We start from the raw sequence: 230,686 nt of genomic DNA, 5'->3' as shown, positions 1-230,686 counted from the left end.
GGCATTTATATAGAATGGTTAAGCCCAGATAAGTTAAATGCATGGATGAATGTATTTAATACAGGTGTTCCAATATTGTTTGTTTTATACGGTATTTGGAAAAATACATTCATTATAACTAATCAATCTAGAGCGCAAGAAAAGTTTTTGAAAGAATCAGGAAAAAAATAAAAATGTAAAGGATGATTATATGTTAACAGCAATATCATATTTAACTAAGAAAGGATGGGAAATATCATCAGATCCAAGAACATTTGATGATTATCCAAAGAATTATGGTTATAGAAATTATGTAGAAGATGGTATAAACTATGATGCATTTTGCAGTGGGTATCACAGAGCATTTGATGTTTTTAATAATAAAACTGACGAAATACCTGCAGTTGCAAGTGGAACAGTTATTTTAAGCGAACCATTCGGTAATTTTGGTGGGACGATGGAAATACGAGATAGCAATGGAAACGACTGGATTTACGGTCATATGCAAAGAGATTCTTTGAAATTTTCCAAAGGAGATAAAGTGATACAAGGAAATATCATAGGCTTACAAGGCGATACAAACTATGACGATAACCCTATGAGTGCACATTTGCATATTCAATTAAGAGAAAAAGGAACAGACATTACAAGTGAAGTATCAAGAGTGTGTAGTGGTATACCGATAGAAAATTATGACATTACAAAATTAAATCAAAAATTAGATCAATCTAAAAATAAAGGAGAAGTTAAAATGAGTAAAAAAATTATGATAGTTGCAGGTCACGGTTATAACGATCCAGGAGCAGTAGGAAATGGAACAAATGAAAGAGATTTTATTAGAGCTAATATTGTAGATAGAGTTGCAAACTACTTAAAACAAGCAGGTAATAATGTAGCAGTGTATGGTAAAGACCAAGATATGTATCAAGATACAGCATACGGACAACAAGTAGGTAACAAGACAGATTATGGGCTGTATTGGGTTAAATCGCAAGGATATGAAATCGTAGTAGAGTTTCATTTAGATTCAGCGTCAGCATCCGCAACAGGAGGACATGTTATTATACCGAGTGGATTAGCGCCAGATAATATCGACAAAGCATTACAAGCAGCCGTTAAAAAGCATGTTGGTACAATTCGAGGTATTACAGAGAGAAGTGACCTATTAAATTGTAACGTTGCAAAAGCAGAATATATCAACTATAGACTTGTAGAATTAGGGTTCATTACTTCGACTAAAGATATGAATGCTATTAAGAACAACCTAAACGCATATACAAAATCATTAGCAGAAGCCATTCATGGAGCAGCGATTGGAAGTAAACCATCAACGTATACAGTTGTTGCCGGAGATACACTGTGGGGAATCAGTCAAAAAACAGGTGTTACAGTAGCAACATTAAAGAAATTAAACGGATTAACATCAGATGTGATACAAATCGGACAAGTATTGAAATTGAAATAGGAGGTATAAATATGGAGAATAAAAAAGAAAAAAATACCTTAAACATAAACATTACCCAATGACGGCCATCATTTAATAAGTTTATGCAAGGTATCTTGACTAAGTAAAATATAACACAAACCCCCACCATCAACAAGAAGATGGCGGGGGTTTTCTATGGAAATAAATGTATAAAAACTTATTGACAGAATATTATGAATTTATTATATTATTTTTTAAGATAGATTAAAAAGTGAGGTAATTCTTAAAGAATTTGAGACGAGGTGAAGTCAGTGGTAAAAAGAAAGTTTGTTGTTGTTCTTCTAGTTTTATTATTTTCATGTATTGCTGTGTATTTCTCTATGTATACGAATGATAAATTGGATAGATTAAATCCATTCGTCAAAGAACAGTTGAGCTATGCAAAAGTACCCAATTATGAAAATATTGATGAATTAAGAGGTCAGGCATTAGTAGACGCGCAAAGATATGAAGGTATTCAGTCATATGATGAAAAGGGACGTGGAAATAGTTATTTATTAACTTTTACCGGATATGATCCTTCTCAAAAATATGTAAAAATTAGACATAAAGGGAAATGGGTTTATCATATAGAATACATTTCTGAAAATGAATATGATAAGAAGATAAATCAATATTAATAATATTGATGATTACATAAAAAAATTATAATTTGTAATTGAAACTAATATTTTTATAAGACTAAGACATAAGAAAAATGTCTTAGTCTTTTTTTATATCGTTTTAATCATACAGACTGAACTATAAATACGCTATATGGTATGATGAATATGGTGATAAAATATGATAAAAATTGGGCTAACGGGTTGGGGAGATCATGATAGTTTATACACAGATCTTTCTAATAAAAAAGATAAATTAAAAGCTTATGCTTCTCATTTTCCTATTGTGGAGTTGGATGCGACTTATTATGCAATTCAACCGCAAAGAAATATTGAGAAGTGGATTCGTGAAACGCCAAAGAATTTTAGATTTGTTGTTAAAATTCACCAAGCTTTGACAGGTCATGCTGATGTGAAAGAATTTGCTGAAGACAAGAAAGAATTATTTAATTTATTTAAAGATTCTATGAGGCCTTTGAAAGCTTCGGGTAAATTAGCGATGATTCTTGTTCAGTTTCCGCCTTGGTTTGATTTACAAACACAAAATATTAATTATTTAAGGTATGTTCGTGAACAATTAAAAGAATTTGATGTATGTATAGAATTTAGAAACAGAACTTGGTTTCAAAATGATGTAAAAGAATACACTTTGGAATTTTTAACAGATATGAATTTTATCCATAGTGTATGTGATGAGCCTCAAAGTGGAGAAGGTTCAATACCTATGGTGAACCGAGTTACTCATGATATTGCTTTTGTGCGTTATCATGGACGTAATGTTAACGGTTGGACTAAAAAAGATATGACTGATCAAGAATGGCGAGATGTTCGTTATTTATATAATTATAATGAAGCGGAATTGAAAGAATTAAGTGATAAAGTCAAAATTTTGAATCATAAAGCGAAAGACGTATACGTAGTATTTAATAATAATTCAGGTGGTCATGCTGCACAAAATGCTAAAACTTACCAAGATTTATTAGATATTAAATATGAAGGTTTAGCTCCTAAACAACTAAAACTATTTTAGAGGTGACGATGTGGCATATATTGTATTAATATTAATCGGTGCTTTATCAGCAATTATCGGTGCGCTAGTAGGCATCGGTGGGGGTATTATTATAGTACCTTCACTTGTTTATTTTGGTATAGACCATCAACTTTTATCTGGAATGACACCTCAAAGAGCAATTGGTACTTCTTCAGTAATTCTGATTACTACAGGATTAACAGCTACATTAGGTTATTTAAAAACAAAGCAAGTAGATGTTAAAAATGGTTTAATATTTTTAATAGGTATTATTCCTGGTGCGCTAATTGGTGCATATATAAGTAGATATTTAACGTTAGATTCATTTAATTTATATTTCGGTATATTTCTTATTATTATTTCTATCATTTTAATGATTAGAAATAGCGTTAAACCTATTAAATATTTTCAACAAGAGAAATATATGAAATCATTTACAGATCGCTATGGAGAAGAACATCGATATGGTATTCCACCAGTTGTAGCAATTATTTCTTCATTTATTGTAGGTATAACAACTGGTTTATTTGGAATAGGTGGTGGTGCTTTAATGACGCCACTTATGATTATTATATTTAAGTTCCCACCACATGTAGCTGTAGGAACAAGTATGATGATGATATTCTTCTCAAGTTTTTCTAGTTCAGTCAGTCACGTTGTTCAAGGAAACGTATTATGGGTCCACGCGATTGTATTGATTATTTCTAGTTATTTTGGGGCCAAAATAGGCGTGAGAATTAATAGTAAAATTAAATCAGATACAGTTGTTTTAATTTTGAGATTTACGATGTTAATTTTAGGTATATATTTGATTATAAAAAGTATTCTTTAAGGAGTTGAACTTGTGAAACTCACGATATTCCATACGAACGATATTCATAGCCATTTAGATACATACGCTAAAATATCTAAGTACATTAAAACACAAAGAAAAAACATTAATCATGACACGATATACATTGATATTGGTGATCATATAGATTTATTTCATCCATTAACTGAAGCTTCACAAGGTACAGAAAACGTAAAAATATTAAACGATAGCGGAGTTGATGTTGCGACTATCGGTAATAATGAGGGTATGACTATTTCTCATGATGCATTAAATCGATTATACGATGATGCAAAATTTGATATAACATGCTGTAATTTATTTGATTTTGAAGGTGAATTACCCCGTAACATCACTTCACATATTATTAAAGAAGTGAACGGATTAAAAATCTGCATGATAGGTTTGACTGCTCCTTTTAATCATTTTTATGAAACTCTAGGCTGGAAAGTCACGACGCCATTACTTGCTTTAAAAAATGAAATAGCTCAAGTTGAAGGGGATTATGACGTATTATTGGTTCTTAGTCATGTTGGCATATTCTTTGATGAGCAATTATGTGAAGAATGTCCTGAAATTGATATTATTTTCGGAGCGCATACACATCACTATTTTGAAAATGGTGAAATGAAGAATGGCGTGTTGATGGCTGCCGCTGGAAAGTACGGACATTATGTAGGTCAAGTAGATTTAGAAATAAAAAATAAAAAAATTATAAAAAAAGAAGCGCATATATTAAATAGTGATGAATTAGAACACGTTAATAATGATTATGAAGAAAAGGGTAGAACCTTGCTCAACAGACCAGTTTTAAATAGAAGTTTTTCTTTGCCGAGAAGGTTAAATAGTGCAAGTTATACAACAGATTTGCTTTGTGAAAGTGTGTTAGAATTTACTGAAGCAGACTGTGCGATTATAAATGCTGGCCTTATAGTGAAAGAGAAGTCTGGTAATGAATTAACAGAATTTGATATTCATCAAATGTTACCTCATCCTATTAATACAGCTACGATTGACCTCAAAGGGACTGAACTCAAACAAATCATATATAAAGCGATGGAACAATCTTATATTGATGAAGTAGCAATTGGGTTTGGATTTAGAGGAGATATATTTGGAGGATATGTATTTAAAAATATCGGCTACATTGAGTCGACAGGACAATGTTTTGTAAAAGGCGAAGAAGTTCAAGATAATCAATATTATAAATTGGGCACAATCGATATGTATACATTTGGAAGATATTTCCCTATACTGAAAGATATGGAAATAAATTATATTATGCCAGAGTTCTTAAGAAATATTTTTGAACAAAAATTATTACAAATTGAAAAGTAAATGTAAATGGGATTTTCATTTGTAACTATTTTCGGTATAATGTACGAAGATGAAAATACTAATAGAAGGGTGTTCACGTATATGGCTACTAAAAATGAAGAAATATTACGTAAACCGGATTGGCTAAAGATTAAGTTAAACACTAACAAAAACTACACTGGCTTGAAAAAAATGATGCGAGAAAAGAATCTTCATACTGTTTGTGAAGAAGCAAAATGTCCAAACATTCATGAATGTTGGGGTGAAAGACGTACCGCTACATTTATGATTTTAGGAGCAGTGTGTACAAGAGCTTGTCGTTTTTGTGCTGTTAAAACTGGTCTACCGAATGAACTTGATTTAGAAGAACCACAACGTGTAGCAGAATCTGTTCAATTGATGAATTTAAAGCATGTTGTTATTACAGCAGTTGCTAGAGATGACTTAAAAGATGCAGGTTCAAATGTTTATGCAGAAACAGTTCGTAAAGTAAGAGAATTAAATCCTTATACTACTATTGAAATTTTACCATCAGATATGGGAGGTAGCTATGAAGCACTTGAAACACTAATGGCTGCTCAACCAGATATTTTAAACCATAATATTGAAACAGTAAGACGTTTAACTCCAAGAGTTAGAGCGCGTGCTAAATATGATCGTACGTTAGAATTTTTAAGACGTTCTAAAGAAATGTATCCAGATATTCCTACTAAATCAAGCTTAATGGTTGGTTTAGGTGAAACTGTCGAAGAAATATATGAAACTATGGATGATTTACGTGCAAATGATGTAGATATTATGACGATTGGACAATATTTACAACCATCTCGTAAACATTTAAAAGTTCAAAAATATTATACACCTTTAGAATTTGGTAAACTTAGAAAAGTAGCAATGGAAAAAGGATTTAAACATTGTCAAGCAGGCCCAATGGTGCGTAGTTCTTATCATGCTGATGAGCAAGTTAATGAAGCAGCTAAAAGAAAGCATATACTAGGTGAACAAGCACTTAATAACTAATAAGGTGATTTAATGTTAACTAAAATAGGACAAGACTATTTTGAAGTAATAAAAGATGACCAAAAATCATTCGATGAAGAAAGATTTGCAGCGCGTTATTCTGAAATCTTAGATAAATATGATTTTATAGTCGGTGATTATGGATACGAGCAATTACGCTTAAAAGGCTTTTATTATGATTCTAATAAGAAAAGTGATGCCAATAAACGATTTTCATCTATACAAGATTATTTACTTGAATACTGTAACTTTGGCTGTAAATATTTTGTCTTAAGACGATTGTCTAAAGGAGAAATTACAAAGTTAACAGCAGAAGATGCTGAATTTGTTGATGAAGAAAGTAAATTGGATAATGTGAAAATTGAACCAACAATACAACAAAATAGTAAATCCGAAAACAAAGCACACCAAATAGAAACAGAAGAAACTGAAATAGAAGAAATCAAAGTAGAAGTAGAGAACGAAGAGCAAATAGAAATTGTTGAAGAAACAATTATTAGCAAAAATACTTTGAAAGATTATTTGTAAAAAATAACAAGCTGAGACATTTATTTATGTCCCAGCTTGTTTTGTTATATATAAGGACAGTAATATTTTTTATTGTAGTTGGATTAATGTGATAGAAAATCCAATAAAAGTGTTGTTAGTTGGATTTATGTGATAGAAAATCCAATAAGAGGCGTGTAGTTGGATTAATGTGATAGAAAATCCAATAAAAGTGTTGTTAGTTGGATTAACGTGATAGAAAATCCAATAAGAAGGTGTGTAATTGGATTAATGTGATAGAAAATCCAATAAAAGTGTTGTTAGTTGGATTAACGTGATAGAAAATCCAATAAAAGTATGTTTAGTTGGATTAACGTGATGGAAAATCCAATAAAAGTGTTGTTAGTTGGATTAACGTCATAGAAAATCCAATAAGAGGCGTGTAATTGGATTAATGTCATAGAAAATCTAATAAGAGTTGAAAGGGTGAGACATCTTTATGTCCCACCCTCTTATTTTTATGGTTTTTTAATAGATAAAGCTAATTTTGTTTATTATTTTAATCTTTATCAAAAACTTTTTTAATTATATATCAATTACTTCATGTAAATATTCTGTTACTTCTTCGCCTTCTTCTTCTGATAAACCTAGAACATGACTGATATAACCTTCTTCTTCTAAATCGTCTTTACCAATTATGCCAAAAGTATTATTTTGTGTGTTTAATACGATTGTCTTACCAAAATGACGATCTGTATAAATTAAAGTTAAATCATATCGACTATGTTCGCCTACAAAACCTACGAACTGAATTTTTGCTTCGCTTTGGTCGTCATATAAAAACATTTCTATCATTGTTATGGCTCCTTTATTTTAAAGCTTCGTTTATCTTATTAGTATACAGAGCAATGCCTTACAATTCAAAATTATGATATCATAATAGATGAATAGGAGGGATCTACATGTATTTTGTAGATATTAAAACACTTAATCTTAAATTAGAATATTTAGAACAACTTACACAAGATTTTGAAACAGAAAAAAATTCAAAATATGCTTTAGAAAGAATCGCTCACATGATGATTGAATCTGTGGTAGATATAGGTAATTTAATTATCGATGCATTTATTTTAAGAGATCCGGGTAATTACAAAGATGTCATTGATATTATGGAATTAGAAAAAGTATTCCAACCTACTACTGCAGAAGAAATCAGTAACTCAATTGATTTTAGAAAAGAATTAACACGTAATTATGAATCAATTAACCACGATGAATTAAGAAAAGGTTTTGAAAAAGCAGTACCTTTTTATAAGCAGTCTATTGTTGATACGAAACACTTTTTAGAGAACGAAAATGTAGCCGTAACTGCATTTGGAGAAGGAGATAAGAATGAAAGATTATAAAGGTTATTTAATAGATTTAGATGGCACGATGTATAAAGGTTCACAAGTTATTGAAGGTGCCATTGAATTTATAGATTATTTGAATAAAGAAGATAAAGACTACTTATTTGTTACGAATAATTCTTCAAAGACACCTGAAGAAGTAGCGGAAAAATTAAATGAAATAGGTTTTCATACTTCTAGTGAACATGTGATTACTACAGCTATGGCGACAGCTGGATATATTAGTGAAGAATCTCCTGGTGCAACTGTATATATGGTAGGTGGCACTGGACTTAGAAAGTCACTAAATGATGCCGGATTAATTGTTAAAGATGATGAGCATGTTGATTATGTTGTAATGGGATTAGATGAAGAAATTACATACGAGAAGTTAACTGTAGCTTGTCTTGCAGTTCGTAATGGTGCTAAATTTATTTCAACAAATAAAGATGTTTCTATTCCGAAAGAAAGAGGTTTTCTTCCAGGTAACGGTTCTTTAACGAGCGTAGTGAGTGTATCAACTGGCCAAACACCTATATTTATAGGAAAACCAGAAACTATTATTATGGAACAAGCATTAGAAAAAATTGGTCATGCTAAAGAAGAATGTATCATGATAGGTGATCTTTATGATACTGATATTTTAGCTGGTATTAATAGTGGTATAGATACATTACATGTTCATACGGGTGTTACAACATTTGAAGAAATTCAGAGAAAAGAAGTGTTGCCTACTTATAGTATTAAAAACTTACTAGAAATTATTGAATAAATTGTTTAGGAGATGAGAAGAATGAGAGATAAAATATTAGTTGCAAGATTATTACCTCAAGAGTTCATAGATCAAATGAAGCAATTTGCTGAAGTAGATGTTTGGGATAGTGAGTTAGAACCAATGCCCCGAGAAGAATTTTTAAAACGTTCTAAAGAGGCTACAGTTGTCATTACCACTCTTAGTGAAAAAATCGATCAATCATTTTTCGATTCTGCTACGAATGTTAAAGGTGTTGTAAATTTAGCAGTTGGCTATGATAACATCGACCTTGAACTAGCTAAAAGTAAAGGTGTAATTGTTACGAACACACCTGATGTGTTAACTGAAACTACGGCTGAATTAGGATTCACACTAATGTTAACAACTGCCAGAAGAATTGTTGAAGCGGTAGAATACGTAAAAGATGGAAAATGGCAAAGTTGGGGACCTTACTTGTTAGCTGGTCAGGATATTCATGGTTCTACAGTTGGGGTATATGGAATGGGATCAATAGGTGAAGCATTTGCTAGAAGGTTAAAAGGTTTTAACTGTAATGTTCTTTATCATAATCGTTCCAGAAAAGAAAAAGCCGAACAAGAATTAGGTGTAACATATAAATCAATGGATGATTTATTGACAGAAAGCGACTTCGTTATATGTACAGCACCTTTAACAGAGGAAACAAAAGGTAAATTCAATAAAGAAACTTTCAGTAAGATGAAATCATCAGCTATCTTTGTAAATATTGGTAGAGGTGGACATGTCATCGAATCGGATTTAATTGAAGCTATTAAACAAAATGAAATTCGTGGAGCAGCATTAGACGTCGTTGAAAACGAGCCAATAGCAAATGACCACCCATTTTTAAATATGGATGAAATTATTGTTGTCCCACACATAGGTAGTAGTTCAATTGAAACGAGAAATAATATGGTTCAACTTTGCGTTGATAACGCAGAAAAAATTATAAATGGAGATTCACCAATTACACCGGTTAATAAATAGTTTAAATAAAAGCAGAGGATATTCTTAAATCAATAAGAATATCCTCTGCTTTTATGTTATAACAATTGGAAATTTTTAATAATATAAGTTCCTTTATATTTAGCGCTTTAAAGCTATTTAAACCTTTAAAAACGATGTAATCATATTCAATAAACTTCCTTTTAATTCAAGTTTTTTACATATTTTGATTGATAAAAATCTTAATTATACATATAATATAAAAATAGAATAAAAACAAAAGGAGATTATCAATGGAAAAAATTAGAGAATTTATTAACTCTGAGAATTTTAAACTATTTAGTTTAACCATTTTCTATTTCCTAATCATGCTTATTTTATTTTGGATTTATGCTGGTGGAAGTGCGAGCAATAATTTCATTTACAATGAGTTTTAGTAAAGGAGTATGTTTATGAGAGACGTCATAGAACAGTTATCATACATGAGCGATAATCATGGTGATAATGAAGCGATTTGCTATAGAAATAATATGATGACATATAAAGATTTAGATATTTATTCAAGTAAATTAGCAACTTTGTTAAAAGATACATCTCAGCCTCTTGTAATTTATGGTCATATGTCACCATTTATGATTGTAGGTATGATAGCAAGTATTAAAGCGGGTATAGGTTACGTTCCAATTGATACTTCCATACCTAAAGAACGAATAGAACACATTATAGATAAAGTTGAACCAAAGTATGTATTCAATACTACTGAAATTTTATTAGATAAAAAGAATATTAAACAAATAACTGTAAATGAATGTAAAGAGGCATCTATTAACCTCGAAGGTACTAAACAATTGAAGATGACAGATATTGTTTATACGATTTTTACTTCGGGGTCCACGGGGCTACCTAAAGGCGTTCAGATTACATATGATAGTTTATTAGATTTTACTGAATGGATGCTAAAACTCAATCAATTAGGCGAAGGTAAGAAATGGCTGAACCAAGCACCATTTTCATTCGATTTATCTGTAATGGCAATTTATCCATGCTTAATGTCAGGTGGTACTTTAGAGCTTGTTGATAAACAAATGATTGAGAAACCAAGAGAACTTTATGAAATGTTAAATGATAGACATATTGAGAGTTGGGTCTCTACGCCATCTTTTGTTGAAATGTGCTTATTGTTACCAGGGTTTGACGATAATACGTATCCTAACTTAAAACAATTTTTCTTCTGTGGTGAGATATTCAGTCACAAAACTGCTCAAAAACTTATAGAGAAATATAAAGAAGCAACTGTTTACAATACATATGGTCCAACAGAAGCTACAGTCGCAGTGACGAGTATACAAATAACTCAAGATATACTTGATTCATTTAACCCTTTACCAGTTGGGAAAGTAAGGGAACATTCAGAGCTTAAATTAGCTGATAATGGAGAGCTCATTATTAGTGGTAGAAGTGTTAGTAAAGGTTATTTAAAAGATAAGGAAAAAAATGAAAAAGCTTTTAGAATTGAAAGCGATACAAGACATTATTACACAGGAGATAAAGCAGAGTATAAAGAAGGTTATTGGTTCATACAAGGTAGAATAGATTTTCAAATAAAGATTAATGGATATCGCATGGAATTAGAAGAAATAGAATTAATTTTAGAACGTTTGCCACAAGTTAAGCAAGCTGTTGTATCACCAATTAAAAAAGGTGAGAAAGTTCAGTATTTATATGCGACGGTTGTTTTATTAGAAAAAAGTCTTGAAAGTGATATGGAATTAATACACAAGATGAAACAAGAACTTAAACAACATTTACCAGAGTATATGATTCCTAGAAAGTTTAAATTTACCGATCATTTACCGTTAACACCAAATGGTAAATTAAATCGAAATAAAGTATTAGAGGAGTTAGAATCATGATTCCATATGGCGATTTTACTTATTTCTTTATTACTTTATTGTTGATGTTACCAGTCATAATACTAGGGTTAATTGGTAAAAGAAGTCTTATATATAATAGGTTCATCACAATTGTTATGCTCGTTCTTATTTTCTCAGACGATAATAAGAATATATTTGATAATAAGTATTTGAGCTATCAACTTATTTTCTTTACTTTATATGTTATTTATCAAGTGCTGTTAATAAAAAGTTACATTAATATCACTAAAAAAGTAAACGAATTTAAGGTGTTTGCTTTTATGGTATTTCTATCAATATTACCTTTAATACTCGTTAAAGTACTTCAAAGTAGTTGGCTAGGTGAATATCAAATAACGATACATGGAAATAAAGTGATAGAATTTATAGGTTTCTTAGGGATTTCTTATATCACATTTAAGACAGTCCAATTAATAATGGAAATACGCGATAAAAGAATTAAATCAATAGAAGTATTAAAATTAATAGATTTTATCACTTTCTTTCCAACTATTTCATCAGGACCAATTGATAGATACAAAAGATTTATTAAAGATGAAAATAAAATTCCATCAGGTGAGGAATATTATAATCAGTTAATCAAAGCTATCCATTTGGTATTTATGGGATTTTTATATAAATATATTATCGCATTTTATATAAATGAATTAGTCTTAAAAACGATACCAATTGAGACAGATCATACGTTTTTAAATTACTTATTTTATATGTATGGTTATAGTTTTTATTTATTCTTTGATTTTGCTGGTTATAGCTTATTCGCTATCGCATTTAGCTATATGTTCGGTATTCAAACACCTGTCAACTTTAATAAACCTTTTCAATCTAAGAATATTAAAGATTTTTGGAATAGATGGCACATGAGTTTGTCATTCTGGTTTAGAGATTGCGTTTATATGAGATTTGTATTCTTTGTTTCAAAAAAGAAACTAATTAAAGATAAATTGCTTATTTCTAATTTAGGATTTTTATTAAACTTTGCAATTATGGGTGTGTGGCATGGAATTGAAATAAATTACATACTATATGGTTTATATCACGCAATGCTGTTCATAGGTTATGGCTATTACGAACAATGGCGAAAAAAACATCCACCTAAATTTAATAATAAAGTAACCAATTTTATAGCGATACTAATTACATTCCATAGTGTTGCATTTGGATTTTTATTATTCTCAGGAAAGTTAATACATTAAAAAAAGGGAGTTAAATTATGAGTTTTGAAGAAAAAGTTTTAGATATATTAGCAGAAGTTGCAGAAAATGATATTGTTAAAGAAAATCCAGATATTGCAATATTCGACGAAGGTATAATAGATTCATTCGCTACAGTTGGATTATTAATAGAAATTCAAAATAATTTAGGGATTGACGTTACAATTACTGATTTTGATAGAGATGAGTGGGCAACACCAAATAAAATCATAGAAGTGCTTAAGGAATTACAATGAAAATAAAGCTAATATTACCATTAATTTTTAGTGGTATACTGTTTGGTCTATTTCTATTAATGCCAGTAGAATGGTTTTCTGCGTTTTCAAAAAGTGAAAATATCAATAAAGAAGCTACCTCATTAAATGATTCAATATTAAAAGGTGTACACTCGCAAACTGAAATGTTACAAAGTAGAAAATACTATCCCATTTTTGGTTCTAGTGAATTAGAGAAACAAGATATATTTCATCCTGCGTACATACTGAATGATAAAAATGCTAAACTCAAACCTTATTTAATTGGTACAGGCGGGTCTACTGACTTGATTCATGCTGTAAATATTGGGAGCCAATCTCATAACCTAAAAGGGAAAAAATTAGCGATTATTATTTCACCTCAATGGTTTACGAATTATGGTTTAACTAACGATAATTTTAGTGCGAGATTCTCTCCATTACAAGCAGATCATTTATTTGTTAGTGAAACATTAAGTCCTGAAATAAAGAATAGATTTGCTAAACGATTGATAGAATTTAAACAATTAAAATCTGATCCTTATTTAAAATCTATTATTAAATCGAAAAATCATCAATATAAAGAAGGCACTTTCATGAATAATTTTGAATACAGTATTCATGAAAAGCATGATGCATTGAAATCTCTTTTTGGTAAAGAAAAATCACCTTTACAGCACTCGCACAATAAACATTTTCAAAAAATGGATTGGGAAACAATGAAATTATATGCTTCTCAATATGGTGAGCAAAATTCAACCTCTAATAAATTTGGTATGAACGATCAATATTGGAGTTTATTAAAACAACAAAGGAAACGTTTTAATCGAAGTTATGAATTTAATAAAAACTCAGTAGAATTTGATGATTTAAAGTTGTTAATAGATACATTGAAAGAAGCAAAAGCAGACCCGTTATTTATTGTTATACCTGCTAACGGTAAATGGTATGATCATATACACGTTGATAAAATGAAGAGAGAAGCGGTATATCAAAAAATAAATCATACAATCACTTCGAATAATATGAAAGTTTATGATTTAACTGACAAAGAATATGAACCTTATGTAATCACTGATGCAGTCCATATTGGATGGAAAGGTTGGGTTTATATTAATGAGCAAATGTTGAATCATATAAACGGAGAATACAACGAAAATGTGAGTAGAAAATACAATTAATAATTCAGACAGAAATAATTATCACTACAAAAACAGTAGAAATTCATTATAAATATTGAATTTCTACTGTTTTTTTATTTAAAAAATATTTTGAAAGCTTGAAATTAAAAAAGGATTTATCCATTAGAATATCTAATGGATAAATCCTTGACTCTCTATAGATGTCTTATATATTTAGGTTCATTATTTTATGATTAAGTTAGAATACTTGTTCGACTTCAACGACACCAGGTACTTCTTCTAATAAAGCACGCTCTATGCCAGCCTTTAATGTAATAGTAGAACTTGGGCAAGTACCACAAGCTCCTAATAGGCGTAATTTAACAATACCATCATCCACGTCTACTAATTCACAGTCGCCACCATCTCGTAATAAGAATGGTCTTAATTTCTCAAGTACATCACTAACTTGATCAAACATTGTTTGTTGTTCGGTAGTCATATATTAATACTCCTCTCATCAAGTGTTATTAGATACATTAATCTTATTAATCTATTATAATAGAAATAACGTAAAAAATCTATTTATGGAACTAGGAGGATTTTATAAATGTCCAAAGCAAATATTGTCGTATATGGTGCAGATGTTATTTGTGCCAGTTGTGTGAACGCACCCTCATCAAAAGACACTTATGAATGGTTGCAAGCTATACTAGGGAGAAAATATAATCATATAGACTTCGAATTTACGTATATTGATTTTATGAAACAAACTGAAAATTTAACCGATCATGATCAACAATTCATTGAAAGAATAAAAGAAGATGAATTATTTTATCCGCTTGTTACAATCAATGATGAATTAGTTGCAGATGGTTATATTCAACTCAAACCGATTACAAAATTCATAGATGAACACGTGGATGAGAAATAAAAAAGTAGCAGAATTCTGCTACTTTTCTTATCCGTTATGATATTTATATAACCATAGAACACCAGACTTAATAACTCTTGCTAATCGACCGGTAACAGTCTGTTCCATTAAGTACGCAAAGCCTTGTTTTTCTCCTAATGAGCCCACAAATCCTTGTGGTTTAAGTTCTGGCATTTTTTCTGGTAATGGTTTATTTGCCCATTTTAGTTTCATTACTTCAGCAATTTGATCAGCTTGTATTTCTGCTAAATATGCACTCGGTGCATGTGGTAAAGCTGCACAATCACCAACAATATATACATTTGGATATGTCGGAATTTGATGATATTGATTGACGATAACTCTACGGCCGTCATTAGTATCGACCGGTAAATTTCGAACGATTTCTACTGGTTGAATACCAGCAGTCCAAACTACTAAATCTATGTCTTGAGCATCATCGTTATTGTATAATTTACCCGGTTCAACTTTCGTTATATTTGATTCAGGAATGACTTCAACATTATGTTTAGCAAACCATTTTTCTACGAATTTACTTAATTTTTCTGGAAATGCTGGGAGAATTCTTGCACCTCTATCAAATAATTTAATTTTGATATCTTCTCTGCTCTCACGTAGTTCACTTGCTAATTCAATGCCGCTTAAACCGGCTCCCACAACCCCAACAGTAGAACCACTTGGTAAGTCAAATATTGCTTGGTACGTTTTTCGTGCATTTTGGATAGTTTGAATACTGTGTGTGTATTCTTTTGCGCCAGGAACATTGTGATATTTATCTTCACAACCCAGACCAATTACAAGTTCATCATAGTCGACTCTTGTGTCTCCTACAGAAATAATTTGATTGTCTAAATCAATATCTGTAATTTCCCCATATACGGTATTGATTTTCTTGTCATTTGGAAAATTTACTCGAATTTCTTTGTCTGGTTTTGTACCTGCTGCTAAAGTATAAAATTCAGTTTTTAAACCGTGAAATGGCATACGATCAATCAGCGTAATTGAATAATCGGAAGGTAAAGCGTTAGGGATAATTTCCTTCATCAAACGCATATTACCGTATCCGCCCCCTAATAATACTAAGCTTTTCATCGTTATTCTCCTTTGTCCATAAATCAAATTTCTATAAATTTGTATGTATATATTTTATAATATATAAGTATACATTTAGTATAATCGTTTTTGGCATAAACTACAATGAATGTTAAAATAGATAATGAAACGAAAGTGAGTAGGTGAATACATTGAACCCGATTGTCGAATTTTGTAAATCAAACTTGGCTAAAGGCGCTGATGTAGTGTTTAACAAGCTCGACAATGATCCAGATGTAGACGTACTAGAATATGGTTGTCTACAAAATTGTGGACCATGTGCAAGAGGGTTATATGCATTAGTAAATGGCGATATGGTCAAGGGCGAGACACCGGAAGAATTACTAGAAAATATATATAGTCATATAGAAGAAAATTGGATTTTTTAAGGAGGAATAAATTATGTCAACAGTAATTTTAACTGAAGCAGCAGCATATGAAGTTAAGGATATGATGGAAAGTAATGGTATGCCAGACGGTTACTTAAAAGTTTCTGTTAAAGGTGGAGGTTGCACAGGTTTATCATACGGAATGTCAGCAGAAGAAGAACCATCTGAAAATGACATGGAATTAGAATTTTATGGTGTGAAAGTCTTAGTAGACAAAGAAGATACACCAATTTTAAATGGCACTACAATTGATTTCAAAACATCATTAATGGGTGGCGGATTCTCTATTGAAAACCCGAATGCAATTGCTTCATGCGGTTGCGGAAGCTCATTCAAAACTAAAACTGTAACAGGTACACCAGAGAATTGTTAATCCCTTAATATTAATAGTGTGTGACACTTGAAATTATATTGATAAAAATATACAATATACTTTGTATGTAAAGAGTATTAGAATTGCTTGTGACAAAAAACACAAAGTGACACGACATCCCTTCAGGTGTCAAACAATATTTAGAAAGTATAGGTGAAAATAATGGGATTTGAACGCAAAAAAGTTCTTGTATTAGGGGCAGGATATGCAGGCTTACAAACTATAACTAAATTACAAAAATTAGTTTCTAACCAAGATGTTGAGCTTACACTTATTAACAAAAATGACTACCACTATGAAGCTACATGGTTACATGAAACTTCAGCAGGTACGTTAAATTATGAAGATGCTTTATACCCAATAACTTCAGTAGTTGATAGAAACAAAGTAAACTTCGTAAAAGCAGAAGTAACTAAAATTAACAAAGATTCTAAAAATGTTGAAACATCAAATGGTGTATTTGATTACGACATTTTAGTTGTTGCGTTAGGATTTGAAAGTGAAACATTTGGAATTGAAGGTATGAAAGAACATGCTCTTCAAATCGAAAACATTAATACTTCTCGTCGTATCGCGAAACATTTAGAAGATAGATTTGCAAATTATGCTTCATCTAAAGAAAAAGATGAAAATGATTTAGCTATTCTTGTAGGTGGCGCAGGATTTACTGGTGTTGAATTATTAGGTGAATTAACTGAGCGTGTTCCTGAGTTATGTAAAAAATACGGTGTAGATCAATCTAAAGTGAAAATCACTTGTGTTGAAGCAGCACCAAAAATGTTACCAATGTTCTCAGAAGAATTAGTTGATTACGTTGTTCAATACTTAGAAGCTCGTGGTGTAGAATTCAAAATCTCAACTCCAATCGTTGCTTGTAACGAAAAAGGTTTCGTAGTAAAAGTAAATGATAAAGAAGAAACATTAGAAGCTAACACTGCTATATGGGCTGCAGGTGTTAGAGGTAGCAAACTAATGGAAGAATCATTTGATGGCGTTAAACGCGGTCGTATCGTTGTTAAAGACGACTTATCAATCGATAACTATGACGATATCTTCGTTATTGGTGACTGTTCAGCAGTTATGGTTGGTGAAGGCGACAACAAACGTCCATTACCAACTACAGCACAAATTGCTATGCAACAAGGTGAACACTTAGCAGAAAACATCAAAAACATCTTCAATGGTGAAAAAACTGAACCATTTAGTTACGATGACAAAGGTACTGTTTGTTCTCTAGGTAGCCGTGATGGTGTTGGTGTTGTTATGGGCCGTGAAATCACTGGTAAAAAAGCAGCATTCATGAAAAAAGTTATTGATACTCGTGCCATCTTCAAAATCGGTGGACTTGGTTTAGCCTATAAAAAAGGTAAATTTTAATTGCAAGATAATTAAGTAAGAGACCTGCATTAGGCGGGTCTCTTTTTTTAAAGGAGGTTAGCCATGATATCTTTACCACAAGTCATTATATCAATGGCATTGTTTTTCGTATTATTCTTTGGTATTGCTTTTATATTGAACATGCTACTAAAAACAACATGGTTGATGGTTATATTATATCCATTGGTTATATTTGCTATCGTTGATAAAATATCAACAACAATGTATTTCACTAATCCTTCTACAGCATTTTCAAAGTTATTAACTGGAATAACACATATACATACTGCAGATATTTTAATGCTAGGTTCTGGATGGGTTGGCGCAATAGTAGCTGGTTTTGTTATTCGTAATTTAAGAAGAAGCGGTTATTCAATGTTTTAAAAAAGGGGAAATATATATGAAATTACAAATTGAAAAACAGTATTCTACAAATAATCATCCGATTGTTATAGGTTGTCCGAGTCATTTTAATCAAATGCAAAATTTTGATGAAGTAAATAACATATTAAATAACCAATTAGATGATATGAAAAAACAACAAGTTATAAGCAGTGAATTAGGAGAAATTACGTCTTCTGCTGTCATCATCGATAATCAAATTGTTAAATTAATATCTGTTGGTTTAGGAAATTTAAAAGAAATCAAAGAGAAAGATTATCAAAAAATTTATGGTCAATTAAGTCGTTATTTAAGCTTGAATAAAATTGAACAAGTTAATTTATTAGATAACACATTCGTTTCTCAAAATGTCACGAATGAATCACGCTTATATCATCTTGGATGGATGTCTCAACAATCAGTATTTAATTTTGATAATTATAAATCTAATAAATCTGCTCCAATTGAAACTAAAGTCACGTTTATAACAGAAACGAATGATGATATTTTATCGAGTTTCAAACAAGGAGAAGTGCTAGGAGATAGCATTAATTTAGCACGTACTTTCTCTCAAACACCTCCAAATATATTGACGCCTGAATATTTTGCTAATCAAATTAAAGTAAACTTTGAAGATACGAACGTAGAAGTTTCTATTAAAGATGAACAAGCTATTAATGAAGAAGGTTTCGGTCTAATAGACGCAGTTGGTAAAGGATCTATTAATCCTCCGAGGTTAGTAACGTTAGAATATAAAGGTTCAGCTGATGCTCCAATAGCATTAGTTGGTAAAGGGGTAACGTATGATTCTGGCGGTTACCAAATTAAATCAAAAACAGGTATGCCTTCAATGAAATATGATATGAGTGGTGCTAGTAATGTAGTTGCAATGGTGAATGCTGTAGCTCGTTTAGAATTGCCAATTCATATTGTAGCAGTGTTGCCATTAGCAGAAAATATGATATCTAATAAAGCTATGAAACCAGACGATGTATTTACATCCTTAAGTGGTGAAACGGTTGAAATTACGAATACCGATGCTGAAGGAAGACTTGTACTAGCTGATGGTGTCACTTATGCTAAACAATTCAAACCAGAATTAATTATGAACTTTGCGACGCTAACGGGTGCTGTTGTAGCTGCGTTAGGACTTGGTAAAACAGGTATATTCTCTAGTGATGCCGACCAATATTTAGATGCAGTTAAAGAAGCTTCTAAATATTCAAATGAAGTGAGCTTTGAGTTACCAATTACTGATGAAGAAAAGCAAGATATTCAATCTTCGGATGTAGCTGATTTAACAAACTGTGTTTTAAATAAACATGGTAAAGCGTTATTTGCAGCAGCTTTTGTGACGCATTTCAGTGAAGACGTACCTCATTTACATTTTGATATTGCTGGTTCTGCTGATACAGAAAAAGATACTTATCGTGGACCAAAAGGTGCAACTGGTGCTATGATTCCTACTGTACTTCACTTTTTGAAAAATAAAATAAATTATAAAAAGTAATCCTGTTCTATTAATTTGTCGAGCAGGGTTATTTTTTTATAGTATTTATCTGAAAATTTAGAATTAAGCAGCTGTTATTGACATGTTTTCAATCAACTGATATGATAAGTTCATCATTTTACTTTATCGTGGTAGAGAGTTAAAGAACAGGAGGGGGTTTTTTGGAAATAAATGCAGTGTTAGTAGCAGTTATAATTATGATTATACTTTGTTTATTAAGATTAAATGTAGTATTAAGTATATTTATTGGCGCTTTAGTAGGAGGATTATTAAGTGGTATGTCTCTAGACAAAGTGATTGCTACTTTTGGAACGTCTATTGTTGATGGGGCTGAAGTTGCTTTATCATACGCGCTATTAGGTGGATTTGCAGCTTTAATATCATATAGCGGTATAACAGATTATATCGTCGGAAAAATCATACAATCAGTGAAAAAGGAAAATTCTAAAGATAGCAGAGTAAAAATAAAAATCATTTTAGTTGCGAGTTTACTTGTTATTTCAATATTGAGTCAGAATATTATTCCTGTTCATATTGCATTTATTCCAATTCTTATACCTCCATTAATCAGTTTATTTAATGAATTAGAAATGGACAGAAGACTTATTGCTACAGTAATTGGCTTTGGACTATGTTTCCCGTATATATTATTACCATACGGATATGGTCACATATTCCAGTCCATCATTTTTGATTCATTTGAAAAAACAAATATTGATATTGCTTTTAATGATATTTGGAAAGCAATGCTCATTCCAAGTATGGGATATGTATTTGGTTTAATTTTAGCCATAATCATATATTGGAAACCTAGAAAATATAAAAAAATTAAAGTCGAAGAAGACGAAGAAATTGGAAAATTAGAAACATACCCTCTAGTGGTTACGGTTATTGCTATTTTAGCTACTTTTATAGTGCAGACTTTTACAGAATCTATGATATTCGGTGCGTTAGCAGGTATTTTAATCTTCTTCTTCTCTGGATTATATAAATGGAGAGACTTAGATGCTAAATTAGTAGAAGGTATTCAAATTATGGCTTATATCGGTGTCGTAATTTTATCAGCAAATGGATTTGCAGGTGTTATGAATGAGACACATGAAGTTGGTGCGCTTGTTAAGAGTTTAGCGACTATTACAGGAGACAACAAAGCGTTTAGTATCATTATGATGTACTTAATAGGTTTAGTTGTAACGTTAGGAATAGGATCATCATTTGCGACAATTCCTATCATTGCAAGTTTATTTATACCATTTGGTGAAGAAATAGGATTAAGTGCAATGGCGCTTATAGCTGTCATAGGTACAGCAGGGGCATTAGGTGACTCAGGTAGTCCAGCGAGTGACTCAACATTAGGACCAACTGCAGGATTAAATGTAGACGGGGAACATGACCACATTAGAGATACGTGTATACCTAACTTCTTAATTTATAATATTCCTTTAATCATATTTGGTTTCATTGCTGCTATGGTATTATAGTGGTGAATGGGGGATAAAAATATGAATTTATTAGATCATCTTCAAATGAAGACATTAGATGTTAAACATGGATATATTGCTATTTCAATGCCAGTTACCGATAACGTTAAACAACCATTTGGATATTTACATGGAGGAGCTACAATCGCTTTAGCAGAAACTGCAGCCTCTATGGGAGCAAATGCTTCTTCTAAAGAAGATGAAATACCACTTGGTTTAGAGATTAATGCAAATCATATTAAATCTGTACAAAGCGGTACTGTAACTGCAATAGGAACAGCATTACACATTGGTAAGACAACACAAGTGTGGGATGTTAAAGTTACAGATGAAGATAATCAGTTAATTTCAGTCATTAGAGCGACTATCGCTATTAAAAAAATTAGAAAATAAAGAGAGCAAGACAGAAATCTTATTTAAAAAAGATTTCGTAGTTCTGCCTCGGCAAGGTTGACTAGAATTGAAAAAGTCTAGTATAAGCTCAATTTTAATTCAGTTAACTACTGCCAATATAACAAAAACGAGTCTGAGACATTAATTATGTCTCAGGCTTTTTATTATTTTAAAAAACGGGTATATGAATATTGTGGATGATATGTAGAATTCAAAGTAATTGTATTTCATTCATCTTTTAAAGGAGTGTTATTAAAATTATGAAAAGATTAGAAAATAAAATTGCAGTTATTACAGGAGCTAGTACTGGTATAGGTTTTGCTACAGCTAAACAACTAGCTTCTGAAGGCGCTGAAGTGATTTGTATGGATATATCCGATGAATTAGAAAAATCAGTAAAACAAATTAATGATGAAGGATATAAAGCTACTTCAATGAAAGTTGATATATCTAAAGAAGATGAAGTAAGAAAAGCAATAGATGAAATCAAAGAACAATATGGTAAAGTTCATATTTTATTTAATAATGCAGGGATTGACCATAAAGCAGGAAGAATTCATGAATATCCTGTAGAAGTATTTGATGATTTAATGAATGTGGACTTAAGAGGTACTTTCCTTGTTACGAAGTTCATGTTGCCATTAATGTTTGAAGAAGGCGGTTCTATTATTAATACAGCTTCGTTCTCTGGACTAGCTGCAGATTTAAATAGATCTGGTTACAACGCTGCTAAAGGTGGCATTGTAAACTTCACAAAATCAATTGCGATTGAATATGGTAGAGAAAACATTAGAGCAAACTCTATAGCACCTGGAACGATAGAAACACCATTAGTTGATAATTTAGTAGGTGATAAAGAAGATAAAGCAGGCGAAGAATTTAGAGAAAATCAAAAATGGGTTACACCTTTAGGTAGATTAGGTAAACCAGAAGAAGTAGCTAAACTCGTACAATTCCTAGCCTCTGATGACAGTTCATTTATCACAGGTGAAAATATAACAATTGATGGTGGCGTAATGTCATATACATGGCCAGGCGATATGCTTAGCGATAAAAGTTGGAAAGAAACAACGAAATAAAAATTATTAATAAAGAGAGTCCGGCACATTAACAGTTGTATCGGACTCTCTTCTTATATTGGATTAAAACGTTATTGAATGTTGTTGGATTAATTAAGTCAAAAATCCAATAAGAGCCTGTTTAGTTGGATTAATTAAGTCGAAAATCCAATAAGAGCCTGTTTAGTTGGATTAATTAAGTCGAAAATCCAATAAGGGCCTATTTAGTTGGATTAATTAAGTCAAAAATCCAATAAGAACGTATTTAGTTGGATTAATTAAGCCGAAAATCCAATAAGATCCTACCAAACTCAAATCTATTTAATTATCATACACTTTGACAAAATCAGAAATAAATAACCTCACAACCTGAGATTTAACTCAAAGGTTGTGAGGTTTTATTTTAAGAAAAGTATTTATTTTGCGTCTTTTAAATCGTCTCTAACTGTTCGTTCTGTTGGTTTGACGCCCATATAATATGCGCTTCTTGTTACTAAGTGACCGGCTAGTGGTCCAGTAATAAAGATAAATATAATCCCTAACAACAGTTGAACATTAAAGTGACCTTCTTTACCGATAAAGTAAATGAGTACACCGGTTAATATTAACATGACACCTAAAGTAGAAGCTTTTCCTGATGCATGTGCTCGAGAGAATACATCTGGCAATCTTAGAATACCTAACGCAGCAAAGAAACTGAAACAAGCGCCTACGACCATCATAATAATTGAAATACTAATAATTATCGTCTCTATCATTTTCAATGATCTCTCCTTTGTCCATAAATTTCGCAAATGCTGCAGTACCTAAGAATGCTAAAATACCTATTAATAACAGAATAACGAATAAATATCTTGTATTCATCACTACGGAAAATAAAGCAATCATAGCCATTAAAGTAATACCTAATGCATCAAGAGCAATAACTCTGTCAGCTAAAGTAGGACCGATTATGACTCTGGTAAGTATGCCTATCATAGAAAGTGCGACGATGATGATTGCAATAATTACGAATATATTTATCATCGTACGCTCACCTCCTTGATTGCTTTTTCAAATGAATCTTTAATAGTACTAATTTCTGAATCAATATCAGAAAAATCTATTGAATGAATATATAGTGTTTTTTGATCATCTGAAATTGCAACTACGATTGTACCCGGCGTTAATGTTATTAGTTGAGAAAGTAATGTGATTTCCCAATCTTTTTTTAATTCTGTCGGATACGCAAAGAATGCGGGTTCATTTTTTATTTCTTTTTGGATGACAATTTTAATGACATCTATATTTGCTAATACTAATTCTTTCATGAATATACCGGCTAAAACTATCGTTTTCCAAACTGGTCTTAAATATAAATGTTTACCCGGTAGTAATGGTAAAGCAGCTAAAACGAATAAAATACCAAACAAATATCCAAATATAAATGCGCCAAATGTGTATGTTTCTGAAAGCATCATCCAAAGTGCAGCTAATAGAACATTAATGAGTACTTGTATAGCCATTAATAATCGCCTCCTAACGCATTTACATATGTTTCAGGATTGTAGAATGGTAAAGCAGCTTTTTCAATTAAAGGATATAACATGTCGGCACCAAGACCAAATAATATCGCGATTATTGTGATAGCAATACTTGATATCATTAATTTCTTCATTGGTAATTTTGGATTATACGTATAACCTTTTTCTTCTCCCCAAAATGCCATTAAGAAAATACGAACTACTGAATATAAAACAAATAAACTAGAAAGTAGTACGACGATACCACTTATATAATAACCATTATCAAAGGTCGACATGACAATCATGTATTTACCATAAAATCCGCTTAATGGTGGAATACCTGCTAATGAAAGTGCAGCAACGAAATAGAACCAACCTAATACCGGATAATTCTGTATAAGTCCGCCGAATTTTCTTAAATCAGGTGTTCCAGTAATTTTTATAATAATACCAATTAATAAGAATAAAGCAGCTTTAATGATCATATCGTGAAGTAAGTAATAAATACTTCCTATCATACCTGTTTTGTCCATCATAGCTGCGCCAATTAAAATTACACCTATTGCAATCATAATATTATAAATAATAATTTTCTTAACATCATAATAAGCAATTGCACCAATACAACCCATAATAATTGTAAGTATGGACAATACAATTAAAGTGTTAGTAATAAATTCACTATTTGCTGAATAGAATAGGCTAAATGTACGCATAATTGCGTATACACCTACTTTTGTTAATAAAGCTCCGAATAAAGCAATGATAGGTATCGGTGGAGCATAATAAGCTCCAGGTAACCAGAAGTATAATGGGAACATACCTGCTTTTGTAGCAAATACAAATAAAAACATTATAAAAGTGATAACAACGATGTTTAAATCTGTGTTCGATAGTTCTGCTAATTTAACATGCAAGTCTCCCATATTTAAAGTTCCAGTTATGGAATACAACATACCGACTCCAGTTACAAAGAATGCAGAAGTTAACACATTAACAAGTATGTATTTAATACTTTCTTGTAACTGAATCTTTGTTCCTCCAATAACTAAGAGTAGGTAGGAAGACATTAAGAATACTTCAAAGAATACGAACAGGTTAAATAAGTCGCCTGTCATAAAGGCACCATTAACACCTGTTACCATCATTGATATACCGAAATAATAGAAATATTTTTCACGATGCAATCCGATAGACTGATGAGAATATAATATTACAATTAGTGTTATTAATAAGCTGACACTTACTAATAATGCGCTGAGCATATCAACGTAAATGACAATGCTGTAAGGGACAGGCCAACTACCTAAGTTTAATGTTTGTGTCCCGTACAAATAAATCATGTTGATATTATATAAACTAACTAGAAACGCTAATACAAATCCAACTAAAACGATTTTTCGTTTTAAATATGGTCTGTGACCAGCAAAAATCAATGTTACAGCAGTTAAAAAAGTAATGACAAGAGGTACAATAATCATGTTACTTATCATCTTTCGGTACCTCCTTCATTTCTTCAAGATTATCAGTTCCTAGTTCTTTATAACTTCTGAAGGCAAGAACTAAGAAGAATGCAGTAACAGCAAATGAAATAACAATTGCTGTTAAAATTAGCGCTTGAGGAAGCGGGTCTACATAGCTTTTTATACCTGATTCTTCAATAGGTAATGCGCCTTTTTTTAATCCACCCATAGTTAATAGCATTAAATGCACACCGTGGGAAAGTAGGGTAGTACCAATAATAATCCTAATTAAACTCTTAGAGAGAACTAGGTATACTGATACAGAAATGATAATACCTGCAACGAAAATCATTAATATTTCCATTATTCATTCTCTCCAATCGATAATATGATTGTTATCGCCGTACCGACAACAGCTAATAAGACACCTAAATCAAAAATCATAGCAGTATGCCAATGTACTTCACCAAAGATTGGTAAATGTAATTCACCGAACGCATGTGTGAAGAATGTCTTACCATATGTCCAACTTAGGATAGGTGTTAGAACACATAAAAACAATCCAGTAGCTGTTATAATTTTAAAATCAAACGGAAACATCTTTTTTAATGTTTTAGTATCAAATGCGATACCAATGATGATGACTGCTGAAGATAGTAATAAACCACCAACGAATCCACCACCTGGTGTGTAATGACCACCAAAGAAGATAGAAACAGCATACATCATAAGAATTAGAAAGATGATAATGGCGTTAAACTGAAAGAATACATCATTCGATTGTTTCTTCATGTTCTTCACCTCCATCTTTACCTTTATCTCTTAATTTAATTAATGTGTATATACCTAAACCGGCAATACCTAATACTGCAGATTCAAATAATGTATCAAAGCCACGGAAGTCAACTAGAATAACGTTTACCATATTTTTACCTGCAGCAAGGTCGTATACATTATCTTTATAATATTGTGAAATAGAATCAAAGTGTCTATTACCGTAAGCAATTAAGCCAAGAATAATTACCCCAATACCTACACAAATTGAAATAATGAAATTACCTAATTTAAATTTACGATCCTCATCATGCCTACTCATCTTAGGTAAGTGGTAGAAACATAATAAGAATAAAGCAGTTGATATCGTCTCAATCGATAATTGAGTTAACGCTAAATCTGGCGCTCCGAAAAATACAAAGAATAATGCAACAGAATAACCTACTGATGCAAGCATAATAATGCTGAATAATCTTGATTTTGCTAGTACGATACAAAAAGTACTAATAAGTATTAAAGCAATTAAAATAAGTTCATAAGGTCTAATACTGCTTATATTATCAAATACAAAACTAACAGGATGTGTAAATAGTGTTAGAGCCGTGATAATAATAAAGAATGCAAAAATGTACATAAGATAAGATCTAACAAAACCTGTCATATAACTTTGTGTGATTTTGTTTGAGATATACGAACTAAGCTGAATACCTCTGTCGTAATAATAATTAAACGTTAAGTATTCAGGCTGTATATCATAAACACCAACCCATTTTTGAACATTTTTAAATAGTAAGAATCCTACAACAAACACAATAATCGTTCCGATTAGCGCTGGTGTAATACCATGCCAATATGAAATATGTACTTCAGGTTCACTTGCAAATGGAGCAATTGCTCTTACTGCTGGTGCAATAATAGAATTGCTTAAAATGTTTGGGAATAAACCAAATACAACAACTAGTAATGTCAATATACCTGTTGGTAAAAGCATTAAAATTGGTGCCTCATGAGCTTTTTTAGGTAAAGCTTCGGGTTTATATTCACCAAAGAAAATTTCATGAACATATTTGAACGAGTAAACGAATGTGAAAATACTTCCTACTATAGCAACAATCGGTAATAAATAACCAAGAGTTGAAAGTGAAAATACGTCTGCGCTATGTGCATCGAACATCGCTGTTAAAAATAGTTCTTTAGATAAAAAGCCATTAAATGGTGGCACGCCAGCCATGCTTAAAGCTGTAATAATCGTAAATGTGCATGAAATTGGCATAATGGTCATTAAACCACCTAATTTTTTAATATCACGTGTTCCAACTTCATGATCAATCGTACCTGTAACCATAAATAATGCGCCTTTAAATGTCGCATGATTAATAAGATGAAAGACCGCAGCAATTATACTCGCTAAAAATAATTGGCTTGATTCACCAGAATAGTGATAACTAACTGCACCAATACCTAGCATAGACATAATCATACCTAACTGTGAAACAGTAGAGAATGCAAGTATGCCTTTTAAGTCTTGCTGCTTTACAGCATTAAATGATGCCCAAAATAGTGTGATTAAACCTATTGCTGTAACAGTCCAAACAAATCCGCCACTAATGGCAAATATTGGTGTTGTTCTTGCAACTAAATAAATGCCGGCCTTAACCATTGTAGCTGAGTGTAAGTATGCACTTACAGGAGTAGGTGCTTCCATTGCATCTGGTAACCAGATGTGGAAAGGAAATTGGGCTGATTTTGTCATCGCTCCAATTAAAATAAGCACCATAGCTAAGATGAAGTAAGGTGACGATTGTATCGTGTCAGCATTCTGTATAAGTGAAGTAATACTCCACGAATTTCCTGCTAAATAAAGTGAGATAAACCCACCTAAAAGCATTAATCCTCCAAATACTGTTATTAATAATGATTTTTGCGCGCCATAAATGGATGATTGTTTATCTCTCCAATAACCAATTAATAAGAAACTTGAAATTGAAGTAAGTTCCCAGAATAAATAAAGCATGAGTAAATTGTCAGATAAAACAACGCCTAACATTGCACCCATAAACATTAATAAGTAACAATAGAAATTCCCTAAAGACTCACTTTTACTTAAATATGTAATAGAGTAGAGTACGACAAGGGCTCCAATACCAGTAATAAGTGATGCAAATAATAAACTAAGTCCATCTAGATGAACGGCAAAGTTCATTCCAATCCTGGGCATGAAATCCCAAATTACAATAAACGGTTTGTCCGAATCGGGTACATTTATGTATGACATGAAATAAATAAATATAATGACGGGAATCGGTAAAACAAACCAACCTAGATGAACGCCTTTGTAAAATCGATATATTATGGGTATAACGATTGCAAAGATTAAAGGTAATAAAATCATAATATGCATCAAACTCATTAAATAACCTCCCTTCGAAAATACCTAGTTATCATTATACACAATAATCTTAAAGCTTGAAAACACTACCGTTTCAATATTTCAGAATTTTTGTGTTATTTTTAAATATGAAGAAACACGTAAAAATATTTAAAAATTTCTTTTATAAAAAGTTTAAAAATCACTTTTATATTGTCGAGAATAATCTTTTTTTAATTGTTCGATACATTTTAAAGCTTGTTCACTATAAGCATTATTACGTTCTTTCATTTTTTCTTCTAATTCATATAAAGAATTTTTAAGAGATTCAATGTAAGAAGGAACTTCTGCTTGATATTCTTTTAAAAATTGAGCTGTCGTATATCTTTTTTCGTATTGACTAAGCGCTTTTCTTTCATGGAAAAATACATTATCTACTTCATTTGGATTGTGTAAATCTCCTTGTCTAGGATGTTTGAGAACAGCAACGACTTTTACGAGCAGTTGATCTCCTTTTTCTTCAATAATTTCTACAACATATTTTCCGGTTTTGTGTGGGAATTGATATAACATGTATGTGTCCCCTTTCTATTAAATTATGTTATGATATCACTATTGTAATTATTTTAACATGAATGGAGAATTATAAATGACAAACTATCCTCAATTAACAAATGAAATACTTGAAGGTGAACGCGTAGTCGAAATGAAAACAACTAAAGGGAATATGACTTTTAAATTATTCCCAGAACTTGCACCTAAAACTGTTGAGAACTTTATTGGTTTAGCTGAGAAAAAATATTATGATGGCATTACTTTCCATAGAGTAATTAATGACTTCATGGTACAAGGTGGAGACCCAACAGGTACAGGAATGGGCGGAGAAAGCATCTTTGGAAGTGCTTTTGAAGATGAGTTTTCTTTACAAGCATTCAATCTATATGGTGCTTTATCAATGGCAAATGCAGGACCGAATACTAATGGATCACAATTCTTCATAGTACAAATGAATGAAGTCCCAGCAAATATGTTGTCACAACTTAAAGATGGTGGTTGGCCAGAAGAAATTATTGATAGATATGCAGAAAAAGGTGGCACACCATGGTTAGACCAAAAACATACTGTATTTGGGCAAATTGTTAAAGGTGAAGATGTATTAGAAGATATTGCAAATGTTAAAGTAGGCGCTAATGATAAGCCAGTTGAAGACGTTGTAATTGAATCAATAGATATTATTCAATAAATCGACATTCAATTGTCATAAAACATACGTTTTATTCGACTTAAACTTTGTTATAATCTAATTGCTAGGGGAGTGGTCGGATTATGATGGAATTTCTTTATTTTCCAGATAACAAATTAGAATATATTCCTGCTGTTGCTACGTTGTTATTGTTTATGGTTTTAGCTTTCATCGTTTTTATGATGTTTCGCAAAAAATCAAAAAAAGACGAAGAAAAAATGAAGTCATTTGAAAAAGAAGTAATGAATCATTTAGAGCAAGAGGAGAAAAAAAGTAAAAAATAACAAAGTGAATATTGCATTGTATCAACTTCTCTCAGATTGGAATCCAATGGAATTTGAAAACCAATCACTTGAAGATAGTGAAGTTTATGATTGTATGCATGCAATCAATATACGAAATAGAAAATGTTACTGAACTCGCTCCAAAAACCAAGACATATATGCATTTTCTTTCAACACAACATTAGATAAAGATTCGTGCAAACAAATAGCCATCAAAACAACTGCATTACAAAGTAGCTGTGAAATGTAATATGATTAAGTATTAATTAGAAGATCTGTGAATTATTTTAATTGAAATAGTTCATAGGTCTTTTTGTGTGAAAAAATTAATGAATATTTTATGTATAATAATAAAATTTGATTAGATTACAAGCGTCAATTTACTTATCTATTATTTTCAGAATTATATATCAAATTAATGGTTTATTAAATTTAACTATGCTATGATATAAGAGTTAATAATAATAAGTACAAGGGGTTTTCTAAAAGTGAGAAAACATTATAAAGTCGGTCAATTTGTGAAAGTTAAAGTGACTGGCATTCAACCTTACGGTGCCTTTGTTGAAACCCCTGATCATGTGGAAGGTCTCATTCATATTTCTGAAGTGATGAATGATTATGTTCACAACCTTAACCAGTTTTTATCGGTCGGACAGATTGTAAAAGCTAAAGTAATCAAGGTTGAAAATGATGGTAAATTAAGTTTATCTCTTAAAGAAAATGAGTATTTCAAGCGACAAGAACGTAAGAAAGAAAAGCGTTCAGTATTAGATGAAATACGAGAGACAGAAAAATATGGGTTTCTACCTTTAAAAGAAAGGTTACCTAAGTGGATCAACCAATCAAATAAGCATTTAGAAGACGATTAAATGAACTTTTAATCGTCTTTTTGTATATTTATGTTTAATCTAAAAACCTGTCCTAATATTTGTAAAAAAATAACTTGAAGTAATCTATTAAAATGTGTCATTATAGGAATGTAAGGGGTTTCTTTTTCTGCCCCGTATAAATATAGGGAGGTTTACTTTAATGATTCCATACAAACATGAACCATTTACTGATTTTACGAAAGAGGAGAATAAGGCTGCTTATTTAGAAGGTCTTAAAACTGTTGAAACTTACTTAGGTAAAGAATATCCAATTATTGTTGGAGGAGAAAGAATTTTTACTGATGATAAAACACGTTCTTATAATCCTTCAAATATTGAAGAAACTGTAGGTTTAGTTTCTAAAGCGAGTAAAGAGCACGCTGAAAAAGCAATGGAAGCTGCTAAAGAAGCTTTCAAAACATGGAGAGAAACTGATCCAAGCGTTCGTGCAGATGTACTTTTTAGAGCAGCTGCGATTACAAGACGTCGTAAACATGAATTCTCTGCATTACTTTCTAAAGAAGGTGGTAAACCTTGGAAAGAAGCCGATGCTGATACAGCTGAAGCAATCGATTTTATGGAATACTATGCTCGTCAAATGCTAGAACTAAAAGATGGCAAAAAAGTCGAAAGCCGTCCCGGCGAATATAACAAATATAATTATTTACCAATTGGTGTTAGTGTTGTTATTTCACCATGGAACTTCGCATTTGCTATCATGGCTGGTACAACTGTAGCGCCAGTAGTTACTGGTAACACAGTATTATTAAAGCCATCTTCAAAAACACCTGTTATTGCATATAAATTTATGGAAGTTCTTGAAGAAGCTGGATTACCAAAAGGTGTAGTGAACTACATCCCTGGTTCATCAAGTGAAATTGGTGATTATTTGATCGATCATAAAGATACAAGTTTAATTTCATTTACAGGCTCAAGAGATGTAGGTGTTTCTATATATGAAAGAGCTGCAAAAGTTCAAAAAGGACAAACACACTTAAAACGTGTTATAGCTGAAATGGGTGGAAAAGACACTATTATCGTTGATTCTGAAGGAGATTTAGATTTAGCAGCAGATTCTATCGTTCAATCTGCATTTGGATTCTCAGGACAAAAATGTTCAGCTTGTTCTCGTGTAATAGCAGTAGAAGATATTTATGATGAGTTATTAGATAAAGTAGTGGAACGTACAAATAAATTAACTGTTGGCGATTCGACAGATCATGAAAATTATATGGGACCAGTTATTGATGAGAATTCATTAAATAAAATTAAAAAGTACATAGAAATCGGTAAAAAAGAAGGTCGCATTGTTGCTGGTGGAACTACTGATGAAGAAAAAGGGCATTTTGTACATCCTACCGTAATAGCTGACTTGAAACATGATGACAGAGTGATGCAAGAAGAAATTTTTGGACCGGTTGTCGGATTTAGTAAAGCAAAAGATTACGATGAAGCAATTGAGTTTGCTAATGATACTGAATACGGATTAACAGGTGGCGTTATTACAAATAACAGAGATAAATTAGAACAAGCACGTCGTCAATTTTTAGTAGGTAACTTATACTTTAACAGAGGTTGTACAGGCGCAATTGTAGGCTACCAGCCATTTGGAGGATTTAAAATGTCTGGAACAGACTCTAAAGCAGGTGGTCCTGATTACTTAGTACTTCACTTACAAGGACGTACTACTTCAGAAATGTTATAATAATGATGGAAAAAAATATAAAGGCAGTAGAGCGATTTTGCTCTACTGTTTTAATAGGAGGCGTTTTAATATGACAAAATCACAAGAAATTATTGAACAAACGAATACATTTGGTGCTCCAAACTATTTACCGTTACCAATTGTTATATCAGAAGCAGAAGGTATATGGGTGAAAGATCCAGAAGGAAATCGTTATTTAGATATGTTATCAGCATATTCTGCTGTAAACCAAGGTCATCGTCATCCTAAAATCATACAAGCATTAAAAGACCAAGCAGATAGAGTAACACTTACATCACGCGCATTCCATAGTGATCAATTAGGTCCATGGTATGAAAAGATATGTAAACTAGCAGGTAAAGAAATGGTGTTACCAATGAACACAGGTGCTGAGGCTGTTGAAACAGCCATAAAAGCAGCAAGACGTTGGGCTTATGATGTGAAAGGGGTAGAAGATAATAAAGCAGAAATAATTGCGATGAATGGAAACTTCCATGGTCGTACTATGGCTGCAGTATCATTATCTTCAGAAAAAGAATATCAAAGAGGTTACGGTCCATTACTAGGTGGATTTAAACTTGTTGATTTTGGTGATATCGAACAAATCAAATCAGCAATTACACCTAATACTGCTGCCATCTTAGTTGAGCCTATACAAGGCGAAGCGGGTATTAACGTACCAGAAGATGGATACTTAAAACAAATTAGAGAAGTTTGTGATGAAAATAATGTATTATTCATAGCTGATGAAATCCAAGCAGGATTAGGTAGAACAGGTAAATTATTCGCTACAGATTGGGATAACGTTAAACCTGATGTATATATATTAGGAAAAGCCCTTGGTGGCGGTGTATTCCCAATTTCATGTATCCTTGGTGATAAAGAAGTATTAGAAGTATTTAACCCTGGTTCTCACGGTTCTACATTCGGAGGAAATCCATTGGCATGTGCTGTTTCAAATGCAGCCTTAGATGTTATCGTGGATGAAAATTTATCTGAACGCTCACTAGAATTAGGAAATTACTTTAAGTCAGAGTTAGAAAGTATAAATCATCCTGCCATTAAAGAAGTGAGAGGTAAAGGTCTATTTATCGGTATCGAATTAACTGAAGATGCAAGACCATATTGTGAAAAATTAAAAGATTTAGGTATACTATGTAAAGAAACACATGACACTGTTATTCGTTTTGCACCACCTTTAATCATTGATAAAGAAGATTTAGATTGGGCTATTGATCAAGTGAAATCTGTTTTTAAATAAAAAAACTGATAACGTTTACAAAAAACGGTTTAAGACCTTTTAAAAATAACCAATTATGTTACAATTATTTAGAGATTAAAAGTATTTAAAAAAGAGGCGAAGAGGATCATGAGCGAAAATTTAAATTTAGTTACATCGACACAAGAAATTGTTAGTGATGCCCTTAACAAATTAGGTTTTGACGAAGGCATGTATGATTTAATTAAGGAACCACTAAGATTATTAACAGTTCGTATACCAGTTAAAATGGATGACGGGTCTGTTAAGACATTTACTGGTTATCGTGCACAACATAATGATGCAGTTGGACCAACAAAAGGTGGGGTTCGTTTCCACCCAGATGTTGATGTTGAAGAAGTGACTGCCTTATCTATGTGGATGACTTTGAAATGTGGAATTGTAGATTTACCTTACGGCGGGGGTAAAGGTGGAATTGTTTGTGACCCAAGACAAATGAGTATTCACGAAGTTGAAAGATTATCACGTGGATATGTTCGTGCCATCTCACAAATAGTTGGACCAACAAAAGATATCCCAGCACCAGACGTATTTACAAACTCACAAATTATGGCTTGGATGATGGATGAATATAGTCAAATGGACGAATTCAACTCACCAGGTTTCATTACAGGTAAACCAATCGTATTAGGAGGCTCACAAGGTCGCGATCGCTCTACTGCTCTTGGAGTGGTTATCGCAATTGAACAAGCTGCTAAAAAACGTGGTAAGACTATTGAAGACTCAAGATTTGTTATCCAAGGTTTCGGTAATGCTGGAAGTTTCTTAGCTAAATTCTTATACGATAAAGGTGCTAAAATTGTCGGTATTTCTGACGCATACGGTGCATTACATGATCCTGAAGGGTTAGATATTGATTACTTATTAGACCGTCGTGACAGTTTCGGTACAGTAACAAACTTATTTGAAGATACAATTACAAATAAAGAATTGTTTGAAATAGATTGTGATATTTTAGTACCAGCAGCGATTGCTAATCAAATCACTGAAGAAAATGCACATGATATCAAAGCTGACATTATTGTAGAAGCGGCTAACGGTCCAACTACAATGGGAGCTACTAAAATTTTAAGTGAACGTGGAATCTTACTTGTTCCTGATGTTTTAGCAAGTGCTGGTGGCGTAACAGTTTCTTACTTCGAATGGGTACAAAATAACCAAGGTTATTATTGGACAGAAGAAGAAGTAAACGAAAAATTACGTGAAAAACTAATTAAAGCATTTGATACAATTTATAATCTCTCTGAAAATAGAAAAATTGATATGCGTTTAGCTGCATATATTGTAGGAATTAAACGTACGGCAGAAGCTGCTAGATATAGAGGTTGGGCATAATATTTTATCCCACAATTTATTAGTAAATAAAAAGGCTGAGACATTTATTGGTGTCTCAGCCTTTTTTATATGCAGTGGATTAGGGAAGCTTGAAAGAGGCTAGTGTGCAAGAGTCCAGAAACAAGCCCGTTAGAGCGCTAATTTCAGCAATTTTAATATGAATTCAGACTGAATATAGACGATCAACTGCTCTAACGTGCAAGACAAAATAGACAAGCTCATTACAAATTCTAACGTGCAAGAGTCCAGAAACAAGCCCGTTAGAGCGCTAATTTCAGCAATTTTAATATGAATTCAGACTGAATATAGACGATCAACTGCTCTAACGTGCAAGACAAAATAGACAAGCTCGTTACAAATTTTAACGTGCAAGAGTCCAGAAACAAGCCCGTTAGAGCAAAGAATATATGATTCCGCATTAATTGAGTACTCATTTATTTTACCATGCTGTATTAATAATAAATGATTTTATAAAAAATAAGCATATCACTGTGATTACTGAGAGATTCAGTAGAGTGATATGCTTATTTAATTTAAGCTTACGTCTTAGTCTTACTTTAAATCTATAAAAGCTGTTTAGCTACTTTAATTTGGTGATAGACTGCTTCTTGGCCTGTAGAACCATAACTTTTTCTACGATTCAAACAGTTTTCAGGTTTTAAGTAATCGTAGACGTTATTATCTATTTTGTCATTGTAAGATTTGTAGTGTTCTAGTGGTACATCTAATAAATATTTATTATTTTGAATACACCATAATACAATTTTACCTACTATTTCATGTGCTTCTCTAAATGGTATGTTTTGTTCTACTAGATAATCTGCTAACTCAGTTGCATTAGAAAAATCTTGATGTACTGTTTCATGTAATCTTTCTTCGTTAACAGTCATTGTTGAAATCATACCTTCGAAAATTCTAAGAGAACCTTTTATAGTGTGAACGGCATCAAATAAGCCTTCTTTATCTTCTTGCATATCTTTATTATAAGCAAGTGGTAAACCTTTTAAAGTCATTAACATACTCATTAAATGACCAGTTGTTCGCCCAACTTTACCTCTAATTAGTTCTGCCATATCTGGATTTTTCTTCTGTGGCATAATAGATGATCCTGTAGAGAAACTATCTGAAAGTGTAACGAAATTTGCTTCACTGCTAGACCAAAATATAATTTCTTCTGAGAATCTTGATAAATGTACCATCGTTAAAGAAATATTATGTAGTGTTTCTACGATGTAATCTCTATCGCTTACAGCATCTAAGCTGTTTTCGTATAGATTATCGAAGCCTAATAACTCTTGAGTACGATGTCTATCAATAGGATGTGTCGTGCCACTTAAAGCTGCTGCACCTAGTGGACTCATATCTATACGTTTAATACTATCGTTAAAACGAGATTTATCTCTTTCTAACATCCAAAAATACGTCATAACATGATGTGCAAATGAAATAGGTTGCGCTCTTTGTAAATGAGTATATCCAGGCATTATAGTATCTACATGTTCGTCAGCGATTTTTATAATAGCTTGTTGTAGAGATTCGACTAATTCAATAATTTCATGAACATGCTGTTTTGCATAAAGGTGCATATCTGTAGCGACTTGATCATTTCTGCTCCTGCCTGTATGCAATTTACCACCAACTTGACCGATTTTCTGAATAAGCGCATGTTCAATATTGAGGTGAATATCTTCTAGAGATTCTGAAAGTTCAAGGTTATCGTTGTAATAATCTTGTTGAATTTCTTTTAATCCTTGAATAATTTGCTCAGCCTCGTGTTGGTTAATAATATTTTGTTCAGCAAGCATCGTAGCATGTGCAATGCTTCCTTGAATATCTTGATCAATTAAATTTTTATCAAAATGGATAGATGCATTGAATGCATCTACCCATGATTCGGGATTAGATTCGAATCTTCCTCCCCAAGCTTTTTTTATCATTTTAAAACACCCTCTGTTTCTAATAATGCATTTACTTTAGTTGGTAAACCAAAGATTTCTATGAAGCCAACTGCAGCTTCTTGGTTAAATGCATCTTCTTTAGTATAAGTAGCAAGTTCTTCATTATATAAACTATAAGGTGATTTACGTCCATTGACGATAACATTTCCTTTAAATAATTTAACACGAACAGTACCTGTAACTTGAGTTTGAGTTGAATCAATAAATTGTTTCAAACTTTCTGTTAAAGGTGAGAACCATAAACCGTTATATATTTGTTCAGCTAATTGCTTTTCAATAACTGGTTTAAAGTGTGCAACATCTTTAGTTAAAGTAATTGTTTCTAAAGCTTTATGAGCTTCCATGATTACTTTTGCACCAGGTGTTTCATATACTTCACGAGATTTAATACCTACAAGACGATTTTCAACATGATCTATACGACCAATACCATGTAAACCAGCTATGTGATTTAATTTTAATATTAATTCATCTAATGGATATACTTGATTATTAATAGAAATTGGAAGACCATTTTCAAATACAATTTCCATTTCTTCAGCTGTATCTGGTGTATTTTCAATTGGGTTCGTTAAATCGTATGCATCTTCTGGTGGTGTAGCGAAAGGATCTTCTAAAATACCACATTCATTACTACGTCCCCATAAGTTTTGGTCTATAGAGTATGGTGAATCTAAATTAATTGGAATAGGTATGTTATGTTTTTTTGCATAATCAATTTCTTCTTCACGACTCCATGACCATTCACGAACAGGCGCTAAAACTTTAATGTGTGGCGCTAAAGCTTTAATAGCTACTTCAAAACGTACTTGGTCGTTACCTTTACCAGTACAACCATGTGCGATTGCCATTGCATCTTCTTTTAACGCAATTTCAACAAGTTTTTTTGAGATTAACGGTCTACTTAAAGCAGATACGAGCGGATAACTGCCTTCATACATAGTATTACCTTTAATTGCATAACCAACGAAATCTTCACTGAATTCTTTAGTAGCATCAATCACATAAGATTGTTCAGCACCCATATCTAAAGCTTTTTGTTGAACAAGTGCTAGATCTTTACCTTCACCAACATCTAAGCAACATGCAACGATTGTATAACCTTTCTCGATTAACCACTTAACTGCAACACTTGTATCTAAACCACCTGAATAAGCTAAAACAACTTTTTTCGACATAATTGAAAACCTCTCTTTGTATTAATATTTAATATCTTGTATATTTAATCGTTGTGTATACATTACCACATAAAAAATGTATTTTCAATAGTAATATTAAATAATTATGCATAAATAAGTGTAGTGTTGCATTTCCATTGAAAGCGTATGAAAACTAGAGTAAAATAGAATTGTTGTTATTCATAAGACAAATAGGAGGATATTATGACACATATTCAATTTGATTATAAAAAAGCGTTAGCATTTTTCGGTGAACATGAACTTGAGCAAACGCACGAAGCAGTAAAAAATATACATCATGTTATACATGATAAAACTGGTGCAGGTAGTGACTTTTTAGGTTGGGTTGACTTACCAGTCGATTATGACAAAGAAGAATTTGATAGAATTCTTAAAGCTTCTAAACGTATTAAAGAGCAATCAGATGTATTGTTAGTTATTGGTATTGGCGGTTCGTATTTAGGTGCAAGAGCTGCTGTAGAAATGTTGAATTCTACATTTGCTAATTATGAAAAAGGTGAAAACCCACAAATAATTTTCGTTGGTCATCATTTATCATCTTCTTATGTACATGATTTAATTCAATACTTAGATGGAAAAGATTTCTCAGTAAATGTTATTTCTAAATCAGGTACAACGACTGAACCAGCTGTAGCATTTAGAATTTTCAAGAAGCTTCTTGAAGAGAAATACGGTAAAGATGAAGCTAAAGAACGCATCTTTGCAACAACTGATAAATCTAAAGGTGCATTGAAAGATTTAGCTACTGGTGAAGGTTACGAAACATTTGTTGTTCCTGACGATGTTGGCGGTAGATATTCTGTATTAACAGCTGTTGGTTTATTACCGATTGCTGCGAGTGGTATAGACATTCAAGAAATGATGAATGGCGCGAGTGCAGCTAGAGAAGACTTATCATCTTCTGATTTAAATGAAAACATTGCATATCAATACGCTGCTATACGAAATATTTTATATGCAAAAGGTTATACAACAGAAATGTTAATCAACTATGAACCTGCATTACAATACTTCAGCGAATGGTGGAAACAATTATTCGGCGAATCTGAAGGTAAAGATTTCAAAGGTATTTATCCTTCAAGTGCAAACTTCACTTCTGATTTACACTCTTTAGGACAATATGTTCAAGAAGGGCGTCGCTTCCTATTTGAAACTGTAGTAAAAGTAGATAAACCTAAACATGATATTACAATTGAAGAAGATAAAGACGACTTAGATGGCCTTAACTTCTTAGCTGGTGAAACAGTCGATTATGTTAATACTAAAGCTTTCCAAGGTACACTATTAGCACATACTGACGGTGGGGTACCTAACTTAGTCGTAAATGTTCCGCAATTAGATGCATATACATTCGGTTATGTTGTATACTTCTTCGAATTAGCATGTGCGATGAGCGGATACTTATTAGGTGTTAATCCATTCAACCAACCAGGTGTTGAAGCATATAAACAAAATATGTTCGCTCTATTAGGAAAACCTGGATATGAAGATCTTAAAAAAGATTTAGAAGACAGATTATAATATGATGAAGAATCGTGAAAAAAGCCCCCGAATTTTATTCGGAGGGCTTTTTTTATTTTCTTAATGCAAAAATTGAAAAAATGAGGTGTATTTTTTATGAATTTGCAAAAGCCCTTAATTATTAATTATGTAGATGCTTTGAGAGGAAGAATAGATAAAATACCTGATCAACTAGAAGAGTTATATGCAATTTGGAAACAAGGTTATATAGGAGAAAAGGAATTTAGCGAGATATTAAATGAGCAAAAATCTGAGACATGGTTGCATGATTTACAATTTAAAAATTATAATCAAGTTCAGCTAGATTTTATAGCTGTTACAGATGAAGCAATTATTCAATTTGAAATTAAAAATTATACTGGGGATTACTATTATGAAAATGGTAAATTATTCAGAAGCACTGGTTACGTAGCAAAAGATTTAATTCATCAATTTGAAGTATCTGATGAAACATTAAAAAGAATAGTAAAGAAATATAAAATCGACAGAAAAGTTATAAGTTATATTGTCTTTATTAATCCAACATTCACTTTATATGGAGACCTAAGATCACGAATAAATATATTGCTGTATAGTGAATTACATAAACTGAAGAATATGTTTGGCGCAAACTTTAAATATGATGAAAATGTATGGATATGCAAAAAGTTAAAATCATTACATCAACCATTCATTACAAGTTATTTATATTTTGAAAAGGTTGAATTCTCGAAAATTGATGGCGGGATAAAATGTATTAGCTGTAATAAGATAATAGAACCATCAGAAATTTTTAACGTTCGAAAGTATGTAAAATGTAAAGAATGCGGAACTATCTCTTCAAGATATTCAATTGTTCTTCAATCTTTAAAAGAATTATATTTATTAAAAGGAGAACCATTTTCAATAAACGAAGCAGAGAAATGGACTGGTGTATCAAATAGCGCAATCAAACGCATATTATATAAAAAGTTTAAAAGAATTGGTAACTATAAGAATAGTAAATACGTTGATGAAGATGCGGTTCGATAAAATAAATTATCGAACCGCAAACGTGAAATACAGGTCGATAAAATAAATTATCGAACCGCAAACGTGAAATACAGGTCGATAAATAAAAATTATCGAACTGCAAACACAAAATACAGGTCGATAAATAAAAATTATCGAACTGCAAACACAAAATACAGGTCGATAAAATAAAATTAACGAACCGCAAATACAAAATACAGGTCGATAAAATAAATTATCGAACCGCAAACACAAAATACAGGTCGATAAAATAAATTATTGAACCGTAAACACAAAATACAGGTCGATAAAATAAAATTAACGAACCGCAAATACAAAATACAGGTCGATAAAATAAAATTATCGAACCGCAAATACAAAATACAGGTCGATAAAATAAAATTATCGAACTGCAAACGCAAAATACAGGTCGATAAAATAAAATTATCGAACCGCAAACGCAAAATACAGATCGATAAAATAAAATTATCGAACCGCAAACGCAAAACCTCTCCAAGTCATAAACAAAGTATCATTTCCACTGAATCGCATACCTACGACTTTTGTATGATGCCAATTTACTTTAATAAATACGAAATTATGAGTATAATTAATATAAATTTTCAGAAAGAAGTTGCGTTAAATGATATTTCAAGATATTATAAATTGGTTTAATGAGGAAAATATTACGGGATTAATTGAAACATTTAAGTCATTCGGTATATTTATAGCTTTTTTACTACCTTTTATAGAGGCGTTTATCCCATTTTTACCTATTATTTTATTTGTTATTGCAAATGTTAATGCATATGGGTTGTTAGTCGGGTTTCTCATTTCATGGGCGGGCACTGTTGCTGGTAGTTATTTTGTATTCTTAATATTAAGGTTAATTTCTAAAAAGAAATTTATGAAAAAGGTAATCGAGCATAAAAAAGTCGTAAAATTTATAAAATGGATCGATAATCACGGGTTTGGTCCTTTGTTTATATTACTATGCTTTCCGTTTACACCAGGTGCATTAGTAAACATGGTTAGTGCCTTTTCTAATATTAGTAAACAAGTATATTTATTAGCGCTTATTTTGTCGAAAGCAATTATGATTTTTACGTTAAGTTTTATCGGTGCAGATATAAATTCCTTTTTTGCAAGTCCTAAAAAGAGTATAATAGTATTCGTGATTATCTTTGTGCTATGGTTAGTAGGAAAATGGCTCGAAAAATACTTTGATAGTCGTCTAGACAATAGGAGTTAATTATGAGAAAGATATATGAATGGTTGATTGCGATTATAATTGCGTTTGCACTATTATTTTTAGTTAGAGCGTTTTTATTTGTTGGTTATGTCGTGAACGGTGAATCGATGGAACCAACATTTTACGATAAAGAACGTGTTATCGTAAATAAGCTTGTTAAGAACATTGGACAAATTGATAACGGTGATGTGATTGTTTTTCATGCTAATAAAAATGAAGATTACATAAAACGAGTTATTGGTTTACCAGGTGATACTGTTGAAATGAAAAATAATAAACTGTATATTAATGGTACTCAAGTAAATGAAAGTTACCTAAAAGATGGTGAAAAGACACCAAATTTCAATACTAGAACAATACAAGGTTCTAAGAGTGATGTTATTCCTAATGATGAATATTTAGTCTTAGGAGATAATCGTAATAATAGTAGAGATTCAAGAGAAATAGGCTTTGTATATGAGAAAGATATTGTTGGAAAGGTCAATTTAAGATATTATCCATTTGACCGTATAGATACAAATTTCGATAAATAACGATAATGAGGTGGCATTTTTGAAAAAAGAATTATTTGAGTGGGCTGTGGCGATAGTCGTCGCTGTTGTAGTAGTATTACTTATACAAAAGTTTTTATTCACAACATACACAGTTTCTGGTGACTCGATGTATCCAACATTAAAGAACGGTGAAAAAGTAATTGTTAATAGAATAGGGTATAAAGTAAGCGATATTGATAACGGTGACGTGATAGTATTCCATGCGAATGCGAACGATGATTACGTTAAAAGAGTTATCGGTAAACCAGGCGATACTGTAAAATACAATAATGATCAATTATATGTAAATGACAAGAAAGTTCCAGAAGAATACTTAAAAGAAAACAAAGAAAATAAATCACGAGATTTATTAACTGAAAACTTTGAAGTAAAAGACCTTGTTAATTCTAACGGTGCTAAAGAAATACCTAAGGGCAAATATCTCGTTTTAGGGGATAACCGTGAAGTAAGTAAAGATGGTCGTTCATTTGGACTTATTGATGATGACGTAATTATTGGTGAAGTATCATTGAGATTCTGGCCACTAAATCAATTCCATTACAATTTTGATCCTGCAACAGACTAAATTTTAATATACACACCTTACTTAGAAAATACGATACAAAAGTTAGAATTAGATTTTAACTTTTGAAGTATATCTCAAACTAAGTAAGGTGTTATTTTTATGTTAAAATATAACTATTAGATTAAACGAGGGAGGTCGAATAAATGCAACTTAATGTATGGACTGGCCGAAGTGGTACCGGGAAAACACATCAGATGATAAAACAGATGACTGATGCAATGATACAAGATCCATTAGGCGATGACATTATCTTTTTAACACCTACGCAAAACACTTTTCAGTATGAACAAGCATTCGTTCGAAATCCGCAATTAAAAGGGAGTATACGAACTTCTGTATTTGGTTTTGAAAGATTAAGTTGGAGAGTATTAAGTGAAGAAGGCGGGTTAATTGAACAGCAAATTTCCGACGAAGCGTTAGCAATGCTGACTTATCACTTATTACATAAGAATAAAAAGCAACTGAACTTATATCAATCAACTATTCAACATTATGGCTTTAGTCATAAAATGATGAATGAAATTAAAGACTTTAAAAAATATAATGTTCAGCCAGAAGATATAGAATCTTATATTGAAAATGAAAAAAGTATTCCTAAGAGAATGCAAGATAAATTAAGCGATATTAAAACAATATATAAAGCATTAGAAGAACAATTAGATGGTCGTTACGTTCAAGCTGAAGATGTATTATACAAACTTATAAATAAAATCCCAGATTCAAATTATATTAAGCATGCTGATATTTATATAGATGGATTTCATAACTTTTCAACATTAGAATATAGAGTTATTGAAGCACTTGTGAAACATAGTCGTTCAGTAACAATTGGCCTCACAACAGATGGGGATAAAGATCCATTTAGCTTATTCAGAAAGACATCAGAAACACTTAGTCATATTGAAGACATCGCGAAAGATTTAAATATAAAGATTCAGAACAAACATTTCACAACACAAGAACGTTTTAGTGAAGAAAGAGATTTAAGACATTTAGAAAACCAATTTGATGCAACATTACCAAATCAAATTGATAACGGTAATTTAAAAATTATTGAAGCTTCAAATATGCGTGATGAAGTACAATATGTAGCAAGAGAAATTTTGAGAAAGACGAGAGAAGAAGATGTGTCTTTTAAAGATATAGCTATCCTTTATCGTGATCCTAGTTATGAACAACTCATTGAAACAGTATTGCCTCATTTTGATATCGCATATAATCATGATGCTAAAAAGAAAATGGCTTATCACCCATTTATAGAATGTTTAAGATCAATGTTAGAAGTGATTCAAAGTGGTTGGCAATTTGAACCTGTGATGAGAATGTTGAAGACTGGCATTTTAACAAGTCATATATCTGACGACTCATATTTAATTGATATACTGGAAAACTATGCTTTTGAACGAGGAATTTCAGGAAAAAGATGGACTAGTCCTGAATTTTTCACAGTTGAATCTTTTGAAAAATTAGGTAAAAAAACTTTAAAAAAAGATGGCGCGACATATTCAGAAGAAGATAAAGAAACGATTAAACGTGTTATTCATTTAAAAGAATATGTTGTAAAACAAATTGAAACATTAAATCAAACGCTTAAAGAAAGTGAAACGGTAGAAGCTTTTACAATGAGATTGTATGAAGTGCTTGAACAATTTGAGTTACCAACACATCTTATGACAATGAGAGATGAATTAGAACTTAAACAGCATTTTGAAGAAGCTGAACAAATAGACCAAGTTTGGCAAGGTACTATAAGAATATTTGATGATATTGTAGAAGTGTTAGGCGATGTGTCATTATCTCTAAATGAATTCATTGAAATATTAGATAGAGGTCTAGATGAATTAAACTTCTCAATGGTTCCTCAAACACTAGATGAAGTGACAGTAGGTAATATGGACTTAGCCAAAGTAGATAATAGCGATACTGTGTTTTTACTAGGCATGAATGATGGTGTATTACCAGCAGTTTCAAATCAAGTTATGTTGTTGACTGACGATGAGAAGAAAGCTTTAGCAGAAACAAGTGGATTAGAATTAAGCCCAACAAGTGACATTTTACAAATGGATGAAGCATTTGTTTGTTATATTGCAATGACGAGAGCAAAGCGTAATGTCGTCTTTACATATAGTTTAATGTCAGATGGTGGCGAAGTAAGAGACAAGAGTCCGTTTCTTAATACGATTCAATCACTGTTTACAGACTTAGAAGTAGAATCACTTAAAGCGAGTGTCGAGATAGAACCTATACAGTTAATGGAACATGAACACCAAAGTCAAATTCATATATTCCAACACTTAAACGATTATTTGAATGATGAAATAGTAAACGATATTTGGCTAGATGCTTTTAAAGCTGTACAAGAAATGCATCATCTAGATTCAACGATAGAATATCTAACTTCAGCATTAACTTATAAGAACGATTCTGTTCAGCTCAATACTGAAGTTTCAGAGTCATTATATGGCGAAAAAATTAACGCAAGTGTTTCTAGGTTCGAATCTTACAATAATTGTCCATTCCAGCATTTTGTTCTGCATGGTTTAAGATTGAACGAGCGATCTAAATATCAAATACAAAGTGTAGATATGGGGAATATTTTCCACCAAACATTGAAATACATTTCTGACGAAGTTAATGGCGATTTTAGTAAATTATCTGCACAAGCGATGACGAAATTAATCAATGAAGCAATTGATGAGAGCTTACCAAAAATTCAGTTTGATGTTTTACATCGAACAGCTCACTATCGTTATTTGAAATTGAGAATTCAAAATATCCTTAAATCAACACTTGAGGCGATGAAGTATCAAACAAGTAACTCTAAATTTAGAGCATATCAGTTTGAACTTAATTTTGGTGCGACTTCTAAACATGAACTGAAGACTACGCCTTTAAAAACTAATAGAAATATTCCAATTCAAATAAGAGGGCAAATTGACAGACTAGATGTATTCAAGAGTAGAGAACGTGATTATGTTTCAATTATTGATTACAAATCCTCTGAAACAAGCCTTGATTTAACTAAAGTATTGTATGGTAAACAAATGCAAATGTTTACTTATTTGGACGTAGTATTGCAAAATAAAGAACTTCTAAACTTAAGCGAAAATGTTTCACCTGGAGCGCTACTTTATTTCCATGTACACGAACCTAGACTTAAAGCTACAAACTGGGGTGAAATACCTGAATTAACAGATGTTAACAAACAAACATTAGAAAAATTCAAAATGGATGGTTATGTTAATAGAAATCCAGAAGTTGTAGATGCGCTAGACAGTAAGCTATTAGACGAACTTAAATCAGATATGATACCAGTTACTAAGAAAAAAGATGGCGACTTAAATAAAAATAGTAAAGCGCTAGACGAAGAACTTTTCTATAAATTAATTAATAAAAATAGATCTAACTTCGTAGAAACTGCCTCACAGATTATGGATGGGCACACAGAAGTAGCTCCGATTGAATATAGAGGAGAACTACCTTGTAGATTCTGTGAATTTAAGTCAGTTTGTCATATCGATCCTATTACGGACGCACATCAATATAGAAGAATTGATCATACTTTAAGTAAAGATGAACTTATAAATATGTTAAGAGAGGAGGAAGAAGACGAATGATATCTATTCCAAAAAAGCCACATGATGCACAATGGACTGATGATCAATGGAATGCAATATACTCTGAAGGTCAAGATATACTTGTAGCCGCTGCAGCCGGAAGCGGTAAGACAGCTGTACTTGTGGAACGCATCATTCAAAAAATCATGCGTAATAAACAAGATGTTAATAGATTGTTAGTCGTTACTTTTACAAACGCAAGTGCTAGAGAAATGAAAGCGAGAGTAAATGCCGCTATTCAAAAAGAAAGTACTAAACATCCAGAAGATGAGCATTTAAAATCACAAAGAATTAAAATTCACCAAGCACAAATATCGACACTTCACAGCTTTTGTTTATCTCTTATTAAAGCTCATTATGATGAGATTGATATTGATCCAAACTTTAGAACAGCTAACGAAGTTGAAGGAATAGTGCTTTTAGAACAAGCGATTGATGATGTATTAGAAAGTTATTATGAAAAAAATGAACAATCATTTATAGATTTAGTTGAACATCTATCGAATGACCGTTCAGACGACCAACTGCGAACAATTGTGAAAAGTTTATATCGATTTAGCATTGCGCATGCTAAACCTTTTGAATGGTTAGATTCATTAGATGAACCATATTACAACTTAAATCAAGATCATTTATACTTTCAAATGATGGATGAAATGATAAAAAGGAAATTAAACAGTGCTAAAAATGTTCTATATCAATCTATAGATTGTTATCAAAATTTAAATGCTGTTGATGCGCACATGACATATCTTGAAGGAGAGCGTGTGTGGATTGATGAAGTAATCGAAGGTACGAAATCATTAGAGAGTATTAGCAACGATTTGAAAAAGAAAAAAATACCTATGAACTCTAGCAAAGTTAAAAAGGAAAATGAAGGCGACGAACAACTACTTGAATTAGGGAAAGATTATCATAAAAAATATATTAATGAGTTAAACGACTTGAACAATAACTATTTAAGTCGAGAAAGAGATTATTTAATCCAAGATATGCAAAGTATCGCACCTCGTGTTGAAGTACTTGCTGAAGTGACTAAAGATATTATTCGATACTTTAGAAAACTGAAACAAAATAAACGTATTATAGATTTTTCAGATTATGAACATTTAGCGTTAGATATTTTAACAAATGAAGATGGAGAACCTTCTGAAATAGCTCTACAATACAGAGAACATTTCGAGGAAATACTTGTCGATGAATATCAAGACATGAATAGAGTACAAGAAGCTATCATTAATTGTATAAAAACAGGTGACGAATCCAATGGTAATTTATTTATGGTTGGTGACGTTAAACAATCAATTTATAAATTCAGACAAGCAGAACCTGAGTTGTTTATAGAAAAATATAAACGCTTCAATTCTGATGGAAATGAAACTGGAAAAGTTATAGATTTATCTAAAAACTTTAGGTCTAGAAGAGAAGTGTTAGATAATACCAATTTTATCTTCTCTCATATGATGGACGAAGAAGTTGGGGAAATAGAATATAACGATGAAGCTAAACTTTATTATGGTGCAGATTATGACGAGCAAGAAACACCATTAGAAATGGATATTTTAGTTGAAGAATCCTTTGAAGAAACAGATAATAATTTAATTGAAGCTAAACATGTAGTAGAAAAAGTCCAATATATACTGGAAAATAAAAGCGTATATGATAGGAAAACGAAAGAATATAGACCTGCAACTTATAAAGACATCGTCATTTTAGAACGTGGTTACGGAAATGCTATGCATTTACAACAAGTGTTTAAAGACGCTAATGTTCCATTTTATGTTCAAACTAAAGAAGGTTATTTTGAACAAAATGAAGTTAGATTAATGCTTTCGTTCTTAAGAGTTATCGATAACCCGTTACAAGATAAATATTTAGTCGGACTTATGCGTTCTGTTGCTTTTCAATTTAAAGAAGATGAATTAGCAGAAATAAGAAATAAAGCACCACAAGAAGTCTATTATCTAGATTCTATACATCAGTATGTTAAGCACCCAGAAGCAGACGAGCAACTTGTAGAAAAACTCAATCAATTTTTATCTCAGCTTAAAGGTTACCAAACGTTAAGTAAGTCTATACCTGTGTGGCAATTATTAGATCAGTTATATAACGATTATTATTTGATAGCATATTATAGTGGTCTAACAGGTGGAGTTCAGCGTAGACAGAACTTATACGGTTTACTAAATAAAGCGGTACAATTTGAAGCTTCAAGTCTTAGAGGGATATTCCAATTTATTCGTTTTATTGATGAACTAATTGAACGTGGACAAGATTTTGGCCAAGAGAGTGTTATCGGTCCTAACGATGATGTTGTGAGGATGATGACAATTCATAGTAGTAAAGGGTTAGAATTTCCATTTGTTATTTATTCAGGTACGAAAAGAGAGTTTAATCGTAAAGACTTAAGTAAGCCCGTTGTATTAAACAATCGATATGGTATGGCGTTAAATTACTATGATGTTGAGAACGAAATAATCTATCCATCACTTGCTTCGATTATTTTCAAAAACATTAATGAAACTGAAATGATTTCAGAAGAAATGAGATTAATTTATGTTGCATTAACTAGAGCGAAAGAAGGTCTATATTTAATTGGTCGCGTTAAAAATGAAGAAGCAATAGATAAGTTAGGTCTTATTCAAGCGAACCAACATGGTATGTTGGACCCTGGCTTCAGAATGAGCGCTAAATCTCCATTTGATCTAATTGGTACAATACTAGCAAAGTCAAAACAAAAAGGCCTATCTAATGCTATTCCATTTACAACTGATCAAAGTGAAAAATTTAATATAAACATCATTAAAGAAGAAGAAAATGTAGACGAAGATATTGCAGATGAAGATAAACCAACATTAGAAAACTTATTAAACTATAGACCTTCAGATAAGAAGGACCAAATATTAGAACAAATTAGTTATGAATATCCAAATAAAGATTTATTAAATATTGCCGCTAAACAGTCAGTTTCTGAAATAAAGCGTCAAAAAGAAACAGAGGAAGCGGGGACCGACTATCAAATTGTAAGACAATATCAAGTTGGTGTTAGGTCTTATGATCGACCTAAATTCTTATCAAAAGAAAAACGGGATAGTGCTGAAATTGGTACATTAATGCATGCAGTAATGCAACATCTTCCACTTCAAAAAGGTGGTTTAAAAGAGGATGAAATAAAACCATTTGTACAATCATTAATTGATCAAGGAGTGCTACCAGAAGATGCAATCGGTGATTTAAGGTTAGATCTTGTTCATGCATTTACACATTCCAATTTATATGAATGTTTAGTAGATGCAGATAAAGTTATAAGAGAAGTACCATTTGTAGTTGGCCAAAATGATATTGATCAAGATGTTAAGTTAAATATTAAACAAGATGATAATAAACCAATTATCCAAGGGATGATAGACTGTATTTTTATCAAAGATGGGAAAGTTTCATTTATAGACTATAAGACAGATGCATTTATTGTACGTCGAGGAAAAACTAAAGAAGAAGTAGCAGAAACAATGATGAAGAAATATGAAGTACAAATGCAATACTATAAAAAAACATTAGAAACAATTTTACAACAACCTGTTGAAGGATATTTATATTTCTTCCAATATGGTACGAAACACATCAAGGAGAGCAATTAATGGCGAAAGAAAGAATATTTAGTATAGATGCGTTGAGAGGTTTTAGCTTACTAGGGATTATATTAATGAACATTTTAACATTTGCATATCCTTATCAAGTGATTAATCCATTTGAGTTTTTCCAACATCAAGACGGTGCTTTGTTTAAAGTAAGTTCATTATTTATTATTGCTTCATTTTATCCAATATTTGCGTTTTTATTTGGATATGGTTTATCAATTATGTACGATAATAGTATAAAAAGAAATATTGATTATTATCCAATGATTATAAGAAGATTACTATTCTTACTGTTGCTAGGTGTTATTCATGGTATTTTTCTATTCTATGGAGACATACTCGCAACATATGCTTTACTTGGTTTTATAGCGATTATATTTGTTAGACTAAAACCAAGTTATTCATTAGTAGGATTATCAATAGGTTTCGGTATACTTGCGCTATTGTATATCTTACCTATGGTGTTATTGCAAGATGTTACAGAACTAGAAAATTTTGTTGGTTTACAAGAATTAGAACGTGTAAATAACATATTAATAAGTAGTGATTATTTATCAATTATGGGATTTAATTTAAAATATTTTGGTATGAATATTTTAAATGTTATTTTAGTAGGACCTTTTAGTATTTTACCTATAATGCTATTTGGTATTTATGCACATAAGAGTAATTGGTTTAACAAAATTACACAACATAAAAATCTCTATATTATCGTAGGAATAGTGGTATTTATTTTAGGACTATGTGTTAAAATGATTCAAATTATGCATGCTGGTTCAACGATTTCACAATTAATCAGTCAAATGTTAGGTGGACCGATTGTAGCATTGAGTTATATTATCTTCTTCGTATTATTGTGTGAAGATAAAACAGTTCGAAAAATATTATCACCACTTCAAAATATAGGTAAATTAAGTTTAACAACTTATATTACACAAAGTATTATTTGTATGTTTATATTTTATGGCATTGGTTTTAGTTTATACGGTAAATTATCAGTATCTACAATTTATCTGATTGCACTAGCTATATTCGCTGTACAATTGGTTGCAAGTCATTTTTATTTAAAAAAATTCAAGCAAGGACCAATTGAAAAAGTATGGAGAAAAGTAACATATTTAAAATAATAGTTTGAAAATAATGCGATTTATCAAAAAATTCGGTATAATGGGTCACAAGAACAAGAAGGAGCTGACAGAGTGGATGAAATTTTTAACTTTTAAATATAACGATATTACTTCATATGGTGTTAAAGTAAAAAGAGAAGATGCAGTATGGGATTTACGCAAGGTGTTCCAAGACTTTGGAGAAGAAAAATTTAATCCAAAAACATTATTAGAAGGCTTACAAGAAAATGTTAATGTTGATTTTCAAGAAGCGGTAAGAAAAGCTGTAGTTAATGTAGAAGAAACTGCTCAAAAAGCCGATTATAAATATAGCTTTGAAGACATTGAGTTTTTACCACCCGTTACGCCAACAAATAATGTGATTGCTTTCGGACGTAATTACAAAAAACACGCTGAAGAATTAAATAATGAAGTAAATAGATTATATGTATTTACTAAAGCAGCATCATCATTAACTGGTGATAATGCAACAATTCCAAATCACCAAGATGTAACAGAAAAATTAGATTACGAAGGTGAACTAGGAGTTGTAATAGGTAAATCAGGAGAAAAAATACCACGCGGTTTAGCATTAGACTACGTATATGGTTATACGATTATTAATGATATTACTGATAGAAAAGCTCAAAAAGAACACGATCAAGCATTCTTATCTAAATCATTAACAGGCGGTTGCCCAATGGGTCCATATATCGTAACTAAAGATGAGTTACCAATGCCAGAAGACGTAAACATTGTTACGAAAGTAAATAATGAAATTAGACAAGATGGCAATACAAACGAAATGATTTTAAAAATTGACGAATTAATCGCAGAAATTTCTAAATATGTTGCGTTACATCCTGGAGACATTATTGCTACAGGAACGCCAGCAGGTGTTGGCGCTGGTATGAATCCGCCACAATTCTTACAACCAGGTGATGAAGTAAAAGTAACGATTGATGGTATCGGTACTTTAACAACATTTATAAGCGAAAAATAATTTATAAATACTGGCATAGAGTCTGGGACATAATTAATGTCTCAGGCTCTTATTATTTATAATGGTAATCGAAATTTTAAAGATTTTTGTTAAATTCGAATTTCATGAAATTTAATTTTGTATAAAATGTGAATTATAAGTGAAATTTAAATAAGGACGCTAAATTTTAGATGTTTCTTTTAGTTACTATGTTATAATGCTTATTGGAATAGAAATATTAATATTTAGGGGGAACTTAAATTGACACATTTCCATATTTTTAGTTGGTTAGTAACAATTATTTTATTCTTCGTAGTCTATGTTAAAGTTACAAATAAACCAGTTCATATGGTCTTAAGATTGTTTATGGTATTTACACTTGTTTCTGGTGTTGTATTATTTATTCAAGCTATGGGTATCGACGGCATGCTATACGGTATTAAATTATTATTAGGACTTATCGTAATTGGCTTAATCGAAATGACTATTGCTAAAAAGAAAAAGAACAAAAACAGTCAAGGTTTCTTAATAGCCACAATTATCGCTATGGTACTTACAATTCTACTTGGTAGTTACTTACCAATGGGCGTATTACATTTCGGATAATTTTATTTAAAAGATTGCTAGTTACTAGCAATCTTTTTTTATGACAATTTCATGATGGGCTATCAGTAAAGTAAACGTTTTAGTATAATAGAGATAATTGGGTAATAAAGAGGGTTGAGTATATGAAAAAATGGACAAAGTTAGTTTTAAGTGTCATGTTAATGGCGCCAATTTTTAGTGGATATGTTTTTGCTGAAGAAGAAGAATATGAAGATGTAAAATATCCTAGAATATATAGTTTAGTCGTAGATAGATTTATGAACGGAAACAATGAGAATAATAAAATGATAAAGAATAATGATAAATCTAACGATCTTCCTTTAGGTGGGGACTTTCAAGGAATATCATCTAAACTAGAATATATACATGATATGGGATTTAATACGATACATATATCGCCAGTATTTGAACACGATAAAAATGACTTTTTAGGTTATAAAGTAAAGAACTATGATGGTATTGATAAAGTGTTAGGTGGGGAGAAAGCCTTTAAATCACTAATCGATAAAATACATCAAAAAGATATGGAAATTGTAGTAGATATGCCTGTTACTTATACGTCAGAATTCAATAAATCTATTGATGGCGATTTAAATAATATACAAAAATCATATTTCAAAGATGATAAATTTATAGATTTAAAAGATCCTGAAAACCAAGGATTGTATAAAGCAAAAGTAGAATCTTTTGTTGAAGAATATCAAGTTGATGGGGTATCTATGAATATTGTTCAAGATGGTATAGATGCAGAAGAGTTTATACCTGAAGGTGTTGAATCTTACGGTATTATCAATAAAGACGGTATAAAAGCTAACAACTTTACACATTTATCATCAAATAACATGAGAACCTCTTTGCAAGACGCTTTTAAAAATGTAAATACTGATATACCTACATATAATAAAAGTAATGAAGTACTAATGGCAGATACTTGGTTCACAGAACGATTTACTAAACATGCAGCTGATGAAAATATGTTCCCTGGCACACGTATAAAACAATTAATGACTTATATGTGGGGATATAAAGGCCCAATTATGATGAATTACGGGACTGAAATAGCTGCAAACGGTAGTAAAATAGAAACAATCAACCAACTGCAGAACTTTAGAACGGATAAAGAAGTAGTAGAATACTTAGAAAAGGTTTCAAATACTTTTAAACAGTATCAAGAATTATTTGAAGGAACAGTTAAAGTATTACCTCATGATAAAGGAACGATGTTGTATTATTATGATACAAATACAATAGATTATATTCTTAATGTTAATGACTCAAGCAAATCTAAAAAAGTAACAATATCAGGGGAAGATATTGAAAAAAATAAAATGCTTTCTGGATTAATTGTAGGAGATAACATTAAGAAGAAAAACAATGAATATAATTTGATAACTGATCGTGAAGAAACAGAATTATACGCGATAATAAAAGAGCGAGGTTTAAATAACACTTACTTCGTAGCTGCAATAATGGTTGTCGTATTATTTGGTTTATTTATATATTTAGTATCCCGAAAAAGTAAAAAACAAAAAATGAATAAATAAATTTAATAAGAAAAAGGACCTTTACGTTTGCGAATCCAAACGAAAAGGTCCTTTTTAATGTATATATTTGTATGTATTGAATAACGAGGTAAAAAGTCGGTTGATGTAGTGAACGAAGTATAAGGTAGGGTGTAGTTATGGTGTTGTTGTGATATTATTGTTGACACGTTTTGCAAGAAGTGACAATAAGAGTATCGTTATTGACACGTTTAGCGAGAAGTGACAATATGAGTATCGTTGTTGACACGTTTGGTGAGAAGTGACAATAAGAGTATCGTTGTTGACACGTTTGGTGAGAAGTGACAATAAGAGTAACCGAATGTTGCAAGACGAGTCCCACGTGCAACATAGCGCCTCCGAATGTTGCAAGACGATGTCCACGTGCAACATAGCACCCCCGAATATTGCAAGACGATGTCCACGTGCAACATAGCACCCCCGAATATTGCAAGACGATGTCCACGTGCAACATAGCGCCTCCGAATGTTGCAAGACGCGCTCCACGTGCAACATAGCGCCTCCGAATATTGCAAGACGATGTCCACGTGCAACATAGCACCCCCGAATATTGCAAGATGCGCTCCACGTGCAACATAGCGCCTCCGAATATTGCAAGACGCGGCCCACGTGCAACATATCGCCCATATTATAAGCGATTTATATCCCGACTCAAATATATAACCACATCGCTATAATATAAAACCCCCCACTAAAGTGCAGTTATACTAACTTTAGTGGGGGATAACGTGTTTATTTAAATTTTATTAATCATCATACGCTCGATTAATTCGCTCTAGTTACTTATTTATTTTGTGCTTTGTATCCTATCATATTCACGATATCTTTTGGACTAGAGAAAGGTGGGGCATATGCAATTTCAATTTCTTTTAATTCATCTACTGTTAAACCACCGATAATAGCTGTTGAGAGAATATCGATTCGTTTATCGGCTCCGTCTTTACCAACCGCACAAGCTCTTAATATTTTACGAGTTTCTTTATCGAAATAAACGCGCAATGTTAGTGGTTCAGCATTTGGGTAATATCCTGCATGCTGTTTTTGAGTTTGTTCTACTACTGAATAATCGTATTGTTTTAATTCCGCTTCAGTAACACCGACACTTGCTAATGCATAATTAAAGAAGCGAACGATATTCGTACCTAAAAGGCCTTTAAATGAAGCTCTATCATTCTGTTTATTAATTTGTAAGTTTTCAGCAATCAATCCTGCCGCTCTATGCGCACCCCATGCTAGTGTGATACTTGTACGTTTTTTAGTATGGCGATAAAATGTTTCGATGACATCACCAAGCGCATATACATCTTGAACATTTGTTTCGAAAAATTCATTTACTGGAATATATCCTTTATCGTTTAATTGAACTGAGGAGGACTGTAACCAGTCGCTATTAGGTTTAATACCAACTCCAGCAATGATTAAATCGTATTCTTCTACTTTTCCAGATTTAAATGATACCGTGCGATCTTCTACATTTGTTACTTCTTCATTTAAACGGTAATTGATAGCGCGATCTTCAATTTCATCAAATATAGATTGGTTCAAGTCTTTATCCATACTTTTATTAATATGATCGCTTCTGTGAATCCAAGTAACATCAATACCTCTGTAATAAAGATTTTCTAATATTTCTAAACTGACATAACCTGCACCAATTATAAGAGCAGATTGAACATTTTTTTCTTCTATAAATTGTTCGATTTTATCAGTATCTACTAAATTTCTTAACGTAAATAATCTATCAGATTGAACAGGTAGTTGATTAGCTCTACATCCTGGACTTAATATAAGCTGGTCATATTTATCTTCGAATGTTTCGCCTGTTTCATGATTTTTAATCGTAATTGTTTTTTCTTTATCATTTAAAGCAATGGCTTCATGAAAAGTTTTTACGGTTATATTTTTCTTTTCTTTGAATTGTTCTGGTGTTGCAGATAACATGTAATCTCTATCTTCAACGACTTGACCTAAATAATAAGGTAAACCGCAATTAGCGAAGCTCATGTCTCTATCTTTTTCGTATACGACGATTTCACTTTCATTATCAAGTCTTCTAATTTGTGATGCGACAGTTGCGCCACCAGCAACAGCACCTATAACTATAATTTTATTCATGTCGGTCACTCCTTATAATAGAAAATGGCAACAGTACCACTTCCAGTATGTGAACTAATAACAGGACCAATGTCAGATATATTAACATCTTTTGGTTTTAATGATTCGACCATTAATTCTTTGATTTTCTCCGCTTCTTCTAAATCATCAGAATGTGTTATATAAATAGTTTGATCACTATAATCGCTATTTTCGTTTTTCATTTTTTCAATTATCGCATGCCATAACTTTTTTGAACCGCGATACTTTTCAATTGGTACAAGTTTACCTTCTTCAACATGGAGTAATGGTTTAATGTTTAGTAATGTACCTAAAAATGCTTGTCCTTTAGATAATCTACCACCACTTGCTAAATATTTTAAATCCTTAACAGTAAATAAATGTCTAATTTTTTCTAGTTTGTTTTTAATATATTCATCAATTTCTTCAAATGAATAATCTTGATTAATTTTATCTTGCACATCTAAAATCATTTTACCAAGACCCATAGAAGCACTTAATGTATCATAAATTGTAAGGTCTAAATCAGGATATTCATCTTTGATTTGTTCTTTGACTAAACATGCTGTTTGATATGTACCACTTAAAGCACTGCTGAATGCTAAGTAAATAGCTTTTTCTTTCTTTTCTGCTACTTCAGTGAAAACTTTAGTCATCTGTTCCATAGTTGCTTGGTTTGTCTTAGGGTGTTTATTTTCTTTTATAGCTGCTAATACTTCATCATTAGATATTTCATATTGATCGACCTTACTTTCATCATCAATCACGATACCGTATGGTAAAAAGTAAAAATCATGCTCTTTAATTTGTTCTAATGTTAAATCAGAACCACTATCAACTATCATTTTCATTTATATAACCCCCTACATATTTAAATCAAAATAATTATTTAAGTATTTTCCAATACCATCAGCATTATTCGTGTCTGTAACGTCATTTGCTATTTCTTTTAATTCAGGTATCGCATTTCCCATAGCCACACCATAGTTAGCAAATTGTATCATTTCATAATCATTATCTTCGTCTCCAAAAGCGATAATATTATCAAAATCAATGTCTAAATATTCAGCGACATATTTTACACCTTTCCCTTTATTAATTCCTTTTTTAACGATTTCAATTACAGGGAAGGGTGCACCCCAACGACGATGTTCTATATGTTCAGCATAATATTTGCTTAAATGTCTTTTAATTCGAGGAATCTCGTCATCTTCCGCTTGTATTAATAAACTTGTCGGAGATTCAGGTAATAATTTATCTAGTTCTCCATATTTGATTTCTGGGTCGCCCATGCTAAAACCTTCGAATAAAGTTTGATCATAGTTATTAATATAAACTTGATCACGCACTTCAGCGATTATATTTTTTATATTTAATTTACTCACATCGTTGAAAATTTTTGTCGCAATTCGAGCGTCTAATTGTTCATGTACGGGTTCGAAACGATTGTCATGAGGATGATGAATAAGTGCGCCATTAAAATTGATGATAGGTGTATTCATCTGCATAGCATTATAATAATCTATACTCGCTCGATATGGTCGACCAGTGGAAATGATAATTTCATGACCAGATTTTTTTAAATATTGTAATACCCTCTTCGTATAAGTTGGGATTTTCTTTTCATCTGTTAATAAAGTACCGTCTAAATCTAAGCAGATTAAATGTTTGTCCATACCGATAACTCCTATCTTTTTTTCTATCTTCTTACACTATAATATCATATCATTTTCTTTATCGTACGCTTTAAATTTGATATATTATATATAGTAACTTTTAGAATGAGGTGAAAAACATGGAAGAAGCAATGAAAGAAAGCATCTTAGGAGCATTGGAGAATGTTATTGACCCAGAGCTTGGAATTGATATCGTTAACTTAGGTCTTGTTTATAATATTGATTTAGACGACGAAGGATTATGTACAGTAGAGATGACATTAACTTCAATGGGTTGTCCAATGGGGCCGCAAATCGTTGATATGGTTAAAACAGCATTAGCTGAATTACCTGAAATCAAAGAAACTGAAGTAAATATTGTTTGGACACCACCTTGGGATAAAGACAAAATGTCACGCTATGCTAAAATAGCACTGGGCGTTAGTTAATATTATAAAAGAAAAACAGGCTGAGATATATAAATGTCTCAACCTGTTTTTTTATTCTATTCTACAAATAGATAGGGGACAATTATCGCAGTTAATAGCGTTTTTTAAATAATTTAAATCTTTAATGATAATCGTTTTATGTTTAACAGATACAATATTTTCTTTTTTTAAATGACTTAACATACGATTAACGCTTTCTCTTGTGACATTACAAAAATTCGCTAATTCATGATTAGTTAATTCGACATTTATTAATATGCCTTCTTCATCTGCGACACCATAAGTATTTGCTAGTTTAATAAGAACAGAATAGAATCCTCCTGTTTTGCCAAGTGTATAAATATCTCTAATTTGATATTCATGTTTTTCATTTTCGTTTTGCACCCATAGCAACCATTCATATTTAAGCACTTCGTCATTTAAAATAGCTTCTTCAAAATCTTTTTTCGGTAATTTAATAATGGTTGCATTTTCTTTTGTTTTTGCGGATAGAGTGTGAGTCTTTCTGCCACAAAATAGTGTAGTAGAACCGAATATGCTCCTCGGACCAATTAATTTCGTGTTGAACTCTTTTCCATCTTCCATAATACGGTGAAGAATAACTTTTCCTTCAATTACAACATAAATGTGATTACTTAGGTCTCCAGAATGGTATATATAATTGTGAGCATTAAAATGCATACGCTGACCATGAGATATAATATACTCAATTACTGAAGTTGCTTCTGTGTATGTCGTTTGCAAATGATCACTTCCCGTAAGTATTATTCAATTATATTTTACCATATAATGTAATTGTAAAGGTTGGAAAATTTAAAAGCTTTATATTTGTCAAAGAAGGTCAAACAGTATATAATAAAAATAGGTCAAAGATAGTCAAACTATATTGACCGTTAAAAATTAAAGAGGTGATACATTTGGATATTAATCAAATGACATATTCAGTGCAAAGTGTTATTGAAAAAGCACAACAATTATCTCAATCTCAACAACTACAAAATATTGAAATCGAAGCTGTATTATTATCAGCATTAAATGAAGACGAAAGTATTTTTAAAAGAACTTTAGATAGAGCAAATATTGATACAGAAGATTTGGAAGAAGCATATAATAAGAAATTAAATCAATATTCTGTAGTGAAAGGTGACAATATTAAATACGGACAATATATTTCACCTAAACTAAATGAGTTATTTAATAAAGCAGATAAAATTAAAGAAGAAATGCAAGATGATTTCATGTCTATGGAACATCTATTAAAAGCAGCAATTGAAGTTGATCAAACGACTCAAGAATTTGTCGGAAACAAAAAGGAAGTTGTAAACGAAATTATAAATAAAATCAGGGGAGGAAATCGAGTGACATCACAAAATCCAGAAGTACAATATGAAGCATTATCAAAATATGGAAGAGATTTAGTAGAAGAAGTCAGAAAAGGCAAAATGGATCCAGTTATCGGAAGAGACGAAGAAATTAGAAATACTATACGAATTTTAAGCCGTAAAACTAAAAACAACCCAGTATTAATCGGTGAACCAGGTGTAGGTAAAACAGCAATCGTTGAAGGGTTAGCTCAACGTATTGTAAAAAGAGACGTTCCTGAATCACTTTTAGATAAAACAATTTTTGAATTGGACTTATCAGCATTAGTTGCTGGTGCAAAATATAGAGGTGAATTTGAAGAAAGATTGAAAGCTGTCTTGAAAGAAGTTAAAGATTCTGAAGGGCGGATTCTATTATTCATCGACGAAATCCACATGTTAGTCGGCGCTGGTAAGACAGAAGGTGCTATGGACGCAGGTAACATGTTAAAACCTATGCTTGCTAGAGGTGAATTACATTGTATTGGTGCAACAACTTTAAACGAATATCGTCAATACATTGAAAAAGATTCTGCATTAGAACGTAGATTCCAAAAAGTAAATGTTAGTGAACCAGATTTAGAAGATACAATTTCTATTTTAAGAGGTTTAAAAGAAAGATATGAAGTTCACCATGGTGTTAGAATCCAAGATAGAGCAATAGTGGCAGCAGCAGAATTATCTGATCGTTATATTACGGACAGATTTTTACCTGACAAAGCGATTGATTTAGTAGACCAAGCATGTGCAACAATTAGAACTGAAATGGGATCTAATCCAACTGAATTAGATGCTGTAAATCGTCGTGTAATGCAACTTGAAATTGAAGAAAATGCATTAAAATCTGAATCAGATCAAGCAAGTCAAATAAGATTAGAAGAACTTCAAAAAGAACTTGCTGATGAAAAAGAAAAACAACAGCAATTACAAAGTAAAGTTGAAGAAGAAAAAGAACAAATTAAATCATTACAAGATAAAAGAGCAGAATTAGATGAAAGTAAAAAAGCATTAGAAAATGCAGAAAATCAATATGATTTAGGTAAAGCTGCTGAACTTAAACACGGTAAAATACCACAAATTGAAGCGGAATTAAGAGAATTAGAAGATAGTTTCGCTGAAGAAAATGGCGATGACCATGATCGTTTAATAAGAGAAATCGTAACTGACGAAGAAATCGGTTATATCGTAAGCCAATGGACAGGTATACCTGTATCGAGATTAGTAGAAACTGAAAGAGAAAAACTTCTAAAATTGTCTGATATTCTACATGAACGTGTAGTAGGTCAAGATGAAGCAGTTGATTTAGTAGCGGATGCAGTAGTAAGAGCTAGAGCAGGTATTAAAGATCCAAACAGACCTATCGGTAGTTTCTTATTCTTAGGACCAACAGGGGTTGGTAAGACAGAACTTGCTAAAACATTAGCAGCAACATTGTTTGATTCTGAAAAACATATGATTCGAATTGATATGAGTGAGTACATGGAGAAACATTCTGTCGCTAGATTAATTGGTGCGCCTCCAGGTTATGTAGGATATGAAGAAGGCGGTCAATTAACTGAAGCTGTTAGAAGACAGCCATATTCAGTAATACTACTAGACGAAATTGAAAAAGCGCATAATGACGTATTTAACGTGTTACTACAATTATTAGATGAAGGTAGATTAACTGACGCAAAAGGAAGAAGTGTTGACTTTAAAAACACAATTATTATTATGACAAGTAATATTGGTTCTCAATTCTTATTAGATGGCGTAACTGAATCTGGAGAAATTGAAGAATCAGCTAAAAAACAAGTAACAGATAGTTTACATGCTCATTTCAAACCGGAAATCCTAAATAGAATGGATGACATCGTATTATTCAAACCATTGTCTGTTAAAGATATGAGCTTTATCGTTGATCACATTATCACTAATTTAAATATTAGATTAACAGACCAACATATTAAGATAAATGTAGATCAAGATGTTAAAGAATGGATTGCAAAAGAAGCATACGAACCACAATTTGGTGCAAGACCATTGAAACGATTTGTTCAAAGACAAATTGAAACACCTTTAGCTCGACTAATGATTGGTAAAGAATTAAAAGAAGGAACTCAAGTTAACGTACATCTTGAAAATGAAGAAGTAAAATTTGAAGTAAATGAATAATTAATAAAAAGTCCCACCAATAAATTGCATTGGTGGGATTTTTTGATGTAAAATTATTGGTGATCAACCTGTTCTTTAGGTTCAGATTTGCCTATTGTTAGGCTGAATAATATAACTACAACTGTAAAAACGATAGCATAAATAGTAGGGTTAAGAACATTAATAGATGCTTCAGAACCGCCTAAACTATGTAATACAAAGTTAATCATTTGTGATAACAAGAATGCCCATATAAACGTCATAATATAATGCATATCTTTTCCTCCGTTACATTTAGTATCATACATTTCATTATAATTAACTTTTTATAAAATGTATACCTTTAATCATGAAAACGATTTAAATATTTGGGTAAAGTTAATTGACTTGTATGTAATAGTAAAAGTATGATAAATTAGTACCTGATAATAATAACAGATTATAAGTAGGTGTCTCTAATGGATATTGGTATAAAAGGTTTTGGTGCATATTCACCAGAACGTGTAGTAACAAACGCACATTTTGAAAGTTATTTAGATACTTCAGATGAGTGGATTAGAAAAATGACAGGTATTAAAGAAAGACGTTTTGCTGCGGAGGACGAAGATACAAGTGATTTAGCATATGAAGCTGCAGTGAGAGCTATTGAAGATTCTGGTCTTGATAAAGATGAAATTGAAATGATTATAGTTGCTACTTCTACTGGAGATAAACCATTTCCAACTGTAGCTACAACATTACAAAAAAGATTAGGTTTAAATAAAATCCCTTCAATGGATCAATTAGCAGCATGTACAGGCTTCATTTATGGAATTGTTACAGCTCAACAATTTGTTAGTTCGGGACTTTATAAAAATGTCTTAGTAGTAGGTGCTGATAAATTAACAAAAATAACAGACATGAATGATCGTAGCACAGCGATTCTTTTTGGAGATGGAGCTGGAGCAGCTGTCATTGGAGAAGTATCTGAAGGAAGAGGTATACTCGGTGTTGAATTAGGTTCTGATGGGAATGGAGGACCATATTTATACCAAGATATGGACGCTAATACGATACAAATGAACGGCCGTGAAGTGTTTAAATTTGCAGTGAGAATTATGGGGGAAGCATCTACTAAAGTTGTAGAAAAAGCAGGTCTTGAACCAGAAGATGTTGATATGTTCGTGCCTCACCAAGCGAATATTAGAATTATGGAGTCAGCAAGAGATCGATTAGGTATTGAGAAAGAAAAAATGAGTGTAACTGTTGATAGATATGGCAATACTTCAGCAGCTTCAATACCCTTAAGTATTGCATATGAAATAGAACAAGGTAAAATAAAAGATAATGATACTTTAGTCCTAGTAGGATTTGGTGGCGGCCTAACTTGGGGTGCCATAACGTTACGCTGGGGTAAATAGGAGGAAATTTAATAATGACAGAAAAAAAACGTGTTGTAATGACTGGTTTAGGAACGTTAAATCCTTTGGGTAATGACGTCCCTACAACATGGAAAAATGCAATCAACGGCGAAAACGGAATAGATGAAGTCACAAGAATTGATGTATCTGAATTTCCAGCTAAATTAGCAGGTGAATTAAAAGACTTCGATATTGAAAATCACATTCCTAAAAAAGAATACCGTAAGATGGATAGATTTACTCAATATGCGATTGTAGCTGCACGTGAAGCTTTAAAAGATTCTAAATATGAAATTACTGATGAGAATAGCAACCGTGTAGGAGTATGGATTGGTTCTGGTATAGGTGGTATGGAAACTTTCGAATACTCTCATAATATGTTGTTAAAACGTGGACCAAAACGTGTAAGCCCATTTTTCGTACCTATGATGATTCCAGATATGGCTACAGGACAAGTTTCTATTGATTTAGGAGCTAAAGGGCCAAATGGTTGTACTGTTACAGCATGTGCTACAGGTACAAATTCAATTGGTGATGCTTTCAAAATCATTCAACGTGGAGATGCTGATGTTATGATAGCTGGTGGAACAGAGGCACCAATTACTGAAATGGCTATGGCTGGTTTCAGTGCTAACAAAGCATTATCTACTAATCCAGATAGAGACTCAGCATGCCGTCCATTCCAAGAAGGAAGAGATGGATTCATTATGGGAGAAGGCGCTGGAGTTGTTGTATTAGAGTCATTAGAATCAGCTAAAGCTCGTGGGGCTCATATTTATGCTGAAGTTGTTGGCTACGGTTCAACAGGTGATGCATACCATATTACAGCACCATCTCCAAATGGTGAAGGCGGTGCTAGAGCAATGCAAGCGGCTATTGAGGATGCAGGTATTAAAGCTGCAGACATTCAATATTTAAATGCTCATGGTACAAGTACACCAATTGGTGACTTATACGAAGTATTAGCAATCAACTCTACGTTTGGCGAAGCAGCTAAAAATCTTAAAATAAGTTCTACAAAATCAATGATGGGACACTTATTAGGTGCAACAGGAGCAGTAGAAGCTATTTTAACAGGCTTATCTATACAAAATGGTATCGTTGCACCAACAATAAATGCAACTTCACCAGACCCAGAAATTAACTTAGATATTACACCTAATGAAGCGGCTAATTTAGACATTGAATATGCAATGAGTAATAGCCTTGGATTTGGTGGACACAACGCAGTATTAATCTTTAAAAAATTTCAATAATATAGAACGCTGAGACATTTTTAACGAATGTCTCAGCTTTTTTGTGGATAATGTTTATTGCTTATGAATGTTGCAAGACAAGGTCCACGTGCAACATTATCGCCTCACGGTTGTTTGCTAACATTATAATGAAACAGGCTGAGACATGATTTTGTCCCAGCCTGTTTTTTACTTGTGTGTTGAACTTTTGGCGCACTCTACATAAGGAAGCGCACTAGACAACTTACGGTAATTCATTGACGATATTAATTAACACGAACAATCAGCTAAACTAAAAATCCTATTATAATAGATATGATAAAAAATACAGTACTAATAACAACAAACGGTATCACCCAATCATATACATTTCTTTCTTTAAGATTTATATCCTTCATATTTGGATTCATTACTTCATCGTCTTCTAAATATGATTGTGAAGCTTTAGATTTCATGTGAAAGTTAAATTTACGTATTGCTTGTCTAGATACTTCTCCAACACCATCCTGTTTCATTGCAATAAGCCAACTAACTGCAAATAAAATAGTCATCATATAAAAGAAAATATTACTCGCTTGATCCAAATCCTTCATAAATACTAAACATAAAATTAAAAATATGCCTATGTAACTGAAGGTAAAAATACTCCAAAATTTCATAATTACCTACCTCTAACGTTAAGAATTAATTGTATTATAACAGATTGAAAAATATTTTTTATATTTTAAGGAACTTAATAAAAATATTTGTGTAATTTTACATATGTATATTTTATGTATGCAAATACATATAAAATAATCCTTTACTTGTAAAAATAGGTAATTATTATACTAGTATTGTATATTTATACCTATTAATTGAATAATCGGGTCGCGTTGTCGCTTTATTGTGATAAAACAACAAGTAGATATTGGGTAATGCTTATTCAAAATTCAGAATATTCGTGTTGATTTAAGTTGAATAAATTCTGTATAATGTATATAAATATTTCTGAATATTAAAAGAAATATGAATTCGATAAGGGGATTGGAGGCAAAACAATGGTTAAGTACACTTTGAAACGTATTCTTTATATGTTCATATCATTGTTTTTAATTATGACGATAACATTTTTCTTAATGAAATTGTTACCGGGTTCACCGTACAACGATGAGAAATTATCAGAAGAACAAAAAGTTATTATAAACGAAAAGTATGGTTTGAATGATCCTGTATAGTACAGTATGCAAATTACCTAAAAAATGTAGCTAAAGGTGATTTCGGTATTTCATTCCAATACGATAACAGAGAAGTTTGGAGTTTAATAAAACCAAGACTAGGACCCTCTGTTGAAATGGGTACATACGCGATGATTTTAGGTACAATTACCGGACTATTGCTCGGTATAGTGGCCGCAATCAAGCAAAATACGATTATTGACTATGGAGCAACCTTCTTATCAGTTATTTTCATTTCGGTGCCGTCATTCGTTCTGGCAGTGTTGCTACAATATGTATTTGCTGTTGAATGGCAAATCTTCCCTGTAGCAGGTTGGAGTGGATTTATGACTGCAGTGTTACCATCCTTAGCTTTAGCAGCAGGTGTAACAGCAACAATTGCACGTTATATACGTTCTGAAATGATTGAGGTATTAGGCTCTGATTACATAGAATTAGCGAGAGCTAAGGGGATGTCCAGTTCAAGAGTAATATTCGGACATGCTGTACGTAATGGTTTAATTCCAATTATTACAATTATTGTTCCAATGTTAGCTGGGATTTTAACTGGTACATTGACAATTGAAAACATCTTTGGAGTGCCAGGACTAGGTGACCAGTTCGTACGTTCAATTCAAACGAATGACTATCCAGTTATTATGGCATTAACATTACTATTCAGTTTCTTATTTATAATTTCAATCTTTATTGTAGACGTATTGTATGGTCTTATTGACCCTAGAATTCGTGTTGAAGGAGGTAAAAAATAATGGCTAATAACGATCATGAGAAAGATAAATTAAACAATAGCGGTTATGACAATGCCTCAATCACACATTCTACACAAGGGGTGCCGGCTGAAAAGTTTGTTCTTCACGGTAGAGACAAAGTGGTTGAAGAGAAATTTGAAAGAAAGAGTCGTACATTCTGGCAAGATGCTTGGGCTCAACTAAAAAGTAATAAATTAGCAGTAATTGGTTTAATAGGGTTAGTACTGCTTACTTTATTATCACTAGTTGGTCCACTTATGAATGATCATAAGTTTAGTGACCAAAACGTGTCACACGCTAACTTGCCACCAAAAATACCAGTATTAGATCAAGTTCCTTTCTTGCCATTTGATGGTACAGATAGAGACGGCTTCGATGTTTACGAAAGATCTAATGTAAATGAGAACTATTGGTTTGGTACAGATGAATTAGGACGTGACTTATGGACACGTACATGGAGAGGTACGCAAGTATCATTATTCATCGGTGTAATAGCAGCAGCATTAGATATATTTATTGGGGTAATATACGGTGCTTTATCTGGCTACTTCGGTGGTAGGACGGATGATATCATGCAACGTATTTTGAGATATTATCTTCAATTCCAAACTTAATTGTTGTTATCTTGTTCGTGTTATTATTCGACCCGTCAATTTGGACAATTATTTTAGCCATGTCCGTTACAGGTTGGCTAGGTATGAGTCGTATTGTTCGTGGACAATTCTTAAAACTTAAAGAACAAGAATTCGTAATGGCTTCAAGAACATTAGGGGTATCAAATTATAAATTAATCTTTAAACATATTTTGCCAAACACGCTTGGACCAATTATTGTAACGTCAATGTTTACAGTACCAAGTGCAATATTCTTCGAAGCATTCTTAAGCTTTATTGGTCTAGGTATACCAGCACCACAAGCATCATTAGGTTCTCTAGTTGATACAGGAAGAAAGATGTTATTGATCTTCCCACATGAACTATTTGTTCCAGCTGTGGTATTAAGCTTATTAATCTTATTCTTCTATCTATTCAGTGATGGTCTAAGAGATGCCTTTGACCCTAAAATGCGTAAATAATAAGGAGGAAATGAATTATGGCTAAGAGAATTTTAGAAGTAAATAACTTAAAAGTTTCCTTCGACATTGACGCGGGGGAAGTACAAGCAGTTAGAGGTGTAGATTTTTATCTTGATAAAGGTGAAACACTCGCAATTGTTGGTGAATCTGGTTCGGGAAAATCAGTTACTACAAAAGCTTTAATGCAATTACTACCAAGTAAAGTAGGCAGAATAAAAGAAGGTTCTATTTTATTTGATGGTAAAGATTTAGCGAAGTTAGAAGAAAAAGAAATGCAAAAAATCAGAGGTAAGGAAATAGGGATGATTTTCCAAGATCCAATGACTTCATTAAATCCAACTATGAAAATAGGAAAGCAAGTTATGGAACCTCTTATTAAGCACCAAAAATTATCTAAAAGTGATGCTAAGAAAAGGGCATTAGATATTTTAGAATTAGTTGGATTGCCTAACGCAAAGAATCGTTTTAATAATTTCCCACACCAATTTTCAGGTAGACAAAGACAACGTATTGTTATTGCAACGGCATTGGCTTGTGATCCAAAAATACTCATAGCGGATGAACCTACAACTGCTTTGGACGTTACTATACAAGCTCAAATATTAGAGTTGATGAAAGAGTTACAACATAAGATTGATACATCAATTATTTTTATCACCCATGACTTAGGTGTTGTGGCAAACGTAGCTGATAGAGTGGCTGTAATGTATGGTGGACAAATTGTAGAAACAGGTTCAGTAGATGAAATTTTCTATAATCCGAAACATCCGTATACTTGGGGGCTTCTATCTTCTATGCCAAGCCTTGAAACATCTCATGAAACAGAGTTGCTTGCAATTCCTGGTACACCACCAGATTTAATAAAGCCGCCTGTAGGAGACGCGTTCGCTAGGAGAAGTGATTATGCACTGGATATCGACTACAAGGAAGAACCGCCATGGTTCCAAGTTTCACCTACACATTTCGTGAAATCTTGGTTGTTAGATGAAAGAGCACCAGAAGTAGACTTACCAGAAGCGGTTAAAAATAAATTAAAAGAAACACCTGACCAGTTTGATAAGCCGAAGCGTGTAGAAAGGGTGACGTTCTAATGGCTGAGAAAAAAGAAATATTAATCGACGTACAGAATTTGAAACAATATTTCAACGAAGGCAAGAAAAATGAAGTGAAAGCAGTAGATGATATTTCATTCCAAATATATCGTGGTGAAACATTAGGTTTAGTAGGTGAGTCTGGTTGTGGAAAATCCACAACTGGACGTACACTTATTAAATTACATGATGCAACGGATGGAAAAGTTATATTTGATAATGTTGATATTCAAAACATCAAAAAACGTAAAGATTTATTAAAGTTTAATCGACGTATGCAAATGATTTTCCAAGATCCATATGCGTCTTTAAATCCAAGATTAAAAGTAATGGATATTATTGCTGAAGGATTAGATGTACATAAATTAGTTTCTAGCAGCGAAGAACGAAAAAAGCGTGTTTACGAATTGTTGGAAACAGTAGGTTTAAATAAAGAACATGCAAATAGATATCCACATGAATTCTCTGGCGGACAAAGACAGCGTTTAGGAATAGCACGTGCTTTAGCAGTAGAACCAGAATTTATTATAGCAGATGAACCTATTTCAGCTTTAGACGTTTCAATTCAAGCACAGGTTGTTAACTTAATGCAAAGATTGCAAGAAGAAAAAGGAATTACATTCCTATTCATCGCGCATGATTTATCAATGGTTAAATATATATCAGATAGAATCGGTGTAATGTACTTTGGTAAATTGGTTGAACTTGGGCCATCAGATCAAATATATAAACATCCACAACATGAATATACTAAATCATTATTGTCAGCTATTCCATTACCAGATCCAGAATCTGAAAGAACAAGAACAAGATCATCATACGATCCTGACGTACACCAATATACTGATGATGAAGAGCTAGAATTGAGAGAAGTAGGGCCAGAGCATTACGTATATTGTTCTGAGAAAGAATTTGCTAAGAAAAAAGAAAATTACAACAAGACATTTAATTTATCAGAAGCATAATATGAACAAATAGAATTATTATTACAACTAATTATTAGTAATATTTAATAATTTAGAGAATTGTAAAATAACAATTATTTGAAAATTGTGTGAATTTCTATTGTTTTTCATACATTTTTAAAATATAATAAAATTAAAGCTTCTGAATTTTCAGAAGATAGAAAACAAGGGGGAGTAACTATATGAGGAAAAGACTTTCTGTACTCATGTCAATCTTAGTTGCAGCTGTATTAACACTTGCAGCTTGTAGTGGTGGAGGTTCCAAAAAAGATGATAGTGGAGGTAAAGGCGGCGTTAAAAGTGAAAAATCTGAAAACGTTTTAAACTTATCTTCCGGTTCAGATATTCCGACGATGGATTCGTCATTAGCAACCGACCAAGTTTCATTCTTTACATTTAACCAAACTTTAGAAGGGTTATACGTGTTAAATAAAGACGATGAACCAGAGCCTGGTGTTGCGAAAGGCGATCCAGAGAAATCGGACGATGGCAAGACTTGGACGATTAAGTTACGTGATGATGCTAAGTGGTCAAATGGAGATGCTGTAACTGCTCATGACTTTGTGTATGCTTGGCAACGTACAGTAGATCCAGATACAGCTGCTGAATATGCGTATATGTTTGAAAATATCGAAAACGCTTCAGAAATTACATCTGGTAAGAAAAAACCTGAAGAATTAGGGGTTAAAGCAATCGATGATCAAACTTTAGAAGTTAAATTAGTGAAAGACGTTCCATGGATGCAAAGTCTATTCGCATTCGGTTCATTCATGCCACAAAATGAAAAATTTGTCGAAAAACAAGGCAAGAAATTCGGTACTACAGCTGATACTACATTATCAAATGGTCCATTCAAAATGACACAATGGAAAACAGAAGATAATTGGAAACTAGAGCCAAATGATAAGTATTGGGATAAAGACAAAGTTAAACTTAAAGAGGTTAACTATAAAGTAGTAAAAGAAACACAAACAGCTATTAATTTATACCAAACAGGTAAATTAGATTCAGTAACATTAGATGCTACTAATGTAAGTAAATATAAAGATAGAGAAGACTTCTCTACTGAATTAAACTCATCTAACTTCTTCTATAGAATCAATAAAACGAAAAATAAAGATTTAGAAAATGAAGATTTAAGAAAAGCGTTTGCTAAATCAATAGACAAGAAAAAATATGTGAATTCTTTATTAAATGATGGTTCTGTACCTTCAGATAAATTAATGGTTAAAGACTTCGTTAAAGATGAAGATGGGAAAGACTACATCGATGGCGTTAAATCTCCATTAAATTATGATAAAGAAGAAGCTAAAAAACTATTAGAAAAAGCTAAAAAAGAAACGGGTAAAGATAAATTTAACATTGAGTTGTTAACATATGACCAAGATGTTTCTAAAAAAGCTGCTGAATTTGTTAAAGAACAAGTTGAACAAAACTTACCAGGCGTTACATTAAAAATTAAACAACAGCCGTTTAAACAAAAATTAGAATTAGAATCTAAAGGCGATTATGATATTTCATTTGCTGGTTGGGGTCCAGACTATCCAGATCCAACAACATTCTTAGACTTATTTAAGAAAGATAGTCCACATAACCAAACTGGATATTCAAATGCTGAATATGATAAAGCGTTAAAAGAAGCAAATACTGATGAAATGCTGAAAGAAGAAAACAGCGAAAAACGTACGAAAATGTTACAAGATGCAGAAAGTAAATTCTTAGAATCTGCTTCTATTGGGCCACTTTACCAACAAGGTGTAGCACGTTTACGTCAACCTTATGTTAAGAATTGGCAACCACATAAATTCGGTGGTGACTACTCACTTAAAGAAGTAGAAATCGCAGGATCTAAATAATCAAACAATTAAGGCAATCGATGGGAACATCGATTGCCTTTTTGTATAAGCTTCTTATTAATTAACTGAAAGCTATTAAATCACTAAATGTAAGGGGAGTAATAAAATGAAGAGAAAACTCACAGCTTTATTTGCAGTGATAATTGCGATTATATTAACGTTAGCAGCATGCGGTAGCAACGAAAAAGAAGGTAATAGCGATAATATTAAACAATCTAAATCTAAGAATGAATTAAATTTATCTTCTGGCGATGATATTCCTACTATGGATCCATCATTAGCTTCTGACCAAGTTTCATTTACGACATTTACACAAACATTAGAAGGTTTATATGTATTAGATAAAGATGATAAGCCAGTACCAGGTGTAGCAAAAGGTGAACCTGAAAAATCAAGCGATGGTAAAACATGGACGATTAAGCTACGTGATGATGCTAAATGGTCTAATGGCGATCCAGTAACAGCTCACGACTTTGTATTTGCATGGAGACGTACTGTAGATCCAGATACTGCTGCTGAATTTTCATATATGTTTGAAAATATAGAAAATGCAAAAGAAATTACAAACAGTGATAAAAAACCTGAAGAACTAGGCGTTAAAGCAATTGATGATCAAACATTAGAAATTAAACTTGTAAAAGATGTTCCATGGATGGAAAGTTTATTAGCATTCAGCTCATACATGCCGCAAAATGAAAAATTTGTAAAAAAACATGGTGATGATTTTGGTACAACAGCTGAAACAACTTTATCAAACGGCCCGTTTAAATTAACAGAATGGAAATCTGAAGATAAGTGGAAATTAGAGAAAAATGATAAATATTGGGATAAAGATAAAGTTAAACTTAAAGATGTTAATATCAAAGTTGTGAAAAATACACAAACAGCAATTAATATGTACCAAACTGGTAAGCTAGATATGGTAGGCTTGGATGCACAGAACGTAAAAAAATATAAAGATAGAGAAGACTTCTCTACCCAGTCTACTTCAGGAAGCTATTTCTTTAGAATTAACAAAGAGAAAAATAAAGATTTAGAGAATGAAGATTTAAGAAAAGCAATAGCAACATCAGTAAATAAAAAATCTTATGTCGATTCCTTATTAAACAACGGATCTAAACCATTAGATACATTAATGATTAAAGATTTCGTTAAAGATGGTAAAGGTAAAGATTATATAGATGGTGTGAAATCACCACTGGAATTTGATAAAGATGATGCTAAGAAATCACTTGAAAAAGCTAAAAAAGATTTAGGAAAAGATAAATTCACAATAGAACTCTTAACATATGATGAAGATGAATCTAAAAAAGCAGGAGAGTTCGTTAAAGAACAAGTAGAAAAAAATCTTCCAGGTGTTACATTAAAAATTAAACAACAACCTTTTAAACAGAAATTAGCATTAGAATCTAAAAAAGATTTCGATATTTCATTTGCTGGGTGGTTCCCAGATTATCCAGACCCAACAACATTCTTAGATTTATTTACATCTGATTCGCCTCATAACCAAACAGGCTATGCTAATGAAGAATATGATAAAGCATTGGAAGAAGCGAATTCAGATGAAATGCTTAAAGAAGAGAACGAAGATAAGCGAATTAAAAAATTACAAGATGCAGAAACGCAATTTTTAGATTCAGCATCTATCGCGCCGCTATTCCAAACAGGATCAGCACGTTTAAGACAGCCTTATATCAAAAATTGGCAAAACCATAAATATGGTGGAGATTATACCCTTAAAGAAGTAGAAATAAAGGGTGCTAAATAATATTTAATAGATAGAACCTTACAAAGCTTAATTGTTTTGTAAGGTTTTTTATTATCTTAAGTACAATTATTGTATATAAAAATTTCAAAAAATATAATTAATTTTTAAAATAGTAATTTAAGTTGCGACAAATTATAAATATCTTTATAATTAAAGAAAGTTCAGAAAATGACTGAATTTTCAAAAATCGAATAAGGGGATATGTTTATGAGAAAGAAGAGGTTGAGATTAATTTCATTAGTACTTTTGTCGATAACTTTAGTTTTGTCAGCATGTAGCGGGGGTGGAAAGGAAAAGAAGGACAGTGATGCTGCAGGGGATGGCAAGTCATTACGTCTTATTTCAATTTCTGATATACCATCGATGGATTCAAGTTTAGCAACAGATGCAACTTCTTTTGATGTATTGAATAACACAATGGAAGGTTTGTACAAATTAGATAAACATGATAAAGCTATTCCGGGTATAGCGAAAGGAGATCCAAAGAAATCTGATGACGGTTTAACTTGGACGATAGAATTAAGAGATGCTGAGTGGTCTAATGGAGAGAAAGTTACAGCAAATGATTTCGTTTATGCTTGGAGAAAGTTAGTTACGCCAAAGACAGCTTCTGAATATGCATTTATCATGTTTGATATCGAGAATGCTGAAGATATTAATAAAGGTAAAAAGAAACCTGAAGAGTTAGGTGTAAAAGCGGTTGATGATAAAACTTTAGAAATTAAACTTAATCGTGAATTACCTTATTATCAAGAGTTACTTACTTTCGGTTCATTTTTACCTCAAAATGAAAAATTCGTTAAAGAAAAAGGAGATAAGTACGGTACAACAGCTAAAGATACATTATATAATGGACCGTTTACTTTATCAGATTGGAAAACAGAAGATAATTATACTTTGAAGAAAAATGATAAGTATTGGGATAAAGGAAATGTAAAATTAGACAGTGTTAACTTCAAAGTTGTTAAAGAACCTCAAACAGCTTTAAATATGTATAATGCTGGTGATGTTGATGAAGCTTTAATACCAGCTGAAAACGTAAATAAATATAAAGAAGATAAAGCTTATAATACCGAACTAGAAGCTAGAGTTTACTTTATGAGAATGAATCAAAAGGATGTACCAGAATTTAAAAATAAAGATTTAAGAATGGCAATTGCTCAATCGATTGATAGAGAACAATATGTTAAGAGTAATTTAAACAATGGTTCTAAACCAGCTAAAACATTAGTTCCGACCGAATTTGTAAAAGATACTAAAGGTAAAGATTATACTAAAGGCGTCGAAACAGAAAATAAATTTGATAAAGAATCAGCTAAAAAGCATTTAGAAAAAGCTAAAAAAGATCTTGGTAAAGATGAATTTACATTTGAATTATTAACTTATGATCAAGACAATGCCAAGAAAGACGCTGAGTACTTTAAAGAACAAATCGAACAAAATTTACCTGGTGTAAAAATTAAAGTTAAACAGCAACCGTTTAAACAAAAATTAAAATTAGAATCAAGTATGGATTATCAAATTTCATTTGGAAGATGGGCTCCTGATTATCCAGATGCTATGTCATTCCTAGAATTATTTACTAGCGATAATGTTATGAATGAAACTGGATGGAAAAACAAAGAATATGATAAGAAAATTGAGGATTCAGGAAATAAACTACTGAAGAAAGAGCAAGAACGTGTTGAAGCAATGCAAGATGCTGAGTCATTGTTATTAGATGAAGCGACTATTATACCTATTTACCAACAAGGTAATGCACGTTTAACTCAAAGTTATGTTAATGACATTGAAAGACATAAGTTTGGGGGAGACACAGACTTAAAGCATGCAAGTAAGCAAAAGTAACAAATCATAGTTTAAATAAATAGAAACTAAGGGGATGAGTTACATGTCAAAAGGTATAAAAATTTTATCGATATTGTTAACTGCAGTTTTAGTATTGAGTGCTTGTTCATCAGGAGGAAGCGGTGGAAAAAGTTCAAAAGATGGGCAAACATTAAACCTCCAAATCAATGGAGATGTTCCAACAATGGATTCTGCAATGGCTACTGATGGACTTTCATTTGATATGTTTTTCCAAACGATGGAAGGTTTGTATACATTAGATAAAGACGATAAAGCTATTCCGGCTGTCGCTAAAGGGGAGCCGAAAATCACTAACGACGGTAAAAAGTGGACAGTTAAATTAAGAGAAAATGCTAAATGGTCTAATGGAGACCCAGTTACAGCAAATGATTTCGTATATGCTTGGAGAAAAGTAGTTGATCCAGATACTGCATCTGAATATGCTTATATACTATTCGACATTAAAAATGCAGAAGAAGTCAATTCTGGAGATAAGAAGCCAGAAGAACTTGGTGTAAAAGCTATAGATGACCACACATTAGAGTTCGAATTAACGAAGTCATTACCATACTATAAAGAATTACTTTCATTCGGTACGTTTATGCCGCAAAATAAAAAATTCGTTGAGAAACAAGGCGATAAATATGGTACAACTTTGAAAAACACATTATATAATGGTCCTTTCAAAATGACTGAATGGAAAACAGATGACAAAGTTACACTTGAGAAAAACGATGAGTACTGGGATAAAGATAAAGTTAAATTGGATAAAGTTAATTACAAAGTTGTAAAAGAAGCTTCTACTGCAGTAAATTTATACGAAACAAATAAATTAGACATTGTTGAATTACCTGCAGAACAAGTTAATAAATATAAAGATGATAAAGGATACACAACGGAATTAGATACAATAACTTATTATTTCAAATTAAACGAAGATAAAGTTCCAGAATTTAAAAACGAAGACTTTAGATTAGCATTTGCAAAAGCAATTGATAAAAAAGCTTATGTAAAAAATAATTTAAATAACGGATCTATTCCAGCTGATAACTTTGTGCCAAAAGACTTTGTTAAAGACAGTAAAGGTAATGAATACCAAGATGGCGTTAAAAATGAAAATCACTACAATGTGAAAGAAGCTAAAGAACATTTTGAAAAAGCTAAAAAAGAATTAGGGAAAGATGAATTTACGATTGAATTAATGACATACGACAAAGATACAGCTAAAAGAGATGCTGAATACTTCAAAGAACAACTTGAGAAAAATTTAGATGGTGTAAATATTAAAATTAAACAACAACCATTTAAACAAAAACTAGATGTTGTTTCTAAAGGACAATATGAAATGTCATTAGAAAACTGGATACCAGACTATCCTGACCCGATGACATTCTTAGAGCTTTATGTAACAGATGGTTCACATAACAACACAGGCTGGTCTAATAAAGAATATGACAAAATTATTAAAGCAGCAGACTCATCACTAGCTGAAAATCCAGATAAACGACTAAAAGAATTACAACGAGCAGAAGGTATGTTGTTAAACGAAGCGGGCATAGTACCACTTTATCAAGTTGGTGTAGCTCAACTACAAAAACCAAATGTTAAAAACGTCGTTAATCACCAATTTGGTGGGGTATCTACATTGAAAGAAGCATATATTGAAAAATAAAAAATAATGCACAAATATTAAATAAGAGTTACTCATTTAGACTATGATGTCTAGACGAGTAACTCTTTTTATTATGGAAGTAACAATAAAGATTTTTATTATAATTAAGAATTAATTTACGAAATCTAGTGTGTAGTATTAACATCGCTGTCATTATGAATACATTGAGGACCCCGTTATTGACACGTTTGGTAAGAATAGTCAATAAGACTACCGTTATTGTCTCATAAAGTTGTTCCTAAATTATATTATATATTGGCAGTAGTTGATTGGATTGAAAATGCGTTCAAATCAAGCTTTTTCAACATTGCCAGTGTCGTCTATGAAAACTTTGTATAAAAAATTGAAAGTTATAACGAATTTGTCTAGTGCTGTCACTTAGTAGGATAGTATGAGTATGTGACTACTGGATCAAACTATATCAAGTGCAACCATGTATGAACAAAATTATAGATTTAAAAAATAAGCATATCACTTACAAACTGTATTAATCAGTTAAGTGATATGCTTATTTATTTTGAGTTAGGATTGATCTTCTAGTCTCATAATTTTATGATTATTTTCTTTTTCTACCTAATCCCATTGCATTTTCCATTTTTTTAAGCGTCTTATTAGCGACTTTACTAGCTTTATCTCTACCTTGATCAAGAATTTCGTCTAGAATATCTTTGTTTTCATAGAAATAGTTATATTTTTCTTGGAAGTCTGTTAAGAATCGTTTAACTTCTTCTGATAAATCGGTTTTAAAATCTCCATAACCTTTGCCCTCATATTGTGCTTCTAATTCTTCAACAGTTTGACCTGTGATACTAGAGTATATGACAAGTAGGTTACTGATGCCTGGTTTGTTCTCTTTATCGTATTTAACAATACCATCAGAGTCAGTTACGGCACTTTTTATTTTTTTAGCGGCAACGTTTGGTTCATCTAATAATGAAATAAAGTTTTTCTGATTATCATCACTTTTACTCATTTTTTTAGTTGGATCTTGTAAGCTCATAATTCTTGCACCGAATTTCGGCATATGAATAGAAGGTTTAGTTAAAATATCATTGTATTTAGTATTAAAACGATCTACTACATTTCTAGTTAATTCTAAATGTTGTTTTTGATCGTCGCCCACTGGAACGATATTTGTATTATATAGTACAATATCAGCTGCCATTAAAGGTGGGTAAGTTAATAAACCTGCTGGGATACCTTGAAATTGTTTCTGAGCTTTATCCTTATATTGTGTCATTCTTTCCAATTCACCAATTGAAGATATTGTTGTTAAAATCCAACCTGCTTGAATGTGAGCAGGTACTTCAGATTGGATAAATAATGTTGCTTTCTCATGGTCGATTCCGGAAGCTAAATAAATAGCTGCTAACTTACGTGTGTTTTCACGTAATTTTAGTCGATCTTGAGGTACTGTTATTGCATGTTGATCTACAATACAGAAATAGCAATCATAATTATATTGAATTTCATTGAATTGTTTCAGCGCACCAATGTAATTTCCTATTGTAGGAATCCCACTAGGTTGGATGCCAGAGAATAAAGTTTCCATTAAAAAAATGCCTCTTTTCTACATAATTTCTTTCTACTATTATAACAGTATTTTATTAATTTGTAAGTTGTGTTATTCTTAATGAGTAGGTAAATGCGCAATTTACACTGAATTAATCAATAATTTATTCGCTTTTTAATGAATTATTAGTTTTTTCTCATTTAATTTTAATCTTTGAGTTATATAATATATTTATAGCGTTAAGATAGGAATTAAACAAAGTGAGCATTTATGTTTAACCTAGTGCTATATAGGGTAAATGATATATAAGTGGAATATAATCTTATAAAGTTCACTGACGTTTAACATAAATAATATTCAATTAGGAGAGTGAGATGTATGGTAACATTATTTACTTCACCAAGTTGCACATCTTGCCGTAAAGCGAAAGCATGGTTACAAGAACATGACATTCCGTATACGGAGCGTAATATTTTTTCAGAACACTTAACATTAGATGAAATTAAATCAATCTTAAAAATGACAGAAGACGGAACAGATGAAATTATTTCAACTCGTTCTAAAACATATCAAAAATTAAATGTGGATATCGATGCATTACCACTACAAGAACTATATACAATTATTCAAGATAACCCAGGACTATTACGTCGTCCAATTATCTTAGATGATAAACGTCTACAAGTTGGTTATAACGAAGATGAAATTCGTCGTTTCTTACCACGCAAAGTGCGTACATTCCAACTTTTAGAAGCTCAACGTATGGTTGACTAATTTGGTCTAATATTAGAATTATGGCTCCTGTTTACAGGGGCTATTTTTGTGTATAAAAATAAAAGAAAATAGTTCGAACAAATTACTGTTAAAATGTAAGAGTTTATAATACAATGGATGTACTATTCCTAGAGTAAGGGAGTGTGACATTATGAGAATAGAACGAATTGATGAAACAACGGTAAAATTATTTATAACTTATCAAGACATCGAAGCGCGAGGTTTCAAGAGAGAAGATTTATGGACCAACCGCAAACGTGGTGAAGAATTTTTCTGGTCAATGATGGATGAAATTAATGACGAAGAAGAATTCGTAGTCGAAGGCCCGTTATGGATTCAAGTGCATGCATTCGAAAAGGGTGTAGAAGTTACAGTTTCTAAGTCTAAAGGCGATGAACTGTTAAATATGACTGATGAAGAATCTAATGAACAATTAGAATATCAAGTCAATGATTTCTTATCTCAAGCACTCGATTCCGATCAAAATATTGGAGAACTCTTAAACGATCAAGATGAAGAAACTAGAAAGCAATTTGTTCCTAAAGATATAGGATTGCTTGTTAGATTTGAAGAGTTAGAAGATATTATTGAATATGCACATTATAATGAACATAAAGACTTAGTATTTACAGACTTATTATATATGTTAGACAACAAATATTATTATTATGTACAATTTGATCAAATAGATAACGAAGAAATTATTAATGATTTCTACGGACAACTATTAGAGTATGCAAATCCAACTCAAGTGTCTAAATTATATTTAGATGATTATGCTAAGGTTGTTATGAGTTATAATGTAATGGGTCAAATCACGAGATATTTTGAACCAAAAAATCAAATTAAAAATAAGTAATTTTAACACCTCTTTACGTTTAATAAAGTAAAGAGGTGTTTTTTTATGCTTATGGGATTAAATACTAGAAATGAACTTGTATATGCTCAACATGCAAAATCCAATGAATTGTATAGATGTCCTGAATGTAATTCAGAGTTAATTCTTAGACGTGGAAAGCATACTATTGCTCATTTTGCTCATAAATCTAATAGTTATTGTTTAAAAAACGTTTATAAGAAAGAAACTTTAGCCCATTTAGCATCTAAGCACCACATTTATTCAAGTTTAAATAAGAAAGTACAAATAGACATGGAATATTATTTGCATGAAATCGAACAAATACCAGACATATTGATAAATCGTAACCTTGTTATAGAGTTTCAATATTCACCAATTAATCTAGAGTTGTTAGGTAGCAGAACAGCAGGATTTAGGGCTTTAAATTTAAATGTGATTTGGATAAGTAAACCGGCAAATGAGTATAATGGGATATTAAAGTTAAGTTATTTTGAAGCTGCTCTCATCAATCATACGCATCGAACACTTATTACATATGATTATAATCGTAAGTTGCTAATTAAATATGATCAATTACAATCATTAGATATTTCCCATTTTATTTTTAGAAAGAATATCATAAAATGGGAAGATTTATTACAAGCACATAATGTATCAAGAGTGCCAACATTTCTTTTGAATGATAATTTTTATAATAATTATCTTGGAAAATGTAGACAAACAAGAAGTGTTTTAGAACCAACTTTATCCTTATTATATCAATCTGGTCTCATACATAAGAATAGACCTAAATTTTTAGGAATAATTGTACCTGAACAATTATATATTTTAACGAATGCTATAACGTGGCAATGTTATTTATATTTAGAAATTAATAAAGGTACGTTTACTTTTGAACGTTTTAATTCTTTCATTAAATTTAGAACTTTTAATAATGTGAACTATTCCAAGGAAGACATTTTAAAAAGCGCCTTGAAGTCATATTTATCAATACTTAATAAAATGACTTTATCACGTGCAAAAAAATGAGATTAATGAGAAAATTATTAATATGAATGTCAAAGGAGGCTATTAATATGGCAAAATTAATTACTAGGGAAGAACAAGAAGAAAAGTACACTTGGGATTTAACAACAATATTTTCTTCAGATGAAGCATACGAAGAAGCTTTCAATGAATTAGAGTCTTATTTAGGGAAAGAACAACAGTATAAAGGACATTTGAAAGATAATGCTGAAACACTATATAACGCTCTATTATTAGATAGTGAAATTGACGAGAAATTAGGTAAAGTATATGTCTATGCACATTTAAAGCACGATCAAGATACTGCTAATGATAAATACGCTGGATATGAAGCAAAAGCTGCAACTTTAGCTAATAAATTTGCAAGTGCTTGGAGCTTTATTTTACCTGAATTAATGTCTATAGATGAAGATACATTAAATCAATTCGTTGAATCACATGACGGATTAAAGAGATACCGATTTGATATTGAAAAATTAAATAAAAAGAGACCTCATATTTTAGGCGATAAAGAAGAAAAAATATTAGCTGAAGCGGGCGAAGCATTGCAAACGCCAAGTAATGTTTTCGGTATGTTCAATAATGCTGATTTAACATTTAAACCAGCAATTGATAAAGATGGTAATGAACACGAATTAACGCAAGGAACATATATAAAACTATTAGAATCTGAAGATAGAGTATTAAGAAAATCAGCATACGATAATGTATATGAAGCTTATGGTAGTCATAATAATACTTTAACAGCTACTTTAAGTGGTAAAGTAAAAACAGCTATATTCAGTTCTAAAGTACGCAATTATGATTCTGCTAGACAACAAGCATTATCTAATAATTTCATACCAGAAGATGTATACGATAACTTAATTGAAACTGTACATAAGCATCTACCTTTATTACACCGTTATACAGAATTAAGAAAAGAATTATTAGGTTTAGACGAAATGCATATGTATGATATGTATACACCATTAGTTCAAGATTCTTCATTTGATATGCCTTACGAAGAAGCTAAAGATTGGATGGTTAAAGCATTACAACCAATGGGGCAAGAATATATAGAAGTTGTTGAAGAAGGATTGAATAATAGATGGGTAGACGTTTATGAGAATAAAGGTAAACGTTCAGGTGGTTATTCATCTGGTGCACATTTAACTAATCCATTTATTTTATTAAACTGGACAGATTCAATTTCTGACTTATTTACGCTAATTCATGAATTCGGACATTCTGCTCATAGTTACTTTAGTCGTAAACATCAATTATCAAATGAAAGTGATTATTCAATCTTTGTAGCAGAAGTTGCATCTACAACAAACGAAGCACTTTTAAGTGAATACATGGATAAAAACTTAGAAGATCCTGAAAAACGTAAATATTTATTAAACCAAGAACTTGAAAGATTTAGAGCAACATTATTCAGACAAACAATGTTTGCTGAATTCGAATATTTAATCCATAAAATTGTAGAAGACGGCGAACCTTTAACGGCTGAAAGATTAAATAATGAATATGCTGAACTTAATAAAAAGTATTTTGGTGATGCCGTTATAACAGATGACAATATTGCTAAAGAGTGGTCTCGTATCCCACACTTCTATTATAATTTCTATGTTTATCAATATGCTACAGGATATAGTGCTGCACAAGCATTAAGCAAACAAATTTTAGAAGAGGGCGAACCAGCTGTTAAAAGATATATCAATGAATTCTTAAAAGCAGGAAGCTCAGATTATCCAATTGAAGTATTGAAAAAAGCTGGTGTCGATATGACATCTACACAACCAATCGAAGAAGCGATGGAAGTATTTGAAGAGAAATTAAATGCCTTTGAAAAACTGGTTAAAGGCGAATAAAAGCATGTACACGTTTCCAATATGACAAGTGTGTGACAAATAGAAAAATACGATGTTTTCTGTTGAATTATGTGTACATAGCATGTTATATTACGTATATGAAATTAATCACATAACAAACATACCCCTTTGTTTGAAGTGAAAAATTTCTCCCATCCCCTTTGTTTAAGCACCGTGTAATCAGACACGGTGTTTTTTATTTATTCGTTCATAGTTAACATCCCAAAAGTTATCTATTAGGCAATAGCCCAAAAGATTAATTAATCTTTCATGCATGAGTATGGGTGATTAAAATTCATACTCAAATTAAAAGGATTTATCCGTAGGTTTTCACTTAATGGATAAATCCTTTTTTATTTTTGTATTAATAAGTAAGAATGTGATTTTGCGAATCAATAATATAAAAATAGTGACCTCTCGAAAGTTGCAAGACAAAGCCCACGTGCAACATATTGCCCCCGGATGTTGCAAGACGAAGCTCACGTGCAACATATTGCCCCTGGATGTTGCAAGAGAATGTCGACGTGCAATATAGCACCTCCGAAAGTTGCAAGAGAAGATCGACGTGCAACATTTTGCCTCCGAAAGTTGCAAGACAAAGCTCACGTGCAACATAGAGCACTTCTTATCCCTAGATTTCTGAATAAAAGTGAATTATCATCGCTCCTCATACAAAAAAACAGCCAAAATTCTTATTATCTAAAGAATTTCGGCTGTTTTTATAATGCTTTCCCAATCCCGTTTGATTTGAGTCTAATAAACTTATTGTCCAAGGCTCAGTTTGTATATTTCATTTCTTATATTTCCAGAAGTCTCCATGAATAGATTCTTGTTGTTCAATGTAACCTTGTAATTGTAATTTTTTAAGTTCTCTTTTTACAATTTTCTCTGGCCACTCATATATTGTTGCTATTTCTTGCTCGGAAACGAGTTTTTGTGATTGTATATATTCGATTAGTTTAGGTGGAAGTTGTTTCTCAACTTCTGTCCCGATTAATTCTTGAATGATATACGTATAAATATGATAAGGATATGTTCCTTCGACTTTTAAACCTTCTGAATGTATATCTTCATTAAAGAATACAAGGGAAGGTGTCATATTTACATCCATTTCTCGAGCAATATGCATGTCCGTCTGTAGGCTTTCTGTTAAAGCTTGTTCTTTTAAATCATTTATAAAAACAGATAAGTCTATTCCCGATTTAAAAGCGCATTTTCTAATAAGTTCTGTTGTAATAATTTTTTCATGAGGTATAATCTCATTCTGAATTAAATTTAAAAATCTTGTAGCTCGATTATGTCCTTGTAATTCAGCAGCTTTAAAAGCTAGTGCTATATTATCAAATTCACATGTACTTTGAGCCTGACATTTAGTTAATACTTTAAGAGATGGGTTCAAAATCTGACGAATCTTTACGTATTTTTGATATTCTATTTTTAACTTTGCTAATGTAGAAGAAAGATTAAAACAATCTTCGCAAAATGGATCGAAAAATGAATATATTTCTATTTTGCTTGCTGGTGTTAAATCAGCATTACTTTGTTCATTAGCATGGATTAATCTTAATTCTTCGGCCATATTATCCACCTTCAACTATATTAAGCGTTAACCATGTGATTTGCAGTTAGCTTAAGTCTTTCAAATAAATATTCTTGTATATCTCTTTCTAAATGAGATGTCGTAAGTGCTTTTTCCATATTTTCTAACCATGCATCTCGTTCTTTAGTTGTTATTTTAAAAGGCATGTGACGTTGACGTAACATAGGGTGTCCATGTTCTTCTGTATATAAAGCAGGACCACCTAAAAATTGTGTTAAGAATTGTTTTTGTTTACGACTTGTTTCTGCAAAGTCACCAGGGAAAAGATGATTAATCCGTGTATCCCTTTCTACAAGGTAATAAAAGTGATCAATCATGTCGTATAAATCTTTGGGGTCGATTACTTCATATGGAGTCATAATTTCACCTTTTCTTGCTTATTTCAATCTTGATAATATTAATATAACATGTTCTTATATATTTAAAAGTAATTCGACTTGTAATCAAAACAAATTCATGTTGATTGACTTTGGGCGTCAAAAAAGCGTTTCACTTTGTTATCTGGTTTACGATTTTCAATTTGATGTTCAGCAAGTAGCTCTAAAAAGGCTTCTTTTCCTTTATTATAGTCTGTTACTTCAAATTCCAATTCGAAATCTTCTTTCCCTAAATATTCGCTATGATCTAAAACGAGAAGGCCTGTATCTAGGCTTTTTTCTAATCTATATGTGGTTAAGTCGCCCAAGAGCTTTAGTTCATTTAAGGGAACTTGTTGTTTATTTAATATTTCAGAAATATTTTTTGGTAAAAAATGTTTGTCTAACGGTTCATTTATTGGTGGTAAACTGTCTACTACTTCGTTGTACTCTAGTAAACCCACTTTTTGTGGTACTTTTAAAGTCATTTCATATTGCTTGTTTTTCTCACGTATTCTTAGTGCCATTTTTTGAGAAATGATATCGTGGTTTTCTGTATCTATGTAGTGATTTGTTTGTTTAAACGGTTCGTTTTGTTTAAAATAATATTGTTTTAATGATGAATATTCTTCTTGAGTAAGTAAATTTTTAAACTCTATTTCTAATTCTTGTCCCATTGTCTTTAACACTTCCTTTAATACTATTATTATAGAAGATAATAGGTTAAACAAGTAATTATGTAAAAATAGAGTCATGTTATGAATCTTTAAATTAAAATGTGTTAAAATGAATGGGAATAAGGAGGAACAGTCATGCGTATTTATGTAAATGAAATTAAAATTAATGATAATCAAATACAATGTTATACTGACCAACCAACTGATGGATTAAAGCCGGCTGAACATATGATTGTTGATAGCGATAATCTTGCGTTTGTATATATGCTAGACAGTGGGGAACAATATGATTATTTATTATTTGTCGAAGAAACATGGTCAATGATTCACGAGAATTTTGATAAAGAGGTCATCGTGAACGATCATTTAATATTAACTTCATTTAAAGAAGAAATGGAATTTTTACTAGACAACATCGCAGATAATCACAACTATGGTAAAGCATTTGTCGCTTCTGTAGAAGAAGCATTTGAATTAAACAAAGCGGAGTGATGGTTATGAATCAATGGGACGAATTTTTGGCACCATATAAACAAGCAATTGACGAGTTGAAGATTAAATTGAAGGGGTTACGTAAACAATACGAATCTTTAGATAGACCTTCGCCAATAGAATTTGTTACAGGTCGCGTAAAGCCAATTTCAAGTATTATTGATAAAGCAAATCAGCGTAACATACCTTTCGATAGATTAAAGGAAGAAATGTATGATATTGCAGGTTTAAGAATGATGTGTCAATTTGTTGATGATATAGATGTTGTTGTGGAATTACTAAGACAACGTCAAGATTTTGAAGTGGTAGAAGAACGAAACTATATTCAATACACTAAAGAAAGTGGATATCGTTCATACCACGTCATCATAAGCTATCCTATTGAAACATTACATGGTAAGACAACTGTTTTGGCTGAAATACAAATTAGAACGTTAGCAATGAATTTTTGGGCAACAATTGAACATACTTTAAGATATAAGTATGACGGTGCTTATCCTCCAGAAATAAGGAATAGGCTTGAAAGAGCAGCAGAAGCAGCATTTTTATTAGATGAGGAAATGTCTGAAATTCGTGAAGAAATTCAAGAAGCTCAAAAATATTATTCTAGACAGAAAAGCAATAAACATAATCATGATTGAGGGGTGAATGCTGTGAAATATAATATTTTGTCAAAAGGTGACTCTAAGTCTAATGCGTTAATGTACAAAATGAAAAACCATATGACTGATTTTAATATGGTTCAAGATGAAGAATCTCCTGATATTGTAATTTCGGTAGGTGGAGATGGTACATTATTGCAAGCATTTCACCAGTATAGTCACATGCTAGGGGATGTAAGTTTTGTCGGCGTACATACAGGACATTTAGGTTTCTACGCTGACTGGCTACCGCATGAAGTTGAAAAACTTATTATTGAAATTAATAACTCTACATATCAAGTAATAGAGTATCCATTGTTAGAAGTAATTGTTCGTTATAAAAAGGGTGGATATGAAACAAGATATCTTGCTTTGAACGAAGCGACAATCAAAACAGATGATGGTGCGACATTAGTTGTGGATTTAGTATTGAGAGGAGAACAATTTGAGCGCTTTAGAGGTGATGGTTTATGCGTATCTACACCGTCTGGCTCAACTGCTTATAACAAAGCATTAGGTGGTGCTTTAATACATCCATCTTTAGAAGCGATGCAAATTGCAGAAATCGCATCTATAAACAACCGAGTGTTTAGAACGGTTGGCTCACCACTAGTATTACCTAAACATCACGTTTGTCACATACATCCAGTTAATCAAGATACATTACAAGTTACGATTGATCATGTTAACGTTAAACATAAAAATATTGAGTCTATACAATATAGAGTTGCAAATGAAAAAGTGAGATTTGCTAGATTCAGACCTTTCCCATTTTGGAAAAGAGTGCATGATTCATTTATCTCAAATGAGGATTAACATATGAAAACTTTACAATATAATGCAACATCGACTATGTTGTTAAAGACATTTTTATATGACAAAGGCATATCTAAAAAGAGTTTAAGCGCCATTAAGAAAAATGGTGCTTTATTTGTTAATGGGGAACATGCAACTGTAAGAAAAGTATTAGAACAAGGGGATAAAGTAGAAGTATGTTTACCGAATGAAACGCCAAGCATTAATTTAGAGCCTTGTGATATTACATTAAATATATTATATGAAGACGAATGGTTAATTATAGTGTCTAAACCAGCTATCATTAATACAGCACCTTCGAGAGAACACCCGCACAATAGTTTAGTTGAAGCGGTGCTATACCATATGAATAAAAATGAAGAACAAACAATACCACATATCGTTACACGTTTAGATAGAGGGACAAGTGGTATAGTTATATTTACGAAACATCAACTATTGCACCATATGATGTCACAAACGGTTATTAATAAATTTTATTTAGCAATTGTTCATGGTTTAGTGCAACGAAAAAGTGACGATATCATTGCACCTATAGCGAGAGCGAGACATTCTATTATAGAAAGAGAAGTTTCTGACTCGGGAAAATTTGCGCATACATATTACGAATTATTGAACCAAAAAGATACGCGCTCATTATTAAAATTACAATTATTTACCGGAAGAACACATCAAATCCGTGTTCACCTTTCACACATTGGCCATACTATTGTAGGAGATAGTTTGTATGGTTCTAATGAAACAGCATACTCTCACCAACTATTACAATGTCATGTTGTGGAATTTGAACACCCAATTACGAAAAGAAAAATTTATATTGAAGATGATGTCCATTATCACTTATAATACGTAGATGTGCTATAATGAATTGAATTTTTTAAGAGGAGGTGGCAAGATTGGCAAACGAAAATAATGAGCAATATGTCGAAGATGAAGCATTTGATAAAGAACAGTTAGATGCTTTATTAGAGAACAATGATATTGATCAATTTCGAGAAGAATTTTTACGCTTACATACTTATGATCAAGGTGAATACTTTGAAATATGTGATGACACCTTTAAGCAAAAAATATATCAATTTCTTTCACCTAATGAAGTTGCGGATTTCTTTGAAACCACTGAATTAGATGACGAAGAATATGAAGAAATATTTCAAAATATGAATGCCAATTACGCGAGTGAAATGTTAAGTGATATGTCTTACGATAACGCAGTAGATATTCTAAACGTGTTATCTAGGAATAAAGTTGCCACTTTGCTCACGCTTATGAACCGGGAAGACGCACGTGAAATTAAAGCGTTACTTCATTACGAAGAAGATACTGCCGGCGGTATCATGACAACAGAATACATTTCAGTTTATTCTACAATGTCTGTAAAGGAAGCTATGTTTTATGTAAAAGAACAAGCGCCTCAAGCAGAAACAATTTACGTTATTTTTGTTGTAGATGAGAATAAAAAACTAGCTGGTGTCATTTCACTACGTGATTTAATCGTCGCAGAAAACGACGCATATATCGAAGAAATTATGAGTGAACGTGTAATTAGTTCTAATGTAGCAGATGACCAAGAAGACGTAGCTCAAACGATGCGAGATTACGATTTAATTGCATTACCTGTTATTGATTATCAAGATCATTTATTAGGTATTATAACAATCGATGATATTTTAGATGTTATGGATGAAGAAGCAAGTGAAGACTACTCTAAATTGGCCGGTGTGTCTGATATAGACTCTACTAACGATACTGTGTTTCAAACAGCAATGAAACGTTTACCTTGGTTATTAATTTTAACAGTATTAGGTATGATTACAGCATCAATACTAGGCCAATTCGAAGAAACCTTATCTCAAGTAGCTTTATTAGCAGCTTTCATCCCAATAATTAGTGGTATGAGTGGTAACTCAGGAACGCAATCTTTAGCCGTTTCAGTACGTAATATATCCACAGGGGAAATTGATGAGCAAAGCAAATTCAAGCTCGCTTTACGTGAATCAGGCTCCGGTTTATTAACTGGTTTCTGCTGTGCACTTAGTTTATTTCTAATTATTATTTTATTATACAGAGAGCCAGTTTTGGCGTTGATTGTTTCCATCAGTCTTACAATTGCAATGACAGTTGGTACATTAATGGGAGCAATCATACCTATGTTTATGAATAAAATGAATATAGATCCTGCAGTAGCAAGCGGCCCGTTTATAACGACAATTAATGACATTATTAGTATGTTAATATATTTTGGTTTAGCAACTGCATTTATGTCATATTTAATATAAGGAGAAAAATATGGAACATTCTAGTTTTACTTCGCTAGTAATAGTGGTAGTAGCAGCATTTTTAACCCCTATACTAGTCAATAGACTTAAAATATCTTTCTTACCTGTAGTCGTAGCCGAAATTATAATGGGGATTATAATTGGTGATTCTTTATTTGGTCTAGTTAAAGAGGATGCTTGGTTATCCATTTTATCTACACTTGGATTTATCTTTTTGATGTTTTTAAGTGGTTTAGAAATTGATTTCAATGCATTTAAGTCAAAGAAACATTCAGAAGATGAAGAAGCGAATAAAATTCCAAGCAATTTATCTTTAATGACTATCGTCTTTTCAATGATTATGATTTTATCTATATTTTTAGCATTTGTATTTAAATGGACAGGTTTAATCGATGATGTTTTACTTATGGTTATTATCATTTCAACAATAAGTCTAGGCGTAGTTGTTCCAACGCTTAAAGAAATGAATATTATGCATACGAGCATAGGTCAGTTTATTTTACTAGTTGCAGTTGTAGCAGATTTAGTAACGATGATTCTATTGACTGTTTACGGTACGATAAACGCAAAAGGTGATTCACCGCTATGGTTAATAACGATTTTAATCGCATTTGGAATTGTATTTTACATAATTGGTGGCTATTTCATTAAATCACCGTTCTTAAAAAAGTTAACTTCAGGAACAACACAAATAGGGATAAGAGCAGTATTTGCACTTATTATACTATTGGTTGCTTTAGCTGAAGGCGTAGGGGCTGAAAATATACTTGGTGCCTTCTTAGCAGGTGTTATTGTTTCATTGCTTGGTCCAGATCAAGATATGATAGAGAAATTAGATTCATTTGGATATGGGTTTTTCATACCAATATTCTTTATCATGGTCGGTGTAAATTTAAACATACCTTCTTTAATAAAAGAACCAGGCTTGTTGCTTATCATACCTTTATTGTTTATTGCTTTCTTAATTTCAAAATTAATACCAGTAAGTATTATTGGAAAATGGTATGATATGAAAACAACAATTTCATCAGCATTTTTATTAACATCAACACTTTCTCTTGTAATTGCAGCTGCTAAAATTGCTGAACAATTAGGCACTATTTCACCTGAAATCTCAGGTATACTTGTGTTAAGTGCAGTTATAACATGTGTGTTTGTACCAATAGTATTCAAGAAGTTATTCCCAATACCAGAAGAAACTAAAGTAATTGTTAAAGTAAGTTTCATTGGTAAAAACCAACTATCTATACCAGTTGCTCAAAGTATTCATTCACACATATATCAAACGACTATGTTCTTTAGAAAAGACTTAGCTGATCATCGTAATTTAGATGAAAGTATTAAAACACATGAGTTAGATGATTATGTTGAAGAAGAACTAATAGAGCTTGGGTTATTTAAATCAGATATCATTGTTTGTTCTGCAAATGATGATGCTATTAATAAAAAAGTAGCTTTAATGGCTCATAAACATGGTGTTAAACGTATTATTTGTAAGCAAGAAAACATTTCAGAAGATGATGAATTACACGATAAGAACATTGAATTCTTTAGTAGTTTCTTAAGTAATAAGATATTACTTAAAGGTTTAATTGAATCTCCAAACGTACTGAACTTATTAAGTAACGTAGAAACATCACTATATGAAATCGAAATGAAAAATCACAGTTACCACAATGTGTTATTACGTTCATTTCCTTTTGCAGGCGATATCATTTTCGTACGAATTATTAGAGGAAAAGATTCAATCGTACCGCATGGTGATACAGAATTACAATATGGAGATAAACTGATTGTTACAGGTTCGAAAGAATATGTATCAGAACTAAAACAAGATATGGAATTCATTTGATTTAAAGTGAAAATGAGGAGTGAAACTTGCTTCTCATTTTTGCTTTTTTCTAAATGAAAATAAAGGTATTATGCTTGTCAGGTGGTATGACCAGTGGTATCATTACCAGTGAATGTAAAGAATAATATACATATTAAAGGAGTTAAATGAATGTTTAATTTAGAAGGAAAAACATATGTCATTATGGGTATTGCTAATAAGAGAAGTATTGGTTTCGGCGTAGCAAAAGTATTAGATGAACTTGGCGCTAAATTAGTATTTACTTACAGAAAAGAACGTAGTAAAAATCAACTTGAAAAATTATTCGACGAACTAAAAAACCAAGATGAAGCATATTTATATGAATGCGATGTTCAACAAGACGATCACGTTGTAAATGCTTTTAAAGAAATAGGCGATAAGTTCGGTAAAATAGATGGCGTTTATCATTCAATTGCTTTCGCTAATATGGAAGATTTACGTGGTAGATTTAGTGATACAACAAGAGAAGGATTCTTACTTGCACAAGACATCAGTTCTTATTCTTTAACAATTGTTTCAAGAGAAGCTAAAAAACTTATGCCTGAAGGTGGCAGTATCGTTGCTACTACATACTTAGGCGGGGAATTCGCAGTTCCTAACTATAATGTTATGGGCGTAGCTAAAGCAAGTTTAGAAGCAAATGTTAAATATTTAGCAAGTGATTTAGGCGCAGATAATATCCGTGTTAACGCAATTTCTGCAGGACCTATCCGTACTTTAAGTGCTAAAGGTGTAGGTGGATTTAACTCTATCCTTAAAGAAATTGAAGAACGTGCGCCATTACAACGCAATGTAGACACAGAAGAAGTAGGTAAAACAGCTGCTTACTTGCTAAGTGATTACTCTAGCGGGGTAACTGGTGAAAATATTCATGTTGATTCAGGTTATCATATCGTAAAATAATTATTAGTTTGGGAAGTAAACTAGTCTCATAAATAGTGCTCACAATTCGTTGTTGTTTAACCTTCGAATTGTGAGTTTTTATTTATATGAAATGATATTTAAAATGGGAGAGAGATTTCGTAGTCCCACCCCGGTAAGGATGACTAGGATTGAAAAAAAGCTTGATATAAGTGCATTTTCAATTTAATTAGCTACTGCCACTATAACAAAGAGGTCTGATACATTGTTATGTCTCAGACTTAAATGCAAAAATACAGGCCGATAAAATAAATTATCGAACCGCAAACGCAAAATACAGGTCGATAAATAAAAATTATCGAACCGCAAATGCAAAAATACAGGCCGATAAAATAAATTATCGAACCGAAACGCAAAATACAGGTCGATAAATAAAAATTATCGAACCGCAAATGCAAAATACAGATCGATAAATAAAAATTATCGAACCGCAAAATGAATATAGCTTGAAAGAAGAGTAGCGTACACTAAAAAAGCCGAAACACGGCGTTCGTGTTTCGGCTTTTTAAATAGTTATTATTTTAAATCATTATCTACTATTGGATCATCTTCTACCGTTCTCGATGCTGTTGAACTTATTGATTGTCTATGTGTGTATACATTTCTAACAATTGTCTTAATAACAGCATAAGTTGGTACAGCAATTAAAATAGCTACGAATCCTCCTAAATTACCAGCTGCTAATATAACAGTAATAATTGTTAGGGGATGAATGCTTAAAGTCTTACCCATAATATTTGGTGTAATAACATTACCTTCTAATTGCTGACAAATTAACGTAATAATACTTACCCATATAAACATCACTGGGTCTTGAATTATTGAAATAATGGCTGCTGGTATGAAAGCTAACCATGGTCCCAGGAATGGTATCATATTAGTTACTAATGCGAGCAAGGCAAGTAATAGAGCGTAGTCTAAGCCTACAAATGTATAACCGATATAAAGTAACACACCTAAGATTAAACTGACTGTTACTTGGCCTTGTATATAAGCTTGTAGCGTTTGGTTAATGTCTTTACATAAATTAACTACAAACCACTTTGTACGTCCTCTAAATGGTTTAGCGATAAACGGGATAAATCTTTCATGATCTTTCAACATATATATTAAGAAGAAAGGTACTAAAATTAATAAGAAAAGTGTTGATACTAATGAAGATATATATCCAAATAAGTTTGAAAGCATATCTGTCACAATACCACTAATACTTTCTATAGAGTCATTAATTTTTTGAGAAATGTTATCTGGTAGTCTATCTCTTTGTTGTAAAGCATAATCTACTGCATTTTGTACTTCACGCTGGATGTAAGGCATGTTTCTAATTAAATTGTTAATTTGATCTGTTACTAGAGGTGCAACTATAGAAATGAACAACATAATAACGAATACTAATGCAATCATTAAAATAGTGATGCTACCCCATCTAGGTATTTTTCTTTTTTCTAACATTTTTTGGAATGGTAAACAAATATAGAATAAGAAACCACCTAATAATAAAGGTAATAAAATCGATTGAACAATAACAATGATTGGATAAAAAATCTGATTAATTTCCATAAATACTTTTATGATTAGAAATGTTAGGAGAATGGCGATTCCTGAACGGAACCAAGCTTTATTTAACAAGAGCGTACCTCCTTTAATCTAGTTTTGTATACCATTATATTATAAGCGAAAAATGAAAATTGACAATGATAATTGGAAATACTTTTAAATCTATATTCGTAAATTAATCTATACTAATTTTAAGTTGTACGGATTAGAATAAATATTAATCTTTCATGAATATAAAGTTAATAGTATTTTAAACTATATTAATATAAAAAAAGATTAAATCAACAAAGAAAACGCTTACAAATAATATAATTATTAAGTGAAAAAATATATTGATTGTGTTTTTATACATGGTATAATCATAACAAGATAATTTCCAAATTTTCAGAATTTAGAAATTATCTTACAGGCTTACAACAAAGGGGAGATTATTATGGAATCTATTGTTAGCTTTGCCAATGATATAGTGTGGAGTAAAGCACTTGTATATGGTTTATTACTTACAGGAATTTTATTCTCATTTATGATGCGATTTTTTCAAATTAGACATTTTAAAGAAATGATAAGATTAATGTTTCAAGGGGAAAAATCACCTACAGGTATTTCTTCTTTCCAAGCGATAGCAGTTTCATTAGCTGGTCGTGTTGGTACTGGTAATATTGTGGGTGTTGCGACAGCGATTTTCATCGGTGGTCCTGGTGCAGTATTTTGGATGTGGGCAACCGCGTTCTTAGGTGCTAGTTCAGCTTTCATCGAATCAACGCTCGGTCAAATTTATAAAAGAGAAATTAAAGGTCAATACCGTGGGGGCCCTGCTTACTATATAGAAACTGGTATAAAGGGTAAAGCAGGAAAAATTTACGCAGTTATTTTTGCACTTGTTACAATACTTTCAGTAGGATTGTTACTACCTGGTGTTCAATCAAATGCGATTGCCTCTTCAATGAAAAACGCATTCGGTTTGAATGCGTGGATTATAGCTATTGTTTTAGCAATATTACTAGCGTTAATTATTTTTGGTGGTATTAAATCAATTGCAAATGTAGCAACGGCAGTTGTTCCGTTTATGGCTATTATTTACATAGGTTTTGCAATATTAATTATTATTCTTAATATAGATGCAGTTCCTTCGTTAATTGCGCTTATATTTAAATCAGCCTTTGGAGCTGAAGCAGCATTTGGTGGTATATTTGGTGCCATGATTGAGATAGGTGTAAAGCGTGGACTGTACTCAAATGAAGCAGGTCAAGGTACTGGGCCTCATGCCGCTGCTGCAGCAGAAGTTTCACATCCAGCAAAACAAGGATTAGTACAAGCGTTCTCTGTATATATTGATACATTATTAGTGTGTACAGCAACAGCATTAATGATTTTAATGACTGGTACATTTAATACTACAGATGGTGCTACAAATAAAGATGGATCGCCACATTTAATTCATGATAATGGAATTTATGTAGAAAGTGCTGATGGTAGTAAAGATGTGAGTGGTACAGCAATGTATGCACAAGCAGGTATAGATAAAGCATTCTCAGGAGATGACTACACATTTAGTCCAGGCTATTCTGGAATAGGTTCATATTTCATCGCATTAGCGTTATTCTTCTTTGCTTTCACAACTATACTCGCATATTACTATATTGCAGAAACCAACGTCAGCTTTATAGTCCCCTCCGACAAGCAGAAAATATGGATAAATCTTGTGCGGGTAGTGCTCATAGCTGCCACAATTTATGGTTGTGTTAAAACGGCGGATGTAGCATGGATGATGGGTGACTTAGGTGTTGGTATGATGGCGTGGTTAAATATTATTGCAATATGGATACTACACAAACCAGCATTACGAGCACTTAAAGATTTCGAAAGGCAAAAGAAAGAAAAAGGTTCAGGAAAATATGCAATATATAGACCCGATCCAAATGAAGTTCCAGATGCAAAATTCTGGCATGAAGATTATCCAAAACGTTTAAAAGAATTTGATATTAAAGAATAATTTATAAATATCAAACGCTTTCAAATATGCGCTCTCTACTGTACAATGTATTTATATGTATAGTTGGGAGCGTTTTTTATGGATAAAAAAGTAGGTCTAGTTGATCAAATTAATTTAGAAAGTAAATTTTTAGAAAGGGAAGTGACAGTCTCAATCTATTTACCCAAAGATTATACAGATTTGTATAAACATCATGTGATTATTACTTTTGATGGTCGTGATTTCTTCCAATTCGGCCAAATACATTGAACGTATGAAAAGCTAAGATCTGCGAATCAAATAGATAAAGCAATCATAGTAGGTGTTCACTATGAAAGTGTCGAAGAAAGAAGAAAAGAATTTCATCCAGATGGTTCGCATAGAAAAGAAATGTCAAAATTTGTTGTGAAAGAGCTTTGTCCTTATATTGATAAAACATTTTCTACGTTGAAAGTGGGAAATGCTAGAATACTATTAGGCGATAGTTTAGCAGCAAGCATTGCTTTATTAACAGGTCTAGAATACCCACATCATTTTAGTCAACTAGGTTTATTTAGTCCAATGATTAACAATACCGTTACAGAAAAATTTAAAGCGTGCTCATCATTAGGGTTGTTAAACATTAAACATTATATTGGAAAAGAAGAAAATCATTTTAAACTGATTAGTGGCAATTATGCTGATTTTCTTACACCAAATAGAGCTTTTAGTGAACTTTTACAAAAATATAACATAACTTACGAATATAGAGAATTAGAGGGTGGGCACACATGGAAAACATGGAAACCACACTTAGAAGACATGTTAAGTTACTTTTTAAGTCATCAAAAACAGAAAAGTTTGATATAATAAAATAGAAGACAAACAAAGGAGGAAGTATCATTATGAAATTAGGCATCGTACTTATTCCATCAAAACCATTCCAAGAAGCAGTGAATGCTTATCGTAAAAGATACGATAAACACTATGCGTTAATTAGTCCGCATATTACTATTAAAGAAAAGTTTGACATTGAAGACAATGAACTAGACAAAGTTAAAGATAGACTTGCGGAAACTGCTAAACAACATCAACCAGTAAACATTCAAGTATCAAAGGCGTCTAGTTTTACGCCAACTAAAAACGTAATATACTTTAAAGTAACAAAAACAGATGAATTAGAAGCATTGTATAATGAATTTAATAATAGTGAATTCTATGGTGAAAGCACACATCCATTTGTCCCACATTTTACAATTGCACAAGGTCTTTCTAGCCAAGAGTTTGAAGACATCTTTGGGCAAGTTAAAATGGCTGGTATCAATCATTCAGAAACGATTGATACTATTAAATTAATGAAACAAAATGATGATGAAACTTGGTCTGAAGAAGCATCTTATACATTAGGATAAAATTAAACAATATAAGACATAATTATATTATTTAAACAGATTATTCTAGAACTTAATTGTTCAATAAAAAAACAGAGGATATTCCACTTAAAATGGATATCCTCTGTTTTTTTATATAGTATTTGATCTTTTCTTTCTTCGGACATTTAAAAAGTATATACCATAAAATAAAGCTAAGAATAAGAAAATTAAACTTGAAGCATAAATTGTATAGTATACGTCAGCAAATATTTCTGAAATAACGCCACCTAGTATAGGTCCAATCATCGTACCAAAACCTTGTACGCTGTTGAATACACCCCATGTTTCTTCTTGTACTTTTGTATCTATATGACTAGCCATAAATGTATTCCATGCTGGCAACAATAGACCGTAAATCGTACCGATTAATAGGGCGATTGTTATAACAATAAATAGCTGTGTTAATAAAGTTAATCCAAAAATAAATGAACTGTAAGCTAAGAAGCCTATAAAAATAATAATATGAGTAAATACTTTAGCGTATTTATCCATCAGTTTTGAAAAGAATAGCATCGAAATTGTACAACCAATACCACCAACTATCAAAATAATCGTATATTCTAAGGTTGTTACACCCATATGTTTAGTTGCGTATGTTGGTAATATTGGAACAAGCATTCCTATTGAAGCACCTTGTAAAAATATACCTGGGAATAATAATAAATGTCTCTTTGTAACATCTACAATTTCTGTTAATTGTTTTTTTACAGATTTACTTTCATAATCAGTCAATTGTACTTTAACAAAGTAGAACAATACCCAAGCGACTAATACACATAATGCCATCATAAATGAAAATTTAGTTGGATGTAATTTGAATAATAAATTCATAAATATCATACCTGAAAGCATACCGACTAACCAACTAAAGTAAACATAACCCATTTGTTTACCACGTGATGATTCTTCTACGCTTGAAAGCATAATCACCCATATAGGACTGACTGCAATTCCGAGTAAAATAGCACTCAGAATATAAATAACAGGTGATGGGAAGAAAATAATTAATGCTAAACTTGTAAATGCTAATAAAAAACCACTAGTTAAGATTACAGTTGGACCGAATCTTTTTAATAGAAAACCAATTACGAAATTTGTTAACGCGTCACTTATAAAATGTAAAGAAATTGCTGTAGAAGTAATACCAACAGTTACTTTCGCTGTAGTCGTTGGTAGAAATGGTAAATAACTTAATATATACATACCTCTAGCAAATTCCATCATAAATAAAATGACGAGCATTATCCAAAAATCTTTTTTATAGAATGATTTACCTGATGAAGTATTTGGCATACATAGGGACCTTTCCATAAATTTCATTGTAAGTAAGTGAATCGCTTAGTAATGAAAGTAAATCCTTACAAATTGTTTCAGTTGGTTTTTCTAAATAGTTTTCTTCTAGTAGTTGTGTCATTTCTTTAAGTTCTTCAGGTTGATTTACAAGTGAAATAACTAGTTTAGTAGCTTCTTCAGGTGTGTTAGCAACTTTCCCATATCCTTTTTCACTAAAGTATTCAGCATTCTCTAGTTCTTGTCCTGGAGCAGGGTTAAGAAAAATTAATGGTAAGTGTCTAGCAAACGCTTCAGATATTGTTATACCACCAGGCTTCGTAATCATCAGTTGGCTAGAAGCCATCCACTCATTCATATGTTTTGTATAACCTAATATAAGTACGTTTTTATTACCTTTAAAGTATTGAGCTAAATCAGAGCGTAAAGATTTATTGTTTCCACAAATCATGACTACTTGAGAGTCTTTAGCATGCGCATCAATTTTTTCAATCATAGATGAAAAACCTGTAGAAACTCCAAATGCTCCAGCGGACATTAATATAACGCTTTTATTTGGATCTAAATTTTGTTTCATTAACCAATCATGACGATTGATAGGTTCTTCAAACTGTTTTGAAATAGGTATTCCTGTAACTCTAATCGATTCTGAGTCGATACCTATTGAATTAAACTCTTCTTTCAAATCTTTAGTCGCTACATAATAGCGATTTGAGTGTGGTGTAACCCAGTTTTTATGCAAACGATAATCAGTCATAACTGTAGCAATAGGTATGTTCAAATTAAATTGTTCAGTCAAAACAGATACTACTGGCGTAGGGAAAGTCAGTAATATTAAATCAGGTTTCTCTTTAATTAGTAAATTTAACAATTTATTTAATCCATAATATTTATAAAAACACTTATCTATTTGTTCAGGACGACTATAGTAGAAAAATTTATACATATTTCTAAAATATTTGAAGCTATTAATGTACCATTGTTTCGCAATAGAAGTCATAATAGGATGTGCTTCAAGAAATAAATCATGTTGAATGACAGTTAAATGATCAAGATTCATTTCACCAAATTGTTTCACAATACTATTCGTTACTTGTAAATGACCGTTACCAAAAGAACCGGTAATAATCAATAATTTTTTGTTTTGAGAAACCATTAGCCACACTCCGTATTTGTATTTATTATCTATGATAGTTTAACGTATTTTCCTTAATTTGTGAAAAGATATTGCATTTATTACATAATCTATACAGTTTCTTATGATTATCTCAACATTTTTATCAATAATTGTTTAGTTAATATGATATTTTCATTTAATTTTGATTTTGAGTAATCTTGAGAAAGTAATACAGGTAACATCACATTAATCGTTTGACTAGCCATCATTCGAAAGGCTAAATCAGCGGGTATATCTTTATCAATTTGATTGTTGTCTTTTAAATTTTGAATATATTGAGAAATAGTGGGTCCGATTGATTGCTTAACAACATTAGTCATTATATTACGAAAATCTGTATTATACATTATTTCTCCAAAAATTATTTTTATTATATTTTTATTATTATCAATGAATTTTATTCTATTATCTACAAATGTGTCAATAAATGCATCTAAATTATCACATTTTGATAATTCTGAACTGAATTCTTTTAACACTTCAGGAGCAACTACCGATTTATATAAAGGTAATAATCCTGCATATAATAATTCATTTTTTGTTTTGAAATGTTTATATACAGTGCCTTCAGAAACTTTTGCCATTCTCGCAATGTCTTTTGTCGAGGTATTATAAAATCCACGTTCACTAAATAATACCGTTGCGCTATTTAATACTGCTTTTTGTTTTTCACTTATTTGTGATTGCTTTTTTAGTTGTTCGTTCATAATTTCTTTAATAGAGCGATTCATAATATAAACCTACACTTTCCGATATCTTTTCATACCTAATATATTTAAGACTAGCAACAAGACAAATATTAGGAAGAGAATAATCCAATTCACATATATATCTGATATTTCATAACCTCTGATCATAACGTTTTGGATTGCATCGCCAGCGTAATAAAGCGGCATTATATGTGCAATATATTGCAATGTTTTGTGCATTGAGTCTACTGGTATTATACCCGCAAAAAACACTTGGGGAACAATAGCTAGAGGTATAAATTGAATCATTTGAAATTCAGATGATGCAAAAGTTGATAATAACAAGCCTAAAGTTAAAGCAATAAATGAAATCAATATATTTGTTATAAATACGAGCGCAATATTTCCTTCTGTTGTCATCTGTAATACATATATTGAATAAATAACAATTAATGCTGTTTGAATGACAGCAAATGTACCATAACCAATTATATAACCTATAATAATTTGATATTTCTTAATTGGAGAGGATAGTGTACGGTCAAGTGTGCTTGAAGTTCTTTCTTTCAGTAAAGAAATACCTGAAATTAAAAAGGTAAAGAAAAATACAAAGAATCCAATTAAAACTGGGCTGATTGTATCAAAATAATTCGTATCTTTATTGCCATGCAAATAGTGATTTGATGTTTCAATTTTTTCAATTTTTGGTTTGTCTTGTTGAGGTAAATCTTGTTTTATGTTGTCTGGTAACTTTTTCGTTATTTCACTTAACATTTTACTTTGATTATTTAACGCATTTGTTAACTGATTGATATTTTTACTGACTAAAATTTGATTAACCTTTAACTTTAATTGATTCGTTACACTAGGGTCTGAATTTTCATAAGTAATAGAATACTCGTGATTACTTTCTTCTACAAAACCATCTAAGTCATCATTTTTAAATTTATCTTTTAAATTTTTATAATCATCATATTGAACTGTTTCAATGTTTTTATCATGTAATTGGTTTATTAAATGTTCATTAGCTTGATACGTGCCGATTTTTAACTCTTTAGATTCATCTGAGTAATTAAACAAGAAATAAATTAATGTTAAGATCAGCAGTGGGGCAACGAGCAGAAGCATTAGTGTACGTTTATCTCGCAACACTTGTTTAAATATTCTTGTTGCTATATTAAGCATCTACACCATCTCCTAACTCAAGAAAAACTTCTTCTATCGTGTTGACTTTAAATGATGATTTTATTTCATCAGGTGAACCGTAAGAAATAATATTGCCGTCTCTCATTAATAATAGTCTGTCACATTTATCCGCTTCATCTAACACGTGAGTCGTGACGAGTATCGTTTTTCCTTTATTACGTTCCTCAAATAAATCGTTCCATATAGACTTTCTTAATTTTGGGTCTATACCTACAGTAGGCTCGTCTAAAATTAATATTTTTGGGTTTTGAATAAAACTAATAGCGAGAGAAAGTCTTCTTTTCATACCTCCAGAAAAAGCACTTACTTTTTTCTTGCGTTCATTATATAAATTCACCATCTCTAAAGCACGTTGTATATTGGTTTGTAAATTTTGTTCTTTAGTAATATATAATTTTCCAAAGAATAACATGTTCTCGTAAGCAGTTAAATCCTCGTATAATGCATCACCTTGTGCCATATATCCAATTGAACGTAAAATTTTACGGTTAGGTATGTCGACATCTTCAATCGTAATATTACCTGAATCAATGGCTTCCATTCCTAAAATACATTTTATGAGCGTTGTTTTACCAGCACCAGAAGGGCCAATTAAACCTGTGATACAACCTGGTTCAAAATATGTTGTCATATCATTTAATATATTAACTTTTCCGTATGACTTAGTTATATTATCTACTTTTATCATTATGAACACCTCTTTTAATTTAAAAGTGAGTACTCACTCATTTTACAACTAGATATATCTTAAGTCAAAACTATAAAATCATATAAAGAAAGTGTATAATAGACCTATTGAAAATAAAGGAGAAATAACGATGAAAGTTGAGACGTTATTAAACAAAATAAAATTAAAGCAAGTTTATGGGAATACAAACCAAGAAGTAAACGATATTACAACTGATTCTAGAACTGCAACTGAAAAATCTATATTTGTAGCCTCTCGAGGTTATACAGTAGATAGTCATGAATTTATCCCTAATGTTATTGAACAAGGGTGTACTGTAATCGTAAGCGATAGATATATTGAATTATCTGAAGACGTACTATTAATTGTTGTAAAAGATACATTAAAAATAGCAAGTATTTTTAGCCATATAATTTTTGAATATCCAAGCCAAAAATTAAAAACAATAGGTGTTACTGGAACGAATGGTAAGACGACAATAGCAACGATGGTACATCATTTAACTAGAGCGCTTGGTAAAAATAGTGCTTATCTTGGAACAAATGGGTTTCAAATTAATGAAACTGTAACGGAGGGTGTGAACACGACACCGGAAACAGTTACATTAACTAAACATATATCCGAGGCTGTTAAGCAAGAATGTGAAAGCATGACTTTTGAAGTATCTAGTCACGGTCTAGTAATAGGTAGACTAAGAGGCGTAGAGTTTGATATTGCGATATTTTCAAACTTAACACAAGATCATTTAGATTTTCATGGCACAATGGAAGCATATGGTCATGCCAAATCATTATTATTTAGCCAATTAGGCCAAGACTATAGAAAAGACAAATTTGTCATATTGAACGCTGATGATGCTTTTTCTAAAGAGCTAGAGCCGGTTACTCCATTTGAAATATTTACATATGGAATAGACAATGAAGCTGATTTTATGGCTCAAAATATTAATGAATCTATCAATGGCGCGACATTTACTTTAACAACGCCATTTGGTGAATATGAAGTTGAATCTCCGTATTTAGGTAAATTCAATATTCTTAATTTATTAGCGAGCCTTCTTGGTGTTTGGGTGCAAGGTTATGATTTAAAAGAAATCATTAAAGCTGTTAAACAGATGCCCCCAGTTGAAGGACGTTTAGAAGTATTAGATAAAAACCTACCGATTGATTTAATTATTGATTATGCGCATACATCTGATGGTATCGATAAATTAATTGATGCTGTAAAACCTTTTGTTAAGCAAAAATTGATATTTTTAATAGGTATGGCTGGAGAAAGAGACTTAACAAAAACACCTGAAATGGGTAAAATAAGTTGTCGAGCAGATTACGTTGTATTTACACCAGATAATCCAGCAAATGATGATCCGAAAATGTTAACAGCAGAATTAGCTAAAGGAGCGACACACCAAAACTATGTAGAATTTGAAGATAGAGCAGAAGGTATTAGGCACGCTATTGAAATTTCAGAACCAGGAGATACAGTGGTATTAGCATCAAAAGGAAGAGAACCTTACCAAATTATGCCAGGAAATATTAAAGCACCTCATAGAGACGATTTAATTGGTCTAGAAGCAGCTTATGAAAAATATGGAGGTAAACCTAGTGAAGATTAGAGAAAGCCATTCTGATAACTTAAAATGCAAAGTTTTTATATATGAGAATAAAAAGGAAGAATATTTTGTTATTTCTATTCCAGATTTATTTTGGTCTATCCAAATCGATTATGACTTATTCGGTGAATCATTAATTGAACATCTGTATATACATTTGTTTAATATATTAGATGAAGAAGACGCAAACGAATTAGCGAATAGAATTAGCCATTGGACATCCGAATTATAAGGAGAAATGAATTGTGACAATAAAAGAAGAAGTAGAAAGTAGAAAAACCTTTGCGATTATATCGCATCCAGACGCTGGTAAAACGACGTTAACAGAGAAATTATTACTATTCGGTGGTGCGATAAGACAAGCAGGTACCGTTAAAGGAAAAAAGTCAGGAAAATTTGCTACGAGTGACTGGATGAAAGTAGAACAAGAGCGTGGTATTTCAGTAACCAGTTCTGTTATGCAATTTAATTACGATCACTATAATATCAATATTCTAGATACACCAGGACACGAAGACTTTTCGGAAGACACATATAGAACATTGATGGCTGTAGACAGTGCTGTCATGGTAATTGACTGTGCTAAAGGGATAGAGCCCCAAACTTTAAAATTATTTAAAGTATGTAAAATGAGAGGAATCCCTATTTTTACGTTTATTAATAAACTTGACCGTATGGGTAAAGAACCATTTGAATTACTTGAAGAAATTGAAAAAACTTTAGAAATTGAAACATATCCTATGAACTGGCCAGTTGGAATGGGTCAAAATTTCTTCGGTATTATAGATAGAGAAGAGAAGACTATTGAGCCATTTAGAGATGAAGAAAATGTACTACATTTAAATGATGATTATGAATTAGAAGAAGATCATCCAATTAAAAATGATTCACAGTTTGAACAAGCTATTGACGAATTGATGTTAGTTGAAGAAGCGGGTGAAACATTCGATAAAGAAATGTTGCTTGCTGGAGAGTTAACACCTGTATTCTTTGGTTCTGCATTAGCTAACTTTGGTGTACAAAACTTCTTAAATGCCTATGTAGACCATGCACCAATGCCAAATGGTAGAAAGACCGAAGAAGGTGAAGTAGTTGATCCATTTGATACAGATTTTTCAGGCTTTATATTCAAGATTCAAGCAAATATGGATCCAAAACATAGAGATAGAATCGCATTTATGCGTGTCGTGAGTGGAGCCTTTGAACGAGGTATGGATGTAACATTGCAAAGAACGAAGAAAAAACATAAAATCACACGTTCAACTTCATTTATGGCTGATGATACACAGACTGTTAACCATGCAGTGAGTGGGGATATAATCGGACTGTATGATACTGGTAATTATCAAATAGGAGATACACTTGTAGGAAATAATCAGAAATTCCATTTCGAAAATTTACCACAGTTTACACCTGAAATCTTTATGAAAGTTAGTGCGAAAAACGTTATGAAACAAAAACATTTCCATAAAGGTATTGAACAATTAGTACAAGAAGGTGCTATTCAGTTGTATAAAACATTACACACGAACCAAATTATACTCGGTGCTGTTGGACAGCTACAATTTGAAGTATTCGAACATAGAATGAAAAACGAATATAATGTTGACGTTGTAATGGAACAAGTTGGAAAGAAAATAGCTAGATGGATTGAAAACGAAAAAGATATTAAAGATAATATGAACTCTAGCCGTTCAATATTAGTAAAAGATCGTTATGATAATTTCGTATTCTTATTTGAAAATGAATTTGCTACAAGATGGTTTGAAGATAAATTCCCAGAAATTAAATTATATAGTTTGTTATAAACTAAAAAACAATGTATAATAACGAAGAAAACTAAATAGACCTACGACTTTGTCGAAGGGGAGTAACTTTAGAATGTAAATTCTAGCATATTATCGTCATTACGAAACGCAAGTTTCCGGTAATATGGGCATGTTATAAATGTTAAGTGAGACCTTTGCCTTTTATTAGGCATGGTCTCTTTTGTTTTGCAAAATAAAAATTGGAGTGTGAGAATGATGGATCCAAGTTTATTGCTCAGCTATGGTTGGGTTTTAGTCGTATTGGTCTTTCTTGAAGGTTTATTAGCTGCAGATAATGCAGTTGTAATGGCAGTAATGGTAAAACATTTGCCTGAAGATTTAAGGAAAAAGGCATTATTTTATGGTTTATTAGGTGCATTTGTTTTCCGTTTTATTTCGTTATTCTTAATTAGCTTCTTGGCTAATTTCTGGCCAATTCAAGCAGCAGGGGCACTTTATCTTATTTATATGTCTGTTAAGAACTTAATAGATTTTAAAAAGCATAAAGATAAAGAGATCAAAACGCCCGATGATGTTGAAGAAAGTGATGAGAACTTTACCGAAGAAGAATTCCCTTCTGATAGTGAAGGTCATCATAAATTGAAGAAGAACTTCTGGATGACAGTATTAAAAGTTGAATTTGCAGATATCGCATTTGCTATAGACTCTATGTTAGCGGCATTTGCAATCGCGGTTACATTACCAGCTTTAGGTATTCATTTTGGCGGAATGGACTTAGGACAATTCAGTGTAATGTTCATCGGTGGTATGATGGGTGTAATCATTATGAGATTCGCTGCAACATATTTCGTAGAATTATTAAATAAATATCCGAACTTAGAAGCAGCAGCTTTCGCTATAGTTGGTTGGGTAGGTATAAAGCTACTCGTTATCGTATTAGCACACGATGAGATTGCATTGATACCACATGATTTCCCACATGGTATTGTATGGCAGTCTATTTTCTGGACAGTTTTATTAGCATTAGTGATTATCGGCTGGATTACATCAGTTCGACATAATAAAAAATCTTCATAACTAGTTATTTACGAGGGAGTGAGATAGAGTTCTCATTTTGCTAAAAACTTCGTAGCCCACCATAGGTAGAATTACTAGTAATGAAAAAAGTTTGATATAAGCACTTCGTTAATTTAGTTTTTGTCATTATTAATTAAATTATGCGAAGTGCTTTATTTTTTTATAAATATGGAGTTGATATACTGCTCTAACGTGCAAGAAATTCGAGACAAGCCCGTTACATTTTCTAACGAGCTAGTGTTTTTAAACAAGCCCGTTAGCGCGATATTTTTAGTCAAGTCCATATTTATGTGTAATATCTTTAGAAGTAATCAACCTTTGGTTTTTTAGAATGTATTAACAAAATAAATCTGTTTGATTTTTAGCAGATTCATTTTGTTAATCTCTACTTATTTTTCAAAAATAAGTAGTAAGTTTAAGGAATAAAAGGTCTTTTAGCATTATCTAGATTTTCTTGAATATCCATGAGTAATGCACCAATTAATCTAAAAGCTGAGTCTAGGTTAGGGAAAGTCTTAATGACTTTCTCTCTTTTTCTAAGCTGCATATTTATATTTTCAATAGAGTTAGTAGTTCATATATTCTTATGGTGTTGTGCTGGAAATCTATAAAACTGTGTGGCATCTTCGAAGCCCTGATCTAATATATTTAAAGCTTCTGAATACTTAGGATTATTTTCATACTTAGTTACAAATTCATTTTTACTTTCAAGCGCATGTTGATATGTAGGAGCTTGAAAAATAGATTTAAGTAATGTTCTTGCCTCTTGTGAATTCTTTTTTGGGAATCTTTCAATGATGTTTTTAAGAAGATGAAATGTACAACGTTGCCAAGTTGAATCTATAAATTGTGATTTAATAGACTTAATAAGACCAGAATGTGCATCAGAAATAATGAGCTCAGGAGTTGTGAGGCCACGCATTCTTAAATCTTCAAAGAACTCAGACCAAGCCTGTTCAGATTCTTGATTAGAAATTTTAAAACCAATAATTTCACGTCTTTTAAGTTCATTTACTCCCATAGCTATATAAACGCCTTTAGAAACTATTTTATTATTCTCTCTAACTTTAATATGCATGGCATCAACAAATACATATCTGTACTGATGACTAGTAATAGGTCTACTCGACCACTTTTGAATATCGGGGTCAATATTTTTCATAACTTCTGAAATCGTAGATTTCGAAACAGATTTACCTGCCAGAGCCTCTACAATTTTCGTGATGTTTCTAGTTGAAACGCCATTAATATAAGCTTCTATCATCGCTAAAATCAGTGATTGATCAGAGCGAGAATATTGATCAAAAACTTCAGTTGTAAATTCGCCATCACGCGTTCTAGGTACTTTTAAATGAAGTGTTCCGACTGGAATCATAAAATCACGTTCATAGTAGCCATTTCGTTGTGCAATCCTTTCAGGATGCTTTTGTTTGAAATCAGCGTTCACAAACTGATCTCTTTCCATTTCCATATAAGCATTTAATACAGTTACAGCTATACTTTTCATAGCAGTATTTAAATTACTTTCTAAAATAGCACTTGCCAATTCTTCAAAGTCTACGTTAATATTTAACTGAGTCATATATAGGTCACCTCTACAATATTTTCTTAGTCGATTACATTGTACTAAAGTGAGCTATATTTGGCTCTTTTTTTATTACACAATTATATGGACATATTCATATTTTTTCATGATTGCAATGTAATTTTAACTTAAATACATATGGTAAACTGCTCTAACGTGCAAGAAATTCGAGACAAGCCCGTTACATTTTCTAACGAGCTAGTGTTTTTAAACAAGCCCGTTAGCGTGATATTTTTCATGACTGCATTGTAATTTTAACTTAAATACATATGGTAAACTGGTCTAACGTGCAAGAAATTTGAGACAAGCCCGTTACATTTTCTAACGAGCTAGTGTTTTTAAACAAGCCCGTTATCGTGATATTATCTACGATTTAGTGAAGTGTTGACGCTTGAGGGAATAATATGAGTTAGGAAATACGTCCTAACCAATTGTTTTTATCAACAAAGAAGAGCTTATATAAAAATTTTACCTATAGCCAAAAGTACAAGTTTAAGGTAATGTTAATTTTTCGTAAATTTATTATAAATTTTTATGTGCAAATTTGCTTGAATGCAATGGATTTAGGTTAAATAATTTTGCATTATATGGCATAATAGATACATTAAGTGTTTTGGTTGAGGAGGACAAGAAATGTCACAAAAGAAACATGTCATTCCTAGAAATGAATATAAGAGACAAAGACGTGAATTCTTTCATAATTCAGAACGTGAGGAAAGAATTAGACAAGAACGTAAAGAAGACGAATTAAGACGTGCTCATGAAAAAGAACAACAAAAGAAAAACGAACAACGTGTTAAAGAAAATATGCAAAAGGCACGTATTGAAAAATTAACAAAAGAAGAAATTAAAAAGCAGAAAGAAGAATCAAAGGATCATCCAACGTTAGATTTAGATGATGAAAGATTAGAATCCAGTCATGAAGATAAATTTTCTAAAGAAGGTTCATCTATTGAAGATGATGTTTCCTCAACAGAAAATACTGAAGATTCATTTGAAAATCTAAAAGATAACCAAAATCTAGATGATTCAGAAGAAATCAAATATAAGAAAGTACATAATCAATCAAATAAGCTGAATAATAAGCAAGAGAATGAATTCGAAATAAATAAACAACTCGGCGCCGAACATGATGAAAAGGTAGAAAAGAAATCTCAAAATGATAAAAATATACTTAATATCATCTTATCGAAAATTGAAAAGCATTGGCCGATAATCGCTATTGTATTAGCTATTATACTTATATTCATATTAGTTTGGAGTATATTCCAAAATGTTAATCCACCAAATGAAAGTCGTAAATCTATAGAAGAGAAGCAATCTCAAAAAGGTTTCCAAAAACCAATAACAAATGTAATGGAAGCTGTTGAGAAGTCTAAAAACTCTGTAGTTGGTGTTTCTCATGAGGATTCAGATATCTCAAGTAAAACTGAATCCTCTCAAAAAGAGAAAGAAGAAAATAGCGGTGTAGGATCAGGTGTAATTTATAAAGTAGAAAATAATAAAACATACATAGTGACAAATTCACACGTTATATCTAATGATAAATCACCAGTTATTAGTGGTGAAAATGGTAAAAGGTATAAAGGTACTGTAGTAGGGTCGGATCAATGGTCTGATATTGCTGTTGTTACAATTCCCACAGATAAAGATGCTAATTTTAAACCAATTAAATTTGAAGACTCTGATAACTTAATACTTGGAGAATCAGCTATTGTTATTGGTAGCCCATTAGGGGCGGAATTCCAAAATAGTATTTCTACAGGTGTAGTTTCTGGTTTAGATAGAACCGTTCCTATTGATTTTAATGGGGATGACGAATATGATTGGGAAATAAAAGCAATACAAACTGACGCAGCTGTAAACCCTGGTAATTCAGGCGGGCCTATATTAGATGCACAAGGTAATTTAATTGGTGTAGTATCATTAAAAATTGATATGCCTAATGTAGAGGGTATGGCTTTTGCTATTCCTTCAAATGAGTCTGCTGAATATATCAAGAAATTAGAAAAAGATGGTAAAATTAAACGACCAGAAATGGGCATTATGGCTCAAAATTATAAAACTTTAAAATCTGACGAACAATCGCAAATAACACTGCCTAGTAAATATAACTCTGGTATGGTTGTAACTGGTATTGATGAAAAAGGCAATGCTCAAAAAGCGGACGTTAAATTTCATGATGTTATTGTAGAAATGGATGGCAAGAAAATAGAAAATAACCTTGAATTTCGTAAAGAATTGTATAATAATCATAAGTCAGGTGAAGAAATTAAGCTTAAACTTATCCGAGAGGGTAAAGAAATAACTAAGACATTAACTTTAAAATAAATAGAGGTGACAATTTGTGTCCATTATTAAATACTTTTTTCAAAAAATGACGCCGCAACAAGGTATTGTTTTGTATTATTTGGCCGCAATAATTGTCGCCTTTTTATTATTGAATTTACCTTATGTTGTAAAACCAGGTGTAAATATTGAGCCTGTAGATACTTTATTTGTAGCAGTGTCTGGAGTCAGTGTTACAGGACTAACTCCTGTAGTTATTGGAGAAACATTTACGACTTTTGGACAAGCAGTTATATTAGTCATACTGAATATTGGTGGTATTGGTGTCATGGCTATAGGGACATTGCTCTGGGTTATATTAGGTAAGCATATAGGACTTAGAGAAAGACAGCTTATTATGCTAGATAGTAATTCAACTGCAATGAATGGCGTTGTAAAATTAATATTAGATATTGTAAGAACGATTTTAATGATAGAACTTATTGGGGCTATTTTATTATCTTTTTATTTTTATAAAGATATTGGGTCTGTGAATGAAGCTATACATCAAGGTATCTTTGCTTCAGTTTCTGCCACGACGAATGGTGGACTAGATATTACTGGAGACTCTTTAGCACCATATGCGAATGATTATTTTGTTCAAACGATTATAATGTTGCTTATTATGCTAGGCGCAATAGGTTTCCCTGTTTTAATAGAAGTTAAAACTTATATGAAAAATACTATACCAAACTTTAGATTTTCATTGTTTACGAAAATTGCGAGTGCTACATATTTATTTTTATTTGTATTAGGTACGATAGTCATTTACCTATTTGAATTCTCAAATACATTTAAAGGAGCTACTTGGCATAAATCATTGTTTTATGCGATGTTTCAATCATCTTCAACACGAAGCGCCGGTTTATCAACCATAGATTTAGCTCAATTTTCAGAAGCCACCAACTTTTTCTTAGGGGGTTTAATGTTTATCGGTTCATCTCCAAGTTCTGTTGGTGGAGGTATTCGTACAACAACATTTACTATACTAGTATTATACTTAGTTAACTTTAGTAATGGACGAACGACAATTAAAGCTTTTAATCGGGAGGTACATCCGATAGATATACAAAGATCATTTGCCGTTATTTCATTAGCATTAGCTATCACATTTGTCGGTGTACTTGCCATTGTGAGGTTCGAAGATGGTAAACATGATTTATTATCTATTTTCTTTGAAACCATGTCGGCATTTGGTACATGTGGCTTGTCCATGGGTATTACAGATGGATTGCAATTAGGATCGAAAATAGTAATCATGATACTCATGTTTATCGGTCGCGTAGGATTATTATGTTTCGTTGTAATGTTAGGTGGAAAATCGACGCCAGATAAATTCCATTATCCTAAAGAACGTATCCAAATAGGTTAGTATTAAAAAAGGAACTTTTCGTTTAGAAATTTTAACGAAAAGTTCCTTTTTATTTTTAATCTGCTAATGCTATTAGAGTTCTATTACATATTTAGTTTTTAGAAACTGGTAACGAAATAGTAAATGTTGTTCCTTCTCCTTCTTCAGAATGAACGTATATTTTTCCGTTCCAATCTTCTATTAATTTCTTACTTAAATATAGGCCAAGGCCACTTCCTGAAGATTTCGTTGTGAAAAATGGCTCAAATATGTTTTGGATTGTTTCTTTTGTAATACCCGTACCATTATCTTTAAATTCTAGTGTTATATTGTTGTTAGAATCTATGTTCAAATTAATAGTTATATTTGCATTTGTTGTTTGTAGTAAAGCGTCTTTAGAGTTTTGGAATAAGTTTATCAATATTTGTTTCAATTGGTCTTCTGATAAATATGAATAAACAGGTTTATCAGGTAAGTTAAGTATAACGTTGATATTATTCTGTTCAAGTTCATACTCTAAGAATGCTTCCACATCTTGGATTGTTTGTACGATATTAATATTTTTATACTCTAGGTTTGTTGGTTTACCTAAATATAAAAACTGTGTAACGATATCATTTATACGTTCTAGCTCTTCGGTTATTATATTGAAATGTGTATCTAATTTATTTTTATCATATTTCATTCTCGTTAATTCTATAAATCCATTGATACTTGTCAGGGGATTTTTAATTTCATGAGCAGTATTTGCAGCTAATGTCCCTATTAGTCTAAGTTTTTCATTATTTGCTTGTTCTATTAAACGCTCATGTTCTATCCTTTCTAAGCGACTTTTATACACTAATGCAACGATTGTTAATAATAAAAATATAACTAAAAATATTAATAAACTTGGAATTACTATTCTTGAAATGAAAAAGTATTGTCCAGAAATATTTATCAAGAATGGTAAGTCTTTATATACATAGTTGATGGATTTAGAGTTTTTAAATTCAGGTCCAATTTGATAAATTTCTGTTCCATTAATCGATTGAATATTAATATTAAATCGGTTTGAAATAAGTTTTATCTCATCTTGAAATGCGTTCATATTAATTTCAACAGCTGATGTATAATCTTTATTTTTAACTTTTAGTTGAGTTGTTAATAGTAGTATATCTGAATTTTTAAGAGATTTCTTTTTAGTTCTTAATTCGTCTTTATTAGAAACTGGAAAACGATGTTTATAAGTCTGATATTCTTCTATATCTGTATATCCCTTACCTTTAGAGTCATATACTATATTATCTTGATTATCTATTATGTAAATGTGATCAATCCATGTGTATCTCGTATGATTATCTTCTAAAAATTTATTTATAAAGTCTTCATTATTTGTATTAGATAATATAGTCGTTAAAGACTCTGAAATACTATCTGCTTGAGTAATGAAAGTTCCTATTTTTAAATCTATGATCTCTTTTGTAGCATCTAATCTTTGATGTATTCTAGTGGTATAATTTTTATTTAATACCCAGCCAATTAATACTGAAACAGTTAAAGCAAAGATAATATTTAGAATGATTATTTTTTTAAATGATTTCATAAACGTCTCCTACCTCTGTTGATGTTATTCTACCAAATTAGCAGAAAAAAACATAACTCTTTTTAAAAATGGTAAAATAAAAGTAAAAGGGGGAAAAACATTGAATACTAATGAAACTGTGACAATTGATTTGTTAGCTACTTCTGACTTACATGGACAAATAGGTAGGACAGGAATAAGTGGTAATATATTAAAAATGGCTACTTATGTTAAGCATAAGCGTAAGACAAATCACCATGTATTATTGCTTGATAATGGTGGTATGTTATCTGGTTCAATGTTTGCATTTTATTATGCTCAAATTGCGCCATATAAACGTAATCCAATGATTAAGATTATGAATGATATGAAATTTGATGCGAGTGGGGTTAGCCCAGATGAATTTAACTTCGGGTTAGATTTTTTAAATCGTTCAATTGCTTTAAGCCGTTTCCCTTGGTTAGCAGCTAATATAGAACATAGCAAAACAAAAGAACCTTATTTTACAACACCTTACACTATAAAATATGTAGATGGAATTAAAATAGGAATTATAGGATTTACTTCAAGCGGTTTAATGGAGAATAAAAATGTAGAATTAGAGAACGAAGTAACTGTTGGAGAATCAATGGTATCAGCTAAGAGATGGGTGAGGTATTTACATGAGAAAGAAAGCCCTGACTTTTTAATTATGCTGTATCATGGTGGATTAAATACTTATACAGATAAAAGTAATTACAGAGCTTATTATAGTCATAATGCCGAAAATATGATGAAAAGCACTGAAGGTGTGAACGTTATTATAACAGGGCATCAAGAGCATGTAGTTGATATGAAAGTGGCTGAAACTCACTTTATCCAACCCGGAAAAGATGCGACTAATATCATTGATATGTCTATACAATTTAAGAAAAGAACAAATTCTGTAGAAATCATAGACTCTTCTATTAAGCATGTTGAAATTTCAAGTTATCCTGAAGATAGAGACTTATTAGAACTTACTTATTTTGATCAAAAAGCTGTACAACACTGGGCAGAACTACCTGTAGTAGACATGCCAGTTATATTAGATTATAAAGATATAAAAGATTTGTTTATAGAGCCACATGTATTTATTCAATGCATTCAAAATAGTATGCAGAGAGCATTTAACAATGTGGATTTTGTTTGTGCACAAATAGGTAATCCTGAAGGTAAAGGTTTAAGGGGTGAAATTCAAAATAAAGATGTCTATCATTCTTATATTCACACGGATAAGCCAATCAAAATCACTTTATCAGGCAAAGAAATAAAACGTATTCTTGAGAGAACAGCTACAGCATTAAGTAATCAAAATGGTGAAGTTTATTATAACGAGGAGATTCTTGAACCTACGTTGATGACCGTTTGGAAAGGGTTTAACTATACAGTTAATATAAATAAACCAATTGGTCACCGCATAGTTATGAAAGATGTTGATTTAGAAAGTGAATATATAGTTGTCATGACAGATTATTTATATAGAAATGTAAAAAATATTATTTCAGGAAATGATTATGTTATGTCTAAAAAGACAGTCATTGAATATATAATAGAAGAATTATCAGAAACTAAAGGTAGAATAGAACTAGACCATCATTTTGAAATCATAAAATAAAAACAACAATCCATTGATTAATTTGGCAATGGATTGTTGTTTTAAATTTTGACTTAAACTTGTATGTTTCAAAATATTTTAACTAAATATAATTACGAGTATGATAATAGCTGCTACTTGAGCTATATATGATGTAATAATTCGTTTCGTGTAAAAATATAAAGTAGACAATATTAATTGAGCTAATAAAATAAATACAAAGATAGGAATATTACCTAAGTATAAAAATAATGAGCTTGAAGCTAATGCGGCGATTACAATTGCAATAATAGGTTGAGATAGTTTTTGTTGCAATTGATTTTGTAATATTGTTCTAATATATAGTTCGTGACAAGGAATTGCGATTACAATAGTTACAAGCATTTGCCATTTATAGAAAACACCAGCGCGCATTAATTCTTTAAATAGTGCTTCATAAGACAGACCACTATAAATGAGTGATAATAAAAGCTGCAATAAGACTAAAAATATTGCGCCTATTAAACCGTACCCAATAGATTGTAATAATCGTTTAGATTTAATTTCTCTTTGGTAAAATATATAGCTTATTCCAGCAATTAGCATAATACCAGTATATAAATACCAGAACACTTCTTTTTCACCTTTCATAATAAATAATAAAATATGAAAGAGGACGAAGCTTGAAATAAACCATATTAATTGAGCATTAATTTGTTTTTTCACTATTATCCCTCATTAGAAATTATAGTATAACGCTTATGGTTTACTACTGTTTTTTCTGGTAATTCCAAACTTTCGAAGTTATCCATAATTGTTAAATCTACGATAACTGAGTTTTCATTAATTTTTTCAACGCGTCCTTTTAAGCCATCTTGAAATTCTATGATATTTCCTACTTCTGCAATTGTCATTTTAATCCTCCTAAATAATACTAAGAAACATTATACTAAATTACCTATACATATAAAAGTAAAATGTGAATATACCTCTATATTATCACAAACATTTCATACATATGATTAATTCAACATATGGTAATATAATATTGAGGCTGATTGGGGAAAAATAAGGAGGAAATATGAATGAAATTTATAAGTAATAATGGTATTACCGATCCAATGATTAACTTGGCTATGGAAGAATATGTACTCACTTCTTTGCCTAAAGACGATAGCTATTTCTTATTCTATATTAACCAACCATCTATAATTGTTGGTAAAAATCAAAATACAATTGAAGAAGTTAATCAATCTTACGTTGAAGAACATAATATCAAAGTTGTAAGAAGGATTTCTGGCGGTGGAGCAGTCTATCATGATTTAGGTAATCTAAACTTCAGTTTTGTAACGAAAGACGATGAAGATAGCTTTCACAATTTTGCTAAATTCACACAACCAATAGTAGATGCTTTAAATGAAATGGGCGTTAAAGCTGAACTATCTGGTCGAAATGATATCCAAGTAGGAGAAAGAAAGATTTCAGGAAATGCAATGGTTAAACAAAGAGATAGAATGTTCTCTCACGGCACTTTAATGTTGGATAGTGAAATAGAAGAAGTTGTAAATGCATTGCGTGTTAGTGAAGCAAAAATTAAATCAAAAGGTATTAAATCAATTCGATCAAGAGTTGCAAACATTCAAGAATTTCTTGAAGAGCCTATGGATATTGAAACATTTAAACACCGTATTCTAACTTCAATATTTAAACAACAAGGTAGTGAAGAAGTAGAAGAGTATCACTTAACTAAAGAAGATTGGGATAAGATTAACGAACTTAGTCAAAATAAATACCAAAAGTGGGAATGGAATTACGGTAAAAATCCTAAATATAACTTTGAAAGAAGTCACAAATTTGATAGAGGACTTATTCAAATTAAATTGGATGTTAAGAAAGGTAATATTGAACATGCAGCTATTTTCGGTGATTTCTTTGGTGTAGGGGACGTTAAAGATATTGAAGATGCTTTAATAGGAGTACAACATCAAAAATCATCTATTACTGAAGCTTTAAAAGATGTAGATGCATTTTATTATTTTGGTGATATCAAAAAAGAAGATATTATTGATTTAATGTTATAAAGAAAGGAGACTATTTTTGATTTGGGTCAAAAGTAGTCTCCTTTTATGTTCTAGTATTTAAATGACAATTCACGATTGTAAATCCTCCAATTGAATTAATTCTTCACTGTATTGATCGAACAATTCATTATTTCGATTTACAAGTGCTTCATCAATTAAAATAGCTAATTCACGCTTTCGATTTTCACGAAGTGCAGAGTCAATAACAAGTTCAACTGATAAATCATTTAAGTTATTAACAAACGTTTCTAGACTTTGGTGTTTAACTTGTGAATATTGTTTCATTTTCAACAACCCCTTGACTTTATTTGTTAAAATTATAGCGTATTTATTTTCTAAATGCAATGAATATTCAGAAATTTTAAAAACTTTCGCTATTTGATTGAAAAGCTAACTATAGACCTCTATATTTATATTATAATTAAGTGTTTGTAATATTCAAACTTTTATGCTCAACCTTATTTTACCATGTGAAAATAATAAAATAAAATATTTATAATGTAAAGATATGTAATTTTTTATTAAAGGAGAGAAATTAAATGTTTAAATTTAAAAAGTGGGACCATATACAATTATCAGCACCTAAAGGATCTGAAGATACAGCAAGAGAATTTTATGCAAATAAATTAGGATTTAATGAAATAGAAAAACCGAAATCTTTACAAGATAACGGGGGTGTTTGGTTGAATATTAATGATATAGATTTTCACATCGGTATTGAAGAGGAATTTAATGCTTTAAAGAAAGCTCATCCAGCTATTAATATTGAGAATTTAGAAGCATTTAAAATTTATTGTGACGAAGTGAATATTAAATATCAATCTGATGATAGATTTCCAGGGTCAAAAAGGATTTTTATTAGAGATCCCTTTAATAATAGATTAGAGTTCATAGAAAAAATATAGAATTTTAATAAAAAAAAGTATTGACTGTAATTTAATATTTGTATATATTTAAATTAAATAAAAAGAAAAATTACAAGGGGAGGAGGGAAATTAAATATAGTATAAAATTTTTAATAAAGTAGTATAGTAATACAAATAATTGTAAAGGAGGTCGTCTATGGAAAAATATATTATTAAACAAAATACTGTTTATATACATGGTATAAAAATAGATGATCATATTGTTCATTCTGAAATATGTGAAGCAGGAAAAGATCCGTTTATGGTAAAATCAAAGCCACAAGAAATAATGAATCAGTCATGCCGTTTTTATGGCGAACATTTCAATGAAAGAAAGCAATTTACAAAAAGACTTACGAATATCACAAGTAAACCTCCAATATTAGTTTCACCTATCATTTCTACTTATTTCTTTTGTACAAACTCCGAAAGAACTCCAGAAAATACTTGGTTAAATCTTCTTTATGTTAAAGAATTCATCCCATTAAAAGGTAATAAAACAAAAATTATATTAGAAAAAGCACCTTCCATTATATTTAATATATCTAAACATGTTATAAATCATCAATATTTGAATTGCACATGTTTACATTATAGAAATCATCGTAAAAATTTGTTCATTAGAGAACTTAATTCTGTGAATTTAGGGTTAAATCAGGAGGGATATAATGTGCTAGATGTTATTGATTTTTATTTAAATAAAAATAATTACAAAAAATAAATGGATAATAATAAATAATGGGATATGTGACACTAGAAGTGTAAATATTCCGTTATTTATTTTAAGTTTACTCTTGAAATTATGACCATGCTTGATATAATAGTATTTGTGCTTGATAAAATCATATTAATCCACAGTAGCTCAGTGGTAGAGCTATCGGCTGTTAACCGATCGGTCGTAGGTTCGAATCCTACCTGTGGAGCCATGGAGATGTACTCAAGTTGGCTGAAGAGGCGCCCCTGCTAAGGGTGTAGGTCGTTCTGCGGCGCGAGGGTTCGAATCCCTCCATCTCCGTTATATAGTCTGTAACCATTATGGTTGCAGGCTTTTTTGTTGTGTGAAAATAATCCATTTTTCAACTGATAGTATAAAAACCAAAAACTTTATAATATCGGGGTTTCTGTTAGTATCAAAAAATATAATAAAGGACTCCATATCTGTTATATTAATAACTTACTTTAAGTAACATTTGAAAACCTTGTTAAATCAAGGTTTTTTTAAGTTAAAAAGAAAAAAGTAATGATTGTGTAATAATTTTAAAGTTAAATCGAAATGTTTACGTAATATATTGTAATATTTGGTAATATATTGTAATATAATTTTTGTAAGACGTTTAAATACTTTTATAAAAATAATTAAGGAGTGTATTAAAATGAAAAAAATGATTAAACTTGCTATTAGCGGTGGAATTGCAGCAACTGTATTATTTAGTATGACGACAACTCAGCTAACATCTATAGAAGGTAATACTGCAGAAGCAGCAGTAACACCCTGGTATAATTACCAAGGTACAACAGGACATGATGGCAGATTTATCTTAGATAAAAACTTTAAAAATGCCGTGAAGTATAATAATGTGACAATTAATGGTTACCATGTGTATGCAAGTGCTAAAAATGCAAATAGTTATCAAAAGTATACTAAGCCAGTAAAAGTGCATGATCAAACAATGATGAAATTTGATAAAAATAAAGCTATACAAGCAGTATTTCCGGTGAGAAAACAACATATTTCTGAAAATCAATTAGTTAAAGTTTGGGGCAAAGGCAATGTAAAAACTTCTAAAAATGGTAAATCAATTTACTATACATTGAAAGGTAATAATATTAAATTCGATTTGCAGAATGGTTATGTAACTAAAGTATCTTTAGGTACTATCATATCTAACAAATAAATATGTCAACATAGAATAATTTTATTTTAATTAACTAGAATAAGGTGTTTGAAAAGCAGTAGAAATTCATTTCAAAAATTTTTACTGCTTTTTTGTTTACGAAATATTTATTTTCTGTTTACACATATCTTTCAAGGAAAAGAGAGATAAAGTTATGAAAATTAATAGATAATACTAAAATCAAGATTTCAAGATATATAATGAATAAATGATATCTAAATTAATTCATAAAAGAATTCATGCATTAAATTCTATATTAATTTGTATGAATACTGAATGAAAAATATAAAAAAATAAGTATTGAAAAAAATGTAAAATTAATATAATATAAAAAAGTGAGAAGTTCCTCACAATAAATTTAAAATCATTAACTTTCATCTTGAATAATCATATATTGAAAGTGGGAATTAATGAATTTTATAAGTTATATATTTTAGATAATATACAAGAAAAAGGAGAACAAGATGAAGTATTTTGAATACTGGAGAAGAACATTCGATTATAAAGGTCAATCGCAATTAACAGATTTATTTATTTGTATAGGGATTAATATTTTAATATTAGCTTTTATATTTATATTCGCGCTATTAGGTCCATTAACTTGGGAAAATGCACTTGTTAATTTATATTATATTTGTCTAGTATTAATGTTATTCCCAACTGCTTCATTGTTAGTTAGAGTTATAAAAAGCAATAAAAAAACTAATAATCAATTAAAATAGTGTTAGTAAAAATATTGATTCATAAGTAGAGGAAATCTTTAAAAGATTTCCTCTTTTTAATTAAGAAATATATTTCCAAAATATAAAAGTGTATAATGTATAATAAATTTACATTTAGGGGGTATACACATGACTGTTAAATTAGTATTTATGAATCAAGCTGATTTTGCTGACTTTAAAGAACATTCTTTAATGAGTTTTGCGAATGAACAGGTTAAAAGCGGTGCTTATGAAAAAGAAAATGCTATCGCTAGATCAAGGAAGTATTTTGACGAATTGTTGCCTGATGACTTAAATACGAAAGAACATAAAATATTTACTGTTTATAAAGATGAATACAAAGTGGGTACGTTATGGATTAGGGTATTTGAAAAGAATCATGCATTAAGAGCATTTGTTTATGATATTGAATTATTTGAAGAATTTAGAGGACAAGGTATAGGTACTCAAACAATGGAAGCACTTAATGAATATTGTAAAGAAATGGGTGTGGATACTATTAACCTACATGTGTTTGGACATAATAAAAGAGCTTTATCAGTGTATGAAAAAGTAGGTTTCAAAACAACAAATTATTATATGGAAAAGAAATTGTAATATAATGGACTTTGTAAAGATAATAGTTACGGAGTGATAATTTTTGTTAAATTTGAAAGAATCGCGTCATATGTATTTAAAAGGTGAAGATAGGGCAGTGCTATTGCTACACTCATTTACAGGTACTACAAGAGACGTTAAAGATTTGGCTTATAATCTAAACAAACAAGGATTTACGTGCTATGTACCGGCTTATAAAGGGCATGGGCTTAGTATCGAAGCGTTTTTAGATTACCAAATTGATGATTGGTGGAATCAAGTCTTAAAAAGCTATCAGTTCTTAATAGATGAAGGTTATGAAGAAATTAACGTTTTAGGCGTATCCTTAGGTGGTTTATTTTCATTGAAACTCTCAGAAGAAAAGGATATAAATAAAAGTGTTATTATGTCAGCACCTAACAAAAAAGATAATAATAATATTAAGAGAAGAATAAAAAGCTATGGTGAACGGATGAATTACATACAAAATTTAGACGAGAATGAAAGCAAAAGACAAATAGCTTTGATAGATACTTACGATGAAGGTGCAACTAAATTTTGTTATTATATAGAAAATATCATGACTAATTTAAATAAAATACAAAATCCAATTAGCATTAAGTATGGTGAGCGAGATCAACAATCTTATAAAGAAAGTGCAGAATACATATATGAACATGTGAGTAGCAATGAAAAAACTTTAACAGCATATCCGAATTCATCACATCTTATGACGCGCAGTGAGGATAAGGATGAAATAGAAGAAAATATTTTAGCATTTTTGAAATAAAAAGACCGAGACATATAAATGTCTCGGTCTTTTTATTTCAAAGTCCACCTAATAGACCACTGATATAAACTCCAAGTGCTAGTAACAAGCCGAAAATTGTATTGGCTTTTCCTGTAGCTGCCATAGCAGGCATCATGGATTGTGGTGTATTATTTTTATTAAAACGACGAATTGCTTTTATAGGAAATGGTGCTGAAATAAGTGCGATTAACCAAATGATAGAGCCATAAGGTTTGAATAGTGCTAAGTATATAACAAAGCCATAAGCAAAGATATAAAGTATCGCCATTGTTAGGATAGATAATTTTTTACCTACTAAAATTGCGTATGTTTTACGTCCGCTTTGTTTATCTTTTTCACGGTCTCTAATATTATTAGCTAAGTTGATAAGTCCAATTGTTATAGATACTGGAATACTTAACAACGCTGGATAGTAATTTATTGTTCCTGTTTGAATATAAAATGAAATCATTATAATGACAAATCCCATAAAGAAACCTGCAAATATCTCTCCAAATGGTGTCCAAGAAATTGGGAATGGTCCACCAGTGTAGAAGTAACCAATCGCCATACAAATAAGTCCTATTGGGATTAACAACCAAGTACTTTGCATACAAATATACACGCCTAGTAATAAAGCGATTATATAAAATATAATTGCGAGAGTGTATACTGAATTTGGCGACATACCATTTCTTACAATAGCTCCACCGATACCAACAGATGTGTGGTCATCTAAACCACGTTTGTGATCAAAATATTCATTGAACATATTTGTAGCTGCTTGTATTAATATGCTTGCTAATAACATTGCTAGAACAACTGAAATTTTTATAGAAGATTCTGAGCCTGTTAAGAATATTTTAGAAGCGGCTGTACCTAATAGCACTGGCACAAATGAAGCAGTTAAAGTATGTGGTCTCATCAAATGATAATATTTTTTAATACCTGAATGCTGTGATAAATTTTGTGACATTTATTTACCTCTTATATTAATATTTTTGACATTATTAGTATATGCTTTCACAAACAATAGGTCAATCACTGTAATTGTGTAATATTTTCACATATATTCATTTTAAAAAGTACAATAATTACGCATGTTGATAGAAAAAATGATAAAATAAATAAATAGATATATTTCGGAAAGAAGTGGAAGAGTGATGGCCTTGAGGACGGATTTGAAGCAAAATATGATTTCTGAAATCAAAGGGAATAAAAATTATATTTCAGTTGAAATTGAGCTTCAATATCAACCGGATTTAATTAATTTATTGAGGAAAGTAAATCATTATTTGGGACAAAGATTTTATTATAAATCGAAAGATCATAGATTAGAAATGTGTGGTATTGGCTATGTATTAGAAGCTAGATATTCACACCTAGAACACGATAAAATTTATGAGTATTGGCAAAGTATTAAAGAACAATTAGAAGCAAAAGTTTATCATGATAAAAAGCATCATTTGAAATTTTTCGGAGGATTCCAATTTTCTGAACATGCTTTGACGAATGAATGGAAAGACTACGGTATGAGTCATTTTGTCTTACCAAAATATTTAATAACAATTGAAGATGAACGTTGTTATTTAACTTATACAGAACAAAGCCAAAAGTTTAACATCGAAGAGATTAACGATATTTTATCAAAATTAGATGAATCAAAGCGAACAGATATTATTGAAACACCAACTATGATTTCTAATAAAGATATTCAAAGTGAAGAGTGGAAAGCTTTAGTAGATAAAGTAGTTCAATTTATGAAAGATTCAGTGGCATTACAGAAAGTAGTATTATCTAGAAGAAGACAAATTGTTTTTGATAATGAAGTAAATATTGAAGATGCTTTACAGCGCTCATTGAATATAAATGAATCAAGTTATTTATTATTATTTGAGTCTGGTAAATCTCAATTTATTTCACAAACACCAGAACAATTATGCCAAATCAGTAATGGTATATTATATACAAACGCAATTGCGGGTACTATAAGTAGAACAGATGATGAAACAATAAACGAATCTTTGAAAGACGAATTATTAAATGATTCTAAAAACCAATTTGAACATAGATATGTCGTAGATAGTATTATTCACGATATTCAATCATTTACAAAGCACTTAGAATACGATAAAAAGCCTACAATATTAACTAATAAACATTTATATCATTTATATACGAAAATACAAGCTGATTTATTATCAGAAAATGTATTAGAAATCGTTAATCAATTACATCCAACTCCAGCTTTAGGAGGTTTCCCGAAAGCAGAAGCAATGAGATTTATTGAGAATGAAGAATTTGGAACACGAGGTCTATATGGTGCACCTTTAGGCTATATTGATTTAGAAGATAATGGTGAATTTATTGTATCTATTCGCTCAATGTTAGTAAATGAAAATTCAGCAACATTGTATTCTGGCTGTGGAATTGTTAAGGATTCAAATGCAGAATCAGAATTTGAAGAAACAGATTTAAAATTTAAACCGATGTTAAAAGCACTAGGAGTGATGTAGATTTGAGTACACATACTGAAAGCTTAACTAAACAAGTATTTACGTTTGTTTCGAAATTATATGAACATGGGGTTGATGATGTCGTAATCAGTCCCGGATCTAGATCAACACCTTTAGCGATAGCTTGTGAAAGACATCCACATATTAAAACGTGGATTCACCCTGATGAAAGAAGTGCTGCATTTTTCGCTTTAGGTATTATTAAAGCAAATCAGAACCCTGTTGCGATAATCTGTACTTCAGGAACAGCGGCTTCGAACTATACACCAGCAGTTTCTGAAGCGTATATAAGTAAATTACCACTAATCGTTGTAACAAGTGATAGACCTCACGAACTAAGAAACATAGGTGCACCACAAGCTATTAATCAAGTAAATATGTTCCAAAACTTCACAAAATTTCAAATAGATATGCCTTTAGCAGATGAATCTGAAGGTACTATTAATACAATAAATATTAATATGATTAAAGCTGAAAAACATTTTGTAGGTCCACAAAGAGGGCCAGTGCATTTTAATTTTCCGTTTAGAGAACCATTATTACCGGATGTTAAATTGAGAAGATATCTATCTTCAAAAAGAAAAATAGAAACGAAGTATCAGAAGTCTATTGATTTTACAAATGTTCAAAATTATATCGAAAAACCTAGAGGTGTAGTTGTAGTAGGAGATACTCAAGGTCAAGATTTATCTCAAATATTGACTTATTCTGCTATTCATAACATACCGGTTTTAGCTGATCCTTTAAGTAATTTAAGAGGTTTGAATCATCCAAACGTTATCGCAACATACGATGCATTGTTTAAAGGTGGTTTAAGTATCGAACCACAATTTATTATTAGAGTGGGGCAACCAGTAGTTTCTAAACAACTTAATAATTGGTTGAAAGAAGTTAAATGCCCTCAGATACTCGTACAAAATAACGATACACCAGATGCTTTTCCAAAAGTTCCAACAATTTCAGTTGAATTGAGCCCAAACGATTTCTTTAGACAAGCTCAAGATGTGACACCAACACAAAATAAAAATTGGTTGAAAAAGTGGCAAGCTATGGAGAAAGAAGCACGCGCGTTAATTGAGACGCATATTGAAGAAGAAGCTGACGAAGGTGCAGCAGTAGGAAGCTTATTGAAAAAAATGACTTCTAAAGATACTGTGTTTGTCGGCAACAGTATGCCAATTAGAGATGTAGATACATTCAATATTGATTCAAAAGCTGAAATTGCAGCAAATAGAGGCGCTAATGGTATAGATGGTGTTGTATCAACAGCGTTAGGTATGTCTGTTTATAGAAAAGTGACACTGATTATAGGAGACATCTCATTTTTCCATGATATGAATGGATTAATTATGAGCAAAGCTTATGATTTAGATATTACGATTATTTGTCTCAATAACAATGGTGGTGGGATATTTAATTACTTGCCACAAAAAGAAGAAGCACCAGAACATTTTGAAAAATTATTCGGTACACCGTTGAATCTTGATTTTCAGCATGTTGCGCATTTATTTGAATTAGGTTATGAAAAATTTGAAAATGTTTCAGATTATAAACGACAAACATTACCTCAATTCGGTTCATATTTATATGAAATTATGACAAATCGACAAGAAAATACGGAAACCCATCGAGAATTATTTGGCAAAATGAAAGGTATTCAATATGTTAACTCATTACGTTAAAGGTGAACTGAATACAGATCAGCCAACACTTATTATGTTACATGGTTTTATTAGTGACCATACGACTTTTCATTTAGTAGAAGATAAAATCGTAAATAATGATATCAATATTATTGAAATTGATTTACCTGGTCATGGACAAGATAAATCTAGAATAGATGATGAGTGGAGTATGTCTTTTATAGCTCAACAATTGTTAGAAGTTATAGAATATTATAATTTAAATCAAGTGTTCTTACACGGTTATTCTATGGGAGGTCGTGTAGCGCTTAGCTTTGCTATTCAACATCCACAAGTATTAAAAGGACTTATATTGGAAAGTGCTAGTCCTGGTATACAAGATAATGACGAGAAACAGAAACGTATTGAAGTTGATAAAAACAGAGCACAATTAATTAGTGAAATAGGCGTGACTGAATTTGTAAATGAGTGGGAGCAATTACCACTTTTCAATACTCAAAATCATCTGGCTTCTGAGGAACGTAAAAGAATCCGTAAGATGAGATTATCTCAAAATCCAAAAGGGCTTAGCAAATCTTTAATTGATTATGGTACTGGATCACAAACATCATATTGGGCAATGTTAGATCAGTTACAAACTCCTGTATGTATAATTGTTGGTTCAGAAGATGAAAAATTTGTAAATATTGGTTCGAAAATGAATAATTGCTTTAAAAATAGTGAATTACACATAGTAAAAGAAGCTGGGCACACAATTCATGTGGAACAACCAACAAAATTTGATACAATAATAGTAGAATTTATTTTAGGAGGCACATTATGTCAAGACAATGGGAAACGATAAAAGAATATAAAGAAATTAAGTACGAATATTTTGAAGGTATTGCAAAAATTACAATTAACCGTCCAGAAGTTCGAAACGCTTTTACGCCATTAACAGTAAACGAAATGATTGATGCATTCTCAAGAGCAAGAGATGATGAAAGAATAGGTTCAATTATCTTAACAGGTGAAGGTGACTTAGCATTCTGTTCAGGTGGAGACCAATCTGTGCGTGGTCACGGCGGATATGTCGGAGACGACCAAATCCCTCGTTTAAACGTATTAGATTTACAACGTTTAATCCGTGTTATTCCTAAACCAGTAGTAGCAATGGTTAGAGGATATGCAATCGGTGGTGGACATGTATTACACATCGTTTGTGACCTTACAATTGCGGCAGAAAATGCAAGATTCGGTCAAACAGGACCAAAAGTAGGTTCATTTGATGCTGGATATGGTTCAGGTTATTTAGCTAGAATTGTTGGTCATAAAAAAGCTCGTGAAATTTGGTTCTTATGCCGTCAATATGATGCACAAGAAGCGGTTGATATGGGACTTGTAAATACAGTAGTACCTTTAGAGCAAATAGAAGACGAAACAGTACAATGGTGTCAAGAAATGATGGAACATTCACCAACGGCTTTACGTTTCTTAAAAGCAGCTATGAATGCTGATACAGATGGCTTAGCAGGATTACAACAATTCGCTGGCGATGCAACATTATTATATTATACATCTGATGAAGCAAAAGAAGGCCGCGATGCCTTTAAAGAAAAACGTAAACCAGACTTCGACCAATTTCCTAAATTCCCATAATATATAAAATAAGCATATCACTTTCATACTGAAATAATCAGTTAAGTGATATGCTTATTTATTTTGATTTAGTATAGTTTATTCATAATTATTAATATTTTAATAAATGTTTCTTAATTACATGCTCTATTAAATATGGTATTTCTTCAAATGCACTTTTAGTATGGATTCTTTCCGTTACTTGGTGGGCATCTTTACCGATTGGCCCAATATTTAATACAGGAGCACTTATCTCTTTAATGTCATGAAATGGAATGAAATACGATTGATTGAAATTTGGTGTTTGTTCGATATAGCTTTCAAATCCATCATCATCTTGTCTATATTTTGCGTAACTTAAATCACTTATACCGTTAAAGAAATACTGTCTTTTAGATGTTCTATCGAATTGTTCTAGAGACTTTTGGCTAACTGTTTCAACAATTTCATCTATGAAAGAATCTTCTGATGAATGTGCCGCTGGATAATAGGGTGGTGCGAAAAATGTTATTACAGTTGGCCCAAGATTTTTTAACATATGCATTAGTTGGTCCGCAATTTCGATTGCTTGTGCCCGTTCATCACTTATTTGATTAATAATTTGCTCAATAATTAAATTAACGTGTGCCTCTCCAAATTCTTCAATAGCTGTTAATTTTAACTCCTTAAAAGTCATTATATTAATATTGATTTTTCTAGATTGACCTTCGTTTTTTATAATATTTTGATAGGTTTCTTCGCACTCTTTTACTGCTTTTTCAACGATGCTATTAAAAGTCTTGAATACATCTTCAGCATTTTTATTAAATAAGAATATATTATATAAAGCAACTGTTCTAAATGGTGTTTGTACATCATAATGTTCTTTAATATCACGACTCATTAGTGAGACTGGTAATGGTGTCGTTTCTTCTTTATATTCTTCTTTAAAAGTAGGGTTATATTCCATTTCTTTATTTATAAAACTTTGAATATAATTAGAGCTTAAACCTTGTGTTGGTTGACCTACATGAGTCTCTTTACCGTAACAGAGAACGGATGGCATTATTTTTCCAATCGTACCAGAATAAATATAGTGGTTGGAATCTTTTTCAGCTTGAGAGAAAGTCGGTTCACTATTTAAATGTAATTCAAATTCTAGTTGATCTTCTTTTCTTAATTGATTTAATTTTTCTACAGTTTTTAACATCCCGAGAGAACCAACTTCTTCATCAGGTACTGATACTACAATTATGTTGATATCCCAAGATTCATATATAGCTTTTTCTAAAGTTGACATATGTATCATAAGACCAGGTTTCATATCCATAGAGCCACGACCAAATAAATAATTGCCAGTCTTGATATCTTCTTTAGCATCCTCAGATAAATATTTATCATTTTCTTTAAAAATTTCTGTAAGTTTATCCATTTCAAATGCATGCATTTTATATTCGCTAAAGTCATCAATACCAACTGTATCGTAGTGACTAATACATATTAAGGTCTTCTTTGAGTTTGGTGCTTTATAATAAGCTAATACTGCATTTCGACCATCCCCAGTCGGTTGCAGTATAATTTGGTCTTCTCTTGATTTAAAATAATCTAGTTTTAAATATTCATTCTTTAAAAAATAAGGAAATGTTTTTTCACCTTCAGAATGTGTAATAGAAGCATGGCTCACTAATTTTTTTAGTAATTTTTCTCGTTCCTTACTTGTTTGCCATAATAAATTCATAAAAATCCAACCCCTTTAAGATAAATCTTGTATCATTTTTTCCAATCTATTAAGTCCTTCTTCTAATGATTTAAGGTCATAAGCGTATGAAATTCTAATATAACCTTTTCCTATATGTGTAAAAGCTGAACCTGGAACAACAGCAACATGATACTCCTCTAAAGCTTTTATACAAAAGTCATAATCATCTATACCAAAATGTGAAATTTGAGGGAAGATATAAAAAGCCCCTTCAGGTTTTTCTGATAAGACAAAACCTATTTCAATTAAACGATTATAGACATAATCACGACGTTCAATGTAAGCTTTATTCATTTCTTTAGGAGAATCAATACTGTGTGTAAGTGCTTCTATAGCAGCATACTGACTCGGAACATTTGCACAAATACAATTATAAGCATGTACAAAAGTTAATTGTTTCATTACATATTCTGGACCTAATAAAAAGCCAATACGTAACCCAGTCATCGAATGAGATTTACTTAAACCGCCTAATAAAATACATTGATTTTTAATTTCTTTATATGATGCGAAAGATGTATGTTGATCATTAAATGTATTTTCAGCATAAATTTCATCACTAACCACATAAATTGGATGTTCTTTAAATACATCTACTAATGCTTCAACTTCATTTTTATGTAAAGTAATGCCCGTAGGATTATTAGGATAGTTAAGTAATATTGCTTTAGTTTTATCAGTAATATGAGATTTTACTAGTTCAGGTGTTATTTTTAAATTTGTTTGGGTAGTATCTATATAAACAGGCTTTGCACCAAGCAATTCAACTAAAGGCACGTAACCGGCATAAACTGGAGCAGGGATGAGTACTTCATCACCTTGTTCTATAATGCCCCTTAATGCAGTGTCTAGCGCTTCACTTGCACCATTTGTTACTAATATTTCATTCGTATTAAAATAAGCATTAAAACGGTTTTCATAATATGATTTTACAACTTCTCGAAGTTTCAATAAGCCTGCATTATGAGAATAAGAAGTAAAATTATGATCAATAGCATCTTTCATAGCTTCTTTAACACGATTTGGTACATGAAAGTCGGGTTGTCCGACTGTCAGATTTATAACATCATCAATTTCAGGTATACGGTTAGAAATAGCTCTTATTCCGGATACTTGAAGTTTTGATGCAAAACGGTTTAACGGTAATTGCATTTTTTTCACCTCTTCAAAACGATAATTTAATTATAACGGTAATATAGCTACAAATAAATGAATATAGCAAAAATTTCGAAAACGTATTACAATAAGAAAAACATTACAAAAAATGGGGATGTTTACAATGGTAGATTTAAGTAAAATGAATCAGCGTTTAAAATTATTATTATCTTTAGATATTTTTGAATGGTTACCTCATCCGACATTTGTATTAGTGCAAAATAATGAAGAACAATGGATGATAACTTTTGAAGAAGATTCGATACATATTAGTAGGGCAGAAGTACAATTACCACATTTTCATAGGTTTTATTTTGGACAAGACAATCAATTAATTAAACGTGCTCAGTTTCATATTAAATTTAAAGCTAAAGCTGAAATGTCATTAGATGAAAAACAATTTGTATCAGATTTTATGAGACCATCTGAGAAAAAAGAAAATCCAATCTTGTTTATCCAATCAGAAACACCATATACACAAGAGTGGATTGATTACTTAACGTACTTGTTAAGTGCAGGATACGAGGTCTTAGAGAATATACGACGTAATAATCATCAATTAGCACCAATCACTCACAAGCATGTTCATATACCAGCTTATTTGTTAAATAGAGAAGAAAAATATATAGGTACAATATCTTATGAAACTTTAATAAGATAAGTATACAAAAAGGATGTTTTCGCTAGTTTCTAGCGAAAACATCCTTTTTATTGAATATGTCCATATAATTGTGTAATAAAAAAAGAGCCAAATATAGCTCACTTTAGTACAATGTAATCGACTAAGAAAATATTGTAGAGGTGACCTATATATGACTCAGTTAAATATTAACGTAGACTTTGAAGAATTGGCAAGTGCTATTTTAGAAAGTAATTTAAATACTGCTATGAAAAGTATAGCTGTAACTGTATTAAATGCTTATATGGAAATGGAAAGAGATCAGTTTGTGAACGCTGATTTCAAACAAAAGCATCCTGAAAGGATTGCACAACGAAATGGCTACTATGAACGTGATTTTATGATTCCAGTCGGAACACTTCATTTAAAAGTACCTAGAACGCGTGATGGCGAATTTACAACTGAAGTTTTTGATCAATATTCTCGCTCTGATCAATCACTGATTTTAGCGATGATAGAAGCTTATATTAATGGCGTTTCAACTAGAAACATCACGAAAATTGTAGAGGCTCTGGCAGGTAAATCTGTTTCGAAATCTACGATTTCAGAAGTTATGAAAAATATTGACCCCGATATTCAAAAGTGGTCGAGTAGACCTATTACTAGTCATCAGTACAGATATGTATTTGTTGATGCCATGCATATTAAAGTTAGAGAGAATAATAAAATAGTTTCTAAAGGAGTTTATATAGCTATGGGAGTAAATGAACTTAAAAGACGTGAAATTATTGGTTTTAAAATTTCTAATCAAGAATCTGAACAGGCTTGGTCTGAGTTCTTTGAAGATTTAAGAATGCGTGGCCTCACAACTCCTGAGCTCATTATTTCTGATGCACATTCTGGTCTTATTAAGTCTATTAAATCACAATTTATAGATTCAACTTGGCAACGTTGTACATTTCATCTTCTTAAAAACATCATTGAAAGATTTCCAAAAAAGAATTCACAAGAGGCAAGAACATTACTTAAATCTATTTTTCAAGCTCCTACATATCAACATGCGCTTGAAAGTAAAAATGAATTTGTAACTAAGTATGAAAATAATCCTAAGTATTCAGAAGCTTTAAATATATTAGATCAGGGCTTCGAAGATGCCACACAGTTTTATAGATTTCCAGCACAACACCATAAGAATATACGAACTACTAACTCTATTGAAAATATAAATATGCAGCTTAGAAAAAGAGAGAAAGTCATTAAGACTTTCCCTAACCTAGACTCAGCTTTTAGATTAATTGGTGCATTACTCATGGATATTCAAGAAAATCTAGATAATGCTAAAAGACCTTTTATTCCTTAAACTTACTACTTATTTTTGAAAAATAAGTAGAGATTAACAAAATGAATCTGCTAAAAATCAAACAGATTTATTTTGTTAATACATTCTAAAAAACCAAAGGTTGATTACTTCTAAAGATATTACACATAAATATGGACTTGACTTTTTTATTTTTAATTTATATTCTATTCTTTCTTTTTAGGTGGTTTTTTCATGTTTACAACTGGATTTGCATAATGTTTAACAAGATCAGTACTAAAGAAGTAAACAATTATAATGGTTATAGCGATGATTCCAATCCAAGCATATGGTTGTTCTATTAAAAACTTATCCCATGCTTGAGATCTGAACAGTCCAACGAATAATCCATGTAATAAATATATAAACATAGTTCTAGAACCGATGTATGTTAAAGATAGTTTTCGTTCAGGTATTAGATTCATAAAACTTAATGTTGAAACGAAAATAACAATATAAATAAATAGTCGTTTTAAGGCACTGTAAACAGTGACGTCACGATCAATTTCTGAATATGGTTTACTACCAAATAGCCATTCAAAATTATAATCAGTCATTAAATATGCAATAAAGATAACGATTAAACTTAGACAAGAAATCCAAAGATACTTTTTATTTCTTAGAATTATAGATTGCTCTTTATTAATATAATAACCTAATAAGAAAATAGGGAAGAACACGAAAGTTCTTGAAAGGCTTAATTTTGCATTAATAAAATCGAAGTATCCTACTAATAAACCTATTAAAATAGCAATAATAAAAGTAGCATATGGGTTGAAGTTTCTTACAAAATGTAAAATGATATGCCATGAAAATAGACTGACTAAGAACCACATTGCCCATTGAGGATCGAAGGGGCTAACATTTAATGTATCGTCTCTGTCTATAAAGTAATAATACAATCCATAAAAAACTTGGAAAATTAAATAAGGTAAAAGTAATTTAATAGTAATTTTCTTTATGTATCCTGGCTTACCAACACTTTTTGCAAAGAAACCCGAGATAAGTACAAATGCCGGCATATGGAAACTATATATAAACATATACAGCGCTTTAATTAAATGGTTATCGTTAATATAAGACCTTAATAAATGTCCAAACACCACTAGTACAATTAAGAAAAACCTGGCGTTATCAAAATAATGATCTCTTTCTTTATGATTTGTCATGAAAATACTCCCTTAAATCAAGTGTTTACGCTTTCTATGAAATGTAGATTATAAATTAAATAAGTTCAATGTACAAATATAATCTATTTTAAAATATAAAATCATCCAAATAAATGAGTCCGGAACATCAATAATTGTCCCGGACTTTATGTTGTATTGGCAGTAGCTGACTGGGTTGAAAACACGCTTATATAAAGTTTTTCAACCCTAGTCATCCTTACCGAGGCGGGACTACGAAATCTTTTTAAGAAAATGAGATTTCTGTCCCACTCCTCATGCTACTTCTATTGATTAAGATTTATATCGGTCAAAGTCGTAATATTCGCCATCAGTTTGAATTTGTTGGTAAAAATCACTAATACGCTTAGCATTAGAAGTAGAAAAATCTACGCCAGTCGCATATTGATGTTCACCTGGGTTTTGAGGATTAAAACGCATTTTATATAATGTATTTTGTCCTGCATTAATGTAGTTACTAGAGATAAATTGAGCTCCACCAAAAATAGCTTTGGATGGTGTATCCCATCCTGCTTGTTGAGCGTATTTAATACCACCGTATAAAGCATTGTCATCAATAGCACCTACACCAAACATATTATAATATTTAGTATCTGATTTTAAATCAACTTTACCATCAGAATTAATACTACCGCCTTTTGCTAAATCACTTGTGCCATTACCCGTTTCAAGAAGAGCGTGAGAAATTAAGTATATCTCGTTTACACCAACAGATTTTGCTGCTTCACTAAATGCTTCTCCTTGATTTTCTAATATACCTTTACCACGGAGTAATTCATTTAATTTAGATACAGGAATATTTTGAGATTGATTTAAATCTAAAAATTGATATTTTTGTACTGGATCGTCAATATATTTACTTGTGTCCATTGCATCTTTAACTTCTGCTCTAGTCGCTTTTCTAACGCCACTTGGTAACACTTTTTTAGGCTCTGTGCCATTTTTTAAAGCCATTTGAATATCTACAGCTTCATCAAGTGTATAAGGGCTTGTTGAAGATTTTGTTGAAGTTTCTGCAATTTGTAAGTATTTAGCATTAATCCATACTGTTTGTCCATTTAATATGCCTTTGTACCAAAGTTCATTGCCAATTTGTTGAGATGTAATGACTTTGAAATAAGCGTAGTGATAATTTTGTAATGAACCTAATAAGGTATTTTTAGAAGCATATGGCTCACTATAGAAATAACCAGTATTATCAGTGATTAAGTAATTTGTATAATTTTCTTGATACGCGATTGGCGTATTATTTACAGTGCTAGCTTTAATTGCTTCTGTCTTTTTAGGTGTAACAGTTGGTTGAGTGACTGTTTTTGGTTTTGTTGCATTTTGTAACTGTACATCTTGAGATTTAACCCAACCTAATGGTATAGCATTGTTATCTTGTAATAAATAAAATGTTTGATTGTTTATTACTGATTGTTTACCAATTTTAAATGTTTTTCCTGCTTTATTAACAGCTGGAACAGTTTTGTCATTATAAACAGAAGTATATACACCAGAAATATTTTTGTTTACTGTTCCTACATAATTTACGCGTTCTGTATTGGCTGTATAATTTTTATTAGCTTGAGCAACCTGACTAGGCTTCGCAACTTTATTGTTAGTTTGAGCTGCTGGTTTAGATTTAACAGCAGTAGAAGCGGCTGGTTGAGTGACTGGTTTCGCCGCGTTGTTAGTTTGAACTTTATTAGTACTTACAGTCGATTTAGGCTTCACAACTGTATTATTATTTTGAGCTACTGGTTTAGGATTAACAACACTAGAAACGTCTGTTTTACTTACAGGTTTAACGTTACTAGTTTGTTCTTTACTAGTACTTTCAACTGGTTTAGGTTTTACAACTGTATTATTTGGTTTTTGAGTTGGTTTAGGTTTAACAGAAGTTTGTAATTGTACATCACTTGCTTTAACCCAACCTAATGGTGTTGAATTTTTGTCTTGTAATAAATAAAATACTTGGTTGTTATAAGTAGATTGTTTACCAATTTTGAATGTTTTACCTGCTTTATTAGCAGCAGATTTTTGCTTATTATCATATACAGAAGTATATACGCCAGAAGCATTAGTATTCACTTTACCAACATAGTCTACAACGATTGTGTTAGCAGGTTTTGAAACTACTGGCTTGCTAGGTTTGGCTTCAGGTTTAGTACTTGGCTTAGATACTACTGGCTTACTAGGTTTAGTATTAGGCTTAGATACTGTTGGTTTAGTACTTGGTTTAGATACTGTCGGGTTACTAGGCTTAGTAGTATTTTGGCTAGGCTTAGTAGTAGGTTTAGTTACTGGTTTAGTTGTTTCAGGCTTAGTAGGTGCTGTTAATAAACCAGTTTTGTATTGATATTTTTCCGTAACTAAGTCAACAAGTTCATCAAATGTATAATTATTCTCAGCAAACCAACCGTACGGATCACTGTGGTCTGTTCCACCTAAGAATTTAGATACAGCGTCGTGTGACCAAAGAGTACCAACGCCATCTCTCTCAGCACTATCTAATGATAATCCATAATAAGCTAAGTTCGTTGCAATATAATCTGCATAATTGTTAATAGAGCGAGCAAATCTATCGCTGCCATATACACGAACTAGTTCTACATGAATAAATCTTGGGTTTGCTTGTGCACCAGCACCCCATGCTAAATAGTCAGTAGGAGCTACTTCGATAATATTGTTATCATCTACATAAGCGTGTACGAACGCACTCTCATAATTATTTTTCATATAAGCAATCTCATTATGAATTGTAGAGTTAGGGTTTGCAGTTTCGTGAGCAACAATTCCTTCAGGTTTCCCAACCCCATTTCTATAAGGGATTTTTGGAATGTGGCTAGAGAAATCTTCTACATATTTAGGAACAGTATAGTTATTATTTCTTATTTGATTGTTAATTGATGAATTAACTGCAGCTTCATATTGAACATTAGCTGCTCTTACTTTAGGAGCACTTGGTGCATTTACAGCCGTTCTAAATTTAGTGCTGTTACTTTGTGGAGCAGCAGAACGTGACTGGATTTCCGCATTTTTAGAAGCAACTTTAGGTTCACTAATATTAGTCTCGTTGGCTTGATTAGTTTGGTTATTTTCATCAGATTCAGCATCATTAGAAGTATTATCTTCTTTAGATTGCTCTTTAATATTCTCGTTATTGTCTTGTTCTACGTCAGATGCATTATCTTCAGCAGAAACATTATCAGATGTAGTGTCATCAGAAGTATTGTCATCTTTCGCTTGCTCTTGATCATTAGCTTTTTCATCAGAGTCTTGTTCTACGTCAGATGCATTATCTTCAGCATTAACATTATCAGATGTAGTGTCATCAGAAGTATTATCATCTTTCGCTTGCTCTTGATTATTAGCATTAACATCAGAGTCTTGTTCTACGTCAGATGCATTATCTTCAGCATTAACATTATTAGATGTAGCATCATCAGAATTATTGTTGTCTTTCGCTTGCTCTTTAGCATTAACATCAGAGTCTTGTTCTACGTCAGATGCATTATCTTCAACAGAAACATTATCAGATGTAGTGTCATCAGAAGCATTGTCATCTTCCGCTTGCTCTTGATTATTAGCATTAACATCAGAGTCTTGCTCTACGTCAGAAGAGTTGTCTTCAGCATTAACATTATTAGATGTAGTGTCATCAGAAGCATTGTTGTCTTTCGCTTGCTCATTAGCATTAACATCAGAGTCTTGTTCTACGTCCGATGCATTATCTTCAGCATTAACATTATCAGATGTAGTGTCATCAGAAGTATTATCATCTTTCGCTTGCTCTTGATCATTAGCTTTTTCATCAGAGTCTTGTTCTACGTCAGATGCATTATCTTCAACAGAAACATTATCAGATGTTGTGTCATCAGAAGTATTGTCATCTTCCGCTTGGTCTTGATTATTAACGTTTTCATCAGAGTCTTGCTCTACGTCAGATGTATTATCTTCAGCATTAACATTGTCAGATGTAGCGTCATCAGAAGTATTGTCATCTTCCGCTTGCTTTTGATCATTAGCTTTTTCATCAGAGTCTTGCTCTACGTCAGATGTATTATCTTCAGCAGAAACATTATCAGATGTAGCGTCATCTTGAGCCTTTTCTTGATTGCTAGAATTTTCAATAGAATTATTAGCTACATTGGAATAATTATTTTCTTGTGTAGTCTCATTTGAAGTTTGTTGTTCTGTAGTTTCAACGTCATCAATAATTGATGGGTCTTTGTATTCTTTACTACCAGAAATATTTAAAGATTGGTTTTGTAATTCTTGTTTTTCTTTCTGAATTTGATTTGCATTATCGTGTTGTTCAATGATGTTCGAATCTTTATTGCTCTTTGTTTCTTCGGCATTAACTTGATGAGTTACAAGTGTCGTACCTGCTAACGTCATGGCAACAATTGCGGGTGTCTTATAATAGAATTTTTTATCCATATACAATCTCCTTTGAAATAGGTATTATATTATTTAATACTAAGTATAAAGGTTATTAGAAGAAATAATCCTAAATACACAGATTTGTAATCTAACTTTAATATTTTGTATTAATAATTTTTATAACTTAAAAAAGTTTTTTCATGTAAAAGTGGGGGATGTTTTCTTCTAAAAATTCCTCGCCTTCAGCTTTATATCCTAATTTTTCATAAAATACTTTAGCATGTGATTGTCCATTTAATGCTGTTCCAATGAAACCATCTTCTTTTGCTTTTTCATTTATAAAATTCATCACATCTTTGCCGTAACCGAAACTTCTAAATGGTTTTAACACTGCTACTCGTTCTACTTTAGCTAAGCCATCTTCATATGCTCTATATCTACCAACAGCAGCAGGTTGGTTTTCATGATATAGAATAACGTGTTTAGCTATATCTTCAAATTTATCTATTTCAGCTTCTAAAGCTACACCTTGTTCTTTTACAAAAACTTCTTTTCTAATGTTAAGCGCATCATTTTTCTCTTTATCATTTTCAACTATTTTTATCATAATATTTCCTCCTAAAAGTGAATGGATTTATTATACATTAAAATGAAATATAAAAAAAAACTCATAATCCAATTGTTGAAAAACAGTGGATTGTGAGCTTTTTGTAAGGAAAGAGATTTCCGAACTTTATCTATATTTATAATGCTTCTCTTCTGACGATAGCTGTATATTGCCAAAAAAGTCTTAGTTGGTGAATGTTCCAATTTGTTACACCCATTGTATAGCCGCTTGGTGTAAAAATTTGAATTTGACTTGTTTCAAGTGCTGCTGCTACAAGGTATTGTAAGTGCACACTTAGTGATTGCATTTCTTCAGTTAAGCCTGTTTCTGTATACACCCATGAAAAAGGAAGTGGATTTTCAAAAATATTGATGACATTAAATATTTCTGGTATCGCAATGACATAACATGCGCCATCAACAACAGGGTCATTTTCAGCTTGACTATAATAAACTATTAAAGCTTCATAATTTTCCCGATGTTCATGATTAACGAAATATAGATTTTTTCTGAAGTGTGATAAATCTCCCGCATGAACAATTTGATTTTCTAATGCATCGAACATTTTATTGATTTGTTCATATTTTTCGTATGTTTTTCGCTTTGTCATATTATGCCTCCTTTCTTAATATTGGTCTGGGCTAGGTTCTGCACTTTGATTAAATCCTTGATTATTTTGAGCTGGTGCATTCTGCTGTGGTACTTGTTGTTCCTGTTCTTGTGCAGGTGCATCATTGGAAGGAACATTTTGATCTGGTACTGCTTCTTGTTGTGGTACTTGTTGTTCCTGCTCTTGTGGTGGTTGTTCTACAGACTCTTCAGGTGCCGGTTCTATAGCAGGTTCAACGGTATCATTACCATCTGTATCGGCTGTACCGTCTTGTAATTGCTTTTTAGTAACTTCAACATACGGCATTAAATCACCATACGCTTGAATCATGAGATAATTCATAAAATCTGTTTTCTTAGTAGTTGACAATTTTAAGTCTTTTCTCAATTTATTTGAGAGTTTAACTAAATTATCTAAATCTGGGTTGAAGAAATAAACACCATTCACATTAGAATCTGTACCAACTAGTTGTTCAGATTCGATTTTAACTTTACTAGATGAATAAGTTGTTGCTAAATTTTGAATATCTTTGAAAGAGAAATTATGTTTAGCATTTTTACCAACTATTTTCACTAAGTCATCTAATTTATTAATAGAATTTGTTTCTTGCGCTTTTCTAATGATTGCTTTAATCATTTCCATTTGACGTTTACCACGTTCTAAATCTGAATCTTGTTTTCTAGAACGGACAACAGCTAGTGCTTCATCACCGCTTAGGTTATGTTTACCTTTTTTGACTTTAATTCTACCTTTATCTTCCGTGTTAGGTTCATTTAAATCAAATGGCACATTAAATTCTACACCGCTAAGTTCGTCTATTACTTCAACGAATGCTTCCATATTTATTCTCGCGTAGTAATCAACAGGAACATTTAAAGTTGATTCTACACTATCCATTGAACCTTCAGGACCGTCAATAGCATGAGCATGTGTGATTTTGTCATAATATTTCACTGCTGGGACATAACTCAACGTATCTCTTGGGATACTGACCATTCTAATTTGTTTTTTATCTCTATTAAATGTTGTATAAATCATAGCATCTGTGCGTGATTGATTAGCTTTTTGGCCACCTTCACGTCTTGATGAGCTATCATCGACACCTAAAAATAATACTGATATATGATCTAAACTAGGATCTACTGGTTTATCTCTTAAAGAAGATTTGCTTTTATTGGATTCTAGGAACGAATCATTAATAGCACCTCTAGTTTCAAGATAAAGCATTAGGCCGAATACAACAGGTAAAATCATAAGAACGACTGACATTAAAATTAAGCCTATTTTTGCGAATCTCTTCATATTATATATATACCCTTCCGTCTGTAGTCTTTATTTATTTTTGCATATTATACATCATACTCGATTTTACAAGTAAAATTCAACAATTTAAATGAATTATGTTTATTGAAACCAATTGTTGTAATGTTAAATTGTTGTAAAATTTATGGAAATGGTGTAAATTATAGTGAAGAATGTGAGGTGAGACAAATGGCAAAAGTGCTTGAAAAAGATTTAAGTAGAGCGAGTGAGCAAATAGTACTGAACAAAGATAATACTTACGATGTTATAAAACCACAAACGATTAATGTGCTTGGTTTGCCATTTGCAAACCTAACGGCAAATGAAATATTAGATCGTGTGAAATATTTTATCAATCAAGATACATTTGATAATCTCTTTATCGTAACTGCAAATCCAGAGATTGCTCACTATGCATATAACAATAACCATTACCAAAGACGCATTAAACATGCAGACTATATTGTTCCAGATGGTATTGGTATTGTGAAAGCTGCCAAATATTTAAAAACACCATTAAAAGAACGCGTACCTGGTATTGAATTAATGGAAGAAATGTTGAATATCGCAAATGCTAGTAGTAAGAAGGTGTTCTTACTCGGCTCTTCAAAAGAAGGCGTTAAAGAAACAAGAAAGATATTAGAAGAACAATATCCTAACATTACATTTGATCATAAACATGGTTATAAACATGTATTAGATTATAAAGTAACGAAGAAAGTAAAAAAATTCAATCCTGATTTTATTTTTGTTGCAATGGGCTTCCCTAAACAAGAAGATTGGATTTATTACAACCGTCACCATTTTGAACACACAGTTATGATGGGTGTAGGAGGTTCATTTGATGTTATTAGTGGTAACGTTAAACGTGCTCCTGAAGTCTTTCAAAAACTTAACTTAGAATGGTTATATCGTATTATTACAGATTTAAAACGAGTTGAACGTGCGATGAAAATACCACTCTTTATGAAAGAAGTTCAAATTCAAAAACGTATAGTGCCTAAGAAAGGCAAGCATGATTATATGAAGACGAGATAAATCAAAATGATTTTAGATACCTTGTTATATGAATTAGCTATTTAATTAGTTTAATTTATAACAAGGTATTTTTTATTATTTATTTTTGAAAGTGATAAAATAAAACTAACTTAATTAGAAAGTGAGTCACTTTTATGAATATATTATCATTAATTGAGAGACAAGTAGTAAACAAGAGTAAACATGCAGCTATGATTGTTGGAAATGACCAAGTGAGCTATCAAAAATTATGGCAAGATTCACATCATTTAGTTTATAAATTAAAACAATTTCCTAATAATGCGAAAATAGGTATTGCTATAGAAAATCCAATATCATTTATAAAGTGGTATGTTGCTATTTTAATCAATAAACAGATACCGTGTGTAATTGACCCTCATTTAAACAAAGATAAATTGGATTCCTTAATCGACGAATATAACCTTGATGGATTGATTAATAACAAATCAAATGTATTTAAATATAATGTGCCACATAAAGAAAAACTAGAAAATATATTGCATATTGGATTTACCTCAGGAACAACAGGATTACCTAAAGCATATTTGAGAAATCATGAATCGTGGGTTAAATCTTTTGAATACAATGATATGTTAATTGATAATAATATCGGTGTGTTAGTTGCGCCAGGGCCTCATGCTCATTCATTATCTTTATATGTTATGATTTATGCACTATGTACTGGTAGAGCATTTATTGGGCAGGTACAATTTGATACGTTATCTTTGTCAAAAGTATTACAACAAAATACAGATTCAAAAGCAATGTTTATAGTACCTACAATGTTACACAGTATGATGAATCATAATCTAAAATTAAATAAAGTTGAGACTATATTTACTTCTGGTTCTAAACTTTCTCTTCCAATGTTCAACAAATTTAAAGAACTATATCCTGAAATTAAATTAATTGAGTTTTTTGGAAGTTCTGAAGCTAGTTTTATTAGTTATAATATAGATGGTAAAGCAGCATATAATTCAGTAGGCTATTTATTTCCAAGTGTGAAAGTGAAATTAAAGGATAAAGATCAAAATAATATAGGTAAATTGTACGTTAAAAGTGATATGACTTTTAGCGGATATTTAGATGATAATATAGAAGTAAATTGGGTGAAGGTTGGTGACTGGGCTTCTCTCTCTGAAAACGGAGAATTATACTTATACGGTAGAGAAAGCAATCGGCTAATTATAGGAGGAAGAAACATCTACCCAGAAATCATAGAACAAGAACTAGTTAAATTAGATGGTATTGATGAGGTAATGATTTTAAGTGAGAAACATAATAAATTTGGTGAAATAGCGGTTTTGTTATATAAAGGAAGTACATTTCTTTCTCATGTGGAATTGAAACGTACATTACTAAGCATAGGTTTAAGCCGATATGAAATTCCATCAAAACTCATTAAAATTCAAAAATTCTTATATACATCTAGTCATAAAATAGCTAGGAATTTGATAGAAGAGGCTTATAAAGAAGGCGGTGCAAAATGGAAGCAGTTATTGTAGAAGCAAAAAGGACTCCTTTTGGAAAATATGGCGGCATTCTTAAACATTTGGAACCTGAAGAATTATTAAAACCACTCTATAATTATTTGAAAGATAATCATAATGAAGCAATAGAGTACTTAGAAGAGGTTGTTTTGGGAAATGTGATAGGGAACGGTGGAAATATAGCTAGAAAATCTTTATTAGAAGCTAAACTATCACAACATATACCGGGGGTAACGATAGATAGACAATGTGGCTCGGGATTAGAAGCTGTTACATATGCTTGTAGGATGGTTCAAGCAAATGCTGGAGAAGTATATATAGCTGGAGGTGTTGAAAGCACGAGTAGAGCTCCTTGGAGAATAAAACGACCACAATCAATATATGAAACTGAACCTCCACAGTTTTATGAGCGAGCTTCATTTGCATCAGAAGGATCCGATCCTTCTATGATTGAAGCGGCTGAAAATGTTGCACAAGTATATAATGTATCTCGAAAATCTCAAGATGAGTATGCTTATAGTAGTCATCAAAAGACTTTGCAGGCTATTAAACAAGGACATTTATTACAAGAAATCTTACCACTAAAAGTAAGAAATGAAACCGTTGATAAAGATGAAAGTATAAAACCTAGATTAAATTTAAAGACTTTATCTAGATTAAAACCATTTATTCAAAATGGCACGGTCTCAGTAGGTAATAGTTGTATGAAAAATGATGGCGCAGTATTGCTGCTTATTATGAGTAAAGAGAAAGCTATTTCATTAGGCTATAAAGAAGGTTTAGAATTTGTGAATAGTGCTGTTTCTGGCGTGAATCCTAATTTGTTAGGAATTGGACCTGTACCAGCAGTTGAAAAATTATTAAAAAGAGAACATTTATCAATTAAAGATATTGATGTCGTTGAATTTAATGAAGCATTTAGCTCACAAGTACTAGCATCAAAAGAGTTGTTAAATATTCCAGATATTAAATTTAATATTTATGGTGGAGCATTGGCAATAGGCCATCCATACGGAGCTAGTGGAGCACAACTAGTAACGAGATTATATCATATGAAGCAAATGGAATATTCCATAGCTACGATGGGTATAGGAGGCGGTATGGGACATGCGACATTATTTAAACGATGGAAAAGAGAAGATTGAAGTTTCTTTTAATCTTAAAGATGTAGAAAATTATAAAATGTTAGTTTCTATAAACAAGGATAGCCTTTATGTTCCACCATTGTATATTGCAAAAGTTTGGCCTAAATTCAAAATATTTAGTCGCTATATTAATAAGGAAATTTTATTAAGAGAAACTGAAGTTAATTCATACAAAGGATTAAAAGTAGACATCCCATATAATGCAACATTATATAAAGAGACTTCAAAGCAATTAAAAAAATATAAACTGCATACATTTTGCTTAATGATTTCAAAAGATAAAACAACTTATTTAAAAATAAAACAAACATTTGTCGAAAAGAGTGAATATTAATGAAGTTTGATCATCGAATGGTTCAAAACTATTTAGAATTGATTGAGGATTCAAACCCAGTACATGATGAAATTGTTCCAGGACAACTTGTTTGTGAGTGGCTATTACATAACGTTGAATGGAACAGTTTCAAAATAAAATATAAACAACCAATTTCAATAAATGAAAAGTTATATAAAGAAGAACAAGAAACGTTAATAAGATGTTCAAATAGTGAAGGTGTAACAAAGATAGAAATAATGAAATGTTAATAAAAAAGTAGGAACGGGACAGAAAATTTTTTTGAAAGATTTCGTAGAATTGTCTTGCCAAGAATGACTAGGGTTGAAAAAACTTGAGATAAGTACATTTTTAATCCAGTCAGCTACTTCCAATATAACAAAAGAGACTGAGGCATTCATTTGTGTCTCAGTCTCTGCTATTAGGGTGGGAGTATGAAATCTTTTTATTTAACGTAAAATCTTGTAGCATCTAATTCGTCTTTAAAAGCTTTCTTATCTTTAGCCGATTTTTTATTAAATTCTTTTAGGAAGGATTGGTATTTTGGTAGCACCTCTTCTGTATCACCAAATTCTTTCAGTCTTCCCCCTTCGATCCAAGCTATTTTTGTACAGAAATCTTTAACTTGATTAATATTATGACTTACAAAGAATATTGTTTTTCCAGCTTCTTTAAATTGGTTCATTTTGTCTAAACTTTTCTTAGTAAATGTTTGGTCTCCGACTGATAAAGCCTCGTCAATTACAAGAATATCAGGATTAACCGTGACATTTATTGCAAAACCAAGCTTAGATTTCATACCACTAGAATATTTCTTGACCGGTTGGTATATAAACTCGCCTAGCTCTGAGAATTCGATAATTTCAGGTGTTAGTTTTTTTATTTCTTTTTTAGTAAATCCTAATAAAAGCATTTTATATTCAATATTATCAACGCCATTTAATTGTGCATTCAAACCAGAATTGATAGCTATAACATTTACATCGCCATGACGTTCTATAATACCTTCAGTGGGCTGTAATGAACCGCCAATAATATTACTCAATGTTGATTTGCCTGATCCGTTAATACCGACTAGACCGATGATATCTCCTTCATAGGCAGTAAATGTAATGTCTTCTAATGCAAAAAAGCGTTTAGATTTAAAATTTGGGATAAAAACGTCTTGTAATCTTTCTTTATTAGTTCTGAAAATTTTATATTCTTTTGTTAAGTTTTTAATAACTACTGATTCTTTCATTTGTATCCATTCCTTAAAATTAGTAACATATCTATTATGCATTATTTTATCGATTTAGTAAATTTATTGTAAATTATGTGAGAATAATGTAAATTATATATGTTCTATAATTCTGTTATTAACCGTTATAAATATATCATCTAACGTAAAATGATGCTATATTTATGATTAGGTTATAAATGTAAAAGCGAAAGAGTGATATTAATGCAAGCTGTATTAACAGTGATAAAGGAACACTTTAAAAACTTTTATTTAATTCAAAGGTTAGCACGGTTTCAACTGAAAATTTCTAACCATGATAATTATCTAGGTCTAGCTTGGGAGTTAATTAACCCTATTCTACAAATAGGTGTTTATTGGTTTGCATTTGGTTTCGGTATACGTCAAAATGAACCAGTCGACGGCATACCATTTATATTTTGGCTATTAGTAGGTATTAGTATGTGGTTCTTTGTAAACCAAGGTATTCTTGAAGGCACAAAATCTATATCTACCAAATTTAACCAAGTAGCAAAAATGAATTTTCCTTTATCAGCAATTCCTGCTTATATTTTAACAAGTAGGTTTTATGGACATATTATTTTAGTTTTAGTTATTATTTTAATTTGTATGACAACAGGAATATTCCCGTCTGTTTATGTTTTTCAATTAGTTATATATTTACCAATGGTATATGCATTTGCTTTTTCTGTTTCGATGTTAACATCAACTTTAGGTGTGTTAATTCGAGATACTCAAATGGCCATGCAAGCAGTTCTGAGAATGTTATTTTACTTATCACCAATATTATTCGTACCTGATAAAGGTTCTATAGTAGAAATGTTTATGAAATTTAATCCGGTATACTTCTACGCTCAGGCGTATAGGGCATCAATATTATATGATTATTGGTACATAGTTGAGCATTGGAGACTAGCTCTTTATAATGTCTCCGTCATTGCTTTATTCTTTGTAATTGGATCGATACTACATGTTAAATTTAGACAAAGATTTGCTGACTTTATTTAAATCTAAATAATTCAAATAAGGATTGCTCAAAAGAGTAATCCTTATTTTGTAAATTCAACTTAAGTTAGGTAGGTTGTGTAACTATGTTAAGAAATATCATTAAACAAATATATTTGTATTTATTATATGGCTTGGATAAGCTTATTAATCATAAAATTAAGCAAGACCATGTGGTCGTTTTTATGACATTTAAAGAAGACGTTTTACCGATTATTAAAGCATTGAAGCAAGAAAATTATAAAATAACGATTATTGCACATCCAAGATGGATGAAAGAAGTAGAATCAATAGATGTTGAAAATGTAATTAATTTGAAAAACAAATACTTATATCAACAAATTAAAGCTATTAAAAGTAGTAAAACAGTAATTATCGATACATATTATTTATTATTAGGCGGAATTAAAAAAAATAAAAACCAAAAAATTATTCAAACATGGCATGCAGCTGGAGCTCTAAAAACATTTGGGCTTGAAGACAAAAGTATTAATCAAAATAATAAACGACAAATTAAAAATTATTTATCCGTTTATCAATTTACAGATTATTATTTAGTTAGCTCAGATATCATGAAAGATATATTTATAAGAAGCCTTGGTGCTAAAGAATCGCAAATGTTACCATTTGGTTTACCAAGATTAGATCAATATAAGCATAAAATAACGAGACCTAAACAAGATAAAAAGATAGCGTTATATGTTCCAACATACAGAGATTATACAGATGAAATTGTAACTATAAATAAACAAGCATTTGAACAAGCATGTCCTGAATATCAATTAATCACTAAACTACATCCTAGTATAAATAGTGAGAAATCAGACAGTCGAGATATCCAAACTTTAGTTGAAATAGCTGATGTAATTATTACAGACTATAGTTCTTTAAGTGTAGAAGCTTCTTTATTAGATAAACCTATTATTTTTTATAGTTATGATGAAGATATGTATAATGAAAAAAGAGGTTTAAATGAATATTATTATGAAATGACAAAGATGAACAAAGCATTTAATGAAGACGAATTGTTCGAACTTGTAAATCAAAACAAAATAAATAAAGATATAAAACCAATGTGGCATAAATATACAGATTTTAATGCAACTGAAAAGTTAATAAATTTTATACAAAAGGATGAATGATGTTATGAAAGTAAGTATTATTATCCCTGTTTACAACGCTGAAAATACAATAAAAGAAACAATAGCATCTATTTCCAGTACATATGACCATGAAATTATTTGTATTAATGATGGTTCTAAAGATAAAAGTGCAGAAGTAATAAGTGATTTATCTCAAGATAATATTGTCCTGTTAAATAGAGAAAATAAAGGTGCTGCAGCGACAAGAAATGAAGGTATAAGTATAGCGACTGGCGAATACATTATGTTTTGTGATGCTGATGATAAGTTAGGTGAGGGCATCGTAGATAAAATGGTGGAAGCAATAGAAGCAAATAATACTGATATTGTCGTTGGGCAAATATCACATCTAGTAGGTGAAGAAGTACGACCTATTAAGACATTTAATGACTTGAAGCCAATCTCAGATACAGATTTAAATCATTCTCCAGAAGTTATTCAATCTATAGGTCCATATGGCAAATTATATAAAAAGAAAGTATTAGAAAATATAAGATTTGATGAAGATATCACATTTTGTGAGGAACATACATTTAATTTAACAGCTTGGGCTAATAGTAAGATAACAATTATAGATGAATTAACTTATTTATATAATATTGGAAATGAAGATTCAATCGTAGCAACAAGTTATAAAAATATAGATAAGTATTTAAATGATGCAACTAAAGTGAGAAAAAGAACTCTAAATATATTAAAGAATTTAGAGGATAATGTATCCCAATATTATAGTTATAGAATGGATTACCTAATCATATATTTCTTAATTAGAAATAATTACTTAAAAACAGAGAATTTAAATAGTTTACTTGATGCAGCGACCAATTATTTAAAAGTGATTAAAGATGTAGATAACGAGCACAAAGAGAAATTAAAAGACATAGTATTAGCAATATCTACTCAAGTAGGACATAACAAATTTGTTAGTATATCTAGAGCATTAAACATGTATCATACTAAAAAAACATACAGAAGTTACCAAATGAAAGCAATAAAATTAAAAACTAAAATGACATTAAGAGATTTGAAAAATAAAAATAGTAAATCAGCTCATTAAAATTCTAAAAACACCCATTCCATAGTTAATTAAACGGATTGGGTGTTTTTATTTATAAATTTAATTTTGAAAACTTTTTAATTTTATTTCGGTAATAATTTTGTTTCTTCTGGTACACCGTGTAAAGTTTTATAAAATTTAGTCATATATATACCTTCAACAGGGTCAGGCATATGATGATACGATTTAAAAGGAATTTGATCTATTTTTATAACTTTGTCATAATTATCTAAATTATTTAAATAATTATCTCTACTAATTTCAGTATATTTATTAAATGATAAAGGAATGATGTAAAGTAACACAATTAAAATAATTATAGATGTGTTCACATATTTTTGAATATACATATTCATATGTATATCTTTCGTTTCTAGTATATTTAAAATGAATTGCGACATGTCTATAATTATCATGACGAAAAAAATAAGACTAGCAAATGTACATCTACCACCATATGGTGATATAACCAAAAATGGAAGAGTTAATATAATCATACTAAAAACATAGAACAACAATCGGTTGTAATACAAAGTACCTTTAAAGTTAATAACAATAAAAATAGTTAAAGAGATTAACGAGCAAATTAAAAGTGTAGATGGTATGACATTGTTTAATGAATTTATATATTTGAATTGATTGAAAAATATACTAACAATTATCGAAATAATGAATACACTACAAATCAAGACATTAACTTTTTTGTTTTTGTTAACTAACTTTGTAATAGTAATAAGCAATATAGTGAGCAATGATAATAATAACCCGTTATGTGTAAAGAAATATAACGTCATTTCATCATTAAATACTTTAATTGCATTAGTAAAAATATTATCATGGTTATTAAGTTTTTGATAGTCGTTTTTTCCTGTAATTGATGAGATATAAGCTTCATTTGTAAACATGATAAGAGATCCTATTAAGTGACCAATAAGAATAACAAAGTATAACCCATTTAGTTTTTTATTTTTCACATAATAAAATGTATTTATTAGAAAACTAATGAAAAGTAAATATAATGTAACGTGTTCTACTACTAACATAGCTATAATACTAAATAAAAAATAAAAAATAATTTTTAAGAAGTTAAGTTTTGTTAAAGTTTCTTTTGTATATAACCTTATAAAAGATAGCATTATAACAACAGAGATTACATAATTGACATATCCTGCTGTCCAACCTAATGTTTGTTTGAATACTGATAAAGGCATTAATAAAACTAAAACTAAAATATAAAGCATAAATATTGGGTTCTTCTTAATAGTTGAAATTTTATACATGTAGTAAATCAATAATGTTGAACCAATCGCCATAGCTAATATTCTAACGAAAGTAAATCTAACGAATATTAATTCTAGTATATTACTTATGTAGCGACCATTGTAGTTTTCGAAAAAGGATTCCAACCTTTTAATACCAATATAAGATTTCCAAGTCCAATCATCTCCAGTTAAAGGAGTGAGTGAACTCAACAATAGAAAAAAAGCAAATATTGATAAATAAATATATGAAATTTTATTAAATTTTGTAAGCATGTAATGTACTCCTTAATATGGTGTTGTTTAATCTTTTAAAATTCTTTTTGACAACAAAAAAGTTATAGGTATTGTTATTAGTAATCCTATAAATGGTGCAAAATCTGCATTAAGTTTTAGTATTTGAACAAATATAAATAGTAAAATAGTTTGCATCCCCATATTTATAACTTGAGTTAAAGGAAATTTAATGAACTTTTTTAAAGTAGGTGTAACTTTATAAACAAAATAACAATTCAAGAAATATGAAAGTATAAAACTAACAATAAAAGCACTTATATGGCTTAGTAAATAATGAACGGTTAAAATATCTAATAAAAAAATATATATAATATAGTAATTTAAAGTATTGATAACGCCTACAATTATAAATTTAATGACTTCGATATAACTTATTTTATTTAGCATTGTAACCTTCCTTTGTTTCTTTGTTACTATTAACATTAGTATCTTCTATTAAATAGTGGGGTCTAGCTTTAACTTCATAATATATTCTACCTACATATTCACCAATTATACCAATAGAAATAAGTTGAACGCCGCCTAAAAATAAAACAGCAAAAATAGTTGTAAAATAACCTGGCAAGTCTATTCCATTAACAAGAATGTTGATAAAATTATATAAAATGTAAATTATACTAAACAAACATGTCAAAAAGCCAAAATATAATAATAGCCTTAATGGTTTATTATTAAATGAAATAATACCATCTACTCCATAATCTAATAATTTAAAAAAGGACCACTTAGATGTTCCTCCTACACGCTCTTGATTTTTATAATTTATAATTTCTTGAGAATAGCCTACCCATGAGAATATTCCCTTAGAAAATCTTTGAGATTCATTTATCATGGCTATGGAACGTACTACTCTATTACTTAAGAGTCTGAAATCCCCAATACCATCAATGATTGGTACATCAACAAGTTTATTTATAAATTTATAATAAAATTTAGTATAAAGCTTACGAATGAATTTTTCTCCTTTACGATCTCTCTTTGCAATAACTTGATTAGTACCTTGTTTAAACTTTTCTATCATAACTGGAATAAGTTCAGGAGGGTGTTGTAGATCGCAATCAATTATTATAACAGCATCATAAGTTTGACTATGTGTTAAACCAGCAAACATTGCTGATTCTTTACCAAAGTTCTTACTTAATGAAATATAGTCAACTCTTTTGTCTTTCTCAGCTTGTTTTTTTATTAGTTCAATAGTTCTATCACTACTACCATCATTTATAAATAATAAGTTATATTCATAATTGTTTTTTCGAGAATCATTGTCTAAAATATCAGTAATATGCTGATAACTTTAATCTAAAATCGTTTCCTCATTAAAACAAGGAATTAAAATTCTGATTTTCATCTTTTACCTCCTATATATAATACTTTCATATTTATTATATATAGACTATACTACATGATTAATGCTTTTTAAATAAAAATATTTCTTTAAAAGATAATAAAAACATTTAAAGATGGATAATTTAACAATAAAACTTCTAAATCCTGAAATTGTAGCTGGTTTGCTCATCATATTATTATCAATAGCTGTAAGTGTTGTAACGACAAAATATATTGAAACACCTATTAGGAACACAAAATTTAATAAACTTGCTTTTAAACGTATAGGGTTTATTTCGCTTATTAATATCTTATTAATTACTGGGTTAGTATCATACAATCAATACGTGAAAATACAAGATAAGAAAGCAGTTGCAAATAAAGACTATCCAGGAGCTTTATCAATCAATTTAGACAAAGATAAAATTAAAGAAAACAAACCCAAACCTGAATTTGCTAATGTCTTTGATGATTTACCACAATCTCATTTGGATAATAGTAACCAAAGTATGAGCAAATCTGAAGTTAAAGTAGGTAAATATGGTAAGCAAAAAGATTATAAAGCAACTATTGCATTAGTTGGAAGCTCACATTCAGAGCATTGGTTAGGTGCTGTTATAAAGGCAGCTGAAGAGAATGACTACAGAGTCATAAATATTACAAGGTCTGGAACAAGGTTCTCAACTGGATATAAAAAGAATACATTGCAAGATGATTGGGTGAAAAATGTCGAAAATTATCTAGAAAAAGCTGATGATATTGATTTAGTTTTAAGCCATATTACAGCTTCGGATACAGAAAGCGAAAAAATTCAACAGCAGATGGTAGATCAACTGCTTAAAGTTAAAAACAACTATGGCATTGAAGTAATGGCTATAAGAGATATTCCTAGATATGATTTTAATGTATCTGAAGAATTAGAAAAACATGGTGAAAAAGATACGATAGAGAGAATGAATAAAGGAAATAGACAATTAGATGAGGCATTCTGGGAAAAGATATCTAACGAAGAGAAAGATTTACCACAATTTGACCCTTCAGAATATTTTAAAGTTAATGGTAAATACCGACCGATAATAGGTAATATTGTAGTATACAGAGATATGGACCACATGACGAACACTTATTCTGAAACGTTTGGACCAATTTTAGGTGATGAAATTAAAAAAGTAGTAAAAAAATAGAGTATGTTAAATATTTATAAAAAAACAGCAAAATTCTTTTATAGAATTTTGCTGTTTTTTATAAATGATTATATTGGCTGGTTCAATATATTAGTGAAAATATGTTCTAATGCTTTTTCAGTATTACCATCGTAAGGCTGATCAAGCTTATTACAAGCTAACGTAATAATATAATTATTATTTGCATAAGCTACTATATCATTAGCAAAAAAGATACCTCTTACTCTTTGATGATGTTTGTATTTATAAAAACCATACCTAAAAGGTTTGGGATAAGTATTTTTACCATCTTCTGATAATAAACTTTTGGTAGTTGATTTATTTAATAATTGATTTGTTCTAAAGGCGTGTATTAACTTTGTCATGTCATTTGTGGACATATATACGTTACCGGCGCCGTCATATTTGTCTAAATTATATGTAGGTGTATGAATATTTTGAGTAGGCCGGGATTTATAGCCGCGCACCAAATATTTTTCATGTTCCAAATCATCATACCTTGAAGTAAAGTGTAAATCTGCTTTATTAATAATTCTTTCTTTTAAATTCTGTTCGAAGGATTTATTTGTAGCAACTTCTATTATTTTCGCAATTGTTATGTAATTGACATCATTATAATTATATTGATGATATTTCTCTGGTAAAACACCTTTTTGTTTAATGCTTTCAATTGCACTGTCTAAACCAAAACTATTTGAATTAGGTGAGAATTTAGCTAAACCACTTTGATGAAACATTAAATCTCTAACTGTAATTGCATAGTAATTCTGGAAGTTAGGTATATATTTATTAACATTATCATTTATATTAATCTTACCCTCATCTTCTAATTGTCTTAGCATTATTCCAGTTAAAAATTTGTTTGCAGAACCAATAAGATACATTGAATTTTCATCATTAGGTATATTATGTTCTATGATTTTTTGACCATATGCTTTTGAAAACATTGTATTATCTTTTCTATATATTGTGACATTTCCATTAAAGTTTATTGATTTTAGGTATGCATCGACATCTTTATATACTGGATCATCATCTTTTCGTTTGTAAGTTTCTTTATTAGTAGCGCTATTTTTATCTTTTGTTTCACTTTTTTTCTTTTGGGTTGAAGCGATAGGTTTTGATTGTTGCTCCTCAACTTTTGAACATTTGATGTTCAATGATATATAAACAATTAAAGCTACAATGATTAAACTCATTAATATTAATAGTATATTTTTCATTTGTTACTCCTATTTTACTTATAAATACATTACTTCTAATATTTTACAATATTCATTTTAAAAATAGAACACATAATGTGTCCTATTCGTTGCCATATAATTCTTTTTTAATTTGAGTAGTTGAAATACCTTCTGTTCTTTTTAAATAAATAACTTCGCATTGGTCTTTTAAGAAGTCAAATTTGCCTTCCCAATCATGACCCATTAAGAAAGTATCCACTTTGAAAGTTTTTACATCATCAACTTTTTGTTCCCAATTGTTCTCAGGGATAACTAAGTCAACATATCTAATGGATTCAAGCATCATTTTTCTTTGTTCGAAATTATAGTAAGATTTTTTGCTTTTTATTTTATTAAACTCATCAGTAGATAGAGCAACAATTAAATAATCACCATATTGCTTTGCTCTTCTCAAAAGTTCAATGTGACCATAATGTAACAAATCATATGTACCATATGTGATAACTCTACGCATATTTTCACCTCATTTAATATATATTAAAGCTTAATACATAAATAAATATATGTAAACAATTTGTATACTTAGTAAAAATGATGTTAATATTTAAAATGATATAATCACTATTTGAATAAATCATATTTTTACACGCGTCCTTAGTTTTATAGTGTTTATTATTAGTGTATTATATAAATGGATATTAAATTCAGTTGAAACTAAAATAAGAGGAGTATGTATGAATAAGAAACTTTTTTTAATGACCGAGGAATCGTTTAAAGAAACGATAATATTTTATAATAAAAATGAAATAAATCAAGACGGTAAGATTAAATTAAATACGTATTTAGACAAAGTGCTGAATCCTCTTTTTCCTTATAAATATGATTTTATACTTAACAATAAAGACCAATTTATACGATTAATAAATAAGATGGAATATCAAACTTCAAAGAAAAGTTTCTTTAAGTATTTAGAAATCAAATTTATGAGCCAAGGAAAATTTTATTTTTCTTATTTATTCTCACGTATCAGGAAATTATTGAGTTCTTTGAAATCGAATTATTATTCTGCAATGATCATTCCACAGAAAATAGAAAACATAATTATTTATGAATCATTTAGTGGAAAAGCATTCTCCGATTCTCCCAAAAAACTCTATCAATATTTATCTAGCCAATTAAAAGGATATGAACATGTAGTAGTAGTGGACGATGAGAAATTAAAAAATGAATTAAATAAGTTAAATATTCAAACGGTAAACAAAAATACAAAAGAATATTTTAAATTGTATAATAAAGCTAAAATATGGATATCTAACATTAGATTATCTCCGCAAATAGAAAAGAAATCTAATCAAATTTATATTCAAACTTGGCATGGTACACCATTAAAGAAATTAGCAAATGATCAAACTGTTATCTCGATACCAGACGTTACTTTAGAAGAATATTTATATGGGTTCACGAAAGAAACTGAGGGTTGGGATTATTTAATATCACCTAGTGAAATTGCTACAAGTAGATTTAAATCAGCTTTCAAGCTGAAAGATGACCAAATCTTAACATTAGGTTACCCACGTAATGATGACTTAATCAATTTCAATCATAAAAATTATATAAATGAATTGAAGAAAAAACATAATATTCCTTCTGGTAAAAAAGTTATATTATATGCGCCTACATGGAGAGATAATGATAGAGAAGAAAAAGGTCAGTATAATTTGAATTTAAAATTAGATTTGGAAGATTTTAAATCGAAACTTGCTGATGAATATATATTAATTATACGTGCACATTATTTGGTTTCTAAAAATTTAGAATTAGATAATTACAGCAACATTTATGATTTATCAAATGCAAATGATATAAACGAGTTATTTTTAATGAGTGATATACTGATTACAGACTATTCTTCGGTATATTTTGATTATGCTAATTTAAAACGTCCTATTTTATTTTTTGCATATGACAAAGATGAGTATGCAAATGATATTAGAGGATTTTATACACCGTATGAAGAAGGGTTACCAGGTCCGATTTTTACAGAAAGCGAAGCCTTAATAAAATATATTGAAAATAAATATTACGAAACACTTCCATTAGATAATAAATATATTAATTTTAATAAAAAATATAATTATTTAGATGATGGTGAAGCAACTAATAGAGTTGGTAATGAAATCATTGCTTCTCTACAAACAAAAAAGGAGTTACATTGATATGAAGACTTTAAACATATATCAAGTAGGAGAACTTTTAACATTAGAATTTGATCAAACAATAGATAATATTAAAAATGTATATGTAAAAAATGAGTTTGATGAGGTTAGTTTTGAGCAAACAGAAGTAAAAAACAAGTTCGTCATCAACTTATTTGAAATTCTTAATGTGTTTGATAAATACGATAGAGAAACAATCTTTTTCTTACTTGAAAAAACAGATGGTATTACTCAATCTATTCAAAAAGTAAACGTAAAAAAATATGATTATGAGATTTATAACTTTGAATCAGTTGTTAATGAAGAGGCTACTTTAACACCATACTTAACAAAAAATGGCGTATTGCAATTTACTAAAAAAACACAAATACCAATTTCGACTTATTTTGCAAGAAGACATATAGATAAAATAACAATAAACAATAGTCATGCATTTATAAAAGGGAAGTTTTCACTTCAGAATTCATCTTTAGAAGACGCTAAATTATTAATCACATCAAGATTAAGCGAAAACGTAATAGAAGTTCCATTAAATACAACGGTATTTAATGTCTATAAATCTTTAAATTCAATAAGTTATGATTTTGAAGTAGATATTATTAACAACTTAAAACAATTTTTACTTAACGATTTTGATGCTGAAGATATAATAGATTTATTTTTAGAAATTAAAATTCAAGAATTTAGAGACGCTATTAATGTTAAATTAGGTAACCCTAGAATACTCGTGGAGAGATTATCTAAAGGCGAAATATCAATAGAACAAAATGATAAGATTAAAACAGCAGTACCTTACTTTACAATGAAAGGTAGAAACTTATCATTTAGAATAAATGAATATGATATCGAAGATTACAATGCATATAAAAAATTAATGCACGATTATCCAACTTTAATAAAAAATGCATTTAACAAAAATAAAATATGGATCGTTGGTGAAAAGTCTTATAAAGCTCAAGATAATGGTTATCATTTCTTTAAATATATGAGAACACAACATCCAAATGAAGAAGTTTATTACGTGATAGATAAAGATTCCGAAGAAAGAAAGAATGTAGAACCATTTGGTAACGTCATATACTTTAAATCAAAAGAGCATTTTGAATTAATGGTTAAAGCTGACATAATATGCAGTACTCATCATACAGAGTTGTTGTTCCCAAGTCACGAAGCAAATTATATCAAAAAAATCAGAGCCAAACGTATATTCCTGCAACATGGTGTGCTAGGTACTAAAAACTTAACTCAGATTAATGGTAAACAGTTAAAAGACTTTAATGTCGATATGTTTATAACAAGTTCACCAAGAGAGAAACAAATTGTAAATAGAGATTTATTATTCGATGACTACCAAATTAAATCAACAGGCTTATCTAGATTTGATGAATTGTTTAAGGATAATGTAACTCAAAAGAATCAAATACTCATTATACCGACATGGAGAGATTGGATAATTAACATCAATAGTTTATTAGAATCAGATTATCTACAATACTATAATGATTTATTAAACAATCCCGAATGGGAACAGATAGCAAACAAACAAAATATAGATATAATTTTCTGTTTACATCCAAATATGCAAGCATTTGTTGATTTATTTAATATACCTGATTACATTAAGGTTATTAGACAAGGTGAAGTAGATGTACAATTATTAATTAAAGAAAGTAAATTAATGATTACGGATTACTCTAGTGTAGCATTTGATTTTAGCTTTTTAGAAAGACCAGTTATTTACTATCAATTTGATAGGGATAGATTTATAGGTAATTTACCATCGCATCTTGATTTAGATGAAGAATTACCCGGTAGAATATATGATGATGCAGAAGATGTAATAATAGCGACAAAAGAATATATTGATAATAATTTCATAAATGAAGCATCTATTATTAAAAAAGCCAATAATTTTATTGAACATAAAGATACTGATAACTCTAAGAGAATTTACCAAGCAGCAAAAGATTTTAAGCGTAAAAATAAAATAAAAGATATACTTAAATATGATATATTATCACAACATATATTTATGAGATTTAGAAAAAACAAACGATATTTTGATGCAATGTCATATATGAATAAGTTTTTAGTGAAGTTTGCAAAAATTGATGAAAAGCTAATCGTAATTGAAAGTAATTTAGGAAAACAAGTTACGGATAGTCCGAAAATGATTTATGATCAAATTAAGCAATTAGACAAAGGATACAAAATTGTATGGGTAACAAATAAAATTTATCCATTTGACGATGAAAATGTCATTACAGTTAAAAGGTTAAGCCCAGACTATTATAGATACTTATCGATTGCGAAATATTGGATAAACAATCAAAACTTCCCTTATTACATTAAAAAGAAAAAACAAACTGTATTTATTCAAACGTGGCATGGTACTCCACTTAAGAAGATGTTAAACGATGTAGACGAGTTTAAAGGTAGAGACGAAGGTTATATTGATCGTATTAATGAGTCAGTTTCTAAATGGGATTATTTAGTTTCTCCAAGTCCATATGCTACAGAATGCTTTAAATCAGCATTTAGATTTAATAAAGAAATGTTAGAAGTGGGTTATCCGAGAAATGATATATTCTACCAAGATGAAAAATTAATAGAAGAACAGAGAAAGACAATTAAACGAAAATTATCTATACCAAAAGATAAAAAAGTGATATTGTATGCACCAACATTTAGAGATGATGAAGTTTCTGCTGCTAAAAAACATCTCATCAATTTAAAATTAGATTTACATCAAATGAAAGAACGACTAGGTGACGAGTACGTGTTATTGCTAAGACCTCATATCATAATTAGCAATAAAATAATTATAGATAAATCATTAGAAGACTTTATTTATAATGTTGCTGATTACGAAGAAATTAGCGATTTATATTTAATCAGTGATATATGTATTACTGATTACTCATCAGTAATGTTTGACTTTGCGAATACAAGAAAGCCATTACTATTTTTCACTTATGACTTAGATCATTATAAAGATAATTTAAGAGGATTCTATATGAATTTTGAAGATGAAGCACCCGGACCATTGCTAAAAGACAATGAAACTTTAATTGATTCTATTAAAAACATTGAAACAATAAATAAAAGCTATCAAGAAAAATATGATAAATTCTACGACAAATTCTGTTCATTTGAAAAAGGTAATGCAGCAAAACGAATTGTAGAAAAATTATTTTAAAAATAAAAGCAGAAAAAATTCGTATTGATTGAATTTTTTCTGCTTTTTATTATGTGTATCGTATAACCTGTTTGTACTCGCATCTAATTAAAGGTATTATTTCATTAGTTAGTGTTTAAATGTTAAGAGTAAGTCAATTTTATTAAAAGTATGAAATAGGTTGAGGTGTAATATGATTAAAATAATTGAATTGAACAATGATGAAAAAATCATAGAAATAATTAATAAACTTTCTTCTGATATTTCACATGTCATATTAAAAGAAAATACTACTAAAATTAATAAAGATGTTCTAGAAACTTTAAATTTAGATAATTATTCTGCTGTTGTAGATTTTACCGTGAATGGTTATTACATAAATGATTGTCGTTATTTTGGAGATGAAAAAATAACTGCGAATAAGTGGTTTAGTAATAATGTTCTATATCCGAATATTATTTTTAAAGTAGAAGATTTGAAATGGTTGCTTGACCGTCATGAGTGGGCGAGCCTTCTTGATATATGTGTTAAAGCTGTTGTTGAATTAGAAAATATATTCATCAATGGTCATGTCATTTTCGACTTTGATGAGAAATCTTCAAATAATTATTTAGATTTAAATAATTATGAAGATGATGATTACGTTAATTATTTTTATTTAAATAAATGGTTATTACTTAACAATCAAAAGGCGCAATTTAATAGGAAGAATACAACTTTACCTAATAATGCTAGAATGATAGATAAGGTAATGTACCGTTCGTATTTCAAATTACCTAATAAAATCTATTTGAAGATGCATCATCAATCATTAATGAAACAGAAAAATGCAGTTAATATATATCATAAAAATAAAGATGCTATTAAACCTTACATTGTATTTTTAGGATTTGACTATGGCTACAGAGGAAATTCTAAATATTTATTTGAATATATAAAAAATCATACGAACTTTACTGTATATTTCATTACAGATGAACAGCAAGGTGAAAGTTTTGTTTCTCCCCAACATTCTGAAACTCAAAACTTAATTGAACAAGCACAAGTATTAGTACTAGAAAGCTATATACCTGACGGTTTAAAACCAAATGGCACTATCATACAATTGTGGCATGGTACGCCAATTAAAAAGCTATTTTTAGATAGTAATGAACTTCATCAAAATAAAAAAATATATAATTATAGAGCACGTAAATATAATAAGTTGATTAAACATAACTATTTCATTACTGATACTAAAGAGATTAATTCAGTATTCAGTACTGCTTTTCCTATGCAAGAAACTAAAATAATAAGCAGTGGATATCCAAGAAATCAATTTTTGATAGGGCATAATGAGGATAACCAATTGATTAGTCAAATAAAAGAAGACTTACAATTAAATAATTATAAACAAACGATATTATATGTGCCTACATGGAGAGATAATAAAGAAGAGCAATATTTATTGGAGTTTCCAAAAGAAATTACTGATTATTATAATATTATTTATAAATGTCATATAGAAGATAAAAATATAAAAAAAACAAATTATATTGATCCATTAGATTATGAAACGCAGCAATTAATACTTGTTGCTGATATGTTAATAAGTGATTATTCTTCGATTATATTTGATGCATTGACGATTGATAAGAAAGTATACTTATATACACCTGACTTTGAATCGTATAAATATCATCGTGGCTTATATGAAGAAGTATTTAATACAGTTAATCAAAATCAATATTTTGAATCTAATAAAATGTTTGAAGCAATATCAAATCAACATTATATTAAAGTAAATAGCAAATATATTAATAAAAATAATCATTCATATGAAACAATACAAAGTATAATTGATAAACATATGAATAAAAATAGGTGATGACATGAAGTCTTTTACATTTATCGTGCATAATATTTATCATATGGGCGGTACAACTAAATCAATATCGAATTTAGCAAATGTACTAAGTGAAAAAGGGCATAAAGTTAAGATTATTTCTGTTTTTAAAGCAGCTTCAAATCCATACTTTAATTTAAATAAACAAATTGAAATTATACCTGTAATAGAATATAAGAGGTCAATTAAAGGTATACAAAATGTAGTAATGAATAGAATTAATAAATATACATCATTTATAAGACCAAAAGTTATTAATAAATATGAACCTGGATTTTATCAGTTTTCAAGTTATATTGAAAAGAAATTAATAAAAGCTATAAAACGTGTTGATACAGATATTCTTATAGGTACAAGGGCAAGTTATAATTTACTTGTTGCAGAATTTGCCCCTCGTAACATTCTTAAAGTAGGTATGGAACATATGTATTTGCATGCTCATGAAGAAGCATATCAAGATGATTTAATTCAAGGATATGAAAACTTAGATATTGTCACGACGCTTACGAGTGAGGATCAATTGGATTATCAACAAGAGTTGAAACATACACCTGTTATTATTGTTCCTAATATATTAAAAGAACATAAATACAGTATGCCAAAAGAAAATCTGATTGTAGCGGCAGGACGTTTTGAACATGAAAAGGGCTTCGATTTATTAATTGAAAGTATCAACAATATACAACAAACAATGAGAGACTTGGATTATAAATTACATTTATATGGATCAGGTCAAGAAAAAAATCAATACTTGAAACAAATTAATGAATATAATATTGAAGATATTGTAGAGATTAAAGAAACAACTAATGAATTATCTAAAGTATTATCTACAAGTAAAATTACTGCAGTGCCTTCGAGAGTAGAAGGGTTCGGGTTAGTTATATTAGAAGCGATGTTACAACAAAGTGTAGTAATAGGATTTCACGATTGTTATGGTCCAGAATTTCTTATAGATAATGAAGTGAATGGCTATTTAATAGATAAAAATGATATAATAAGTTTTAGCAATCGTTTAACTCATATTATGCAAAATTATGAAGATTCAAATATACAAAATATAATCAATCATGCTGAGCAAAAAGTAAAAGAGTTTGACGAAAATATTATATATACACAATTTATAAAAGATATAAAAGAGATAAAATAGTTATTGATTGATGTTAAAGGAGAATGACTATGGTTAAGAAGGTTAAAAAAGCTATAATTCCAGCAGCAGGTTTAGGAACGAGATTTCTACCAGCAACAAAAGCAATGCCAAAGGAAATGTTGCCAATATTAGATAAGCCAACAATTCAATATATCGTTGAAGAAGCGGTAAGAGCAGGTATAGAGGATATCATTATTGTGACTGGTAAACATAAAAGAGCGATTGAAGATCACTTCGATAATCAGTTAGAACTAGAACTTAACCTGAAAGAAAAAGATAAACATGAATTATTACATAAAGTTCAACATGCTACAAATTTAGCTAATATGTTCTATGTAAGACAGAAAGAACAAAAAGGATTAGGTCATGCTATATGGTCTGCTAAACAATTTGTAGGCGGGGAACCATTTGCTGTACTATTAGGTGATGATATTGTTGAGTCAGAAGTACCAGCAATCGAACAACTTATAACACAATACAATAAAACAGGTAAATCAGTCATTGGTGTACAAGAAGTAGATTATAAAGATACACACCGTTACGGTATTGTAGACCCGATTTTAACGAAAGACAGATTGTATGAAGTAAAGAAGTTTGTTGAAAAGCCAGCTGAAGGGACAGCACCATCTAACTTAGCTATAATGGGTAGATATGTATTAACACCCGATATTTTTGATTACTTAGAAAATCAAGAAATAGGAGCAGGTGGAGAAGTCCAATTGACTGATGCTATTGAAAGATTAAACCAAGATGATCAAGTTTTTGCTTATGATTTTGAAGGGGAACGTCATGATGTTGGAGAGAAACTTGGATTTGTAAAAACAACAATTCAATTTGCATTAAACAACGATGAAATGTCAGAAGATGTTAAAGAATTTATTAAATCATTAGATATTAAATAATAAAAAAAGTCCGGCACATGAATAATGTCTCGGACTTTTTTATTGCTTTGTTGATATTTGTTAGGAAAAAATATTTTTATTTTGTTCTATTTTTAATTTAGTATTAAGATATTGTAAATTTTATATATTAACCTTTATATTCAATTTTCTTAAAGATATACTTACCTTTGTATAATATTTTAAGGAGTTTTGAATATGGTTAATAACCCGATTGTCATAGAACGTAAATTCAGGCCAGAAATAGAAGGTTTAAGAGTAGTTGCAGCTCTACTCGTTGCCATATATCATATATGGTTTGGCAAAGTGTCCGGAGGCGTAGATGTTTTCTTTGTTGTTTCAGGGTTTCTAATCACAACCTCTATTATTTCAAGATACAATAAAGAAGGTGAATTTAAATTTTCACCCTATATTAAAGGTTTAATAAAGCGCTTATTCCCTTCGGTATTAACTGTGATATGTGTTACAGCAATTCTGAGTTTTTTCTTTTTACCACAATCTATTTTAGGAAAAACAATTAAAGAAATATTCGCTTCTTTATTTTATTATCAAAATTGGCAACTCGCTTTATCTAGTACAGATTATTTAGATAAAGATCAGATGAAAACACCCGTTGAACATTTTTGGGCCATGTCAATACAAGGTCAATTTTATATTATTTGGTTTATTTTATTTAGCGCAATATTTTTGTTATATAAAAAGAAGAAAAACTTAAATATTATTAATATCATGAATTTATTTTTAGGGACTATATTTGTAACATCTCTCATATATTCAATTTATTTAACCCATGTAAACCAACCGTGGGCATATTTTCATACTTTTACACGAGTATGGGAATTTTCTTTAGGTGGTTTGTTAGCAATTAATTTATCCAAAATTAAAGTGAATAGATATATCGCGAGTATAATCGGTTGGGTCGGTCTATTTGGACTTATATTAACAGGAATATTATTTGACGTATCTACAATGTTTCCTGGTTATATCGCTTTATGGCCAATGTTATGTGCCGTATTCATATTAGTTTCAGGAAATCACGAAACTAAATTCGGTGTAAAAAGATTTTTAGGTTCACCAGCAATGGTTAAAATTGGTGGTTTATCATTTGGTTTATATTTATGGCATTGGGTTATTTTATCGTTTTATCAATATCATAATGATAATCGACCAGGGGTTTTTATAGGAATATGCATTATTCTACTATCATGGCTGTTGTCATATTTAATGACACGCTATATTGAAAAACCTATTAGAACAAATCAAAATGATAAAAAATCATTCAAAAAAATGGGAGTAGGTTTAGCGGTAAATATATGTGTATTAGCAGCGTTATACGTAATCATTTTAAACTCTCCATTTGATAAAGAAAAAGAAGCATTAAGTAAGACTTATCCAGGAGCTATGGCCATAGATAAAAAAATGCAAGGTAACAACGAAAGTGAACATATACCAAACTTTTCAGATATTCGAGATGAAACACCTGATTCATCTAAAGATAAAGTGCATCAAGCAATTGGTAAATCCAAAGTACTCGTTGGAGAATATGGAGAAAAAGAAAATTATGATAAAACAATCGCATTAGTCGGAAGTTCACATGCTGAACATTGGCTAGGCGCATTACAACAAGCAGCAAAAGAAAAAAATTATCGAGTATTAAATATGACTAAATCAGGATGTGTACTTACAACAAATGATGCTGATAAAGACTGTACAGAATGGAATAAGAATTTAATAAAAGAAATTGAGAAACAAGATATCGACTTAGTTGTAACAACTGCAGATGTCAGTTCAGATATAAATGGTAAAGTAGATCCATTACAAATTGAACAATTTAATAACATAACTGATACTAAGAAGCCTATTTTAGCAATAAGAGATAATCCCAGATATGAATTTAATGTACCTGAAACATTAGAAAAGGTCGGTGAAAAAGAAACAATCAAAAAAATGAATGCAAAAAATAGATTGCCGAAAACATCAAAATGGGATCAATTAAAAGAAAAACCTAAAAACACAGAATATGTAGATTATACAAAACACTTTAAGAAAAATGGACAATTCGTACCTGTAATCGGTAATGTCGTCGTATACATGGATAAAGGCCACATGACGAATACTTATTCAAAAACATTTGGTCCGATAATTCAAGAAGATATAGAAAAATATTTAAAAAAGACTGAGACTTAACTTTCCTAGTCTTTTTTATTTATATTCGTGATTTATTTACTTTATATTGTTTAGCAATTGTAAAGTTTGATAAAAGACTGTAAACCCTTCCTTAAGTATCTGTTAATCGACTGTTTATTGCTTTTATAATCGTTACAATGTATTTAACATTACAAAAGTAATAGCTTAACAATTTATTATTAAAGGATGGTTATAATATGAAATTAACAACTATAGGTCTTGGATATATTGGTTTACCAACTTCAATTATGTTTGCAAAGCATGGTGTAGATGTAGTTGGTGTAGATATCAATAAAGAAGCAGTAGATAAATTAAATAACGGACAAATTCATATTGAAGAACCAGGTTTACAAGAAGCATATGAAGAAGTTCTTGCAAAAGATAAATTTAAAGCAAGTTTAGAACCAGAAAGAGCAGATACATTCATAATCGCAGTACCGACACCTAATAATAATGACGAATATGAATCTTGTGATATTACGCTTGTCATGAGCGCTGTTAAATCAATCGTACCTTATTTAGAAAAAGGTAATACTTTAATAGTCGAGTCAACAATAGCACCTAGAACAACTGACGATCATGTGAAACCGTACCTTGAAAGTCAAGGTTTTACAATAGGTAAAGATATATATTTAGTACACTGTCCAGAACGTGTATTGCCTGGAAAAATACTACATGAACTAGTACATAATAATAGAATAATAGGTGGTATGACACCTGAGTGTGTTGAAGCAGGTAAAAAAGTTTATGGAACATTTGTTCAAGGAGAAATGATTGAAACGAATGCTAAAACTGCTGAAATGAGTAAATTGATGGAAAATACGTACCGTGACTTAAATATAGCTTTAGCAAATGAACTCGCTATGGTATGTAACAACTTAGATATTAACGTACTAGAAGTTATCAAAATGGCTAACAAACATCCAAGAGTAAATATTCATTTACCAGGGCCAGGCGTGGGCGGTCATTGTTTAGCGGTGGATCCTTACTTTATTATTGCGAAAGACCCAGAAACTACTACTTTAATTCAAGAAGGTAGAAAGATTAATCGCTCAATGCCTCAATACGTTATAGAAGAATCTAAAAAAATATTGAACGAAGTAAATGGAAATAAAATTGTTGTATTTGGTTTAACTTATAAAGGAGATGTAGATGATGTACGAGAATCTCCGGCGTTTGATATATACAATGAATTAAGAAAAGAAACAGATTTAGAAATAGAAGCATATGACCCTCACGTTGAGTTGGCATTTGTTGAAAAAGATGTACAAAAAGCAGTGAAAGATGCTTCATTAGTATTAATATTAAGCGATCACTCTGAATTTAAAACATTAACAGATAATGAATTCGAAGGTATGAGAGATAAAATTATATTTGATACTAAAAATATCGTTAAAAATGATTTTAATAATACTCAATATTATAATTACGGTAATTTATATACTTTTGGTAAAGAAAATATATATTCATTCAATAAGTAAAAAATGAGGGGTCTATTATGATTGATAAAAATAATCCATATATTAATGCTGGATTAAGTTTTCAAATAATTTTAAAAGAGAAAGAGAATCAAGAAGTTTATGATGCTGATAATATCGAAATATCAGTAGGTTTAGTAACTCAATATTTACACAAAGTATTAAAAGTCATTTCAATAAAACATATTGGTAACGACTTATATGGTTTAATTGCTCAAGGTACAAATTTGATAGGTTGGACTAAGTTAAAAGATTCTATCAAATTGATTTCTAAACCGTTCGATACAGTTAGAGTAGATTTATCTAACTTTAACGCACCACAAATAAATAGAGAATTAGGGTTTAAAGTCGATTATAATTTATTGTTTAATGAGAAAAACTTTTCATCTAGAGCACTATATATATATGAAGGAGAAGTAGTAGAAGCGTTGTTTAATAAAGGATTGTTTGCAGGTTTTGTTTATGCAAAAGATATTGATCGATCAATTGTATGTAATACTAATACAGCAATTAAACAATCAACAACATTTTATCAAGATAGTTCGTTAAACAAGTCTATAACGTTAGATATACTCTCCGAAAGTATTAATTGTGAAAATGTAAAAGTTGATTTAGTTTTTACAAGAGCCCAGTCAGCACGAATCATAATTAAAAAAAAGAAATATTGGATTAGCATATCAGATTTTGAGGATATAACGTTATTTAACCATTTGGAAAATTACTCATATGAATCATATACAGAAAAAGAATTAGAAAATCTTGATATTATTACTAGAATCGAAGATGAGCGTAATGAATCAAAGGTTGCTATAACTAAACTTATAAAAGAAAATATTGCTTTACAAAAATATAAACACACAAATAGCTCTGGAGATATGGGTAGATATGAGCAATTTTACCATAACTTAAGAAATTCAAAATTAGGTAAAATCCAAACGAAATACTGGACTTGGAGAAATAGGAGGAGATCGAGATGAACATAAATAAATCGACAAAAAAAGAAAACCTTCCAATTCAAACCACTAAAAACGAACTTACAAACTTTGATGATAAAAGCAAAACACAACAATTAAAAGAAGTATTAGAAATTGTTGAAAATGATTATATGCATGCAATATATAAACTAAAGAAAGTAAAAGATAATACAAATCATCAAAATTATTATAAAAGAGTAGCAGTGGAATCAAAATTAGATTTTCTTGAAAACCATAAACAATTTTTATCTCAATCTATCTCTTCTAATAAATCTAGAATATTTAAAAAGTCTGAGTATAACGTAGGTTTAGTAGCAGATGAATTTTTATATAATTCATTTAAAGATATTGGTAATATCGTCTATATAAATAGTGAATTTAAAGGTTTAAATCAAGATATGGATGTCTTAATTGTAGCAACTACTTGGAAAGGAATAGACGATAGCTGGACGGGTTTAGCTTCTGTTAATGGTGAGAAAAGACAACTGTTAATGGAAGGTATACGAAAAACTAAAAGCATGGATATTCCTGTAGTATTTTATTCTAAAGAAGACCCTGTTAACTTCCATCTGTATAAAGATATCGCAACAGAATGTGATGTCATTTTAACATCAGCAGCTGAAGTCGTAGAGGATTATAAAGCTTATTGTAACAATGAAAATGTTCATGTCTTACAATTTGGTGTTAATCCTCATTATCATAACCCTATTGATACTCGAAAAGAGGATAATCAAAAGTATAATAATGATGTTATATTTGCCGGTAGCTGGACTAAAAAGTATCCAGTTAGAAATCAAGAATCAGCTAGAATGTTTGATGAATTGATTAAAAATGATAATGACTTAACAATTATAGATCGTAATTTACCTTTAAGAAGAGAACGTTATCAGTTCCCATCGAAGTATATACCATTTTTAACAATGCCCATTGATCATGAAGAATTGATGAAGATACATAAAATATATAGGTGGGCTATAAACGTAAACTCAGTTAAATATTCAGAAACAATGTTTGCTAATCGAATTTTTGAATTGCAAGCATTTGGTAATTTAATATTATCTAATTACTCAGTAGGTGTGAATAACCAATTTCCGAATATATTCATGGTAAATCATGAATCAGACGTTGCTACTATTATGAATGGCTATAAAAATTATGAATTAAATGATATGCAAGCTAAAAGTATTAGAAGTGTGATGCGTAATCATACAACTTATCACCGGTTAGATGAAATCTTTAGCTATATCGATAAGAAACCATCTCAAAAAGAAATGTTAATCTTAGTAGTTGTTGATAAAAAAACACCAGAGATGGAAGAAATTTTGAGAAGACAACTCAATGTTAATTTTGATGTAATTGAGCAAAATGAATCTATAGCTGAACAAGAAAAGTATGACTTTATAACCTTTATGAATGATTCAATACAATATGAAGAGTATTATTTAGAAGATTTAATTTCAGCTTTTAAATATGTTGATGTAGATTTTGTTACTAAAGATGAACAATCTGAACCACACCAATATATAGAAAAAGTACAAAATAAATATTTAACAATGTATCATAGAGATGTTATAGATTCAAATTTAGAAGTAAAAGAAACAAATAATGGATACAACCTTGATCAGTCAGAAATTTATAAGCCTTCTTTATACGGTCAAAATAATCAACAGAAAAAATTAAGCGTGATTGTACCAATTCATAATAATGGTACATATTTAGAAGATAAATGTATGAGAAGTTTAAGACGTTCTTCTATATTTAATAATATGGAGATTATTTTTGTAAATGATGGAAGTACTGATAAAGAAACAATTGCGATAATTGATAGATTAAGACGTCGATTCCCAGAGATTGTTTATCATGCATACGAGGATGGTTCTGGAAGTGCCTCTAGACCACGAAATAAAGGTGCAGAATTAGCTTCTACAAAATACATTACTTATCTTGACCCAGACAATGAAGCGACGGGTGACGGATATGCTAAATTATTAGAAGAAATCGAAAATAATAAAGACGTTGATATGGTAATAGGAAATATTATAAAAGAAGACAATAAACGTCGAGCTATTTTTAACTATGCTGGTACTGTAACAAAATATAATGATGGTAAATTATTAATTAACGAACCTAAAAAATATATGAAAAAATGTGGTTTAAGAGCACAAAGTATACAGGCTCTTATTATAAAAGCTGATATCATTAAAGATAATAATATTAAAATGATTGAAGGCGCTGCAGGTCAAGATACATTATTCTTCCAAGAATTGATGATACATTCAAATAAAGTAAAAGCAGTTAAAGATGTTATTCATATGTATTATGCTGCTGTAACAGGGTCCGTTACAAATTCAGTATCAAAAAAGTTATTCGAAAAATATTATGCGTTAGAAATTGAAAGAATACCATTTTATGAAAAACATGATTTAATGAATTCTTATTTAGAAAATAGATTTAATTTTTACGTTAAAGGGTGGTATTTACCACGATTAGAAAAAGTAAAACCTGAAGAAAGAACAGAAGCTATAAAGCGATTTTTAGATATTTATGCTTTATACGATCAATATAAGAGACCAGAAGATAATGATTTAATCAATTATGTAGAAAATTTAAAAAAAGAAATACAATAGTTTTTACATTTTTAATAAATGATTGATAGAACTATTAAAAATATAACAATCAAGTAGGTCGTTAAGCATGAAAATTGTTGCAGAGATATTTAAAGAACAAATCTATAATTTACCCAAGATATTTAAACTAGCGATATATAATATGAAGAGTCAATACGCTAATCATTATCTTGGTGTATTTTGGAATATATTACAGCCTATGCTTCAAGTAGCTGTATATTATCTTGTATTTGGGTTAGGTTTAAGAGGGGATGCAAGTGCTCAAGTTGTAGGTGTTCCCTTTTTAGTGCATTTAATTTCAGGTTTGTTCCCTTGGCTGTTTATATCCCAAGGAATTAATACTGGAGCAGCTGCCATACAAGGTAATGTTGGTCTATTATCCAAAATGAAGTTCCCATCTTCAATATTTATCTCTATAGCTTTAACAAATAATATGATTAATCTGATGATTACTTCGTCTATATTATTTGTTATTTCTGTTATAAATGGTTATGTACCATGGTGGCATTATTTCTGGTTTATATATTTTATCGTTGCATCATTTGCGATTATTTTTGGTATTTCATTAATAATGAGTACTTTAGTTATTATTATACGAGATACTAAAAACTTATTACAAAATATTATAAGAATGCTATTCTTTATGACACCAATATTTTGGGCTATGGAAGAAGCACATGGTATTTTACAAAGAATTGCGAGCTTAAATCCTTTCGCATATTTAGTAGGTGTGTACAGAACAGCCTTTGTACATGGTAATGTTTCAATATATGGTCAATGGCATGACCATATTTATTTCTGGTTAATTACAATATTATTAATATTAATTGGTTCACTTGTTCACTCAAGATTTAAACGAAGATTACTAGACTACTTATAGGGTGTTTTTGAAATGACAAAGAAATTACTTATGATTTCACAAAATTTTTATCCTGAACTTGGTTCTGCTGCAAATAGAATGAGAATGATGTTTAAAGCTTTTAAAACTAAAGGCGCAGATCCGACGATGTTAACAACTGAACCAACATATCCAAATAGAGATTTGTTTCAAGATAGTTCATATTTTACAGATGAAGATTTAAATGAACTAGAACATAGTAAAATTATAAGAATGAAAATGCACGGTAATAAACAAAATAGCAACTTTATTATGAGATTGGTTTATTATATTGAACAATATATGCGTCTTCGAATTTACTTGAAAATGCATGATAAAGATTATGACTATGTCTATGTATCAAGTCCTAATATATTTTTAGCTTGGGCTACTTTATTTTTCAAAAAAAGTAAACATCCAACTTATGTTCTGGAAATTCGTGACTTATGGCCAGATAGTGTAAATGGATTAAAACACGTTAATATTAGTCTATTTATGCCATTACTTAAGTATCTAGAAAGAAAAATGTATAATGAAGCAGACAAAATTGTTATAAATAATGAAGCATTTAGATCTCATATTCAGTCAAAATTAAAAACAAAAATACCTATATTTTATTTACCTAATGGTTTATCGAAAACTGAATTGAAAACAGAAGAAAAGTATCGTGATTTCAGTGTTATATATACTGGAAATATTGGATATGCTCAAGATATAAACCAGTTAATAGAGATTTGCAAAAAGTTAAATGAAAAGAAAATTAGTTTAACAGCAATCGTGTATGGTGTACAAGCTACTAAATTTAGAGATGCAGTCCGTGAATTACCATACATTCAATTACAGAAACCTTTAGGTAGAAGTGAGTGTTTAAAAGAAATAGCAAAACATCATGTTTCACTTTCTATATTAGAATCATCTGAAGTTTTTATGAACGTTATGCCAGGTAAAATTATAGATTCAATCGGTGTGGGGACACCGCCTATATCTAATATTAGCGGTCCTACAGAAGCGATTATTCAAAAATATAATTTAGGATTTGCGAGAAAACAATGTTCCGTTAATACAATTGTTAATGAAATAGAATCATTAAAGCGTAATGAAAAATCATTAATTCAAAAATCAGAAAATGCGAAAAAATATAGGGATGAACACTTAATATGGGAAGACAATATTGAAAAATTAATTGCTTTTTTAAGAAAAGGTGAGACGCATGACACAAACATATAAAATCAAATGTGAAAATGTATCTAAAGTATATGATTTAAATGTTAGTAGAAAAGATAAATTATTATCATTATTTACGTTTGGATTAAGTTATAAATCAAAACCATATTATGCTCTTCATGATATTTCGTTTGAAGTTGAAGAAGGTACATCAGTTGGAATAATAGGGTTAAATGGTTCAGGAAAATCAACTTTATCAAATATATTGGGTGGGGTTATCGAACCTTCATCAGGCACAGTTTATACAAATGGTAAGCCATCTTTAATTGCTATAGGTGCAGGTTTGAATCCCGATTTCACAGGTGAAGAGAATATACATTATAAATGTTTGATGCATGGTATGTCTCAAAAAGAAATCAATGAAAAATTTGATGATATCGTTCAGTTTAGTGAATTAGATGATTTTATTTATCAACCTTTAAAGTCATATTCTAGCGGTATGAAATCAAGACTTGGCTTTGCAATAGCGATTCATACTGATCCTGATATTTTGATTGTCGATGAAGCATTATCAGTAGGTGATGAAACATTTTCTAATAAGTGTATTGAAAAAATGCATGAATTACAAGAACAAGGTAAAACAATCTTTTTTGTATCACATTCTGCAGGTCAAATTAAGAAAATGTGTAAAAAAGCAATATGGATTCATTACGGTGAAATGGTTGCATATGGAGAAGTACAAGAAGTAGTTAAAAGATATGTTAATCTCATACAAAAAGTTAAAAAGAAATCTAAAAAAGAGCAGTTAGAATATAAACGTATAAAAATCCAGCAACAAAGAGAAAAAGAAGTAAATGAAAAAGATGTTCATAAAGAGAAAAGACCTATAAGTTTATTAGCAATGATAGGCATGCTCAGCGTCGCTTGGATATACGTTATGCTATTTCAAGTAGGCATTTTATAATTTAATTATTTCAATTTTAAATGGGGTAATAGAATGAAGAAAGTAACAATGTTTGTGTGGAATCATTTTACGAATGATGCAAGGGTCAATAGAGAATGTACTACTTTAGCTGAAACAGGATATAATGTTGATCTAATCGCAATAAATGACCCGAAAAACCCAATGATTACAGCTTATGAAGAAATATCTGAAAGGTTCAAAGTACATAGAGTAAAACGTTATCCTTGGATACTACAAGCTTATCAAGATTATGGAAAGAAATTTTTACTTGTAGTTGCAGGTGTGCAAATTGCTATAATACCAAGTTTATTTTATGTCAGCTTCACATTAATGTCTGGATATTTGATGTCTTTATTATTAGCGGCTGGAATGATTAAATTTAAAAAAGTGAGAAAGTGGTTTATAAACAGTGCGATTATCATAAGAATGATTGTAAAAGGCTATATACAAAATGCCGATATTTATCATGCTAATGATTTAAATACATTACCACAAGCAATTGTCTGCTCTAAATTGAGGTTTAAACCGAAACCACTCATTTATGATAGTCACGAAGTACAATCAGATAGAACAGGCTATAATAAAGAAAAAATTAAAAAGATTGAATCATATATGCTTAAATTTGTTGATCAAATGATTGTAGAGAATCATACAAGAGCAGCATATAACGAAAAAATATATCATTTTTATCCGAAGACTTTATATAATTACTCTGAAAAATATGATATTCAAGATAAACCTAAAATAAATTTACACGAATTAATAGGTATTTCGAAAAATGAAAAAATATTACTATATCAAGGTGGATTACAACAAGGTAGAGGGCTTGAACTATTAATAGAAGCTATGGATCAAATAGAAGAAGGGCATTTGCTATTTATAGGCGGAGGTAAGCTAACACAATCGTTAAAAGATCAAAGTAAACAATCGGCTCAGTCCTCTAGAATACATTTTCTTGATAAAGTTCCATTTCAACAATTACCTTCTTATACGAGAGAAGCTTATTTAGGTTTTCAAGTATTACAAAATATATGTTTTAATCACTATTCAGCTAGTTCAAATAAATTATTTGAATATATGATGGCACATGTACCAGTTGTGAGTTGTGACTTTCCTGAAATTCAGAAAGTTGTAGAAGAAACAAATACAGGAATTGTAATAGATTCACATAATGTAAATGAAATAGCAGAAGCAGTTAATAAACTTGTTAAAAACCCTCAATTAAGAAGTGAAATGAGTGAAAATACTAAAGTAGCTAAAGAAATATATAATTGGGAAAATGAGAAAGTTAAATTATTAGATATTTACAACGAATTCGCTCCATTAACTCGTGAAGATTATGAAACAAGTTTAATATAAATATTATTTAATAGAGATAATTACGCCATTAGTTGCATGTAAAGCTAATGGCGTGTTTTATTACCTTGAGTTTTATAAATAGAGGGATTACAATAATAGCATTAATGAATTATAAGTGGGGGCAAAAGTAAAGGTTATGTATATTAAAAAAAGTATAGAAAATGTTTGTAATTATATTAAGTCAGATAACAATAAGGAAGCAATGATATTATTAAGAGATATTGAAGCAAATCTCGTTAGATATGATTTTGAAATTATGGGTAATGGCTTTATACAATTTGCAGAATTATATAAAACAAAGAAAAATAGGAGAAAAGCAATTGAAATGTATCAGAAAGCTATTATTTATTTCAGAGAAACAAATAATACCGATAAAATAGCTGAAATAAGTAAAGACTTTGAAAATCTTATAATGTAATTGATTTACATAAAAAAACAGTCGCAGTTCTTATTAGTAAGAACTGCGACTGTTTTATTTATTTAAACTTAGATTTTTATTATAGGTGAGAGCTGTGTCCACCAACCATAACCCAATAAGTACCGATTACAATAATTAAAGTAATGATTACTGCGAAGAGTACTTTGAATGCAGTTGCTCGACCGTCTCGTCCTTCTGTTAAGTGCATAAACATTAACAATTGTACAAGTGCCTGAATAAAAGCAAATCCAACAATAATTGAAGTTCTTACTTGTAGAGACATGCCAGTGTATAACATAACGTAAACAGCTAACAATGTAAGTACAATTGAGAATATTAAACCGACTGTATGATTTACGACTGTTTTATTCATGATCCACTCACCATCCCTACAAGATAAACTAGTGTAAAGATAAAGATCCATACAACATCTAGAAAGTGCCAATATAAACTACCTATGAAAATTTTAGGTGCGTTATGTTCATTTAAACCACGTCTAGCAATTTGGATTAAAACTCCTGAAATCCAGAATATACCTACAGTTACGTGAAGTCCGTGTGTTCCTAGTAAAATAAAGAACGCAGACCAGAATGAACCTAATTGAGCTGTAACACCTTCACCTACATAATGGGTAAATTCATATAATTCAAATCCAACGAATCCTGCACCAAGTAAAACGGTAATAATCATCCAAATCATCATCATTTTAACATTTTCTTTACGCATAAAGTAAACAGCTATACCACATGTGTAACTACTTACTAATAGTAAGAATGTCATTATCATGACTAAAGGTAATTCAAATAGTTCAGGCGTTGAAGCGCCACCATAAGAACCACTTTTTTGTAAGACTAGGAATGTTGCAAATAATGTACCGAATAACGCAATTTCAGCAGTAAGAAAGACCCAAAATCCGAGTTTATTTAATTGGCCTGTTTCATTAACAGTATCAATTGTATTATGTTGCTCATTACTCATCTTTATTGTCCTCCTTTTCCTTAAGTTCTTGTTCGCGTAATTCGCGTAATTTTGCTTCATTTTCTTCTAGCTCTTCGGCATGAATGTGGTAGCCATAGTCTTCTTCGAAACTTCTCCAAAACATACATGCTATAACACCAAATAAGAATATAAGTGCAGGTATATAAGTTTCAAATACTAAGAAGAAACCTCCGAATAAGAAACTAACTGCCATCCAGAATCCAACGTGTGTATTGTTAGGCATATGAATATCTTCATAATTTCTATTATCAAGATAATGTTTGCCATTTTGTTTCATTTCTACAAACGTTTCAGTGTCATACCACTCAGGTGTGATAGCAAAGTTATAGTGTGGTGGAATTGCTGATGCAGTAGACCATTCTAATGTTCTACCTAAGCCATCCCAGTTATCGCCTGTAGCTTCACGTTTTGCTCTACCGAAGCTGTATACTACGTTCCAAATTAATGCTAAGAATCCAATACCCATCAAGAATGCACCGATTGTTGAGATGAAGTTTAATGTGAACCATCCATCTTCAGGTACATATTGATATAGTCGACGAGGCATACCATCTAAACCTAATAGGAATTGTGGTAAGAAACATAGGTTAAAGCCTAATGTAAATGTCCAGAATAACCATTGGTTGATCTTTTCATTTAATTTGTAACCAAACATTTTTGGATACCAGAATATTAAACCAGCGAAACAAGCGAATACTACAGCTGCAATAATTACGTAGTGGAAGTGTGCCACTAAGAAATACGTATTATGATATTGATAGTCAGCTGCTGCCATTGCTAGCATAACACCTGTTACTCCACCTAAAGTAAAGTTAGGGATAAACGCTAAAGCGAATAACATTGGTGATTCAAAGGTGATTCGACCTTTAAATAGGGTGAATAGCCAGTTGAATATTTTAACACCCGTTGGTATTGCGATTAACATAGTTGAAATTGAAAAGAATGAGTTAACTAATGCGCCATTACCCATAGTGAAGAAATGGTGAACCCAAACTAAGAAACTTAAGAATGCAATACCGCCTGTTGCCCAAACCATACTTTGATGTCCAAACAAACGTTTACGAGCAAATGTTGGAATAATCTCTGAGAACATACCAAATGCAGGTAATACAAGTATATATACTTCAGGATGACCCCAAACCCAGAAGAAGTTTGCCCATAACATAGGCATACCACCATTTGCTATTTCAAAGAAGCTCGTTCCCATTAAACGGTCAAATGTCATTAAAGCAAGTGCGACAGTTAAAATAGGGAAAGCTAGAATAATTATTAATGACGTAATTAAAGTCGTTATTGTAAACATAGGGATTTCCATAAATTTCATTGATTTAGTACGTAATTTAAGGATAGTAACAAAGAAGTTAATACCTGTCATTAATGTACCAATACCTGCAATTTGTATTGCAATTAAATAATAGTTAATCCCAGTACCTGGACTGAAGTCAGTTGCTAATGGTGCATAGTTTGTCCAACCAGCAGCTGGCGCACCGCCAAGTACGAATGAAATATTGAATAATCCCATTCCTGCAGCAAATAACCAGAAACTCAAGTTATTTAACATAGGGAATGCAACGTCACGAGCACCAATTTGTAATGGAACAACCACGTTCATTAAACCGATTAAGAATGGCATAGCCATAAAGATAATCATGATTACACCGTGAGTTGTAAAGATTTCGTTATAGTGCTGTGACTCTAGTAATGTATTGTCTGGTGTCATTAATTGTAGACGAATAAGTAAAGCATCTACACCACCACGGAAGAACATTAGGATAGCAGAAATAATATACATAATCCCAATTTTCTTATGGTCGACAGATGTTAGCCATTCTGAATATAACCAATTCCATTTTTTATAGTAAGTTAAACCACCAACAACGCATATACCTGTTAATACAAGTAGAACTTGTGCCATTGTGATCATCCAGTCACTTTGGATGATGAGTTCATGCCATGGAAAATTCATTACTTGTCACCTCCATGGTTTTTATTAGAAGATTGTTTGTTACCTTTTTCATCTTCATTTTTTGCATCTTCTGATATTTTTTCCATTTCATCCATATGATGTTCTTCTTCTTTCTTGAATTCACTATCATATTTCTCGTTATTTTTAAGAATCATAGGTTTCATTCCGTGACGTTCGTAGTTAGGGTTAGTAACCGTAACTTTACGTGGAGGGAGAACTGGTTTTTCAGTTACACCTTCACTTTCATCATAGAAGTTTGGATCTTTTGGTTCATAACGGTAACGTTTATAAGCATGGAAGATGTATTCTGGGTCTGCTGCTGGATCTACATATGCTAAGTGTGTTCCGCTATAAGTAAGTTCCTGATTCTTTGTTGTCGGAAGAATTTGATGATCAAATGTATCTTGATCTATTGTTTTACGTTTTTGCGATTTAGATACCCATTTATCGTAATCTTCATTACTTACTGAATTTACGTTAAATGTTTGTCTTGAGAAACCTTCACCATTAAAGTTTGAGTTTCTACCTTTGAAAGTACCTGTCTCATTTGCTTCTAAAGTCCAATCCATAGTCATACTTGTCATGGCATATTTTTGACCACCTAGTTGAGGTACCCAAAAACTAGTCATTGTATCCATTGACTGTAGCTTGAATAATACAGGACGGTTTTCTGGTATCGTTACGTGATTTACTGTTTCTACTTTTTCCTCTGGATAACTGAAGAACCATTTGAAACCAGCGCTCGTTGCATAAATAACGACGGGCTCGTCTTCTGATTTTGGTGCTTCTTCATAGTTATATAGAGATTTAACTGTAGGTACAGCCAATATCACTAATATGATAACAGGAATAATAAACCATACTGCTTCTAAAATGAGATTGTGATGCATTGTACCTGATGTTACATTTTTTGTTTTTCTATATTTAATGATAAATATTAAAAACAAAATTAAGACCACTACGACAATGAAGACCATCATAATAATTGAGAAAATAATTAAGAAATGTGAATCTTCCGCCATGGGTCCTTTAGGGTTTAATACTTCTAAGTTTGAACAACCACTAAGTAAAATACCTAGCGTTGACATGAGAAGTATTGACTTTAACTTTGCCACGTTTTTTACCTCCCATTTTCTATATACCTATATATATGGCTAGACCTTAATTTTAAAGGATTTATCCATATTTACAAGGCTATTTAAAGCCTTGTAAGCATTGTTTCCAATAAATGCATTGCTCTAGCTTTGATATGACGCTATTTAACCTAATTGTTAAATTTTTGTGTACTTTTTGAATTGAATAAGGAAATAATAAATTTTCCCTTTTTATTAATAATTTCAATGATTTTTCTTTAAATTTAGTAAAGTTTGTATATACAATTTTATATTATAAAAAACATAAATAAAAGAGATAAAAAAGAAAGACTTCTAATTTTTAGAAGTCTTTCTTTTTAGAATATTATTTTACTGTAATTGTTCTACCTTGTGCTGTAATATGTCCGTCTTTATCTGATACAGCGTAACCAACTTTATATTTACCTGGTTTATTTGTGTTAACTTCACCGCTTGTAACGATGTCTGAAGTTAAATCATCGCCAGAATTAGATTTTGCTTTAACATCTTTAAGTAAATCGAAGTCTTCACCTTTATTTACTGTAATATCTTTAACACCTGTTAATTCAGGTTTAGGTGCTAAGTCACCGTCGTTAACATACACGCCTCGTTTATACGTGTAATAGTAACCATCTGAATCTTTTACATGATAAGTAATGTATTGTAAACCTGTTTTTGAAGTGTCGATATCACCTTTAACAGTTACTTTATCAGTTATATCACCATCTTTTTTATCTAAAGCTTTAACGCCTTTCATAGGATCAAAGCTATCACCTTGATACACTAAGTCTTTAGTTGGGACAGTAATTAGTGGCATATTTTCATCTAAGTCTTTTTTAGAAGTTTCTTTATTAGATGCTACTTCTGCTTTTTCTTTATTTTTATCTTTAGAAGCTTTATCTTTTGACCCATTTAATGAACCTTCTTCTACTACATAAACATAGTGCCATTTCGTTCTATAAGCACCGTCAGAATCAGTAACTTTATATTGAACTTTGTATTTTCCTAATTTTGAAGTATCAACATCGCCAGTTACTTTTATTTTTTTAGTTAAATCTCCATCTTCTTTATCAAATGCTTTAATTCCTTTTAATAAATCATAGTCAGAGCCTTTTTCAACTACGTCGCCTTCAACACCTTTAATTTCAGGTAAGCTGTTTCCAGTTGCGTTTGCAGTTAGTGAAGGTGTAACAAGTGTTGCAGAAACACCTAAGACAGTTAATGATTGTATTAATTTATTCATCATAATATTATGTACTCCTTTGTTGTAAGGTTATAAGGAAAGGATAACATTTTTTTAAGTTGATTTCCTTATAGTTACAAGATTATCGCAAACTTGTAACATTTACATCGACCTTAAGACCGATATCTACTATTAAGGAGTGTAGAGTGTATCTTTTATATTATTTTTGGGTACGATATCACTTAAAGTATATTGATCTAGCGTTTTGAGGTATTCATTTAATGCGTGGTGGAGTGCACCTTTGAGGCCACAATTTAGAGCGATAGGGCAAGTGTTCGTTTCCATATTGAAGCATTCGACTAGTTCGAAATGTTCTTCTGTTTGTCGAACAAGTGTACCTATATTTATGTCTTCAGGTGATAGATTAAGCGTAATTCCGCCATTTCTACCTCTGACTGATTTTAAATAACCTAATTTAACAAGTTGATGAACAATTTTTGTTAGATGGTTCTTAGATATACCATAAAAGTTTGCTATTTCTTCTATTTGAGATTGTTTCTTTTGCTGAGCAAGGTACATGAGAACTCGTAATGAATAATCCGTATATTGGGTGAGTTTCATAGGTCAGACCTCCTTATAATATACTTATTATACTTATTATTTATAACTTTACCAACAATTCAGATTGAAATATAAAAATGACAATTTTGTAAACAAACTGATAATTTATTGAATTACATTGTGAAACTATTTACAATTAAAGATGTATTTAAAATATATCTTTAAGAGGGGGCCTTCTGATGTTATCAGAACAAACTAGAGAAATAGTAAAACAAACAGTGCCTGTATTGGAACAGCACGGAACTGAAATTACAAAAGTATTTTACACAAGAATGTTTGAAGCACATCCTGAATTATTGAACATTTTCAACAAATCTAACCAAAAACAAGGTAAACAACAAACAGCTTTAGCACAAACAGTTTTAGCGGCTGCAAAACATATTGATAATTTAGGTGCTATCGTTCCTAATGTTAATCAAATTGCACATAAACACCGTGCTTTACAAGTTAAAGAAGAGCATTATCCAATAGTAGGGGAATACTTATTAAAAGCTATTAAAGAAGTACTTGGAGATGCAGCTACAGATGAAATTATGAATGCATGGGAAGAAGCATATGGTGAAATAGCAAGTGTATTTATTTCAATGGAAAAAGAAATGTATGAAAAAGCAGCTTGGGATGGTTTCCAACCGTTTAAAATTACGAATATCTTAAATCAAGGTACGACAATGAAATCATTTGAAGTAGAACCAGAAGTTGCTTTAGAAATACCTGAATTAGTAGCTGGGCAATATATAACAGTGCGTGTGAAACCTGAAAATGATGAAAATCTAGCATTAAGACACTATTCACTTTATTCAGTTGAAAATGATGGAACATTAAAATTCGCTGTTAAAAAAGAAGGTACAGGAGAGAAAAAAGGTATCGTGTCACATGAATTACACGATAATACTTCTATAGGTGATAGTATTGAAATTTCAGCACCAGCAGGGGACTTTAAAGTGAATTCAGAAGCTGGTAAAGAATTGTTATTATTATCTTCTGGCGCAGGTGTTACACCAATGCTTGCTATGTTAGAAGATGAAGCTAAAAAAGGAAGAAAAGTAAATTTTGTACATGTTAATGAAAGTGAAGCAGATGTTCCGTTTAAAACTGAGCTTACAGAAATTAACGAAAAATATGATAACGTCGATGTAACTTATCATTTGAAATTAAGAGACGGTTATTTAACAAGCGATTCTTTACAACATTGGATTAATGAAGATACTGAGGTTTATTTATGTGGTGGTATTTTATTCATGGATACAATATTTGATGAACTTGCTAAATTCAACATTAGTCAATCAGACGTTAACTTCGAACCATTCGGTCCAAAAATGAGTATTACAAACGTATAATACGAACAAAAGTGAATTAATTAAAAAAGCCTTAACGCCAGTTGTAATCATTCTGTACAACAAAGCGTTAAGGCTTTTTCTTATTCTATGTTATTTTTCCATTTTTCAGCTAACAGTGTGTTGTTTAATACCATTGTAATCGTTAATGGACCAACACCACCTGGTACTGGCGTAATAGCACTCGCAACTTCTTTTACTGCTTCAAAGTCTACGTCACCTTTCAGTTTTCCATTTTCATCTGGTGTGTTACCAACATCTACAATGACTGCTCCTGGTTTTACTAAATCTTTTGTAACAAGATGTACACGGCCAACAGCACTAACGATAACATCAGCTTGCTTTAGAACTTCTTCTGTATTTGTTGATTTGGAATGTAATAAAGTAACGGTAGCATCTTGATCTGTTAATAATTTACTTACTGGTTGCCCAACTATATGACTTCTGCCTATAACAGCAACATTCTTACCTTTTAAGTCTATATCAGCATGTTTTAATATTTCCATTATACCTAATGGAGTACATGGAATAAATGTACGCTCACCAGTATATAATCTTCCTATGTTGATAGGATTAAAACCATCTACATCTTTATCTGGGTTAATGGCTTCTAGTACTTTTGCCTCTGATACTTGCTTTGGTAAAGGTACTTGAACTAATATACCACTCACTGAATCATCATTGTTTAAGCGTTCTAATTCATTTAACACTTCTTCTTCCGAAGATGATTCATCCATATGTACTATTTCAGAAATCATGCCAATTTTTTCAGCTGCTTTCTTTTTAGAATTAACATAACTCTGGCTCGCACCGTCATTTCCAACAAGAATAACAGATAGTTTAGGTACGATATTTTGTTCTTTTAATTTTTCCACTTCACTTTGTAGACCACTTCTGTATGCTTTTGCAATCTCTTTACCATCTAATATTTTTGCTGACATATAAATCCTCCTAAATTATAAATCGAACTTTAACATTGTTTACATAGTAAATTATGTCGTTAATACGAACATAAATCAAATGTTTTTGTATAAAAATATAAAAATGTTCGTTTTTCCATTGAAAATAGCAAAATCAATTGTTATGCTATATCTGTAATATACACAATAAAACTTTAACATTTCAACTAATTGAAAGGGTGACAAAGATGAAAGTGGCAGTAATAATGGGTAGTTCTTCCGACTGGCCAATCATGAAAGAAGCATGTGACATGCTTGATTATTTTGGTATTGAATATGAAAAAGAAGTCGTGTCTGCTCATAGAACACCATTAAAAATGGTCGATTATGCTAAGAGTGCAACAAAAAATAACATAGATATTATTATTGCTGGTGCCGGTGGTGCAGCTCATTTACCAGGAATGGTAGCGTCATTAACGACTGCTCCTGTTATAGGCGTGCCAATAGAATCTAAAAGTTTAAAAGGTCTAGATTCTTTATTATCTATAGTTCAAATGCCAGGAGGTATTCCTGTTGCTACAACAGCTATAGGTAAAGCGGGTAGTAAAAATGCTGGTATTCTTGCAGCTAGAATGATAGGTATGCACGATAATAAAGTTAGACATCAATTAGTTAAATATGAAGAAAGTTTAGTTGATAAAGTGGAGGAAATGCAAAATGACTTATTATAACCTTGAAGCAGGTGACATGATAGGTATTGTAGGTGGCGGCCAACTAGGAAAGATGATGGCACAATCGGCACAAAAAATGGGGTTTAAAGTTGCAATACTAGATCCTGACGAGAATTGTCCAGCTCAATATGTAGCACATGAATTTATCAATGCGGCATATTCAGACGATTTAGCCCTTAAACGTTTAGGTGAAGTTTCAAAAGTAATTACTTACGAATTTGAAAATATTGATGCACATCAATTAGAAACACTCTCTAACCAATTTAATATTCCTCAAGGAAGTGAAACAGTAGCTTTATTACAAGACAGATTAACTGAAAAACAAACATTACAAGAAGCAAACGTAAATATTGTTCCTTTTATAGAAGTTAAAGAAATATCTGATCTTGAGGAAGCTATTGATGAAATTGGACTTCCATTTATAATCAAAACGCGTTTTGGTGGATATGACGGTAAAGGTCAGTTAATTATACGTGAAAAGAGCGAACTAGAAGAAGCACGCAAATTAGTCACTGATACACCATGCGTTGTAGAAAAGTTTATTTCTCTTAATAAAGAAGTATCTATTACGGCAACACGTGATATATACAATCAAACAGTTTATTTTCCACTACAAGAGAATGAACATAGAAATCAAATATTATACAAAACGATTGTTCCAGCACGAGTAGATTTAGAAAACAAAGCAATAGAAGAAGTTAAAAAAATTATGACTAAGCTCCATTTTGTAGGAACTTTTACAGTCGAATTTTTTGTAACAAACGATCAAGATTTATTTGTTAATGAGATTGCACCGAGACCACATAATTCAGGTCATTATTCAATAGAAGCTTGTGATTATTCTCAATTCGATACACATATTCTTGCTGTGGCTGGATGGCACTTACCTAAGCAAATCTCATTATTGAAACCAGCGATTATGATGAATTTATTAGGTCAAGATGTGAACTTATTATATGAAACTTTTTACAAACATCCGGAATGGCACGTTCATTTGTACGGTAAAAAAGTAAATAAAACAAATCGTAAGATGGGTCATATCACAAAATTAACAGAAGACTTAAATAAAGATGAAGCGATGTTTAACAATTTGTTTGAAGGGCGGAACAATTAAATGACTCTATTATATGAAGGAAAAGCAAAAAGAGTTTTTAACACCGAGAAAGAAAATATTTTAAGAATTGAATATAAAGATGAAGTCACAGCTGGCAACGGTGCAAAAAAAGATGAAATGACTGGTAAAGGTCGTTTAAATAATCTTATTACATCTAAAATTTTTGGAATTTTGCAAACAAGAGACATCGAAAGTCATTTTGTTGAAAAACTATCAGATACGGAACAATTAGTAAAAGCAGTAGAAATATTTCCATTAGAAGTAGTTGTACGTAATGTAGCAGCTGGTTCCATTTGCAAAAGACTTGGTTTTGAAAAAGGACATCAATTTGAAAAGCCATTACTAGAATTGTTTTATAAGAAAGACGAATTAAATGACCCGCTTATTACAGATGACCATGTAGAACTATTAAATATTGCTACAACAGAACAATTAGAAGTTATTAAAAATAAGGCATTACAAGTTAACACAGTTTTAAGTGAAATCATGGAAGAAATGAATCTTTTATTAGTGGATTTCAAAATAGAGTTTGGGTATACAGCTGACGGCGAAATCTTGTTAGCAGATGAGATATCTCCAGATACATGCCGTATATGGGATAAAGATACTCATGAAAACTTTGATAAAGATGTATATAGAGAAGACACTGGATCATTAATTGATACGTATGAAACTTTTTATAATAAATTGGAGGAACTATAAAATGAAAAATATTGAATTGCACATTACATTACAAGGACAAGTTTTAGATACACAAGGACAAGCATTGAATAGAGCTGTACACGATTTAGGTTATGAGCAAGTCAATAATATTAGAGTAGGTAAAGTAATATACATGACAGTTGAAGAAACAGATGAAGCAACAATCCATAATATCGTTAATACACTTAGTGAAAAATTATTTGCGAATACTGTAATTGAAGAATATAGTTTTAAAATTTTAGAAGATAAGGAGAACGCATAATGAAATTAGCTGTATTAGTCTTCCCAGGTTCAAATTGTGACCGCGACATGTACAATGCTGCTACACGTTCTGGAGTTGAAGCGGAGTATGTTGATTATAGAGAAACATCTTTAAAAGGTTTTGATGGTGTTCTGATACCAGGCGGTTTTTCATTTGGTGACTACTTAAGATCAGGAGCTATGGCTAGAGTTGCTCCAATTATAAAAGAAGTTAAAAGACTAGCAGAAGAAGGGAAACCAGTATTAGGTGTTTGTAATGGCTTCCAAATTTTAACTGAAATCGGATTATTGCCAGGTGCGCTTTTGCATAATGATGATCATTTATTCGTTAGCAGAAATGAAGAATTAACGATTGTTAATAATCAAACAAAATTTACGCATCAATATGATGAAAATGAAACAGTTGTATATCCAGTTGCGCATGGCGAAGGCCACTACTATTGTACGGATGAAATGTATGAAGAATTGAAAAAACATAATCAAATTATTTTAACGTACCAAGATAATCCAAATGGTTCATACAAAGATATAGCAGGGATTACAAATATAGAAGGTAACGTTTGTGGTATGATGCCACATCCTGAGAGAGCTATGGAAACATTACTTGGCTCAGATAGCGGTGTTAAGTTATTTCAATCTATGATCGAAAGTTGGAGGGAACAACATGTCTAAGTTTTTAGAACCGAGTATTAAAGAAATCGAAACTGAACATTTATACAGAGATATGGGATTAACGGATGAAGAGTATCAAAAAGTTATAAGCATATTAGGAAGAAAACCTAATTTCACTGAAATTGGTATTTTCTCAGTTATGTGGAGTGAACATTGTTCTTATAAACATTCTAAACCATTTCTTAAACAGTTTCCTACAACTGGAGAACGCGTATTAATGGGACCTGGTGAAGGTGCAGGTGTTGTAGATATTGGTGATAATCAAGCAGTAGTATTTAAAGTTGAATCTCATAACCACCCTTCAGCAATTGAACCTTATCAAGGTGCAGCTACTGGTGTAGGCGGTATTATCCGTGACATCGTATCTATCGGTGCTAGACCAATTTCATTATTAAATAGTTTAAGATTTGGTGAATTATCAAATAAAACAAACCGTAGATTATTTAGCGGAGTTGTAAAAGGGATAGGTGGTTACGGAAACTGTATAGGAATCCCAACTGTAGCTGGTGAAATTGAATTTGATGAAAGATATGATGGTAATCCTCTTGTTAACGCAATGTGTGTAGGTATTATTGATCACGATAAAATTCAAAAGGGTACTGCAAAAGGTAAAGGCAATCCAGTAATATATGTAGGTTTAAAAACTGGTAGAGATGGCATTCATGGTGCAACTTTTGCTTCTGAGGAATTGAGTGAAGCATCTGAAAGTAAAAGACCTTCAGTACAAATAGGCGACCCATTCGTTGGTAAAAAATTAATGGAAGCAACACTAGAAGCAATTACATATCCTGAGCTTGTAGGTATTCAAGATATGGGGGCAGCAGGTTTAACTTCTTCATCTTCTGAAATGGCAGCAAAAGGTGGTAGTGGTATTCATCTACATTTAGAAAAAGTTCCAACAAGAGAAGAGGGCATTTCACCATATGAAATGATGTTGTCTGAAACTCAAGAACGTATGTTACTTGTAGTTGAAAAAGGAACAGAACAAAAATTCTTAGATTTATTTGAACATCATGAATTAGATTCTGCAGTAATTGGAGAAGTAACTGATACAAACCGCTTCGTTTTATCTTATGAAGATGAAGTTTATGCAGATATACCTGTAGAACCTTTAGCAGACGAAGCACCTGTGTATATTTTAGAAGGTAAAACACCTAACTATGAAACAAAAGATAATAAATATGAAGATATTGATGTAAAAGATGTATTTAATCAATTAATTAGTCATCCAACTATAGCTTCAAAAGAATTTGCTTATGAACAATACGATCAACAAGTTGGGGCAAATACTATACGCAAACCAGGTATTCACGCTGGTGTCGTTAGAGTAGAAGGTACTAAAAAAGCAATTGCTTCAACTATTGATGGCGAAGCTAGATATGTTTTCAACAATCCTTATGAAGGTGGAAAAATGGTTGTTGCAGAAGCGTATCGTAACCTGATTTCAGTCGGTGCAACGCCTTTAGCAATGACTGATTGTTTAAATTATGGTTCACCAGAAAAACCAGAAATATATCAACAATTAGCTGATTCAACAAAAGGGATGGCAGAAGCTTGTGAAATACTCAAAACACCAGTAGTTTCAGGTAACGTTTCCTTGTATAACGAAACAAAAGGTACTTCAATATTCCCAACACCAGTTATTGGTATGGTTGGTTTAATTGAAGATGTAGAATATTTAAATGATTTTAAACCTCAAGCTTCAGAACGCATTTATCTAGTAGGCGACACTGAAAATAACTTTGGTGGAAGTCAAATCGAAAAACTTCTATATAGAGATGTTAATCATGAATATTGTGAAATAGATTTGAATACAGAAGTACAAAGAGGAGAAACAATTAAAAAAGCAATTGTAGATGGGAAAGCGTCACATGTACAAGCATTAGGTAAAGGCGGAATCGCAATAGGCTTAGCTAAACTTAGCGCACACTTTAATTTAGGAGTTGAAGTTAATTTAGAACTTACAAACGCACAATTGTTTAGTGAAACACAAGGTCGATATATTGTCGTAGCAAAAGAAGGCGAAACAATAGATATCGATGGTGCAATTGAAATTGGTAAATTAACTGACGATACGCAATTTAAACTATCGAACCAAACTACACAATTAACTGTCGACGTGAAGAATATAAGGGAACAATTGAAAGGGGCAATTGGCCAATGCATGAAATCAAAAGTCTAAATGAGGAATGTGGCGTGTTTGGTATATGGAATCATCCAGAGTCAGCACAATTAACATATATGGGCTTACACAGTTTACAACATAGAGGTCAAGAAGGAGCAGGAATTGTTGGGTCAAATGGCAATGAATTAAAGGGTGAACGTGGTTTAGGTTTATTATCAGAAGCGATTTCTGATGCGCAATTAGAATCTTTCAAAGATTATAACCATGCAATAGGACACGTGAGGTATGCGACATCTGGCAATAAAGGAATAGAAAACATTCAGCCATTTTTATATCATTTTTACGATATGAGTGTTGGCGTTTGCCATAACGGTAACTTAGTAAATGCACAAAGTTTGAGAAAAAAACTAGAAAAAGTTGGTGCGATTTTTCACTCTTCATCAGATACAGAAGTGATTATGCACCTAATCAGACGAAGCAAAGCAACTGATTTCGAAGGAAGTTTAAAAGAAAGTTTAAACATAATTAAAGGCGGATTTACGTTTGCATTACTAACTAAAGATGCATTATATGGAGCAGTTGATCCAAATGCCATTAGACCTTTAGCGGTAGGTCGAATGAAAACTGGAGCTTATATTATAGCTAGTGAAACATGTGCAATCGATGTATTAGGCGCTGAATTTGTAAGGGATATACATGCAGGAGAATATGTTGTGATTAATGACGATGGAATAAGAGTAGAATCTTACACTACACAAACCTCAACAGCGATTTCAGCTATGGAATATATTTATTTTGCAAGACCAGATTCAACAATTGCAGGTAAAAATGTTCATGCAGTCCGTAAAGAATCAGGAAAACGTTTAGCTGACGAAAGCCCAGTAAAAGGTGCAGACATGGTAATAGGGGTGCCAAATTCATCTCTATCTGCAGCAACTGGATTTGCTGAAGAAAGCCACTTACCTTATGAAATGGGTCTAGTTAAAAATCAATATGTCGCAAGAACATTCATTCAGCCGACACAGGAACTTCGTGAACAGGGTGTGCGTGTGAAATTATCAGCTGTAAAAGATATTGTTTACGGTAAGAATATAGTGCTCGTAGATGATTCAATTGTGAGAGGAACTACAAGTAAAAGAATCGTAAGAATGCTAAAAGATGCTGGTGCAAATGAAATACATGTACGCATAGCATCTCCTGAGTTTATGTTTCCGAGTTTCTACGGTATCGATGTTTCAACATCATCAGAATTAATTTCTGCTCACAAATCACCAGAAGAAATACGAGACTATATAGGAGCAGATTCTTTAGCATATTTAAGCGTAGATGGTTTGATTGACTCAATTGGTTTAGATTTAGACGTACCTTACAACGGATTATGTGTTGAAAGTTTCACTGGTGATTATCCAGCAGGCTTGTATGACTATGAAACACGTTATTTCGAAAACTTAAGTAAACGACAAAAAGAATATTTAAGTGAACACAAACAATACTTTGATAGAGAGGGTAATCTTAATGTCGAAAGCATATAAAGCATCCGGTGTTGATATTGAAGCAGGTTATGAAGCAGTTAATAGAATGAAATCTCACGTACAAAGTACGATGAGAAAAGAGGTACTTGGTGGTCTAGGTGGTTTCGGAGCAGCGTTTGATTTATCCCAATTAAATATGAAGAAACCAGTTTTAGTTTCGGGTACTGATGGTGTAGGAACAAAATTAAAATTAGCTATCGATAATGATAAACATGACACAATAGGTATAGATGCAGTCGCTATGTGCGTAAATGATATTTTAACAACTGGGGCAGAGCCATTATATTTCCTTGACTATATTGCAACAAACAAAGTAAATCCGGAAACGATTGAAAATATCGTTTCTGGTGTATCTGTTGCTTGTAAAGAAACAAACTGTGCTTTAATCGGTGGAGAAACTGCAGAAATGGGCGAAATGTATCATGAAGGTGAGTATGATATAGCTGGTTTCTGTGTAGGCGCAGTTGAAAAAGATGAATATATCGATGGCAGTAATGTGTCTGAAAATGATGTCATTATTGGTATAACTTCAAGTGGTATTCATTCGAACGGATATAGCTTGGTAAGAAACTTAATCAAAACAAGTGGTATTAATCTAGAGGACCAATTTGATGATCAACATAGTTATTTAGATGTGTTTTTAGAACCTACTAAATTATATGTAAAACCTGTACTTTCTGTATTGAATAAAGTGAAAGTAAAAGCTATGTCGCACATTACTGGCGGCGGTTTTATAGAAAATATACCAAGAGCTATTCCAGATAATATGGATGCAAATATTGATGTGAATACTTATAAAATTCCTAAAATATTTAAATGGTTGCAAGAACAAGGCGAGATTGATGCAACTGAAATGTATAACGTGTTCAATATGGGTATTGGTTTCGTATTAATAGTTGATCAAAATGATAAAGATGAAGTATTGAATACATTAAAAGAACAGAACGAAGAAGCTTACGTTATTGGAGAAATTACAAAAGGTTCTGGTAACGTGAATTTATCGGGGGTTCAATTATGATAAAAACTGCTATTTTTGCTTCAGGTAACGGATCTAATTTTGAAAAAATTATGGAAAATATTGAATATGGCCATTTAAGTCATATCGAAGTTACTGCTTTATTTACAGATAATCCGAATGCATTTTGTGTTGAAAGAGCAAGAAGGTTTAATCTACCTGTATATATCATTGATCCTAGAACATATGATAATAAAAAGGAATATGAGGAAGCTCTAATTACAAGATTATCTCAAGAAAGAGTGAGTTGGATTATTTTAGCTGGTTATATGAGACTTGTAGGTCCAACTTTACTTAGTCAATATGAAGGAAAAATTTTAAATATACATCCTTCAATATTACCAAGCTTTCCTGGTAAAGATGCAGTTGGCCAAGCACTAGATTATGGTGTAAGAGTTACAGGAGCAACTGTACATTACGTAGACAGTGGTATGGATACAGGAGAAATTATAGACCAACTAAGTTGCCCAGTTTATCCAGACGATACAAGAGACACACTACAGCTGAGAATACAGAACTTAGAATATGAACTATATCCGCGCGTCATTAAAGAAATCATAAAATAAAGGAGTCTTTACAAAATGAAAAATGCAATATTAAGTGTTTCAGATAAAACGAACATTGTCGAATTTGCACGTAATTTAATTAAAAATGACTACAAAGTCTATTCTACTGGTGGCACTAAAAAAGCTTTAGAAGAAGCGAATGTTGAAGTGTACTCAGTATCAGAACTAACAGACTTTCCTGAAATAATGGATGGTCGTGTAAAAACACTTCACCCTGGTGTACATGGTGGTATACTTGCAAATCGTTCTATTCCTGAACATTTATCAGCATTAGAGGAACAAGGTATCGACTTAATCGATTTAGTCGTTGTTAATCTATATCCGTTTAAAGAAACAATTAAAAAAGAAAATGTTACTGAAGAAGAAGCAATTGAGAATATAGACATTGGTGGACCAACTATGTTGAGAGCTGCTGCTAAAAACTTCAAATTTGTAACGACAGTTGTTAATCCTGATGATTATGAAGAAGTGATTCGACGTATAGAGAACAATGAATTAGATGAGAATTACAGAAAATCATTAATGATAAAAGTTTTCAAACATACTAATGATTATGATAATACGATTGTAGAATTCTTTAATGATGCTTCTGAAGAATTAAGATATGGAGAAAATCCACAACAAAATGCTACGTTTGTTAAGACTTCTCAAGAGCCTAATACTTTAGCTGGAGCTAAACAGTTACATGGAAAAGCATTAAGTTTTAATAATATAAAAGATGCAGACGCAACATTATCATTGATTAAGAAGTTTGAACAACCTGCAGCAGTAGCTGTTAAACACATGAACCCTTGTGGGGTAGGTGTAGGTGAAACAATAGAACAAGCATATGAATATGCTTATGAAGCGGATTCACAATCAATATTTGGTGGAATAGTTGCACTTAATAGACCTGTTACAAAAGCTTTAGCAGAAAATCTACATTCTATTTTCTTAGAAGTGGTTATCGCTCCTCATTTTGAAGAGGAAGCATTGGAAGTTCTTAAAGGTAAGAAAAATATTAGATTGTTAGAAATCGATATGGCTGAAACAAAAGATGAACAAGAATTTGTTTCTGTTTCAGGTGGATACTTAGTTCAAGATAAAGATAATGCAATTATTAAAAGAGAAGATATGAAAGTAGTAACAGATGTTGAACCAAGTGAAGAGCAATGGAAAGCATTAGAACTTGCTTGGAAAGTAGTACGTTCAGTTAAAAGTAATGCGATTGTTCTAGCAAATGATCATCAAACTGTCGGTGTCGGCGCTGGACAGATGAATAGAGTAGGATCAGCTAAAATTGCGATAGATAGAGCAATTGAAATGAATGATAATGTAGCTTTAGCTTCGGATGGCTTTTTCCCAATGGGAGATTCAGTTGAAACTGCTGCAAAAGCTGGCATTAAGACAATTATTCAACCAGGCGGTTCAATAAAAGATCAAGAATCTATTGATATGGCAAATAAATATGGCATAAGTATGGTATTTACTGGCGTGAGACACTTTAAACATTAGGAGGTTCATAAATGAAAGTACTGATAATCGGCTCAGGTGGTCGTGAACATGTTTTAGCTCAAAAATGTAAACTTTCAAATACAGTCGAAGAGGTATTTGTTATTCCAGGAAATGATGCGATGAGTGGTGTAGCAACTGTCATTTCAAATATTAAAGAAGATAATCATGAAAAGATAAAAGAGTTCGTGGTAAATAATGATATTGAATGGGTTATTATCGGCCCAGAACAACCTTTGATTGATGGATTAACTGATGTTTTAAGTGAAACAAATGCTAAAGTATTTGGACCTAATAAAGAAGCTGCACAATTAGAAGGGTCAAAAGAATTTGCTAAAAAAATAATGGACAAATATAATATTCCAACAGCTGAATATGAAACAATTTGTTCTAAAGAAAAAGCATTAACATATGTTGAAGCATGTCCTATACCAATTGTATTGAAAAAGGATGGGCTGGCTGCTGGTAAAGGTGTTATCGTAGCTTTGACTAGAGAAGAAGCTCGACAAGCTGTAGAAACTTTATATACAACAGATGATGAAAAAGTTGTATTTGAAGAGTTTCTTGAAGGCGAAGAATTTTCAGTTATGACATTTGTAAATGAAGAATTTGCGGTACCTTTTGATTGTATAGCTCAAGATCATAAACGTGCATTTGATGCTGATAAAGGTCCTAATACTGGAGGTATGGGTGCTTACTGCCCGGTTCCACATATTTCAAAAGAAATCATCGAAGAAACAAATCAAAAAGTAGCGCAACCTATAGCTCAAGCACTTGTAAGTGAGGGTATACAATACTTCGGGTTAATATATATCGGTGCAATTTTAACAGAAGATGGTCCAAAAGTTATTGAATTTAATGCGAGATTTGGAGATCCTGAAGCACAAGTATTATTAACAAAATTAGATTCAGATTTTATTGAACTGCTAGAAAAAACATATAAAAAAGAACCTATCAAGCTTGAATGGAAAGATGAAAGTGTAGTAGGCGTTGTATTAGCATCAAAAGGGTATCCTGCTAATTACGAAAAAGGTCATATAGTTGAAGGCTTAGACCAAATAGAACAGTATTATGTTAGCGCCTTGAAAAAGAACGAAAAAGGACAATATGAAAATAACGGTGGAAGAGTTATGATTTCTATTGGAACAGGCAAAGATATAAGAGAAGCACAAAAAAATGCTTATGCTCAAGTGGAAAAAATAAAATGCGACAATTTATTCTATAGAAAAGATATAGGACATAAAGCATTGAAAGCTCAAATATAATAAAATGAAAGACCGATAAAATTTATTTGATTGCATAAATTTTATCGGTCTTTTTCATTGCGCTACATTTCGTTCTTTTAGGGAAAGATATGGTCAAACATAACGCAATGTTACCTAATATCAGTAATGTTTGTAATAGGGAAGAAACTCCCTAAACAAAACGCCAAAATAACTAATAAAATTGACATTATAATAAAATACACATCATTTATTGTAAAAGGCACTTTATAATAATAAGTTCGTTTACCATTCGTAAATCCTTTAGCTTCCATAGCTACTGCTAATCTATGAGATTTTCTTATACTTTGACTTAATGTCGGTATAAGTAAATGATTTATCCATTTAAGTCCTTTACGCTGACTTTTATCAACGACTTGATAACGCATTTTTAATGCTTGTCTTAATTGGATGAATGATGTAAACATGATAGGAATCATTCTGATAGATGCCATAAAAGCATAAGCTATTTTAGGTTTTAATTTTAAATGTTGCATGAAGCTATAGAACACATAAATAATTTGTGATGTGAAAGGTATAACCATTCCATAAAAGGAAATAACCAATGTACGCATTGTAACGTGTAAGCCTCTCATTAAGCTTTCACTCGTAATATTGATAATACCAAATTTAAACAACGTATGACTTCCTTCACCGTAAAAAATCATAAATAGCGAGGAAGTAAAGCCAAAGAATAAAGTAATAGCAATAACAATTAACAACGGCGCCCATTTTACACCGCTAATAAATATTAAATATATAAACATCACAATTGTTAAATAAAGCATGAAATCAAAATCATGTATGAAAATGGCAAAGAAAAATAGTGAAATACCTAATAATAGTTTAGTTAAAATATTAACGTTATCGATGAAAGTGTAATATCTTTTCCAATTATTCAGCATAAACGTCACCATCACTTATGGCTAATTCACGATTTTGAATGTTCAATATTCTGGTCGCGTAACGATTTATGATTTCATTTTCATGTGTAATCATGATAATAGTTTGCCCATCTGCAACTCTCTGTTTAAATAACTTAATCAGTTCAAAAGTGTTATGGCTGTCTAAACCAAATGTCGGTTCATCTAGTAATATGATTTCAGATTGCGTGCTTAATGCTGTAGCCACGCTTAATCTTTTTTTCTGTCCAATTGAAAGTTCGAATGGATGTTGTGCTTTTACATGTTCTAATCTTAATAATTTCAACATCTCTTCAGTTTTTGCTTGTGCTGTTTCTTTATTTTGATGTGAAAAATTAATCGAAATTTCATCATAAACAGACATTTCAATAAATTGTAATTCTGGATTTTGATATACAAAATACATGTGTTTAGATGCATCTTTTATTTTTTTTAGACGTTTATCTTTGTAATAAATATTTCCTTCATATTTAATAAGTTGCATTAAGGTTTCTAAAAAAGTAGTCTTTCCAGTTCCATTAGCCCCTGTTAACACTATTAATTCACCTTTGTTTATAGATAAATCGTTTACTTTAAATAACTTTTTACGATGACGTAATATTTCTAGATTACTTATATTTAATAAAGGTTCGTATTTATGGTTAATAGAAAGTGATTTAGGTGCATAATCCCATGAATTAGGATGCCAAACACCATATTCATTTAATACGTCAGTATGGTTATTTAATATGTCGTCAGGTGTACTATCATGCGTAATTTGCCCTTTATCGTTCATGACAATGACTCTGTCTACATAATTCCATATATAATCAACTTTATGCTCAACAATTACAACTGTTTGATTTTCCCAATGTTGCATGAGTAAATCCCAAAGTTGATAAGTAGAAGATGTATCTAACATTGCAGTTGGTTCATCTAAAAATAAAGTATCAGTTTTTTGCAATAAAATAGAAGCAATAGCTAATTTCTGTTTCATTCCACCGCTAAGTTGGCTAAGTTTTTTAGATGGGTCTGCCTCTAAGTTAACTTCTTGCATAGCTTTTGATATAAGTGAATCCATTCGGTTAGGCTCAACTTTCATATTTTCTAATACAAAAGCCAACTCTTCTTTAATTTTAGGCATACAAAATTGTGTGTCAGGATCTTGAAATATAACACCTGGGAAAGGGTCAATATGCTTTTCATCAACTTTCATAGGTATATCTACAGACCTAGGAATGATGCCACTTAATACATTTAATAGGGTACTTTTACCTGAACCACTCGGACCAAGTAATAAAACTTTCTCTCTATCATTTATAGTAATATTTAAATTTTTAAAAATGATACGTTCATCATCTGGATATTTAAGTCTAAGATTTTTAAGTGATAACAATTTTATAGCTCCTATAATAAGTCGTAATCTTTTTTAGAAGAAGGTCTGAATAATTTAGTAACACCAGTTCGATCAAGTGCTCGTACAATAGCGTATCCAAGCGCGCCACCTAATATAGCTCCGCTCAGTATTCTTATGCTGAACATTAATATAATATTCCAAGTTGCAACATCGCCTAAATAATTATAAAACCAATCAACGGGTAAAGTAATGATACCAGCCAAAGCTCCAGCTATAATAGCGACAGATAACTTTCTCGATTTATATCGAACAGCTAAAAATACAATTTCACAAGCTAAGCCTTGAAGTAAGGCATATACAAAAGTAGGAATATCAAATTGTCCCATAACTATTGTTTCGCCAGCACCCGCTGCAAATTCTGCTAATAATGCTACACCAGGTTTTTGAATAATCAAATAAGTGATAATAGCTGCAATAAACCAAAAACCATAAATAGATTGCTCTAAATGGAGACCAAGTGGTTTTAAAACTTCATACGGTAACCATAAAAATTTATAAATAATCGCAAATACAGCACCTATTAATACAGTTACTAAAATATCAGATAAAGTTAATCTTTTTGCCATAACTAATTCTCCTTTTTTATATAAAAAAATGCACTTCTATATCTAGATAGAAGCGCATAAAAATATTGTTATCATTATAAAAATGAATATTATAAGATTCACGAACACTTTCCTACGCTAGTATAATCTAGATCAGGTACAAAGGGTTCAGACTTTTTCAGGTCTGTCTCAGTTTAAAACGCCCCTAGTGCATTTATTGATTTGTTAACACTACGATAAGTCTTATTAAATCTTTTGTCAATAAGAACATTTTGTAACATCATATTATTCAAAAATATAATAAGAATGAGGGAGTAGGACAGAAATCTCATTTTATTAAAAAGATTTCGTAGTCCCGCCCCGGCAAAGATTACTAGGGTTAAAAAAGCTTGATATAAGTGCATTTCAGCTACTACCATTATAATGAAAGAGGCTGAGACATGTATTTATGTCCCAGCCTCTCAAGCGTTGAAATTTAAGATAAGATATATTTATTCAAAAGTGTCTTGAATGTTGTCTTTTGTTTCATCTTGTCCTTTATCGTTATCTTTTTTGTTTTCTTGTTCTTTTTTCTTAGCTTTTTCTGCTTCTTCTTTATGTTTATCGTTATTACTCATAATAACACTCCCTTAAAATGTATGATATTATTATATACCCAGGTAGTACTGACTTTTAAACTTATTTATACTTCTTGGGGCTGATTTTCGATTTATTTAAAGACATTTGAAAATGAAACAATTATAATGTTCAATGAGGTGAAGAACATGTCTATTAAGAAAAAAAGCTGGGAAGTTCATTTTAGCCGGATTATAGGTATATTCATTATCATAACGGGCCTACTGATATTATTTAATGCACCACGTATTAAAGATTATAATATTAAAGACTCTGCTAATATCCATATTCGTAATATTTGGGACTTTTTTGTAGCTTTTTTTGATGAGTTAGTAAGAATTTTAAATCACTATATAGGTGGTTTTCCAGTCATTTCGGCAATAATTATCTTGTTGTTCGGCATCTTTGTATTGTTAATAGCACGTACATTAAGAAGAACAACAAATTATGATTATGATATATCTATATTTTATATAGTTTTAACGATTATATTCATGATTATTATTTTAATGACAATGTTCCAAGTTTATAGCTATGCTTCATTTTTATTTATTATCCCATTTGCCATACATGTAGGCTATGTTGTATATAAAAGTGAACTTAATCCATTACATCGAAAAAAACATTATTTATGGATTATCATTTCATACGGAATGTGCTATTTTATTTCACAATTCGCTATGAATCATAATATTGATACAAAAAGCGTTAAACCGCTCGATGTAATGAGTGTGAATTTGTTCTTTATTTTATTATGGTGTTTTAGTCAGATGTCTGTATGGACGAGTCTTTATTTGAGACGATCATTACCAATTAGTGAAGAAGACATTGAAACTGTAAATGAAGAACGTTATTCAAGAGTTAAAAATAATCGATTAACTAGAAAAATATTTACTATGTCACAAGCTTTATACAGCAAATTAGAAGATATGAAGCAAGTTACTTTGGATAAGTTTAATTCTGAAGAGGTAAAAGAAAAAAGAAGAAAACGAAATGAAAAATGGAAAGAAATCATAAAAATTGAAGATGAAGATATACCTAAATGGATGAGAAGACCAAAATGGTTGAAAAAAAGTTATATAGAATGGATTTGTACATTCGTACTTTTCTTATTTACGATTATAGAATTTAACAATAGAAATGGCTTATTCTTATCAGGTGAATGGAGTCTATCTCAAATTCAATATGTATTTGAATGGGTAACATTATTTATAATGATGTTATTAATTATACTATATGCATACTTTAACTATACAACTAATGTTAAAAATACACATAATTTCGGAAAATTATTTGTGATATCAGCATTGTTCTTTGAAATTGCAACTACATTCTTTGTATCGGCACTTCAAACATCACAATTTTCCGTATTTATTACACCGATATCATTTTTATTAATGCTATTTGTTACACCAGCATTTATCATTCATTTGAAAAAATCATTTTAATTTGAAGGGCTTAAAGTCCTAATAATATAAAAGAGCTAGGGATACAAATCCTTAGCTCTTTTTTGGATGAGATTGGTCAAAAAACAAGAGTTGATGATATTGTTGTTGGATTTACTCCGACAATAATCCAAATAGAGCACCTTTGTTGGATTTACTCCGACAATAATCCAACTAGACACACCTTTGTTGGATTAAATACATCAATAATCCAAGTAGACCACCTTTTATTGGATTAACTACATCAATAATCCAAATAGACACCCCTTTGTTGGATTAAATACATCAAAAATCCAAGTAGAGCAGCTTTTATTGGATTAACTCCTTCAATAATCCAAGTAGAGCATCTTTATTGGATTAACTCCTTTAATAATCCAAGTAGAGCACCTTTTATTGGATTAACCACCTCAATAATCCAAGCACACGCACCTTTATTGGATTAACTCCTTCAAAAATCCAAGTAGAGCACCTTTTATTGGATTAACAATTTGGAAGACAAAGTATTTTATAGATTATCAATTGGTACATTATTAGAAATTTATATAAGAGAAGTTGTAATAAGTAAATATTTTTATAGAATTAATTCTAAAAATGTATTGCACGGAATAATCTAATGATTTATACTAAATTTAGTAAGCGTTTACATACAAGGGGATCAAAACTTTCTGGGGGAAATTTTGATTAATAAAATTCGGTTAACAGAGTATTCTAAAGGGGGATACTCTGTTTTTTTGGTGTCTTTGGCTATTTTACGTTATAATATGTGAGACATTTCGAAAGGATGGCCAAAAACAATGAAACAAATTATGCTTAAAAATGGTAAAGAAGATAAATATTTTAGAGGATATCCATTAGTCGACAAAGATGACATTTTTGAAATGCCAAGTATGGATGAAGGTGAATCAGTAGCTTTAGTAGATGCTGGGAAAAACTTTATCGCTACTGCTTATTATGGTGAGCAAAACAAAGGTATAGGTTGGGTATTATCTTTAGATTCCACTGAAAAAATAGACCACAAGTTTTTCGTTAAGTTATTTAAACAAGCAATTCAAGAACGTGAATATTTTGAAAATGTAGATGGCATTAATGCTTATAGGTTATTTAATGCTGAAGGTGACGGAATTGGTGGATTAACAATTGATAACTACGATGGGCATTTGTTATTACAATGGTACTCAGTCGGTATTTATCGTTTGAAAGATAGAATTTTGCCAGCTATTCAAGAAGTTTTCGAATATAAATCTATCTTTGAAAAAAGGAGATTTAAAGGAATGGAAACATCTTCTGATTTCGTAGAAGGTGACGCGCCAGAATTTCCTTATGTAATTGAAGAGAATCATCTATTTTATAATGTGAATTTAGATGACGGACCAATGACTGGTATTTTCCTAGATCAAAAAGAAGTACGAAAAAAAATACGCGACCATTATAGCGAAGATAAAGATATACTGAACTTATTTAGTTACACTGGTGCATTTTCAGTTGCAGCAAGTGAAAATGCTAAAAGTACAACAAGTGTTGATTTGGCAAATCGAGCTAGAACATTAACTGAAGGAAACTTTGGATTAAACGCCATGGATTTAAATAATAACCATATATTTATTATGGATGTTTTTGATTACTTTAAATACGCTTTAAGACATGGTTTAAGCTATGATGTTATTGTCATTGATCCACCAAGTTTTGCTCGTAATAAGAAAAAGACTTTTAGTGTACAAAAAAACTATCCTGAACTAATTGAAGGTGCTGCTTCATTACTTAATGAAACAGGTACTTTAGTATTAAGTACAAATTCAAGTGCGTTTCCGCAAAAAGCATTTAAAAAAATGATAAATCAAACGTTGGATTCATTAGAGCTAGATTATACAATTTCCGATGTGATGGGGTTACCTAAAGACTTCAAAACGCACCCTCATTATAAACCAAGTAAGTACTTGAAAGTTGTTTTTGTACAGATAAATGGTTAAATTCTTCGAAAAAAGGGTATATTTTACTATTCATTAAATTAATAATGAACTGTGAGGAGAATGATTAAAATGGGAATTATAAACAAAATCACTTCAAAAGCTGGAAATAAAGCGTTAGGTATTGAAGAAATAAAAAAACGTTCTGAATTACCAACAACAGAAACTGAATTATTGGAACGAAGAAAAAGAGCTCAAGATCTCGTTCAAAAAAAATCATTAATGTCATCTGCCGCTAATGTTGTGCCGATACCTGGTTTAGGCGTAGGTATGGATATAAAATTAATGGGAGATATCATAGAAGATATTAATAAGATTTACGGATTGAGCCATAAGCAAGTCAATAAAATGCAAGATGATTTAAAACAAAAAGTTTTAACTTCAGCAGCTATGAAAGGTAGTCAATTCATAGGTCAAAAAGTAACGAATGCTATGGTTAAAGTATTTTTTAAATCGGTTGTAAAAAGAGAAGCTGCGAAGCAATCTAGATGGGTACCTCTTGTAGGACAAGCAGTAGCGGGTTCAATAAGTTACTATTTAATGAAAAAAATGGGCGAAGATCACATTAAAAAATGTGAGAAAGTCATAAATGATTTTTTACGTCCATCATAATTAATCCTGTGACTGTCAACAAGTCTTTAAGACGAGTTGGCAGTCTTTTTTTGTAAAATAAATTACATTTAAGTTAACGTTTGCATTATGAATGAAAACGGTTTATAATTCTAATTGTGAACTAAAGTTTGTAAAACAAACAAATGTTTGTGAGGTGAAAATTTTGAACGAGAATGAAAGATTAATTTTAAATTTAATCAAAGAAAACCCGTTTATTTCTCAACAAGAATTGTCAGAGAAAGTTGGCTTATCAAGGCCAGCAGTTGCAAATATCATTTCTGGCTTAGTTAAGAAGGAATATGTTCAAGGGAAAGCTTACGTCTTAAACGAACAAAATCCAATTGTTTGTATAGGTGGCGCTAACATTGATCGTAAATTCCATATTACTGAGCAATTAATTCAAGGTACTTCTAATCCTGTAACATCAGAAACGTCAATAGGTGGTGTTGCAAGAAACGTCGCTGAAAATCTAGGACGTATAGGTGAAGACGTATTGTTGTTAACAACTGCTGGAAATGATGCAGAATGGCAACATATTTCTGATTTGTCATCTCCATTTATGAATGTTGATTACGTTGAAAATATTTCGAGTGAAGCAACAGGTAGTTATACAGCTTTGTTAGATCAAAATGGCGACATGACTTTAGGTCTAGCTGATATGTCTGTATATGATAAAATCACACCTGAATTTATGATAAAAAACACATATTTGCTTAATAAAGCTAAATGTATGATTGTTGATTTAAATTGTCCGAGAGAAACATTAGAATTTCTATGTGCTTATGCTGAAAAGAAAGGTATCAAACTTATCATCATTGCTGTTTCAGGGCCGAAAATGAACCATTTACCACATAATTTACATGCAGTAGATTGGATTATTATGAATAAAGATGAAGTAGAAGCTTATGTTGGTAAAAAAGCAGAAACTGATGAACAGTTAAAATCTTATATTTCTGAAATTAGCAAACAAGGTGCAAAAAATATCATTGTCACTTCTGGTAAAGAACAAATCTTTTATGAAGGACAGGAAGGTATTTTAGAATTTAGTGTAACACCAGTTAAACAAGTAGTAGATGTAACTGGGGCAGGAGATGCATTTACATCAGCTTTGATTTACGGTTGGCTTAAGTCCTATGACATAGAACAAATTGTTAAACTTGCTAAAGCAAATGCAGCAAAAACTATTCAAACACCATTTACAGTTAGACAAGATTTACATGAGAAACAACTTATAAAAGACATGGAGGAATTATAATGGAAAACTATATTCAATTTTCAGAAGAAGTAGAACAAGCTAAAAAGGAAGGTAAAGCAATTATTGCTTTAGAATCTACAATTATTTCACACGGCATGCCTTATCCTCAAAACGTGGACATGGCTAAAAAGGTAGAACAAATTGTAAGAGATAACGGCGGTGTACCAGCAACAATCGCTATTATAGATGGCACTATTAAAGTCGGTTTAAATGATGAAGAATTAGAATTACTAGCAAGTGCTGATGACGTAGCAAAAGTATCAAGAAGAGACATTGCTGAAATACTTGCAACTAAGAGAATTGGTGCAACGACTGTTGCTTCAACTATGATTTGTGCACAATTAGCTGACATCCAATTCTTCGTAACAGGTGGTATTGGTGGGGTTCATAAAGGTGCTGAACAAACGATGGATATTTCAGCTGACTTAGATGAACTATCAAAAACGAAAGTAGCAGTAGTTTGTGCAGGTGCTAAATCTATCTTAGACTTAGATAAAACTTTAGAGTACTTAGAAACTAAAGGTGTACCTGTAGTTGGTTATCAAACAGATGAATTACCAGCATTCTTTACTCGTGAAAGTGGATTGAAATTAAACACGAGAATTGATGATGTAAAAACAATTGCTAAATTAGCTGAAGTTCAATGGGATTTAGGCTTAGATTCAGGCATTGTTATAGCAAATCCGGTACCAGAAGAAGATCAATTAGAACCATCATTTATTAATGGAATCATTGATAATGCAGTTAAAAAAGCAGAAGAACAAGGTATTCATGGTAAAGACTCAACGCCATTCTTATTAGGAGAAATTGTTAAACAATCTGAAGGTAAATCTTTAGAAACGAATATTAAACTGGTTTATCATAATGCAAAAATTGGTACACAAATTGCAGTTGAATATGCAAACTTGTCAGATTAATAATAAATGCACCAAAATGTTGCATACTTATGTAATTTGATTGAATTGTATCTATTTTTTTGATATTCTTTATTCGTATAGATAAAATTTGATTTTATACAAATTAAATAATGGCTTTAGAAGGAGACAATAAAATGGAACAAAAATCTTACGTAATTATTGACGAAACGGGTATTCATGCAAGACCAGCTACTATGTTAGTTCAAACTGCATCTAAATTTGATTCAGATGTTCAATTAGAATATAACGCTAAAAAAGTTAACTTAAAATCAATCATGGGTGTAATGAGCCTTGGTGTTGGTAAAGACGCTGAAATTACTATCTACGCTGAGGGTAGTGATGAGAAAGAAGCGATCGAAGCTATTACAGACGTATTATCTAAAGAAGGTTTAACAAAATAATGTCTGAAATATTAAAAGGTATAGCTGCATCTGATGGTGTAGCTATTAGTAAAGCTTATTTACTAGTTGAACCTGATTTATCATTTTCAAGTGAAAATATCAGCGATGTAGACGGCGAAGTTGAAAAGTTTAAAGCTGCTGTGAATCAATCAAAAGTTGAACTAACTCAAATTCGTAATAATGCTGAAAAGCAACTTGGTGCTGATAAAGCTGCAATTTTCGATGCACATTTATTAGTGTTAGAAGATCCAGAGTTATTAAATCCAATTGAAGAAAATATACGCAATAATAAAGTGAACGCTCCAACTGCATTACAAGAAGTATCTAATAATTTCATTAGTATTTTTGAAAATATGGATAATGAGTATATGAAAGAGCGCGCTGCAGATATACGAGACGTATCTAAACGTATATTAGCTCATATTTTAGGAGTAGAATTACCGAATCCTAGTATGATTAATGAAAGCGTTATTATTGTAGGGGAAGATTTAACACCATCTGATACAGCACAACTTAACAAAGAGTTTGTTAAAGGTTTTGCTACAAATATTGGTGGAAGAACTTCGCACTCTGCAATTATGAGTCGTTCTTTAGAAATACCTGCAGTAGTAGGTACAAAAGATATAACTGACCGTGTTAAACATGGTGATAGCTTAATCATTGACGGATTAACTGGAGACGTAATCATTGATCCTAGCGAAGATGAAGTTCTTGCTTATGAACAAAAGCAAAAAGACTTTTTTGCTGAAAAACAAGAGCTTGCTAAGCTAGTAAATGATGATTCAGTTTCTAAAGATGGTGTTCATGTTGAACTTGCTGCTAATATTGGAACACCGAATGATTTAGAAGGTGTTAAAAATAACGGTGCACAAGGTATCGGCTTATATCGTACTGAATTCTTATACATGGGAAGAGACAATATGCCTTCAGAAGATGAACAATTTGAAGCATATAGCAAAGTATTAAAAGAAATGGATGGCAAACGTGTTGTCGTACGTACTTTAGACATTGGTGGAGATAAAGAATTATCTTATTTAAACTTGCCTAAAGAAATGAATCCATTCTTAGGATACAGAGCTATTCGCCTATGTTTAGATCAAACAGATATCTTTAGAACACAATTAAGAGCATTATTACGTGCATCTGAATATGGAAAGTTAAACATCATGTTCCCAATGATTGCAACTATCCAAGAATTCAGAGATGCTAAAGCAATCTTACTTGAAGAGAAAGAAAAATTAGTTTCTGAAGGTGTTAAAGTTGATGATGATATCGAAGTAGGTATCATGGTAGAAATACCAGCAACTGCAGCATTAGCTGACATCTTTGCTAAAGAAGTAGATTTCTTTAGTATCGGAACTAATGATTTAATTCAATATACTATGGCTGCTGACCGTATGTCAGAACGCGTTTCGTATTTATACCAACCATATAACCCTGCAATTCTTCGCTTAATTAAGCAAGTAATTGAAGCTTCACATAAAGAAGGTAAATGGACTGGTATGTGTGGTGAAATGGCTGGCGATAACACAGCTGTTCCATTATTACTTGGATTAGGTCTAGATGAGTTCTCTATGAGCGCAACAAGTATCTTAAAAGCTAGAAAACAAATAAAAGAATTAGACCAAAAAGAAATGCAAGAATTAGCTAATAGAGCTATTAACTGTGCGACTTCTGAAGAAGTTGTAGAATTAGTTAATGAATTAGCATAAATTGAATTTAATTATATATATAAAGAGGGATTTCTTAATAATTAAGAAATCCCTCTTTTTTATAAAAATTATTTTCCTTTTAAATAAAATATAGCAATTTCAGGATTGCAAAATACTCTAATCGGTAACCTAGTCATACCAATCCCTTTATTAACATAAAGATATTGTCTATGTCTAATTTGATATAGACCTTGCTTGTATTTCTTACCAAGTGCAGGTGTATGCAACGCACCGAATACAGGAAGTCGTATTTGTCCACCATGGGTGTGGCCAGATAAAACGAGATTTATATTTGGGTTGAGTAATCGAACTTTATCAGGTTCATGCATTAAGCAAACTCTAAAATCAATATAATCATCTTTGTCATAAAATGAGTTACTAAAATTTGGTTGACCGAAACATAAATCATCAATGCCGTAAATAGAAAGATTGCCAGCACAGGTTTTGACTACTTGTGTTTCATTTAATAAAACATTAAACCCTGAAAGTTTCATTATTTTTATAACAGTACTGATACTATTGGAACCATAGTCATGGTTTCCTGGAACAAAAAATTTGCCATATTTTGATTTAAGGGTTATGAATAAAGGTATAACTAGATAAGGGTCAAATTTAATTTTGCCGATATCATCAAAGCAATCACCAGTTAAACATATGATATCAGGTTGCATATTATTAATTTTGATCACAAGTTGGTGTAATGATTCTAAGCCAGAGTAATAACCAATATGCAAATCTGTTATATGGACAATTTTTAAGTTAGATTTGAGTTCAGTGTAAAATGTGTGCTTGAGCGTTACTATATCAGAAGTAGGGAAATTTATTTTCATTGTGTTATACCTAGTGCTTTATTAAATGATTCAATATCTACTTGGTAGAATACTTTATCATCAATTAAAACAGTTGGAGTCGAAAAACTATCTAAGTCGATAAGTTCTGATTTGTATTTTGAGTTTTTAATATTTTTTTCTGTATAGTCAATTTCATTTTGATCAAAGTACTGTTTTACAAATTGACAAGGTGGGCATTGATCTTGTGTATAAATTATGACGTTTTTCATTGAATTCACCTCTACTTTATATAGTCATATTATAATGATTTGTTAGCTTATTCAACGGATTAGCATAATGATGACATGAATTTGTCATGATTTGTTAAAACTTTTAGATTTTATTAAGTAATAATTTGTTGTATAATGAATTTAAATTGTGATATAAATCACATACGTTGAATGGAGGAATATTATGGATGCAGTAGTTGTAAGTCGTTTACTAACTGCAATGACATTAGGTTTTCATATTATATTTGCAACGATAGGTGTAGGTATACCGCTAATGTTTGCTATCGCAGAATTCATAGGGATTAAGAAAAATAATCCTATGTATATTGCAATGGCTAAACGATGGTCAAAAGGTTACACAATAACTGTAGCAGTCGGTGTAGTTACGGGAACAATTATCGGGCTACAATTATCATTATTATGGCCATCATTTATGCAGTTAGGTGGACAAGTTATTGCCCTTCCATTATTTATGGAAACATTTGCATTTTTCTTTGAAGCAATTTTCTTAAGTATTTATTTGTACACTTGGGATAGATTTAAAGGAAGATGGACACACTTTTTAATTAACTTACCAGTTATTATAGGTGGGACATTCTCAGCGTTTTTCATTACATCAGTGAACTCTTTCATGAATACGCCTGGAGGATTTGATTTTATCAACGGTAAATTGATGAATATTGATCCAGTTGCAGCTATGTTTAACGCTTCATTTGGAGTACGTTCATTTCACGTTGTAGCAACAGCGTTTATGACTGCCGCATTTATTTTAGCAAGTATAGCAGCTTATAGACTTATTAAAAATAAATTCATCGATGATAGAGAATATCATAAAAAAGCACTTAAATTAACAATGATAGTTGGTTTGGTTGCGAGTTTATTATCAATGCTTGCAGGGGATTTATCAGCTAAATTTTTACATGATGAACAACCTGAAAAATTAGCAGCTATGGAATGGCACTTTGAAAGTGAATCCAAGGCCGATTTAGTATTATTTGGTTATGTAGATGAGAAGAGTCAAGAAGTTAAAGGCGCTATTAAAATTCCTGGTGCTTTAAGTTTCTTATCTGATAATAACTTTAATACAGAAGTGAAAGGTTTAAATGACTTTAAGAGTGATGAAACACCACCACTCATTATACATTACTTCTTTGACTTAATGGTATTCTTTGGAGTTTATTGTTTTGTTGTATCAGCACTGTTTGTTGTTTTAAAATGGACGAAAAAATGGTCGCAATTTAACAAACCATTATTATACTTAACTGTGCTAACTGGACCATTAGCAATGCTAGCGATTGAATGTGGATGGTTCTTAGCAGAAATGGGTAGACAACCATGGATTTTAAGGGGCTATTTAAAAGTGGCACAAGCTGCTACAAACGCTGATGGTTTAAGTCTAGTGTTTATTGCTTTTGCTATACTTTATTTAGTACTCGGTATTTCATCAAGTTATGTATTAATCAGAATGTTTAGTCACAGTAAAGCAACAGATGATGTAAATAAAGTTATAGAAAGAAGGGGTGAAGTATAATGGATTATCAACACATAGGTGTCACAGTACTTTGGCTCTTCTTATATGGCTACATTGTTATCGGTGCAATTGATTTCGGGGCAGGATTCTTTTCTTTCCATGCGAAATTAACTAAACAAGATCATATTATAAATGGATTGATCTCCAGATATTTAAACCCTGTTTGGGAAGTTACAAATGTATTCTTCGTATTCTTCTTTGTAGGAATCGTTGGATTCTTCCCAGATTCAGCTTACTACTTTGGTTCAACATTATTGATACCAGGAAGTATAGCTCTAATATTATTAACAATTCGTGGTAGTTTCTACGCATTTGAAAACTACGGACAAGATAGTAAATTATCATGGTTGTTCTTGTATGGTGCTACTGGTTTGCTTATTCCGGCATCATTATCGACAATTTTAACAATTGCTGAAGGTGGATATATTAAAGAAACATCAAGTGGTGTTCACTTAGAATGGATGACACTATTATTAAGTCCTTATGCTTGGGCAGTAGTGTTCTTAGCTATTATCTCAGTACTCTATATCTCATCAGGTTTCTTAACGTACTATGCTAATAAAGCTAAAGATACTGAAGCTTATCATTTATTAAGACAATGGTTCTTAATTTGGGCACTTCCAATGATTATTATTTGTCAGTTTGTTTTCTTATCATTAAGACAACATAATGAAAGACACTTTACCAATGCGATTGAAAATTATTGGTGGTTATTTGCTTTAAGTATGGTATTCTTCATTATTGCTGTAGTATTGATATATCTTAAAAAGGCGCATGGTTTTGCATTTACGATGATTCTGTTACAATTTGGAACAGCATTCTTTGGATATGGCTTAAGTAAATTACCTTATATACTTGAACCATATATTAATATTGATAAAGCTGTCGTAAATGAACAAATGGCGCTTATGTTAGTCATAGCATTTATTTTAGGTTTACTTTTACTAGTTCCATCGCTTATATTATTATTAAGATTGTTTATCTTTGATGCAGATTACGTTAAAGGTAAAAAATAATTTCAGGATAAGTATGGAGGCGTATCATGAGTAAAGAATATGTAGTAATTGGCTTAGGGCGTTTTGGTGGTAGTATTGTTAGAGAATTAAACGCGCTAGATATGGATGTAATGGCCATTGACTCAGATGAAGCTAGAGTGAATGAATTTAGTGATATTGCCACACATGCTGTTATAGCAGATACAACTGACGAAGCGGTTATGAAAAGTTTAGGTATACGTAACTTTGATCATGTCATTGTAGCGATAGGTGAGAATATACAGGCAAGTACTTTAACAACGTTAATTCTTAAAGAGTTGGGCGTAAAGAAAGTAACAGCTAAAGCTCAAAATGATTATCATGCGAAAATTTTGAATAAAATTGGTGCAGATACCGTAGTACATCCAGAAAGAGATATGGGTAGAAGAATTGCACATAACGTTGCAAGCGCATCTGTATTAGATTATTTAGAGTTATCGGATGAATATTCAATTGTTGAAATAAAAGCAGGAGAAAAGCTTGCAGGTAATTCTATACTGGAATTGGATGTCCGAGCTAATTACGGCATTAATATAATAGCTGTAAAAAGAGGTAAAGACATTATTGTAGCACCAGATCCAAATGAAAGTATTGAATTTAATGATATTTTAATTGTTATCGGACACGACAATGATTTAAATCGTTTTGAAAAGAAATTAGTAAATGAATAATACAAAATAAGGGAGTGGGACAGAAATCTCATTTTATTAAAAAGCTTTCGTAGTCCCACCCCGGCAAGGATGACTAGGTATGAAAAAAGCTTGTTATAAGCGCATTTTCATACCAGTCATCTACTGCCAATACAAAAAGAGAGTCTGGGACAATTATTTATGTCCCAGACTCTTATTTTTTAATTTTACCCTAAACACATATGATACATAGTCAAGTCCATATTTATGTGTAATATCTTTAGAAGTAATCAACCTTTGGTTTTTTAGAATGTATTAACAAAATAAATCTGTTTGATTTTTAGCAGATTCATTTTGTTAATCTCTACTTATTTTTCAAAAATAAGTAGTAAGTTTAAGGAATAAAAGGTCTTTTAGCATTATCTAGATTTTCTTGAATATCCATGAGTAATGCACCAATTAATCTAAAAGCTGAGTCTAGGTTAGGGAAAGTCTTAATGACTTTCTCTCTTTTTCTAAGCTGCATATTTATATTTTCAATAGAGTTAGTAGTTCGTATATTCTTATGGTGTTGTGCTGGAAATCTATAAAACTGTGTGGCATCTTCGAAGCCCTGATCTAATATATTTAAAGCTTCTGAATACTTAGGATTATTTTCATACTTAGTTACAAATTCATTTTTACTTTCAAGCGCATGTTGATATGTAGGAGCTTGAAAAATAGATTTAAGTAATGTTCTTGCCTCTTGTGAATTCTTTTTTGGAAATCTTTCAATGATGTTTTTAAGAAGATGAAATGTACAACGTTGCCAAGTTGAATCTATAAATTGTGATTTAATAGACTTAATAAGACCAGAATGTGCATCAGAAATAATGAGCTCAGGAGTTGTGAGGCCACGCATTCTTAAATCTTCAAAGAACTCAGACCAAGCCTGTTCAGATTCTTGATTAGAAATTTTAAAACCAATAATTTCACGTCTTTTAAGTTCATTTACTCCCATAGCTATATAAACGCCTTTAGAAACTATTTTATTATTCTCTCTAACTTTAATATGCATGGCATCAACAAATACATATCTGTACTGATGACTAGTAATAGGTCTACTCGACCACTTTTGAATATCGGGGTCAATATTTTTCATAACTTCTGAAATCGTAGATTTCGAAACAGATTTACCTGCCAGAGCCTCTACAATTTTCGTGATGTTTCTAGTTGAAACGCCATTAATATAAGCTTCTATCATCGCTAAAATCAGTGATTGATCAGAGCGAGAATATTGATCAAAAACTTCAGTTGTAAATTCGCCATCACGCGTTCTAGGTACTTTTAAATGAAGTGTTCCGACTGGAATCATAAAATCACGTTCATAGTAGCCATTTCGTTGTGCAATCCTTTCAGGATGCTTTTGTTTGAAATCAGCGTTCACAAACTGATCTCTTTCCATTTCCATATAAGCATTTAATACAGTTACAGCTATACTTTTCATAGCAGTATTTAAATTACTTTCTAAAATAGCACTTGCCAATTCTTCAAAGTCTACGTTAATATTTAACTGAGTCATATATAGGTCACCTCTACAATATTTTCTTAGTCGATTACATTGTACTAAAGTGAGCTATATTTGGCTCTTTTTTTATTACACAATTATATGGACATATTCGGTATGCCGCTCTAACGTGCAAGAAATTTGAGACAAGCTCGTTACATTTTCTAACGAGCTAGTGAATATAAACAAGCGCGTTAGCGCGATATTATTCAGTGTTTTAATATAATTTTATCCTAAATACATAAGGTATGCCGCTCTAACGAGCAAGAAATTTGAGACAAGCTCGTTACAATTTCTAACGACCTAGTGAATCTAAACAAGCACGTTAGTACGATATTTTCTATGATTTAATTTTATGTACTCAAATCTTTGTTAGTTATAACAAAAATAGGAGACTATATACTTTTTAAAACGAAATAAACAAACACCGCAATCCGAAAGAGAAATCAACGGATTGCGGTGTTTGACTTGAGAAATGGGATTATATCCTATTCTCTATTATTTGATTTTCATAATGATTGGTAAAATCATTGGTTTACGAGCAGTTTTTTCGTATAAATACGGTTGTAACGCTTCTGTTATTGTTGCTTTAACATGATGCCATTCAACTTTATCATTATTATTTAATTTCTCAATTACTGACTTTTTAATTAATCGTTGTGCATCATAAATTAAATGACCAGATTCTCTCATGTATACAAAACCACGAGATATAATATCAGGACCGGAAAGCAATTGCTTTGTTTTAAAGTCAATGCTTACAACTACAATTACTAAACCTTCTTCTGATAATACTTTACGGTCTTTTATAACAACGTTGCCTATATCTCCAATTCCGCTTCCATCTACGAACACACTTCCAGAAGGTATGCGTCCTGCGTATCGTGCAGAATCTTTCGTAAGTGCTAATACATCACCGATTTCATATACAAATATATTATCAGGATCAACGCCACAGTTAACACCTGTTTCACTGTGTTTCTTAAGCATTCTATATTCACCATGAATCGGCATGAAATATTTCGGCTTAATTAAACGAAGCATTAATTTTTGTTCATCTTGAGAACCGTGTCCAGATGTATGAATATTCGACAACTTACCATGGATAACATCTGCTCCAGCTTTATAAAGCGCGTTTATTGTTCTGTTAACACTCTTTGTATTACCTGGAATAGGGGAAGAACTAAATACTACTGTATCATCTGGTATAATACTGATTTGTCTATGTGTGCCATTAGCTATTCTAGATAAAGCAGCCATTGGTTCACCTTGAGAACCTGTACATAAAATTAATATTTCATGCTTAGGCACAGTATTGATTTTATTAGGTTCAATAAATGTTTCAGGTGGTACTTTAATATACCCTAAATCAGTTCCAATTTTAATGTTGTTCTCCATTGAACGACCGAATACTACAATTTTACGATTGTATTTAACGGCAGCTTCAACAGCTTGTTGTACACGATATATATTTGATGCGAAAGTCGCAAAAATAATTCTTCCTGTACATTTACGGAAAATCTCATCTACATTTTGTCCAACTTCTTTTTCACTTAGTGTAAAGTTAGGAACTTCAGAGTTAGTAGAATCTGAAAGTAAACAAAGTACGCCTTCTTCACCTAATTGAGCCATTTTAGCAATATTTGCTGGTTGTCCAACAGGTGTGAAATCAAATTTGAAGTCACCAGTATGAACAATTTTACCTTGAGGTGTATCAGCTATAATGCCGTATGCTTCAGGTATACTATGTGTTGTTAAATAAAATGAGATTTTAAAGTGTTTAAATTCAAACACAGAGTCTTCAGTTATTTCATTGAGTTGTGCAGTTTTTAGTAAATGATGTTCTTCTAATTTATTTCTAATTAAACCTAAAGCTAATGGACCACTGTATATGGGAACATTAAATTGTTTAAGTAGATAAGGGACGCCACCAATATGGTCTTCGTGTCCATGTGTAATGAATAAAGCTTTTACTTTATGTTTGTTTTGTATTAAGTAAGTATAATCAGGTATCACGTAATCGATACCAAGCAAATCGTCATCTGGGAACTTAATACCAGCATCTATTACGATTATTTCATCTTGATATTCGAGGGCGTACGTGTTTTTACCTATTTCACCGAGTCCTCCCAGTGCATATACACCTACTTCATTTTTTTGGATGGGTTTCATTTAGATTTTCTCCACATTAAAATGTTCTGATTTTTGTTCATAATCTAAATGAGCGCCCTCTAATTTTTGGACAAATTCGATATTATAATTACGATCTGATAAATAACGTCTCACTTGTTCTTCTGTTTGTCCTTCGAAATACTTAGTTTGTGTACTTTCACGTACAATAACTTCACTTTTGTCTTCTTGATAAAATACTTTAAATATTGCCATATATATAATCCTCCTAGTTGATTAACATAAATAAAGCCCTAGTTTAAGGCTAGGGTTAGTCAATTTTTGAAATTTGAGTCCCGTTCATTTTGAGAGGTATTTAAATTAAATATATAAATACCTTTTTAATAAGTTCATTTTACATGATAATTAGATATAAATAAAGTTATTTAACTAAATCTTTCATATATACTCAGAATGGACTAGAATAGAACGGAGGAGGCGATGATAGTTGGAAAAGAAATTAATATTTCTAGATATAGATGGTACAATTTATGATGAAAATAAAGAAATACCTCAATCAACAATAACCGCAATAAAAAAATTAAAAGAAAAAGGTCACATAGTTGGAATTGCTACTGGACGCGCACCTTACATGTTTAAGCACGTAATTGAAGAAACTGATATTCAAACGTTTGTTTCATTAAATGGACAAATTGTTGTTCATGATGGAGAAGTAATAGGTAAATATCCATTGAATAAGGAAGAATTAACACAAATCGTTGAAAAAGCACACAAAAATAATCATCCTTTAGTTTTCTTTGGAGACACAAACGTATACGCAAGTGAAGAAAACAATCTTCATATTTCCGAAAGCTTAGGCACTTTGAAAATGGATTATCCACAATATCACAATACATATTATTTAGATCATCCAGTATATCAAGCGCTTATATTCCATACTGCTGATGAAGATTATAAATATGATAACCAATTTGAATCTTTAAAGTTTTATAGATGGCATACTTTAAGCAGAGACGTTGTACCTAACAATCGTTCTAAAGCAGAAGGCATTAAAGAGTTGAGTAAAGAGTTAGGATTTTCATTAAATGAAGTCGTAGCGTTTGGCGATGGACCGAACGATGTTGAAATGTTAACTGAAGTTGGTTGTGGAGTAGCTATGGGAAATGGTGTAGACGCTTTAAAAGAAGTTTGTGATTATGAAACTAAAAGTGTAGACGAGAATGGCATATACGATGCATGTGTGAAATTAGGATTGATAGATGAATAGGAAGTGAATGTTATGGATAAAGTTGAACGTATTATAAAAACTGTAAAAGCTGAAAAAAATAGATCAGATAAACATTTTAAAGGTATTGAATTTAATATTCGCCAAAATGAAGTTGTTATGATTTATAATTATGATGAAACAGTAAATAATGTAAAACAAGATCCACACTACATTCGACATAATAAAGATCCAGAGTGGTTGAATCTAGATGAATTAGAATTAATTCAAAAATCATTAAGAGAAGAAAATATTAAATTTATAGAACGTAGAGATGAATTTATGTAACTATAATTTAAAACTATGAAAAAGAGTCTGGGGCATAAATAATTGTCCCAGACTCTCTTTTTGTATTGTTAATTAATTTCTACAGCATCGTCTACCACTTTAAATGGATCTTCTTCATTAATATAGTCATAGAACATTATGCCATTCAAATGGTCAATTTCATGTTGTAGGACAATTGCTGGATATCCTTTAAACCTTTTTTTGAATGGATTGCCTTCAATATCAAAAGCTTCTATCGTCACTTTAAAGTTTCTGTGCACTAATCCTGGTATAGATTCGTCAACACTTAAACAACCTTCACCGCCGTTTAAATATGCTTTTTGAACACTATGGCTCACAATTTTAGGGTTAATGAGTTGAAGTTCAAGTTTATTTCCTTTTCCATCATCTTGGATATAAACGGCTAACATTTTTTTAGAAACATTTATTTGAGGAGCTGCAAGACCAACTCCAGAGCGAAGTCCATATTTTTTTGCTAGTTCTTCATCTTGAGAATTTTTAAGGAATTCTAACATTTCGTTTAAAGTTTCTTGATCCTCTTTAGATACAGGTATTGCTACTTCATCGGCTTTTTTTCTAAGTGTTTCGTGGCCGTCACGTATAATATTTTCCATAGTTATCATTTTCATGCACCTTCCTCATATAAAATATATCAAAAATTCATCGTATTTACATCTAATATTAATTGTATAAATAAAAAAAACAGAGTAACATAAACATAGATTAGTAAGGAGGAAATACATATGATTGGCAAGAAAATCGGCGCATTAACTTTAACAGCCACTATGTTATTAACAGCTTGTGGTCAATCAACAGATTCATTAGAATCATTTTATAAAAAAATAGAAAAAGCAAATAAAAAAGAGAAGGTCATCGTAGATTTAAATGAAGAAATGACAAAAGCAGAAAAAGAAAAAGTAGCTAAAATTGAAAAATTAAATAAAGCTAAAGGTGATGAATTTAAGTCTATTGCTGAAGAAATTACAAAAAGCGTTGATGATCGTGAAGCGATAATCGATAAAGAAGATAAAGCAATGAAAGATTCAAAAGAGATATTTGAAACATCCGAAAAAGACTATAAAGCGATAGAAGACGATGAACAGATAAAAGAAGCTAAAGATTTAAAAAATATCTTAGATAAAAAATATAAAACACATGAAGAAGTAATAAAAGGATATAAAGGTGTTCTAAAAGCAGAAAAAGAATTATTCGGTTATTTATCGAAAGATAAAGCAACACAACAAGGTGCAGATGAACGTTCGGAAAAATTAACTGAAGAAAATAAAAAAACAGAAAAAGTTGTTACAGATTATCAAAATCAATTAAAAAAAGTTCAACAAGAAAAACAAGATGTAGCACAGATTTTAAATAATTGATATGTATTAGTACAGTTGTTATGATGTTGTAATACAGACGTATAAAAGCCTTGAATCAAAGGCTTTTTATTATGTAAGTATTTTTTATTTAACAGTAAAACAGTTTTGTGTTAAACTAATTAAGAAATGATTATTTAATATAGGGAAAGGTATGGTGAATTGAATGGCTCCGAGAAAAAAAGCCCAATTCGATGCAGTAGCGACTTTAAATGAAATAGAGTCTAAGTTTGAAATGGTTCAAGTTTTAGATGAAGAAGGAAATGTCGTAAATAATGACTTATTACCGGACTTATCTGACGAAGAACTAGTTGAATTAATGGAAAGAATGGTATGGACTCGTGTCCTTGACCAACGTTCTATTTCTTTAAATAGACAAGGTCGTTTAGGTTTCTATGCACCAACAGCAGGACAAGAAGCTTCTCAATTAGCTTCACATTATGCATTAGAGAAAGAAGACTATGTACTTCCAGGTTACCGTGATGTACCTCAATTAATCTGGCATGGTTTACCATTAACTAAAGCGTTCTTATTCTCACGTGGACACTTTATTGGTAACCAATTCCCAGAAGGTGTGAACGCATTAAGTCCACAAATCATCATCGGTGCTCAGTTTATTCAAACAGCTGGTGTTGCATTAGGTCTTAAAAAACGCGGGAAGAAAAATGTAGCAATCACATATACTGGTGACGGTGGTTCATCACAAGGTGACTTCTATGAAGGTATTAACTTCGCATCTGCTTATAAAGCACCTGCTATCTTTGTAATTCAAAATAACAACTACGCGATTTCAACTCCACGTGATAAACAAACAGCAGCTAAGACATTAGCTCAAAAATCAGTGTCAGTTGGTATTCCAGGCGTATTAGTAGACGGAATGGATGCTTTAGCAGTTTATGCAATCACTAAAGAAGCGCGTGAACGTGCTGTTAACGGTGAAGGTCCAACATTAATCGAAACATTAACTTATCGTTATGGTCCACATACAATGGCTGGTGACGATCCAACACGTTACAGAACATCTGATGAAGATTCAGATTGGGAAAAGAAAGATCCATTAGTACGTTTCAGAAAATATCTTGAAGCTAAAAACTTATGGTCTGAAGAAAAAGAAAACGAAGTAATGGAAAAAGCAAAAGAAGAAATTAAAACAGCTATTAAAGAGGCAGATAATACGCCTAAACAAAAAGTTACTGATTTAATGGAAATTATGTACGATGAAATGCCTCAAAACTTGGCTGAACAATATGAAATTTACAAAGAGAAGGAGTCGAAGTAAGTCATGGCACAAATGACAATGATTCAAGCGATTAACAATGCGCTTCAAAACGAATTAAAAAGAGACGAAGATGTTTTATTATTCGGTGAAGACGTTGGTGTAAACGGCGGTGTATTCCGTGCTACAGAAGGTTTACAAAAAGAATTCGGCGAAGATCGTGTATTTGATACACCACTAGCAGAATCAGGTATTGGTGGTTTAGCTTTAGGTTTAACGCTTGAAGGTTACCGTCCTGTCATGGAAATCCAATTCTTTGGTTTCGTATTTGAGGTTATGGACTCAATCGCTGGACAAATTGCACGTCACCGTTTCCGTTCAGGTGATTCAAAAGCTGCACCTGTAACTATCCGTGCGCCATTCGGTGGAGGTGTTCACACTCCAGAATTACACGCAGATAACTTAGAAGGTTTAATGGCACAATCACCAGGTTTGAAAGTAATCATTCCTTCAAACCCATATGATGCTAAAGGATTATTAATTTCAGCTATTCGTAGTGACGACCCTGTCGTTTACTTAGAACACATGAAATTATATCGTTCATTCCGTGAAGAAGTACCTGAAGAAGAGTACGAAGTAGAAATCGGTAAAGCGAAAGTAAAACGTGAAGGTACAGACTTAACTATTGTTACTTACGGTGCAATGGTTCAAGAATCTCTTAAAGCAGCAGAAGATTTAGAAAAAGACGGTTATTCAGTAGAAGTAATCGACTTAATCACTGTTCAACCTATCGATGTTGAAACAATCGTAAAATCAGTTGAAAAAACTAACCGTGTAATCATCGTTCAAGAAGCTCAAAAACAAGCTGGCGTTGGTGCTACTGTAGTTGCTGAGATTTCTGAAAGAGCAGTTCTATCATTAGAGGCTCCAATTGCACGTGTAGCAGCTCCTGATACTATTTACCCATTCACACAAGCTGAGGGTGTTTGGTTACCAAACAAAAAAGATATCGTAGCACAAGCTAAAGAAACATTAGAATTTTAATTTGTACTAAAAATACAGATTTATATTTAGGAGGAAAAAATCTTGTCATTTGAATTTAAATTACCAGATATCGGTGAAGGTATCCACGAAGGTGAAATTGTAAAATGGTTTGTTAAAGCAGGCGACGAAATTCAAGAAGACGATGTATTATGTGAAGTTCAAAATGATAAATCAGTCGTAGAAATTCCATCACCTGTTTCAGGTAAAGTAGAAGAAGTTATGGTCGAAGAAGGAACTGTTTCTGTTGTTGGTGACACAATTGTTAAAATTGATGCTCCTGACGCTGAAGGTATTCAGTTCAAAGGTCATGATGACGACGAAGAACCTAAACAAGAAGAAAAAGCAGAAGAAACTAAAGAAGAATCTGCTCAAGAAAGTGAAAAATCTGAAGAAGTTGACGATTCTAAACGCGTAATCGCAATGCCTTCTGTTCGTAAATTTGCACGTGACAACGATGTAAATATTAAAGCAGTTTCAGGTTCAGGTAAAAATGGACGTATCTTAAAAGAAGATGTTGAAGCATACTTAAATGGCGGAAGCACTTCAGAACAAGGTACAACAGAAGAAGCTCAATCAGCTTCAACTGAAGATACTGCAACACAAACTGCACAAGTACCAGAAGGTGCTTACCCAGAAACTCGTGAGAAAATACCTGCTATGCGTAAAGCAATTGCAAAAGCAATGGTTAACTCTAAACAAACAGCTCCTCATGTAACATTAATGGATGAAATTGATGTACAAGAACTATGGGATCACCGTAAAAAATTCAAAGAAGTTGCTGCGGAACAAGGTACTAAATTAACATTCTTACCATATGTTGTTAAAGCATTAGTATCAGCGCTTAAGAAATACCCAGCATTAAATACTGAATTTGATGAAGAAAATGGTGAAATTGTTCATAAACATTACTATAATATAGGTATAGCTGCAGATACTGATCGCGGTTTATTAGTACCAGTAGTTAAAAATGCTGATCATAAATCAATGTTCCAAATTTCAGATGAAATTAACGAATTAGCTGTAAAAGCACGTGATGGTAAATTACAAGCTAATGAAATGAAAGGCGCAACTTGTACAATCAGTAATATCGGTTCAGCTGGTGGACAATGGTTCACTCCTGTAATCAATCACCCTGAAGTAGCGATTTTAGGTATTGGCCGTATAGCTCAAAAACCTATCGTTAAAGATGGAGAAATTGTTGCAGCACCTGTGTTATCATTATCATTAAGCTTTGACCACAGACAAATTGATGGTGCTACTGGTCAAAACGCAATGAACCATATTAAGAGATTATTAAATAATCCAGAATTATTATTAATGGAGGGGTAAAAATGGTAGTTGGAGATTTTCCTATTGAAACAGATACTATTGTAATTGGAGCAGGTCCTGGTGGTTACGTTGCAGCAATTCGTGCAGCGCAACTTGGACAAAAAGTAACAATCGTTGAAAAAGGCGAATTAGGTGGCGTTTGTTTAAACGTTGGTTGTATTCCATCTAAAGCTTTATTATCAGCGTCTCACCGTTTCCATAATGCACAACATTCAGAAGATATGGGTGTAATTGCAGAAAAAGTAGCATTAAACTTTGACAAAGTTCAAGAATTCAAAAACGGCGTAGTTAATAAATTAACTGGCGGAGTTGCTGGATTATTAAAAGGTAACAAAGTTGAAGTTGTAAAAGGTGAAGCATACTTCGTAGATGAAAATAACTTAAAAGTTATGACTGAAAAAGCTTCTCAAACTTATACTTTCAAAAATGCAATTATCGCAACAGGTTCTCGTCCAATTGAAATTCCTAATTTCAAATTTGGTGAACGTGTTATCGATTCAAGTGGTGCATTAGCGCTTAAAGATGTTCCTAAAAAATTAGTTGTAGTTGGTGGCGGATATATCGGTTCTGAACTTGGTACAGCTTTCGCTAACTTCGGTTCTGAAGTTACAATTCTTGAAGGTGCAAAAGACATCTTAGGCGGATTCGAAAAACAAATGACTCAAATCGTTAAAAAAGGTCTTAAAGCTAAAGGCGTTGATATCGTAACTGAAGCAATGGCTAAATCTGCTGAAGAGACTGATAATGGCGTGAAAGTTACGTATGAAGCTGGTGGAGAAACAAAAGAAATCGAAGCTGATTATGTATTAGTAACTGTAGGACGTCGTCCAAATACTGACGAATTAGGTCTAGAAGAATTAGGCTTGAAAATGAGTGATCGCGGACTAGTTGAAGTAGACGATCAAACTCGTACATCAGTTGAAAATATCTTTGCAATTGGTGACATCGTAGCTGGTCCTCCACTTGCTCATAAAGCAAGTTATGAAGCTAAAGTAGCTGCTGAAGCTATTTCTGGTGAAAAATCAGCTGTTGATTACTTAGGTATTCCAGCAGTATGTTTCACTGAGCCAGAACTAGCTACTGTAGGTCATACAGAAGCTAGTGCTAAAGAAGAAGGTTTAGAAGTTAAAGCTTCTAAATTCCCATTTGCTGCAAATGGCCGTGCTTTAGCACTAAACGAAACAAATGGATTTGTTAAGTTAGTAACATTAAAAGAAAATGGATTATTAGTAGGTGCTCAAGTAGCAGGTGCTAATGCTTCAGATGTTATTGCTGAACTTGGATTAGCAATAGAAAGTGGAATGACTGCAGAAGACATTTCATTAACTATTCATGCTCACCCAACATTAGGTGAAATTTCTATGGAAGCTGCGGAAGTAGCACTAGGTACGCCTGTCCATACTTTATAATATTTGACAATACTAAAGAATCACTGTTAACGCAGTGATTCTTTTTTTATAAGGAGATTAATAATATGGAATATAGTTATCCAATTGATGTTGATTGGTCACAAGAAGAAATATTGCAAGTCGTTGAATTTTTTAATCATATCGAAGATGCTTACGAATCAAGTGCTAATAGAGAATCATTTGAACAAGCATACAAAAACTTTAAGAAAGTTGTTCCTGGTAAAGCAGATGAAAACAACATGTATAAAGAATTCAAACAAGCGAGTGGCTATGATGGATACAAAGCAGTAAAAGCTTTAAAAGATAGTACTACTGAAACAAGTATCACAATTAAATAAATTTTCTCATCCCCCAAAAAAGTGTTGAAGTATAAAATAATTTCTGTTATTTTATTAAAGGTACTAAACTTATTGTTTAGTAAAAGTAAACATACAACTCTTTTTTGGGGGATTTATGAATATAGGAGAAAAACTTAAAAATTTAAGATATCAAAAGAACTTAACTCAAGAAGAATTAGGTGAAAGAACAGATTTATCAAAGGGATATATCTCACAATTAGAAAGAAATTTATCATCGCCATCTATGGAAACTTTTTTAAATATATTAGATGTATTAGGTGTTGAACCAAGCGAGTTTTTCAATGAAAAGCTATATCAAGCTCGTATACATTATCCCGCAAAAGAGCAAACTTTATATGACGAATATGATGAAGGATACAAAATTAATTGGTTAGTCCCAGATTCCAATGAATTTGAAATGGAACCAGTCATTATAACGCTTAAAGGTGGGTGTCGATATAAATCATTCTCACCATCTTCGTCAGAAACTTTTGCTTATGTTAAAAAGGGTACCATTACTTTGAAAATTGGGAAAAGAAAATATAAAGCTAAAAAAGGTGAATGTTTTTACTTTAAAGCTCATGAAGTTCATCAATTTTTCAATGAAACTGAGAAAGATGCTGAAGTACTAATTGTGGCTACAGAATCTTATTTATAGGAGGGGAAACAATGTCAAAATCAATTATCAAGTTTGAAAACATCTATAAAAATTTTAATAATACCCATGTATTAAACGATGTTAGTTTTGAAATAGAAGAAGGTAGGTTTTACACGCTATTAGGCCCTTCAGGTTGTGGCAAAACAACTATTTTAAAACTTATTGCTGGATTTGAAACACCGACAAGTGGAAACATATATTTTAATGATAAAATCATTAATCAAATTCCTGCAAATAATAGAAAAGTAAATACAGTATTTCAAGATTACGCATTGTTTCCTCATTTAAATGTTTTTGAAAATGTAGCTTTTGGATTAAAAATAAAAAAATTAAACAAAAAAGATATACAACATAAAGTGATAGAAGCATTGAAATTAGTGAAACTAGAAGGATATGAACAAAGAAAAATATCAGAAATGAGTGGCGGACAAAAACAACGTGTAGCAATTGCTCGCGCTATAGCAAATGAACCTGAAATTATATTGTTAGATGAACCTTTATCTGCATTAGATTTAAAACTGCGTACCGAAATGCAATATGAATTGCGTGAATTACAGCAAAGGCTAGGTATTACATTTATATTTGTAACGCATGATCAAGAAGAAGCTTTAGCAATGAGCGATTATATTTTTGTAATGAAAGATGGAAAGATTGAACAAAGTGGCACACCAGTTGATATATACGATGAACCGGTAAATAAATTCGTAGCAGATTTCATCGGTGAATCTAATATCGTAAGTGGCATCATGAAACGAGATTATGAAGTAGAAATGTATGGTATTACCTATGAATGTGTAGATGCTGGATTTGAGCCAGATGCTAAAGTAGATGTCGTAATACGCCCAGAAGACATAAGCATCAAATCTCCAAGTGAAGGTAGAGTATCTGCAGTAGTAGACTCACAGCTATTTAGAGGCGTGCATTATGAAATTTGTTGCTATGATGAACAAGGTAACGAATGGATTATACAAACGACTAAAAAGGCAGTAATCGGTGAAACAGTAGGATTAGATTTTGATTCTGAATCTATTCATATAATGCTACCTGGTGAAACAGAAGAAGAATTTGATCGTCGGATAGAAAGCTACGAGGATGATGTTCATGCATAAAATAAAATCATTTTTACTCGTACCTTATATGATTTGGATTATTTTATTTATCATCGTTCCAATTGCCATGATATTTTATGCTTCTTTACTCGATATTCATGGCCATTTTTCATTAGAGAATTATACGAATTTCTTTACAAGTAGCTATTTAAAAATGACTTTAAGTTCAGTATGGTATGCTATTTTGATTACATTCTTTTGTTTGTTAGTGAGCTATCCGTTAGCGTTAGCTTTAAAAAGTGCTAGACATAAAGAAATATTATTATTGCTTATCATTTTACCAACATGGATTAATCTATTATTAAAAACATATGCTTTTATAGGTATTTTTAGCCATGATGGATTATTAAATAAAATGTTGAATATATTTCATGTACCTTCTACTGATTTATTATTTACGAGCACAGCGTTTATTATTGTATCGGTATACATTTATATTCCATTTATGCTATTACCTATATTTAATGCTATGGAAGAAATACCAGAAAATCTAATTCAAGCTTCAAGAGATTTAGGTGCTAATCACATTACAACTTTTAGAAAGGTTATTATGCCTTTAACTTATGAAGGTGTTAAAACAGGTATACAAATCACATTTATTCCTGCACTTTCATTATTTATGATTACAAGATTAATTGCAGGTAATAAAGTAGTTAACCTTGGTACAGCAATTCAAGAACAATTTTTAGTTACTCAAAACTATGGGATGGGTTCTACAATTGCAGTGTTTTTAATATTGGCGATGGCTTTTATTTTAATTATTACGAAATCTAAATCAGAGAATAAGGAGGTATAGAAATGAAATTATCAGGGAAAATCTATTTCACAATTATTATGATTTTTCTATACTTACCTATTTTCTTTTTAATTTTTTATTCTTTTAATAGTGCAGGGAATATGACACATTTTAAAGGTTTTACATTTGATCACTATACTTCAGTATTTCAAAATAAACGGTTACTTGTAATTATAGTTAACACGATAGCTGTAGCATTACTTGCAGCTAGTATTTCTACATTGATTGGAATTTGCGGTGCTATCGGTATTTATTATATGAGAAACAAGAAACTTAAAGTGGGGTTATTAACATTAAATAATATCCTTATGGTAAGTTCAGACGTTGTTATTGGTTCTTCTTTCTTATTATTATTTACAGTTATTGGTCATTTTACTGGTATGGGGTTAGGCTTTTGGTCGGTGTTAATATCGCATATCGCATTTTGTGTACCAATTGTTGTATTACTTGTTCTACCTAAACTATATGATATGAATCCATCCATGATTAACGCTGCCAAAGACTTAGGTGCAACATCTTGGCAAACACTTATAAAAGTAATTATTCCTCATATATTACCAGGGGCCATAGGTGGATTCTTTATGGCATTAACATATTCATTAGATGACTTTACAGTGAGTTTCTTTGTAACTGGAAGCGGCTTTAGTGTATTATCAGTCGAAGTTTATTCTATGGCGAGAAAAGGTATTACAATGGAAATTAATGCGATTTCAACATTGTTGTTCTTATTAGTTATGTTTATCATAGTAGGTTATTACTTCATAAAAAGAAGTCAACAACAAAGGATAAGTAAAAAAGGAGGAATTATGAGATGAAACAATTAATGCAATTATTAGGCATCTCATTATTTGTTGGTGCACTATTAATCCTTTCAACAAAATTAATCGATCCTCCTCCTTCAAATGGCAAAAAAGATGTACTCTATGTATATAATTGGGGTGAGTATATAGATCCAGAACTAACTAAGAAATTTGAACAAGAAACAGGGATTAAAGTTGTTTATGAAACTTTTGATTCGAATGAAGCGATGATGGCTAAAATCAAAAACGGCGGTACTGCATACGATGTTGCTGTACCAAGTGAATATACTGTTCAAAAAATGAAAAAAGAACATTTATTATATCAAATTGATCATGAGAAAATTCCCAATATGAAAAATTTAGATAAAAATTTTATGGATTTACCATTTGACCCAGACAATAAATATTCTATCCCTTATTTTTGGGGAACTGTAGGTATACTGTATAATCCAGAAAAAACAAAAGGTTTAGATTTCACGAGTTGGGATACATTGTGGAACAAACGACTTAAAGATGATGTTTTAATTGTTGATGGCGCAAGAGAAGGTATTGGATTTGCGCTTAATAGTATGAATGAAAGCCTAAATGAAACCGATGAGAAAAAATTACAAAAAGCACAAGATAAATTGGTTCAATTAGCACCAAATGTTAGAGGTGTTGTTGGCGATGAAATCAACACCATGATGGGCCAAAATGAAACAGATGTTGCTGTAGTATGGAGCGGAATGGCTGCTGATATAATGAATAAAAATGAACAATTAGATTTTGTTGTACCTGAAGAAGGTTCCAATTTATGGTTTGATAACTTAGTTATTCCTAAAACAGCTCAAAATGTTGAAGGTGCTCATAAGTTTATTAACTTCTTGCTTGAAGAAGAAGTAGGTAAACAAAATGCTGAGTGGGTTGGTTATGCTACTCCAAATAAAGCATCTTATGAATTATTAGATAAAAATATTAGAGAAGATGAAAGATTTTATCCTGACTCTAAAGTAAGGAATAAATTAGAAGTTTATAAAGATTTAGGTAAAGAAAACATAGCAAAATACAACGAAGCATTTTTAAAATTCAAAATGTCATTAAATTAATATTTAAAAAGGTCTTTGTGAGAAACAATGGCCTTTTTTTGATATAATTAAAACCAATTCATTGTAGAGGAGGAAAATATAATGAATTCATATGTAGAACATGTGAGACAGCCTGTAGGAAGAGGCGCTGAGAAATTTTTCGGTTGGTTTGCATGGATTATTACATTAGGCGTAACGGCTTTATCATTATTTGCAGCTTTAGTCGTTTTAAATAATCCTACAAATATAAATAGACTTGAAACTTTGATAGAACAATTAAACATTAATATAACATCTAATGGACAAATACTGACATCTAGCCAGATAGCATTGAATATCCAAAATGGAATATGGTTATTCATTATTTATTTGATTATCGTTTTAATATTTTCATTTATAGGTCTAGTACTTATGAGATGGAGAATATTCTCTGCACTAGTATTCTTATTACTTTCAGTTGTAACACTGCCATTATTTATTGTATTAGTTCCGTTATTCTTCTTTATTACGAGTATTCTATTATTTATTAGAAAAGATAAAATCTTACCAGTAGAAGGTATGAGAAGACCTGAACCGATGTACAATGAACCGATAAAACAACCAGAAGAAAGAAAATCTATACCACCACAAGAACCTGTACAACCAAGAAGACAAGAAAAACAGGTAGAAACAGAACCGGAAATTAATGAGAATGAAGCACAAGATTCTGGTAATGATGAAATATTGTCTCGTACTAGAAAACATCAAAAAAATAAACGTTTTAAAGAGCCAGTTGCTGAAGAAGAAAAAACAGAGACAACAGAGACTGATGCAACAGAAAGTGAAGAAAAAGACGTTGATGCAGTTGATGAAAATGGAGAAATCGGTCAAAGATCAGATGATCCGTATAGCTATCAAACTACGCAACCCGATGATTATCAAGTTACATCAGGGGTAAGTAAGAAAGAGAAAAAACCTAAAAAAGTTAAACCTAATGCCACTATTGAACGTAGAAAAAATTATGAAAAAAGAATGGAACAACAAAGAAAACAAACAAAAGCAGTACAAGAAGCGGAAGAACTAAAT

206 protein-coding genes, 2 tRNA genes, 6 pseudogenes and 1 riboswitch (2 of these 215 cut by a window edge) are annotated in these 230,686 nt (G+C 31.2%); of the genes and pseudogenes, 149 read left to right on the top strand and 65 right to left on the bottom strand.

Annotation, left to right across the window (positions count from 1 at the left end; all coding sequences use genetic code 11):
- The 8 genes and pseudogenes from ACNMOQ_RS10535 to ACNMOQ_RS10500 form a co-directional block, all read left to right on the top strand.
- Nucleotides 1-171, top strand: partial view of a phage holin gene (locus tag ACNMOQ_RS10535; RefSeq protein ID WP_016999758.1) — the 3' portion only. It extends 150 nt beyond the left edge of the window; only the last 171 of its 321 coding nucleotides appear in the window; the start codon falls outside the window, past its left edge; the stop codon is at nt 169-171.
- A gap of 19 nt (nt 172-190) precedes the next feature.
- Nucleotides 191-1,444, top strand: coding sequence for an N-acetylmuramoyl-L-alanine amidase (locus ACNMOQ_RS10530; protein WP_064211456.1), 1,254 nt, complete (start codon nt 191-193; stop codon nt 1,442-1,444).
- Between the two features lie 272 nt (nt 1,445-1,716).
- Complete coding sequence (locus ACNMOQ_RS10525) at nt 1,717-2,085, top strand: YxeA family protein (protein ID WP_064204445.1); 369 nt, start codon at nt 1,717-1,719, stop codon at nt 2,083-2,085.
- A gap of 163 nt (nt 2,086-2,248) precedes the next feature.
- The gene (locus ACNMOQ_RS10520) at nt 2,249-3,097 is read left to right on the top strand and encodes a DUF72 domain-containing protein (RefSeq protein WP_135031243.1); all 849 of its coding nucleotides are present in this window, start codon (nt 2,249-2,251) and stop codon (nt 3,095-3,097) included.
- A gap of 10 nt (nt 3,098-3,107) precedes the next feature.
- Nucleotides 3,108-3,929 carry a sulfite exporter TauE/SafE family protein gene (locus ACNMOQ_RS10515; protein WP_064204444.1) on the top strand — a complete coding sequence of 274 codons (822 nt, stop codon included), beginning with the start codon at nt 3,108-3,110 and terminating at the stop codon, nt 3,927-3,929.
- 12 nt (nt 3,930-3,941) lie between these two features.
- Nucleotides 3,942-5,267, top strand: a complete 1,326-nt coding sequence (locus ACNMOQ_RS10510; RefSeq protein ID WP_064211453.1) for a bifunctional metallophosphatase/5'-nucleotidase — start codon at nt 3,942-3,944, stop codon at nt 5,265-5,267.
- A gap of 81 nt (nt 5,268-5,348) precedes the next feature.
- Nucleotides 5,349-6,266 (top strand): lipoyl synthase, encoded by a 918-nt coding sequence (gene lipA / locus ACNMOQ_RS10505; protein WP_016999764.1) that lies wholly within the window; start codon nt 5,349-5,351, stop codon nt 6,264-6,266.
- Nucleotides 6,267-6,278: 12 nt separating this feature from the next.
- Nucleotides 6,279-6,644: pseudogene (locus tag ACNMOQ_RS10500) on the top strand (YutD family protein); the annotation flags it as partial.
- A gap of 693 nt (nt 6,645-7,337) precedes the next feature.
- Here the strand turns inward: ACNMOQ_RS10500 and ACNMOQ_RS10495 are convergent.
- Nucleotides 7,338-7,607, bottom strand: coding sequence for a DUF3055 domain-containing protein (locus ACNMOQ_RS10495; RefSeq protein ID WP_016999766.1), 270 nt, complete (start codon nt 7,605-7,607; stop codon nt 7,338-7,340).
- A gap of 107 nt (nt 7,608-7,714) precedes the next feature.
- Here ACNMOQ_RS10495 and ACNMOQ_RS10490 point away from each other — a divergent pair, with 107 nt between their 5' ends.
- The 8 genes from ACNMOQ_RS10490 to dltD all read left to right on the top strand — a co-directional run bounded on the left by ACNMOQ_RS10490 (nt 7,715) and on the right by dltD (nt 14,419).
- Nucleotides 7,715-8,158 (top strand): DUF86 domain-containing protein, encoded by a 444-nt coding sequence (locus ACNMOQ_RS10490; protein ID WP_416349810.1) that lies wholly within the window; start codon nt 7,715-7,717, stop codon nt 8,156-8,158.
- Nucleotides 8,145-8,912: a TIGR01457 family HAD-type hydrolase gene (locus ACNMOQ_RS10485; RefSeq protein WP_064211452.1), complete on the top strand. Its 768-nt coding sequence runs from the start codon at nt 8,145-8,147 to the stop codon at nt 8,910-8,912. Before ACNMOQ_RS10490 ends, ACNMOQ_RS10485 begins: the two co-directional genes overlap by 14 nt.
- Before the next feature lie 21 nt (nt 8,913-8,933).
- Complete coding sequence (locus ACNMOQ_RS10480; RefSeq protein WP_239706492.1) at nt 8,934-9,899, top strand: 2-hydroxyacid dehydrogenase; 966 nt, start codon at nt 8,934-8,936, stop codon at nt 9,897-9,899.
- Nucleotides 9,900-10,150: 251 nt separating this feature from the next.
- The gene (locus ACNMOQ_RS10475) at nt 10,151-10,294 is read left to right on the top strand and encodes a teichoic acid D-Ala incorporation-associated protein DltX (RefSeq protein ID WP_017001077.1); all 144 of its coding nucleotides are present in this window, start codon (nt 10,151-10,153) and stop codon (nt 10,292-10,294) included.
- 15 nt (nt 10,295-10,309) lie between these two features.
- On the top strand, nt 10,310-11,770 hold the full coding sequence (gene dltA / locus ACNMOQ_RS10470) for a D-alanine--poly(phosphoribitol) ligase subunit DltA (RefSeq protein ID WP_239706491.1): 1,461 nt from the start codon (nt 10,310-10,312) through the stop codon (nt 11,768-11,770).
- A complete protein-coding gene (gene dltB, locus ACNMOQ_RS10465; RefSeq protein ID WP_064211450.1) occupies nt 11,767-12,987 on the top strand; it encodes a D-alanyl-lipoteichoic acid biosynthesis protein DltB in 1,221 nt (406 codons plus the stop codon). Before dltA ends, dltB begins: the two co-directional genes overlap by 4 nt.
- A gap of 17 nt (nt 12,988-13,004) precedes the next feature.
- The gene (gene dltC, locus ACNMOQ_RS10460) at nt 13,005-13,241 is read left to right on the top strand and encodes a D-alanine--poly(phosphoribitol) ligase subunit 2 (protein ID WP_064205348.1); all 237 of its coding nucleotides are present in this window, start codon (nt 13,005-13,007) and stop codon (nt 13,239-13,241) included.
- Nucleotides 13,238-14,419, top strand: a complete 1,182-nt coding sequence (gene dltD / locus ACNMOQ_RS10455) for a D-alanyl-lipoteichoic acid biosynthesis protein DltD (protein WP_239706490.1) — start codon at nt 13,238-13,240, stop codon at nt 14,417-14,419. The genes dltC and dltD overlap by 4 nt, the downstream gene beginning before the upstream one ends.
- Nucleotides 14,420-14,618: 199 nt before the next feature.
- Here the strand turns inward: dltD and ACNMOQ_RS10450 are convergent, their stop codons facing one another.
- Nucleotides 14,619-14,861, bottom strand: a complete 243-nt coding sequence (locus ACNMOQ_RS10450; protein WP_017001072.1) for a NifU family protein — start codon at nt 14,859-14,861, stop codon at nt 14,619-14,621.
- 108 nt (nt 14,862-14,969) lie between these two features.
- On the opposite strand from ACNMOQ_RS10450, the gene ACNMOQ_RS10445 reads away from it, so the two are divergent.
- Complete coding sequence (locus ACNMOQ_RS10445) at nt 14,970-15,293, top strand: YuzD family protein (protein ID WP_239706489.1); 324 nt, start codon at nt 14,970-14,972, stop codon at nt 15,291-15,293.
- Nucleotides 15,294-15,320: 27 nt separating this feature from the next.
- Here ACNMOQ_RS10445 and ACNMOQ_RS10440 read toward each other — a convergent pair whose 3' ends face one another.
- Nucleotides 15,321-16,385: an NAD(P)/FAD-dependent oxidoreductase gene (locus ACNMOQ_RS10440; RefSeq protein WP_017001041.1), complete on the bottom strand. Its 1,065-nt coding sequence runs from the start codon at nt 16,383-16,385 to the stop codon at nt 15,321-15,323.
- Nucleotides 16,386-16,537: 152 nt separating this feature from the next.
- Here ACNMOQ_RS10440 and ACNMOQ_RS10435 point away from each other — a divergent pair, with 152 nt between their 5' ends.
- From ACNMOQ_RS10435 to ACNMOQ_RS10400, 8 genes are all read left to right on the top strand, one after another.
- Nucleotides 16,538-16,774, top strand: a complete 237-nt coding sequence (locus ACNMOQ_RS10435; protein WP_416349809.1) for a YuzB family protein — start codon at nt 16,538-16,540, stop codon at nt 16,772-16,774.
- 13 nt (nt 16,775-16,787) lie between these two features.
- Entirely contained in the window at nt 16,788-17,147 is a 360-nt protein-coding gene (locus ACNMOQ_RS10430) for a HesB/IscA family protein (protein ID WP_416349808.1), read from the top strand.
- A 162-nt stretch (nt 17,148-17,309) separates the two neighbouring features.
- On the top strand, nt 17,310-18,524 hold the full coding sequence (locus tag ACNMOQ_RS10425; RefSeq protein WP_017001038.1) for an NAD(P)/FAD-dependent oxidoreductase: 1,215 nt from the start codon (nt 17,310-17,312) through the stop codon (nt 18,522-18,524).
- A 63-nt stretch (nt 18,525-18,587) separates the two neighbouring features.
- Nucleotides 18,588-18,908: a YuiB family protein gene (locus ACNMOQ_RS10420; protein ID WP_017001037.1), complete on the top strand. Its 321-nt coding sequence runs from the start codon at nt 18,588-18,590 to the stop codon at nt 18,906-18,908.
- 16 nt (nt 18,909-18,924) lie between these two features.
- On the top strand, nt 18,925-20,415 hold the full coding sequence (locus tag ACNMOQ_RS10415) for a leucyl aminopeptidase family protein (protein ID WP_416349807.1): 1,491 nt from the start codon (nt 18,925-18,927) through the stop codon (nt 20,413-20,415).
- Nucleotides 20,416-20,576: 161 nt separating this feature from the next.
- Entirely contained in the window at nt 20,577-21,896 is a 1,320-nt protein-coding gene (locus ACNMOQ_RS10410) for a Na+/H+ antiporter family protein (protein ID WP_082892526.1), read from the top strand.
- Between the two features lie 21 nt (nt 21,897-21,917).
- Nucleotides 21,918-22,289 (top strand): PaaI family thioesterase, encoded by a 372-nt coding sequence (locus tag ACNMOQ_RS10405; protein ID WP_017001034.1) that lies wholly within the window; start codon nt 21,918-21,920, stop codon nt 22,287-22,289.
- Between the two features lie 260 nt (nt 22,290-22,549).
- A complete protein-coding gene (locus ACNMOQ_RS10400; RefSeq protein WP_415363079.1) occupies nt 22,550-23,368 on the top strand; it encodes an SDR family oxidoreductase in 819 nt (272 codons plus the stop codon).
- 395 nt (nt 23,369-23,763) lie between these two features.
- Here the strand turns inward: ACNMOQ_RS10400 and mnhG are convergent, their stop codons facing one another.
- The 8 genes from mnhG to kapB all read right to left on the bottom strand — a co-directional run bounded on the left by mnhG (nt 23,764) and on the right by kapB (nt 30,030).
- Nucleotides 23,764-24,105, bottom strand: coding sequence for a monovalent cation/H(+) antiporter subunit G (gene mnhG, locus ACNMOQ_RS10395; RefSeq protein WP_017000045.1), 342 nt, complete (start codon nt 24,103-24,105; stop codon nt 23,764-23,766).
- Nucleotides 24,083-24,373, bottom strand: coding sequence for a Na(+)/H(+) antiporter subunit F1 (locus ACNMOQ_RS10390; RefSeq protein ID WP_017000046.1), 291 nt, complete (start codon nt 24,371-24,373; stop codon nt 24,083-24,085). The genes mnhG and ACNMOQ_RS10390 overlap by 23 nt, the downstream gene beginning before the upstream one ends.
- Nucleotides 24,370-24,852, bottom strand: a complete 483-nt coding sequence (locus ACNMOQ_RS10385) for a Na+/H+ antiporter subunit E (protein ID WP_017000047.1) — start codon at nt 24,850-24,852, stop codon at nt 24,370-24,372. The genes ACNMOQ_RS10390 and ACNMOQ_RS10385 overlap by 4 nt, the downstream gene beginning before the upstream one ends.
- Nucleotides 24,852-26,345 (bottom strand): Na+/H+ antiporter subunit D, encoded by a 1,494-nt coding sequence (locus tag ACNMOQ_RS10380; protein ID WP_064205105.1) that lies wholly within the window; start codon nt 26,343-26,345, stop codon nt 24,852-24,854. The genes ACNMOQ_RS10385 and ACNMOQ_RS10380 overlap by 1 nt, the downstream gene beginning before the upstream one ends.
- Nucleotides 26,335-26,679: a Na(+)/H(+) antiporter subunit C gene (locus tag ACNMOQ_RS10375; RefSeq protein WP_017000049.1), complete on the bottom strand. Its 345-nt coding sequence runs from the start codon at nt 26,677-26,679 to the stop codon at nt 26,335-26,337. The genes ACNMOQ_RS10380 and ACNMOQ_RS10375 overlap by 11 nt, the downstream gene beginning before the upstream one ends.
- On the bottom strand, nt 26,679-27,107 hold the full coding sequence (locus ACNMOQ_RS10370) for a Na(+)/H(+) antiporter subunit B (protein ID WP_017000050.1): 429 nt from the start codon (nt 27,105-27,107) through the stop codon (nt 26,679-26,681). Before ACNMOQ_RS10370 ends, ACNMOQ_RS10375 begins: the two co-directional genes overlap by 1 nt.
- Nucleotides 27,088-29,499, bottom strand: coding sequence for a Na+/H+ antiporter subunit A (locus ACNMOQ_RS10365; RefSeq protein ID WP_064205104.1), 2,412 nt, complete (start codon nt 29,497-29,499; stop codon nt 27,088-27,090). The genes ACNMOQ_RS10370 and ACNMOQ_RS10365 overlap by 20 nt, the downstream gene beginning before the upstream one ends.
- 153 nt (nt 29,500-29,652) lie before the next feature.
- Nucleotides 29,653-30,030 (bottom strand): sporulation phosphorelay system protein KapB, encoded by a 378-nt coding sequence (kapB, locus tag ACNMOQ_RS10360; RefSeq protein WP_064211802.1) that lies wholly within the window; start codon nt 30,028-30,030, stop codon nt 29,653-29,655.
- A gap of 76 nt (nt 30,031-30,106) precedes the next feature.
- Between kapB and ACNMOQ_RS10355 the strand changes: the two genes are divergently transcribed.
- The 6 genes from ACNMOQ_RS10355 (at nt 30,107) to ACNMOQ_RS10330 (ending at nt 36,172) form a co-directional block, all read left to right on the top strand.
- Nucleotides 30,107-30,700 (top strand): peptidylprolyl isomerase, encoded by a 594-nt coding sequence (locus tag ACNMOQ_RS10355; protein ID WP_017000053.1) that lies wholly within the window; start codon nt 30,107-30,109, stop codon nt 30,698-30,700.
- A gap of 83 nt (nt 30,701-30,783) precedes the next feature.
- Nucleotides 30,784-30,984, top strand: a complete 201-nt coding sequence (locus ACNMOQ_RS10350; protein WP_064205102.1) for a hypothetical protein — start codon at nt 30,784-30,786, stop codon at nt 30,982-30,984.
- Between the two features lie 488 nt (nt 30,985-31,472).
- Nucleotides 31,473-31,853, top strand: coding sequence for a S1 domain-containing post-transcriptional regulator Ygs (ygs, locus tag ACNMOQ_RS10345; protein WP_017000055.1), 381 nt, complete (start codon nt 31,473-31,475; stop codon nt 31,851-31,853).
- 160 nt (nt 31,854-32,013) lie between these two features.
- Entirely contained in the window at nt 32,014-33,558 is a 1,545-nt protein-coding gene (gene pruA / locus ACNMOQ_RS10340) for an L-glutamate gamma-semialdehyde dehydrogenase (protein WP_017000056.1), read from the top strand.
- 70 nt (nt 33,559-33,628) lie between these two features.
- On the top strand, nt 33,629-34,819 hold the full coding sequence (locus ACNMOQ_RS10335; protein WP_064205101.1) for an ornithine--oxo-acid transaminase: 1,191 nt from the start codon (nt 33,629-33,631) through the stop codon (nt 34,817-34,819).
- 108 nt (nt 34,820-34,927) lie between these two features.
- Nucleotides 34,928-36,172 (top strand): Glu/Leu/Phe/Val family dehydrogenase, encoded by a 1,245-nt coding sequence (locus tag ACNMOQ_RS10330; protein WP_017000058.1) that lies wholly within the window; start codon nt 34,928-34,930, stop codon nt 36,170-36,172.
- A gap of 563 nt (nt 36,173-36,735) precedes the next feature.
- Here the strand turns inward: ACNMOQ_RS10330 and argH are convergent.
- Together argH and ACNMOQ_RS10320 are read right to left on the bottom strand one after the other, a co-directional pair.
- Nucleotides 36,736-38,109 carry an argininosuccinate lyase gene (gene argH / locus ACNMOQ_RS10325; RefSeq protein ID WP_064205100.1) on the bottom strand — a complete coding sequence of 458 codons (1,374 nt, stop codon included), beginning with the start codon at nt 38,107-38,109 and terminating at the stop codon, nt 36,736-36,738.
- Nucleotides 38,106-39,308 carry an argininosuccinate synthase gene (locus tag ACNMOQ_RS10320; RefSeq protein WP_017000060.1) on the bottom strand — a complete coding sequence of 401 codons (1,203 nt, stop codon included), beginning with the start codon at nt 39,306-39,308 and terminating at the stop codon, nt 38,106-38,108. Before ACNMOQ_RS10320 ends, argH begins: the two co-directional genes overlap by 4 nt.
- 204 nt (nt 39,309-39,512) lie before the next feature.
- On the opposite strand from ACNMOQ_RS10320, the gene ACNMOQ_RS10315 reads away from it, so the two are divergent.
- The 11 genes from ACNMOQ_RS10315 (at nt 39,513) to ACNMOQ_RS10265 (ending at nt 55,704) form a co-directional block, all read left to right on the top strand.
- Nucleotides 39,513-40,850 (top strand): glucose-6-phosphate isomerase, encoded by a 1,338-nt coding sequence (locus tag ACNMOQ_RS10315; protein WP_017000061.1) that lies wholly within the window; start codon nt 39,513-39,515, stop codon nt 40,848-40,850.
- Between the two features lie 96 nt (nt 40,851-40,946).
- Nucleotides 40,947-41,861 carry a nuclease-related domain-containing protein gene (locus tag ACNMOQ_RS10310; RefSeq protein WP_416349806.1) on the top strand — a complete coding sequence of 305 codons (915 nt, stop codon included), beginning with the start codon at nt 40,947-40,949 and terminating at the stop codon, nt 41,859-41,861.
- Between the two features lie 622 nt (nt 41,862-42,483).
- On the top strand, nt 42,484-43,092 hold the full coding sequence (locus tag ACNMOQ_RS10305) for a TVP38/TMEM64 family protein (protein ID WP_070045163.1): 609 nt from the start codon (nt 42,484-42,486) through the stop codon (nt 43,090-43,092).
- Nucleotides 43,093-43,094: 2 nt separating this feature from the next.
- Entirely contained in the window at nt 43,095-43,625 is a 531-nt protein-coding gene (gene lepB, locus ACNMOQ_RS10300) for a signal peptidase I (RefSeq protein WP_082892517.1), read from the top strand.
- A 19-nt stretch (nt 43,626-43,644) separates the two neighbouring features.
- Nucleotides 43,645-44,211, top strand: a complete 567-nt coding sequence (gene lepB / locus ACNMOQ_RS10295; RefSeq protein ID WP_016999934.1) for a signal peptidase I — start codon at nt 43,645-43,647, stop codon at nt 44,209-44,211.
- Nucleotides 44,212-44,354: 143 nt separating this feature from the next.
- Entirely contained in the window at nt 44,355-47,828 is a 3,474-nt protein-coding gene (gene addB / locus ACNMOQ_RS10290; RefSeq protein WP_416349805.1) for a helicase-exonuclease AddAB subunit AddB, read from the top strand.
- Nucleotides 47,828-51,466 (top strand): helicase-exonuclease AddAB subunit AddA, encoded by a 3,639-nt coding sequence (addA, locus tag ACNMOQ_RS10285; protein ID WP_416350401.1) that lies wholly within the window; start codon nt 47,828-47,830, stop codon nt 51,464-51,466. The genes addB and addA overlap by 1 nt, the downstream gene beginning before the upstream one ends.
- Nucleotides 51,466-52,593, top strand: coding sequence for a DUF418 domain-containing protein (locus ACNMOQ_RS10280; RefSeq protein WP_416349804.1), 1,128 nt, complete (start codon nt 51,466-51,468; stop codon nt 52,591-52,593). The genes addA and ACNMOQ_RS10280 overlap by 1 nt, the downstream gene beginning before the upstream one ends.
- A 76-nt stretch (nt 52,594-52,669) precedes the next feature.
- Nucleotides 52,670-53,575, top strand: a complete 906-nt coding sequence (locus ACNMOQ_RS10275) for a fumarylacetoacetate hydrolase family protein (protein ID WP_016999938.1) — start codon at nt 52,670-52,672, stop codon at nt 53,573-53,575.
- A 240-nt stretch (nt 53,576-53,815) separates the two neighbouring features.
- Nucleotides 53,816-54,160: a YisL family protein gene (locus ACNMOQ_RS10270; protein WP_016999939.1), complete on the top strand. Its 345-nt coding sequence runs from the start codon at nt 53,816-53,818 to the stop codon at nt 54,158-54,160.
- A 122-nt stretch (nt 54,161-54,282) separates the two neighbouring features.
- The gene (locus ACNMOQ_RS10265) at nt 54,283-55,704 is read left to right on the top strand and encodes an alpha-amylase family protein (RefSeq protein WP_016999940.1); all 1,422 of its coding nucleotides are present in this window, start codon (nt 54,283-54,285) and stop codon (nt 55,702-55,704) included.
- A gap of 801 nt (nt 55,705-56,505) precedes the next feature.
- Here the strand turns inward: ACNMOQ_RS10265 and ACNMOQ_RS10260 are convergent.
- From ACNMOQ_RS10260 to ACNMOQ_RS10250, 3 genes are read right to left on the bottom strand one after another with little or no spacing between them, the layout of a single operon-like run.
- The gene (locus tag ACNMOQ_RS10260; RefSeq protein ID WP_070045161.1) at nt 56,506-57,837 is read right to left on the bottom strand and encodes a CoA-disulfide reductase; all 1,332 of its coding nucleotides are present in this window, start codon (nt 57,835-57,837) and stop codon (nt 56,506-56,508) included.
- Between the two features lie 5 nt (nt 57,838-57,842).
- Nucleotides 57,843-58,688 (bottom strand): DegV family protein, encoded by an 846-nt coding sequence (locus ACNMOQ_RS10255; RefSeq protein ID WP_147640931.1) that lies wholly within the window; start codon nt 58,686-58,688, stop codon nt 57,843-57,845.
- A 12-nt stretch (nt 58,689-58,700) separates the two neighbouring features.
- On the bottom strand, nt 58,701-59,513 hold the full coding sequence (locus ACNMOQ_RS10250; RefSeq protein ID WP_315293488.1) for a Cof-type HAD-IIB family hydrolase: 813 nt from the start codon (nt 59,511-59,513) through the stop codon (nt 58,701-58,703).
- Between the two features lie 119 nt (nt 59,514-59,632).
- Between ACNMOQ_RS10250 and ACNMOQ_RS10245 the strand changes: the two genes are divergently transcribed.
- Nucleotides 59,633-59,941: a metal-sulfur cluster assembly factor gene (locus tag ACNMOQ_RS10245; protein ID WP_016999318.1), complete on the top strand. Its 309-nt coding sequence runs from the start codon at nt 59,633-59,635 to the stop codon at nt 59,939-59,941.
- A 51-nt stretch (nt 59,942-59,992) separates the two neighbouring features.
- Here ACNMOQ_RS10245 and ACNMOQ_RS10240 read toward each other — a convergent pair whose 3' ends face one another.
- Nucleotides 59,993-60,685: a Crp/Fnr family transcriptional regulator gene (locus tag ACNMOQ_RS10240; RefSeq protein ID WP_064205092.1), complete on the bottom strand. Its 693-nt coding sequence runs from the start codon at nt 60,683-60,685 to the stop codon at nt 59,993-59,995.
- A 173-nt stretch (nt 60,686-60,858) separates the two neighbouring features.
- Here ACNMOQ_RS10240 and clpB point away from each other — a divergent pair, with 173 nt between their 5' ends.
- Complete coding sequence (gene clpB / locus ACNMOQ_RS10235; protein ID WP_416349803.1) at nt 60,859-63,456, top strand: ATP-dependent chaperone ClpB; 2,598 nt, start codon at nt 60,859-60,861, stop codon at nt 63,454-63,456.
- A 53-nt stretch (nt 63,457-63,509) separates the two neighbouring features.
- Here the strand turns inward: clpB and ACNMOQ_RS10230 are convergent, their stop codons facing one another.
- Nucleotides 63,510-63,710, bottom strand: a complete 201-nt coding sequence (locus tag ACNMOQ_RS10230; RefSeq protein WP_016999321.1) for a YjzD family protein — start codon at nt 63,708-63,710, stop codon at nt 63,510-63,512.
- Between the two features lie 183 nt (nt 63,711-63,893).
- On the opposite strand from ACNMOQ_RS10230, the gene ACNMOQ_RS10225 reads away from it, so the two are divergent.
- Nucleotides 63,894-64,835: a beta-ketoacyl-ACP synthase III gene (locus ACNMOQ_RS10225; protein ID WP_064205090.1), complete on the top strand. Its 942-nt coding sequence runs from the start codon at nt 63,894-63,896 to the stop codon at nt 64,833-64,835.
- 14 nt (nt 64,836-64,849) lie between these two features.
- Nucleotides 64,850-66,091, top strand: coding sequence for a beta-ketoacyl-ACP synthase II (fabF, locus tag ACNMOQ_RS10220; protein ID WP_218707351.1), 1,242 nt, complete (start codon nt 64,850-64,852; stop codon nt 66,089-66,091).
- A gap of 266 nt (nt 66,092-66,357) precedes the next feature.
- Here the strand turns inward: fabF and ACNMOQ_RS10215 are convergent, their stop codons facing one another.
- Nucleotides 66,358-66,663, bottom strand: a complete 306-nt coding sequence (locus ACNMOQ_RS10215) for a DUF3899 domain-containing protein (protein WP_275044887.1) — start codon at nt 66,661-66,663, stop codon at nt 66,358-66,360.
- Nucleotides 66,664-67,110: 447 nt separating this feature from the next.
- On the opposite strand from ACNMOQ_RS10215, the pseudogene opp3b reads away from it, so the two are divergent.
- From opp3b to ACNMOQ_RS10175, 8 genes and pseudogenes are all read left to right on the top strand, one after another.
- Nucleotides 67,111-68,036, top strand: a pseudogene (gene opp3b, locus ACNMOQ_RS10210) (oligopeptide ABC transporter permease).
- Nucleotides 68,036-69,111: pseudogene (gene opp3C / locus ACNMOQ_RS10205) on the top strand (oligopeptide ABC transporter permease). Before opp3b ends, opp3C begins: the two co-directional pseudogenes overlap by 1 nt.
- A gap of 17 nt (nt 69,112-69,128) precedes the next feature.
- Nucleotides 69,129-70,202, top strand: coding sequence for an ABC transporter ATP-binding protein (locus ACNMOQ_RS10200; protein WP_416349802.1), 1,074 nt, complete (start codon nt 69,129-69,131; stop codon nt 70,200-70,202).
- Nucleotides 70,202-71,167 (top strand): ABC transporter ATP-binding protein, encoded by a 966-nt coding sequence (locus tag ACNMOQ_RS10195; RefSeq protein ID WP_064204850.1) that lies wholly within the window; start codon nt 70,202-70,204, stop codon nt 71,165-71,167. Before ACNMOQ_RS10200 ends, ACNMOQ_RS10195 begins: the two co-directional genes overlap by 1 nt.
- Nucleotides 71,168-71,349: 182 nt before the next feature.
- Nucleotides 71,350-73,023, top strand: coding sequence for a peptide ABC transporter substrate-binding protein (locus tag ACNMOQ_RS10190; RefSeq protein ID WP_416349801.1), 1,674 nt, complete (start codon nt 71,350-71,352; stop codon nt 73,021-73,023).
- A 106-nt stretch (nt 73,024-73,129) separates the two neighbouring features.
- Nucleotides 73,130-74,791 carry a peptide ABC transporter substrate-binding protein gene (locus ACNMOQ_RS10185; protein ID WP_239706379.1) on the top strand — a complete coding sequence of 554 codons (1,662 nt, stop codon included), beginning with the start codon at nt 73,130-73,132 and terminating at the stop codon, nt 74,789-74,791.
- 207 nt (nt 74,792-74,998) lie between these two features.
- Nucleotides 74,999-76,639 carry a peptide ABC transporter substrate-binding protein gene (locus ACNMOQ_RS10180; RefSeq protein ID WP_282862775.1) on the top strand — a complete coding sequence of 547 codons (1,641 nt, stop codon included), beginning with the start codon at nt 74,999-75,001 and terminating at the stop codon, nt 76,637-76,639.
- Between the two features lie 43 nt (nt 76,640-76,682).
- On the top strand, nt 76,683-78,311 hold the full coding sequence (locus ACNMOQ_RS10175; RefSeq protein WP_064204854.1) for a peptide ABC transporter substrate-binding protein: 1,629 nt from the start codon (nt 76,683-76,685) through the stop codon (nt 78,309-78,311).
- 556 nt (nt 78,312-78,867) lie between these two features.
- On the opposite strand, the gene trpS is transcribed toward ACNMOQ_RS10175, so the two are convergent.
- Nucleotides 78,868-79,863, bottom strand: coding sequence for a tryptophan--tRNA ligase (gene trpS / locus ACNMOQ_RS10170; RefSeq protein ID WP_064204855.1), 996 nt, complete (start codon nt 79,861-79,863; stop codon nt 78,868-78,870).
- 339 nt (nt 79,864-80,202) lie between these two features.
- Here trpS and spxA point away from each other — a divergent pair, with 339 nt between their 5' ends.
- The 4 genes from spxA to pepF all read left to right on the top strand — a co-directional run bounded on the left by spxA (nt 80,203) and on the right by pepF (nt 84,339).
- On the top strand, nt 80,203-80,598 hold the full coding sequence (spxA, locus tag ACNMOQ_RS10165; RefSeq protein WP_016999380.1) for a transcriptional regulator SpxA: 396 nt from the start codon (nt 80,203-80,205) through the stop codon (nt 80,596-80,598).
- 151 nt (nt 80,599-80,749) lie between these two features.
- Nucleotides 80,750-81,457, top strand: a complete 708-nt coding sequence (gene mecA, locus ACNMOQ_RS10160) for an adaptor protein MecA (protein ID WP_016999379.1) — start codon at nt 80,750-80,752, stop codon at nt 81,455-81,457.
- Nucleotides 81,458-81,502: 45 nt separating this feature from the next.
- Entirely contained in the window at nt 81,503-82,486 is a 984-nt protein-coding gene (locus ACNMOQ_RS10155) for a competence protein CoiA (protein WP_135022200.1), read from the top strand.
- Between the two features lie 47 nt (nt 82,487-82,533).
- Nucleotides 82,534-84,339 (top strand): oligoendopeptidase F, encoded by a 1,806-nt coding sequence (pepF, locus tag ACNMOQ_RS10150; protein WP_218688109.1) that lies wholly within the window; start codon nt 82,534-82,536, stop codon nt 84,337-84,339.
- A 790-nt stretch (nt 84,340-85,129) separates the two neighbouring features.
- Here pepF and ACNMOQ_RS10145 read toward each other — a convergent pair.
- From ACNMOQ_RS10145 to ACNMOQ_RS10135, 3 genes are all read right to left on the bottom strand, one after another.
- Nucleotides 85,130-85,918, bottom strand: a complete 789-nt coding sequence (locus ACNMOQ_RS10145) for a DsbA family protein (protein ID WP_016999376.1) — start codon at nt 85,916-85,918, stop codon at nt 85,130-85,132.
- Nucleotides 85,919-85,938: 20 nt separating this feature from the next.
- Nucleotides 85,939-86,298, bottom strand: a complete 360-nt coding sequence (locus ACNMOQ_RS10140; RefSeq protein WP_064204858.1) for a globin domain-containing protein — start codon at nt 86,296-86,298, stop codon at nt 85,939-85,941.
- 95 nt (nt 86,299-86,393) lie between these two features.
- On the bottom strand, nt 86,394-86,972 hold the full coding sequence (locus ACNMOQ_RS10135; protein WP_064204859.1) for a CYTH domain-containing protein: 579 nt from the start codon (nt 86,970-86,972) through the stop codon (nt 86,394-86,396).
- A 135-nt stretch (nt 86,973-87,107) separates the two neighbouring features.
- On the opposite strand from ACNMOQ_RS10135, the gene ACNMOQ_RS10130 reads away from it, so the two are divergent.
- The 7 genes from ACNMOQ_RS10130 (at nt 87,108) to fabI (ending at nt 93,976) form a co-directional block, all read left to right on the top strand.
- Entirely contained in the window at nt 87,108-87,464 is a 357-nt protein-coding gene (locus ACNMOQ_RS10130; RefSeq protein WP_016999373.1) for a UPF0738 family protein, read from the top strand.
- A gap of 5 nt (nt 87,465-87,469) precedes the next feature.
- Nucleotides 87,470-88,105, top strand: coding sequence for a GTP diphosphokinase (yjbM, locus tag ACNMOQ_RS10125; RefSeq protein ID WP_016999372.1), 636 nt, complete (start codon nt 87,470-87,472; stop codon nt 88,103-88,105).
- 12 nt (nt 88,106-88,117) lie between these two features.
- Nucleotides 88,118-88,921, top strand: coding sequence for an NAD kinase (locus ACNMOQ_RS10120; RefSeq protein WP_016999371.1), 804 nt, complete (start codon nt 88,118-88,120; stop codon nt 88,919-88,921).
- 3 nt (nt 88,922-88,924) lie between these two features.
- Nucleotides 88,925-89,767, top strand: a complete 843-nt coding sequence (locus tag ACNMOQ_RS10115; protein ID WP_239706378.1) for an RluA family pseudouridine synthase — start codon at nt 88,925-88,927, stop codon at nt 89,765-89,767.
- A gap of 50 nt (nt 89,768-89,817) precedes the next feature.
- Nucleotides 89,818-91,200, top strand: a complete 1,383-nt coding sequence (gene mgtE / locus ACNMOQ_RS10110; protein WP_016999369.1) for a magnesium transporter — start codon at nt 89,818-89,820, stop codon at nt 91,198-91,200.
- Nucleotides 91,201-91,210: 10 nt separating this feature from the next.
- Entirely contained in the window at nt 91,211-93,052 is a 1,842-nt protein-coding gene (locus ACNMOQ_RS10105) for a cation:proton antiporter domain-containing protein (protein WP_064204861.1), read from the top strand.
- A gap of 150 nt (nt 93,053-93,202) precedes the next feature.
- The gene (gene fabI / locus ACNMOQ_RS10100) at nt 93,203-93,976 is read left to right on the top strand and encodes an enoyl-ACP reductase FabI (protein WP_016999367.1); all 774 of its coding nucleotides are present in this window, start codon (nt 93,203-93,205) and stop codon (nt 93,974-93,976) included.
- Between the two features lie 534 nt (nt 93,977-94,510).
- Here the strand turns inward: fabI and ACNMOQ_RS10095 are convergent.
- Complete coding sequence (locus tag ACNMOQ_RS10095; protein WP_017000866.1) at nt 94,511-95,623, bottom strand: AI-2E family transporter; 1,113 nt, start codon at nt 95,621-95,623, stop codon at nt 94,511-94,513.
- A gap of 361 nt (nt 95,624-95,984) precedes the next feature.
- On the opposite strand from ACNMOQ_RS10095, the gene ACNMOQ_RS10090 reads away from it, so the two are divergent.
- From ACNMOQ_RS10090 to ACNMOQ_RS10080, 3 genes and pseudogenes are all read left to right on the top strand, one after another.
- On the top strand, nt 95,985-97,544 hold the full coding sequence (locus ACNMOQ_RS10090) for an alanine/glycine:cation symporter family protein (RefSeq protein ID WP_017000865.1): 1,560 nt from the start codon (nt 95,985-95,987) through the stop codon (nt 97,542-97,544).
- A 78-nt stretch (nt 97,545-97,622) separates the two neighbouring features.
- Nucleotides 97,623-98,372, top strand: a pseudogene (locus ACNMOQ_RS10085) (alpha/beta hydrolase).
- 35 nt (nt 98,373-98,407) lie between these two features.
- Nucleotides 98,408-98,914: a 2'-5' RNA ligase family protein gene (locus tag ACNMOQ_RS10080; protein WP_017000863.1), complete on the top strand. Its 507-nt coding sequence runs from the start codon at nt 98,408-98,410 to the stop codon at nt 98,912-98,914.
- Between the two features lie 111 nt (nt 98,915-99,025).
- Here ACNMOQ_RS10080 and ltaA read toward each other — a convergent pair whose 3' ends face one another.
- From ltaA to ACNMOQ_RS10055, 5 genes are all read right to left on the bottom strand, one after another.
- The gene (ltaA, locus tag ACNMOQ_RS10075) at nt 99,026-100,228 is read right to left on the bottom strand and encodes a lipoteichoic acid biosynthesis MFS flippase LtaA (RefSeq protein ID WP_064204863.1); all 1,203 of its coding nucleotides are present in this window, start codon (nt 100,226-100,228) and stop codon (nt 99,026-99,028) included.
- The gene (locus ACNMOQ_RS10070; RefSeq protein WP_017000861.1) at nt 100,206-101,381 is read right to left on the bottom strand and encodes a diglucosyl diacylglycerol synthase; all 1,176 of its coding nucleotides are present in this window, start codon (nt 101,379-101,381) and stop codon (nt 100,206-100,208) included. The genes ltaA and ACNMOQ_RS10070 overlap by 23 nt, the downstream gene beginning before the upstream one ends.
- A 107-nt stretch (nt 101,382-101,488) precedes the next feature.
- Nucleotides 101,489-102,133, bottom strand: coding sequence for a TetR/AcrR family transcriptional regulator (locus tag ACNMOQ_RS10065; RefSeq protein WP_416349800.1), 645 nt, complete (start codon nt 102,131-102,133; stop codon nt 101,489-101,491).
- 9 nt (nt 102,134-102,142) lie between these two features.
- Nucleotides 102,143-103,276: an ABC transporter permease gene (locus tag ACNMOQ_RS10060; RefSeq protein ID WP_416349799.1), complete on the bottom strand. Its 1,134-nt coding sequence runs from the start codon at nt 103,274-103,276 to the stop codon at nt 102,143-102,145.
- Nucleotides 103,269-103,985, bottom strand: coding sequence for an ABC transporter ATP-binding protein (locus tag ACNMOQ_RS10055; RefSeq protein WP_064204866.1), 717 nt, complete (start codon nt 103,983-103,985; stop codon nt 103,269-103,271). Before ACNMOQ_RS10055 ends, ACNMOQ_RS10060 begins: the two co-directional genes overlap by 8 nt.
- 130 nt (nt 103,986-104,115) lie before the next feature.
- Here ACNMOQ_RS10055 and ACNMOQ_RS10050 point away from each other — a divergent pair, with 130 nt between their 5' ends.
- The 4 genes from ACNMOQ_RS10050 to ACNMOQ_RS10035 all read left to right on the top strand — a co-directional run bounded on the left by ACNMOQ_RS10050 (nt 104,116) and on the right by ACNMOQ_RS10035 (nt 108,443).
- Complete coding sequence (locus ACNMOQ_RS10050; protein ID WP_064204867.1) at nt 104,116-105,600, top strand: UDP-N-acetylmuramoyl-L-alanyl-D-glutamate--L-lysine ligase; 1,485 nt, start codon at nt 104,116-104,118, stop codon at nt 105,598-105,600.
- Nucleotides 105,590-105,829, top strand: a complete 240-nt coding sequence (locus tag ACNMOQ_RS10045; protein ID WP_064204868.1) for a YueH family protein — start codon at nt 105,590-105,592, stop codon at nt 105,827-105,829. The genes ACNMOQ_RS10050 and ACNMOQ_RS10045 overlap by 11 nt, the downstream gene beginning before the upstream one ends.
- 13 nt (nt 105,830-105,842) lie before the next feature.
- A complete protein-coding gene (locus ACNMOQ_RS10040) occupies nt 105,843-107,405 on the top strand; it encodes a peptide chain release factor 3 (protein WP_064204869.1) in 1,563 nt (520 codons plus the stop codon).
- A 216-nt stretch (nt 107,406-107,621) separates the two neighbouring features.
- Nucleotides 107,622-108,443 carry a TerC family protein gene (locus ACNMOQ_RS10035; protein WP_026023726.1) on the top strand — a complete coding sequence of 274 codons (822 nt, stop codon included), beginning with the start codon at nt 107,622-107,624 and terminating at the stop codon, nt 108,441-108,443.
- 415 nt (nt 108,444-108,858) lie between these two features.
- Here the strand turns inward: ACNMOQ_RS10035 and ACNMOQ_RS10030 are convergent.
- Nucleotides 108,859-110,025, bottom strand: a pseudogene (locus tag ACNMOQ_RS10030) (IS256 family transposase).
- Between the two features lie 636 nt (nt 110,026-110,661).
- On the opposite strand from ACNMOQ_RS10030, the gene ACNMOQ_RS10025 reads away from it, so the two are divergent.
- Both ACNMOQ_RS10025 and ACNMOQ_RS10020 read left to right on the top strand, forming a co-directional pair.
- Entirely contained in the window at nt 110,662-112,359 is a 1,698-nt protein-coding gene (locus ACNMOQ_RS10025) for a S1C family serine protease (RefSeq protein ID WP_064204870.1), read from the top strand.
- 16 nt (nt 112,360-112,375) lie between these two features.
- Nucleotides 112,376-113,728, top strand: a complete 1,353-nt coding sequence (locus tag ACNMOQ_RS10020) for a TrkH family potassium uptake protein (protein ID WP_416349798.1) — start codon at nt 112,376-112,378, stop codon at nt 113,726-113,728.
- Between the two features lie 91 nt (nt 113,729-113,819).
- Here ACNMOQ_RS10020 and ACNMOQ_RS10015 read toward each other — a convergent pair whose 3' ends face one another.
- Complete coding sequence (locus ACNMOQ_RS10015; RefSeq protein WP_064211114.1) at nt 113,820-115,292, bottom strand: ATP-binding protein; 1,473 nt, start codon at nt 115,290-115,292, stop codon at nt 113,820-113,822.
- 100 nt (nt 115,293-115,392) lie between these two features.
- On the opposite strand from ACNMOQ_RS10015, the gene ACNMOQ_RS10010 reads away from it, so the two are divergent.
- Nucleotides 115,393-116,907 (top strand): bifunctional metallophosphatase/5'-nucleotidase, encoded by a 1,515-nt coding sequence (locus tag ACNMOQ_RS10010; RefSeq protein ID WP_416349797.1) that lies wholly within the window; start codon nt 115,393-115,395, stop codon nt 116,905-116,907.
- Nucleotides 116,908-116,985: 78 nt separating this feature from the next.
- On the opposite strand, the gene ACNMOQ_RS10005 is transcribed toward ACNMOQ_RS10010, so the two are convergent.
- Nucleotides 116,986-117,591 carry a CPBP family glutamic-type intramembrane protease gene (locus ACNMOQ_RS10005; protein WP_064204873.1) on the bottom strand — a complete coding sequence of 202 codons (606 nt, stop codon included), beginning with the start codon at nt 117,589-117,591 and terminating at the stop codon, nt 116,986-116,988.
- A 2-nt stretch (nt 117,592-117,593) separates the two neighbouring features.
- The gene (locus ACNMOQ_RS10000; RefSeq protein WP_017000707.1) at nt 117,594-117,779 is read right to left on the bottom strand and encodes a YkvS family protein; all 186 of its coding nucleotides are present in this window, start codon (nt 117,777-117,779) and stop codon (nt 117,594-117,596) included.
- Between the two features lie 171 nt (nt 117,780-117,950).
- Between ACNMOQ_RS10000 and ACNMOQ_RS09995 the strand changes: the two genes are divergently transcribed.
- Nucleotides 117,951-118,946 (top strand): lipoate--protein ligase, encoded by a 996-nt coding sequence (locus ACNMOQ_RS09995; protein WP_416349796.1) that lies wholly within the window; start codon nt 117,951-117,953, stop codon nt 118,944-118,946.
- Nucleotides 118,947-119,015: 69 nt separating this feature from the next.
- Here ACNMOQ_RS09995 and ACNMOQ_RS09990 read toward each other — a convergent pair whose 3' ends face one another.
- Nucleotides 119,016-119,231 carry an IDEAL domain-containing protein gene (locus ACNMOQ_RS09990; RefSeq protein WP_017000704.1) on the bottom strand — a complete coding sequence of 72 codons (216 nt, stop codon included), beginning with the start codon at nt 119,229-119,231 and terminating at the stop codon, nt 119,016-119,018.
- Between the two features lie 254 nt (nt 119,232-119,485).
- Between ACNMOQ_RS09990 and ACNMOQ_RS09985 the strand changes: the two genes are divergently transcribed.
- The 8 genes from ACNMOQ_RS09985 (at nt 119,486) to ACNMOQ_RS09950 (ending at nt 123,834) form a co-directional block, all read left to right on the top strand.
- Entirely contained in the window at nt 119,486-119,851 is a 366-nt protein-coding gene (locus tag ACNMOQ_RS09985) for a VOC family protein (protein ID WP_416349795.1), read from the top strand.
- A gap of 157 nt (nt 119,852-120,008) precedes the next feature.
- Nucleotides 120,009-120,572 carry a competence protein ComK gene (locus ACNMOQ_RS09980; protein ID WP_017000702.1) on the top strand — a complete coding sequence of 188 codons (564 nt, stop codon included), beginning with the start codon at nt 120,009-120,011 and terminating at the stop codon, nt 120,570-120,572.
- Between the two features lie 130 nt (nt 120,573-120,702).
- Nucleotides 120,703-120,777: transfer RNA gene (locus ACNMOQ_RS09975), tRNA-Asn, on the top strand.
- Nucleotide 120,778: 1 nt separating this feature from the next.
- Nucleotides 120,779-120,866: transfer RNA gene (locus tag ACNMOQ_RS09970), tRNA-Ser, on the top strand.
- Between the two features lie 358 nt (nt 120,867-121,224).
- Nucleotides 121,225-121,746: an immunodominant staphylococcal antigen IsaB family protein gene (isaB, locus tag ACNMOQ_RS09965; protein ID WP_416349794.1), complete on the top strand. Its 522-nt coding sequence runs from the start codon at nt 121,225-121,227 to the stop codon at nt 121,744-121,746.
- Between the two features lie 464 nt (nt 121,747-122,210).
- A complete protein-coding gene (locus ACNMOQ_RS09960) occupies nt 122,211-122,468 on the top strand; it encodes a hypothetical protein (RefSeq protein ID WP_017000701.1) in 258 nt (85 codons plus the stop codon).
- Between the two features lie 129 nt (nt 122,469-122,597).
- Nucleotides 122,598-123,065, top strand: a complete 468-nt coding sequence (locus ACNMOQ_RS09955; RefSeq protein ID WP_064204878.1) for a GNAT family N-acetyltransferase — start codon at nt 122,598-122,600, stop codon at nt 123,063-123,065.
- Between the two features lie 43 nt (nt 123,066-123,108).
- Nucleotides 123,109-123,834, top strand: coding sequence for an alpha/beta hydrolase (locus ACNMOQ_RS09950; protein WP_416349793.1), 726 nt, complete (start codon nt 123,109-123,111; stop codon nt 123,832-123,834).
- Nucleotides 123,835-123,871: 37 nt separating this feature from the next.
- Here ACNMOQ_RS09950 and ACNMOQ_RS09945 read toward each other — a convergent pair whose 3' ends face one another.
- The gene (locus tag ACNMOQ_RS09945; RefSeq protein ID WP_064204879.1) at nt 123,872-124,810 is read right to left on the bottom strand and encodes a 1,4-dihydroxy-2-naphthoate polyprenyltransferase; all 939 of its coding nucleotides are present in this window, start codon (nt 124,808-124,810) and stop codon (nt 123,872-123,874) included.
- 187 nt (nt 124,811-124,997) lie between these two features.
- Here ACNMOQ_RS09945 and ACNMOQ_RS09940 point away from each other — a divergent pair, with 187 nt between their 5' ends.
- The 4 genes from ACNMOQ_RS09940 to menB are packed head-to-tail and all read left to right on the top strand — an operon-like array spanning nt 124,998 to nt 129,631.
- Entirely contained in the window at nt 124,998-126,350 is a 1,353-nt protein-coding gene (locus ACNMOQ_RS09940) for an isochorismate synthase (protein WP_463675590.1), read from the top strand.
- 2 nt (nt 126,351-126,352) lie between these two features.
- Entirely contained in the window at nt 126,353-128,032 is a 1,680-nt protein-coding gene (gene menD, locus ACNMOQ_RS09935; RefSeq protein WP_017000696.1) for a 2-succinyl-5-enolpyruvyl-6-hydroxy-3-cyclohexene-1-carboxylic-acid synthase, read from the top strand.
- On the top strand, nt 128,013-128,837 hold the full coding sequence (menH, locus tag ACNMOQ_RS09930; protein ID WP_416349791.1) for a 2-succinyl-6-hydroxy-2,4-cyclohexadiene-1-carboxylate synthase: 825 nt from the start codon (nt 128,013-128,015) through the stop codon (nt 128,835-128,837). The genes menD and menH overlap by 20 nt, the downstream gene beginning before the upstream one ends.
- Nucleotides 128,810-129,631: a 1,4-dihydroxy-2-naphthoyl-CoA synthase gene (gene menB / locus ACNMOQ_RS09925; protein WP_174700893.1), complete on the top strand. Its 822-nt coding sequence runs from the start codon at nt 128,810-128,812 to the stop codon at nt 129,629-129,631. The genes menH and menB overlap by 28 nt, the downstream gene beginning before the upstream one ends.
- A gap of 91 nt (nt 129,632-129,722) precedes the next feature.
- On the opposite strand, the gene ACNMOQ_RS09920 is transcribed toward menB, so the two are convergent.
- Both ACNMOQ_RS09920 and ACNMOQ_RS09915 read right to left on the bottom strand, forming a co-directional pair.
- The gene (locus ACNMOQ_RS09920; RefSeq protein ID WP_214269786.1) at nt 129,723-131,327 is read right to left on the bottom strand and encodes a M20/M25/M40 family metallo-hydrolase; all 1,605 of its coding nucleotides are present in this window, start codon (nt 131,325-131,327) and stop codon (nt 129,723-129,725) included.
- 15 nt (nt 131,328-131,342) lie between these two features.
- On the bottom strand, nt 131,343-132,500 hold the full coding sequence (locus ACNMOQ_RS09915; protein WP_147641242.1) for an aminotransferase class I/II-fold pyridoxal phosphate-dependent enzyme: 1,158 nt from the start codon (nt 132,498-132,500) through the stop codon (nt 131,343-131,345).
- A 127-nt stretch (nt 132,501-132,627) separates the two neighbouring features.
- Between ACNMOQ_RS09915 and ACNMOQ_RS09910 the strand changes: the two genes are divergently transcribed.
- The gene (locus ACNMOQ_RS09910; RefSeq protein WP_016999618.1) at nt 132,628-133,164 is read left to right on the top strand and encodes a hypothetical protein; all 537 of its coding nucleotides are present in this window, start codon (nt 132,628-132,630) and stop codon (nt 133,162-133,164) included.
- Between the two features lie 151 nt (nt 133,165-133,315).
- A complete protein-coding gene (locus ACNMOQ_RS09905; protein ID WP_064205432.1) occupies nt 133,316-134,482 on the top strand; it encodes an IS256 family transposase in 1,167 nt (388 codons plus the stop codon).
- Between the two features lie 164 nt (nt 134,483-134,646).
- Here the strand turns inward: ACNMOQ_RS09905 and ACNMOQ_RS09900 are convergent, their stop codons facing one another.
- From ACNMOQ_RS09900 to ACNMOQ_RS09880, 5 genes are all read right to left on the bottom strand, one after another.
- Complete coding sequence (locus ACNMOQ_RS09900; RefSeq protein ID WP_416349790.1) at nt 134,647-135,648, bottom strand: acyltransferase family protein; 1,002 nt, start codon at nt 135,646-135,648, stop codon at nt 134,647-134,649.
- A 291-nt stretch (nt 135,649-135,939) separates the two neighbouring features.
- Nucleotides 135,940-140,094: a glucosaminidase domain-containing protein gene (locus tag ACNMOQ_RS09895; RefSeq protein WP_416349789.1), complete on the bottom strand. Its 4,155-nt coding sequence runs from the start codon at nt 140,092-140,094 to the stop codon at nt 135,940-135,942.
- A 127-nt stretch (nt 140,095-140,221) separates the two neighbouring features.
- Nucleotides 140,222-140,644 carry a GNAT family N-acetyltransferase gene (locus ACNMOQ_RS09890; protein ID WP_064205002.1) on the bottom strand — a complete coding sequence of 141 codons (423 nt, stop codon included), beginning with the start codon at nt 140,642-140,644 and terminating at the stop codon, nt 140,222-140,224.
- 136 nt (nt 140,645-140,780) lie between these two features.
- Entirely contained in the window at nt 140,781-141,254 is a 474-nt protein-coding gene (locus ACNMOQ_RS09885; RefSeq protein WP_016999622.1) for a DUF2538 family protein, read from the bottom strand.
- 15 nt (nt 141,255-141,269) lie between these two features.
- Nucleotides 141,270-142,556 (bottom strand): LCP family protein, encoded by a 1,287-nt coding sequence (locus tag ACNMOQ_RS09880; RefSeq protein WP_416349788.1) that lies wholly within the window; start codon nt 142,554-142,556, stop codon nt 141,270-141,272.
- Nucleotides 142,557-142,745: 189 nt separating this feature from the next.
- Here ACNMOQ_RS09880 and ACNMOQ_RS09875 point away from each other — a divergent pair, with 189 nt between their 5' ends.
- The 5 genes from ACNMOQ_RS09875 (at nt 142,746) to ACNMOQ_RS09855 (ending at nt 146,814) form a co-directional block, all read left to right on the top strand.
- Nucleotides 142,746-143,594 (top strand): WecB/TagA/CpsF family glycosyltransferase, encoded by an 849-nt coding sequence (locus ACNMOQ_RS09875; protein ID WP_016999624.1) that lies wholly within the window; start codon nt 142,746-142,748, stop codon nt 143,592-143,594.
- 134 nt (nt 143,595-143,728) lie between these two features.
- Nucleotides 143,729-145,099 (top strand): AMP-binding protein, encoded by a 1,371-nt coding sequence (locus tag ACNMOQ_RS09870; protein WP_416349787.1) that lies wholly within the window; start codon nt 143,729-143,731, stop codon nt 145,097-145,099.
- Nucleotides 145,081-146,229 carry a thiolase family protein gene (locus ACNMOQ_RS09865; RefSeq protein ID WP_064205005.1) on the top strand — a complete coding sequence of 383 codons (1,149 nt, stop codon included), beginning with the start codon at nt 145,081-145,083 and terminating at the stop codon, nt 146,227-146,229. The genes ACNMOQ_RS09870 and ACNMOQ_RS09865 overlap by 19 nt, the downstream gene beginning before the upstream one ends.
- Complete coding sequence (locus tag ACNMOQ_RS09860) at nt 146,192-146,563, top strand: hypothetical protein (RefSeq protein WP_064205006.1); 372 nt, start codon at nt 146,192-146,194, stop codon at nt 146,561-146,563. Before ACNMOQ_RS09865 ends, ACNMOQ_RS09860 begins: the two co-directional genes overlap by 38 nt.
- Nucleotides 146,563-146,814 (top strand): hypothetical protein, encoded by a 252-nt coding sequence (locus ACNMOQ_RS09855; protein WP_070045535.1) that lies wholly within the window; start codon nt 146,563-146,565, stop codon nt 146,812-146,814. The genes ACNMOQ_RS09860 and ACNMOQ_RS09855 overlap by 1 nt, the downstream gene beginning before the upstream one ends.
- Nucleotides 146,815-147,008: 194 nt before the next feature.
- Here the strand turns inward: ACNMOQ_RS09855 and tagH are convergent, their stop codons facing one another.
- On the bottom strand, nt 147,009-147,803 hold the full coding sequence (tagH, locus tag ACNMOQ_RS09850) for a teichoic acids export ABC transporter ATP-binding subunit TagH (RefSeq protein WP_147641246.1): 795 nt from the start codon (nt 147,801-147,803) through the stop codon (nt 147,009-147,011).
- 204 nt (nt 147,804-148,007) lie between these two features.
- Here tagH and ACNMOQ_RS09845 point away from each other — a divergent pair, with 204 nt between their 5' ends.
- The 3 genes from ACNMOQ_RS09845 to ACNMOQ_RS09835 all read left to right on the top strand — a co-directional run bounded on the left by ACNMOQ_RS09845 (nt 148,008) and on the right by ACNMOQ_RS09835 (nt 151,007).
- The gene (locus ACNMOQ_RS09845) at nt 148,008-148,811 is read left to right on the top strand and encodes an ABC transporter permease (RefSeq protein ID WP_064205009.1); all 804 of its coding nucleotides are present in this window, start codon (nt 148,008-148,010) and stop codon (nt 148,809-148,811) included.
- Nucleotides 148,812-148,894: 83 nt separating this feature from the next.
- A complete protein-coding gene (locus ACNMOQ_RS09840) occupies nt 148,895-149,950 on the top strand; it encodes a CDP-glycerol glycerophosphotransferase family protein (RefSeq protein ID WP_147641247.1) in 1,056 nt (351 codons plus the stop codon).
- A gap of 4 nt (nt 149,951-149,954) precedes the next feature.
- Nucleotides 149,955-151,007, top strand: a complete 1,053-nt coding sequence (locus ACNMOQ_RS09835) for a glycosyltransferase family 2 protein (protein WP_282862800.1) — start codon at nt 149,955-149,957, stop codon at nt 151,005-151,007.
- A gap of 83 nt (nt 151,008-151,090) precedes the next feature.
- On the opposite strand, the gene ACNMOQ_RS09830 is transcribed toward ACNMOQ_RS09835, so the two are convergent.
- The 3 genes and pseudogenes from ACNMOQ_RS09830 to ACNMOQ_RS09820 all read right to left on the bottom strand — a co-directional run bounded on the left by ACNMOQ_RS09830 (nt 151,091) and on the right by ACNMOQ_RS09820 (nt 153,911).
- The gene (locus tag ACNMOQ_RS09830) at nt 151,091-152,542 is read right to left on the bottom strand and encodes a DUF6056 family protein (protein WP_416349786.1); all 1,452 of its coding nucleotides are present in this window, start codon (nt 152,540-152,542) and stop codon (nt 151,091-151,093) included.
- Nucleotides 152,543-152,569: 27 nt separating this feature from the next.
- On the bottom strand, nt 152,570-152,950 hold the full coding sequence (locus ACNMOQ_RS09825) for a GtrA family protein (protein ID WP_147641249.1): 381 nt from the start codon (nt 152,948-152,950) through the stop codon (nt 152,570-152,572).
- A pseudogene (locus ACNMOQ_RS09820) lies at nt 152,940-153,911 on the bottom strand (glycosyltransferase family 2 protein). The gene ACNMOQ_RS09825 and the pseudogene ACNMOQ_RS09820 overlap by 11 nt, the downstream one beginning before the upstream one ends.
- 112 nt (nt 153,912-154,023) lie before the next feature.
- Between ACNMOQ_RS09820 and ACNMOQ_RS09815 the strand changes: the two are divergent.
- Nucleotides 154,024-155,073: an SGNH hydrolase domain-containing protein gene (locus ACNMOQ_RS09815; protein ID WP_416349785.1), complete on the top strand. Its 1,050-nt coding sequence runs from the start codon at nt 154,024-154,026 to the stop codon at nt 155,071-155,073.
- Nucleotides 155,074-155,141: 68 nt separating this feature from the next.
- Here the strand turns inward: ACNMOQ_RS09815 and ACNMOQ_RS09810 are convergent, their stop codons facing one another.
- Nucleotides 155,142-156,296, bottom strand: a complete 1,155-nt coding sequence (locus tag ACNMOQ_RS09810; RefSeq protein ID WP_416349784.1) for a serine hydrolase domain-containing protein — start codon at nt 156,294-156,296, stop codon at nt 155,142-155,144.
- An 82-nt stretch (nt 156,297-156,378) separates the two neighbouring features.
- Nucleotides 156,379-156,771 carry a glycerol-3-phosphate cytidylyltransferase gene (tagD, locus tag ACNMOQ_RS09805; RefSeq protein ID WP_416349783.1) on the bottom strand — a complete coding sequence of 131 codons (393 nt, stop codon included), beginning with the start codon at nt 156,769-156,771 and terminating at the stop codon, nt 156,379-156,381.
- Nucleotides 156,772-156,991: 220 nt separating this feature from the next.
- Between tagD and ACNMOQ_RS09800 the strand changes: the two genes are divergently transcribed.
- The 14 genes from ACNMOQ_RS09800 to ACNMOQ_RS09735 all read left to right on the top strand — a co-directional run bounded on the left by ACNMOQ_RS09800 (nt 156,992) and on the right by ACNMOQ_RS09735 (nt 177,633).
- Entirely contained in the window at nt 156,992-158,473 is a 1,482-nt protein-coding gene (locus tag ACNMOQ_RS09800; RefSeq protein WP_416349782.1) for a CDP-glycerol glycerophosphotransferase family protein, read from the top strand.
- A gap of 1 nt (nt 158,474) precedes the next feature.
- Nucleotides 158,475-161,672: a CDP-glycerol glycerophosphotransferase family protein gene (locus ACNMOQ_RS09795; protein ID WP_416349781.1), complete on the top strand. Its 3,198-nt coding sequence runs from the start codon at nt 158,475-158,477 to the stop codon at nt 161,670-161,672.
- A 172-nt stretch (nt 161,673-161,844) separates the two neighbouring features.
- Nucleotides 161,845-163,518, top strand: coding sequence for a CDP-glycerol glycerophosphotransferase family protein (locus tag ACNMOQ_RS09790; protein WP_416349780.1), 1,674 nt, complete (start codon nt 161,845-161,847; stop codon nt 163,516-163,518).
- A gap of 4 nt (nt 163,519-163,522) precedes the next feature.
- Nucleotides 163,523-164,686: a glycosyltransferase gene (locus ACNMOQ_RS09785; protein WP_070045549.1), complete on the top strand. Its 1,164-nt coding sequence runs from the start codon at nt 163,523-163,525 to the stop codon at nt 164,684-164,686.
- A gap of 29 nt (nt 164,687-164,715) precedes the next feature.
- A complete protein-coding gene (gene galU, locus ACNMOQ_RS09780; protein ID WP_064205015.1) occupies nt 164,716-165,588 on the top strand; it encodes a UTP--glucose-1-phosphate uridylyltransferase GalU in 873 nt (290 codons plus the stop codon).
- A gap of 195 nt (nt 165,589-165,783) precedes the next feature.
- The gene (locus ACNMOQ_RS09775; RefSeq protein WP_416349779.1) at nt 165,784-167,772 is read left to right on the top strand and encodes an acyltransferase family protein; all 1,989 of its coding nucleotides are present in this window, start codon (nt 165,784-165,786) and stop codon (nt 167,770-167,772) included.
- Between the two features lie 197 nt (nt 167,773-167,969).
- Complete coding sequence (locus ACNMOQ_RS09770; protein ID WP_416349778.1) at nt 167,970-169,253, top strand: nucleotide sugar dehydrogenase; 1,284 nt, start codon at nt 167,970-167,972, stop codon at nt 169,251-169,253.
- 17 nt (nt 169,254-169,270) lie between these two features.
- Nucleotides 169,271-170,227, top strand: a complete 957-nt coding sequence (locus tag ACNMOQ_RS09765) for a hypothetical protein (protein ID WP_416349777.1) — start codon at nt 169,271-169,273, stop codon at nt 170,225-170,227.
- On the top strand, nt 170,224-172,851 hold the full coding sequence (locus ACNMOQ_RS09760) for a glycosyltransferase (RefSeq protein WP_416349776.1): 2,628 nt from the start codon (nt 170,224-170,226) through the stop codon (nt 172,849-172,851). The genes ACNMOQ_RS09765 and ACNMOQ_RS09760 overlap by 4 nt, the downstream gene beginning before the upstream one ends.
- A gap of 67 nt (nt 172,852-172,918) precedes the next feature.
- On the top strand, nt 172,919-173,731 hold the full coding sequence (locus ACNMOQ_RS09755) for an ABC transporter permease (RefSeq protein ID WP_016999646.1): 813 nt from the start codon (nt 172,919-172,921) through the stop codon (nt 173,729-173,731).
- Between the two features lie 12 nt (nt 173,732-173,743).
- On the top strand, nt 173,744-174,955 hold the full coding sequence (locus tag ACNMOQ_RS09750; protein ID WP_416349775.1) for a glycosyltransferase family 4 protein: 1,212 nt from the start codon (nt 173,744-173,746) through the stop codon (nt 174,953-174,955).
- Nucleotides 174,939-175,856, top strand: coding sequence for an ABC transporter ATP-binding protein (locus ACNMOQ_RS09745; RefSeq protein ID WP_064205021.1), 918 nt, complete (start codon nt 174,939-174,941; stop codon nt 175,854-175,856). Before ACNMOQ_RS09750 ends, ACNMOQ_RS09745 begins: the two co-directional genes overlap by 17 nt.
- 33 nt (nt 175,857-175,889) lie before the next feature.
- Entirely contained in the window at nt 175,890-177,215 is a 1,326-nt protein-coding gene (locus ACNMOQ_RS09740; protein ID WP_416349774.1) for a glycosyltransferase, read from the top strand.
- Nucleotides 177,216-177,351: 136 nt separating this feature from the next.
- On the top strand, nt 177,352-177,633 hold the full coding sequence (locus tag ACNMOQ_RS09735) for a hypothetical protein (protein ID WP_416349773.1): 282 nt from the start codon (nt 177,352-177,354) through the stop codon (nt 177,631-177,633).
- Between the two features lie 79 nt (nt 177,634-177,712).
- Here ACNMOQ_RS09735 and qoxD read toward each other — a convergent pair whose 3' ends face one another.
- The 6 genes from qoxD to ACNMOQ_RS09705 all read right to left on the bottom strand — a co-directional run bounded on the left by qoxD (nt 177,713) and on the right by ACNMOQ_RS09705 (nt 183,514).
- Nucleotides 177,713-178,006 (bottom strand): cytochrome aa3 quinol oxidase subunit IV, encoded by a 294-nt coding sequence (gene qoxD / locus ACNMOQ_RS09730; protein ID WP_016999651.1) that lies wholly within the window; start codon nt 178,004-178,006, stop codon nt 177,713-177,715.
- On the bottom strand, nt 178,003-178,611 hold the full coding sequence (gene qoxC / locus ACNMOQ_RS09725) for a cytochrome aa3 quinol oxidase subunit III (protein ID WP_016999652.1): 609 nt from the start codon (nt 178,609-178,611) through the stop codon (nt 178,003-178,005). The genes qoxD and qoxC overlap by 4 nt, the downstream gene beginning before the upstream one ends.
- A complete protein-coding gene (gene qoxB / locus ACNMOQ_RS09720) occupies nt 178,604-180,598 on the bottom strand; it encodes a cytochrome aa3 quinol oxidase subunit I (protein ID WP_064211317.1) in 1,995 nt (664 codons plus the stop codon). Before qoxB ends, qoxC begins: the two co-directional genes overlap by 8 nt.
- Nucleotides 180,598-181,713: a cytochrome aa3 quinol oxidase subunit II gene (gene qoxA / locus ACNMOQ_RS09715; protein WP_016999654.1), complete on the bottom strand. Its 1,116-nt coding sequence runs from the start codon at nt 181,711-181,713 to the stop codon at nt 180,598-180,600. Before qoxA ends, qoxB begins: the two co-directional genes overlap by 1 nt.
- Before the next feature lie 343 nt (nt 181,714-182,056).
- Nucleotides 182,057-182,956: an immunoglobulin-like domain-containing protein gene (locus ACNMOQ_RS09710; RefSeq protein WP_218688278.1), complete on the bottom strand. Its 900-nt coding sequence runs from the start codon at nt 182,954-182,956 to the stop codon at nt 182,057-182,059.
- Between the two features lie 129 nt (nt 182,957-183,085).
- On the bottom strand, nt 183,086-183,514 hold the full coding sequence (locus tag ACNMOQ_RS09705) for an RrF2 family transcriptional regulator (protein ID WP_416349772.1): 429 nt from the start codon (nt 183,512-183,514) through the stop codon (nt 183,086-183,088).
- A 179-nt stretch (nt 183,515-183,693) separates the two neighbouring features.
- Between ACNMOQ_RS09705 and ACNMOQ_RS09700 the strand changes: the two genes are divergently transcribed.
- Nucleotides 183,694-184,851, top strand: a complete 1,158-nt coding sequence (locus ACNMOQ_RS09700) for a globin domain-containing protein (RefSeq protein WP_064205023.1) — start codon at nt 183,694-183,696, stop codon at nt 184,849-184,851.
- A gap of 80 nt (nt 184,852-184,931) precedes the next feature.
- On the opposite strand, the gene folD is transcribed toward ACNMOQ_RS09700, so the two are convergent.
- Nucleotides 184,932-185,789, bottom strand: coding sequence for a bifunctional methylenetetrahydrofolate dehydrogenase/methenyltetrahydrofolate cyclohydrolase FolD (gene folD / locus ACNMOQ_RS09695; RefSeq protein WP_016999658.1), 858 nt, complete (start codon nt 185,787-185,789; stop codon nt 184,932-184,934).
- A gap of 206 nt (nt 185,790-185,995) precedes the next feature.
- Here folD and purE point away from each other — a divergent pair, with 206 nt between their 5' ends.
- Genes purE through purD form a run of 11 tightly spaced genes read left to right on the top strand, consistent with a single transcriptional unit; the run spans nt 185,996 to nt 197,221 of the window.
- The gene (purE, locus tag ACNMOQ_RS09690; protein ID WP_016999659.1) at nt 185,996-186,478 is read left to right on the top strand and encodes a 5-(carboxyamino)imidazole ribonucleotide mutase; all 483 of its coding nucleotides are present in this window, start codon (nt 185,996-185,998) and stop codon (nt 186,476-186,478) included.
- Nucleotides 186,465-187,592: a 5-(carboxyamino)imidazole ribonucleotide synthase gene (purK, locus tag ACNMOQ_RS09685; protein ID WP_416349771.1), complete on the top strand. Its 1,128-nt coding sequence runs from the start codon at nt 186,465-186,467 to the stop codon at nt 187,590-187,592. The genes purE and purK overlap by 14 nt, the downstream gene beginning before the upstream one ends.
- Entirely contained in the window at nt 187,593-188,294 is a 702-nt protein-coding gene (gene purC, locus ACNMOQ_RS09680; protein ID WP_016999661.1) for a phosphoribosylaminoimidazolesuccinocarboxamide synthase, read from the top strand.
- A 1-nt stretch (nt 188,295) separates the two neighbouring features.
- Entirely contained in the window at nt 188,296-188,556 is a 261-nt protein-coding gene (gene purS / locus ACNMOQ_RS09675; protein WP_064205026.1) for a phosphoribosylformylglycinamidine synthase subunit PurS, read from the top strand.
- On the top strand, nt 188,556-189,227 hold the full coding sequence (gene purQ, locus ACNMOQ_RS09670) for a phosphoribosylformylglycinamidine synthase subunit PurQ (protein WP_016999663.1): 672 nt from the start codon (nt 188,556-188,558) through the stop codon (nt 189,225-189,227). The genes purS and purQ overlap by 1 nt, the downstream gene beginning before the upstream one ends.
- On the top strand, nt 189,220-191,409 hold the full coding sequence (gene purL, locus ACNMOQ_RS09665; protein ID WP_416349770.1) for a phosphoribosylformylglycinamidine synthase subunit PurL: 2,190 nt from the start codon (nt 189,220-189,222) through the stop codon (nt 191,407-191,409). Before purQ ends, purL begins: the two co-directional genes overlap by 8 nt.
- Nucleotides 191,388-192,884 (top strand): amidophosphoribosyltransferase, encoded by a 1,497-nt coding sequence (purF, locus tag ACNMOQ_RS09660; protein WP_416349769.1) that lies wholly within the window; start codon nt 191,388-191,390, stop codon nt 192,882-192,884. The genes purL and purF overlap by 22 nt, the downstream gene beginning before the upstream one ends.
- A complete protein-coding gene (purM, locus tag ACNMOQ_RS09655; RefSeq protein WP_064205030.1) occupies nt 192,868-193,902 on the top strand; it encodes a phosphoribosylformylglycinamidine cyclo-ligase in 1,035 nt (344 codons plus the stop codon). Before purF ends, purM begins: the two co-directional genes overlap by 17 nt.
- Complete coding sequence (purN, locus tag ACNMOQ_RS09650) at nt 193,899-194,465, top strand: phosphoribosylglycinamide formyltransferase (RefSeq protein ID WP_064205031.1); 567 nt, start codon at nt 193,899-193,901, stop codon at nt 194,463-194,465. Before purM ends, purN begins: the two co-directional genes overlap by 4 nt.
- Before the next feature lie 15 nt (nt 194,466-194,480).
- Nucleotides 194,481-195,959 carry a bifunctional phosphoribosylaminoimidazolecarboxamide formyltransferase/IMP cyclohydrolase gene (gene purH, locus ACNMOQ_RS09645; RefSeq protein ID WP_064205032.1) on the top strand — a complete coding sequence of 493 codons (1,479 nt, stop codon included), beginning with the start codon at nt 194,481-194,483 and terminating at the stop codon, nt 195,957-195,959.
- A gap of 11 nt (nt 195,960-195,970) precedes the next feature.
- On the top strand, nt 195,971-197,221 hold the full coding sequence (gene purD, locus ACNMOQ_RS09640) for a phosphoribosylamine--glycine ligase (RefSeq protein WP_064205033.1): 1,251 nt from the start codon (nt 195,971-195,973) through the stop codon (nt 197,219-197,221).
- 110 nt (nt 197,222-197,331) lie between these two features.
- Here purD and ACNMOQ_RS09635 read toward each other — a convergent pair whose 3' ends face one another.
- From ACNMOQ_RS09635 to ACNMOQ_RS09620, 4 genes are all read right to left on the bottom strand, one after another.
- Nucleotides 197,332-198,123 carry an energy-coupling factor transporter transmembrane component T family protein gene (locus tag ACNMOQ_RS09635; protein ID WP_416349768.1) on the bottom strand — a complete coding sequence of 264 codons (792 nt, stop codon included), beginning with the start codon at nt 198,121-198,123 and terminating at the stop codon, nt 197,332-197,334.
- The gene (locus tag ACNMOQ_RS09630; protein WP_194200880.1) at nt 198,113-199,516 is read right to left on the bottom strand and encodes an ABC transporter ATP-binding protein; all 1,404 of its coding nucleotides are present in this window, start codon (nt 199,514-199,516) and stop codon (nt 198,113-198,115) included. The genes ACNMOQ_RS09635 and ACNMOQ_RS09630 overlap by 11 nt, the downstream gene beginning before the upstream one ends.
- An 11-nt stretch (nt 199,517-199,527) precedes the next feature.
- The gene (locus ACNMOQ_RS09625) at nt 199,528-200,103 is read right to left on the bottom strand and encodes an ECF transporter S component (protein WP_064205035.1); all 576 of its coding nucleotides are present in this window, start codon (nt 200,101-200,103) and stop codon (nt 199,528-199,530) included.
- A 92-nt stretch (nt 200,104-200,195) separates the two neighbouring features.
- Nucleotides 200,196-200,299, bottom strand: a riboswitch (TPP riboswitch).
- 274 nt (nt 200,300-200,573) lie between these two features.
- Nucleotides 200,574-200,699: a hypothetical protein gene (locus ACNMOQ_RS09620; RefSeq protein ID WP_016999673.1), complete on the bottom strand. Its 126-nt coding sequence runs from the start codon at nt 200,697-200,699 to the stop codon at nt 200,574-200,576.
- Nucleotides 200,700-200,846: 147 nt separating this feature from the next.
- Between ACNMOQ_RS09620 and auxA the strand changes: the two genes are divergently transcribed.
- The 7 genes from auxA (at nt 200,847) to ptsP (ending at nt 209,003) form a co-directional block, all read left to right on the top strand.
- Nucleotides 200,847-202,145, top strand: coding sequence for a lipoteichoic acid stability factor AuxA (auxA, locus tag ACNMOQ_RS09615; protein WP_016999674.1), 1,299 nt, complete (start codon nt 200,847-200,849; stop codon nt 202,143-202,145).
- A 791-nt stretch (nt 202,146-202,936) separates the two neighbouring features.
- Nucleotides 202,937-204,109: a class I SAM-dependent rRNA methyltransferase gene (locus ACNMOQ_RS09610; protein WP_416349767.1), complete on the top strand. Its 1,173-nt coding sequence runs from the start codon at nt 202,937-202,939 to the stop codon at nt 204,107-204,109.
- A 69-nt stretch (nt 204,110-204,178) separates the two neighbouring features.
- Nucleotides 204,179-204,718: a DUF697 domain-containing protein gene (locus ACNMOQ_RS09605; protein WP_064211306.1), complete on the top strand. Its 540-nt coding sequence runs from the start codon at nt 204,179-204,181 to the stop codon at nt 204,716-204,718.
- 163 nt (nt 204,719-204,881) lie between these two features.
- Nucleotides 204,882-205,973 carry a carbohydrate kinase gene (locus tag ACNMOQ_RS09600; RefSeq protein ID WP_064204126.1) on the top strand — a complete coding sequence of 364 codons (1,092 nt, stop codon included), beginning with the start codon at nt 204,882-204,884 and terminating at the stop codon, nt 205,971-205,973.
- Nucleotides 205,973-206,890: a pseudouridine-5'-phosphate glycosidase gene (locus ACNMOQ_RS09595; protein ID WP_016999678.1), complete on the top strand. Its 918-nt coding sequence runs from the start codon at nt 205,973-205,975 to the stop codon at nt 206,888-206,890. The genes ACNMOQ_RS09600 and ACNMOQ_RS09595 overlap by 1 nt, the downstream gene beginning before the upstream one ends.
- 134 nt (nt 206,891-207,024) lie before the next feature.
- Nucleotides 207,025-207,291, top strand: a complete 267-nt coding sequence (locus tag ACNMOQ_RS09590; protein ID WP_016999679.1) for a phosphocarrier protein HPr — start codon at nt 207,025-207,027, stop codon at nt 207,289-207,291.
- Nucleotides 207,291-209,003, top strand: a complete 1,713-nt coding sequence (ptsP, locus tag ACNMOQ_RS09585; protein ID WP_016999680.1) for a phosphoenolpyruvate--protein phosphotransferase — start codon at nt 207,291-207,293, stop codon at nt 209,001-209,003. Before ACNMOQ_RS09590 ends, ptsP begins: the two co-directional genes overlap by 1 nt.
- Nucleotides 209,004-209,071: 68 nt before the next feature.
- On the opposite strand, the gene ACNMOQ_RS09580 is transcribed toward ptsP, so the two are convergent.
- Nucleotides 209,072-209,833: a metallophosphoesterase gene (locus tag ACNMOQ_RS09580; RefSeq protein WP_016999681.1), complete on the bottom strand. Its 762-nt coding sequence runs from the start codon at nt 209,831-209,833 to the stop codon at nt 209,072-209,074.
- Nucleotides 209,830-210,063 (bottom strand): glutaredoxin family protein, encoded by a 234-nt coding sequence (locus ACNMOQ_RS09575; protein WP_016999682.1) that lies wholly within the window; start codon nt 210,061-210,063, stop codon nt 209,830-209,832. The genes ACNMOQ_RS09580 and ACNMOQ_RS09575 overlap by 4 nt, the downstream gene beginning before the upstream one ends.
- A 184-nt stretch (nt 210,064-210,247) precedes the next feature.
- On the opposite strand from ACNMOQ_RS09575, the gene ACNMOQ_RS09570 reads away from it, so the two are divergent.
- Genes ACNMOQ_RS09570 through ACNMOQ_RS09560 form a run of 3 tightly spaced genes read left to right on the top strand, consistent with a single transcriptional unit; the run spans nt 210,248 to nt 213,299 of the window.
- The gene (locus ACNMOQ_RS09570; RefSeq protein WP_016999683.1) at nt 210,248-211,594 is read left to right on the top strand and encodes a cytochrome ubiquinol oxidase subunit I; all 1,347 of its coding nucleotides are present in this window, start codon (nt 210,248-210,250) and stop codon (nt 211,592-211,594) included.
- Complete coding sequence (locus ACNMOQ_RS09565) at nt 211,594-212,610, top strand: cytochrome d ubiquinol oxidase subunit II (RefSeq protein WP_016999684.1); 1,017 nt, start codon at nt 211,594-211,596, stop codon at nt 212,608-212,610. The genes ACNMOQ_RS09570 and ACNMOQ_RS09565 overlap by 1 nt, the downstream gene beginning before the upstream one ends.
- Nucleotides 212,611-212,636: 26 nt before the next feature.
- Nucleotides 212,637-213,299 carry a potassium channel family protein gene (locus ACNMOQ_RS09560; protein WP_016999685.1) on the top strand — a complete coding sequence of 221 codons (663 nt, stop codon included), beginning with the start codon at nt 212,637-212,639 and terminating at the stop codon, nt 213,297-213,299.
- 352 nt (nt 213,300-213,651) lie between these two features.
- Here the strand turns inward: ACNMOQ_RS09560 and ACNMOQ_RS09555 are convergent, their stop codons facing one another.
- The 3 genes from ACNMOQ_RS09555 to ACNMOQ_RS09545 all read right to left on the bottom strand — a co-directional run bounded on the left by ACNMOQ_RS09555 (nt 213,652) and on the right by ACNMOQ_RS09545 (nt 217,188).
- Nucleotides 213,652-214,818: an IS256 family transposase gene (locus ACNMOQ_RS09555; RefSeq protein ID WP_064205432.1), complete on the bottom strand. Its 1,167-nt coding sequence runs from the start codon at nt 214,816-214,818 to the stop codon at nt 213,652-213,654.
- Nucleotides 214,819-215,301: 483 nt separating this feature from the next.
- Nucleotides 215,302-216,975: a ribonuclease J1 gene (rnjA, locus tag ACNMOQ_RS09550; protein WP_064204124.1), complete on the bottom strand. Its 1,674-nt coding sequence runs from the start codon at nt 216,973-216,975 to the stop codon at nt 215,302-215,304.
- Entirely contained in the window at nt 216,976-217,188 is a 213-nt protein-coding gene (locus ACNMOQ_RS09545; protein WP_064204123.1) for a DNA-dependent RNA polymerase subunit epsilon, read from the bottom strand.
- Between the two features lie 232 nt (nt 217,189-217,420).
- Here ACNMOQ_RS09545 and ACNMOQ_RS09540 point away from each other — a divergent pair, with 232 nt between their 5' ends.
- The gene (locus ACNMOQ_RS09540; protein ID WP_416349766.1) at nt 217,421-218,200 is read left to right on the top strand and encodes a Cof-type HAD-IIB family hydrolase; all 780 of its coding nucleotides are present in this window, start codon (nt 217,421-217,423) and stop codon (nt 218,198-218,200) included.
- Between the two features lie 12 nt (nt 218,201-218,212).
- Nucleotides 218,213-218,485 (top strand): hypothetical protein, encoded by a 273-nt coding sequence (locus ACNMOQ_RS09535; protein ID WP_064204121.1) that lies wholly within the window; start codon nt 218,213-218,215, stop codon nt 218,483-218,485.
- Nucleotides 218,486-218,553: 68 nt separating this feature from the next.
- Here ACNMOQ_RS09535 and def read toward each other — a convergent pair whose 3' ends face one another.
- A complete protein-coding gene (gene def / locus ACNMOQ_RS09530) occupies nt 218,554-219,108 on the bottom strand; it encodes a peptide deformylase (protein WP_064204134.1) in 555 nt (184 codons plus the stop codon).
- A 120-nt stretch (nt 219,109-219,228) separates the two neighbouring features.
- Between def and ACNMOQ_RS09525 the strand changes: the two genes are divergently transcribed.
- From ACNMOQ_RS09525 to ACNMOQ_RS09470, 12 genes are all read left to right on the top strand, one after another.
- Complete coding sequence (locus ACNMOQ_RS09525; protein ID WP_064204120.1) at nt 219,229-219,861, top strand: YkyA family protein; 633 nt, start codon at nt 219,229-219,231, stop codon at nt 219,859-219,861.
- Nucleotides 219,862-220,024: 163 nt separating this feature from the next.
- A complete protein-coding gene (gene pdhA / locus ACNMOQ_RS09520) occupies nt 220,025-221,137 on the top strand; it encodes a pyruvate dehydrogenase (acetyl-transferring) E1 component subunit alpha (RefSeq protein ID WP_064204119.1) in 1,113 nt (370 codons plus the stop codon).
- 3 nt (nt 221,138-221,140) lie between these two features.
- Nucleotides 221,141-222,118, top strand: a complete 978-nt coding sequence (locus ACNMOQ_RS09515; protein ID WP_064211626.1) for an alpha-ketoacid dehydrogenase subunit beta — start codon at nt 221,141-221,143, stop codon at nt 222,116-222,118.
- Between the two features lie 42 nt (nt 222,119-222,160).
- On the top strand, nt 222,161-223,447 hold the full coding sequence (locus ACNMOQ_RS09510) for a dihydrolipoamide acetyltransferase family protein (RefSeq protein ID WP_064211627.1): 1,287 nt from the start codon (nt 222,161-222,163) through the stop codon (nt 223,445-223,447).
- Between the two features lie 2 nt (nt 223,448-223,449).
- Entirely contained in the window at nt 223,450-224,856 is a 1,407-nt protein-coding gene (lpdA, locus tag ACNMOQ_RS09505; RefSeq protein ID WP_064204116.1) for a dihydrolipoyl dehydrogenase, read from the top strand.
- Nucleotides 224,857-224,921: 65 nt separating this feature from the next.
- Nucleotides 224,922-225,194, top strand: a complete 273-nt coding sequence (locus ACNMOQ_RS09500; RefSeq protein WP_064211628.1) for a UPF0223 family protein — start codon at nt 224,922-224,924, stop codon at nt 225,192-225,194.
- 115 nt (nt 225,195-225,309) lie between these two features.
- The gene (locus tag ACNMOQ_RS09495; RefSeq protein WP_064204114.1) at nt 225,310-225,852 is read left to right on the top strand and encodes a helix-turn-helix domain-containing protein; all 543 of its coding nucleotides are present in this window, start codon (nt 225,310-225,312) and stop codon (nt 225,850-225,852) included.
- An 11-nt stretch (nt 225,853-225,863) separates the two neighbouring features.
- Nucleotides 225,864-226,961, top strand: a complete 1,098-nt coding sequence (locus ACNMOQ_RS09490) for an ABC transporter ATP-binding protein (protein WP_064204113.1) — start codon at nt 225,864-225,866, stop codon at nt 226,959-226,961.
- Nucleotides 226,954-227,757 carry an ABC transporter permease gene (locus ACNMOQ_RS09485; RefSeq protein ID WP_064204112.1) on the top strand — a complete coding sequence of 268 codons (804 nt, stop codon included), beginning with the start codon at nt 226,954-226,956 and terminating at the stop codon, nt 227,755-227,757. The genes ACNMOQ_RS09490 and ACNMOQ_RS09485 overlap by 8 nt, the downstream gene beginning before the upstream one ends.
- Before the next feature lie 2 nt (nt 227,758-227,759).
- The gene (locus tag ACNMOQ_RS09480) at nt 227,760-228,572 is read left to right on the top strand and encodes an ABC transporter permease (protein WP_064204111.1); all 813 of its coding nucleotides are present in this window, start codon (nt 227,760-227,762) and stop codon (nt 228,570-228,572) included.
- Nucleotides 228,569-229,642, top strand: a complete 1,074-nt coding sequence (locus tag ACNMOQ_RS09475) for an ABC transporter substrate-binding protein (protein WP_416349765.1) — start codon at nt 228,569-228,571, stop codon at nt 229,640-229,642. Before ACNMOQ_RS09480 ends, ACNMOQ_RS09475 begins: the two co-directional genes overlap by 4 nt.
- Nucleotides 229,643-229,723: 81 nt before the next feature.
- Nucleotides 229,724-230,686: the 5' portion of a DUF4064 domain-containing protein gene (locus ACNMOQ_RS09470; protein WP_064204109.1), read on the top strand. Its footprint extends 21 nt past the window's final position; only the first 963 of its 984 coding nucleotides appear in the window; it begins with the start codon at nt 229,724-229,726; the stop codon falls past the right edge of the window.

This window comes from Mammaliicoccus lentus (assembly GCF_947036595.1).
In the GTDB taxonomy this organism is placed as follows: domain Bacteria; phylum Bacillota; class Bacilli; order Staphylococcales; family Staphylococcaceae; genus Mammaliicoccus; species Mammaliicoccus lentus.
The sequence above is the reverse complement of the archived record's forward strand: the minus strand, read 5'-3'. Positions and strand labels throughout refer to the sequence as shown.

Coding starts and splice junctions, on each gene's coding strand:
- ACNMOQ_RS10105 (WP_064204861.1), top strand. CDS start 91,211: ATGGAACATTCTAGTTTTACTTCGCTAGTAATAGTGGTAGTAGCAGCA.
- ACNMOQ_RS09560 (WP_016999685.1), top strand. CDS start 212,637: ATGAGTAAAGAATATGTAGTAATTGGCTTAGGGCGTTTTGGTGGTAGT.
- addB (WP_416349805.1), top strand. CDS start 44,355: ATGCAACTTAATGTATGGACTGGCCGAAGTGGTACCGGGAAAACACAT.
- ACNMOQ_RS10405 (WP_017001034.1), top strand. CDS start 21,918: ATGAATTTATTAGATCATCTTCAAATGAAGACATTAGATGTTAAACAT.
- ACNMOQ_RS09735 (WP_416349773.1), top strand. CDS start 177,352: ATGTATATTAAAAAAAGTATAGAAAATGTTTGTAATTATATTAAGTCA.
- def (WP_064204134.1), bottom strand. CDS start 219,108: ATGATAACTATGGAAAATATTATACGTGACGGCCACGAAACACTTAGA.
- ACNMOQ_RS09790 (WP_416349780.1), top strand. CDS start 161,845: ATGATTAAAATAATTGAATTGAACAATGATGAAAAAATCATAGAAATA.
- purQ (WP_016999663.1), top strand. CDS start 188,556: ATGAAATTAGCTGTATTAGTCTTCCCAGGTTCAAATTGTGACCGCGAC.
- ACNMOQ_RS10140 (WP_064204858.1), bottom strand. CDS start 86,298: ATGACTCCATATGAAGTAATCGACCCCAAAGATTTATACGACATGATT.
- ACNMOQ_RS10335 (WP_064205101.1), top strand. CDS start 33,629: ATGACAAAATCACAAGAAATTATTGAACAAACGAATACATTTGGTGCT.
- ACNMOQ_RS09605 (WP_064211306.1), top strand. CDS start 204,179: ATGGGAATTATAAACAAAATCACTTCAAAAGCTGGAAATAAAGCGTTA.
- purD (WP_064205033.1), top strand. CDS start 195,971: ATGAAAGTACTGATAATCGGCTCAGGTGGTCGTGAACATGTTTTAGCT.
- ACNMOQ_RS10375 (WP_017000049.1), bottom strand. CDS start 26,679: ATGGAAATATTAATGATTTTCGTTGCAGGTATTATCATTTCTGTATCA.
- ACNMOQ_RS09955 (WP_064204878.1), top strand. CDS start 122,598: ATGACTGTTAAATTAGTATTTATGAATCAAGCTGATTTTGCTGACTTT.
- ACNMOQ_RS10050 (WP_064204867.1), top strand. CDS start 104,116: ATGAAAGTTGAGACGTTATTAAACAAAATAAAATTAAAGCAAGTTTAT.
- ACNMOQ_RS10200 (WP_416349802.1), top strand. CDS start 69,129: ATGGCTAAGAGAATTTTAGAAGTAAATAACTTAAAAGTTTCCTTCGAC.
- ACNMOQ_RS10415 (WP_416349807.1), top strand. CDS start 18,925: ATGAAATTACAAATTGAAAAACAGTATTCTACAAATAATCATCCGATT.
- ACNMOQ_RS10315 (WP_017000061.1), top strand. CDS start 39,513: ATGACACATATTCAATTTGATTATAAAAAAGCGTTAGCATTTTTCGGT.
- lepB (WP_082892517.1), top strand. CDS start 43,095: ATGAGAAAGATATATGAATGGTTGATTGCGATTATAATTGCGTTTGCA.
- ACNMOQ_RS09785 (WP_070045549.1), top strand. CDS start 163,523: ATGAAGTCTTTTACATTTATCGTGCATAATATTTATCATATGGGCGGT.
- ACNMOQ_RS09775 (WP_416349779.1), top strand. CDS start 165,784: ATGGTTAATAACCCGATTGTCATAGAACGTAAATTCAGGCCAGAAATA.
- folD (WP_016999658.1), bottom strand. CDS start 185,789: ATGTCAGCAAAAATATTAGATGGTAAAGAGATTGCAAAAGCATACAGA.
- purN (WP_064205031.1), top strand. CDS start 193,899: ATGATAAAAACTGCTATTTTTGCTTCAGGTAACGGATCTAATTTTGAA.
- ACNMOQ_RS09840 (WP_147641247.1), top strand. CDS start 148,895: ATGTTAAGAAATATCATTAAACAAATATATTTGTATTTATTATATGGC.
- ACNMOQ_RS09980 (WP_017000702.1), top strand. CDS start 120,009: ATGGAAAAATATATTATTAAACAAAATACTGTTTATATACATGGTATA.
- dltC (WP_064205348.1), top strand. CDS start 13,005: ATGAGTTTTGAAGAAAAAGTTTTAGATATATTAGCAGAAGTTGCAGAA.
- ACNMOQ_RS09845 (WP_064205009.1), top strand. CDS start 148,008: ATGCAAGCTGTATTAACAGTGATAAAGGAACACTTTAAAAACTTTTAT.
- ACNMOQ_RS10385 (WP_017000047.1), bottom strand. CDS start 24,852: ATGGCTATACAAGTACTCATTAATGTTCTATTAGCTGCACTTTGGATG.
- ACNMOQ_RS10250 (WP_315293488.1), bottom strand. CDS start 59,513: ATGGACAAACATTTAATCTGCTTAGATTTAGACGGTACTTTATTAACA.
- purK (WP_416349771.1), top strand. CDS start 186,465: ATGACTTATTATAACCTTGAAGCAGGTGACATGATAGGTATTGTAGGT.
- ACNMOQ_RS10330 (WP_017000058.1), top strand. CDS start 34,928: ATGAGCGAAAATTTAAATTTAGTTACATCGACACAAGAAATTGTTAGT.
- ACNMOQ_RS09535 (WP_064204121.1), top strand. CDS start 218,213: ATGGATAAAGTTGAACGTATTATAAAAACTGTAAAAGCTGAAAAAAAT.
- ACNMOQ_RS09800 (WP_416349782.1), top strand. CDS start 156,992: ATGAATAAGAAACTTTTTTTAATGACCGAGGAATCGTTTAAAGAAACG.
- ACNMOQ_RS09590 (WP_016999679.1), top strand. CDS start 207,025: ATGGAACAAAAATCTTACGTAATTATTGACGAAACGGGTATTCATGCA.
- tagD (WP_416349783.1), bottom strand. CDS start 156,771: ATGCGTAGAGTTATCACATATGGTACATATGATTTGTTACATTATGGT.
- ACNMOQ_RS10130 (WP_016999373.1), top strand. CDS start 87,108: ATGCGTATTTATGTAAATGAAATTAAAATTAATGATAATCAAATACAA.
- ACNMOQ_RS09890 (WP_064205002.1), bottom strand. CDS start 140,644: ATGATAAAAATAGTTGAAAATGATAAAGAGAAAAATGATGCGCTTAAC.
- ACNMOQ_RS09985 (WP_416349795.1), top strand. CDS start 119,486: ATGTTTAAATTTAAAAAGTGGGACCATATACAATTATCAGCACCTAAA.
- qoxD (WP_016999651.1), bottom strand. CDS start 178,006: ATGAATAAAACAGTCGTAAATCATACAGTCGGTTTAATATTCTCAATT.
- ACNMOQ_RS10015 (WP_064211114.1), bottom strand. CDS start 115,292: ATGAAATCATTTAAAAAAATAATCATTCTAAATATTATCTTTGCTTTA.
- ACNMOQ_RS10275 (WP_016999938.1), top strand. CDS start 52,670: ATGAAATTTTTAACTTTTAAATATAACGATATTACTTCATATGGTGTT.
- yjbM (WP_016999372.1), top strand. CDS start 87,470: ATGAATCAATGGGACGAATTTTTGGCACCATATAAACAAGCAATTGAC.
- dltD (WP_239706490.1), top strand. CDS start 13,238: ATGAAAATAAAGCTAATATTACCATTAATTTTTAGTGGTATACTGTTT.
- ACNMOQ_RS09865 (WP_064205005.1), top strand. CDS start 145,081: ATGGAAGCAGTTATTGTAGAAGCAAAAAGGACTCCTTTTGGAAAATAT.
- ACNMOQ_RS10265 (WP_016999940.1), top strand. CDS start 54,283: ATGAAAAAATGGACAAAGTTAGTTTTAAGTGTCATGTTAATGGCGCCA.
- ACNMOQ_RS09945 (WP_064204879.1), bottom strand. CDS start 124,810: ATGTCACAAAATTTATCACAGCATTCAGGTATTAAAAAATATTATCAT.
- ACNMOQ_RS10025 (WP_064204870.1), top strand. CDS start 110,662: ATGTCACAAAAGAAACATGTCATTCCTAGAAATGAATATAAGAGACAA.
- ACNMOQ_RS10305 (WP_070045163.1), top strand. CDS start 42,484: ATGATATTTCAAGATATTATAAATTGGTTTAATGAGGAAAATATTACG.
- ACNMOQ_RS10280 (WP_416349804.1), top strand. CDS start 51,466: ATGGCGAAAGAAAGAATATTTAGTATAGATGCGTTGAGAGGTTTTAGC.
- ACNMOQ_RS10245 (WP_016999318.1), top strand. CDS start 59,633: ATGGAAGAAGCAATGAAAGAAAGCATCTTAGGAGCATTGGAGAATGTT.
- ACNMOQ_RS09575 (WP_016999682.1), bottom strand. CDS start 210,063: ATGAAAAACGTCATAATTTATACACAAGATCAATGCCCACCTTGTCAA.
- ACNMOQ_RS10055 (WP_064204866.1), bottom strand. CDS start 103,985: ATGATAAAAGTAGATAATATAACTAAGTCATACGGAAAAGTTAATATA.
- ACNMOQ_RS09545 (WP_064204123.1), bottom strand. CDS start 217,188: ATGGCAATATTTAAAGTATTTTATCAAGAAGACAAAAGTGAAGTTATT.
- ACNMOQ_RS10350 (WP_064205102.1), top strand. CDS start 30,784: ATGATGGAATTTCTTTATTTTCCAGATAACAAATTAGAATATATTCCT.
- ACNMOQ_RS09990 (WP_017000704.1), bottom strand. CDS start 119,231: ATGAAACAATATTCACAAGTTAAACACCAAAGTCTAGAAACGTTTGTT.
- ACNMOQ_RS09710 (WP_218688278.1), bottom strand. CDS start 182,956: ATGATGAATAAATTAATACAATCATTAACTGTCTTAGGTGTTTCTGCA.
- ACNMOQ_RS09620 (WP_016999673.1), bottom strand. CDS start 200,699: ATGAGTAATAACGATAAACATAAAGAAGAAGCAGAAAAAGCTAAGAAA.
- dltB (WP_064211450.1), top strand. CDS start 11,767: ATGATTCCATATGGCGATTTTACTTATTTCTTTATTACTTTATTGTTG.
- ACNMOQ_RS10255 (WP_147640931.1), bottom strand. CDS start 58,688: ATGAAAATGATAGTTGATAGTGGTTCTGATTTAACATTAGAACAAATT.
- ptsP (WP_016999680.1), top strand. CDS start 207,291: ATGTCTGAAATATTAAAAGGTATAGCTGCATCTGATGGTGTAGCTATT.
- tagH (WP_147641246.1), bottom strand. CDS start 147,803: ATGAAAGAATCAGTAGTTATTAAAAACTTAACAAAAGAATATAAAATT.
- ACNMOQ_RS09825 (WP_147641249.1), bottom strand. CDS start 152,950: ATGCTAAATAAAATAAGTTATATCGAAGTCATTAAATTTATAATTGTA.
- ACNMOQ_RS09810 (WP_416349784.1), bottom strand. CDS start 156,296: ATGAAAAATATACTATTAATATTAATGAGTTTAATCATTGTAGCTTTA.
- purL (WP_416349770.1), top strand. CDS start 189,220: ATGTCTAAGTTTTTAGAACCGAGTATTAAAGAAATCGAAACTGAACAT.
- ACNMOQ_RS10430 (WP_416349808.1), top strand. CDS start 16,788: ATGTCAACAGTAATTTTAACTGAAGCAGCAGCATATGAAGTTAAGGAT.
- galU (WP_064205015.1), top strand. CDS start 164,716: ATGGTTAAGAAGGTTAAAAAAGCTATAATTCCAGCAGCAGGTTTAGGA.
- ACNMOQ_RS10155 (WP_135022200.1), top strand. CDS start 81,503: ATGCTTATGGGATTAAATACTAGAAATGAACTTGTATATGCTCAACAT.
- ACNMOQ_RS10485 (WP_064211452.1), top strand. CDS start 8,145: ATGAAAGATTATAAAGGTTATTTAATAGATTTAGATGGCACGATGTAT.
- ACNMOQ_RS09835 (WP_282862800.1), top strand. CDS start 149,955: ATGAAAGTAAGTATTATTATCCCTGTTTACAACGCTGAAAATACAATA.
- ACNMOQ_RS10185 (WP_239706379.1), top strand. CDS start 73,130: ATGAAGAGAAAACTCACAGCTTTATTTGCAGTGATAATTGCGATTATA.
- ACNMOQ_RS10490 (WP_416349810.1), top strand. CDS start 7,715: ATGTATTTTGTAGATATTAAAACACTTAATCTTAAATTAGAATATTTA.
- ACNMOQ_RS10475 (WP_017001077.1), top strand. CDS start 10,151: ATGGAAAAAATTAGAGAATTTATTAACTCTGAGAATTTTAAACTATTT.
- ACNMOQ_RS09635 (WP_416349768.1), bottom strand. CDS start 198,123: ATGCTGAATAATTGGAAAAGATATTACACTTTCATCGATAACGTTAAT.
- ACNMOQ_RS09705 (WP_416349772.1), bottom strand. CDS start 183,514: ATGAAACTCACCCAATATACGGATTATTCATTACGAGTTCTCATGTAC.
- ACNMOQ_RS09500 (WP_064211628.1), top strand. CDS start 224,922: ATGGAATATAGTTATCCAATTGATGTTGATTGGTCACAAGAAGAAATA.
- ACNMOQ_RS09795 (WP_416349781.1), top strand. CDS start 158,475: ATGAAGACTTTAAACATATATCAAGTAGGAGAACTTTTAACATTAGAA.
- dltA (WP_239706491.1), top strand. CDS start 10,310: ATGAGAGACGTCATAGAACAGTTATCATACATGAGCGATAATCATGGT.
- ACNMOQ_RS09525 (WP_064204120.1), top strand. CDS start 219,229: ATGATTGGCAAGAAAATCGGCGCATTAACTTTAACAGCCACTATGTTA.
- qoxB (WP_064211317.1), bottom strand. CDS start 180,598: ATGAATTTTCCATGGCATGAACTCATCATCCAAAGTGACTGGATGATC.
- purE (WP_016999659.1), top strand. CDS start 185,996: ATGAAAGTGGCAGTAATAATGGGTAGTTCTTCCGACTGGCCAATCATG.
- ACNMOQ_RS09565 (WP_016999684.1), top strand. CDS start 211,594: ATGGATTATCAACACATAGGTGTCACAGTACTTTGGCTCTTCTTATAT.
- trpS (WP_064204855.1), bottom strand. CDS start 79,863: ATGGAAACTTTATTCTCTGGCATCCAACCTAGTGGGATTCCTACAATA.
- ACNMOQ_RS09875 (WP_016999624.1), top strand. CDS start 142,746: ATGGCAAAAGTGCTTGAAAAAGATTTAAGTAGAGCGAGTGAGCAAATA.
- ACNMOQ_RS10420 (WP_017001037.1), top strand. CDS start 18,588: ATGATATCTTTACCACAAGTCATTATATCAATGGCATTGTTTTTCGTA.
- ltaA (WP_064204863.1), bottom strand. CDS start 100,228: ATGCCAAATACTTCATCAGGTAAATCATTCTATAAAAAAGATTTTTGG.
- ACNMOQ_RS10355 (WP_017000053.1), top strand. CDS start 30,107: ATGACAAACTATCCTCAATTAACAAATGAAATACTTGAAGGTGAACGC.
- ACNMOQ_RS09995 (WP_416349796.1), top strand. CDS start 117,951: ATGAAATTTATAAGTAATAATGGTATTACCGATCCAATGATTAACTTG.
- ACNMOQ_RS10195 (WP_064204850.1), top strand. CDS start 70,202: ATGGCTGAGAAAAAAGAAATATTAATCGACGTACAGAATTTGAAACAA.
- purS (WP_064205026.1), top strand. CDS start 188,296: ATGAAAAATATTGAATTGCACATTACATTACAAGGACAAGTTTTAGAT.
- ACNMOQ_RS09480 (WP_064204111.1), top strand. CDS start 227,760: ATGAAATTATCAGGGAAAATCTATTTCACAATTATTATGATTTTTCTA.
- ACNMOQ_RS10080 (WP_017000863.1), top strand. CDS start 98,408: ATGAAATTAGGCATCGTACTTATTCCATCAAAACCATTCCAAGAAGCA.
- ACNMOQ_RS10175 (WP_064204854.1), top strand. CDS start 76,683: ATGTCAAAAGGTATAAAAATTTTATCGATATTGTTAACTGCAGTTTTA.
- purM (WP_064205030.1), top strand. CDS start 192,868: ATGTCGAAAGCATATAAAGCATCCGGTGTTGATATTGAAGCAGGTTAT.
- kapB (WP_064211802.1), bottom strand. CDS start 30,030: ATGTTATATCAATTCCCACACAAAACCGGAAAATATGTTGTAGAAATT.
- ACNMOQ_RS10260 (WP_070045161.1), bottom strand. CDS start 57,837: ATGAATAAAATTATAGTTATAGGTGCTGTTGCTGGTGGCGCAACTGTC.
- ACNMOQ_RS10425 (WP_017001038.1), top strand. CDS start 17,310: ATGGGATTTGAACGCAAAAAAGTTCTTGTATTAGGGGCAGGATATGCA.
- ACNMOQ_RS09815 (WP_416349785.1), top strand. CDS start 154,024: ATGGATAATTTAACAATAAAACTTCTAAATCCTGAAATTGTAGCTGGT.
- ACNMOQ_RS10390 (WP_017000046.1), bottom strand. CDS start 24,373: ATGATAAATATATTCGTAATTATTGCAATCATCATCGTCGCACTTTCT.
- ACNMOQ_RS09905 (WP_064205432.1), top strand. CDS start 133,316: ATGACTCAGTTAAATATTAACGTAGACTTTGAAGAATTGGCAAGTGCT.
- ACNMOQ_RS10320 (WP_017000060.1), bottom strand. CDS start 39,308: ATGTCGAAAAAAGTTGTTTTAGCTTATTCAGGTGGTTTAGATACAAGT.
- ACNMOQ_RS10190 (WP_416349801.1), top strand. CDS start 71,350: ATGAGGAAAAGACTTTCTGTACTCATGTCAATCTTAGTTGCAGCTGTA.
- ACNMOQ_RS09960 (WP_017000701.1), top strand. CDS start 122,211: ATGAAGTATTTTGAATACTGGAGAAGAACATTCGATTATAAAGGTCAA.
- auxA (WP_016999674.1), top strand. CDS start 200,847: ATGTCTATTAAGAAAAAAAGCTGGGAAGTTCATTTTAGCCGGATTATA.
- ACNMOQ_RS10225 (WP_064205090.1), top strand. CDS start 63,894: ATGGATATTGGTATAAAAGGTTTTGGTGCATATTCACCAGAACGTGTA.
- ACNMOQ_RS09830 (WP_416349786.1), bottom strand. CDS start 152,542: ATGCTTACAAAATTTAATAAAATTTCATATATTTATTTATCAATATTT.
- ACNMOQ_RS10060 (WP_416349799.1), bottom strand. CDS start 103,276: ATGCTTAATATAGCAACAAGAATATTTAAACAAGTGTTGCGAGATAAA.
- ACNMOQ_RS09625 (WP_064205035.1), bottom strand. CDS start 200,103: ATGGCAAAAAGATTAACTTTATCTGATATTTTAGTAACTGTATTAATA.
- ACNMOQ_RS09940 (WP_463675590.1), top strand. CDS start 124,998: ATGGCCTTGAGGACGGATTTGAAGCAAAATATGATTTCTGAAATCAAA.
- fabI (WP_016999367.1), top strand. CDS start 93,203: ATGTTTAATTTAGAAGGAAAAACATATGTCATTATGGGTATTGCTAAT.
- ACNMOQ_RS10090 (WP_017000865.1), top strand. CDS start 95,985: ATGGAATCTATTGTTAGCTTTGCCAATGATATAGTGTGGAGTAAAGCA.
- ACNMOQ_RS09910 (WP_016999618.1), top strand. CDS start 132,628: ATGGTAGATTTAAGTAAAATGAATCAGCGTTTAAAATTATTATTATCT.
- ACNMOQ_RS09895 (WP_416349789.1), bottom strand. CDS start 140,094: ATGGATAAAAAATTCTATTATAAGACACCCGCAATTGTTGCCATGACG.
- ACNMOQ_RS09900 (WP_416349790.1), bottom strand. CDS start 135,648: ATGACAAATCATAAAGAAAGAGATCATTATTTTGATAACGCCAGGTTT.
- ACNMOQ_RS10180 (WP_282862775.1), top strand. CDS start 74,999: ATGAGAAAGAAGAGGTTGAGATTAATTTCATTAGTACTTTTGTCGATA.
- ACNMOQ_RS09555 (WP_064205432.1), bottom strand. CDS start 214,818: ATGACTCAGTTAAATATTAACGTAGACTTTGAAGAATTGGCAAGTGCT.
- purF (WP_416349769.1), top strand. CDS start 191,388: ATGCATGAAATCAAAAGTCTAAATGAGGAATGTGGCGTGTTTGGTATA.
- qoxC (WP_016999652.1), bottom strand. CDS start 178,611: ATGAGTAATGAGCAACATAATACAATTGATACTGTTAATGAAACAGGC.
- rnjA (WP_064204124.1), bottom strand. CDS start 216,975: ATGAAACCCATCCAAAAAAATGAAGTAGGTGTATATGCACTGGGAGGA.
- ACNMOQ_RS09515 (WP_064211626.1), top strand. CDS start 221,141: ATGGCACAAATGACAATGATTCAAGCGATTAACAATGCGCTTCAAAAC.
- lpdA (WP_064204116.1), top strand. CDS start 223,450: ATGGTAGTTGGAGATTTTCCTATTGAAACAGATACTATTGTAATTGGA.
- ACNMOQ_RS10370 (WP_017000050.1), bottom strand. CDS start 27,107: ATGAAGAAACAATCGAATGATGTATTCTTTCAGTTTAACGCCATTATC.
- ACNMOQ_RS10000 (WP_017000707.1), bottom strand. CDS start 117,779: ATGACAATTGCAGAAGTAGGAAATATCATAGAATTTCAAGATGGCTTA.
- ACNMOQ_RS10230 (WP_016999321.1), bottom strand. CDS start 63,710: ATGCATTATATTATGACGTTTATATGGGCATTCTTGTTATCACAAATG.
- ACNMOQ_RS10530 (WP_064211456.1), top strand. CDS start 191: ATGTTAACAGCAATATCATATTTAACTAAGAAAGGATGGGAAATATCA.
- ACNMOQ_RS10495 (WP_016999766.1), bottom strand. CDS start 7,607: ATGATAGAAATGTTTTTATATGACGACCAAAGCGAAGCAAAAATTCAG.
- ACNMOQ_RS10135 (WP_064204859.1), bottom strand. CDS start 86,972: ATGGGACAAGAATTAGAAATAGAGTTTAAAAATTTACTTACTCAAGAA.
- fabF (WP_218707351.1), top strand. CDS start 64,850: ATGACAGAAAAAAAACGTGTTGTAATGACTGGTTTAGGAACGTTAAAT.
- ACNMOQ_RS09880 (WP_416349788.1), bottom strand. CDS start 142,556: ATGAAGAGATTCGCAAAAATAGGCTTAATTTTAATGTCAGTCGTTCTT.
- mnhG (WP_017000045.1), bottom strand. CDS start 24,105: ATGATAGAGACGATAATTATTAGTATTTCAATTATTATGATGGTCGTA.
- ACNMOQ_RS10065 (WP_416349800.1), bottom strand. CDS start 102,133: ATGAATCGCTCTATTAAAGAAATTATGAACGAACAACTAAAAAAGCAA.
- menH (WP_416349791.1), top strand. CDS start 128,013: ATGTTAACTCATTACGTTAAAGGTGAACTGAATACAGATCAGCCAACA.
- ACNMOQ_RS10450 (WP_017001072.1), bottom strand. CDS start 14,861: ATGACTACCGAACAACAAACAATGTTTGATCAAGTTAGTGATGTACTT.
- ACNMOQ_RS10440 (WP_017001041.1), bottom strand. CDS start 16,385: ATGAAAAGCTTAGTATTATTAGGGGGCGGATACGGTAATATGCGTTTG.
- spxA (WP_016999380.1), top strand. CDS start 80,203: ATGGTAACATTATTTACTTCACCAAGTTGCACATCTTGCCGTAAAGCG.
- ACNMOQ_RS09770 (WP_416349778.1), top strand. CDS start 167,970: ATGAAATTAACAACTATAGGTCTTGGATATATTGGTTTACCAACTTCA.
- ACNMOQ_RS10310 (WP_416349806.1), top strand. CDS start 40,947: ATGAATTTGCAAAAGCCCTTAATTATTAATTATGTAGATGCTTTGAGA.
- argH (WP_064205100.1), bottom strand. CDS start 38,109: ATGATAAAAAAAGCTTGGGGAGGAAGATTCGAATCTAATCCCGAATCA.
- ACNMOQ_RS09885 (WP_016999622.1), bottom strand. CDS start 141,254: ATGACAAAGCGAAAAACATACGAAAAATATGAACAAATCAATAAAATG.
- ACNMOQ_RS09740 (WP_416349774.1), top strand. CDS start 175,890: ATGAAGAAAGTAACAATGTTTGTGTGGAATCATTTTACGAATGATGCA.
- ACNMOQ_RS09760 (WP_416349776.1), top strand. CDS start 170,224: ATGAACATAAATAAATCGACAAAAAAAGAAAACCTTCCAATTCAAACC.
- pdhA (WP_064204119.1), top strand. CDS start 220,025: ATGGCTCCGAGAAAAAAAGCCCAATTCGATGCAGTAGCGACTTTAAAT.
- isaB (WP_416349794.1), top strand. CDS start 121,225: ATGAAAAAAATGATTAAACTTGCTATTAGCGGTGGAATTGCAGCAACT.
- ACNMOQ_RS10400 (WP_415363079.1), top strand. CDS start 22,550: ATGAAAAGATTAGAAAATAAAATTGCAGTTATTACAGGAGCTAGTACT.
- ACNMOQ_RS09700 (WP_064205023.1), top strand. CDS start 183,694: ATGTTATCAGAACAAACTAGAGAAATAGTAAAACAAACAGTGCCTGTA.
- ACNMOQ_RS10035 (WP_026023726.1), top strand. CDS start 107,622: ATGGATCCAAGTTTATTGCTCAGCTATGGTTGGGTTTTAGTCGTATTG.
- ACNMOQ_RS09610 (WP_416349767.1), top strand. CDS start 202,937: ATGAAACAAATTATGCTTAAAAATGGTAAAGAAGATAAATATTTTAGA.
- ACNMOQ_RS10070 (WP_017000861.1), bottom strand. CDS start 101,381: ATGGTTTCTCAAAACAAAAAATTATTGATTATTACCGGTTCTTTTGGT.
- ACNMOQ_RS09870 (WP_416349787.1), top strand. CDS start 143,729: ATGAATATATTATCATTAATTGAGAGACAAGTAGTAAACAAGAGTAAA.
- mecA (WP_016999379.1), top strand. CDS start 80,750: ATGAGAATAGAACGAATTGATGAAACAACGGTAAAATTATTTATAACT.
- lipA (WP_016999764.1), top strand. CDS start 5,349: ATGGCTACTAAAAATGAAGAAATATTACGTAAACCGGATTGGCTAAAG.
- ACNMOQ_RS09595 (WP_016999678.1), top strand. CDS start 205,973: ATGGAAAACTATATTCAATTTTCAGAAGAAGTAGAACAAGCTAAAAAG.
- ACNMOQ_RS09860 (WP_064205006.1), top strand. CDS start 146,192: ATGCGACATTATTTAAACGATGGAAAAGAGAAGATTGAAGTTTCTTTT.
- ACNMOQ_RS09855 (WP_070045535.1), top strand. CDS start 146,563: ATGAAGTTTGATCATCGAATGGTTCAAAACTATTTAGAATTGATTGAG.
- ACNMOQ_RS09755 (WP_016999646.1), top strand. CDS start 172,919: ATGAAAATTGTTGCAGAGATATTTAAAGAACAAATCTATAATTTACCC.
- ACNMOQ_RS09485 (WP_064204112.1), top strand. CDS start 226,954: ATGCATAAAATAAAATCATTTTTACTCGTACCTTATATGATTTGGATT.
- ACNMOQ_RS10520 (WP_135031243.1), top strand. CDS start 2,249: ATGATAAAAATTGGGCTAACGGGTTGGGGAGATCATGATAGTTTATAC.
- ACNMOQ_RS09570 (WP_016999683.1), top strand. CDS start 210,248: ATGGATGCAGTAGTTGTAAGTCGTTTACTAACTGCAATGACATTAGGT.
- ACNMOQ_RS09580 (WP_016999681.1), bottom strand. CDS start 209,833: ATGAAAATAAATTTCCCTACTTCTGATATAGTAACGCTCAAGCACACA.
- ACNMOQ_RS09765 (WP_416349777.1), top strand. CDS start 169,271: ATGATTGATAAAAATAATCCATATATTAATGCTGGATTAAGTTTTCAA.
- ACNMOQ_RS10365 (WP_064205104.1), bottom strand. CDS start 29,499: ATGAGTTTGATGCATATTATGATTTTATTACCTTTAATCTTTGCAATC.
- ACNMOQ_RS09475 (WP_416349765.1), top strand. CDS start 228,569: ATGAAACAATTAATGCAATTATTAGGCATCTCATTATTTGTTGGTGCA.
- ACNMOQ_RS10145 (WP_016999376.1), bottom strand. CDS start 85,918: ATGGCCGAAGAATTAAGATTAATCCATGCTAATGAACAAAGTAATGCT.
- pepF (WP_218688109.1), top strand. CDS start 82,534: ATGGCAAAATTAATTACTAGGGAAGAACAAGAAGAAAAGTACACTTGG.
- ACNMOQ_RS10480 (WP_239706492.1), top strand. CDS start 8,934: ATGAGAGATAAAATATTAGTTGCAAGATTATTACCTCAAGAGTTCATA.
- ACNMOQ_RS09495 (WP_064204114.1), top strand. CDS start 225,310: ATGAATATAGGAGAAAAACTTAAAAATTTAAGATATCAAAAGAACTTA.
- purH (WP_064205032.1), top strand. CDS start 194,481: ATGAAAAATGCAATATTAAGTGTTTCAGATAAAACGAACATTGTCGAA.
- ACNMOQ_RS09745 (WP_064205021.1), top strand. CDS start 174,939: ATGACACAAACATATAAAATCAAATGTGAAAATGTATCTAAAGTATAT.
- ACNMOQ_RS10445 (WP_239706489.1), top strand. CDS start 14,970: ATGTCCAAAGCAAATATTGTCGTATATGGTGCAGATGTTATTTGTGCC.
- ACNMOQ_RS10115 (WP_239706378.1), top strand. CDS start 88,925: ATGAAAACTTTACAATATAATGCAACATCGACTATGTTGTTAAAGACA.
- pruA (WP_017000056.1), top strand. CDS start 32,014: ATGATTCCATACAAACATGAACCATTTACTGATTTTACGAAAGAGGAG.
- ACNMOQ_RS10215 (WP_275044887.1), bottom strand. CDS start 66,663: ATGAAGGATTTGGATCAAGCGAGTAATATTTTCTTTTATATGATGACT.
- ACNMOQ_RS09920 (WP_214269786.1), bottom strand. CDS start 131,327: ATGAATTTATTATGGCAAACAAGTAAGGAACGAGAAAAATTACTAAAA.
- ACNMOQ_RS09490 (WP_064204113.1), top strand. CDS start 225,864: ATGTCAAAATCAATTATCAAGTTTGAAAACATCTATAAAAATTTTAAT.
- ACNMOQ_RS09750 (WP_416349775.1), top strand. CDS start 173,744: ATGACAAAGAAATTACTTATGATTTCACAAAATTTTTATCCTGAACTT.
- ACNMOQ_RS09915 (WP_147641242.1), bottom strand. CDS start 132,500: ATGCAATTACCGTTAAACCGTTTTGCATCAAAACTTCAAGTATCCGGA.
- ACNMOQ_RS10380 (WP_064205105.1), bottom strand. CDS start 26,345: ATGATAAGTAACATGATTATTGTACCTCTTGTCATTACTTTTTTAACT.
- purC (WP_016999661.1), top strand. CDS start 187,593: ATGACTCTATTATATGAAGGAAAAGCAAAAAGAGTTTTTAACACCGAG.